Raw genomic sequence first — 193,160 nt, 5'->3', positions numbered from 1 at the left:
AACTCTTTGGGGTGGGGTGCGGGCACGGTGAACATCCTTCCAGCGATGCCTGTCGGCACCACAAGTCAGTTGTCACCTATCCGTGCAGCAGTCCCCCCGCGCCCGCCCGCTGACCTGATCGAGCCCGTCCACTGGCAGCCACCCGCGCCCGCCATCGTCATCGACGAACCCGACGGACCGACCGGCTACGACACCACGACGACCGCCGAAGAGGGACTCTGGGCCCGCAAAGGCTGGGCCGGCCACTCATGACACGCCCGAGCAGAGACACACATTTCTGCCGCTAACCCGACAGCCGCCGACCCCGGGCAGAAAGAAGGCCCCTCATCCGGCGTTACGCCTGGTGAGGGGCCCTTTTTCGGGTGGTGCGCCTGAAGGGATTCGAACCCCCGACCTTCTGCTCCGGAGGCAGATGCTCTATCCACTGAGCTACAGGCGCATGGCCGACGTCGAGGAACTGATGCCCACCGTATCGGCCGAAACGAGACTACCAGGTACCGGGCCAGGGGCGTGCATCGATATCTGTCACAAGCATCGTCTGCGCTCACCAGGCAACCTTCCTTCGGTCGCGTGCGTCTGTGTGCCGTGAATCGACGAAGAGTCCGACCCGTCCGACGCACGGACGTGTCCACAGGTGACGAGGAACAGGGGTGGGCACGTGAGTGACGACGCGACAGTCCTGGACGAACCACGTGCCGTCGTGGTGACCACGGGGACCCGGGCAGACCGGTTCACGGCGTTCGCCAGGGAACGGTCACCCGAGCTGTCCCGCATCGCCTACCTGCTGTGCGGTGACGTGCATCGGGCCGCCGACCTGGTTCAGCTCGCACTGGAGCGGACGTACCGGGCCTGGAACCGGGTGGGTGACGGCGATCCGTTCGCCTACGCCCGGCGGGTGATCGCCACGGCCCGGATCGACTCCTGGCGCCGGACCAGGCGAGACGTCCTGGTGGATCCGGCCGATCTTCGCCCGGCTGCCGCACCGGACGGCACACAGCACCTCGTCGACCGCGACGAGCTGGTGGCGGCACTGCGACAGCTCCCGGCAGGGCAGCGGCGTGTCGTCGTCCTGCGCTACCTGCTGGACCGCACCGAGAAGCAGACGGCCGAGGACCTCGGGATCTCCGTGGGCGCCGTGAAGTCGGGCGCGTCACGGGGCCTCGACAGGCTGCGGCAGGTTCTCGGCACGGGACACCCACGCGCGGTGTCGGCGACGAGCGAGGCTCTCTCGCGGGACGCCTTGGGCAACATCTCGCGGAAGGAGGCGAAGTGATGACGGAGCAGAGCGACACCCTGGTGAAGCTGATCCACGACGCCGCGGGCCGGGTCGGGCCCGTGGACGGGATCGATGGTGAGGCGATGGCACGGCGGGCGATTCGTCATGAGCGCACACGCCGAGGTGTGCTCGGGGGCGCTGTGGCCGTCGCGCTGGTGGCCTTGGGCACGGTAGGGACGGTCTGGTTCGTCGAGCGACCGGCGCTCCCGGCATTTCTGCCGTGGGTGCACGACTCGTCGGACGTGACCGAGGTCCGTTCGGACGGCCTGGTCTTCGAGGTACCGGGCGACTACGAGGAGTTCAACCCGGTCGGCGACCCGATGTGGGGGCCCGACCCGGTGATCCCGGGTGAGCTGGACATGGAGTCCCTACCGTCGGCCGAGTCGTGGGTCGCCGTCGAGCCGGGGGACGGTGTGCCGCTCGTGGGGGAGCAGGTCGGCAACCCGGTGGTGGAGACCGAGGTGCCGGGTGCGGTGGCCGCGCGCTACTCCTGGTACACCGCCGACAGCGCCGCCCGGCCGCTGGCGGGAGAAGGATCGGGCGACGCGGGCGACTTCGTGGGTGAGCTGGACGTGGAGCTCGGCGACGGGACGGTCGTCAGGGTCACCATGAACCTCCACGACGATGCCACGCCGCGGGCCACCTTCGAGCGGTTCGTCGACACGGTGCGGGCCGACGAGGAGTACGACGGACCCGAGACGTTGCCGATGATCCCTCAGGAGGACCTGCCGCTTCTCGAGACGGGTGAAGTACCCGCGTCATGGCGGCAGGCCGAGTTCCACGGTCTGGAGTACGCGGCACCCGGGGACTGGACGACCGTCGGCTCGCAGGGCGCGAACCCTGGCGACGCGGTCCACATCAAGCGGCCGGACGGCAAGGTGGATCTCCGGATCGAGCTGACCGACCACCTGATGTATCTCGACAACGCCCAGATGGCGGCCGAGTACGCCGAGATGGGCGAGGACCTGCCGTACTACCGCTTCGACCTGGCGGACGCAGACGTGTCGCAGGTCCGGATCGAGCGTTTCGACGGCGAGTACCAGGCCTACATCGAGGTGCGTCGCGCCGGCGGCAGGGGCTACATGGTGAACCTCTTCGGTCGGCCCGGTGCGGGGAACCTCGACGACGACCTCGCCGCGGTCCTCGGGAGCCTCGGCCTCACCGCGGCGTCGGCGGAAGGGCCCACCCCGTACGACGACCTGGATCTCGCGGACCCGATGCTGCAGGACCCGCCGTCGGGCTGGGAGCCGGTCACGTTCGAGGGCCTTGACCTGAGGCTGCCGCAGGAGCTGAAGAGCGAGGACGGGACGTGGGGCGTCTGGAGCAGCCGCTCCGCGGACGCCTGGGAGGAGCTGTCGATCGGCCTCTGGGAGATGGAGGCGCACGAGCAGCCCATCGACCTCGACGCGAACGGGTACCGGTACGAGCCACCCGGCACCTCGCGCGGGGTCGTGACCGTCGGGACCGACACCGAGACCGGCGAGCCCCTCTTCCAGGGACACGCCACCTTCTACCTGACGGTCGACGGGCGCCAGGCGTTCGAGGTCGGCTACGGGGGCGCGGGAGCGACCGAGGAACGGTGGTGGCAGATCCTCGCTTCGCTGGACGCGGCTGGTCTGACCGTGTCCTGACCGCTGCCCGGCGCCGGCCGGTACACCCAGGTGCACCGGCCGGCGTCGGGCCAGCCGTTCCCGGCCTGTGGAAAGCGCGGGCCGCGAGTCACCGCTCGCCCGTAGAATCGACGCGTGACACCTACCCAGCTCTCCGAAGCACTCAGTGCTGCCCTTGCCGCGGCCGTCGCCGACGGCTCACTCGCCCTGCCCGCCGACGCCGTCCCGGCGTCGGTCCACGTGGAGCGACCCCGGCAGCGAGAGCACGGAGACTGGGCCACCAACGTGGCACTGCAGCTCGCGAAGAAGGCGGGCACGACGCCGCGGGCGCTGGCCGAGGACCTGGCCGCGCGCCTGGGGGCGGCACCGGGCATCAAGTCCGTGGGTGTCGCCGGCCCGGGATTCCTCAACATCACGCTCGACGCCGCGACGGCCGGTGAGCTCGCGCGCACCATCGTGGAGGCCGGCGAGGCGTACGGCCGGGGCGAGGCCCTGGCCGGCCAGGTGATCAACCTGGAGTACATCAGCGCCAACCCGACCGGGCCGCTGCACATCGGGCACACCCGCTGGGCCGCGCTGGGCGACTCGCTGGGGCGCATCCTGCGCGCGGCAGGTGCCGAGGTGGCCGCCGAGTACTACATCAACGACGCCGGCGCGCAGATGGACCGCTTCGGCGAGTCCATCCTGGCGCGCGCGACGGGCACCGAGGTGCCCGAGGGCGGTTACCGCGGCGAGTACGTCAACGAGCTGGCCGCCAAGGTGCTCGCCGACCGCCCGGACCTGCCGGAGCTGCCGCGCGACGAGGCGATCGCGGTCGCCCGCGAGGTGGGCTACGCGCACCAGCTCGCCGAGATCCGCGAGGTGCTGGCGAACTTCGGCGTCCACTTCGACGTCTGGTTCTCGGAGCGCGAGCTGCACGACTCGGGCGCCGTCGAGAAGGCGGTGTCCCGCCTGCGCGAGCAGGGGCACGTGTTCGACAAGGAGGGCGCGGTCTGGCTGCGCACCACGGACTTCACGGACGACAAGGACCGCGTGATGATCCGGGCGAACGGCGAGCCCACGTACTTCGCCGCCGACGCCGCGTACTACCTGTCCAAGAAGGACCGCGGGTTCCCCGGCAAGATCTACCTGCTGGGCGCCGACCACCACGGGTACGTCAACCGTCTCAAGGCCATCGCGGCCTGCGCCGGGGACGACCCGGAGTCGAACATCGAGGTGCTGATCGGGCAGCTCGTCAACGTCGGCGGCGCCAAGCTGTCCAAGCGCGCCGGCAACATCATCGAGCTGCGTGACCTGGTCGACTGGATCGGCAAGGACGCCGTGCGCTACTCGCTGGCCCGCTACCCCGCGGACTCGCCGCTGGAGCTGCAGGGCGAGGACATGATCAAGCAGTCCAACGACAACCCCGTGTTCTACGTGCAGTACGCGCACAGCCGCACGGTGCAGATCGGGATCAAGGCGGTCGAGCGTGGCGTCCGCCGGGCGGACGGGTTCGACCCGGCGCAGCTGTCGCACGCCTCGGAGACGGCGTTGATCGGGCGGCTCACCGAGTTCCCGCGGATCGTGGCGCAGGCCGCCGAGCTGCGCGAGCCGCACCGCGTGGCCCGGTACCTCGAGGCCCTGGCCGGCGACTTCCACGCCTGGTACAACGACGACGAGAAGCTGCGCGTCACCCCGTACCAGGACGAGGAGGTCACGGACGCGCACCGTGCACGCCTGTGGCTGAACGACGCCGTCCGCACGGTCCTCGCCAACGGCCTGGACCTGCTGGGCGTGAGCGCACCGGAGCGCATGTGACGGGCGCACCCTGGCCGTCCGGCACCGGGCGGCAGAAGGACGGCGCACTGGTCGTCGGCGGCGTCGACGTCCGGGAGCTTGCCGCTGAGCACGGCACGCCCGCGTACGTCCTGGACGAGGCCGACTTCAGGTTGCGTGCCCGCGCGTACCGCACGGCGTTCGAGGCGGCGTTCGGCGCCGTGGGGGCCGGCGTGGACGTGTACTACGCGGGGAAGGCGCTGCTCACCGTGGCCGTCGCCCGCTGGGCGCGCGAGGAAGGGCTGCGGGTCGACACGGCGTCGGGCGGAGAGCTCGCGGTCGCGCTGCGCGCCGAGGTGCCGGGAGCGGAGATCGGCCTGCACGGCAACAACAAGTCGGACGCCGAGATCGAGCGTGCCCTGGACGCCGGCGTCGGCCGCATCATCGTGGACTCGCTGGTCGAGATCGAGCGGGTGGCGCGTCTCGCGGCGGATCGTGGGGTCGTGGCGCCGGTGATGGTCCGCGTGACCACCGGTGTGCACGCGGGCGGGCACGAGTACATCGCGACGGCCCACGAGGACCAGAAGTTCGGGCTCTCGGTGAACCCTGCGAACGAGGGCGCCGAGAGCCCTGCGATGACGGCGCTGCTGGCGGTGCTGAAGCGCCCTGAGCTGAAGCTGCTGGGCATCCACTCGCACATCGGCTCGCAGATCATCGACCCCGACGGGTTCGAGGCCGCCGCACGCGTGGTGCTGCGTCTGCGGGCCGACCTGGCGGAGCGGTCCGGTCTGCTGGTCGACGAGGTCGACCTCGGGGGCGGTTACGGCATCGCCTACCTGCCGGGCGACGTGGCGCTCGACCCGGAGCGGGTGGCGAAGGACGTCGCTCAGTCGGTGCGTGCCGTGTGCCAGGAGCTGGGCACCGACCTGCCGCGGTTCTCCATCGAACCCGGCCGGGCGATCGTCGGCCCGGCGGGCCTCACGCTCTACACGGTCGGCACGGTCAAGCCGGTCACGGTGTCGAGCGACGGCGGCGCGGACTTCACGCGAACCTACGTGTCGGTCGACGGCGGCATGAGCGACAACATCCGCCCGGCACTGTACGGGGCGGCCTACCACGCGGAGGTCGTCGGCCGCTCGTCCTCGGCCGAGAACGTGCTGGCGCGCGTGGTGGGCAAGCACTGCGAGTCGGGCGACATCGTCGTGCACGAGGTGCAGCTCCCCGCCGATGTGCGGGCCAGCGACCTGCTCGCGGTCGCCGCGACGGGCGCCTACGGCCGTTCCATGGCGTCGAACTACAACATGCTGCCGCGCCCGCCGGTCGTCGCGGTGTTCGACGGCGCCTCGCGGGTGCTCGTCCGCCGCGAGACCGAGGACGACCTGCTGGGTCTCGACCTGGGCTGACGCGTTCGGCTCCGGGCGTCTGCCCGGAGCCGAACGCATCTGGTGACGGTCAGCGCGCCCGGCAGGAGCTCTGGGTCAGACGTCCTGCGCGTCGTCGACGTGGCATCCCTCGGCGGAGTCGCCGTAGGCGTCGATGTGCTTCTCGATCTGCGCGGACAGGTCCTCGATCTGCACCGTGAGCTTGTCCATCTCGGCGCCGATGGTCTCGACCGCCGCGATGTCGCGGGCGTTGACGGCCGCGATGAAGTCGTTCAGCCCGGCGACGTACGTGACGGTCTTGTCGTCCAGCTTTGCGGAGACCTCGAGCATCGCGTCCGCGTCGTCGATCGCGCCGACGCAGGCGGTAGCGGTGGCCTCGGCGCGGGACCGGGCGGTCTCCAGGTCGTCGATCGCCGCCTCGGCGTCGGCGAGGCTCTTCTCGGTGCTCGTCAGCTCGGCCGAGAGCGACGTGGCGCGCGACTCCCAGTTGTCCGCCGAGACCGTGCCGAGCACACCCCAGACGATGGCGCCGACGAGCAGTACCGCGAGCACGATCACCGCGACGTTGGCCCGGACGAAGGCGGCGGTCCTGCTGGGTCCCTGCACCGGTGCGGGCGCCGGCACCGGCCCAGACTCGGACTCGGGCACGGGCACGGGCTCCGGCTCAGGTGCAGGTGCCGCGGCCGTCGCAGCCGCGGGGGCGGCCTCGGTCTCGGCCGGTAGGTCGCCCACCGGCGCGGCGGGCGCCGGGTCGGGCTCAGGGGGCGGGTTCAGGTCAGCGGCGGGACGCGCGCGCTCGTCGTCGGACATGCGGGCAACGTACTGGCTGAAAACCGGCTAAAACCCCGAAAAATCACTGAACGCGGAAAGTTCACCCGGGTTCCCGAGCCACGAGGTGACGGTGGTGGGCGCTGCCCGCCGAGCAGCGCCCACCACCGGACCGCTACGGCCGGTCGATCGTGATCGTCGGCGAGGTCCAGGTCTCCCAGTGGTCGGAGTTCCAGGGCTCACCGTTGGCCTTCAGCGCCTTGAGGGAGAGCACGTAGTCGCCGTCGGGCACACGCTTCGTGTCACCGCGGAGCGTGGTGTACGAGCCGTCCCACCCGTAGGCCGTGAACCCGCCGGCTGTCTCGTTCCGCTCCACACCTGTCACGTCGACGGCGAACGCGCCGCGGCGGTCCACCGGGCGGTCGGTCTCGGCGTCGAGCACCGTGACCTGCAGCTTCTCCACCTGGTGCTGGAAATGGATCAGCGTGTACGGGATGTCGGGCAGCCCGTTCACGGTGCCGAGCGTGTACGTGGCGCCGTCGGGCGCCAGCTCGTAGTCAGCCTGCGGGTCGATGCAGTCGAGGTTGATGAACTCGGCGCATGCGGTGATGCTCGCGACCGACGGCAGGTCGGCCACCACCTCGCCGCCGGACATGACCGGCGTGATCGGGTCGATGGCCTGGTAGTCGCCGGCGTATCCGGCGTACGGCACCGAGTAGGCGGTGCCGTCGTCGGCCGTGACCACGACGTAGCCGCCGTAGACGAGCTGGTCGGCGTCGGCCGCCTCGGGTGCGGTGACCGTGACGCCCACCGTGGCGGAGCGGCCGGGCCGCAGCGTGACCGACTCGCGGCTGAACGAGACGTCCGCATACGTGTCGGCGAACGACGGCGCGAAGGTGTCGCCGAACGTCGCGAGCGCGGGGGCGTGCGAGACGGTGTACGTGACCGTCTCGCGGGTGGTGTTGCGGACCGTCACCCGCTTGGTCGTGGCGCCGGTCCTGGTGTTGCTCTCGCCGAGGGCGAGCTTCGCGGGCCGTACGGTGGCGCCGGCCTGCACGACACCCGGGACGTCGAGCATGCCCGCGCCCTGCCGGTGCGCGTTGTCGAGGTAGCCGGCTCCCGGGGCGCCGGACCACGTGGCAGGGTCGGCGCTGTTCTGCAGGACGTCGCGGACCTGCGACGCGCGCAGGCGGGGGTTCGACTCGAGCAGCAGGGCGACCGCACCCGCGACGTGCGGCGATGCCATCGACGTGCCGGAGCTGACCCCGTGGCCGCCCTGCTCGAGCGGCAGGGTCGAGTTGATGTTGCCGCCGGGCGCGCCGATGTCGGGCTTGAGGGCCAGGTCGGGCGACAGGCCGTACGAGCTGAACGAGCTGATCAGGCCGCCGGTCGGGCTCGGCGTGGACACCTCGTCGGCGGTCCACGTGAGGGTCACCTCGGTGCCGGCGGCGAGCTCCGCCGCGAGTGCCTTGCCCTCCGCCTGGGGGATGCCGATGCCCGGGACGTCGCGGTCCAGCACACCGCCGCCGGAGAACAGGCCAGGGCTCGAGTTGTAGATCACGACGGCGGTGGCACCTGCTTCGACCACCGTCGCGTACTTCTCCTCGAAGGAGCACGAACCGCGTTCGATGAGCGCGGTCCTGCCCGCGACCTCGGCCTCCAGCGGGATGCCGACGCTGGGGCAGACGATCCCGGCGTCGACCAGCGGGTCGGTGGTGCCCTCGGTGGGCGGGTCGGCCACGTTGCCCAGCCCCAGGTACGGCACGGCCGTGCCCGAAGGGCTCGCGACGACGGAGCGTGCAGTGACGTGCGTGTTGTCGAACGACGCGACGCCGATGACCTTCTCGCCCAGGCCGGGCGCTCCCGCCGAGTACAGGCCGGACGCACCCGAGTTGCCGATCGAGGCGACGACGACCATGCCGCGGTCGACGAGCCGGTCGCTCGCGGTGGCGGTCGGGTACGACGGCCAGGACCAGGCCGAGCCGATGGACATGTTCAGCACGTCCATGTCGTCGGCCAGGGCGCGCTCCATGGCGGCGATCATGATGTCGGCGTCGGTGGAACCCTCGCAGCCGAACACCCGGTATGCCCCGAGGGAGACGCCGGGCGCCACGCCCGTGATCCCGTCGTCCCGGCCCTCGGCGTCCGCTCCGACGATGCCGGCCACGTGGGTGCCGTGACCCTGGCAGTCGTCCGGCACGGCGTCGGGGCGCGGAACGCGCCTGTCCGGGTCGCTCGAACCGGCGTTGTAGTCGTCACCGACCAGGTCGTAGCCCGCGATCACGCGGTCGTTCGGGAAGCCGGGGCCGCCCAGGTCCGGGTGGTCGACGTCGATACCCGAGTCCATGACCGCGACCTTCACGCCCTCGCCCGTCAGGCCGAGCTCGTGCTGCGCGATGTCCGCACCCGTCATGCCGAGCGCCGTGGCGAGGTCCGGCTCGTTGCCGGCGGGGAGGGTCTCCGGGATCTCGACCTGCGTCATGGGGTAGATCGCCTTGACGCCCTCGGTGCGCTGCAGCCGCCCGAGCTGGGTCGAGTCCATGGTGATGGAGTAGCCGTTGAACAGGGTGTGGAACGTACGCCGGACCGAGTAGTCGACGCCCGCGTCCTTCGCGGCCGCGCGGAAGTCCTGGCGTTCGGTCCGCAGGGACGTGGCGTCCGTGCCGGCCGACGCCGGCTCGCTCTCCAGCTCGACGAACCACGAGCCCTTGGTCTCGTTGACCAGCGTGGTGTCGACGGAGCTCGGGATCTCGTGGACCGGCGCTACCGGGTCGATGGCGCTGATCTCGTCGGCCGCCGCGCCCTGGGCGGCGCTGCCCTGGGCGGTGACACCCCCGGCCGTCAGCGCGAGCGCGGCGAGCGCTCCGAGGTACCTGCTGCGATTCATCCGTGTTCCCCGTTCCGGAGGCCACCACGACCCGGGCGACCCCTTATGTGAAGAAAGTGCGACTCGCCAGACTGTAGAGGAGCACTTCCGTGCGGGGAAGAGATCGACGGGCACTCGGGGTGATTCCTCGTCGTGCCGCGAGCCTCGTACCGACGTGCGGCCTGCTCGGCCGGCGCCGAGCAGGCCGCCGACCACGCCGGCCCTCGGCTACCGCACGTCGATGTAGATCGGGTTCGTGTAGAGCCAGGTGTCCGCCCACGGATCGCCGTTGTTGTCGGCGTGGGGCAGGGGGCCCGCCGGGTCGATCGAGGCTCCGAGGTAGCCGGCACCGTGGCGGTTGCCGTCGCTGCCCCGCAGGCGGATGTAGGAGGACTCGGTGACGCGCCCGAGCGGGACACGCAGGGTGTAGGTGCCGGACCGGTTGCTGGTGTCGATCTGCTCGACCACGCGCGTCTCGGGCGCCCGCCAGCTGTCCCGGTCGGTCGAGGGGCCGGTCACGGCTCCCCGGATCACGTCGAGGTGTGCGAGCCGGGGGAGCGCCCCGTGCGGGTTGGGCCGGTGCGCACTACGCACCTTGACCATCAGCTCGACCGAGGCCCCGCGCTCGACGACGAGCCGGCCGCCGAGCGTGGTGCCGGTGCCACGCCCGCCTCGGGGGCCGACGAGGCGTACGTCGAGCCCGTCGACGAGATGCCCGTGGTCCACCCAGACCCGGCCGCGGCGCAGGCCGTCCATGACGTCGAGGTAGCCGTGCCGCGTCACCCCGACATGCGTGCGGCTGAACTCACCAGGCCAGAAGTCGCTTCCCGGCTGGGGCGTCCCGGTGTCGACGGGGGACGGCTTCCAGCCCAGGGAGTCGAAGCTCTCCCCGGGCGGCATGTCGCCGTCGCGCCAGGTGTCCCAGATGGTGCGGTGGTTGTCGGAGTTGGAGGTGATCGTGAAGAGGGTGCCCTCCGACAGGATGGCGTCCCACAGGCCGCCGACGGTCGCCGTCATCCAGTCGAAGCCGCCGAAGGTGCGGTACGACTCGACCGGGTAGCCGGGGAACGAGTCCGGACGTGGCGCGTTGTTGTACTCACCCCGTTGCGCCCGGGTGCTGCCGCGGTAGGCGACCCAGGCGGGATCCGCGTCACCCTGGGCGCCCGGCGCGCCCTCCATGCCGAGGCAGATGCCGCGTGCGGCGTCGCGCCATGCCCGGATCTCGTGCGGGGAGTCGATACCGAGCCGGGACGGGTGGTTGGCCAGCACGAGGACGTCGTCGACGTAGCCGTTCGCCTTCTGCGCGGCGAGCCACCGCAGTGCCTGCACCGCGCGCTGCTCGTTCTCGGGCAGGTCGGCGTCCCAGCCGTTGAGCTTGCCGTCCCACCGGCGCTCGAACTCGCGCAGCAACTCGACCTCGTACGGGCCCGGCGCGGCGAACACGGTGCCGTGCTCGGCGGCCGGGATGTACCACTCCAGGCCCTGAAAGATCAGCTGACGCGGATTGCGTGCCCGTGCCGCCATGATCTCCTCGTGCTCGGCGGCGGCGCCCTTGTCGCGGTGCCCGTGGTTGCTGTGCTCGGTGAAGACCATCCAGTCCAGGCCGAGCTCCGCGCCCTTCCTGGCGAGCTGGTCGAAGTCGTACTTGGCGTCGTGGCTGTACCGGGAGTGCACGTGGTGGTCGCCCACGAGCCACGCGAGCCGAGGGTCCCCGGGACGGCCCGGGGCGACGGCGGGGGTGGCGGCGTTGGCGGTGGCGGCGTGCGCGCCGGCGGCGAGGGCCAGCCCGCCGGCCATGCCGAGACGCAGGAACGTGCGGCGGGAGGCGCCTTGCGGGTCCAGCGACGAGGCCGGGACCGAGGGGTCGGCCCAGGCGGGCAGATCAGTGGCACGGAACGGGTGGGGCATGGTTCCTCCTGCGGCAGCTCATGGTGACGCCACAGGGTCGCGCCGTTCGGAGGCACGCGGGTGAACGCGAGACGTCCGGCACCTGTCGGCCGTCCGTCGAGTCCCTGGCTCCCGTTGACGCCGGATCCCCCTCTTTCGAGGTCTAAGTTGCTCCGCTCTGAACCGTTTCAGAACGGAGAAACCTTGACCTCGAAGAGAAGTGGACCGCTCAAGACCAAGAACGAGAACAAAACCCGACGCCGGGCCGGTAGGGCCCCTGGGGTGGTGGGGCCGGAGAGAGAACGGCAACCGGCACGGCGTCGGGCAGCTGGGGGCGGAGTGAGGGAGGAGCTCAGACCTGGTCGGCCGGCGAGTCCACCAGGTGCGCCTGGTACGCGGGGCTCGTCAGGAACGCCGGGAAGTCGTCCTGGAGGGCGACCTCGCGGAAGATCGCTGCTGCGTCCTCGATCCGGCTGCCAGGCTCGGACGGCAGCGAGGCGACGACGTCGAGCAGGATCGTCTCGACCCGCTCCCGCGTCACCGGGAGCTGGTCGTCGTGGGTCACGGTGCCCGAGGCGATCCACTGCCACACCTGCGACCGGGAGATCTCGGCAGTGGCGGCGTCCTCCATCAGGTTGTCGAGCGCCGCGGCTCCGGTACCGCGCAGCCAGGCGTCGATGTAGCGCACGGCCACCGAGACGTTGGACCGCAGGCCGGCCGAGGTCACCGTCGCCCCGGCGCGCCGCGCGGAGGCGACGTCGAGCAGCTCGTGCTGCCCCACGACGACGTCGGGCCGCTGGCGCGACACCTGGTTCGGCGCGTCACCCAGCACGGCGTCGAACTCGGCCTCGGCCACCGGGATCAGGTCCGGGTGGGCCACCCAGGTGCCGTCGAAGCCGTCTCCGGCCTCTCGCTTCTTGTCCGCGGCGACCTGCTGGAAGGCCTGCCGGGTGACCTCCGGGTTGCGGCGGTCCGGGATGAACGCGCTCATACCGCCGATGGCGTGCGCCCCGCGCTTGTGGCACGTGGCGACGAGCAGCTCGGTGTACGCCCGCATGAACGGTGCGGTCATCGTGACCTGTGCGCGGTCCGGCAGCACGTACGAGTCACCGCGGGTGCGGAAGCATTTGATCACCGAGAACAGGTAGTCCCAGCGGCCGGCGTTGAGCCCGGCGCAGTGTTCGCGCAGCTCGTAGAGGATCTCCTCCATCTCGAACGCCGCGGGCAGCGTCTCGATGAGCACGGTGGCGCGGATCGTCCCGCGGGGGATGCCGAGCGCGTCCTGCGCGACCTCGAACACCTCGTTCCACAGCCGCGCCTCCTTGTAGCCCTCCAGCTTGGGGAGGTAGAAGTACGGGCCGCGACCCCGGGCGATCAGCTCGGCGGCGTTGTGGAAGAAGTAGAGCCCGAAGTCCACGAGGCTGCCGAGGGCGCTGCTCGTGATCCCGTTCGCGTCCGTGTACCGCAGATGCGCCTCGTCGAGGTGCCAGCCGCGGGGGCGGAACACGATGGTCGGGAGATCGACGATGTCCGCCGACCGCAGCGTGTACTCCTTGCCCGCCTCGTTGGTGAAGCTGAGCGAGCCGCGGATGGCGTCGTGCAGCGCGAGCTGCCCCTCGACCACGTTGGGCCACGTCGGGCTGGACGCGTCCTCGGCGTCGGCCAGCCAGCACCGGGCGCCGGAGTTGAGCGCGTTGATGGTCATCTTCGGGTCCGTGGGACCCGTGATCTCCACGCGGCGGTCCTCCAGGCCGGGTGCCCGCCGCGAGCCGGCGACACGCCAGTGCGGGTCGTCGCGCACCGGCCGGGTCGAGGCCCGGAAGTCGGGGTCGCTGCCGTCCGCGATGTCCTGACGGCGCAGCTGGCGCTGCGCGATCAGCTCGTCGCGGGCGGCGTCGAACCGGTCGTGGAGCATGGCCAGGAACTGGAGCGCGTCCGTGCTCAGGATCTCGGCGTAGCGCGGGCCGACGGAGCCGGTCACCGTGATGACGCCCCGGCGGGCGCCGGTCCGCGAGGCGCCCACCCCGCCGTTCGGCAGGGAGCGCGGCGCCGAACGGCGGGCAGGCGGGGTGGACGGCGTCGGGACGGCGCCGGTGGGAACGGTGGAACCCGTGCGTGCCGCGGGCGGCGTGCCGATGCCGGCGAGCCCGGCGTCCGGGTCGAAGGGGTTGGCGCCCTGCGGGCGGGTGTCGATGGTCGCGGTCATCAGAACTGCGCCGCCTCGGTAGAACCGGCCAGGGCGGTGGTGGCGGAGTCGGGGTTGAGCGCCGTCGCCACGCGGTCGAAGTAGCCGGTGCCGACCTCGCGCTGGTGCTTGGTGGCGGTGTAGCCGCGCGACTCGGCCGCGAACTCCTTCTCCTGCAGCTCCACGTACGCGGTCATCTGCTCGCGGGCGTAGCCGTGGGCCAGGTCGAACATCGAGTAGTTCAGGGCGTGGAAGCCGGCCAGGGTGATGAACTGGAACGTGAAGCCCATGGCGCCCAGCTCTCGCTGGAACTTCGCGATCGTGTCGTCGTCCAGGTGCTTCTTCCAGTTGAACGACGGCGAGCAGTTGTAGCTCAGCATCTGGTCCGGGAAGTCGGCCTTGACGGCCTCGGCGAACTTGCGGGCGAGCTCGAGGTCGGGCGTGCCGGTCTCCATCCAGATCAGGTCGGAGTAGGGCGCGTAGGCCTTGGCCCGGGCGATGCACGGCTCGATGCCGTTCGTCACCTTGTAGAAGCCCTCGTTGGTGCGCTCGCCGGTGATGAACGGGAGGTCGCGCTCGTCGACGTCGGACGTGATCAGGGTCGCGGCCTCGGCGTCGGTGCGGGCGATCACGATGGAGGGCACGTCGGCGACGTCGGCCGCGAGGCGGGCCGCGTTCAGCGTGCGCACGTGCTGCTGCGTCGGGACGAGCACCTTGCCGCCCAGGTGGCCGCACTTCTTCTCCGAGGCGAGCTGGTCCTCCCAGTGCACGCCGGCGGCGCCCGACTGGATCATCGACTTCATCAGCTCGTACGCGTTGAGCGGGCCGCCGAAGCCGGCCTCGGCGTCGGCCACGATCGGGGCCAGCCAGTCGCGGGTCGGGGTGCCGTTCTCCGACACGTCGATCTGGTCGGCGCGCAGGAGCGCGTTGTTGATGCGACGGACCACCGCGGGCACCGAGTTGGCCGGGTACAGCGACTGGTCGGGGTAGGTCTGGCCCGAGAGGTTCGCGTCCCCGGCGACCTGCCAGCCGGACAGGTAGATGGCCTGGAGGCCGGCCTTGACCTGCTGCACCGCCTGGTTGCCGGTCAGCGCCCCGAGGGCGTTGATGTAGTCCTCCTCGTGCAGCTGGCGCCAGAGGCGCTCGGCGCCGCGGCGGGCGAGCGTGTTCTCCTCGCCGACCGAGCCGCGCAGGGCGACGACATCCTCGGCGGTGTAGGTGCGCTCGATGCCGGCCCAGCGAGGGTCGGACTCCCAGGACTGCTGCAGCTCGGCGGCCGTCTGGACCTGGTCGCCGGTGCGCACGGGCCTCGACGCGGTCGTCGCGGACACAGTCGCCTCAGACGTGGAATCGATGGTGGGTGCGCTCATGGCGGGTCTCCTTCTCGGACGGAACGTCGTCACCGCGGCCTCCGGGTGACGTGTTACGACCTTCTGCCCTGCGCAACCCACTTCTCAAGGAGATCTGAGCAGAAGAACTGAAGTTCTTCTGTTGAACGGAAGCATCTCCGTATGTCACCCTCAGGCATGGCAGGAACCGCTGACAATCGCAGAACCGCGCGAAACGTGACTTCCTCGCGTCCTACGCAGAACGGCGCAGGCCGGACAACGGGCAGGCCGCGCGGACGGGTGCCCGGTCAGGCGCTCGGCCAGGTGCCCGGTCAACCGGAGCCGGACGGTCAGGCGGAGGCCGAGCCGGACGCCCTCACCATCGGCCGGCGTATCCGGCACCTGCGCACCAGCAAGGGCATGACGCTCGATGACCTCGCCTCGGCGATCGACCGGGCGCCGTCGCAGGTCAGCACGCTGGAGAACGGCAAGCGGGAACCCAAGTTCTCGCAGCTGCAGGCCATTGCGCGGGCGCTCGGGGTCGGCGTGGACGACCTGCTCTCCGCGGAGGCGTTGTCGGAACGCGACGCGCTCGAGATCGAGCTGGAGCGCGTGCAGCGTGGCCCGCTGTTCGCCTCGCTCGGGATCGAGGGCGTGCGGATCGGCAAGTCACTGCCTCACGACGCGCTCTCGACCATCCTGGCGCTGCACCGCGAGCTCGAACGGCTGCACACCGAGCGTGCGGCGACGCCGGAGGAGGCGCGCCGGGCGAACGGTGAGCTCCGCTACGACATGCGCACCAAGGACAACTACCTGCCGGAGCTCGAGCAGGTCGCGAAGGAGCTGCTCGCGGACGTGGGGCACACGTCCGGGCCGCTGCCGCAGCGCATGGCGGCCGAGATCGCCGCGCACCTGGGCTTCACGCTGCACTACGTGAGCGACCTGCCCCACTCGACACGTTCCGTGATCGACACGCGGAACCGGCGTCTCTACCTGCCGTCCAAGGGGTTTCGTGGTCGCTCCAACACCCGGTCGGCGCTGCTCCAGGCGCTCGCCTCCCACGTGCTCGACCACACCGAGCCGGCCGACTACGGCGAGTTCCTGCGCCAGCGCGTCGAGGCGAACTACCTGGCGGCGGCCCTCATGGTCCCGGAGAAGCCGGGCGTGAAGTTCCTGCGTGACGCCAAGGACGAGCGCGCCATCGCCATCGAGGACCTGCGCGACGCGTTCGGGGTGTCGTTCGAGACCGCGGCGCACCGGTTCACCAACCTTGCGACCCGGCACCTCGGCATCCCGGTGCACTTCATGAAGGTCCACGAGTCGGGGATCCTCCACAAGGCCTACGAGAACGACGGTGTGCGCTTCCCCTCGGACGCGCTGGGCGCGGTGGAGGGTCAGCACGTCTGCAAGCAGTGGACGGCGCGGCGTGTGTTCGACGTCGAGGACCGGTTCAACCCGTACGCGCAGTACACCGACACGACGTCCGGCACGTACTGGTGCACGTCACGCGTGGAGAACACGTCGGACGGCGCGTTCTCCGTGTCGGTCGGCGTGCCGTTCGCGGACGTCAAGTGGTTCGAGGGGCGCGAGACGACGGTCCGCACGGCGTCGCGGTGCCCCGACGAGTCGTGCTGCCGGCGTCCGCCGGAGGAGCTGTCGGCCAAGTGGGGCGACTTCGCCTGGCCCTCGGCGCGGCCCCACGCGTCGATGCTCGCCGCGATGCCCTCGGGAGCGTACCCAGGGGTGGAGACGACGGAGGTCTACCGGTTCCTGGAGCGGCACGCTCCCGAGGACTGAGCACTCAGCCTCTCAGCGGCGGAAGAACAGCATCGAGTACCGGCCGTCCGGCTGGTCCTCGTGGATCGGGTCGGCGTGGTCGTCCCAGTTCTTGAACTCCACGGCGATGGGGCCGGCCGCGCCGGCCGCCACGTCGATCGTGTATGCCTCGGCGAAGTAGCCGAGCGGCTGCGTGTTCAGGACCCGGTCGGCTCGGTCGACGGTGACGAACCCCGTGACGTCCGGGCAGACACCATCGCTGTCGATCCGGCGGGTGACACCGATGGCGACGTACGACCGGCCACCTGGGACCATCCCGATGCCGAGCCGCGTGCGGAAGGTTTCGGTGCACGATGTCCTGGGGTGCGACCAGAGTGTGGTCTGTGGCTGCTGCACGTCGTCGTCGAACAGGATCGAGCGCACCTCGTGGCGGGCCGTGGTCCCGGTGGGCCAGACGACGCGAGTGGCCGTGTCGCCCGCGGCGAGCCTCGCTGCGACGCTCGTGCGTAGCCGGTACTCCAGCGGTCGACTCGTGTGCGGCTGCCGCCAGAGGAGGTTGCCGCCGATCAGCGTCTCGCGACCCTCGCCGTCCGAGACGATCGAGAGGTTCGGCTCATTGTTGTTCAGGGTGCCGATGGTGGTGGGCGGGGACAGCGTCGTCGAGCCCGCTCGGACGATCGACCGTCGGACGATCGAGGTCTCACCGTCGAGCGCCGCCCACACCACCGTCGTCTTGCCCTGCTCGTTGAGCACCACGTCGGCGGGGATGTCCGCCGGTACCCCTGGTACCTCCTGCACCGTCCACTCGCCGCCGCGCGGGAGCCGGGCGAGCAGGGTGCCGCCGTCGAAGTGCAGGCGCAGGAGCACCGAGACGTCACCTGCCGCGTTGGCGTCCATGTCGCTGGCGTGCACGTCGCCCTCGTAGAACGTCTCGGTGTCGTTCCAGCCCGTCCCGTCGTGCAGGCGGTACCTGGCGTCGCCGTCCGCGCTGTGCCAGACGCTCACGGCGTAGTCGCCCGGTCCGGTCGCGAGGTGTGTGACGTGGGTGCTGTCGTCGGGCGTGCGGACCCAGCTCCCGGCGCTGCCGCGCTCCAGGTAGTTGATGTCCTTGTAGCCGCCCTCGGAGCTCGCGTCGACGAACACCTCGCCCGACGAGGAGACCACCACCTCGCGGTGGGCCTCTTCCGGGCGTGGAGCCCATCCTGGCGCGGGGTCGCCCGGCGCGGCCGCCGCGGGGGCGGCAGCAAGACCGGTCAGGAGCCCGGCCACGGCCGTGGCGAGGACTCGGGTGGAGGTGGTGCCGCGGACAGAAGGTGGAAGCATGGTGACTCCTGCTGGTTCAGCGTTGGAAGAACTGCAGCGAGTACCGGCCGTCAAAGGCCCGGCCGGAGGCGGCGACCGACACGTTGCGGTGCGCGTCCTCCGGCCTGTCCGCCCAGCTGTGCAGCGGGTCGCCCGGGTAGGCCGATGCGGCCGGTACCACCAGGCCGGTGACGATGAGTGCACAGGCGGCCACGCCTGCGGCAAGGACGGTTCGACGCACGGCGACTCCTGGGTAGGACTCACGTGTCGGGGCGTCCTGGCCCACGCGCCCCATCGCGGCGGGCGTCCTCGACCTGGCAGATCCATGGTGGCACGGCACCTGGCCGCGTGGCACGGCAAGTCCCCGGGTTCACCCACTGCGGCCGGGCTCAGCCGGTACGGATGCCCAGCAGCCGGTCCCGCTGGCGCCCCATCTCCTCCGCGAGCGCCTGCACGACGGCGGCCACGGCCGGCCGGCGCCAGGTCTCGCTGCGGATGACGGCGGTGTAGGGCAGGCGCTCCGTCACCTCGTCGGGAAGGAGCCGCACCAGGTCGTCGTGCCGGTCGGCCATGAAGCAGGGCAGGAAACCGAGGCCCGCCCCGGCGCGGGTGGCCTCGACGTGCACGAACACGTTGGTGGAGGCGAGCGCGTCCTGCATGCCGGGCACGAGGCGGCGCGGCGCGTCGAGGTCGTTGACCTGGAGCATCGAGTCGACGAAGTAGACCAGGCCGTGCCGGGACATCTCCTCGACGGTGGTCGGCGTACCGTGCCGGGCCAGGTAGTCGCGCGCGCCGTACATGCCGAGCACGTACTCGCCCAGGCGCACGGCCCGGGCCCGCTGGACGCTCGGGCTGCCGACGACGACGTCGACGTCGACCCCCGAGCGGTGGTGGGTGGCCACCCGGGTGACCGTGATGAGCTCGACGGACAGCTCGGGGTGCGCGCCCCGCAACCGCGCGATGGCGGGGGAGGCGACGTAGGCGCTGAACCCGTCGGTGGCCGTCATCCGTACGACGCCGGTGATCGGGTCGACCTCGGCGTTGTGGGCCACGAGCCGGTCGACGGCGTCCGACACCGCCTCGCCGGCCCGCGCTGCGCGGCGGCCGAGCGTCGTCAGCTCCCAGCCGTCCGCACCGCGCACCAGGAGGCGGCCGCCCAGCGCGCGCTCCAGCGCGGCGATGTTGCGGCCCACCGTGGTGTGGTTGACGCCGAGCGCTTGCGCCGCCGTCGTGTACCGGCCGGTGCGGGCCACCTCCAGCAGCACCAGGAGCTGATCGGCCACCTGGCCGGCCGGCGGGTCGTTGCGGGCTGACATGCCGCGACGGTACCAAGTGTGCATCCGTGCACACCGCGTCTGCCGACTTCGTCATTGCCCGCACAGCGGTTCGCCGGAACACTCGGGCGGGTCACAGGTGGCAGACCGTGCTGACCGCACCGGCAGGCCACTACCCGTGTCAGAGTCGACACCGAGGAGCAGCAGCATGTCTGCAGGGCAGAGTGCACAGCAGGGCACCGGAGCGCCGGGCGACCGGTCGCTGATCAAGCGCATCGTCGGCGCCTCGATGGCCGGCACGGTCGTCGAGTGGTACGACTTCTTCCTCTATGCGACCGCCGCCGCGCTCGTGTTCAACAAGGTCCTCATGCCCGAGACGGGCAACGAGTACGACGCGATCATCGCGGCGTTCGTGACCTACGCCGTGGGCTTCCTGGCGCGGCCGCTCGGCGGCGTCATCTTCGGCCACATCGGCGACAAGGTGGGGCGCAAGCACACGCTCCAGCTCACGATCCTGCTCATCGGCGTCGCGACGGTGCTGATGGGCTGCATCCCGACGTTCCAGCAGGTCGGCTACCTCGCGCCGGCACTCCTGGTGGTGCTGCGGTTCGTGCAGGGCGTCGCGCTCGGCGGTGAGTGGGGCGGCGCCGTCCTGCTCGTGGCCGAGCACAGCCGGGACGACGAGCGGGCCCGCTGGACCGCGTGGCCGCAGGCCGGCGTGCCCGCCGGCAACCTGCTCGCCACGGTCGTGCTCTACACGATGTCCGCCACCCTCACCGACGCCGCTTTCCTCTCCTGGGGCTGGCGCGTCGCGTTCTGGCTGTCCGCCGTGGTCATCGTGATCGGCTACTACGTGCGCACCCGCGTCTCGGACGCCCCGATCTACGAGGAGGCCAAGGCCGAGATCGACGAGGGCACCAAGGGCTACGGCGTCTTCGAGGTGGTCCGGCGCTACCCGCGCGGCGTGCTGACCGGCATGGGCCTGCGGTTCGCGGAGAACATCCTGTACTACCTGGTGGTGAGCTTCTCGATCGTCTACCTCGGTACGGCGCTCGGCATGGACACCACCCGGATCCTCGGGGTCGTCGCGGCGGCGCACGCGTTCCACTTCGTGGTGATTCTGGTCGTGGGACGCCTGGCCGACAGCATCGGCCGCAGGCCGCTGTACGTGGCCGGCGCGATCCTCGGTGCGACCTGGTGCTGGTTCGCCTTCCCCGCGATGAACACCCGCAACTCGCTGGTGATCCTCGCCGTGCTCATGGCAGGCCTGCTGTTCCACGCCATGATGTACGCGGTACAGCCCGCGATCATGTCCGAGATGTTCCCGACCCGGATGCGCTACTCCGGCGTCTCGATCAGCTACCAGGTCACGTCCATCGTGGCGGGCTCCCTCGCCCCGATCCTGGCCGTCACCTGGCTCAGGAACACCGGATCCTGGTGGCCCACGGCGGTCTACATGCTGGTGGCGTCGGCCATCACCCTGGTGGCGGCGCTCGCGCTGCGCGAGACCCGGGGTGCCTCGCTGCACGACCTCGACGCCGAGGACCAGGCCCGCGAGCGGGCGCTCGCGGCACGGAACGATTGAGGCGCGGAACGCCCGATGCTCGGAACGTCTGAGGAGAAGGATCGACGATGGACCCGACCCCGGAAGGTCACCGGCTCGACGGTCGGCGGGCGCTCGTGACGGGCGGTGCGAGCGGCATCGGCGCGGCGTGCGCCCGGGAGCTCGCGGCACGGGGCGCGCACGTGACCGTGGCGGACGTGGACGGCGACGGCGCCCAGGCCGTCGCCGAGGAGGTGGGCGGCGAGGCCTGGGTGGCGGACCTGTCCGACACCCAGGCGCTCGACGGCCTGCGGCTGGACACGGACGTGCTGGTGAACAACGCCGGCATCCAGCGGGTCAGCCCCATCCAGGACTTCGTCCCGAACGACTTCCGGCTGGTCCACCGGATCATGCTCGAGGCGCCGTTCCTGCTGGTCCGGGCGGCGCTGCCCGGCATGTACGAGCGCGGCTGGGGCCGGGTCATCAACGTCTCGTCGGTGCACGGGCTGGTGGCGTCGCCGTTCAAGGCGGCGTACGTGTCGGCCAAACACGGGCTGGAAGGGCTGTCGAAGGTGACGGCGCTGGAGGGCGGCGAGCACGGGGTCACGAGCGTCTGCGTGAACCCCGGTTACGTGCGGACGCCCCTGGTCGAGAAGCAGATCGCCGAGCAGGCACGGGTGCACGGCATCCCGGAGTCCGAGGTCCTGGCGAAGGTCATGCTGGAGCAGGCCGCGGTGAAGCGGCTCGTGGAGCCGCACGAGGTCGCATCGCTCGTGGGCTGGCTCACCGGCCCCGACGGCGCGATGGTGTCGGGCGCGTCGTGGGCCATCGACGGAGGATGGAGCGCACGATGACGAAGGGCGGACCACGATGACCGAGACGAACGACAGCACGGACACGACCTCCAGGAACCCGTTCGCCCGCGCGATGCGGCCGGTGAACGCCGTCGTGGAGCGGTTCATCCCGAGCGCCCTGGTGTTCGCGGTCCTGCTGACCTTCGTGGTGGCGGCGCTCGCGCTCCTGCTGACCGACGCCGGTCCCACCGCCGTGCTCACCGGCTGGGGCGACGGGCTGTCCGGGCTGCTCGAGTTCATGACCCAGATGGCGCTCGTCCTGCTGCTGGGCCACATGCTCGCGAACACCCGCCTGGTCCGCCGCGGGCTGGCCCGGCTCGCCTCGCTGCCCCGCGGTCCGATACAGGCGTACGTGTTCGTGGCCGTCCTCGCCTCCGCGCTGTCGCTGGTGCAGTGGGGACTCGGCCTGGTGGCGGGCGGCCTGCTGGCCCGCGAGGTGGCGGCCCAGATGCGGGCCAAGGGCGTGCGGGTGCACTTCCCGCTGCTGGTCGCCGCCGGGTTCTCGGGCTTCGTCGTCTGGCACATGGGGTACACGGGTTCCGGCCCGCTGACGGCGGCGACCCCGGACTCCTTCGTCGTCGAACAGCTGGGCGAGACGATCCCGGTCTCCGAGACCACCTTCGCACCGTGGAACCTGATCGCCGCGGTGATCACGGTGGTGGTGGTCGCCTGTGCGCTGGCCCTGGTCGCACCGCGTGGCACGGACCGCGTGGTGGAGCTCGAGGTGGACGCCCGCGAGGCCGAGGCGGCGGTCGAGCAGCCGGTGACCCCGGCGGACCGCCTCGACGCCAGCCGGGTCCTCACGACCCTGACGGGTCTGGGGCTCGTGGCCTACCTGGTCGTCTACTTCGCCGACGGCGGCACGCCGACCCTCGACATCGTGAACTGGACGTTCCTCGCCCTGGTGCTCCTGCTGGCGCGCAGCCCGTTCGAGGTGGCGGCCCTGGTCAAGAACGCGGCGACCAACGTGGGGGAGATCCTGCTGCAGTTCCCGCTGTACGCGGGCATCCTCGGGATCATGACGGCGACGGGTCTCATCCAGGTCTTCAGCGACGCGATCGTGAGCGTCTCGACACCGCAGACCTTCGGGGTGCTGGCGTTCGTCGCGGCGGGTGTCGTGAACTTCTTCGTGCCGTCGGGCGGCGGCCAGTTCGCCGTCCAGGCGCCGATCCTGCTCGACGCCTCGACCCGGCTCGGCGTCGACCCGGCGATCGCGATCATGGCCGTGGCGTACGGCGACCAGTGGACCAACATGATCCAGCCCTTCTGGGCGCTCCCGCTGCTGGCTATCGCCGGACTGAAGGTGCGCGACATCCTGGGATACACCACGGTGACACTGCTGGCCTCGGGGATCGTGTTCGCGGCGACCCTGCTGATCGTCGGGCCCGGGGCCTGACCGCGATCCTGACCGGATCCCGACTGGAATGGAGTCGAAGATGACTGATGTGGGTGGCGCTGCGACGAGCAGCGGGTTCGACAAGGTGGTCGCGAGCGCGGCCGAGGCGGTCGCCGACATACCTGACGGCGCGTCCCTGGCGGTGGGTGGGTTCGGCCTGTGCGGCAACCCGATAGCGCTGATCGAGGCGCTCCTCGCCCAGGGCACCGCCGACCTGTCGGTGGTGAGCAACAACTGCGGCGTCGACGACTGGGGGCTCGGCGTGCTGCTGAACGCTCAGCGGATCGCGAAGATGACCAGCTCGTACGTCGGGGAGAACAAGGAGTTCGAGCGCCAGTTCCTCTCGGGCGAGCTGGAGCTGGAGCTCACCCCGCAGGGCACGCTCGCCGAGAAGCTCCGGGCCGGCGGCGCGGGCATCGCCGCCTTCTTCACGCGGGCGGGCGTGGGCACACAGGTGGCCGACGGCGGCCTCCCGCGCCGGTACGACGGCGCCGGAGGCATCGCCGTCGCGTCGCCCGCCAAGGAGGTGCGCACGTTCGGCACCGGTGACGCAGCAGCCGAGTACGTGCTGGAGGAGGCGATCAGCACCGACTTCGCGCTGGTGCACGCCCTGCGCGGGGACCGGCACGGGAACCTGGTGTTCAACAAGTCGGCACGCAACTTCTCGCCGTTGGCGGCGATGGCGGGACGCATCTGCATCGCGCAGGTCGAGGAGCTCGTCGAGCCGGGGGAGATCGACCCGGACACCGTGCACCTGCCCGGGGTGTACGTGCACCGCGTGGTGCACGTCGGCACCGACATCGAGAAGCGGATCGAGCGGCGCACGGTGTCCGCGCCGTCGTCCGCCGCGCCCACCACGCCGGACACGAAGGGGGCCTGAACCATGGCACTGACCCGACAGGAGATGGCCGCGCGCGCCGCGCGCGAGCTGACCGACGGCATGTACGTGAACCTGGGCATCGGGCTCCCGACGCTCGTGCCCAACTACGTCCCGGAGGGCCGGCACCTGGTGCTGCAGTCCGAGAACGGGATTCTCGGTGTGGGCCCGTACCCGACCGAGGACGCGGTGGACCCCGACCTCATCAACGCGGGCAAGGAGACGGTGACGCTGCTGCCCGGCTCGTCGATCTTCGACTCGGCGACGTCGTTCGGGATGATCCGCGGCGGCAAGATCGACGCCGCGATCCTGGGTGGCATGCAGGTGTCGGCGACGGGCGACCTGGCCAACTGGATGATCCCCGGCAAGATGGTCAAGGGCATGGGCGGCGCGATGGACCTGGTGCACGGCGCCGGCCGCGTGATCGTCCTGATGGAGCACGTCGCGCGCGACGGGTCGCCGAAGATCCTGCGCTCCTGCAGCCTGCCGCTGACCGGCAAGGGCGTGGTGAACCGGATCATCACGGACCTGGCGGTGCTGGACGTGACGCCGTCCGGGCTCGTGCTCCGCGAGCTGGCTCCCGGGGTCACGGCCGACGAGGTGGTCGAGAAGACGGAACCGGAGCTCGCCGTGGAGCTCGTCGAGCCGATGCTGTGAGCGCTGCGGGGCACACCACACCGGGGGATACGCTGAAGTACGACGGCCAAAGGAGGTCTCATGACTGACCCGATCAACACTCCGGGAAGCGCCACGAACGCGGCTCCGGGTGCAGAGAACAGCGCTGACAAGACCAGCGCTCAGAACTACCGGGCCGACGACGTGGTGATCGTCTCGGCGGCACGGACGCCGCAGGGGCGGCTGAAGGGCTCGCTGGCCACGCTGAGCGCCGTCGAGCTCGGTGCGGTGGCGGCGCGGCGCGCCCTGGAGGGCGCGGGGACGCTCGCCGCAGACGTCGACAAGGTGATCTTCGGCCAGGTGATCCAGGCGGGCGCGGGGCAGAACCCGGCCCGGCAGACGGCGGTCGCCGCCGGTGTCTCCTGGGACGTGCAGGCGGTCACCGTCAACAAGGTCTGCCTCTCCGGGCTCACCGCGATCATCGACGGCGCGCGCCTGCTGCGGACCGGCGAGGCGTCCGTGGTGCTGGTGGGCGGGCAGGAGTCGATGACGAACGCCCCGCACCTGCTGCCGGGCTCCCGGTTCGGGTTCGGCTACGGTCCCGCCGAGCTGCTGGACGCCACGGCGCACGACGCGCTGACGGACGCCTTCGACGGCGTCTCGATGGGCATCTCGACGGAGGACCACAACTCCGGCGACGTCTTCGTGTCCCGCGAGGAGCAGGACGCGATCGCCGCGGCCTCGCACCAGCGGGCCGCGACGGCGGCGAAGGACGGGGTGTTCGAGGTGGAGCTCGCCCCGGTGTCCGTGCCGCAGCGGCGCGGTGAGCCGGTCGAGGTGCGCACCGACGAGGGCGTTCGCCCCGACACCACGCCGGAGTCGCTGGCGAAGCTGCGCCCGGCGTTCGCGGGCCAGGGGACGCTCACCGCCGGCAACTCCTCACAGATCTCCGACGGCGCCGCCGCGCTCGTGCTCACCACTCGTGGTCGCGCGGAAGAAGCCGGGGTGCCGGTGCTCGCGACGGTGCGCGCGCACGGCCAGGTGGCCGGTCCGGACAACTCGCTGCACTCGCAGCCTGCGCGGGCGATCGCCCAGGCGCTGGAGCGGCAGGGCTGGACGGCCGACGACCTCGACGTCGTGGAGATCAACGAAGCCTTCGCCGTGGTCGTCGGGGTGTCGGCGAAGGCGCTCGGGGTCCCGCTGGACCGCATGAACGTGCACGGCGGCGGCATCGCGCTGGGGCACCCCGTCGGGGCGTCCGGAGCCCGCATCGCGGTGCACGCGGCGCACGAGCTGTCGCGGCGCGGGGGCGGCCGGGCCGCCGTCGGCCTGTGCGGTGGCGGCGGGCAGGGCGAGGCACTCCTCCTGGAGTACTGACGCCGAGGTAGTCATGCAGCGAGGTAGTCACCCAGTTCGCGCTAGGTGACTACCTCGCTGCATGACTACCTCGCCAGCTGACTACCTTGGCGGGGTGCTCAGTGGGACCCGCGGTCCTTGGCGTCGCCGATGTACTCGCGGACGTCGTCCGCCCGGCCGTCGAGGTTCATGTCCGACGAGCGGGCCCGACGGGCGTCCCAGCGCAGCGAGATCGCGCCGAAGATCGCGGCGAGCACCGAGGCACCCAGGATTGCGATCTTGGCCCCGTCGGTGTGCTCCGAGTCGCCGAAGGACAGCTCGCTGATCAGCAGCGACACGGTGAACCCGATACCGGCCAGGAAGCCGACGGGCAGCAGGTCGCGTACGCCGATGCCGTCGGGCAGGCGCAGGGGCGTGAGCCGGACGACCAGCGCGGTGGTCCCGAGCACGCCAAGGAGCTTGCCCAGGATGAGACCGGCCGTGATCGCCGCGACGACCGGCTGGCCGATCACGGCCGCCGGGCCTTCGCCGTCGAGCAGCGAGACGCCCGCGGCGAAGAACGCGAACACGGGCAGCGCGATGGCGGACGACAGCGGCTTGATGCTGTGCTCGTACTGATGGGTACGCGACGAGGCCTCGCCGTGCACGGCCAGCGCGGGAACGGTGAAGCCGAGCAGCACACCCGCGACCGTCGCGTGGACCCCGGACTCGTGCATCAGGATCCAGGCGATCAGCGCGAGCGGCAGCAGGATGAACCAGTGGGGCTTGCGCGACCGCACGTGCCAGGCGAACAGCGCGACGGCGACGAACGTGCCGACCAGCGACATCCAGTGGATCTCGCTGGTGTAGAAGATCGCGATGACGATGATCGCGAGGAGGTCGTCCACGACGGCGAGCGTGAGCAGGAAGGTCCGGATCGCGATCGGCAGCCCGCGGCCGAAGATCGCGAGGACACCCAGGGCGAACGCGATGTCCGTGGCGCTCGGGATGGCCCAGCCGTGCAGGGCGCTCGGGTCGCCGAGGGCCAGGACCACGCCGACGTAGACCAGGGCGGGGACGGCCATGCCGCCGACCGCCGCGATCATCGGGACGCCGGCTTCCCTGGGGTTGCGCAGGCTGCCGGCGACGAACTCGTGCTTGAGCTCGAGACCCACCACGAAGAAGAAGATCGCGAGGAGCCCGTCGGCGGCCCAGGTGCTGAGCGACAGGTCGAGGTGGATCGGCAGCGGCCCGAGCGAGGACGGCCCGACCACCGTCTGGGTCAGGGTCTGGTAGGCGTCCCGCCAGGGCGAGTTCGCCCACAGGAGGGCGAGGAGGGCGGCTCCGATCAGGAGCGCGCCGCCCGTGGTCTCACGGGCCGCCCAGGTCTGGAGACGCTGGAGGCGGGTGGGGGCGGTGGCGTCAGGGATCAACGCGTGTCCTCTCGGCTTTTGCGGGTCGTCAGAGAAGGACCGGTCGACCCGGTCCACGCCGACCAGACTTCCCGGCACACCTGAGTTTTACCTTACCTGCCGTGGCACCCTGCCACGGCCTTGCCTGATGCGCGCCTGGGGGCGCAAGAAGTGAGACCTGGGTCACGATTCGGCCCGCGGGGTGTCCAGGCGGGGCTATCTCAAGGCGAGCCCGGCGCAGGCCGTGCGCAGCTTGGTGATCGTGTTCCAGTTCCGGGCCGTGGTCGGCGCGCCGACAGCGGTGTCAAGGATTTTCGGCGTGAACTTCGACCGACCGATCCCGTCCACGTAGTGGACGTACAGCACCCCTGCGCCGGTCGCGAGCATCTCCCGCCCGGCATTGGCCAGGTCGAGCCGGGCGATGCCCGCCTCGTCCAGGGCGCCGAACGGGACGTGCACCTGGAGCTGCGAGGGGTGGTCGCGCGCGGCGGCCCGGAAGGGGTTGGTGCGGGCGATCACCTCCAGCTGTTCAGTACTCAGCCCGACGGCGGCCACGTCCTGCCCCAGCCGCTCGGCGAGGCAGTCCTGGACGAGCTGCGCGACGTCGGCGGGCCGGGTGGCGCCGGAGGTCCCCGGCGTGACCACGAGGTTGCCGCTGTTCAGAAGGGTGCGGGCGTCGCCGAGCGCGGCGTCTTCGGCGGCGCCGACCAGGTCGGCGGACGTCACGCGCAGGCCTGGTCCGACGTTGACGGCGCGGAGGAGGACAGCGAAGGAAGCCATGCGTCCATCCTGCCGCGTCGGCGAGCCTTCCAGCGAGTTTTGCCAATTCTTGGAGTGAAGGTCAAGTCATTACCAGTGTGTGAACAGTTCGTGACAACTTGCGACCCGCCGGGGCGTGACTCTGGTCACGAGATGACAGGGCGCGTAGTTTCCATCTCAGGGACGGCACCCAGTCGCCCCTTCGGGAGGCCAACCTATGGAGTGCTCGCTCCGTGGAGAAGGGCCGGTCCCGGCTCTGCGCCACGACGCGGCGCACCGAGTCGGTCGCCCGGCCCATCCACCAGCCCCGGTTCGTCCGGGTCGGTTCCGCCGACAGGCGGTACCCGCCAGGTAGTCGAGGCTGTCACGGCGTTTCGGCGCCGGAGGGAGAACCGCAGTGAGCCATTCCGCACACACCACCCGCCCGTCCGACCAGAGTGCCGACGCCGCTCCCGGCGCGGCAGGTGACGAACGCAGGACCTTCGTCATCGACACGTCTGTGCTGTTGAGTGATCCCAAGGCGATGTTGCGGTTCGCGGAGCACGATGTCGTACTCCCCATCGTCGTGATCACGGAGCTGGAGGCCAAGCGTCACCACGCCGAGCTCGGGTACTTCGCCCGGAGCGCCCTGCGGATGCTGGACGGGCTGCGCGTGCAGCACGGCCGCCTCGACTCACCGGTCCCCGTGGGGGACGCGGACGGCACGCTGCGGGTGGAGCTCAACCACGTGGACCCGACGGTCCTGCCCGCCGGGTTCCGGCTGGGCGACAACGACACCCGGATCCTCGCCGTGGCCGCCAACCTCGCGGCCGAGGGCAACAGGGTCACGGTGGTCTCCAAGGACCTGCCGATGCGGGTGAAGGCGTCCGCCGTCGGGCTGCCGGCCGAGGAGTACAAGGCGGAGCTCGCGGTGGACTCGGGCTGGACCGGGATGCGCGAGATCGACCTGTCCGACGAGCAGATGGGGTCGCTCTGGGAGAACGACTCGGTGGACATCGCGTCCCTGGACCCGGCGACCGTCGAGGCGGCCTCGCCGCTGCTGGTCCACACGGGGATGGTGGTGCACTCTCCGGGTGGCTCCGCGCTCGGCCGCGTCACGGCGGACAAGCGGGTGCAGCTGGTGCGTGGCGACCAGGAGGTGTTCGGGGTCCACGGTCGCTCGGCGGAGCAGCGGGTGGCCATCGACCTGCTGCTCGACCAGGAGATCGGGATCATCTCGCTCGGCGGGCGGGCCGGCACGGGCAAGTCGGCGCTCGCCCTGTGCGCCGGCCTCGAGTCCGTGCTGGAGCGGCAGCAGCACCGCAAGGTGGTCGTGTTCCGGCCGCTCTACGCGGTGGGCGGGCAGGAGCTGGGCTACCTGCCCGGGTCCGAGTCCGAGAAGATGAACCCCTGGGCGCAGGCCGTCTACGACACGCTCGGCGCCCTGGTGTCGCCCGCGGTGGTGGAGGAGGTCATCGCGCGCGACATGCTCGAGGTGCTGCCGCTCACGCACATCCGTGGGCGGTCCCTGCACGACTCGTTCGTCATCGTGGACGAGGCGCAGTCCCTGGAGCGGAACGTCCTGCTGACGGTGCTGTCGCGGATCGGCCAGAGCTCGCGCGTCGTGCTCACCCACGACGTCGCCCAGCGCGACAACCTGCGGGTGGGCCGGCACGACGGGGTCGCGGCAGTCATCGAGGCGCTCAAGGGGCACCCGCTCTTCGCGCACATCACGCTCACCCGGTCGGAGCGCTCGCCCGTGGCGGCGCTGGTGACCGACATGCTGGAGCGTCTGGAGGTCTGATCCGACCGGCGGTTCCGCCCGGCAACGCGTCAGACGCTCAGGTCACGCTGGTGACCTGAGCGTCTGACGTCTCGACCTTCTGGCACGGAAGAGGCGTGCCGCCGGACGGAAACCCCCCAGCCCCGCAGCCCGGCGGTACGCCTCTTCGAGTGCAGGAGCGACACTAGCAGAATTAGGTAAGGCTAACCAAAGGAGGACACCGCATGTGCGGCGTGTTCACCCGACCGTCGTCTCAATACGGGCGTTGTCTCGCTTGTCGGATATAGCATCGGGGCCATGCTGATTGCCGAAGACTTCCTGCTGCTCGCCGTCGACGACGAGACGGGCAAGACCACCAACGTCGACAACCTGGGTGTTCGCCTCGCGGGCGCGCTCCTGGCCGACCTCGCTGCCGCGAACAAGACCCTCATGCGGGGCGCGCCGGAGGCCGGCGCGACCAAGGAAGAGCGGGAGAAGGCCGGGGACACGACGCTCCTCGTCACCGACAACACGCCCACCGGTCACGTGGCGCTGGACGCAGCCCTGCAGGCCGTGCTCGCCACGCCCGAGGCGCCGGCGCGGAAGGTCGTCGAGGCCATCTCCAAGGACGCCGAGGAGAACCTGCTGGCCGCGCTCGTCGAGCGCGGGATCCTGGAGAAGGAGGAGACCAAGCTCTTCCGCATGCTCCCGATCACCCGCTGGCCCGCCGCCGACTCGAGTCACGAGACCGCGCTGCGCGCCAACCTCACGAAGATCCTCGTCGAGGGCGCGGAGCCCGACGAGCGCACCGCCACCCTGATCTCCCTGCTGCACGGGTCCGGCCTCATCGGCGGCCTGGTCGGCAAGGAGCAGCGCAAGGCCGCCCAGGAGCGTGCCGAGGAGATCGCCGGGAGCGAGTGGGGCGTCGCCACCGTCGCGACCCAGGTCGCCATCGCGGCGACGGTCGCCACGGTCGCCACCGTCGGTGCCGCTGCGGCGGCGTTCATCCTCCTGTCGAACGACGCCGACAAGAGCGCCGCGCCGGCCGACACCACCGCTGCCCCCGAGGCCGCAGAGGCGCCCGCGGTCTGAGTCGACCGCCGGCCGTCGACAACCGCTGGTCGGCAGCCGCTGGTCGAGCTTGTCGAGACCCCGGGGTCTCGACAAGCTCGACCAGCAAGCCCAGCTCGACCGGTGTGGCCGGCTGCCTCCGCCGTCAGGCGCCCGGGTGCAGGGGCGTCAGGCCTGCGGCGGGCGCGTCATCGACAGCACGTCGAGCGCGGTGTCCAGCTGCGCCTCGGTGAGCTCGCCCCGCTCGACGAATCCGAGGTCGATCACGGCCTGGCGCACCGTGATGCCCTCCTTGACGGCGGTCTTGGCGACCTTGGCGGCGGCCTCGTAGCCGATCACGCGGTTCAGCGGCGTCACGATCGACGGCGACGACTCGGCGAGCGCACGAGCGCGCTCGACGTTCGCGGTGATCCCCACGATGGTCTTGTCCGCCAGCACCCGCGAGGAGTTCGACAGCAGGCGGATCGACTCGAGCACGCCCTGCGCGATCACGGGGATCTGCACGTTGAGCTCGAACGTGCCGGACGCGCCGGCCCAGGCCACCGTCGCGTCGTTGCCGACGACGCGCGCGCACACCATGAGCACGGCCTCGGGGATGACGGGGTTGACCTTGCCCGGCATGATCGACGAGCCCGGCTGCAGGTCGGGCAGCGCGATCTCGCCCAGGCCGGTGTTCGGGCCGGAGCCCATCCAGCGCAGGTCGTTGCAGATCTTCGTCACGGAGACCGCGATGGTGCGCAGCGCACCCGAGAGCTCGACCAGCCCGTCCCGCGCCGACTGTGCCTCGAAGTGGTCGCGGGCCTCGGTCAGCGGCAGGCCGGTGTCCTCCGCGAGCAGGGCGATGACCCGCTGCGGGAAGCCGGCCGGGGTGTTGATGCCGGTGCCGACCGCGGTGCCGCCCAGCGGCACCTCGGCGGCCCGCGGCAGCGCGGCCTGCAGGCGCTCCACGCCGTAGCGGATGGCGGCGGCGTACCCGCCGAACTCCTGGCCCAGCGTGACCGGGGTGGCGTCCATGAGGTGCGTACGCCCGGACTTCACGACCGTTGCGAACTCGTCGGACTTCGCCTGGAGCGCGTCCGCCAGGTGGGTCAGCGCGGGGATCAGGTCGTTGACGACGCCCGAGGTGGCCGCGACGTGCACCGAGGTCGGGAACACGTCGTTCGACGACTGCGACGCGTTGACATGGTCGTTCGGGTGCACGTCCTTGCCGAGCGCGGCGGTGGCGAGCGTCGCGAGGACCTCGTTGGTGTTCATGTTCGACGACGTGCCCGAGCCGGTCTGGAAGACGTCGATCGGGAAGTGGCTGTCGTGCTTGCCGGAGGCGACCTCGTCCGCGGCGGCGACGATCGCGTCGGCGATGTCCTTGTCGAGCACGCCGAGCTCTGCGTTCGCGGTCGCGGCGGCCTTCTTCACACGGGCGAGCGCCTCGATGTGGCCACGCTCGAGGGGGGTACCGGAGATCGGGAAGTTCTCGACGGCACGCTGGGTCTGGGCGCGGTACAGCGCGTTCTTCGGGACGCGCACCTCGCCCATGGTGTCGTGCTCGATACGGAACTCGGTGTCGCCGGACGGGACGACGGTGTCAGCAGTCATGGTTCTATCGTGCCGCAGCCGCGCCCCGGCGACGCACCTGAGCGCGTGACTCGTGTCACCACCGCCGTCCCTGCCGCCCTCGTCACCCAGCCTGCGGCAGGACCGCGGGCTGCTCGCCGACGTCGCCGATCACGTTGACCATCCGCGCGCTGCCCTCCGCGAGGTCGTACTCGAGGCCGACCACCGCGCACCGGCCCTCCTCGACGGCCCGGGCCAGGCCGGCCGAGTAGCTGTGCAGCATCCCGACGGTGTGCTTCACGTGCTCGCGACGCAGTACGTCCTGGTCGGCCAGCGCCGCCATGACGGTGGCCGGGTCGCCCGAGGTGATGCTGACGATCGACGGGATCACGCGGTCCACCACGGCACGTACGAACCCGTCGGGCTGCTCACCCGAGGCGAGCGTGTGCGCTGCGGCGGCCACCGCGCCGCACGAGTCGTGGCCCAGCACGACGACGAGAGAGGCACCGAGCACGTCGACCCCGTACTCGATGGAGCCGATCACGGTCGTGTCCACGACGTGCCCCGCGGTGCGGACCACGAACACGTCGCCCAGACCCTGGTCGAAGATGATCTCGGCGGCGACACGGGAGTCCGAGCAGCCGAAGATCACCGTGTGCGGGTGCTGCGCGGCCTGCAGCTCCCGGCGGCGGTCCGCGTTCTGCGACGGGTGGGCCGGCGCGTCCGCGACGAAGCGGTCGTTGCCGGAGCGCAGCAGCGCCCAGGCCTCGCGCGGGCTGATGCGTTCCGGGTTCTGGTGCAGGCTCATGATCCAACCTCTTCGCGACGCGGCGGGTTGGCTCCCGCCCGGGACACTGTGATGGCGGCGACGGCGCAGCAGCGGTCCAGGACCTGCTGCACGGTCGCCGAGCCGATGGCACCGAGAGCGTCCCGCCGGTCGGCGCCCAGCAGGTCGTGCTCCCACAAGCCGTCGATGAGAGCGCCCATGAACGAGTCGCCGGCTCCCACGGTGTCGACCACCTCGACCTGCGGGGCGACCGCCTCGACCACACCGGCGTCGGACACCGCGACCGCGCCCCTGCCGCCGAACGTGACCACGACGAGCGCGGGCGTGCCGCGCTGCCAGTCGTGCGCCACGTCCACCGGGTCGGACCCGGGGTACAGCCAGCCCAAATCCTCGTCGCTCACCTTCACCACGTCCGAGAGCTGCACGAGCGCCTCGACGCGCGGACGCACCTCTTCGGCGGAGCCCATGATCGCGGGCCGCGCGTTCGGGTCGTACGTGGTGGTCGACGTCGTCCGCGCCGCCTCCAGGACCTGCCGCACCTCCGTGGCGCCCGGCTCGAGGACCGCCGCGATGGAGCCGGTGTGGACCGCGAGGGCGTCGGTGCCGCCGACCTGGGCGCTGGGCTCGGTGCTGGTGTCCGCACCCGGCAGTGCCTCGGCGGGGACGCGCCAGGCCAGGTCGAAGTCGTACGTGGCGGAGCCGCTCTCGTCGAGCGTGGCCACCGCGACGCTGGTGCGCTCCGCGCCGTCGCTGCCCGGCACCAGAGCGACACCGGAGTCGGCCAGCCACGCGCGCACCAGGTCACCCCGGGCGTCGGCCCCGAGCCACGTCGCGAGGCGGACGTCCCGGCTCAGACGGCCCAGGGTGAGCGCGACGTTGGCGATGCTGCCCCCGGGATGCTCCGCGGAGGAACCGTCCGGCCGGTGCACCTCGTCCACGAGTGCCTCGCCGACGGCGAGGACGTACCGGCTCACTCGGCGTCCTCCGGCGACCCGGCCGACGAGAGCGACCCGTTCTGCGCGGCGGCGAGGCGCTCGCGGGCGCCGTCCAGCCACTCCTGGCAGCGGGCCGCGAGTGCCTCGCCACGCTCCCAGAGCGCGAGCGACGCCTCCAGCGGCTCCCCGCCGGTCTCCAGTCGGCCGACCACCTGCACGAGCTCGTCGCGGGCTTGTTCATAGCTGAGGGAGGCGACGTCGGGTGCGTCGCTCACCGCATCGGTTCCGGTCACAGCATCTGTACTCACGGGGAACAGTCAACAGCACACCACCGACATCTGCGGAGTCCGTCCACAGGAATGAGTTTGGTCCTGGCCGGTCCGACGGCGGACCATGGTGACCCATGGGCCATCTCGAAGTAGCGCACGTCGAATACCACCTGCCGGATGGCCGGACCCTCCTGGGGGACGTCTCGTTCCGCGTGGGTGAGCGGAGCGCGACGGCGATCGTCGGCCCGAACGGTGCGGGCAAGACCACTCTGCTGCGCATCATCATGGGCGAGCTGGCGCCGCACGCCGGTTCCGTGGCCGTGAGCGGTGGGCTCGGCGTCATGCGCCAGTTCGTCGGCTCCGTGCGTGACGAGACGACGGTGCGCGACCTGCTGGTGTCCGTGTCCGCGCCCAGGCTGCGCGAGGTGGCCCGCGCCGTCGACGAGGCCGAGCACAGGATGCTGACGGTCGACGACGAGGCCGCCCAGATGGCGTACGCGCAGGCGCTCTCGGACTGGGCGGAGGTGCGTGGCTACGAGGCCGAGACGCTGTGGGACGTCTGCACCATGGCCGCGCTCGGCATGCCGTACGACCGGGTGCAGTTCCGCGAGGTGCGGACGATGTCGGGCGGTGAGCAGAAACGGCTCGTGCTGGAGGCGCTGCTGCGCGGCACCGACGAGGTGCTGCTGCTCGACGAGCCGGACAACTACCTGGACGTGCCGGGCAAGCGCTGGCTGGAGGCGCAGCTCAAGGCCACCAAGAAGACCGTCCTGTTCGTGTCGCACGACCGGGAGCTGCTGTCGCGGTCGGCGGACCGGATCGTGTCCCTCGAACCGGGCCCCGCGGGCGCCGACGCCTGGGTGCACGGCGGTGGGTTCGCGACCTTCCACGACGCCCGGCGCGAGCGGTTCGCGCGGTTCGAGGAGCTGCGCCGCCGCTGGGACGAGAAGCATGCCCAGCTCAAGAAGCTGGTCCTGACCCTGCGGAACCAGGCAGCGAGCAGCCCCGACATGGCCTCGCGCTACCACGCGGCGCAGACGCGGCTCAAGAAGTTCGAGGACGTCGGCCCGCCGCCCGAGCCGCCGCGTGAGCAGGACATCACCATGAACCTGCGCGGCGGGCGCACGGGCCTGCGGGCCGTGACGTGCGAGGGGCTGGAGCTCACCGGGCTGATGAAGCCGTTCGACCTGGAGGTCTTCTACGGCGAGCGGGTCGCGGTGCTGGGCTCGAACGGCTCCGGCAAGTCCCACTTCCTGCGACTGCTCGCGGGCGGCGACGTCGCGCACACGGGCATGTGGAAGCTCGGGGCGCGGGTGGTCGCCGGTCACTTCGCACAGACGCACGCGCACCCCGAGCTGTTCGGGCGGGCGCTGCTCGACATCCTGTGGGAGGACCACGCACAGGACAAGGGCAAGGCGATGGCGCGGCTACGGCGCTACGAGCTCACCGAGGCGGCGGACCGGCCCTTCGACCGCTTGTCCGGCGGGCAGCAGGCGCGGTTCCAGATCCTGCTGCTCGAGCTCGCCGGCTCCACGGCGCTGCTGCTCGACGAGCCCACGGACAACCTCGACCTCGAGTCGGCCGAGGCCTTGCAGGACGGCCTGGAGTCGTTCGACGGGACGGTCCTTGCCGTGACGCACGACCGTTGGTTCGCGCGGTCGTTCGACCGCTACCTCGTCTTCGGCTCCGACGGTGTGGTGCGCGAGACGTCGGAGCCCGTGTGGGACGAGCGGCGGGTCGAGCGCGAGCGGTAAGCCGCTCTCGGCGCGCGGCTCAGCCGCCGCGCACCGCGGGCGCGACGCCGTGGACCGCGAGCTGCTCCAGCAGGACGTCGTGCCCCTCCTGGACCCGCCAGTGCACGGCGGCCATACCCGTCGACCGGGCGCCCTCCACGTTGAGGGAGTGGTCGTCGATGAACAGGACCTCGGCGGGCGGGGCCCCGATCCGGGTCGCCGCCTTGAGGAAGAACGCGGGGTCCGGCTTCGCCACGCCCAGGTCGCAGGAGTAGAGACTGACGTCGAACAGGTCGTCGTACGGCAGCGTGGCCTTCATGTGGTCGGCCCGACGCCGAACCTGGTTGGTCCCCAGGTGCACTCCGTAGCCGGCCTCGCGCAGCCCCCGGACCAGGTCGAGCGACGCCGGGACAGGCTCGATGTTCTGCCACACCGCCGCGTACAGGTCGGCGGCCGGCACCTCGACGCCGTACTCCCGCAGAACGTCGGCGAGGACCGGCAGGAAGTCGTCGTCGCCCGCGAGGAGCAGGCGCTCCCGCTCGGACGCGAGGGTCAGGATCTCGCGGGTCTGCGCGCCGAGGAGCTGCTCGGCGGCGTGGTAGAAGCCGTCGGGGAACCCCTGGAGCACGCCGTCGGCGTCGAACAGGATGTGTCGGATGGTCGTCACGGACGAACCGTATCCGGCCGGGCAACATGATCCACCCGCGACAAAATGTTCTGTGGCCCGGCCCCGCGGCGGGTCAACATGGTGCCATGACCGCACCCGACCCGATCTTCGTGGACCCCCGCCTCGCGCGGCTCTATGACGCCTTCGACGACGACCGCGGCGACCTCGACCTGTACGTCGGGCTCGCCGAGCGGTTCGGCACCCGCACCGTGCTCGACGTCGGCTGCGGGACCGGCGTGCTCGCCCTCCTGCTGGCCCGGCAGGGCCTGCGTGTCACCGGTGCGGACCCGGCCCAGGCGTCGCTGGAGGTCGCCCGGGCCAAGCCCGGTGCGGACGCCGTCACCTGGATCGAGGGCGGAGCCGACGCGGTCGCCGGCCGCGGCCTCGCCGCGGACCTGGCGACGATGACCGGCAACGTCGCGCAGGTCTTCGGCACCGACGCGGAGTGGGCGCAGGCGCTCGCGGCGGTGCACGACGCCGTGCGGGCCGGCGGGCGCTTCGTGTTCGAGACCCGGGTGCCGGCGCGGCAGGCCTGGCTCGGCTGGACCCGTGAGCATCGGTCGGCCCACCGTGACATCGCCGGCGTCGGACCGGTCGAGATGTGGACCGACCTCCTGGAGGTAGCGCTGCCGTACGTCACCTTCCAGCAGTCCTACCGCTTCCCACCCGGCGTGCTGCCCGACGGCGACGTGGTCACCTCGGTCTCGACCCTGCGGTTCCGCGAGCGGGACGAGATCGAGACGTCACTGAGCGCCGCCGGGTTCGAGGTCGAGGAGGTGCTGGACGCGCCGGACCGGCCGGGCCTGGAGTGGGTGTTCGTGGCTCGCCGGCTCTGACCCGAGGTCAGCGCAGGCTGCGGAAGAACGACCGGATGTCGTCGGCCAGCAGCTTCGGCTCCTCCATCGCGGGGAAGTGGCCGCCCTCCGTGAACTCGCTCCAGTGGCCGATCGCCTTCCACGGGTCCATCACGCGGCGCATGAGCGGGTGGGTGTCGAACACGGCCCATGCGGCGGGCACGCCGGGGGATGCGGCCCAGTCGAGTCCCGCGTGCTCGGCCTCGTAGTAGAACTGCGCGCTCGACGCACCGCTGCGGGTGAACCAGTACAGGCTCACGTTGGTGAGCAGCTGGTCGCGGTCGACCGCTTCCTCCGGCGTCGGGTGCGCACCGTTGGTCCACGTCTGGAACTTCTCGGCGATCCATGCGAGCTGACCTACCGGCGAGTCGGTGAGCGCGGCGCCGATCGTGTCCGGACGGTGGTTCTGCATCTCGAAGTAGCCGCGCTCGGCGACGTCCTCGGCGCGGATCGCCTCGATCTGGGCGCTCTCGTCCGCGGTCAGCCCGTCGGGGTAGGGGAACTTGTCGCCGACCATCCCGAGCATCCGGCCGTCGCTGGCGACGTGGGTACCGATGACGCGCTCCGGGTAGAGCGCGGCGAGCCGGCCGGCGGTGCCCGCGCCGATGTCGCTGCCGTGCGCGGCGAACCGCTCGTAGCCGAGGCGCGTCATGATCTCGGCATACGCCTCGCTGGTCCGTGCGACCTCCCAGCCGGTCCCCGACAGCGGGGTGGAGAACCCGAATCCCGGGAGCGACGGGATGACGACGTGGAACTCGTCGGTCAGGAGGGGAACGAGGCGCTGGTACTCGACGAACGAGCCCGGCCAGCCGTGGTTGAGGATGAGCGGGACGGCACCAGGATTGGCCGAGCGCACGTGCACGACATGGAACGTCTGACCGTCGACCACTGTCGTGAACTGCTCGTGCTCGTTGAGCTTCGCCTCCTGCGCGCGCCAGTCGAACCCGTCGCGCCAGTACTCGGCGAGCTCCGTCAGATAGGACCGCGGGATGCCGCGGCTGAAGTCCGTCCGGTCGTCCCTGCCGGGTACCGGGAGCGGCCGTCGGGTGCGGGCGAGCCGGTCGCCCAGGTCGTCGACGTCGGCCTGCGGGATGTTGATGCGGAACGGCGTGAGTGCGTTGTCCTCGGTCATGACAGCCACCGTGTCAGGTGAGGCGGACAGGTTCTGTCCTCTACTCGAACCCGGCTCGAGCTCGACGAGGTGCCGGATGCGCCAGACCGGCCGGGCCCCGAGCAGGTCTTCGTGGCCCGCCGGCCTGGCGCGGGGTCAGGAGATACCGCGGAAGAAGGTGCGGATGTCGTCCGCGAGCAGCGTCGGCTCCTCCATCGCGGGGAAGTGGCCGCCCTCCGTGAACTCGCTCCAGTGAGCGATCGCCTTCCACGGGTCCATCGCTCGGCGCATGAGCGGGTGGGTGTCGAACACGGCCCACCCGGACGGCACCCCGGGGGCCATGGACATGCCGGCTCCGGAGTGCTCGGACTCGTAGTAGAACTGCGCGAGCGACGCGCCGCTGCGGGTGAACCAGTACAGGCTGACGTTCGTGAGGAGCTGGTCGCGGTCGACGTCCGGTGTCCGGTAGCCGCTACCGGTCCTGCTCTTGAACTTCTCGGCGATCCACGCGAGCTGGCCGACCGGCGAGTCGGTGAGCGCTGCGCCGATCGTGTCGGGCCGGTGGTTGTGCATCCCGATGTACCCGCGCTCGGCCACGCTCGCGGTGCGCAGCGCCTCGATCTGAGCGCTCTCGTCGTCGGACAGGCCGTCGGGGTAGGGGAACTTGTCGCCGACCAGCCCGAGCCACCAGCGGTCGCTGCCGAGGTGCGTGCCGAGGACGCGGTCCGGGTAGACCGCCGCGAGGAGCCCGGTGGTGCCCGCACCGATGTCCGTGCCGTGCGCCGCGAACCGCTCGTAGCCCAGGCGCGTCATGATCTCGGCGTAGGCGTCCGCCGTCCGCGCCAGCTGCCAGCCGGTCGCTGCCAGCGGGGTGGAGAACCCGAAGCCGGGCAGCGACGGGACGACCACGTGGAACTCGTCGGTCAGCAGCGGCACGAGACGCTGGTACTCGACGAACGAGCTCGGCCAGCCGTTGTTCAGGATCAGCGGGGTCGCCTCCGGGTTCGCCGATCGCGCGTGGACGACGTGGAACGTCTGGCCGTCGACGACCGTCGTGAGCTGCTCGTGCTCGTTGAGCCGTGCCTCCTGGGCGCGCCAGTCGAACCCGTCACGCCAATACTCGGCGAGCCCTTTCAGGTAGCCGAGGGGGATGCCGCGGCTGAAGTCGGTGGGATCGTCCCGACCCGGCACGGGGTTCGGCCAGCGCGTGTGCGCCAGCCGGTCGCGTAGGTCGTCGACCTCGGCCTGGGGGATGTTGATGCGGAACGGTGTGAGGGCGTTGTTCTCGGTCATGGCGCCCACGATCCCGGGTAATGCGGCAGGTTAGCTTCCGCGATTGCTGCGATGATCTGGAACATGTTGGAGACCTCGGCCCGCCTGCTCGAGCTGCTGTCGTTGCTCCAGCTCAAGCGCGACTGGACGAGCTCCGAGCTCGCCGGCCGGCTCGGGGTGAGCACGAGGACCGTTCGCGCCGACATCGGCAAGCTACGGTCGCTCGGCTACCCCGTGGACGCGCGACCCGGCGTGGCGGGCGGGTACCGGCTGGTCGCGGGGACAGCGATGCCCCCGCTGCTGCTCGACGACGACGAGGCCGTCGCGGTCGCGGTCGGGCTGGGCGCGGTCGCGACGCGGGGACTCGGCGTCGAAGAGACCGCGCTCACGGCGCTCGCGAAGCTGGAGCAGGTGCTGCCCTCGCGCCTGCGCCGGCGCGTCGAGACGGTGCGGGAGGCGACCAGCGCCGTCTCAGGGGCCGAACCGCTGCTCGATCCTTCGGTTCTCGGCTCGGTCGCTGCCGCGATCCGCGGCCACGAACGGCTCCGGTTCGGGTACACGAAGCCCGGGGGCAGCCGAGCGGCGCGGCACACCGAACCGCAACGGCTGGTGCGCTGGGGGTCCCTCTGGTACCTGCTCGCGTGGGATCTCGACCGTGCCGACTGGCGGGTCTTCCGTGTCGACCGCATGGTTCCGCACGCACCGACGGGTGCGCGGTTCCGGCCGCGTGTGATCCCGGAGGACAAGGTCGTGGACTACGTCGTCGGACGCGTCAGCAAAGGGGCCTCGACGTACCGCGCCCGGGTGCTCGTGCATGCCCCCGCCGCCGAGGTCGCTGCGAAGGTCGCGATCCCGGTCGATATCGAGGTGGTCGACGAGTCCACGTGCCGTGTCGAGCTGGGTGCGGACGACCCTGACCGGATCGCGTTGTGGATGGCCCAGCTCGACGTGGACATCGAGGTGATCGAGGGCGACGAGGTCGCGATGGCGTTCGATCGCCTCGCGACGAGGTTCCGCCGCGCGGCGGGCGGTGCCTCCGCTGCTAGGAGACCGTCGCGGTGACCTCGGCATCCAGCGCGCCCTCCGCGAGGCGAACGTGCACGCCCGCACCGACCGTGACGTCGTCGGGCCGCCGCACGACGTGGCCGTCCGCACGCTGCACGACGGCGTAGCCGCGTTCCAGCGTCGACGCCGGCGACAAGGCTCGCACCTGGGCGCCGAGCCGCCCGATCTCGCCGCTCGCGCGCAGCAGCAGCGTGTTCAGGGCGTGGCGGCTGTGCCGGAGCGACTGGACGATGTCGCGCTCGCGCGACTCGAGCATCGTGTGCGGCACGGCAAGGACCGGCCGCGAGCGGACGCCGTCGAGCCCGTGCTGCTCACGATCGATCATGGCGGCGACGGCGCCGCGCATCCGGCTGCGGGCCTGGGTGAGGCGGAGCCGCTCCTCCGAGACGTCGGGGACGATCCGCTTGGCGGCGTCGGTGGGTGTGGAGGCCCGGTAGTCGGCGACGAGGTCGAGCAGCGGCGCGTCGGTCTCGTGGCCGATGGCGCTGACCAGGGGAGTGCGGGCCTGTGCGACGGCACGGACCAGCGACTCGTTGCTGAACGGCAGCAGGTCCTCGACCGAACCGCCGCCCCGCGCGACGACGATGACGTCGACGCTGGGGTCCTGGTCGAGCTCGGCGATCGCCTGCGACACCTCGCGCACCGCGTTCACACCCTGGACCGCGACCTCACGGATCTCGAACCGCACCTGGGGCCAGCGGGCGCGGGCGTTCACCACGACGTCGTGCTCCGCCTTGGACTCCCGCCCGCACACGAGCCCCACGACGGCGGGCAGGAAGGGGAGCTTTCGTTTGCGGGAGATGTCGAACAGGCCCTCCGCCGCGAGGACCTTCTTGAGCGCTTCGATCCGCGCGAGCAGCTCCCCGATGCCGACGGCCTTGATCTCGTTGGCCTGCATCTGCAGGGTGCCGCGCTTGGTCCAGAACACGGGCTTGGCGTGGATGACCACGTGGTCGCCCTCACCCGGCGGCTGCGGCAGCATGCCCAGGACCCGGGAGAAGATCGTCACCGGCAGGGAGGCATCGGCCTCGGTGTCACGGAGTGTGAGCCATTGCATCCCGGAGCCGGGACGCAGGTTGAACTGCACCACCTGCCCCTCGACCCAGACCGGCGGCATCTTGTCGATGTAGCCCTTGATCTTCTCCGAGAGCATGCGCACCGGCCAGGGGTTGGTGGCCGTGGTGTCGAGCGCTTTGCGGGGGAGCTCCGTGGGGAGGGGCCGCTGGGTTGGTTCCGTCACGTGTCCAACCCTGCCACCCACCACCGACACAAGCCCTCCGCACGTCGCCCCTAGACTGCAGGTGTGAGTGTCACGAGCCCAGAGCGTCCTGCTGAGACCAAGACCAAGCGCGTCCTGCTGGCTGCGCCCCGCGGTTATTGCGCGGGCGTCGACCGCGCCGTCGTCGCCGTCGAGAAGGCACTGGAGACGTACGGTGCGCCGGTGTACGTCCGCAAGGAGATCGTGCACAACAAGCACGTGGTGGAGACGCTGCGGGAACGCGGCGCGATCTTCGTCAACGAGACCGACGAGGTGCCCGAGGGCAGCCGGCTCGTGTTCTCGGCGCACGGTGTGTCGCCCGCTGTCCGTGCGTCGGCCGTGGCGCGGAGCCTCGACACGATCGACGCGACGTGCCCCCTCGTCACCAAGGTGCACAAGGAAGCGGTGCGGTTCGCCAAGGACGACTACGACATCCTGCTGATCGGGCACACCGGTCACGAGGAGGTCGAGGGCACCGCTGGTGAGGCACCGGACCACGTGCAGGTGGTGAACTCGCCGGACGAGGTGGACCAGGTAGTCGTCCGCGACCCCGACAAGGTCGTGTGGATCTCGCAGACCACGCTGTCCGTGGACGAGACCATGGAGACTGTGCGCCGCCTGCGCGAGAAGTTCCCGTCGCTGCAGGACCCGCCCAGCGACGACATCTGCTACGCCACGCAGAACCGTCAGGTCGCGGTGAAGAAGCTCGCGCCGGAGTGCGACCTCGTCATCGTCGTGGGCTCGGCCAACTCGTCCAACTCGGTGCGGCTCGTCGAGGTGGCGCTCCAGGCCGGTGCTACCGCCTCGTACCGCGTGGACCGCAAGACCGAGATCAAGGACGAGTGGCTCGAGGGTGTCACCACCGTCGGCGTGACCTCGGGCGCCTCGGTGCCGGAGATCCTCGTCGAGGACGTCCTCGCGCACCTCGCCGACCACGGCTTCGGCACGGTCGACGAGGTCCGGACGGCCACCGAGGACCTCATGTTCTCGCTGCCGCGCGAGCTCCGCGCCGGGCTCAAGGCCGCGGGCGACGAGCCCAAGCGGCCGCGTCGCGAGGCCCGCAAGGAGCTCCCGCAGGCCTGAGCTGTCTGATCTCCGGCAGGTGCGTGGTCGGTAGTACGTCAGGAGGTCGGCAGCTCGAGCTGCCGACCTCCTGACGTACTACCGACCACCTGGGCGCGCTGCCTGAGCGCGCTGCTCAGCCGGCGGCCGCGCTGCCCTTGTCGCTCTCCTCGACGGCTTCGAGGGCGCGCTTGTCTGTCACCGCGAGCTCGGTCACCTCGAGCTGCTGCACCAGCACAACGTCGGTGTCCTGTGCGCGGTCGATGGCGACCACGCCGCCCTCCTCGGCAGCCAGCAGCTCGGGCTTGGTGATGGGACGCGGCACCTCTTCGATGCCGCGGACCTCGTCGATCGAGTCCCGCTCGTCGACCACGTCGAGCTCCACCATCCGGCGCGCCGACGTGAGCACGTTGCGCTCCAGCGAACCGATCATCTGGTTGTAGCTCTTCGTCGCGGACTCCAGCGCCCGACCGGTCTTGGTGACGTGGCCGGTCATGGTGACCAGGCGCGCGTACAGCTCCTTGCCGACGGTGAGCACCTTCTGGGCGTTCTCCGCCAGCGCCTCCTGCCGCCACGCGTACGAGACCGTGCGCAGCAGGGCGAGCATCGTGGTGGGTGTGGCGATGATGACGTTCTTCTGCGCCGCGTACTCCAGCAGCTCCGGCGCGCGCTCCAGCGCCGCCGACAGGAACGCCTCGGCGGGCACGAACATGACGACGAACTCGGGTGCGGGCTCGAACTGGTTCCAGTACTTCTTGCCGGCCAGGTCGTCCACGTGCTTGCGCATGTGCCGGACGTGCGCGTCGAGGCGCTGCTCGCGGTAGGCGGCGTCGTCGGACTGCTGTGCCTCGAGGAAGCCCAGGAACGCAACCTTCGAGTCCACGACCACGCGCTTGCCGCCGGCGAGGTTGATGACCATGTCGGGGCGCAGCGTGCCGTCGTCGGTCGTGACCTGCGCCTGCTCGGTGAAGTCGACCCGGTTGATCATGCCCGCCGACTCCACGACCTTGCGCAGCTGCAGCTCGCCCCACGCCCCGCGGGTCTGCGACGAGCGCAGCGCCGTGACGAGGTCCGCCGTGCCGTTGCGCAGCTCGGTCGACACCTCGGCGACGTTGCGCATCTGCTCCACGAGTGCGCCCTGGCCCTCGATACGGGCCTTCTCCGCCTGGAGCACCTCGCTGCGCACCAGCTCCACGGCCTTGGTCAGCGGGTCCACCAGCGACTTCACGGCCTCCTCGCGCTTGGCCAGCGCCTGCTCGCCGTCCGACGCCGACCGCTTGAGCCGCTCCTCGGCGAGCTCGAGGAAACGCTTGCTGTTGGCGTCCAGCGCGTCGCCGGCGAGCGCCTGGAACTGACGGCGGGTGTGCTCCTGCTCGGAGCGTGCGGCGGCGATCTGCTCGGTGGCGCGTTCCCGGGCGGCGTCGATCTGCTCGTCCGCACGGGCCTGTGCGGCGGCGATCCGCTGTTCGGCCGACTCGGCCTGGGCGCGCAGGCGTACGACCTCCATGTCCGCGTCGCGGAGCGCCGGTGCCACACGCTGCGCGTGACCGAGCCACCCCAGCAGCACGCCGACGACGAGAGCGCCGAGGGCCAGCAGAATCGTTGCGACGATGTCCATGGGCGACAGGCTGCCATGCGCCACTGACACTCCGGCACCGTGACACCCCGCGCGGCCGAATTCCTCCGGTATGGCCTGGCCCGTGGTGCTCCTCCCGGGGACGGACGCCCTTCATCCGGCACTCATCCTCGCGTCGGATCCGCCGTGTCGGGCAGCACCGCTACGTTGGGTGCCATGACGACCCCAGCCCACCCGAGCCCTCCAGGCGTCCCCGGGGCCCCGGCCCCGGACCAGCGCCCGCACGACCCGTCCGCCGCGCTCAGCGTTCGCGAGCTCTGGAAGCGGTTCGGACAGAAGATCGCCGTCTCCGGCGTCGATCTCGATGTGCCCGCCGGCTCGTTCTACGGCCTGGTGGGCCCGAACGGAGCCGGAAAGACGACCATGCTGTCGATGGCCACGGGGCTGCTGCGACCCGACTTCGGCGCCGCCTGGGTGCACGGCGTGGACCTGTGGGCGCAGCCTGACCAGGCCAAGGCGACGCTCGGCGTGCTGCCCGACGGTGTGCGGCTGTTCGACCGGTTGACCGGACGCCAGCTGCTCACGTACGCGGGGATGCTGCGCGGGATGGACAAGGAGACCGTGGTGGACCGGACGAACGACCTCCTGAAGGCGTTCGACCTGGGCGCGGACGCGGACAAGTTCGTCGTGGACTACTCGGCGGGCATGACCAAGAAGATCGCGCTGGGCAGCGCCATGATCCATGCGCCTCGCACCCTGGTCCTGGACGAGCCGTTCGAGGCCGTCGACCCGGTGAGCGCGGCGAACATCCGCGACATCCTCAAGAGCTATGTGGCGGGCGGTGGGACGGTGATCGTCTCCAGCCACGTGATGGACCTGGTGCAGCGCATGTGCGACCACGTGGCCGTGATGGCGGCGGGGCACGTCCTCGCGGCGGGCACGGTGGACGAGGTACGCGGCGAGCAGAGCCTGGAAGACCGGTTCGTGGACCTCGTCGGCGGCCGGCAGCACTCGGAAGGGCTCTCATGGTTGCGCGGTTCCTGACCCTCAAGCTGACGCTCATGGGGAACACGTTCCGCAAGAGCGTCTGGCAGACCATCGGCATGATCGTCGCCTCGCTGTACGCCCTGGGCGTCGTCGGCATGCTGCTCGCGGGCGTCGTGGCCCTGGGCTTCCTCGGCGACCCGGGCTGGGCCGGCCTGGCGATCACCCTGGGTGGAGCCCTGGCCGTCCTCGGTTGGTGGATCATCCCGATCTTCGCCTTCGGTGTGGACGCCACGCTGGACCCGCAGCGGTTCACGACCTTCGCGATTCCCCGGCGCACCCTCCTCACGGGTCTCGCGGTGGCGGGGCTGGTCTCGGTGCCTGGCATCGCGACGGTCCTCCTCGCGATCGGTGCCTCTTTTGCCTGGCTCACGGAGCCGGGCGTGCTCCTGGTCTCGATCGTCGGCGCCGTGCTCGGGATCGCCACGTGCGTCCTCGGCTCCCGGGCGATCACCACCGTGCTCGCTCCCGTGCTGGAGTCGCGGCGGTACCGCGAGGTCGTGGCGATCGTGGCCCTGGTGCTCATCGTGATGATCGGTCCGCTCGTCAGCTGGCTCTCGAACGGCGTCGAGGTGACGGTCGGGTCCGGCTCGGAGACGAGCACGGGAGCGCAGCTGCTGCCGCTGTTCGAGCAGGTGGCCGGCGTCGTCGGCTGGACGCCGTTCGGTGCGGCCTGGTCGCTCGGAAGCATGGCGCACGACGGCGACTGGGTAGGGCTGGTGGGGCGGCTCGCCGTCGCGCTCGGCACCGTGGGCCTGACTTGGCTGATCTGGGACCGGGCGCTGGGCCGCGCTCTGGTGAGCCCGCCCGCCGGCGGCGGTGGCGAGAGCAAGGCGAAGGGGCTGGGAGCCTTCGGCCGCGTCCCGGCCTCGCCCACCTGGGCCGTCGCCGCCCGGACCGCGACCTACTGGCTGCGGGACCCGCGCTACTCCGGCTCGATCGCCGTCGTCCCGCTGCTGCCGGTCATCATGTACTTCGCGGGTCAGAGCACCGGCAGCTTCTTCATGCTGCTGGCGACCGGGCCGTTCGTGGGCTGGATCCTCGGCTTCAGCATCTCCAACGACATCGGCTACGACAACACGGCGTTCGCCCTGCACGTCTCCTCGGGCGTCGACGGCCGCACCGACCGGTGGGGTCGCGCGATCCCGATGCTGGTGGCGGGGCCGCTGGTCACGGCCGCCACGGTGCTGGCCTCGGTGTGGGTGGCCGACTCCTGGCACCTGACGCTGCCACTGCTGGGGCTGGGGCTCGGTTCCCTGCTGGTGAGCACAGGTGTCTCGTGCGCGGTCTCGGCGCGGCTCGTCTACCCCGTCGCGAAGCCGGGGGAGAGCCCGCTCAAGTCTCCCCAGGGTGCCGCGATGGCGACCATCGTGTCGCAGGGCATCGGTTTCATCGTCACCGTGGGGCTGGCGTTGCCGGTCTTCGCGGTGGGTATCGCGGCGATCGTGGTGGGCGGACTCCTGTGGGGAATCGCGACCCTTGTGGTCGGCCTCCTGTACGGCACCCTGATCCTGGTGCTGGCCGTGCGGTTCGGCGCTCGCGTGTACGACCGGCGCCTGCCGGAGCTGCTCCAGCAGGTGCAGTCGTTCCCGTGACATCGATGTAGCGTCGCCCCAGGTCAGCGGTCGTGTCAGTGACCCGGCCTAGCCTGGGGCGATGACGCGATTCACGGCCGATGACGACCTGCGGGGTGCCGAGTTCGTCGCGGCGGACCTGACCAGCGCGCGCTTCCGTTTCGCCGATCTGGAGGGCGCAGCGTTCGAGCAGTCGTACCTGCCCCGCGTGGTGATGCGCGGCGTCGACCTGACCGGCGCCGACATCGACGGGCAGATCGGTGGCCTCAGGGTCAACGGCGTCGAGGTGCTGCCGTTGATCGAGGCCGAGCTGAACCGCCGCCATCCCGGCAGGGAGCACGCCCGCTCCCAGGTGCTGGCGGAGCAGCGTGAGTCGTTCGAGGCAGCGCTGCGGACCTGGTCGGCCACCCTCGACCGGGTGGCGGCCATGCCCGCGGGGACGGCGGACCAGCGGGTCGACGGCGAGTGGTCGGTCGCCCAGACGCTGCGGCACCTGGTGTTCGCCGTCGACGGCTGGGTGCGGCACGGGATCCAGGGCCTCGACGGAGCGTTCAGCCCGATCGGCCTGCCCTTCTCCGAGTACGACGACGAGGCCCGTGCGCTCGGCGTCGACGTCACGGCGACTCCGTCGTTCCAGGAGGTGCAGACGGCGTTCGCGGACCGCACGGTCCAGGTGCGCGCGCAGTACGAATCCCTCACGCAGGAAGCTTTCGAGGCGCCGGCTCGCCGGCTGCCGCCGTGGGAACCAGAGATTCGCAGCCTCCCCGTGTGGCGCTGCCTCGGGGTGATCGCCAACGAAGCCTGGGAGCATCACCGGTTCGCGGAGCGGGATCTCGACGAGCTCGAGCGCAGACGATTGGCACCGGGCACGTAGAATTTTGCGACGTGGCTCTTACTATCGGCATCGTCGGCCTGCCCAACGTCGGCAAGTCCACCCTCTTCAACGCTCTGACCCGCAACCAGGTGCTCGCTGCGAACTACCCGTTCGCGACGATCGAGCCCAACGTGGGCGTGGTCTCGCTGCCGGACGAGCGGCTCAACAAGCTCGCCGAGATCTTCGGGAGCCAGAAGATCCTGCCGGCGACCGTGTCGTTCGTGGACATCGCGGGCATCGTCAAGGGCGCGTCCGAGGGTGAGGGCCTGGGCAACAAGTTTCTCGCCAACATTCGCGAGGCCGACGCCATCTGCCAGGTCACTCGCGCGTTCGACGACCCGGACGTCGTGCGCGTCGACGGCTCCATGGACGCCCCCGGCGACATCGAGACGATCTCCACCGAGCTGATCCTTGCTGACCTCCAGACCCTCGAGAAGGCCCTGCCGAGGATGGAGAAGGAGGTCAAGATCAAGCGCGGCGACCCCGTCCTGTACGCCGCCGCGAAGAAGGCGCAGGAGATCCTGGACAAGGGCGTGACCCTGTACCAGGGAGCCGCCGACGCCGGTCTCGACCTGGCCGAGATCGCCAGCCTGCAGCTCATGACGGCCAAGCCGTTCATCTACGTCTTCAACACGGACGACGCCGGCCTCGCGGACACCGCGTCCCAGGAGGCCCTGCGCAAGGTTGTCGCGCCCGCCCAGGCGATCTTCCTGGACGCGAAGTTCGAGTCCGAGCTCGTGGAGCTGGAGCCCGACGAGGCTGCCGAGATGCTGGCCGAGTCCGGTCAGCCGGAGTCCGGCCTGGACCAGCTCGCGAAGGTGGGCTTCGAGACGCTCGGCCTGCAGACCTACCTCACGGCGGGTCCCAAGGAGGCGCGAGCCTGGACCATCCACAAGGGCTGGACGGCCCCGCAGGCCGCCGGCGTGATCCACACCGACTTCGAGCGCGGCTTCATCAAGGCCGAGGTCATCTCGTACGAGGACCTGGTCGAGGCCGGATCGGTCGCCGCGGTGAAGGCGGCAGGCAAGGCGCGCATCGAGGGCAAGGACTACGTCATGCAGGACGGCGACGTGGTCGAGTTCCGGTTCAACGTCTAGTCGAGTTCCGGTGCACCTGTTTGACCAGGTCGTGGCACCGGCTGACTGGTCCCGTCGACGATGCCCAACCAGGCGCGAATGAGGCTGTCTGTCTCGTCAGCGATGTCGCTGACGGGGCGGTGGTCGGTCTGGATGACGTGGTCTGCGGGGCTGAGGCCGGCCTCGGTGTACCTCTGCCTGTAGAAGGCGCGGTGCTCGTCGCTGATCGGCCGTGTGGCGAGCCGGCCCTCCCATACTGGCTGGGAGGCGTCGAGCCGGATACGAAGATGGGCCGTATTGTCTGGCGCGAGCGACACGACCAGGTCGTGGAACGTGGGGTTCTGGAAGACCCAGGAGACGATGACGACGTCGATCCCGGCGATGGCGGCGTTGTGGAGCACGGAGCGCAGGTTGGCGTGGAGCATCGTGATCGTGGTGTCGTCCACGCGCCAGGGCTGATGACGCCAGAGCGTGTCTACGTCGATCCATTGAATCCGGACGGGCGCGTTGTCGACGAACTGGCTTAGGAGCGCCTCAGCGACCGTCGACTTGCCGACCGCGGGTGGCCCGCCGAGCAGGACGAGGTGCAGTTGCGGGCCGGGCTGGATGCTCGTGGGGTCCATTGCTGCCGGGTTCATAGGGTCGATGATCATCGACCAGCTATCGACGGCGCGAGACAATTGCCGGTCCCGCACGGAGCGCGAGCGGTACCTCGCGGACGTCGATCTGGTCGAGCACGAGTGCTTTGCCCACGACAGCGGATCAATTTGGCAGAACCATTGTTGTCCGGTTTGTTCTCCAGAGCCGGAACGGGCTAGTGGCGCGTCGGCGGTTCGGTAAGAGCCCGGGCGTGCATTGATGCACAAGTACGCGACGCTGCACACGGCGCGACCGACATCGCCTCGCGACTGCGCGGTCAGGGCAGTTGAGCGGTCGACAGGCGGTGGGTCCCGCAGATCCGCCCGACATCGGGTCACGCCTCTTGCAGATCGAGGCGGTGCGTTCGGTTATCGGGTGTGCGGCGCGCTTCGTGCCAGGAGCGGATGGTCCGTTCCGGCGCTCAGCCGGCGCGGTTCGACTCCGAAGCTTCCGCCACGATCGATGTGGCGGCCTGTTCGGGCGTGAGTCCGTCCGTGTAGAGGACGCTTGTCGAGACTGTGTGGTTGAACGGATCGGTGATCCACTGGTCAAGGAAGTCGTGGCCGTCGCGTATCCAGTCGGTGTCCTTGGCCGCAATCGAACGTTCGCGCAAGACCGCGAGAGATCGCTTAGGGTCTGGGCTCGGCAGGAGGAGCACGACGTGGGGTGCCTGGGACAGCGCGGCCTGCACGCGTTGTGCGCAGGTCGGATCGGAGTAGCTGGTGTGTCCAGCACCGAGAGCGACCACGGCGTCGGGTTGGTCTGCCATGATCCGTTCGGTCGCATGTGCCCTCGCAGGTTCCCACTCACGCTCGGCGTCGACGCGACCCACGGCGTGGATGCGGTCGAGCAATCGGTCCAGATCCCAGCCTGTCTCGGCGTAGTAGGGCCAGGCGATCTCGTCGATGTCGACGAACGGCTTGCCGAGTCGAGCGGCGACGAGTCTGCCAAGTGTCGACTTGCCGGTGGCGGCAGGCCCGACCAGGACGATGGTGCCCGTCACTGATGCCGAACCCCCTCTTCAGGTCTGCTGCCGATGTTGATCATGGCGGCACGGTACTGCGCGTAGCCATTCGCGATGGGCACCTGTGTCTGGTGCACACCTCCTGGCGTAGGAGGTGTGCGGCGGATGGCTGTGATGATCACAGTGATGTCGGCAGGGGACCGGGTACGGGACTCGGTGGAGTTCAGTTCTAACGTCTAGGTGCCTGATTCTCCCGTGCTCATTGCCCAGCAATGCGGTTCAGTGCGTTCAGGAGTTTCTTGAACGCTTCCTGCCCCTCTGGTGTCAGTCGCACCACGGTCGCGCCATACCGCGTTCGTCGCTCCTTGGTGACGAGGACGAGTCCGCGCTCCTCGAGATCGCGAATGATCTTCGACAGGTCCGGCGTCGAGAGTGCGGTCGCCTCCTGTAGCGCTGGATAGTCTGCCTGCTCGACCTGGTGCAGATGGGCCAGGGTGACGAAGCGCTTCGGGGCGATGAGGTGTGCGTCGATATCTCTGAACGTCATCGTCGTCTCAGCGGCGGATCAGCAGGATGAGATAGAACACGAGCCAGGCGATTGGCGCGAGGCCTGCGAAGAGAAACGCTTCCGGGAAGGGAATCGTCTCGCCGCGAGTGATGCCCCGCCAGATGGGGATCAGGAGCCACGTCGTGAAGGCGATGCTCACGAGCAGGGTCGCTCTGAGGCGAGGTTCGTTGACTCGGCGCTGGCGTGCACTCAGCCAGGAGTGCGAGACGACCAGGGCTCCTGTCGCCGGCAGGGCCGCCCACCAGGGGTGGCCGCCAAGTGCGAGCAGACCTGCGACGAAGGCGAGGACGATCGTCGCGACGGCGCACACGTGGTCGACTGGCGTGAGCTGCCGTCGGGGTTTCCGTGGAACGGACGCGAGCAGCTCCCGAGCCTGCTCGGGCGTCACGGACGCGTTGTCGGACGGCGCGGACGAAGGTTGCTCGGTCATGCGCTCGAAGTTAGCAACTACTTGCCGTATGTGCAAGTAGTTGCTGATCGGCTATCAGGTGAGCGCGGGCGTGCGCGGCCTGCCTCCCACACTCCTGTGGTGCGGTGATCCGATGTGAGTGCCCTGGTTGCGCATCGCGTCGATCTCCCGGCAGACTCTGGCGTTCTCATCGCGGGAACGCGGTGGAGTTCCCGCTTCGACGTCCGAGTACTACCCTGATTCGGCCCAGCCGTGTGATCGGGTCGGGTGCCGGTTGACCTGTGACAGCGTCTCTGAGTCCTCGGGGCGACGGTGGGCAGGAATGGCTTCCTGGGGGACTCTCGACATGACCGGTGATGGTGGCTTCGGCCTGCTGCCGAAGGATGCGAACGACACGCTCGGCGAGGATGGATGCTTCGTCGATCCTCTGTGGCGAATCACCGTCGTTCTGACACCGCTGGAACAGGATCTCCTTGCATCGTGGTGGGTCCGGTCTACCGTGCCGCTGCCCTCGTCCACGACGTCGGCCACCTGCCGCTGAGCCACACCTTCGAAGGGCTCGGCGGCCTGCACCACCACGAACTTGGTGCGACTCGGCTGGAAGACCTCAGGGATGTCTTCAGCCGGCATGGCATCGACGTCGCGGAGATCGCCGCCATCGTTCAAGGTCGGAAGCCCACGATGCTGACCGCCGAACCTGGACTGCTCAAGCTCGACCACCTCGATTCTTTCGTTCGAAGCGGTCGAGCCCACGGCACACTCCTGGGCCTTCCCGTCCCACCCCTGCACTACGTGCTCGAACCGGGTTGGACGCGGCCCGACCGCACCGAACCCGACTGACCGGCGTCGGGTTCGGCGATACCCTGTGGCCTGCACGGGCGCCAGGCAGCTACGCCGGACAGCGAACCAGGAGACGGGCGATGAACGACCGGATCTCACAGAGCCAGTGGCACATCGCGACCGACGGGTCGGTCATCAAGTCGTATCCGAAGGCGCTGGACCACTCCGACCCGCAGCGTGACCCGCCTCCCGGTCGGAAGTACCTGCGCTACACCACCACCCGACAACTCGAACTTGCGGACCTGTACGCCTTGGACGAGGACCTTGCCCGGTCCAACACCTTCTTCGACCGGCTCAGCATGGTGCTGCGCGTCCCGGCTTGGGTGGGGCTGCTGGGCGTGGTGCTCGCGTTGTTCGCCCTTCCCGTGCTCGGTGCCAGCAGCGCGGTGGCGACCGTGGTGCTCGCCGTGTCGATCCCGCTGGTCGTCGTCGGTGTCCTCGGCGTGGTGCTCCTCCCAGGCCTGATGCGCCGCCGTTTCGAGCGGATCCACGCCGATGGAGGGCTTGCGTCCTCGACGCCCAAGGTCCTCAAGGAGCCCGAGGCGAGGGCGCTGATCGACACCCGTGGGACCGTCTCCGGGAGCCCGAGCGGCGACGGGCGCTGACCCTCGACAACGCCCTTGCCCTGAAGTGCGGCGGCTGGCCGTCCCGGGCGGACTACGACCGTCGAACCACATTCGTTCTCGGCGGGATCTGTCGATCGGCACAGCCTCGGACCCAGCTCGCCGCTGAGCAGAGGCCTCTCGGCGAGGTCAAAGTCCGGTCGACCCGCTCGTCACCGCGTCGCGGTGATCGGCATGGGCCTCGATCCAGCCCAGCATGGCGGCGAGCTGGTGGCCGAGGCCGCTACCGAGGGGTGTCAGGCCGTAGGTGACCTGGGGTGGGGTGGTGGGCTCGACCTTGCGCCAGACCAGACCGTCCTGCGTCAGGTTCCGCAGGGTCTGCGACAGCATCTTCTCGCTGACGCCCTCGATGCGGTCACGCAGCTCGGAGAACCGGAGCGGCTCCTCCTGCAGCCTGATCAGAACCCACACGCCCCATCGGCTCGTGACGTGGTCGAGCACGTCACGCGCGGGGCACTCGGTGTGGAACGGGTCACACGACGGCGAGGGGGCCACTTCTCGTGACGCTGTTCCGGTGTTCACGTACGGAACTTACCTCAAGGTAGGTACTTTCCAGAAGTAAGTCTGGTTCCTAGGGTCGGCCGCGTACCTGAAACCGAGAGGAATCCTCATGATCGTTGTCACCGGATCCACCGGCAATATCGGCCGCCCGCTCGTCGAGGCGCTGACCGAGGCCGGCGAGTCTGTCACGGCCGTCTCCCGCCACCCCGTCGAGCTCCCTCGAGGCACTCGCCACGTCACCGGAGACCTCGCCGACCCGCACAGCCTCGAGCCCGCGTTCCAGGGTGCGGACCGCCTGTTCCTCATGGCCCCGGACCCGACGCTGCCGGTGGCGGAGATCGTCAAGACCGCCCGCGCCGCCGGCATCGACCGGATCGTGCTCTTGTCCTCCCAGCGGGCTCAGACCCGGGACGACGACCCCTTCCTGAAGAACCTGGAAGAGACCGTGACGGACGCGTTTCCGGAGTGGACGGTCCTGCGTCCCGGCGGGTTCGCCTCCAACGCGCTCCTCTGGTCCGGACCGATCCGCTCCACCAGGACCGTCCAGGCGCCCTTCGGCGACGTCGCGCTCCCGCCGATCGACCCGGCCGACATCGCCGCCGCGGCCGCGGCAGCCCTGCGTGAAGACACGCATCGCGGGCGGTACTACACGCTGAACGGGCCCGAGGCGCTCACGCCGCGCGAACAGGTCGCCGTGATCGCGGACGCGCTCGGCGAGCAGATCGAGTTCATCGAGCAGACCCGCGAACAGGCCTTCGCCCAGCTGTCGCAGATCTGGCCCCCGACCGTCGTCGACAAGACCCTCGACGCACTGGGCACGCCCACCGTGGCGGAGCGCACGCCCTCGCCCGACACCGAGCTCGCCCTGGGGCGTGCCCCGCGCTCGTTCAGCGACTGGGTCGCCCGCAACCTCGACGCTTTCCGGTAGAGCGCAGTGCCCGGGCTGCTGTCGGCAGTGGACGGCGGCCCGGGCGTCCGGTACCGGGTTCAGGACCGGGCGTACTCGGCTGCGACGTCGAGGATCCAGGTGATGCCGAAGCGGTCGGTCAGCATCCCGAAGGTGGGTGCCCACTGCGCCGGGCCGAAGGCCTCGATGACGGTGGCACCCTCGGCCAGCCGCTCCCACAGCGCGCGGACCTCTTCGACCGTCTCGCCGCGGACGGAGAGGAAGAACGGCTCCTCCGTGACAGTGGTGCCGTTCTCGCGACGGGTGGTCGGCGCACCCTGCGCGACCGGGGCGTCCTGGCCCGGGACGTCGTACGCCATGACGCGGAAGCCGTTGTCGGCGACGACCTGGCCGAACACCACGTTGGTGGCGCCGGGCAGCTCGGCGGGCATGCCGAAGTCGCCGTAGGTGGCGATGGTCGTCTGCCCCCCGAACACGGACTGGTAGAACTCGAGGGCGCTGCGGGCCTGACCGTGGAAGTTCAGGTGGGCGGCAGTGTTGATCGACATGGTGGTCCTCACAGGTGGTTGTCGTCGCCGGAGATCTCCGCCGACAGACTCAACCTGTCACCAGTTCCGGACAGGGAACGTCCGGAACTCGTGGCAGTGTGAGAGGCATGCCGATCGCCTCCTCCACGGCGACCTCCGGTCGCCTGCTCTCCCTCCTGTCCTTGCTCCAGGCCCGCCGCGACTGGCCGGGGGAGCAGCTCGCCCACCGCCTCGGCGTCAGCGAGCGCACCGTGCGCCGCGACGTCGACCGCCTGCGCGAGCTGGGGTACCCCGTGCAGGCGGCCAGAGGTCCCGACGGCGGTTACCGGCTGGAGGCGGGCAGCGAGCTGCCACCCCTCCTGTTCGACGACGAACAAGCGGTCGCGCTCGCGGTGGCTCTCCGGATCGCGGTCGTGACGGGGGCGGGCATCGAGGACGCCGCCGCACGAGCGCTGGCCACGGTGCGGCAGGTCCTGCCGGCACGCTTGCGGCAGCGCGTCGACGTCCTGGCGGTCGCGGCGGGCGAGTCAGCCGGCCGCGGGGCCGGCCCGCAGGTCGACACCGACGTCCTGGTCGCGCTGAGCGCCGCCATCCGCTCCGGGGAGGAGGTTCGGTTCGACTACCGCTCGTCCAAAGGGGCGGACGGTGACGGCCCGCAACCGCCTCGGCGGGTACAGCCGCATCACCTCGTGGTCCGGCACGGACGCTGGTATCTCGTCGGATGGTCTCCGGACCGCCAGGACTGGCGGATCTACCGAGCCGACCGGATGACGCTCCGGGTCCCGAACGGGCCGCGGTTCACGGCCCGCGAGGTGCCCGGCGGCGATGTCGCCGCGTTCCTGTCCGCCCGCTTCAAGGGCGCAGAAGGCGCAGAGGGTGTGGACGAGTGGCCGTGTCACGGAGAGGCGATCCTCGACCTGCCCGTCGCGCGGGTCGCGCCGTTCGCCGGTGACGGGCTGGTCGAGGAACTGGGCCCCACTCGGTCCCGGCTGCTGATCGGGTCGTGGTCCTGGGCCGCGATGGCCGCCACCCTGGCCCGGTTCGACACGGAGATCGAGGTCGTCGGTCCGACCGCGCTGCGTGACGCGTTCGCCGAGCTGTCGCGCCGCGCCGGCCGCGCCGCGGGATTCCCGCCGGCTACGCGCGGGTCGTGACACCTCCTGCGGGGGCAGAATGGGCACGGTCCCCAGGTGCCGTGCCCACAGTCGTGGCTTCGGCGGCGACGCAGACGAGAAGTGAGGACGGTCCGATGCCCGAGTGGAGCACGCAGTTCTTCGTCGACCTCGAGTCGAAGGTCTGGGACGCACTGGTCAGCGGTGACGCGGACGCCGAGTACGAGCTGCTGTCCACGGACTTCGTCGGTGTGTACCCCGCGGGGTTCGCCACCAGGGCGGAGCATGCCGACGAGCTCTCGGACGGACCGATCACCGCGTCGTACTCCATCGTGGACGCGCGTCTGATCGAGGTCGCGGCGGACGCGGTGCTGCTCTGCTACCGCGCCGACCACCAGCCTGTCGGCAGTGCTGAGCCGGAGTCGATGTTCATCAGCTCGCTGTGGGTCGAACGCGACGGTCGCTGGTGGAACATCTTCAGTCAGGACACCCCCGCCAGCTCCTGACTCCGCGCTCGACACCTCGGTCGCCGGCACGAGCGACCGGTGCCCCACCGGTCCGGCCACGCCGTCCGGTCTATGCGAATCGATTAAGTTTCCGCAAGGTCTTGACCTGTGCGTCGCGGGCGCTATCGTAAACCGGACATTGTATCGATTCAGAACATCGCATACCCAGCGGTCAGCAATGAAGCGACCATGGTTCTGCAAGGCCCAGGCCGGGAGCTCCGACTGCTCTGTTCCGGCGAACCGAACCGGTCGCTCGGGACCGACGGGATTCTCGAGTCACTCCGACGAAGGAGCATGCCTTGCACTCTTCCTCCTCCTGGTGGGGCAACCGCCTGCGATGGATCGCTGCCGCTCTCGGCGCGATCCTCGTCGCCACGGTTCTGCCCGGACTGGCCCCCACGGCCAGCGCGGCCGTCATCCCCGGCACCTGGTACGCGATCTCCAACCAGCACTCCGGGCTCGTGGTCGGCATCGAGGGCCGTTCGACGGCGAACGGTGCCCGGGCCCAGCTGCTGAACCGCACGGACGCGACCAACGAGCAGTTCCGCTTCGTCGACGCCGGAGGCGGGTACTTCCGCATCGAGGCCCGGCACAGCGGTCAGGTGCTCGACGTCCATGCGAAGAGCACCGCGAACGGCGCCGACATCGTCCAGTGGCCGAGCAACGGCGGTACCAATCAGCAGTGGCAGGTCAACGAGCAGGCCGACGGCTCCTACGAGATCGTCAACCGTAACTCGGGCAAGGCCCTCGACAACTGGGAGGGGGCCACGACGGCCGGCAGCCGCGTCTCGCAGTACACCCGCAGCGGCTCGGCCGTGCAGCGCTGGCGCCTGATCCCGATCGGTGCCGCGCAGGCCGGTGACGGCTCGGTCACCGACTCGAACCTGCAGTACTACGGCCGGTGGGCGACCGACGGCTTCTGGCGCACCATGGGCTGGGCCGGTGGCTACGTCGAGGCGGCCTTCACCGGATCCACGATCGGCGTCAGGCTCCGCAACACCATCGACGTGTACTACTCGGTCGACGGCGCACCCGAGCAGTGGCGGCGGAACGTCTCAGGAGATGTCACCCTCGCCTCGGGCTTGAGCACCGGCACGCACACCGTCCGCATCGGGTTCCGCGAGCGGGCCGGGTCGTACACCGGTGACCCGGCGTTCGGCGGCTTCGTCCTCGCCTCGGGCGGTGCGACGACGTCGATCGCACGCCCGGCGAACTTCATCGAGTTCGTCGGCGACTCGATCACCGTCGGCCAGCCCAACGGGGACCGGCCCTTCACGGCCTACCCCTACCTCGTCGGCGAGAGCCTCGGTGCCGGCCATACCCAGGTCGCCCAGGGTGGTGCCTGCCTGGTCAGTACCTCGGACGGCTGCTACGGGATGATGGACTGGTTCCGCCGCTCGTCAGCGTGGGTGAGCCGTGACGACTGGAACTTCTCGACGTACCAGGCCACCGCCGTCGTGATCAACCTGGGTACCAACGACGTCGGGCACGGTGTCTCCACCGTCGACTTCAACCGGAACTACGTCGTGATGCTCGAACGCGTCCGCCAGGCCTACCCGAACGCCCACATCTTCGCGATGGGCGTCTTCAGGAACCGGTACGTGACCGAGACGCGGAACGCGGTGCAGACCCGCGTCACCGCCGGGGACACCCGCGTCCACTTCGTCGACACGACCGGCTGGGTCGACCCCGCGACGGACACGCACGACAACGTGCACCCGACCGATGCCGGCCACCGGAAGATCGCCAACCGGCTGATCCCGATCATCGACCAGTACATCTGACCAAGGCGCGATTCTTCCCGGTGGGCCTCGGCGACGCGGCCGAGGCCCACCACTTACCCACCTGGAGCACAGATGCGCACTCCCGAATCGTCCGGCCTGCTCGGCGCCGGAATCTCTCGCCGGTCCCTGTTAGGCCTCGCCGCGGGAGCCGCCGCGGCGGCCGGCCTCCTGACGGCTCCTTCGGCACACGCGGCCTTCCGGGCCGGTACCTGGTACGTCCTCCAGTCCCGCCACTCCGGCCTGGTCCTCCAGATCGACGGCGGGTCGACGGCGACCGGCGCGAGGCTGGTGCAGGGAACCCGTACCGACGCGACCAACCAGCAGTTCCGCTTCGTCGACGCCGGTGGCGGCTACTACAAGATCCAGGCCCGCCACTCCAACCTGCTGCTCGACGTCTACGCCAAGAGCACCGCGAACGGCGCCGACATCGTCCAGTGGAGCGACAGTGGCACCACGAACCAGCACTGGCAGATCCTCGACGACGGCACCTACCTGCGCTTCGTCAACCGCAACTCCGGCAAGGCCCTCGATCTGTGGGAACGGTCCACCACGCCCGGAACGCGCATCTCGCAGTACGACTCCAACGGCGCCGCCAACCAGCAGTGGCGACCCCTCCCCGTGGGCGCGCCCGCGGACGGGACGCCGACGATCTACATCGCCTCGGACTCGACGGCCCAGACCTACAGCTCCGGGTACTACCCGCAGATGGGCTGGGGCCAGAAGCTCGCGAACTACTTCGACGCGAACACGACGGTGGCCAACCACGCCATCGGCGGGCGCTCGTCGCGCTCGTTCATCGAGCAGGGCCGCCTGGACACCATCCTGGGCGCCATCCAGCCGGGCGACTACCTGTTCGTCCAGTTCGGGCACAACGACGCCAGCTCGGGCAACCCCGAGCGGTACACCTCGCCCGCCGACTACAAGCGGTACCTGCGCGACAGCTACATGGCCGGGGCGACCGCACGCGGCGCGACACCGGTCCTGATCACCCCGGTCTCGCGGCGCGACTACGACTCGAACGGCCAGTTCCGGGTCTCGTTCCCGGACTACGTCAACAAGGTCTACGAGCTGGTCGACGAGACCGGCGTCGCGATGATCGACCTGTCGGCACGCTCGCGGGCCTACCTCAACTCGATCGGCCCTGAGGCGGCCAAGCGAGTGTTCCTGCACCTGAGCGCGGGCCAGTACCCGGCGTTCCCCGACGGGGTCACGGACAACACGCACTTCCAGGAGTACGGAGCCGACCAGATGGCGCGCATCGTCGCCGAGGGCACGGCGGCGCTGGCCCTGCCGATCGCGGGGCACGTGCGATAGGCAGCAAGCCGGCCGGCATCTGGTGCGCTGAGGTGCCGGTCAGTCGGCGACATGGGCGGTGTTGTCGAGCCAGTGCTGGACGAGGCCCGCCTCGCCGTCGACCGTGATGTCGGTGGCCGCGCCGTTCGGGAGGGGGAGCCGCCGGGTCAGGACCAGCAGCAGCGTTCCCGCCGGGCCGGTCACGGTCACGTCGGCCTGCCGGGTTCCGGGCCGCCACGTCGCACCGTCGGGCCGCCGTTCGACGAACCGGGCGGTCTCGTCGCGCGTCGTGTCGGTGGCCACCCATCGCAGGGTCTGCCCGGTGCCTCTGATCGCCTGGGCGGACTCGGGCCGCCGCATCTCCCACGTCGGGGAGGTGAGCATCGCGAGGTGGTTGCTGATGAGCGCGGCGCCGACCTCGGCGTCGATGTCGACGGACCGGCCGGCCGCGTTGGCCGCGTCGAAGCCGTGGACCACCGCTTCGTTGACGGAGCTGTCCATCCAGAACCGTGTGCCGGTCCGCTGGTCTCCCGCGGCGTTGAACACCGGCGCGTCGAGCGCGTCGTCGGACATCGCGTCCGTGAGCCGTCGCGCGGACTCCGACAGCCATGCCTGCCACCCCTGCGGGCCGGCGGGAGGTTCGGCCGCCTCCGTGGGCAGCTGCGCGGGGTCGGTGATGCGCCGCTCGATGATCTCCGCGACCCAGTGTTGGGTCTGGCCGATGTGCGCGACCAGGTCGGCGACGCTCCATGCAGGGGCCGTCGGGACGACGGCATCAGGCCCGGCCGCGACTGCCGACTGCGCCAGACCTCGGGTGTGCTCGACGATCGCTCGCCGTGCGTGTGCCGTGTTCAGCTCAGTCATGGGGCTGTCCTCCTCGTAGGTTCGTCCTCCCGTGCCGACTCGGCGGCCCGGCCGAACTCATCGGTGCTCCTCCGCATCGCGAGCGCCGCGCGGCCCGCCCATGATGAGACGAGGGCGCCTCCTGGTGGAGCCGACGCCGGCGTGGGTGCCTACCGCCGACGGGCGGACGAGCACGGGGAGAACGAATGAGCTCCACCACCGTGGCAGACGGGATCGTCGACCGGCTGGTCGACTGGCGCGTGACACGAGTCTTCGGGTACGCGGGTGACGGGGTGGACCCGCTCCTGGCGGCGCTGCGCAGACAGGAGGAGCGGATCGAGCTGGTCACGGCGCGACACGAGGAGATGGCCGCGTTCATGGCGACCGGCCACGCGAAGTACGGCGGCGAGGTCGGCGTGTGCCTCGCCACACAGGGCCCCGGCGCCGTCCACCTGCTCAACGGGCTGTACGACGCCAAGCTGGACCGCAAGCCGGTGGTGGCCATCGTGGGCCAGGTGGTGACCAGCGCGCTCGGCTCCGGCTACCAGCAGGAGGTCGACCTGCACACGCTCTTCAAGGACGTCTGTGCGCAGTACCTGCAGGTCGTGTCGTCCCCGCAGCAGCTGCCGCACGTGCTGGACGACGCCTTCCGTACCGCGCTGGCCACGTCCAGCCCCGTGTGCGTCATCGTGCCGCACGACGTGCAGCAGGCGGATACCCCCGCCCAGGACGAGCAAGCTCACGGGGTGGTGCAGTCCTCGACAGCCTTCGCGCAGGGACGGACCGTGCCCGACGACGACCAGCTCCGTGCCGCGGCCGACCTGCTCGGTGCAGGCCGGCGTGTTGCTGTGCTGGTCGGGCAGGGAGCGGCCGGTGCCGAGCGCCAGGTGCGCGACGTCGTCGAACGGCTGGGGGCCGGGCTGACCACCTCGCTGCTCGGCAAGCCGCTCCTGGACGAGTCGCTGCCCTACCACTGCGGCGTCATGGGCCACCTGGGCACCACCGCCTCGGCCGATCTGATGTCCGGGTGCGACACCCTGCTGATCGTCGGCAGCAACGATCCGTGGACCGAGTACTACCCGGCGCCGGGCCAGGCCAGAGCCGTGCAGATCGACGTGACCGCGCGCAACATCGGGACGAAGTTCCCCGTCGAGGCCGCCCTGCCCGGGGACGCCGCCGCCACCCTGGACGCGCTCCTGCCCCTGCTCCCCGAGCGGGACGGGTGGCGCCAGGACGTCGAGCGCTTCGTCGGCGGATGGCGCGACGTCGCCGAGCGGCGGGTCGCGCAGCGGTCCGCACGGCTCAACCCGCAGCTGGTCCTGGACGAGCTGTCCGCGCAGCTCCCGCCCGACGCGCAGGTGGCCGTCGACGTCGGCTCGGTGACCTACTGGTACGCACGGTTCCTCCGGCTGCCGGACGGGGTTCCGGCGCACCTGTCGAGCACCCTCGCCTCGATGGGCTCCGCGATGCCGTACGGGATCGCCGCGAAGCTGCTGCACCCCGATCGCCCGGTCGTGGCGCTCGCGGGGGACGGGGCGATGCAGATGAACGGCCTGTCCGAGCTGATCACCGTCGCGCACCGCTGGCGCGACTGGGCGGACCCGCGGTTCGTCGTCCTGGTCCTGAACAACGGCGACCTGGCGGAGGTCAGCTGGGAGCAGCGCGAGATGGAGGGCGACCCCCGGTTCCCGACCTCGCAGACGGTGCCCGCGTTCCCGTACGCCGACTACGCCACGCTCCTCGGGCTGGAGGGCGTGCGGATCGAGGAGCCCACCCAGGTCCGCGAGGCGTGGACGGCAGCGCTGGCCGCCGACCGGCCGGTGGTCGTCGAGGCCGTCGTCGACCCCGACACCCCGCTCCTCCCGCCGCGCCAGCCGGCGGAGAAGGTGGAGTCCACCCTGCGTGCGATCGAGCACGAGCCCGACGGCGGGCAGGCGGCCGACCTGCTGCGCGAGCAGCGCGACGACGAGGCGTGAGCGGGCGACGAGCCGTGTGCCGTCGGCCCGCCGCGCGCCTTCGCCGATAGGTTGGGCACAGCACCGCACCTCAGGGATCGAGACCGAGGAGGACCCAGGATGATTCGTAAGCTGCAGGCCGTCGCGGTGGACTGCCCGGACCCGGTCCGGCTCGCCGAGTTCTACGCGGAGCTGCTGGGCGGGCAGGTCGACGTGGACCCGGACGACCCGGGGTGGGTGGAGGTGCACGGTTTCGAGGGCACGCCCCTGGCCTTCCAGAAGGTGGAGGGCCACCGCGCGCCGCAGTGGCCCGGCCAGGAGTCACCGCAGCAGATGCACCTCGACTTCGACGTGGACGACATCGAGGCGGACGAGAGGCGCGTGCTGGAGCTCGGTGCGACCGTGCTGGAGCGCACCGACCAGCTGCACCCGGGGGCCAACTGGCGGGTGTACGCGGACCCGGCGGGCCACCCGTTCTGCCTCTGCGCCCACTGAGCAGGACCGGCCTCACCCGCAGCCGGCCAGCTCCTCCTCGTCCGGGGTGAACCGGACCCAGTCGAATGCCGCGGTGAGCTCGGGCGTCGCGGCGGGGCCGCGGTAGGCGAACGGTCCGACGTCGGTGGCGGCGAGCTGGTCAGCGGGAGCGGCGCGGCCGAGGTTGACGAAGGTCGCGCCGTCGATGCTGTACGAGGCGGTCAGCCACGCACCGTGGTTCGTGATCCGCAGCCACACGGTGTCGCCGGTGCCGGGCGGAGCCATGGCGGCGTCCTCCATCGTCCACGGGTCGTTGCGGTCCACCCCGTTGTTGCGCCAGACGAAGTCGAACCGCTTCCCGGCGTCCACGTGCGAGATGTCGATGCGCACCGAGTTCGCGTCGTCGCGCCGGACGATCAGGCCTGCCTGCTGGAAGTTGACCTGTGGGTCCAGCGTCACCTGTGTCGTCACCTCCCACGGCGCGTCGGGCACCGGCTGCAGCACGAGCGGCGCCGACGTCGAGTTGCCCGGGTAGGTCGGGATGCGCCACGCACCGTCCGCCACGGTCGAGCGATCGAGGCCGCCCCGCACCGTCGTGGACCAGAGCGTCCGGTCGAGCGGGCCACCGTCGAACTCGTCGGAGCCCGCGCCCGTGCACTGCGCGTACATCGGGTCCTCGGGCCGGGTGTTCAGCGGGTCCCGCACCCCGTCCGGGTCGAGGACCGCGCGGGCGATGGTCGTGTGCGCGCGCTCGCCGTGCTCGTAGATCAGGTGCAGCGTGCCGTCCGCCCGCACGATCTGCGGGGACGTCGCACGGCCCGCCTCGGGCGGGGCCGGCCGGGGGATGTAGAGGGGCTCCGGCTCGCCGACGTCGGTCAGCGTCCGGTCGACGGGCCGGGCCAGGATGGTGCCGACGGTCGCGCCGTAGACGATGTAGTGCTGCCCCTTCCACTGCCACAGGTCGGCGGCCGACACGTTGGTGCCTTCCACGGGACCGGGCGTCACGATCGGCTCGGGCTCGACCTGCCAGTCGCGGCCGTCCGTCGAGTAGGCCAGGTTGATGTGCCGGACGTTGGTGTCGTAGTTCGTCATGAAGAACATCGCCCAGCGCTGCGTTGACGAGCGGTCGGGGTTGCGGAACACCCGCGCGTACGACGTCTCGGTAGCGTGCCGGCCGGGCTGCGCGGCGTCGACCATCTCCGTGGTGACCGCCTCGCCGCCGTAGGTGAACGTCACCCCGTCGGTCGACGTCGCGTACCTGGTCACCGTGTTGTCGCCGTGGAAGTACAGGTACATCCGCTGCTCGGCGGCGTTCCACACGGCGTCGGGCGACGACACGTGCGGCACGTCGTAGATGTCCTCCCACGTGTTCGCGACCACCGGGCTGGCCTCGTGCTGGGTCCACGGCCCCTCGAGCGAGTCGGCGTACATCAGGTTGATGCCGCCCGGGTCGTCGTGCGGCGCGTAGTACACGTACCACTCACCGAGCGGGTCCTCCAGGTGCTTCCCGGCGTGGAACACCGACGGGAAGATGAACTCCTGGTTGGGGTTGTGCGGCAGCGTGTCGTCGAGCGGATCGACGATCGCGCCCGTCGAGGTGAAGACCGGCAGCTCGCGGCCGGGCGGCCCGTCGGACGAGGCGGACGGCGGCGCCGCGTAGGTCACGCCGGGTGCGAGCCCGGCCGTGACCGCGAGGGCGGTCAGCGCGGCGCCGGCGAGGGCGCGGCGCAGGGTGAGGACGGCCATGATGCGTACTCCTTTGTCGCGGTGTCATGACGGGCGTCAGCCTTCGGCGGGAACCGGCGCGGGGTCAAGGGAGGTAATCAGACCTACCAGCGGAGCGCCTGATAATGCGCCCCATCCGACCAGGCACCACGCCGCAGGCGGAGGGTTCCGTGGACGCCGGGCCACACGGGGCAGTTGCTAATAATGCGCATCATCAGATTGACCGGCCGTTCCGCGGACGGTGACACTCCTGACATCAGCCTCCGGGTCGGAGCTGGGTTCAAGGAGGAGCCGTGCCACGTCGCCGCATCACGCAGACGGACGTCGCCGCGATGGCCGGCGTCAGCCAGGCCACCGTCTCGTTCGTGCTCAACGGCAGCACGCCGGCCGGGGTACGCATCAGCGAGGAGACCCGCCAGCGCGTTCTCGACGCCATCCGGATCACCGGCTACACCGCGAACCCCGCCGCGCAGCGCCTCGCGGGCGGGCTCGCCCAGATCCTCGGCGTGTTCACGTACGAGGCGACGTTCCCCCGCGCCAGCCGCGACTTCTACGGCCCGTTCCTGGTCGGGATCGAGCACGCGGCGGAACGGCTCGGCGTCGACCTGCTGCTGTTCACCAGCGCGCCTGTCGCGGACGGGCGCCGCAGGCTCACCCGCGAGGGCTGGCAGCGGCTCGGTGTGGCCGACGGCTGCCTGCTCCTCGGGCAGCACGAGGACCGGGGCGAGCTGCAGCACCTGCTCGACACCAACTACCCGTTCGTCTTCATCGGCAAGCGCGGCAGCGACGGCGGCCGGCTCCCGTACGTGGGCGCCGACTACGTCGGGGGCACGGTGCGGCAGATCGACCGCCTCGTCGCCCTCGGCCACCGGCGGATCGGCTACGTCGGCATGCGCGGCACCGACCAGCCCACCCTCGACCGCGTCGACGGGTACCGCAGCGCCATGAAGGGGCACGGGCTCACCACCCGGTTCGTCGAGCTCGACGACGTGGCGGCCACCGCGACCGAGATCGTCGACCAGCGCTTCACCGCGGTCGTCGTCGCACCCGAGAACCATCCCGAGGAGCTCGCCGACGAGCTCGAGCGCCGCGGCAGGCGCGTGCCCGACGACGTGTCGGTCCTGCTGCTCGGGCAACCGCACCACCCCCGCCGCGGCGGCAGGAACTGGTCGGGCTTCTCCGTGCCGCGCGAGGAGATGGGCGCCCGCGCGCTGTACCTGCTGTCCCGCCTGGTCTCCGACGACAGCCCCCAGCGGGCGCGCGAGACAGGCCGCACCTGCGCACTGACCGACGCCGAGCTCCACCAGATCCTCGTGTGCCCCGACGTGGACGGCGGCACCGCCGCACCCGCACGCACCGACGACACACCCCAGACCGACGACAGGACGGACCCCGCGTGACCTCTCAAGACCTGCAGACCGACGTGCTCGTGGTGGGCGCGGGCCTCGGCGGCATCGCCGCGGCGCTCGCGGCCGCCGACCGTGGCGCTCGTGTCGTCCTCACGGAGGAGCACCCCTGGATCGGCGGACAGCTGACCTCGCAGGCGGTGCCGCCCGACGAGCATCCCTGGGTAGAGCGGTTCGGCGTGACCGCCCGTTACCGGGCGCTGCGCGACGGGATCCGCGACGTCTACCGCCGTCGTTACCCCCTGACCACCGCGGCACGCGCGTGGCCGGAGCTCAACCCGGGCGCCGGGTGGGTCTCGAAGCTGTGCCACGAGCCGCGGGTCGCCGTCGGCGTGCTGGAGGAGATGCTCGCCCCCCACCGCTCCGCCGGCCGGATCCGGCTCCTGGAGCGGGTGCGCCCCACGGCCGCCACCACGGACGGCGACCAGGTGACGTCGGTGACGCTCACCTCCGTCGTCGGTGGTCCGGAGGTGACGGTGAGCGCCGCCTACACGATCGACGCCACCGAGACCGGCGAGCTGCTGCCGCTGACCGGCACGGAGTACGTCACGGGATTCGAGTCGGCGCGCGTGACCGGCGAGCCCAGCGCTCCCGACGCGGCCCAGCCGGACAACGTCCAGGCACTGAGCGTCTGCTTCGCCGTCGAGCACGTCGACGGCGAGCACACGATCGACCGCCCCGACCGCTACGACTTCTGGCGCTCGTACGCGCCGGGTGCCTGGGGCGGTGAGCGGCTGCTCTCGTGGACCGCGCCCAACCCCCGCACCCTCGAGCTCGAGCAGCGGTCGTTCACACCGAACCCCGGTGACGACCCGCTGGCGGTCGACGCCGACCAGTCGAAGAACGCCGGCGACGGGAACCTGTGGCTGTTCCGCCGCATCGCCGCGCGCGACCTCCACGAGCCCGGCTTCTACGCCAGCGACGTGTGCCTGGTGAACTGGCCGAGCATCGACTACATCCTCGACCACGTGCTCGACGTGCCGCGCGACGTGGAAGAGGCCCGGATCGCCGACGCCCGCCAGCTCAGCCTGTCGATGCTCTACTGGATGCAGACCGAGGCGCCGCGGCCCGACGGCGGCACGGGGTACCCCGGTCTGCGGCTCCGACCGGACGTCATGGGCAGCACGGACGGACTCGCCCAGGCCGCCTACCACCGCGAGTCCCGGCGGATCCAGGCGGTCACGACGGTCACGGAGAACGACGTCTCCTACGCCGTGCGCGGCGACCAGGGCGCCACCCGCTACGAGGACTCCGTCGGCGTCGGCATGTACCGGATCGACCTGCACCCCTCCACGGGCGGGGACACCTACATCGACGTGCCGTCGACGCCGTTCGAGATCCCGCTCGGCGCCCTGCTGCCGCAGCGGACGACCAACCTGCTCGCGGGCAACAAGAACATCGGCACCACCCACATCACCAACGGGTGCTACCGGCTGCACCCCGTCGAGTGGAACGTGGGCGAGGCCGCCGGCCACCTGGCGGCGCACTGCCTCGCCACCGGCCGCACCCCCCACGCGGTCCAGGCCAAGCCCGACCTGCTCGCCGACTACCAGGCCGAGCTCGTCGCCGCCGGTGTCGAGCTGCGCTGGCCGGACGGCGTCCACGCGTACTGACGGAGTCCACCCGTACTGACACACCCGCGACACCCCGTCGCGGATCAGTCCAAAGGAGCACTGATGTCTGCACAGCACACACCCCGCCGGACCGCGGTCACCGCGGCCGCGTTCGGGGCGGTACTCGCCCTCACCGCGTGCGGCGGGGGAACCGACGCACCGGTCGGCGAGCCCGACGCCCCGGCCGAGCCCGTCGACCTGCGGATGACCGTATGGACGGCGGACGAGGCGCAGCTCGAGCTCTTCCAGAGCATCGCCGACGACTACGTCGCCGAGAATCCCGAGCTCGTCTCCGGCGTGACGTTCGAGACCATCCCGTTCGAGGACTACACGACGTCGCTGACCACCCAGCTGGCCGGAGGCAACGCCCCGGACCTGGCCTGGATCTTCGAGAGCAACGCGCCGGAGTTCGTCGCCAGCGGGGCGCTCGCCGACCTGCGCCCGCTGCTCGAGAGCACGGAGGGCTACGCCCTCGACGACATCGTGCCGAGCGCCCTCGGCCTGTGGGAGGACAGCGAGGGGCTGTACGCGTACCCGTTCTCCACCAGCCCGTTCGCGATGTTCGTCAACACCGACCAGATCGCCGCCGCGGACCAGACCGACCCGGCCGAGCTCGTCGCGTCCGGAGGGTGGACGTTCGACGCCGCCCGGGACATCGCCGCCGCCACCGCGGAGGACTCCGGCAAGCAGGGTCTCGTGGTCCGGGACTTCGACTATCAGACGTGGGAGAACCTGGCCACCGTCTGGTCCGGCTGGGCAGCCGCCCCGTGGAGCGAGGACGGCACGCAGTGCACCTTCACCGAGCCGGAGATGGTCGAGGCCATGACCTGGATCCACGACGCCGCGTTCGAGGACGGCGCGATGCCGGGCCCGGGCACGACCGCCGACTTCTTCGCCGGTGACGCCGCGATGACCATCACCCAGATCAGCAGGGCGTCGGCGCTCGACGGCTCGTTCGACTGGGACGTCGTGCCCCTGCCGGCGGGACCGGCAGGCCAGCAGAACGTCGTCGGGCAGGCCGGGATCGGCGTCTTCGCCGCGGGGGAGCACCCCGACGTCGCCGCAGACTTCCTGGCGCACTTCACCAACCCCGAGAACGCCGAGCAGCTCGCCGGGTACTTCCCGCCGCCCCGCGCGTCGCTCCTGAACGCGGAGACGCTGGCCGGCGCCAACCCGAGCCTGAGCGCCGAGCAGCTGCAGGCAGTGGTCGTGGAGGGCGTGGAGGACGCCGTGACCAAGCCGGCGCACAAGAACTTCGCCCAGCTGTCGGAGACGGTGCGCGCCGAGCTCGACGCGCTGTGGACCGAGGACGCGGACGTCGAGGCGGTCCTCACGGACACCTGCTCGGCGATCACGCCCCTGCTGGAGGAGTGACCGTGGCGACAGTGTCAGCGGCGGTGCGCCGCGACTGGCTCGTCGGGTACGCCATGGTGGCGCCGGTGGTCCTGGGCGCGCTCGCGTTCGTCGTCCTCCCGCTCGGCATGGTGGTCTGGTACTCCTTGCACGAGTGGAACGTCCTGGCGAACACCTTCACCTTCGTCGGGGCCGAGAACTACGGGCGCATGGCGGCCGACGACGGCCTGGCGGACGCGCTCCTGGCCAGCCTGTGGTTCTCGATCGGGCTCGTCGTCCTCAACATCGTGCTGGCGCTGCTGCTCGCCGTCCTGCTCAACCAGCGGCTGCCCGGCACCACGACGTTCCGGACGTTCTTCTTCTCGCCCGTCGTCGTGTCGCTCGTCGCGTGGACGATCGTGTGGAGCTTCCTGCTCCAGGCCGACGGCGGTATCAACGGGTTCCTCGCGGTGCTCGGCGTCGACGGCCCGAACTGGTTGCGGCACGAGACCACCGCGATGATCGCGGTGATCATCGTGCAGGTCTTCAAGAACGTCGGGCTCAACATGATCCTGTTCCTCGCGGCGCTGCAGGGCGTGCCCGAGGAGCTGCAGGAGGCGGCCCGGCTGGACGGGGCCGGCGCGTGGCGGCGCTTCCGGTCGATCACCCTGCCGCTGATCAGCCCGACGATCCTGCTCGTCTCGATCATCACCATCGTCGGCTCGCTCGAGGTCTTCGCGCAGATCGACGTCCTCACGGGCGGCGGGCCGGGGAACTCGACGACCGTCCTCGTCTACTACCTGTACCAGCAGGCGTTCCGGTTCAACGAGTTCGGCTACGCCAGCGCCATCGCGGTGCTCCTGTTCGTCATCGTCCTCGTACTGACGCTCCTGCAGTGGCAGTCGCGCAAGAGGTGGGTCTTCCATGAAGTCTGACGTGCTGCCCGTGACGACGCCGGGCACCTCCGAGCCAGGTGCACCGACCGGGCCGCCCGGCACGCCGGGGACCGCCGTCGCCGGGCCTGCCCGGCCCCGGCGGCTCGGTGCCCGAGCCCGCCGGGGCTGGAACCGGTGGCTGCTCGTCGTGCTCCTTGCCCTGCTGAGCGTCCCGTTCGTCTTCCCCACCTGGTGGATGGCGACCTCCAGCCTCAAGCCGATGAGCGAGATCCTGCGCCGGGTGCCGACGATCTGGCCGCAGGACCCGACCCTGGACGCGTACGGCCAGGTGTTCACGCTCCAGCCGTTCGCGCAGCAGTACTGGAACTCCCTGTACATCGCGGCCCTCGTCACGATCGGCACCATGCTCGTGGCCGCCATGGCGGGCTACGCGTTCGCGCGGATCCGGTTCCCCGGGGCGAACGCCCTGTTCGTGCTCGTGCTCGTCGGCCTGCTCGTGCCGTCGGAGGTGACGATCGTCCCGCTGTTCCGGATCGTCAACAGCCTCGGGCTGATGAACACGCACTGGCCGCTGATCGTCATCCCGATCCTCGGTGCGCCCGCCGTGCTCGCCGTGTTCATCATGCGGCAGTTCTTCCTGGCGCTCCCGACCGAGCTGGAGGAGGCGGGCCGGATCGACGGGCTCGGGCGGTGGGGGATCTTCTGGCGCATCGCCCTCCCGCTGTCGCGGTCGGCCCTCGGCGCCGTCGCCATCTTCACATTCCTCAAGTCCTGGAACCTCTACCTGGAGCCCATCGTCTACCTGTCCAGCAAGGAGAGCTTCACGCTGCCGCAGGCACTGACCCAGTACGTCGACGCCTACGGCGGACCCATGTGGAACGTCCAGCTCGCCGCCACGACCCTCACCGTGCTGCCCGTCCTGGCCGTGTTCCTCGTGGCGCAGAAGCAGTTCGTCCAGGGCCTGGCGCACAGCGGGCTCAAGGGCTGAGCGCGGCGCGGGGGAGACGGCCGGTTAATCCGTTGCCCCGCGCCACGCCCAGCAAGGACCGTGTGTCCATGACCGACCCCTCCCACCTGCTTCAGGCCTATGACGAGCAGCTCCGCACCGACGCCGAGACCCCGAGCGCCATCTCCGTCGCCCGTGTCGGTCCGTTGCGGCTGGTGACCTTCCTGGGCGGGCGTGGGTTCGTCACGTACCGCGACCTCGGCGGGGCCGACGAGCCGGCGGTGCGCACGCTCGTCGCCGAGGCCATCGCCCACTTCCGGGCCGACGGCGGCATCACGCAGGTCGAGTGGAAGACCCGCGGCCACGACCACGCCCCGGGGCTGCACGAGGCCCTGCTCGAGCACGGGTTCGCGCCGGAGGACCGGGAGTCGATCATGATCGGCGACGCGGCGGCCCTCGCGGTGGACGTCCCCCTGCCCGACGGCGTCACCGTGCGCCGGGTGACCGAGGAGCCCGAGGTCCGCGCGATGTGCGCGATGCAGGACGAGGTCTTCGGCCAGCCGCCGTCGGATACGACGGCGAACGCGATCCTGCGCCGCCAGGCCGTGGACGACAGCATGGAGCTGTGGGTCGCGGAGGCCGAGGGGCAGCTCGTGACCGCGGGCCGGCTGGAGCCGGTGGCGGACACGGTGTTCGCGGGGATCTGGGGCGGTAGCACCCGGCCCGAGTGGCGCGGCCGCGGCATCTACCGGGCCCTGACGGCGGCCCGTGCGCGTTCCGCCCTGGCGCTCGGCAAGACCCTGGTCCACAGCGACTCGACCGAGTACTCACGACCGATCCTGGAGCGTTACGGCTTCGTCAAGGTCTCCACGACGACGCCCTACGCCTGGAAGCGCTGAAACGTCAGCCCGGTCGCCGTCGGCCCATGATGGTGGCGGGCTCGGTGACACCCGCGTACCGGAACCCGGGCAGGAGGTCGACGAACCCGAGCCGGCGGTAGAGCACCTTGGCCCGGTCGGCGGGGTCGGCCGTGGTGGACAGCAGGATGTGCCGGTGCGCGGTCCGCTCGAAGAGCCCGCGCAGGAGCGCGGTCCCGTGCCCCTTGCCCTGGTGCTCGGGCAGGATCTCCAGCTCGTTGAGCTCGAAGGCGTCCTCCGTCCAGCCCGCGTGGCCGGCCCGCACCAGCGCGGGGCCCACCTGCTGGGGCCACCAGTGCTCGGGCTGGTAGTCGAACCCGTACACGAACCCCACGAGGCGGTCGTGGTCGAACGCGCCGAGGGTCAGCGCGCCGTCGTACAGCGGCAGGTAGGCGAGCCGGGTGTCCCGGAAGTGTTCACGGCGCTCGTCCGAGTAGCCGAACGCGCGCTGGAAGACCCGGGCGATCTCGTCCGCGCGCCGGAGCACCTCCGAGGTCTCCAGCGCGCGGATCGTCATGTCGGCACGCTAGCGCCGTCAGGCGGCGGCGTCGCGGGGGAGCACGGTGGCCAGGTACGCGGCGACCTCGGCCTCGGACCAGCCGTGCGACTCACGCAGGCCCGCACCGATCATCGCGACGTACGCGGCCGACGGCGCCGCATGGGGCACGTCGGCGTGCCCGTGCGGCGCGGTGAAGGTGAGCATCGGCAGCCCGTCCAGCTGCCCGACGGCGACCAGCGTCTCGTACCGGCCGGGCCCCGCGGCGTACCGGTCGTCGATGCCTCCGCGCAGCAGCGCTTCCAGCGGGCCGTCCGGCGCGGGGGAGCGGTGCATCTCCTGCGCTGCCACGTCGGCGAGCTGGGCCGCGGTGATGCGGTAGGCACGGGCCGGCGTCGGGCCGACGGCGTCGTGGTCGTAGAACGCCATGCCGCCGCCCCACACGCTCGACTCGCCCGCGAACCAGAGGCGCCCGGGCAGGTGCACCGCCCGGTCCTCGCGGGGGAGCGTCCGGTCCCGCGCTCCCGCGTAGTGCCGCCGCGCCCCCTCCGGGCGCCCGCCTGCCAGGTAGCAGGCCAGGCGGGCCCGGGCCATGTTGGACCCGTAGCTCACGTACCAGACCTCTGCGCTCAGGGGGAGAACTCCTCGGAGACGGCTGTGCGACACAAAAGGACCTCCACGCTACGGGTCGGATCGCGAGGGAACCAGGACGACACGGTGTGCGTTTGACCACGCGAAGTTGGACAACCGTCCTAGACTCGGTGTGCAGGGATTCTTACGAGGCGGAGTGTGTGTCGTGGTTCAAGGCAAGGTCATCAGGTTCGATGAGGTTCGCGGCTACGGGTTCGTTGCGCCCGACACGGGCGGCGACGACGTGTTCATCCACGTCAACGACCTCGAGTTCGACAAGCGCCACCTCGCGGTGGGCGCCGTGGTCGACTTCGCGGTGGAGGACGGCGACCGGGGCCTGAAGGCCTCGACCGTCACCCTGGTCGCGCCGGCCCCCGCTCCCGCCCCGGCGATGGCCGGGGCCGCCGTCGCGTCGGGCGCGCACTCCGCGCCCGCCCCGGCCTTCCTCCCGCCGCTGCCCGACGTCGGCTCCCGGGCCGACGGCGACGCACCGTCCGAGCGGGAGCTCGCCGTGGAGGTCACCGAGGTCCTCCTCGCGGGGGTGCCGACCCTCACCGCCGAGCAGGTCCTCGCCACCCGAGGGGCCTTCGTCGCGGTGGCGCGCTCGCACGGCTGGGTCTGAACTTCTCACCCGGGTGTTAACTCCCTGTTTCCGTCCTCGATGCGCGGAGACCGTGTTGATACGGGGCGATATCAGGTCGGTAACGATCAGTTCCGCCAAACGACGAAGTAGGGCAAACCCTCCCAACGCGTGAGTAGCGTGAGCGGAAACCATGACGGTGACGGACGTCTCACTCCCGGCGCGCGCTGCGGCGCGCTGCCAGGCAGTCCGATACCGGCATCCCCTTGAGGAGGAACATTGAAGATCAGGCGACTGAGCGCCGCCGTCGCAGTGACGGCCACGAGCGCGTTGCTGTTGTCGGCGTGCACCAGCCCGGCGGGCAACGACGACGACTCCGCGGACGGCGAGTCCACTGCGACCGCGGCGTCGACCAGCGGTCCGTGCAAGGCTGACCTCGGCGACATCGAGACCGCGGACGGCGAGATCAAGATGTCGATCGAGGACGAGTTCCTCAGCTACAACGGGCTGACCCCCGAGGCCTACTCGGTGTACAACAGCGCGGTCGTGGACCAGCTGTTCGGCAACTTCTACTACTTCGGTACCGACGGCACGATCTGCGCCGACGAGACGTACGGCACCTACGAGGCCGTCTCCGAGGACCCGCTGCAGGTCCAGTACACCCTCAACGACGAGGCAGCCTGGTCGGACGGCACGCCGGTCACCTACGCGGACTACATGCTCGATTGGGCGGCCCGGGCGGTCACCAAGAACGGCAAGGTCACCGAGGACGGCTCCGAGACGCCGCTCTTCAACCACATCGACGGTCTGTCGCTGGGCGACTACGTGCCCGAGGGCCCGCAGGCGGACTCCCCGGACGCCAAGTCCTTCACGTACGACTACGAGCGGGTGTACGCCGACTGGAAGATCCACGCGTACCCGCCGCTTCCCGCGCACGTCGTCGCCGAGCAGGCGGGCGTCTCCACCGAGGAGCTCGTCACCGCCATCCAGGAGCTCGACATGGACGTCCTGAAGGACGCCGCCGAGTTCTGGAACACGGGCTGGCTGTCCAAGCCGGGCGAGGTCCCGGACCCGGCGATCGCTCCCGTCACCGGCCCGTACGACTTCAAGGCGGACGGCTGGCAGAGCGGCCAGTACATCACCCTTGAGGCGAACTCCGAGTACTGGGGCACGCCGGCCGCCACGAAGGAGCTCACGTTCCGCTTCATCGGTGCCGACGCGCAGATCCAGGCGCTGGCCAACGGTGACCTCGACGTCATCCAGCCGAGCGGCCCGACCGTCGACACGACGACGCAGCTCGAGCAGCTCGGCGACGCCGTGAACGTCGACACCAACCAGGGTCTGACCTGGGAGCACCTCGACTACAACTTCAACTCCGGCGTCTTCGCCGACAGCCTGGAGGCACGGGAGGCGTTCGCGCACTGCGTGCCGCGGCAGAAGATCGTCGACGACCTGATCAAGCCGATCGCCCCCGAGGCCGTCATCATGAACGCCCGCGAGGTCTTCCCGTTCCAGGACAGCTACGAGGACGTCGTGTCCGGGTCGTACGACAACCGGTACGACGAGGTCGACCTCGACGCCGCCAAGGAGAAGTTCGAGGCCGCCGGCCTCGAGGAGGGCGAGAAGGTCCGCATCGGCTACGCCGCGCCGAACCCGCGTCGTGCCGCCGAGGTCGAGGCCATCAAGTCCTCGTGCGACCAGGTGGGCTTCGAGATCATCGATTCCGCCTCGCCGGACTTCTTCGACAAGGACCTGCCGAACGGTGACTACGAGGTCGCGCTGTTCGCCTGGGCCGGATCGGGTCAGATCGCCTCGGGCGAGAACATCTACTCGACCCCTGGCACGCAGAACTACGGCGGGTACTCGGACGAGACCGTCGACGAGGCGTGGAAGACGCTGTCGTCGTCCACGGACGAAGCGGTGCACGCCGAGCAGACCGTGATCATCGAGAAGCAGCTGTGGGACACGCTCTACGGCATCCCGCTGTTCGCTCACCCCGGTGTGATCGCCAGCAGCTCGAACCTCGAGAACGTGCACAACTCGGCCGCCCAGACGGGCGTGCTGTGGAACGCCGAGCAGTGGGCGGCGAACACCGCCTCCTGACGCGAGGATGACGCAAGACCTGCGGGGAAGGGAGCCTGTGTTCCCTTCCCCGCAGCGCTGCCTGTCGCCGTCCAGGAACTTTTCCGAGGGTGACCTGGGTGGACGGCAGCAATTTTCGTCCGGTGTCCTATAGTGACACGCTGATCGCTTTCCCCAGCAGACGCCGTGCTGCGTCCGCCTCGAAGGGCCAACCCGTGCTCAAGTTCATCCTCCGGCGCATCGGCGCCTCGGCGCTCGTGCTGCTCGGCGCCTCAGTACTCATGTTCGTCCTGACCATCAAGTCCGGCGACCCGCTCCAGGACCTGAACGAATCCAACGACCCGAACCGTGACGCGCTCATCGCGGAGCGCACCGAACGGATGCGGCTCGATGACACGTGGTACGAGCGGTACTGGGACTGGCTCAGCGGCGTAGGCGGTTGCTTCACCGGCAGCTGCGACCTCGGCGTCACCGTCAACGGCATCGACGTGCTCAACCTCACGCAGCAGGCGGCGGCCTCGACCCTCCGGCTCATCACGCTCTCCACGCTGCTCGCCATCGTCGTCGGTGTAGCGCTCGGTATCCTCACCGCGATCCGCCAGTACTCCGGGTTCGACTACACGGTGACGTTCAGCGCCTTCCTCTTCTTCTCGCTGCCGGTGTTCTGGGCGGCGACGCTGCTCAAGGAGTACGCGGCCATTCAGTACAACAACTGGATCGCCGTGGGCCAGTACGCGCCATGGACGATAGTGATAGTCGGGCTCTTGGCAGGGTTCCTGCTCCAGGCGGTGCTCGGCGGGTCCGCGAGACGCCGGATCGTCACGGCCGCGACCGCGTTCGCGTTCGTCACGGTGGTGCTCTTCGCCTTCAACGCGCTCGACTGGTGGCGCGACCCGATGTTCGGCATCGGCGGCGTCCTGGTGGTCTCGGCCGCGGCGGGCGTGCTCGTCACCGCGCTGGTGGCCGGCCTGCGCAACCGGCGGGCGCTCTACGCGGCGCTCACCACCGTCGTCGTCGGCGTGATCGCCTACCTGGTCACCGCGCCGCTCCTGGTCAACGAGCCGTCGTGGCTCCTGCTCATCGGTCTGTTCGTGATCGCCGTGGTGGTCTCGGTGGCGGTCGGCGCCGCCTGGGGCGGTTACGCGCGCAAGCAGTCCATGCTGGTCTCCGGCATCACCGGGGTCATCACCAGCATCATGGTCGTGGCGGACCTCCTCATCGCGCACTGGAGCAGCTTCCTGGGGCTCAAGTCACGACCGATCTCGACCATCGGCTCGCAGACGCCGAACTTCAACGGTGAGTTCTGGGAGCGGGCGCTCGACATGGGCACGCAGATCCTGCTGCCGACCATCCTGCTGACCCTGGTGTCCGTCGCCACGCACTCCCGCTACACGCGCTCCTCCATGCTGGAGACGCTGAACCAGGACTACGTGCGCACCGCCCGGTCGAAGGGCCTGTCCGAGCGTGAGGTCATCGTCAAGCACGCCTTCCGCAACGCGCTGATCCCGATCACGACGATCGTCGCGTTCGACTTCGCCGCCCTCATCGGTGGCGCGATCATCACGGAGCAGGTCTTCGGGTGGAAGGGCATGGGCGCCTTGTTCCAAGACGGTCTGCGCGCGGTCGACCCGGCGCCGGTCATGGCGTTCTTCCTCGTCACCGGCATCGCAGCCGTCCTGATGAACCTGCTGGCAGACATCGCGTACGCGGCCCTCGACCCCCGGATCCGGCGCTGAGCGCGGGCGAAGGCAGGAGACACAGACATGAGTGATATCAGGAACAGCAACCCCGACGGCCAGGACTTCGAGCCTCAGATCTCGGCGACCGGCACCGACGCGGTCGGCCTTGCCGCCGGCGGCTCGGCGGCCCCGTTGCCCGGCGAGGACAAGTCCTACAGCCAGGGTCAGCTCGTGGTGCGCCGCTTCTTCCGGCACAGGGGCGCACTCTCCGCGATGATCGTGCTGGGCATCGTCATCGTCGTGGCGTTCACGTCGATCGGCGTCGGTCCGATCCCGGGCTGGTGGCCCAAGGACTACACGCTCCAGTACGACAAGATCGGTGACGGGGCCCCCACCTGGGAGTATCCGTTCGGCCAGGACACGGGCGGCAAGGACTACTTCGCCCTCGTCATGCGCGGTACCCAGTTCTCGCTGATCATCGCGTTCGCCGTCGGCATCATCTCGACGCTCGTGGGCACCCTGATCGGCGCACTGGCCGGGTTCTACCGCGGCTGGGTCGAGTCGATCCTCATGCGCATGACCGACGTCTTCATCGTCATCCCGCTGCTCGCCGTGGCCGCCGTGCTCGGCCGGATGGCCGGCGGCAACGGGATTCTCGGGCTCGCCCTGGTGCTCGGTCTGGTCACCTGGACCAGCCTGGCCCGCCTCGTGCGCGGCGAGGTGCTCTCGCTGCGTGAGCGGGACTTCGTGCTCGCCGCCCAGGCGGTGGGTACCGGTGCGTGGCGCATCATCACCCGGCACGTGCTGCCCAACGCCGTGGGCGTCATCATCGTGTCCGCGACCCTGTCCATCTCCACCGCGATCCTGCTGGAGACCTCGCTCAGCTTCCTCGGTTTCGGCGTGCAGCCGCCCGACACCTCGCTGGGCACCCTGATCTCCGAGTACCAGGCGGCGTTCACGACACGCCCGTGGCTGTTCTGGTGGCCCGGCCTGATGATCCTGACGATCGCGCTGTGCGTGAACTTCATCGGCGACGGCCTGCGTGATGCGTTCGACCCCCGCCAGAACCGGAGCAAGGACTGAGCATGACCACTCTCGACATCAGCTCGCCCGGTTCCGCCTCGGCCACCGGCGACGCCGTCCTCTCGTTCGAGGACCTCTCCGTCACGTTCAAGACCGAGTTCGGTGACGTCCACGCCGTCAAGGGCATCGACCTGGAGGTGCGGCCCGGCGAGGTCGTGGCGCTCGTGGGCGAGTCCGGCTCGGGCAAGTCCGTCACCTCGATGACGGCGCTCGGTCTGCTGCCCCGCAACGCGCGCGTCGGCGGCACCGTCCGCGTGGGCGACAAGGTGGTGGGCGGCCTCGACGGCAGAGGGCTGCGCACCATGCGCGGCAACGACGTCGCGATGGTCTTCCAGGAGCCCATGACCGCGCTGAACCCGGTCCTCACGATCGGCGACCAGCTCACCGAGGGCCTGCAGCTGCACGGCATCGCCTTCGGCAAGCAGGCCATGGCCCGGGCCGCCGAGCTGCTCGCCATGGTCGGCATCCCCGAGCCCGAGCGCCGGCTCAAGCAGTACCCGCACGAGCTCTCCGGCGGTCAGCGCCAGCGCGTCGTCATCGCCATGGCGATCGCGTGCGACCCCAAGGTGATCATCGCCGACGAGCCCACCACCGCCCTCGACGTGACGGTGCAGGCCGACATCCTCGACCTGCTCCGCTCGCTCAAGGACAAGCTGGACACGGGCATCCTGCTGATCACCCACAACATGGGGGTGGTGGCCGACATGGCGGACCGCGTCGCCGTCATGCTCAAGGGCGACATCGTGGAGACCGGCACGGCCGACCAGGTGCTGAACCACCCGCGCCACGAGTACACGAAGCGCCTGCTGGCCGCTGTGCCCCACCTGGGGTCGGGACCGGGCCAGTTCGGCAACGTCACCCCCGTGGTCGCGGGTGCCGGCGACCTGCCGGCGCTCGACCTGGGCAAGCTCGTCATCGAGTACCACCGGCTCGGCAAGCCGACGTTCCGGGCCGTCGACGACGTGTCGCTGTCCGTGGCGCAGGGCGAGATCGTGGGGCTGGTGGGCGAGTCGGGCTCCGGCAAGTCCACCATCGCCAAGTGTGCCCTCGGCCTCATCCCGGCGGCGTCGGGCTCGGTGTCGATCCTGGGCAACGACCTCACGAAGATGCGCGGCAAGGAGCTCAAGGCCCTGCGCCGGCGCATCGGCGTCGTGTTCCAGGACCCGGCGTCGTCCCTGAACCCGCGCCTGCCGATCGGCGACGTGATCGCGGAGCCGCTGGTGGTGCACAAGGAGGGCGACGACAAGTCGCGGCGCCGGCGTGTGCTGGAGCTGCTCGACGCCGTCGAGCTGCCCCGCAGCGCCTTCAACCGCTACCCGCACGAGCTCTCCGGCGGCCAGCGCCAGCGCGTCAGCATCGCCCGTGCCCTCACGCTCGACCCCGAGCTGCTGGTGGCGGACGAGCCGACGTCGGCCCTGGACGTCTCCGTGCAGGCGAACGTGCTGAAGATGTTCACGGCACTGCAGGAGCGCTACAAGTTCGCGTGCCTCTTCGTGAGCCACGACCTCGCGGTGATCGACCTGCTCGCCCACCGGGTGGTGGTGCTGCAGAACGGCCGGATCGTGGAGCAGGGCCCGCGCGACGAGGTGCTGCACCACCCCCGCGAGGAGTACACGCAGCGCCTCATCGCGGCCGCGCCCGTGCCGGAGCCGCTGGAGCAGCGCAGGCGCCGCGAGGCCCGGCACGCTCTGCTGACCCAGCTCGGCGACGACGTCGCGGAGCTGCAGATCGACGAGCACTACGACCGCCCCGAGCCGCGGCAGAACGAGGGCGGAAACTCCTCCGGTCTGGGCGGCCTGATGGGCGGCGGCAGCTGACCCCGCCGAAGTAGTCATCTGGCGAGGTAGTCACCTAGTTGCATGACTACCTCGCCAAGTGACTACCTCGGCGTGAGGGGTTACTCCGCGGCGTCCACCGTGATGCGGACCTCGCCCGGGCTCAGCCGGGTCTCCGCGGCGACCCAGGCGGCCTCCTCGCGGAGCCATACCCGGTCGGCGACGTGCACCTCGACGGCCTGCGTGGTCTGGGCGGTCGCGACGGCCCACTGGCCGGTCGCCCACGCGCCGCGCTGCGGGTCGTCCGGGGTGAGCGGCGTCGCGTCGACGGTCACCGTGGACGACGCCGGGTCCTGGCGGTTCGGGTCCGCGGCGCCGGTCGCGGAGGCCAGTCCCAGGTCGCGGCCCAGGCGGCCCACCACGACGTCGCGGGCGGCGTCGGGCGCTATCTGGTCGGCGTTCGCGACGGGGGCCAGCTCGCAGGACAGGGCCGCGGGGGAGTTGCCGGTGAGCGCGGAGGCCCAGGCGCGTGACCGCATCTCGTGCTGCGCGTACGCGTCGGGGAAGCCCGAGCGCTGCACGGTCTGCGCGGCGTCCGTCACCGCCATGTCCTCGTACCCCTCGACCTCGACCAGCACGTCGTAGAACGCGTTGGTCGAGTACACCGGGTCCATGATCTCCCCGACGGTGCCCCAGCCCTGGGACGGGCGCTGCTGGAACAGGCCCACGGAGTCGCGGTCGCCGTAGTCGATGTTGACGAGCTTCGACTCCTGCAGCGCGGTGGCCAGCCCGATCGTCGCGGCCCGCGCGGGCAGGCCGCGGGCGACGGAGGTGCCGACCACGAGCGCCGCGTTGTCCGCCTGGCCGGGCGACAGGTACCAGTCCGAGCCGTCGAGCACGGCGGTGCACCGTTCCGTGACGGGTCCGGCGCCCGTCAGCCGGTTCAGCCCCACGACGATGCCGATCGTCGCGACGGCGCTCACCGACCCGACCGCCACCACGTACTTGAGCGCGCGTCTCACGGGCCGGCGCCGCGGGGGACCGTCGGCGGGTGGCGGGACCGGTGGACCGGCCTCGGCCAGGAGGGCCATGCGAGCTCCCTGATGTCCGTGCTGGTCAGTTGGCGTGCAGGGCCTCGTTGAGCTCGATCCCGACGCCGGTCCGGTCGAGCACCTCGACGGCGCCGTTGGTCGAGTTCCGACGGAACAACAGGTTGCTGCGGCCCGCGAGGTCGCGCGCCTTGACGGTGGCGGTGCCGTCACCGGTCGGGTCGACGGCGGCGCCCAGCACGGTGATCTTGCTCCCGGCGGTGACGTACAGGCCGGCCTCGACCACGCAGTCGTCACCGAGGGGGATACCGAGGCCCGCGTTGGCACCCAGGAGGCACCGCTCGCCGAGGGACACGACCTCCTTGCCCCCGCCGGACAGGGTGCCCATGATCGAGGCGCCACCGCCGACGTCGGATCCGTCGCCCACGGTGACGCCGGCCGAGATGCGGCCCTCGACCATGGAGGAGCCGAGGGTGCCCGCGTTGTAGTTCACGAAGCCCTCGTGCATCACGGTGGTGCCCGGGGCGAGGTGCGCGCCGAGGCGGACCCGGTCGGCGTCGGCGATCCGGACGCCCGACGGGACCAGGTAGTCGACCATGCGCGGGAACTTGTCGACGCCGAACACGGTGACGTGGCCGCGGGCGCGCAGGCGCACCCGGGTCTCCTCGAAGCCCTCGACGGCGCACGGGCCGGCGCTGGTCCAGACGACGTTCGTCAGCACGCCGAAGATCCCGTCCAGGTTGAGCCCGTGCGGGCGCACGAGGCGGGCCGAGAGCAGGTGGAGCCGCAGGTAGGCGTCGGAGACGTCCTTGGGCGGGTCAGCGAGGTCGATCTGCGTGCTGACCACCTCGAGCCGGACGCGGCGCGCCTCGTCAGCACCCACGAGCCCTGCGAGGGCCTCGGGCGGCGTCGCGCCGGCGGGCGCCTCGCCGAGGGCGGGCGCCGGGTACCAGGTGTCGAGGGTGGTGCCGTCGTCGGCGATCGTGGCAAGGCCGAAACCCCATGCGGTCGTCATGGCTCCAGCCTAACGGCCCTGGCCAACGCATAGGGTTGTCCTGTGGACACCGTGATCGACCCTGCCCTGCTCGACCCGTCCGGCGAGGAGTCCGACCTCGTCGCACTTGCCCGGGTCATCTGCGACATCCCGTCCGTCAGCGGCGACGAGAAGGCCCTTGCCGACGCGATCGAGATCCTGCTGCGCGGCTGCGCGCACCTGGAGGTGCTGCGCGACGGGGACGCCCTGGTCGCCCGCACGAACCTGGGCCGGGACCGCCGCGTCGTCGTGGCCGGCCACATCGACACGGTGCCGATCGCGGACAACCTGCCCACGCGCCTGGTGGGCGAGGGCGACGACGCGGTGCTGTGGGGCCGCGGGACCGTCGACATGCTGGGCGGCGTCGCCGTCGCCCTCGCGCTGGCCGTCGAGCTCGGGGCGCCCGGCAGCGAGCCGGCGCACGACCTCACGTGGATCTTCTACGACCACGAGGAGGTCGACTCGGCCCTGAACGGGCTGGGCCGCCTCGCGCGCAACCACCCGGAGCTGCTGCGGGGCGACTTCGCGATCCTCGGCGAGCCCACCGACGCCGGGATCGAGGGCGGCTGCAACGGCACCATGCGCGTCGAGCTGCGCACCCGCGGCGTCGCCGCGCACTCGGCGCGGGCGTGGACGGGTGAGAACGCGATCCACGCGGTGGCCCCGGCGCTGGCCCGGCTCGCCGCGTACGAGCCGCAGTCGATCGAGGTCGACGGCCTCCTCTATCGCGAGGGCCTCAACGCCGTGCGGATCGAGGGCGGGATCGCGGGCAACGTCATCCCGGACGCGTGCACCGTCGAGGTGAACTACCGGTTCGCGCCGTCGCGCTCCGTCGAGGACGCCGAGGCCCACCTGCGGGAGGTGTTCGAGGGTTTCGACCTGGTCGTGACCGACGCCGCCGGGGGTGCGCGGCCGGGCCTCGACGACCCGCTGGCCGCCCAGTTCGTGCAGTCGGTGCTCGCCACGACCGGTGGCGTGCCGGCGCCGAAGTACGGGTGGACCGACGTCGCCCGGTTCTCCGAGCTGGGCGTGCCGGCGGTGAACTTCGGCCCCGGGGACCCGCTGCTCGCGCACAAGGACGACGAGCATCTGCCGGTCGCTCAGCTCGCGCAGTGCCGTGACGCGCTGCGGGCCTGGCTGCTCGGCGGATAGTTTGGTCGCATGAGCGACGACGGCATTCCACAGTCCGGCCGCGGTTACCGCCGCGGCCCGGTGCTGCTCCGCGGGAACCAGGTCCCGCAGACCACCACGGACCAGCGACTCCTGGCATCCGACCAGGAGTCGGACTGGTTGCACAGCGACCCGTGGCGCGTGATGCGCATCCAGAGCGAGTTCGTCGAGGGATTCGGCGCGCTCGCGGAGCTCGGGCCGGCGGTGTCGGTGTTCGGCTCCGCGCGCACCAAGCCGGACCACGAGGACTACCGCGCGGGGGAGACCGTGGGCCGGCTCCTGGTGGAGGCCGGGTACTCCGTCATCACGGGCGGCGGGCCCGGCGTGATGGAGGCCGCGAACAAGGGCGCCGCCGAGGCGGGCGGTACTTCGGTGGGCCTCGGTATCGAGCTGCCCTTCGAACAGGGCGTCAACGAGTTCGTGAATCTGGGCATCAACTTCCGGTACTTCTTCGCGCGAAAGACCATGTTCCTGAAGTACGCCCAGGGATTCATCGTGATGCCCGGGGGATTCGGCACCTTCGACGAGCTCTTCGAGGCAGTGACCCTTGTTCAGACGCACAAGGTGACACAGTTCCCGCTCGTCCTGGTGGGTAAGGAGTACTGGGGCGGGCTCCTGGAGTGGATCCGCTCGACGGCGCTGACCCACGGCACCATCAGCGAGGCCGACCTCGACATCATGCACCTCACCGACGACCCCGCGGAGGCGGTGAACCACGTCGTCGAGCGGGTGCACCAGATCGAGGCGGAGCAGGCGGCCCTGCAGGCGGCGGCAGCCGCGGAGCGCGCCACCGAGGAAGCGGCACTCGAGGGGCCGGGCCTGCCGAGCACCCTGGGCGGCGCGTAGGTGAACGGTTCGGACGTCCCGGACGCGACGGTTCCGCGGGCGTCCGCGCCGCTGGTGCTGCGCGGACGCGAGCTGGGGCGCGACGGCCGCGCGGTGCGCCCGGTCGTGATGGCGGTCCTGAACCGCACCACCGACTCGTTCTACGCCCCCGCCCGCGTGCCCGACGACGCCGCCGCGCTGGCCGCCGCGGAGCGCGCGTTCGCGGACGGCGCGGAGATCCTGGACGTCGGCGGCGTCCGTGCGGGCAACGGGTCGCCGGTGGACGAGGCAGAGGAGATCCGCCGGGTCGTCCCGTTCGTGGCGGCGGTCCGCCGTGCGGTGCCGGACCTGCTCGTCTCGGTCGACACCTGGCGCGCGGGCGTGGCCGGCGCGGCGATCGACGCCGGGGCGGACCTGATCAACGACACCTGGGCCGGGCACGACCCGGCCCTGGTGGAGGTGGCGGGGGCGGCCGGCGTCGGCGTCGTCTGCTCCCACACGGGCGGCGCGACACCCCGCACCGACCCGTACCGCGTGGAGTACCCGGGGGACGGCGACGGTCTGCTGGACGACGTCGTGGCGACCCTCCGGGCCGCCGCGGCGCGAGCGGTGGGGTGCGGGGTGCCGCGCGAGTCGGTGCTCGTCGACCCCACGCACGACTTCGGCAAGAACACCTGGCACTCGCTGCACCTCCTGCGCGCCACCGGCACGCTCGCGGGACTCGGCTTCCCGCTGCTCATGGCGCTCTCCCGCAAGGACTTCGTGGGGGAGACGCTCGACCTCCCGCCCGAGGAGCGGCTCGAGGGCACGCTGGGTGCGACGGCGGTGGCCGCGTGGCTCGGCGCGCGGGTCTTCCGCACCCACGATGTGGCCGCCACACGACGCGTTCTCGACCTCGTGGCGGCGGTCCGGGACGAGGCGCCACCGGCCGCGGCACTGCGCGGTCTTGCCTGATCCGGCGAAGGGCGGCGAAAGGGCGCGTGGAAAGTAAGGGGCGGCAATTGAACTAGAATGAGTCTGTGCCCTCGGCGTTCGCCGGGAACATGAATGCTGCTACACACCGGACAACGGAATGGGAGAGCCACACATGGCTGCGATGAAGCCGCGAACGGGTGACGGACCGCTCGAGGTCACCAAGGAGGGGCGCGGCATCGTCATGCGTGTGCCGCTCGAGGGCGGCGGTCGGCTCGTCGTCGAGCTCAACGCGACCGAGGCAAGCGAGCTCGGCGACGCTCTCCAGACCGTGATCGCCTGAGGCCTGAGCTCCACTGCCGGCCGTCCGTCGCGGGGACCGGCCGTCCGGCAGGTCAGCGACGGACGGCCAGCAGCAGCCCGTCTCCGCTCGGCAGCATGGCAGGCAGCACCCGCTCGTCGTTGCGCAGCGTCCGGCCCACCTCTCGCACGACGGTGGTGAGCTCGTCGCGGCGGGCAGGGTCCGCGACCCGGTCCCGCAGCAGCGCGCCGTCCACGGCGAGCACGCCGCCCGGCCGGAGCAGTCGCAGGGCCTCGTCGACGTACTCCGGGTAGCCCAGCGGGTCGCTCGCCACGAGCACCAGGTCGTAGGCGCCGTCCGCCAGCCGGGGCAGCACGTCACCGGGCCGGCCGGGGATGATCCGGGTGCGCTGCGGGGCGACGCCGTCCTCGGCGAACGCCGCCCGCGCTGCCCTCTGGTGCTCCACCTCCCGGTCGATGGTGGTGAGCTGGCCGTCGAGCGGCATACCGCGGAGGAGCCACAGGGCAGCGACACCGGCACCCGTACCGACCTCCACCACCGCGTGCGCGTTCGTGGCGGCGGCCAGCACCCGCAGCACGGCCCCGACGCCAGGCAGCACGGCGGGACAACCCAGCTCCGAGGCGCGCTCGCGGGCGCGCAGCAGCACCTCGTCCTCGGGGACGAAGGCCTCGCTGTAGACCCAGGCCGCGACCTTGCCGTGGCCGGACGGCTCCGCTGTGCTGATGGGTTTCCTCCGCTGGCGCTGGACAAGATGTGTGCATCACGTGCGGCGTCAGGGTACAGCCCGTGGGAACGACTGGGCTTCGGCGTGCGTTGAGAGGACGATGACTTCTGTGAGTACTCGTGCAGCAGCAGACGTAAGTGCGTCGGTACCTTCCGGGCCCGGCGCCGCCGACCTGCCCTGGCAGCCGCCGACCTGGGAAGAGATCGTGCGCGAGCACTCCGCGCGCGTCTATCGGCTCTCCTACCGGCTGACCGGCAACAAGCAGGACGCCGAGGACCTCACGCAGGAGACCTTCATCCGGGTGTTCCGCTCGCTGTCCAGCTACACGCCGGGCACGTTCGAGGGCTGGCTGCACCGCATCACCACCAACCTGTTCCTCGACGGCGCGCGCCGCAAGAAGCGCATCCGCATGGAGGCGATGGGGGACGACGACGGCCACGTCGCCGACACCGGCGACTTCGGCCGTCCGGAGCGCGGGTACGAGCACGCCAACCTGGACCAGGACGTCCAGAAGGCGCTCGACGCCCTGCGCCCCGAGTACCGTGCCGCCGTCGTGCTGTGCGACATCGAGGGCCTGAGCTATGAGGAGATCGCCGTGACGCTTGGCGTCAAGCTCGGGACGGTGCGCTCCCGGATCCACCGGGCCCGCGCCCAGCTCCGCGACGCGCTGGAGCACCTGGCGCCCACGCGCGGGGGCGTCCGATGAGTCACCTCGGGGACCTGATCAGCGCGCTCGCGGACGGGCAGCTCTCGCCCGCGGAGACCGAGCGTGCCCTGTCCCACGTGACGATGTGCCGCCTGTGCGCCCGCGAGCTGGACTCGGCCCGTGCGGCCCGGCGTGCACTGTCCTCGGCCGCGGACGTCATGCCGGACCCGGCCCTGACCGCGCGCCTGATGGCACTCCAGGCCAGCATCCCGCCCACCTCCGACGACCCGCTGCGGCGGCCCTTCCTCGGCCCGGACCCGCTGTCGGTGCCGGTGTGGCAGACCGCGGGGTTCGACGGCGGCGAGGGGTTCGACGGCCGGCTCGACCGCCCGGCGCGGCGGCGCCGGACCGCACGGATCACCGCGCTCGGTGTCGGTGGCGCGGGTGTCCTGGGGCTCGCGCTCTTCACGCTCGGTGACGTCCCCGTCGTGTCCCCGCAGCTCTCCGCACAGACCAGCATGACCATGCTGGGCCGCACGGGACCGGACGCGGCAGCGGCAGGGCAGGACGTGCTCGCCACGCTCGACGCCGCTCCCGGCCAGCTCACGCCCGCCGCGCTCGACTGGGCGGCGGACAACGGCTGGGTGGCGCCCACGGAGCTGCCCGAGGGGTACACGGTCTCGGCGATGCGTCTGGTGGGCGACCAGGGGCAGACGCTCGAGATCGACCTCACCGGGCCCACCGGTCACGCGGTGGTCCGCGAACGCCCGGGCCAGCTGGCCCCGGACGGCACCGCCGGCTCCGGGGAGGTCCAGGTGCTCGCCACCGAGCCCGCCCACGTGGCGTGGCAGTCGGAGGACATGGTGGTCGACGTCGTGGCGGACGCGCCGGAGGAGGTATTGACCGAGCTCGTGGCGTCGTTCGGTGAGCATGGCTACGATGCCGGGGTCCTGCCCCGCATCGCCCGCGGGTGGCACACCGTGACAGGAGTCATCGAAAGCCCATGACCGACGAGAACCCGTTCGCGCCGCCCACGCCGCGTGCAGCAGTGCCCTCCGCGAACGAGCCGAGGACTCCGGCAGCGGACTCCGCACCCGAGCCCGAGGCCCGGCCCGCAACAGGCCCGGGGGCCCAGCGGCCGGAGCCGGCCGCCGCGCCGGACCAGGCCACCGAGCGGCTGCCGCAGCAGCCCGGTGAGCAGCCCACCGCGCAGCTCCCGGCGTCGGGGTTCCTGACCACCGTGGCAGCTCCCGCCCTGGCCGGGGCGGCCGCCGAGGACCGTCATGGGCCCCACCCTTCGGCGCACCCGACCCCGTACGGGACCGACACCGACCCGCACGCCACCCCGCACGCCACCTCGCACGGCACCACGACCCGGCGCGGCAAGCTCGGCGCACGCGCGGTGTCCGCCGTCGTGCTGCTGGGCCTGCTTGCGGGGGCGGGCGGTGGTGTCGCCGCCTTCGCGCTGCTGGACTCGCAGGAGTCGGCGCGGCCCGCGAACGCCGCGCTCCCGGAGCCGGCGGCGGGCGCCACGCAGGTGGAGCGCCCCGAAGGTTCGGTGGCTGCCATCGCGGCCGCGGCCCTGCCGAGCGTGGTCTCGATCGAGGTGCGCGCCCAGCAGGGCGTCGCGACGGGGTCCGGCATGATCCTCAAGGCCGACGGCTACATCCTGACGAACAACCACGTGGTCGCGGAGGCGGCGTCGGGGGCTGACGTCACGGTGACGTTCGCCGACGGGCACGAGCAGCCCGCCGAGCTCGTGGGCGCTACCCCCGACTACGACCTCGCGGTGATCCGGGTCGACGAGAGGGGTCTGGAGCCGCTGGTGCTGGGCGACTCCGACGACGTGGTCGTCGGGGACTCGGTGCTCGCCGTCGGCTCCCCGTTGGGCCTGGAGGCCACCGTCACCACCGGCATCGTCAGCGCGCTGCACCGCCCCGTGAAAGCGGGTGAGGCCGCCGAGGCCGCGTTCATCGACGCCATCCAGACGGACGCCGCCATCAACCCCGGCAACTCGGGCGGACCGCTCGTGAACTCGGCCGGCGAGGTGATCGGCATCAACTCGGCCATCGCGCAGGGGCCGGGCACGGCCGCGGCCACCGGCAACATCGGCCTCGGCTTCGCCATCCCGTCCAACCAGGCGCGGCACACCGCCGAGCAGCTCATCGAGACCGGCACGGCCACGTTCCCGATCATCGGCGTGCTGCTCGACCCCAGCTACCAGGGCGAGGGCGTGCGGGTCTCCGAGGAGTCGCAGCAGGGCACGCCGGCGGTGACGCCGGACGGCCCTGCCGACCAGGCGGGCGTGGAGCCGGGCGACGTGATCCTCTCGATCGACGGCCGCCCGGTGTCGGTGGCCGACGAGCTCATCGTCGCCATCCGGGCCAAGGCGCCCGGTGACTCGGTGACGCTCCAGGTGCGTTCCGGCGGCGAGGAGCGCGAGGTCCGCGTGGTTCTCGAAGAGCGGTCGAGCGGCCGGTGAACCGGGTTCATCTGGCGTTCTCCGGCAGGTCCCGCGACGCGAGTAGGCTCTGAGCGTGTTCGGCATCAATGGCTGGGAGCTCGTGATCATTCTGGTGGTCGCGATGCTCGTGATCGGCCCGGAACGGCTACCCGTCTACGCGGAGCAGCTCGGCTCGCTCGTGCGCCGCGGTCGTGACCTGCTCCAGAACGCCAAGGCGCGCGTGGACGACGAGCTCGGACCGGAGTTCAACGACGTCGACTGGTCCAAGCTCGACCCGCGCCAGTACGACCCGCGCAAGATCGTCCGGGACGCGCTCCTCGACGACACCCCGTACGCGGGGCCGGCTGCCGCCGGCTCGGCGGCCGCGGCGCGCGCGGCGGAGCGGAACGGCACGGTCCCGGCCGGGGCAGGTGCGGAACCCGGGAAGGCGCCGTACGACGACGAAGCGACCTGACGATTCGGTGAGCGCGCAGGGACCTGCCAGAATGTTCGCCATGTCGTCCGAAACCTCGACCGCGGTGGGCGCAGGCGCGTCTGCCCACCGCCCCGCCCGGGAGCGAATCTTCTCCGGGATGCAGCCCACTGACGGGTCGCTCCACCTGGGCAACTACATCGGTGCGCTGTCCCAGTGGATCGCGCTGCAGGACTCCTACGACGCGCTCTACTGCGTCGTCGACCTGCACGCCCTCACCGTGAGCCCCGACCCGGCCCTGCTGCGCGAGCGCACCCGCCGCACCGCCGCGCAGTACCTCGCCGGGGGTATCGACCCCGAGCGGTCGATCCTGTTCGTGCAGTCCCACGTGGCCGCGCACGCCGAGCTGGCGTGGCTCCTGAGCTGCCAGACCGGGTTCGGCGAGGCCGGGCGGATGACGCAGTTCAAGGACAAGTCGGCCAAGCAGGGCAGCGAAGGCACCACCGTCGGCCTCTTCACGTACCCCGTGCTGATGGCTGCCGACATCCTGCTGTACGACGCCGCCCTGGTCCCCGTGGGCGAGGACCAGCGCCAGCACCTGGAGCTCACCAGAGACCTCGCGGAGCGGCTGAACGGTCGTTTCGGGGAAGGGACCGCCGTCGTGCCGGACGCGCACATCGTCAAGGCCGTCGCGAAGATCCAGGACCTGCAGGACCCGAGCGCCAAGATGAGCAAGTCCAGCACGGGCGGCAAGGGTGTCGTCTGGCTGCTGGAGGACCCGAAGAAGGCGGTCAAGGCCATCAAGTCGGCGGTGACCGACGCGGACGAGTCGTACGGCGTGCGCTTCGACCCGGCCGAGAAGCCCGGCATCTCCAACCTCCTGACGATCTTCTCGGCGGTGACCGACCGCGACGTCGACGAGATCGCCAAGAAGTACGACGGTCGCGGCTACGGGTACCTCAAGGTGGACCTGGCCGACGCCGTCGTCGCCTTCCTCGAGCCGTTCCAGGCCCGGGCGAACACCTACCTCGCCGACCCCGCCGAGCTGGACCGTGTGCTCGCCGACGGCGCGGACCGGGCGCGGGCGATCGCCGGCCCGGTGCTGAACCGGATGTACGAACGGTTCGGTCTGCTCCCCGCACGAGGCGTCCGGTGAACCTGCCCGAGCGGGGCCCCGGCCAGGTGCGTATCGGGATCGCCATCGAGATCCCGGAGCCCTACGCCGCCGAGCTGAGCGCGGCGCGGGTCGCCGCCGAGGACCCGCTCGCCGACTTCATCCCCCCGCACATCACGCTGCTGGGCCCGACCCTCCTCGACGTCGGGCAGCTCGCCGAGGCGCGGGCGCACCTGGCTGCGGTGGCCGCCGCGGCGCCGCCCTTCCGGGTGAAGCTGCGCGGCACCGCCACCTTCCGGCCGATCTCGCCGGTCGTGTTCGTGGCGCTGGCGCAGGGCATCTCCGAGTGCGAGCAGCTCGAGGCGAACGTGCGGTCCGGGATCCTTGACGGGGAGCTGCGGTTCAACTACCACCCGCACGTGACGATCGCGCACGAGGTGCCCGACTCCTCCCTCGACAAGGCGTTCGAGGCGATGGCCGACTACTCGGCCGAGTTCGACGTCGACCGCTTCTACCAGTACGAGCACGGCGACGACGGCATCTGGCGTCCCCAGGCGGCCTTTCCCCTCGGCTGAGCCCGAAGCGGAACCGCAGGTTCAGCCGATACAGGTAGAGCCTGACCCGTTTGCGCTTAGGCTCGGACGCGATGAAGCGGCTGACAGAGCGGGGAAAAGCGGTCTGGGCGTGGTGGGAGGCCACTCGTGCCGGTCGCGCACTGGCGCGGTACAACGCGGCGAACGGATCGGTGCTCTGCGGCGGCATGGCGTACGCGGCGCTGTTCTCCGTGTTCGCCGCCCTCACCATCGGCTACACGGCTTTCGTTCGCGTCCTGGGCGCCAACACCGAGCTGCGGGATGCCGTCCTGGCACAGATCGAGACCTGGGTCCCGGGCCTCGTCGACACCGGCGCCGGGGGCGTGCTGTCGCCGTCGGACCTTGAGCTGTCCACCGCGGTGAGCTGGACCTCCATCGTGGCGACCCTGGTGCTGCTCTGGTCCGCCACGAGGTTCATGAGCGCGCTGCGCACGTCGGTGCGCGCGATGTTCGGCAGGACGGACGACGCGGTCAACCCGGTGATCGCCCGGCTGCGGGCGCTCCTGGGCTTCGCGCTGCTCGGGGTGGGCGTCCTGGTCACGGCGGTGGCGAGCGTGGCGGTGTCGGCGGCGGTGCCGTGGCTGCTGGAGCTCGTCAGCCTGGACGAGGGCGTCAGCTGGGCGGTACGCGGCGTCGGCCTGGTCCTGACCGTGCTGTTCGACACCATCCTGGTCGCCGCCGTGATCCGGTTCGTCGGCGGTGTCCGCCCGGCCCGCCGGGACCTGCTGACCGGTTCGCTCGGTGTCGGTGTCCTCGCCGGCGGGCTGCGCTTTCTCGGTGCCGAGGTGATCGGGGGCATCGCCACCCGCAACGCCCTCCTGGCGTCCTTCGCGGTCGTGGTCACGCTGCTGCTGCTCGTCAACCTCCTCGCCCGGGTCCTCCTCCTGGCGTGCGCCTGGATGGCCGAGGCCGACCAGGACCCGGACAGGGACCCGGACCAGCAGTCCGTCGCCCCTCCGCTCTCCCCGACCCTGTCCCCCGCCTACCCCGCCGCCCGCCCTCGCCCAGCGAGGGAAGTTCCGAGCGGGCACACCGACAGCAGAGCCGCGGGCGGCAGGTAGGGGCGGCCGGCCACCCCTACCTGCCGCCCGCGGCGGAGGTCGAACGAAGAACGATCAGAAAGCCCGAGTGATCATGGCCCGCTTGACCTCCTGGATGGCCTTCGTGACCTCGATCCCACGCGGGCAGGCCTCGGTGCAGTTGAAGGTCGTGCGGCACCGCCACACGCCCTCCTTGTCGTTGAGGATCTCCAGGCGCTGCGAGCCACCCTCGTCACGGCTGTCGAAGATGAACCGGTGCGCGTTGACGATCGCCGCCGGGCCGAAGTACTGGCCGTCCGTCCAGAAGACCGGGCAGGACGACGTGCACGCGGCGCACAGGATGCACTTGGTGGTGTCGTCGAACCGGGCGCGGTCCTCGGGGGACTGGTAGCGCTCCTTGGAGGGCTCGTTCCCGGTGGTGATGAGGAACGGCATGATCTCGCGGTAGGAGGCGAAGAACGGCTCCATGTCGACGACGAGGTCCTTCACGACCGGCAGGCCCTTGATGGGCTCGACCGTGATCGGCTTGTCCGGGTTGACGTCCTTGAGGAGCGTCTTGCAGGCCAGACGGTTGCGGCCGTTGATCCGCATCGCGTCCGAACCGCAGATGCCGTGCGCGCACGAGCGGCGGAACGTGAGCGAACCGTCCATGTCCCACTTGATCTTGTGCAGCGCGTCGAGCACGCGGTCGGTGCCGTGCGCCTCGACCGTGAAGTCCTCCCAGGTGGCCTCCTCGGAGACCTCGGGGTTGAACCGCCGGACGCGCATCGTGACCGTGAACGAGGGGATCTCGCCCGCGGGAGCAGGTGCGTCGGCTTCGAGAGTGGCAGTCATCAGTACTTACGCTCCATCGGCTCGTACCGGGTCTGGATGACGGGCTTGGAGCCCAGGACGACCTTGTAGCCGTCGAACTCCTCGACGTGGTCGAAGTAGCCCTCGATGTGGCCTTCGGCCTGGTCCGACGCCTCGGGCGGACGACGGTAGGCCATCGTGTGCAGCATGTAGTGGGCGTCGTCGCGGTTCGGGTAGTCCTCGCGGTAGTGACCGCCGCGCGACTCCTTGCGGTTGATGGCCGCCACCACGGTGACCTCGGCGATGTCGAGCAGGAAGCCCAGCTCGATGGCCTCGAGGAGGTCGGTGTTGAAGAGCTTGCCCTTGTCCTGCACCGACGCGTTGCGGTACCGCTTCTGCAGCTCGCGGATGTCGGCCAGGGCCTCGTTCAGCGAGTCGCCCGTGCGGAACACCTGGGCGTTGAGGTCCATGGTCTCCTGGAGCGCCTTGCGGATGTCCGCCACACGCTCGCCGTCGGGCCGGTTGCGCATCTCGTCGAGCTGCGCGATCACGCGGACCGTCGGGTCCTCCGGGAGCTCGTGGAACGACGCGGTCCTGGCGTACTCGGCGGCGGCCCGGCCGGACCGCTTGCCGAACACGTTGATGTCGAGCAGCGAGTTGGTGCCGAGGCGGTTGGAGCCGTGCACGGACACGCAGGCGACCTCACCGGCGGCGTAGAGGCCCTTGACGACGTTGACGCCGTCGCGGAGCACCTCGCCCTTGACGTTGGTCGGCACGCCGCCCATCGCGTAGTGCGCGGTGGGGTAGACGGGCACGGGCTCGGTGTAGGGCTCGATGCCGAGGTAGGTGCGCGCGAACTCGGTGATGTCCGGGAGCTTGGCGTCGATGTGCGCGGGCTCCAGGTGCGTCAGGTCGAGCAGCACGTAGTCCTTGTTCGGGCCGGCGCCCCTGCCCTCACGCACCTCGTTCGCCATGGAGCGCGCGACGATGTCGCGCGGCGCGAGGTCCTTGATCGTCGGGGCGTAGCGCTCCATGAAGCGCTCACCCTCGGAGTTGCGCAGGATGCCACCCTCACCGCGGGCCGCCTCCGAGAGCAGGATGCCGAGCCCCGCCAGACCTGTCGGGTGGAACTGGAAGAACTCCATGTCCTCCAGGGGCAGGCCGCGGCGGTACGCCAGGGCCATGCCGTCACCGGTCAGGGTGTGCGCGTTCGAGGTCGTCTTGAAGATCTTCCCGGCACCACCCGTGGCGAAGATGATCGCCTTGGCCTGGAACACGTGGATCTCGCCGGTGGCGAGGTCGTAGGCGACGACGCCGGTCGCGTTGACCTCCTCGCCCTCCGCGATCTGCTCCGTGGTGAGGTCGTGGTCCGTGATGAGGTCCAGCACGTAGAACTCGTTGAAGAACTCCACGTCCTGCTTGACGCAGTTCTGGTAGAGCGTCTGGAGGATCATGTGACCGGTGCGGTCCGCGGCATAGCACGCCCGGCGCACGGCGGACTGCCCGTGGTCGCGGGTGTGCCCGCCGAAGCGGCGCTGGTCGATCTTGCCCTCGGGGGTGCGGTTGAACGGGAGGCCCATCCGCTCCAGGTCGAGGACCGACTCGATCGCCTCCTTGGCGAGGATCTCGGCCGCGTCCTGGTCGACGAGGTAGTCACCGCCCTTGACGGTGTCGAAGGTGTGCCACTCCCAGTTGTCGTCCTCGACGTTCGCGAGGGCTGCCGCCATGCCGCCCTGGGCGGCACCGGTGTGGGAGCGGGTGGGGTACAGCTTGGAGATCACCGCGGTGCGGGCCTCCTTGGACGACTCGAGGGCGGCGCGCATCCCGGCGCCGCCGGCGCCGACGATGACAACGTCGTACTGATGGGTCTGCATCGGGCTCGATGCCTCCTGCTGAAGAGTTTCGGAGTGTGGGGCTGGGGGACGTGCTGGTGCTAGGCCGTGCAGAAGGAGGCGAGCAGCTCTGCGGGCGCGTCGGGCGGGCACGCCTCGAACGTGAAGATCACCAGGGTGCCGAGCACGACCACGACGATGAACGCCAGGTACAGCAGGCCCTTGAGCACACCGCGCGTCACGTCCCGCGTGGCGTAGTCGTTGATGATCGTGCGCACGCCGTTGGTGCCGTGGATCATGGCGAGCCACAGCATGAGGAGGTCCCAGACCTGCCACATCGGGTTCGCCCACTTGCCGGCCACGAAGGCGAAGTCGATGGCGTGCACGCCCTCGCCGACCATCAGGTTCACGAACAGGTGCCCGAAGATCAGGACGAGCAGCACCACGCCGGACGCCCGCATGAAGACCCAGGAGTAGAGCTCGTAGTTGCCGCGCGTCGTCCTGCGCCGCACGTACGGGGAGCGCGGGGAGTCGATCTTCGCCACCGCTGCGGTTCCGTGTGCCATCAGTGACCCCCGGTGAAGACGTTGATGAGGTGCCGCGGCAGGAAGCCCGCCATCGTCACGACGAAGAGACCGACGACCACCCAGAGCATCGTCTTCTGGTACTTGGGGCCCTTGGCCCAGAAGTCCACCAGGAGGATGCGGATGCCGTTGAAGGCGTGGAAGACGATCGCGGCCACGAGTCCTGCTTCGCCCAGCCCCATGATCGGGGTCTGGTACGTGCCGATGGCTGCGTTGTACGCCTCGGGGGACACGCGCACCAGCGCTGTGTCGAGCACGTGCACGAGCAAGAAGAAGAAGATCAGCACGCCGGTCACGCGGTGCGCGACCCATGACCACATGCCTTCACGGCCGCGGTATAACGTGCCTGCTGGTGCGGTGGGCACTTCGGGAGCCTCCTATGGCTGTCCGGCTGGGGGTGGCTGGTCCCCACTGTAATGACAACTGGTCGCCTCGATCGCCGCCTGGCGGCCCTCGCGGGCATCAGGACGCGGCATTTGTGACTGATCCCACAGGGGAGATGTCGTCGCTCCGGGCACCTGTCAGGTTGCTCGCGCGTTGCTGCCCGGACCCGCCCCTGAGATCAGCCAGGGTTCGCCCGGATCTCGGCGAGTTTTGGCTGCGGGAACACTGTCCGGCTGACATCCTGCGGGGCATGACTTCGGCCGCCGCCCCATCGTCCCCGATCGACGACTTCTTCGCAGTGGTACCGGCCGGTGGGTCCGGCACCCGGCTCTGGCCGCTCTCGCGCGGCGGGGAGCCCAAGTTCCTGCACGACCTCGTGGGCTCCGGCATGTCGCTGCTCCAGGCCACCGAGCACCGGCTGCGCCCGCTGGCCGGACCGGACGGCATCGTCCTCGTGACCGGTGAGCAGCACGTCGCCGCCTGCCGCGCGCAGCTCCCCGGCCTGTCCGCCGACGCGGTGCTCGCCGAGCCGTCGCCGCGCGAGTCCATGGCGGCGATCGGCCTCGCGGCGGCCGTGCTGGAGAAGCGCCACGGTGACGTGGTGATCGGGTCGTTCGCCGCGGACCACGTGATCCACGGCACGCGCGCCTTCGAGCTCGCGGTCCGGGAGGCGGTGTCCGCGGCGCGCGCCGGCTACGTGACGACCGTCGGGATCGCGGCCTCCCGGCCTTCCACCGCGTTCGGGTACGTGCGCTCGGGCGAGCCGCTCGGGGTCGAGGGCGCACCGCACACGCTGCACGTGCGGGGGTTCACGGAGAAGCCCGACGCCGCCACGGCCCGGCTGTACCTCGCCTCGGGCGAGTACCGGTGGAACGCGGGCATGTTCGTCTCGCGGACCTCGGTGCTCCTGGGGCACCTCGCCGAGCAGCGGCCCGAGCTGCACGACTCGCTGCGGCTCGTCGCGGACGCGTGGGACACGCCGCGCCGCGCCGCGGTGCTCGCGGACGTGTGGCCGGGCCTGGAGAAGATCGCGATCGACCACGCGGTGGCCGAGCCCGTCGCGGAGGCGGGCGGCGTCGCCGTCGTGCCGGGAACGTTCGGCTGGGACGACGTCGGGGACTACAACTCGCTCGCCGTCCTCCTGCCGTCCGACGACGATCGCGGCGCCAAGGTCCTCGGCGACCCGGCCGACGTGCTCCGCATCGACAGCGCCGGCTCCGTGGTGGTCCCGGCGTCGGGCCGGCTGGTGACGGTGCTGGGGCTGGACGACGTCGTGGTCGTCGACACGCCCGACGCGCTGCTCGTCACCACGCGGGCCCGCGCCCAGCAGGTGAAAGAGGTGGTGGCTGCGGTGCGCGAGCGCGGCCGTGAGGACCTCCTCTGAGTCGCTGATCGCCCGGCAGGTCGGACATGTCGGAGAGGCGGTCTCACGGCCGTCCGCATGGTGGGACGGATCATCGAGCACTGTGTCTCGCGGGCCGGACAGCGCTACCGTGGGTCAGGTGAACCCGACCCCGCAGCCCGTCAGTCTCGCCGATTTCGATCAGATCGTCTCGGGCGATCAGATGCCGGTGGGAGACGTGCCCGGAGGTAACGTGACGGACGTCGTAGCGGCTCTGGCCGCCCGTGTGGGTGAGCTGACCGAGGCCCTGGACGCCGAGCTGATCGCGTTCCGCCGCGACGTGCACGCCCACCCGGAGCTGTCCCGCAAGGAGACCCGCACCACGCACGCCGTCGCCGAGCGCCTGCGGGCCGCGGGCCTCGAGCCGCGCCTGCTGCCGATCGGCTCGGGCCTGGTGTGCGACATCGGCCCCGACCGCGGCCCCGACGGCGAGGGCCGGGTCGGCCTGCGTGCCGACCTCGACGCCCTTCCGCTGCAGGAGACCAGCGGCGTGGAGTTCGCCTCGACCGAGCCGGGTGTCGCGCACGCCTGCGGGCACGACGTGCACACCACCGTGGTGCTCGGTGCGGGCCTCGTGCTCGCCCGTCTGGCGGAGGAGGGGCGGCTGCGGCGCGGCGTCCGGCTCTTCTTCCAGCCGGCCGAGGAGGTCTTCCCCGGCGGCGCCGAGGACATCATCAACCGCACCTCCGAGCTCGACGGCGTCGACCGCATGACGGCGCTGCACTGCGACCCCAAGTTCGACGTCGGGCACGTGGGCACCCGCATCGGCCCGATCACCTCCGCCAGCGACTCCGTGAGCGTGACGATCGCGTCGCCCGGTGGCCACACCTCCCGTCCGCACCTCACCGGCGACGTCGTCTTCGCGCTCGGCCAGGTCATCACGCAGACGCCCGCCGTGCTCGGCCGCCGGCTCGACCCGCGGTCCGGCGTGAACCTGACGTGGGGCGCCGTCCAGGCGGGATCGACGCCCAACGCGATCCCGTCCACGGGCATCGTCAAGGGCACCCTGCGTTGCCTCGACGTGCGCGCATGGGAGAAGGCGGGCGACCTGGTGCGCGAGGCGGTGGAGCAGATCGTGGCGCCGTACGACGTGAAGGTCTCGGTGACGGTGACCCACGGCGTGCCGCCGGTCGAGAACCAGGCGGCGGCCACCTGCGACCTCGAGGACGCGGTCCGCGAGGCCGTCGGCCCCGACGCCGTGCAGCTCACCGAGCAGTCGATGGGTGGCGAGGACTTCGCCTGGTTCCTTCGCAAGGTGCCCGGCACGATGGCCCGCCTCGGCGTGCGTACGCCCGGCGGCCGCACGTACGACCTGCACCAGGGCGACCTCGTGGTCGACGAGCGGGCGATCGGCGTCGGCGTCCGGGCCCTTGCCCAGTTTGCGGCGAGCTGACCGCGAGATGTTCCTGCCGATGACGCTTCGGTAACGACTTCCTCCGGTTACCGTCTCGAAACGCGAAATGCGGGATGCGCTGGCTACCCTCGGTGCGGTATAGGGACCAGATCTGTTTGGATGGGTCCCGTCTGGACCATCGAAGGAGCACCAGTGAAGAAGGCTGTTCGGCTCACCGCCCTCGCGGGAGCAGCGGCACTCGCACTCTCGGCGTGCGGCGCCGCCCCTGAGGAGACCACCGGTGGCGAGGCCACCAGTGACTTCAAGCCCTGCATCGTGTCGGACGCCGGTGGCTTCGACGACAAGAGCTTCAACCAGCTCAGCTTCGAAGGCGCCTCGGCGGCCGCGGAGGAGCTCGGCACGGAGCTGGTCGACGTCCAGTCCGCGTCGGAGAGCGACTACAAGGGCAACGTCGAGTCGCTCGTCGCCGAGGGCTGCGACGCGATCGTCACCGTCGGCTTCGCGCTGTCCGCGACGACCATCGAGTCGGCCACGGAAAACCCCGACATCGACTACATCCTCGTCGACGACGCCGCGGATGCAGACTTCGACGGCGAGGCAGACGCCGAGAACATCAAGCCGCTGCTGTACGACACGGCGCAGGCCGCGTTCCTCGCGGGCTACCTCTCCGCCGGCTACTCGGAGGCGGGCAAGGTCGGCACGTTCGGCGGCATGGACTTCCCGACCGTGACGATCTTCATGGACGGCTTCAAGCAGGGCGTCGACTACTACAACGAGACCAAGGGCACCGACGTCGAGCTGGTCGGCTGGGACGGCGAGAAGGGCTCCTTCACCGGTGGCTTCGCGGCCGACCCGGCGGCGAAGACCACCGCCCAGAACATCCTGGACCAGGGTGTCGACGTCATCCTGCCGGTCGGCGGGCCGATCTACCAGTCCGCGATGGACGCCATCGCCGACTCCGGCGAGGACGTCGCCCTGGTGGGCGTCGACGCCGACTTCTACGAGTCGGACCCGGCCACCCAGGACATCGTCCTGACCTCGATCCTCAAGGGGATGGACGTCTCGACGAAGGAGGCCGTCGTCGCCTCGGGCAACGAGGAGTTCGACCCGGCGCCGTACGTCGGCACCCTCGAGAACGGTGGCGTGGACCTTGCGCCCCTGCACAACTTCGAGGACAAGGTGGACCCGGCCCTCTGGGAAGAGGTGCAGACTCTCAAGGAGTCCATCATCGCCGGCGACGTCGAGGTCAAGTCGTACCTCGCCGAGTGACGGCCTCTGACGGCTGATCGGTAGCCGGCAGGGAGTTGACGCAAGATGGTCCCGGGGGGCACGGCTCGCGCTGTGCGCCCCGGGACCTGTCATGAGCAGGACCCCTTTTCGGGAAGGATTCCTATGCGGCTCGAGCTGCGCGGCATCACCAAGCGCTTCGGCGCGCTCGTCGCGAACGACCACATCGACCTGGTGGTCCAACCGGGTGAGATCCACTCGCTCCTGGGCGAGAACGGGGCGGGCAAGTCCACCCTGATGAACGTGCTGTACGGCCTGTACCAGGCGGACGAGGGCGAGATCCTGCTGGACGACGAGGTCCAGCACTTCTCCGGTCCCGGTGACGCCATGGGCGCGGGGATCGGCATGGTGCACCAGCACTTCATGCTCGTACCCGTCTTCACGGTGGCCGAGAACGTCATGCTCGGGCACGAGCAGACCCGCGGCGGCGGGCGCCTCGACCTGGAGGCGGCCCGCGCGCAGGTGAAGGAGATCTCGGCGCGGTTCGGGTTCCACGTCGACCCCGACGCCGTCGTCGAGGACCTGCCGGTGGGCGTGCAGCAGCGCGTCGAGATCATCAAGGCGCTGTCCCGGAACGCGGACGTGCTGGTCTTCGACGAGCCGACGGCGGTGCTCACCCCGCAGGAGACCGACGAGCTGATGGCGATCATGCGCCAGCTGCGCGACGAGGGCTCCGCGATCGTGTTCATCACCCACAAGCTGCGCGAGGTGCGCGCCGTCGCGGACCGCATCACCGTGATCCGCCACGGCAAGGTGGTGGGCGAGGCCCTGCCCACGGCGTCGGACGCCGAGCTCGCCTCGCTCATGGTGGGCCGCTCCGTCGAGCTGACCGTGCAGAAGGACGCGCCCACGCTGCACGACAACGGGCTGAAGGTCACCGACCTGGTGGTCACCAGCGAGTCGGGCGCCGTGACGGTTGACAACGTCAGCTTCGAGGTGCGCGGCGGCGAGGTGCTCGTCATCGCGGGCGTGCAGGGCAACGGGCAGACCGAGCTCACCGAGGCCCTGCTCGGGCTGGAGGGTGACGTGTCGGGGAGCATCACGCTCGACGGCAAGGAGCTCGTGGGCCGGTCCGTGCGCCACATCCTCGACGCCGGCGTGGGCTTCGTCCCCGAGGACCGCACGCACGACGGACTCATCGGTGAGTTCACCATCGCCGAGAACCTCATGCTCGACCGCTCCGACGGGCCGCCGTTCGTCAAGGGCGGCGCGCTCCAGCTCGGATTCCGGGACCGGTTCGCGGAGGAGAAGGTCGCCGAGTTCGACGTCCGCACACAGGGCATCACCACACCGGTGGGGCGCCTGTCGGGCGGCAACCAGCAGAAGGTGGTGCTCGCGCGCGAGCTGTCGCGCGACCTGCGTCTGTTCGTCGCGGCGCAGCCGACGCGCGGCGTGGACGTGGGGTCGATCGAGTTCATCCACAAGCGGATCATCGCCACGCGCGACTCCGGCGTGCCGGTCGTGGTGGTCTCCACCGAGCTGGACGAGGCGGTGGCCCTGGCCGACCGCATCATGGTGATGTACCGCGGCACGGTGGTCGGCGTGGTACCCGCGGACACCCCGCGTGACGTGCTGGGCCTGATGATGGCGGGGATCTCCCCGGAGGACGCGAAGGGAGAGGTCGCGTGAGCGCGCCCGAATCGAGCTCTGGGCCGGGCCCGGAGCAGGAGCCCGGGCTGGACCCGGGCACCGCGGAGGAGCTGGAGCAGGAACGAGCCCGCGAGACCGGGCCGGTCGTCGCCCCGGTCGACACGGAGAGCCGCCTGGCCAAGGCGCTCCAGCAGACCATGACCAGCTCGTGGACGGTGTCCGTGGGCGCTGTGCTGCTCGCCGTCGTGGCGGGCTCGATCATGATCGCCTTCACCAACGACGGGGTGAAGGCGGCCTCCTCGTACTTCTTCGCCCGGCCGGGCGACACGTTCGTCGCTCTCGGGCAGGCGATCGGCGGCGCGTACTCGGCGCTGTTCCGCGGTTCCGTGGTGAACCTTCAGGCGACGGACTTCGTCACCGCCATCCGGCCGCTCACGGAGACACTCACCTACGCGACCCCGCTCATCGCGGCGGGCCTCGGCGTGGCGCTCGCCTTCCGGGCCGGCCTGTTCAACATCGGTGGCCAGGGGCAGATGCTCGTGGCGGCAGCGTCGTCGGGCTGGGTGGCCTTCGGGGTGAGCGGCGTGCCGTTCCCGCTGCACCTGCTGATGGCGCTCGTGGCCGGTATCGCGGCCGGCGCGCTGTGGGCCGGGCTGGCGGGTCTGCTCAAGGCCCGTACCGGGGCGCACGAGGTGATCGTCACGATCATGCTCAACTATGTGGCGTTCTACCTGATCGCCTACCTGCTGGCGACGCCGGGCCTGCTGCAGGCTCCCGGCTCGTCCAACCCGAAGACACCGCCGACGCCCGAGTCGGCGCAGCTGCCGAGCCTCCTGGGTGACCGGTTCAACCTGACCTGGGGCTTCGTGCTGGCGCTGCTGGCCGTCGTCGGCGTGTGGTGGCTGCTCAACCGGTCGTCCGCGGGCTTCTCGTTCCGCGCCGTCGGCGAGAACCCGCGCGCCGCGCGGGTCGCCGGCATCGACACCGGGCGCGCCACGGTGAACTCGATGCTCGTGGCCGGCGGGCTCGTCGGCCTGGCCGGCGCCTCGCAGGTGCTGGGCGGGGTCACCACGGGCTTCAGCTCCGACATCGACGCGGGCATCGGGTTCGACGCCATCACCGTCGCGCTGCTCGGCGGGTCCAACCCGTGGGGCGTGCTCGCGGCGGGCATCCTGTTCGGCGCCTTCAAGGCCGGTGGTACGACCATGCAGGCCGCCGAGGGCGTCCCGAGCGACATCGTGCTCGTGGTCCAGTCGCTCATCGTGCTGTTCATCGCGGCCCCGCCCCTGATCCGGGCGATCTTCCGGCTGCCTGACCCGAACCGGCGTCGGTCACCGAAGAAGACGAAGGCGACCCGGAACCGGAAGGAGGCGGCAGCGTGAGCGCCGACCACAAGACCACTCAGCTCGACGTGCCGCTGTCGGAGACGACACGCACCGTCACCGTCGTGACGTGGAAGGCGGCGAGCGTGCTGCTCGCCGTGACGGTGCTGTACGCGCTGCTGCTCGTCGCGGTCCCGCACTCGGGCGATACGCGGTTCCTGCTGTCGCACCGGGGCGACTTCTTCCAGATCCCGGTCATCGTGCTGCCGGCCGGACCCGTCGGCTGGGTGTGCGGAGCGGTCATGCTCGCGGCGACGGCGTTCGCCGCCGTCCGCACCGCGCGCCGGACCAGGACGCCGCTGTGGCTGGTGGTCCTGTTCGCGCTGGCCGCGCTGACGGGCTTCCTGGCCTGGGCCGGGGCGGGCAGCCCGCGTGACCTGTCCGTCGTCGGTCTGCTCGGCGGTGCGGTGCTGTGGTCGGTGCCGTTCGTGTACGGCGCGCTGGGCGGCGTGATCGGAGAGCGCGCCGGCGTGGTGAACATCGCCATCGAGGCACAGCTGCTCGGCGCGGCCTTCACCGCGGCGATCGTCTCGTCGATCACGAACAGCGCGGTGGCCGGTCTGGTCGCCGCGGTGTTCGCCGGCGCGCTCGTGTCGCTCGTGCTGGGCCTGTTCGCGATCACCTACCACGTGAACCAGGTGATCGTCGGTGTGGTGCTCAACGTGCTGGTCGTCGGGCTGACGAGCTTCCTGTACTCCCAGGTGCTCGTGCCCGGTGCCGAGACCCTGAACTCGACCACGCGGTTCTCCTCGATCCCGATCCCCGTGCTGTCCGACATCCCGGTGCTCGGCCCGGTGCTGTTCGACCAGCCGCTGCTCATCTACCTGATGTTCATCGCCGTGCCCACCGTCTGGTACGCGCTGAACCGGACCCGCTGGGGCCTGCGGCTGCGGGCGGTGGGCGAGCACCCGAAGGCCGCCGACACCGTGGGCATCGACGTCGTGCGCACCCGCTACAACGCGGTGCTCGTCGCGGGCGCCGTGGCCGGGCTGGGCGGCGCGTTCTACACGACCGTCTACCTCAGCCAGTTCGGCGAGAACATGACCGGCGGCGCAGGCTACATCGCGCTCGCCGCCGTCATCTTCGGCAAGTGGGACCCGGTGCGGGCCGCGTTCGCGGGCCTGCTGTTCGGGTTCGCGTCCAACCTGCAGAACGTGCTGTCCGTCGTGGGATCGCCCGTTCCCAGCCAGTTCATGCTCATGGTGCCGTACGTCGTCACCCTGCTCGCCGTGGCGGGTCTGGTCGGGCGCTCGCGCCCGCCGGCCGCGTCGGGCGAGCCGTACATCAAGGGGTGAGGATGATGGACGTGGACCCTGTTCCCCCGGCGGACGCCGTCGACTGGGCGATCCTGCGGGCGGCAGCCCGGAGCGCGCTCGAGAAGGCGTACGTGCCGTACTCGCAGTACCCGGTCGGCGCGGCGGCCTTCGCCGACGACGGCCGGCTGCTCACCGGCGCCAACGTCGAGAACGCGGCGTACGGAGTGACCCTCTGTGCCGAGTGCTCGCTGGTCAGCGCCCTGGTGATGTCGGGCGGCGGCCGGTTCGCCGCGTTCACGTGCGTCAACGCGCTGGGCGAGACGATCATGCCGTGCGGCCGGTGCCGCCAGATCCTCTGGGAGCACGGCGGGCCGGAGCTGCTGGTGGACACCCCGCAGGGGATCGTGCCGATGACGGAAGTACTGCCCCAGGCCTTCGGGCCGGGCGACCTGGACCACGTGCGGAAGGCAACCCGATGACCGAGCAGTTCGATGCCGTCGACATCATCCGGGCCAAGCGCGACCAGGAGCCCCTGACCGACGCGCAGATCGACTGGCTCGTCGACGCCTACACCCGTGGTGTGGTGGCCGACGAGCAGATGTCCGCGATGACCATGGCGATCCTCCTGAACGGCATGTCCCGTGCGGAGATCTCCCGGTGGACCCACGCGATGATCGAGTCCGGGGAGCGCATGTCGTTCGCCGGACTCTCCCGGCCGACGGCGGACAAGCACTCCACCGGCGGCGTGGGTGACAAGATCACGCTGCCCCTGGCTCCCCTCGTGGCGGCGTTCGACGTCGCGGTGCCGCAGCTCTCGGGCCGCGGCCTCGGCCACACCGGCGGCACCCTCGACAAGCTGGAGTCCATCCCCGGCTGGCGGGCCTCGCTGAGCAACGACGAGATGATGGCGCAGCTCGACTCCGTCGGGGCGGTCGTCTGCGCCGCCGGAGCGGGCCTCGCCCCGGCCGACCGCAAGCTGTACGCGCTGCGGGACGTCACCGGGACCGTCGAGGCGATCCCGCTCATCGCGAGCTCGATCATGTCCAAGAAGATCGCCGAGGGCACCGGTGCGCTGGTGCTCGACGTGAAGGTCGGCTCCGGCGCGTTCATGAAGACGCTGGAGAGCGCGCGCGAGCTCGCCCGCACCATGGTCGACCTCGGGACCGACGCCGGCGTGCGCACCGTGGCCCTGGTCACCGACATGTCGGTGCCGCTCGGGCGCACCGCGGGCAACGCCGTGGAGGTGCGCGAGTCGCTGGAGGTGCTGGCGGGCGGCGGGCCGGCCGACGTCGTCGACCTCACCGTCGCGCTCGCCGTCGAGATGCTCGCGGCGGCCGACCGTCCCGCCTCGGAGGCGGACGTCCGTGCGGCCCTGGCCGACGGCCGGGCCATGGACAAGTGGCGAGCCATGATCGCGGCGCAGGGCGGGGACGTCGACGCGCCCCTGCCGGTCGCGAAGGAGTCGGAGACGGTGGTCGCCCCGGAGTCCGGCGTGCTGGTCTCGCTCGACGCGTACGCCGTCGGGGTGGCCGTGCACCGGCTCGGCGCGGGCCGGGTGCGCAAGGAGGACGCGGTCCAGGCCGCGGCAGGCATCGAGATCCACGTGAAACCGGGGGAGCCGGTGGCCGCCGGCCAGCCCTTGTTCACGCTGCACACCGACACCCCCGAACGGTTCGCGCGGGCGCGCGAGGCGCTCGAGGGCGGCTGGGCGGTGGAGCCGGAGGGTGTGGGCGGCGGGGTGCTCGGCGGCACGCTGGCCGGCGCGGCGAGCGCGCTGTCCACGGTGGACGTGGGCGCCGGGGCACTGGTCGGGGCAGCGCTGGCGGCCGACGAGTCGGTGGTCCTGGACCGGATCGTCTGACCTGACGGTCCCGTTCCAGGCGCCTGACCTGCGCAGGCGGGGCGGACCCGGATCGCCCGACCGCCCCAGCGTGGCGAACCGGCGAGTCGCCCGGGTCCGGCTTAGCCTGGCGATGTGCCGTCGACATTGCGCCTTTCGTCCCTGCTTGGCGGTATGCGTGCGTTCGCCGGGCCGATACCGACACCACCGCCGCCGGGCCGCTTCGTGCGACCTGTCGTGCCCGACGACGTGGAGCGGCACCTCGAGTCGGTGCCGTCCCGTGCGCGGCGCTCCGTGCTGGATCCGCTGGCGCGGGAGCGAGGCACCGGCACGGTCGGCTTCCCACGGCGGCTGAACCTGCCGTCCCTCGACGGCACCACGGCGGCCGCCGTGCAGGTCGACGAGACCACGTGCGGGTCGGCGGTGCTGGCGATGCTCGGGCTGGCCGGCGACCCGCGCGCCGCTCTGCGGCTCGCGGTCGACGACCCGGCGGGCCGCTTCGTGCGGCTGCAGCACGCGGTCCAGGCCGCGACCAACCGCCGCGGCCTGGGGGTCGTGGCCTGGCCGCGCACGTACGGCACACCACCCTGGGGCGCCGCGCGGCTCGCCACCTATGGCGGCGTGCGCTACACGCACCGGGTGGCCGGGTCGCGCGCCCTGCTGGAGGCCGCGGTCGCGAGCGCGCGGGCAGGTGTCCCGGTGCCCCTGTACACGGGTGGTGACGTCACGAGCGGCTGGGACTCGGCAGTCCCGCGCCATGTGGTGCTGCTCACCCTGGCCGACGGCGAGGGCGCGGAGGGCAGCGCGGTCCTGTACGAGCCGTCGGGCGCCGGGCTGCACACGGTTCCCGTCGCGGCGCTGCTCGACCCGCCCCCCGTGCCGTCCGGTGCACGGGACATGTCGCCGTCGACCGGCGACCGGACCGCCGCCCGCGTGCGCAAGGCACTCACCGCCGCGCTCGGCGGCTGGCCCCACGTGGCGTGGGTGCTGTTGCCCGAACGGGCCGGGCGGTGGCAGGGTGATGACGCCCGGGTGACGATGGAAGACCGCTGACGAGGAGGCCCTGATGAGCACGCTCCCTGGACCCGACTCCTGGCGTGACGCCGGCCTGGACCCCCCTGAGGACGCCGAGGTCGACACCACGCACGAGCCCGACGAGTACGTCCCCGCCGCGCCACGTCCTGACAACGACGGGGCCGCCGCCGAGGCGGACGTGGTGGAGCAGGCGCTGGACGTCCCGACGGACGCCGACGAGGAAGAGAACCCCGACGCCGGCTGACGGCCGACTGTCGGTGCCGGACGGTAGGTTGTCAGCATGACCACGCAAGACCCCGGGGCGCGCCCCGGTGAGGCGCTGCTACGCGCCCTGCCCAAGGTTGTCCTGCACGACCACCTCGACGGAGGGTTGCGCCCGCAGACGGTCCTCGAGCTCGCGGACGCCGCCGGGCACACCCTGCCGGCCAGCGATGCCGGCTCCCTGTCCGACTGGTTCCGTGACGCGGCCGACTCCGGTTCGCTGGTCCGGTACCTGGAGACCTTCGACCACACGATCGCCGTCATGCAGACGGCGGACAACCTGGCCCGCGTCGCGCGCGAGGCGGTGCTGGACCTCGCGGCCGACGGCGTCGTGTACGCCGAGCAGCGCTGGGCGCCCGAGCAGCACCTGGCCGGCGGGCTGTCGCTCGCCGAGGCCGTCGAGGCCGTGCAGGCGGGGATCGACGACGGCATCGCCGCGGCCGCGGCCGACGGGCACCTCATCCGGGTCGGACAGCTCGTCACCGCCATGCGCCACCAGGACCGCTGGCAGGAGATCGCGGAGCTCGCCGTCACCTACCGGGACGACGGCGTGGCCGGGTTCGACATCGCCGGACCCGAGGCCGGGTTCCCACCGTCGCGCCACCTCGGCATCTGGCGGTTCCTCGCGGAGCACGACGTGCCCGTGACCATCCACGCGGGCGAGGCCGACGGCCTCGACTCCATCGGGCAGGCCGTGCACCTGGGGCACGCCGACCGCCTGGGTCACGGTGCCCGGATCATCGACGACATCGCCTTCGTCGTCGACGGTGACCCCGCCGAGAGCGGCCTCTCGGACGACGGGCGCGGGGGAGCCGCCGACCTGGGCCGCCTCGCGCACTGGGTGCGCGACCACCAGATCCCGCTCGAGCTGTGCCCGGTGTCGAACCTGCAGACGGGTGCGGCCGCGTCCATCGCGAAGCACCCGATCACCCGTCTCAAGGAGCTGGACTTCGCGGTCACGCTCAACACGGACAACCGCCTGATGTCTCGTACGTCGATGACGCACGAGATGAAGCTCCTCGTCGACGAGGCAGGCTGGACGCTCGACGACCTCGTCGACGTGACCGTCACCGCCGCCTGGGGTGCGTTCATGCACCACGACGAGCGGCGGGACCTCGTGGAGCAGGTCATCCTGCCCGGAATCCAGAAAGTAGAAGGTGCACTCGTATGACCGCTCAGCCCGAAGCGCCGCGGACCCCTGCCGTGCCGCACGACAAGGCGTCGCTGGCCACGTTCGTCGACCACACGCTGCTCAAGCCGGAGGCCACGGCGGGCGACGTCGCCACGCTCGTCGAGGAGGGCGCCGCGCTCGGCGTGTTCTCGGTGTGCGTGTCCCCGTCGTTCGTCTCCCTCGCGGTCGAGGTCGCCGCCGGGCGGCTTGCCGTCGCCACGGTGTGCGGGTTCCCGTCGGGCAAGCACATGGGTGACGTGAAGGCGTTCGAGGCCGCCCGCGCCGTGTCCGACGAGGCGGACGAGATCGACATGGTGATCGACATCGGGACCGCCCGGGCGGGCCGGTTCGACGCCGTGCAGGCCGATATCGCCGCCGTGCGCGCCGCCGTGCCGAACGACCGGGTCCTCAAGGTGATCATCGAGTCGGCAGCGTTGACGGACGAGCAGATCGTGGAGACGTGCAAGGCGGCGCAGGCCGCCGGCGCGGACTTCGTGAAGACGTCGACGGGCTTCCACCCGGCCGGCGGTGCCTCGGTGCACGCCGTGTCGCTCATGGCGCGGACCGTCGGTGCGGCCGGCGGCGGCACGCTCGGCGTCAAGGCCTCGGGTGGCATCCGTGACCTCGACGCGGCACTCTCGATGATCGAGGCGGGCGCGACCCGGCTCGGCCTGTCGGGCACGGCGTCGGTCCTGGCCGGCTTCGACGCGGGAGCGGCAGCGGCCCCCGCGCCGACGTCCGACACCTACTGACCTCACGCCCCGACGACGTCTGGGTAGGCTCCCGGACATGTCTGCGCAACAACCTGCTGACCAGGGCTCTTCGTCGTCTGGGCCGACGGAGTCGGGCACCCCTGTCCGGGTGCGCTACCGCAAGTGGGACGGCACGCCCCACTGGGTCTTCGACGGGCGCTACCTGGGCTCCGACGAGCACGGTCAGTGGGTGGGATTCCGGGCCGGGACACGGTTCGCGCGGCCCGGTGCGAGGTACCGGTCCACGGGGCCGGGGGTCGGGTTCTTCGGGGACGTCGGCTGGACCCCGGCCCTGTACCGCGACCACCCCGAAGGCATGCGCTCGTACAGCGACCTCACCACGGTGCCGCAGTGGCGGCGCCTGCCCGCCCGCTTCTTCGCGTCCCGCGGCCGCGCACGCTTCGAGGTGACAGCCGTCGACCTGGACCTCGACGTCATCGCCTTCGAGCCCGGCACGGCCGACCCGCGCGGCCAGTACTTCATCGACGACGAGGACGAGTTCGCCGAGCACTCCGTCCGGTACGGGTACCCGCCGTCCGTGGTCGCCACGGTCCGGGCGGACGCTGACGCCCTGCTCGCCGCGGTGTCCGCGGAGGAGCCGCCCTACGACGAGGCGACGGCGAAGCGCTGGTTCGCCGTGCTCGACGGCCTGTGACCACCGCGGGCCGCCGCCGGCGCTCCGCGGACGGAGCCGCGCACCTCAGTGCGCGCTGAGCACCAGGTCGTCCTGCTCCACCGCGGCCCGCCACTCCGCCTTCTCGGCCCGCCAGCGTTCGTCGTCGCGGCCCAGCCGCCAGTAGCCCGACGCCGACAGCAGCTCACGCGGCACCCCCAGCGTCCCGCGCGCCCAGCGGCGCAGGTCGCGGACGCAGCCGGCCTCACCGTGCAGGAACGCGTGCGGCACGCCGTCCGGCAGCTCGGCGGCCCGCACGACCTCGGCCAGGCTCGCTCCCGTCGACCGGTGCACCCACGTGAGACGGAGGTCGGCGGCGCTCGTGATCTCCTGCTCCTCGGACGCGTCGGAGACCTCGACGAAGACGTGGGCCACGGCGCCGTCGGGCAGCGCCTCGCACGCGGCGGCGATGGCCGGGAGAGCTGACTCGTCACCGGCCATGAGGTGCCACGGGGCATCGGGGGACGGCGCGTAGTCGCCGCCCGGGCCCACGAACGAGACCTCGTCGCCCGGCTGGACGCGCTGCGCCCAGGGGCCGCCGTAGCCGACGTCGCCGTGCGTGACGACGTCGATGTCCCAGCTGGACCCGGCGACGTTGCGGATCGTGTAGGTGCGCAGCACCGGGCGGCCCTCGGGCTCGGGGGACTCGGCCATGACCAGCTTGATGTAGCGGTCCGTCTGCGGCGTCGGGTCGACGGCGGCCAGTGCCTCGCCACCGAGCGTCACCCGGATCATGTGCGGGGTCAGGTGCTGGACTGCGGTCACGGTCGCCGTGGTGCGGGCCACCTTGCGGGGCTTGCCGTTCGGTGCGTTCGTGGTCTGCGTCATTGTGAGGTAAGCCTAACCTCCGTGGCGGACGAGTGCCGGTGTGGCGTGCGTCACGGGCGAAAGACTCCGGTTGTCACCGGCTGGCCGGAATGGCCGGGTGGCGCGTTCTAGCATTGGTCCGTCATCGACGTTTTCTGTCAGGAGTCCTTCGTGAAGATCGCTGTTGTCGGCACGGGTTATGTCGGTCTGTCCAATGCCGTGCTGCTCGCGCAGAACCACGAGGTCTGGGCCCTGGACGTCGATCCGGTCAAGGTCGCTCAGGTCAACGACCGCATCTCGCCGATCGTGGATACCGAGCTGGAGGACTACCTCACCAGCCACACCCTGAACCTGACCGCGACCCTCGACAAGGACGCGGCCTATACCGGTGCGCAGGTCGTGGTCGTCGCGACCCCGACGAACTACGACGAGATCAGCAACTTCTTCGACACCTCGTCCGTCGAGTCCGTGATCACGGACGTCCTGGCCCGCACCCCTGACGCGACCGTCGTGGTCAAGTCGACCGTCCCTGTCGGGTTCACCGAGCGCGTCCGGGCCGAGCACGCCGGGGCCGGCATCGTGTTCTCTCCCGAGTTCTTGCGCGAGGGTCGTGCCCTGCACGACAACCTGCACCCCTCCCGCATCGTGGTCGGCGACCGCACCGAACGTGGCAAGCAGTTCGCCGACCTGCTCCTGGAAGGCGCGGCCACCAAGGACGTCCCGGTCCTGCTGACCGACCCGACCGAGGCCGAGGCGATCAAGCTGTTCGCCAACACCTACCTCGCGCTGCGGGTGGCGTACTTCAACGAGCTGGACACCTACGCCGCCACACACGGCCTGGACACCGCGCAGATCATCGAAGGCGTGGGCCTGGACCCTCGGATCGGTTCGCACTACAACAACCCGTCCTTCGGGTACGGCGGGTACTGCCTGCCCAAGGACACCAGGCAGCTGCTGGCCAACTACGCCGACGTGCCGCAGAACCTGATCAACGCCGTCGTGGACGCCAACACCACCCGGAAGGACTTCGTCGCCGCCGACATCCTGCGCCGCAACCCGACCACCGTCGGTGTCTACCGCCTGGTGATGAAGTCCGGGTCGGACAACTTCCGCGCCTCGAGCATCCAGGGCATCATGAAGCGCATCAAGGCCAAGGGCGTCGAGGTCATCGTCTACGAGCCGGCCCTGGACGAGGACCAGTTCTTCGCCTCCGAGGTCGTCCGCGACCTCGACCAGTTCAAGACCCGCTCCGACGTCATCGTCGCCAACCGCCGCACCGAAGCCCTCGACGACGTCGCCGAGAAGGTCTACACCCGCGACATCTACGGACGCGACTGACACCCATGAAGATCCTGATCACCGGCGGTGCCGGTTTCATCGGAGCGAACTTCGTCCACCAGACGGTGCGGGAGCGTCCCCAGGCCCAGGTCACCGTGCTCGACGCCCTCACCTATGCGGGTGACAGGTCTTCCCTTGCCGCCGTCGCCGACCGCGTGGAGCTCGTGGAGGGCTCGATCACCGACGCGCTGCTCGTGGACCGGCTCGTCGGGGAGTCGGACCTCGTGGTGCACTTCGCCGCGGAGTCGCACAACGACAACTCGCTGAACGATCCCTCGCCGTTCGTGCAGACCAACCTCGTGGGCACGTTCACGTTGCTGGAGGCGGCGCGGAAGCACGGGGTGCGGTTCCACCACATCTCGACGGACGAGGTCTACGGCGACCTCCCGCTGGACACCCCCGAACGGTTCACCCCGGAGACGCCCTACAACCCGTCGTCCCCGTACTCGTCGACGAAGGCCGGCTCCGACCTGCTGGTCCGGGCGTGGGTGCGGTCCTTCGGGGTGCAGGCCACCATCTCGAACTGCTCCAACAACTACGGCCCCTACCAGCACATCGAGAAGTTCATCCCGCGCCAGGTCACCAACCTGATCGACGGCGTCCGGCCCCGGCTGTACGGCCAGGGCCTCAACGTGCGCGACTGGATCCACGTCGAGGACCACAACTCGGCGGTCTGGAGCATCATCGAGAAGGGCCAGGTCGGCGAGACCTACCTGATCGGTGCGGACGGCGAGACCAGCAACCTGGACGTCGTGCGGACCCTGCTGGAGATCTTCGGCCGGGACGCGGACGACTTCGACCATGTCACCGACCGGCCCGGGCACGACCTGCGGTACGCGATCGACGCGAGCCGGCTCCGCAACGAGCTGGGCTGGGCTCCGAGGTACACGGACTTTCGCCAGGGGCTCGCCGCGACCGTGGAGTGGTACCGGGCGAACGAGGCATGGTGGAGGGGTGCGAAGGCGCTGACCGAGGCCAAGTACGCGGCTTCAGGTCAGTAAGTTCTGATCGGGTCGCTGACCCGAAGCCGCGTACTTGGCCTCCGTCAGTGCCTGGTCGCGAGGTAGCTGGTGACCTCGTCCATGGTCGGCAGGAGGTTCTGGGCCTTGGCCTCCGCGAGGGTGGGGGCTGCCTCGTCCTTCTCCGAGAGGAGGGGGGCCAGCGGGCTGCCGTCGCGGGCGGTGGTCGGCCAGTCGATGCCGAGCTCGGGGTCCAGGGGGTGGATACCGTGCTCGCGGCCCGGGGCGTAGCCGGACGAGCAGAGGTACAGCACCGTCGAGCCGTCCTCGAGGGACATGAACGCGTGCCCGAGGCCCTCGGACAGGTAGACGGCGCGGCGGTCGACGTCGTCCAGGAGCACGGCGTCCCAGGTGCCGAAGGTGGGCGAACCCACACGGATGTCCACGACGACGTCGAGCACGGCTCCCGTGGCACACAGGACGTACTTGGCCTGGCTGGGCGGCACGTCGGCGAAGTGGATGCCGCGCAGGACGCCCGCGGCGGACACCGAGCAGTTGGCCTGGGCGAGGTCGAACGGGTGGCCGACGGCCTCGGCGAAGGCATCGGCCTTGAACGCCTCGAGGAAGACGCCGCGGGGATCGCCGAACTGGCGAGGGGTGATCTCGAACGCTCCCGGCACGGCAAGCTCGCGGTACTCCATGAGACTCCTTGCGTGGTGGTCGAGGGCCGGCTGAGCCCTCTGGCTAGGATCCTAGGGTGACCAGCGGAGACAGCACGACGCAGCGGTGGGTGGTCCTCGGGGCCGCGGGCATGCTCGGCCAGGACGTGGCGGCGGTCGCGGCGGCGGCCGGGCACGAGGTGACAGGGCTGCGGCGGTCCGACCTGGACATCACCGATGCTTCGGCGGTCCTGGACGCCGTCGCCGGCCACGACGTCGTCGTCAACTGCGCGGCCTGGACCGCCGTCGACGAAGCGGAGACGCACGAGGCCGAGGCGTTCGCCGCGAACGCGACAGGCTCCGCACACGTCGCGCGCGCCGCTGCGGCGTCGGGCACCCGGATGGTGCACGTGTCCACGGACTACGTGTTCGGGGGTGACGGGACGACCCCCTACCCGGAGGACGCGCCCGTGTCGCCGCGGTCCGCCTACGGGCGCACCAAGGTGGCCGGTGAGTGGGCGGTCCGGGCGCTCGCACCGGACGCCCTGGTGGTCCGCACCGCCTGGCTGTACGGGGCGGGCGGCCGGTGCTTCCCCCGCACCATCGCGCGCGCCGCAGGGGAGCGGGACCGGTTGAGCGTCGTCGACGACCAGACCGGGCAGCCCACCTGGACCGCCGACCTGGCCGACCTCATCGTGCGGCTCGTCGCCGCGGAGACCCCCGGCGGCGTCTACCACGGCACGTCGTCGGGTGCGGTGACCTGGTGCGGCTTCGCGAGGGAGGTGGTGGCCGCGTCCGACCACCAGACGCCCGTCGACGCGACGACGAGTGCCGCCTACCAGCTGCCCGCGCCCCGGCCGGCGTACTCGGTCCTCGGGCACGACCGGCTCCGGGAGGTCGGCGTCGAGCCGATCGGTGACTGGGCCGAGCGCTGGAAGGCGGCGGCCCCCGTGGTGCTGGGGGCTCAGTAGAGGCGTAGCACGTTCGGACCGGAGGACTACTCGTCGAGCAGGCCCAGCAGGTACGTGCCGTAGCCGGACTTGGTGAGCGTCTCCGCACGGGCGCGCAGGTCGTCGTCGGACAGGAAGCCGCGCCGCCAGGCCACCTCCTCGGGGGCGCCGATCTTCAGACCCTGTCGGTGCTCGATCGTGCGGACGTAGTCGGAGGCCTCCAGCAAGGAGTCGAACGTCCCGGTGTCGAGCCAGGCGGTGCCGCGGGGGAGTACCTCGACCTGGAGCCGGCCCTGGCGCAGGTACTCGGTGTTCACGTCGGTGATCTCGTACTCGCCGCGGGCCGACGGCTTGAGCCCCTTGGCGATGGCGACGACGTCGTTGTCGTAGAAGTAGAGGCCCGGTACCGCGTAGCTCGACTTGGGCCGGACCGGCTTCTCCTCCAGGGACAGGGCCTTGCCGTGCTCGTCGAACTCGACGACGCCGTAGGCGGTCGGGTCGGCGACGCGATAGGCGAAGACGGCGCCGCCGTCGATGTCGGCGAACCGGGTGAGCTGGTTGCCCAGGCCGGGGCCGTAGAAGATGTTGTCGCCGAGTACGAGCGCCACCGAGTCGTCGCCGAGGAAGTCCGCGCCGAGCACGAAGGCCTGCGCGAGCCCGTCCGGCGAGGGCTGCGTGGTGTAGGTGATCGAGATGCCGAACTGTGAGCCGTCGCCGAGGAGCCGCTGGAACTGGGCGGCGTCATGCGGGGTGGTGATGACGAGGACGTCGCGGATCCCCGCCAGGATCAGGGTGGACAGCGGGTAGTAGATCATCGGCTTGTCGTAGACCGGGACGAGCTGCTTGCTGATGCCCTGGGTGATCGGGTGCAGGCGAGTGCCCGAGCCGCCGGCGAGAATGATTCCGCGCATGGGCGGATCCTCCCATGATGCGCGGCGGGGCAGGCTGTTCGCTGGCCTGCAGAGATGAATTCTTCCCGTCTTCCGTCCGTGTCTTCCTCCCGTCCGAAAGACGCTGGCGAAGATTTCACCCGGGTGGAGCCACGTCGACGCTTGTGCGAATGCCGGAGGTGGGTCGGCAGGGTGAATGAAGGGTGATCTCCTGCCGAGAGTGATGCGGCGGAGGCCTCTGAGGCTGTAGTTACATGGATATGCATGAATCTAGCGGGACCACTGGCCTCCTTGCCGCTCCGGAGCCTCCCGAACCCGCGCCGCGGCCCGTGCGACGAGCCCGTCGCGGCAGGGGGTTCGTCGCGGCGCTCGTGGCCGGCGCCGTGGTGCTGCTCTGCGCCAACGGGGCCATGGTGTACTTCGGCTACCAGGCATCGCTCGACGAGCAGCTGGGAGGCGTCGAACAGAGTCGCTGACATCGAGCGTCTGGCGCGCCTCGTCCGCCGGCGGTGGAACAGCCCTCGTGGTTGCCCGGGTGAACCTGAGCTATTTCACCCGAGATCGGTGATGAGGGGGTCGCTGTCGCTTGTAGCATGAGCCGACCAATGGCGCATCCTGTACTTCCGGCACCCTTCGTTTCGCGCCCGGTCGGGGTGCCCTTTCTGGCTTATTGCTTTCAAGCAGACTAGGACATTCTTACCGTGAAGGATCGTGCGCCGGGCGTGGTGCCTCAGCTCCGTCGCGCGGTGTGGCACCTCCGTCAGGGCGGCCCCGCCCAGCTGCGCACGTACCTGCGACGGCAGCGGGTGCCGATGGCCGCACGGACCGGCGGGGCGCGCCTGACGAAGAACGGCCTCACGTTCGACCCGTGGCCGGCTCGCCCGGTGTCCGGCACCGCGACGACGGGTGCCCCCGCGCCCGGTCGCCGCGACCTGCGGGTCGGCGTCATCCTGGACGACTTCTCCCGCCTGGCGTTCGCCTCCGAGTGGAACCAGGTCGCACTCACGCCCGCGACCTGGCGTGACGACCTGGCGGCAGGCCTGGACCTGCTGTTCGTGGAGTCGGCCTGGAACGGCAACGGTGGTGCCTGGCAGTACCACCTGACGGGGACGTCGGCCCCGCGGCCGGTCTTCGTCGAGCTCGTCGAGACCTGCCGCGCGGCAGGGGTCCCGACCGTCTTCTGGAACAAGGAAGACCCGGTTCATTTCGAGGACTTCCTCGAGGTGGCGCGGCTGTTCGACCGCGTCTACACGACCGACGTCGACCGGGTGCCCGCCTACGTGGCGGCGCTGGGCCACGAGCGCGTGGGCGTGCTGGAGTTCGCCGCGCAGCCGGCCATCCACAACCCGGTCCGTCTGCACGGCCGCGGGCCGGAGCGTGACGTCGCGTTCGCGGGGATGTACTTCGCGCACAAGTACCCGGAGCGGCGCGAGCAGATGGACCTGCTGCTCGGTGCGGCCCTGGACGTGTCCCCGAAGATGGAGCACGGCCTGGAGATCTTCAGCCGGTTCCGCGGGAAGGACCAGAAGTACCAGTTCCCCGCGCCGCTGGACGGCCGCGTCGTCGGGTCGCTGGACTACGACCGCATGCTGACCGCCTACCGCGAGTACAAGGTCTTCCTCAACGTGAACTCGGTGGTCGGCTCGCCGTCGATGTGCGCACGGCGGATCTTCGAGATCTCCGCCAGCGGCACGCCGGTCGTCTCGACGCCGAGCGCTGCGGTGGGGGAGTACTTCCCGGCCGACGAGGTGTTCGTCGCCGCCACCCGGGAGAGTGCCGCGCACACCATCCGTGCGCTCGTGCGCTCGCCGGAGCTGCGCGACCGGGCCGTGCACAAGGCGCAGCGCCGCATCTGGCGCGAGCACACCTACGGCGTCCGCTCGCAGAAGGTGCTGCACGACGCCGGGCTGGCCGACTCTCCCGTCGTCACCCGGCCGAGCGTGACCGCGCTGGTCTCGACGAACCGCCCGCACCAGCTCGACCACGTGCTGGCCACGCTCGGTGCGCAGGAGGGCGTGGACCTCCAGGTCGCGCTGCTGTCGCACGGCTTCGAGGTGGACGACGCCGACCTGCGGGCGCGGGCCAAGGAGGCCGGCGTCGAGCGCCTCGAGCTGCTGTCGGCGCCGTCCGACGTGCCGCTGGGCTCGTGCCTGAACCTGCTGCTGGCGGCGGCCGACGGCGACGTCGTGGCCAAGATCGACGACGACGACCTGTACGGCCCGCAGTACCTGTCCGACCAGCTGTACGCCATGGCGTACTCCGCTGCGGACGTGGTGGGCAAGCAGGCGCACTACATGTACCTCGAGGGGCTGGACGCGACCATCCTGCGGTTCGCGGACCGCGAGCACCGGTACACCGACCGCGTGATGGGTCCGACGATCGTCGCTGCGCGTGAGATCGCTACCACCGTGCGTTTCCGGGCGTTGTCTCGCGGTGAGGACACGGCGTTCCTCGAGGACGCCACCAGCGCCGGCGGGATCGTCTACGCCGCCGACCGGTTCAACTTCGTCCAGGTGCGGTCCGCAGTCGGCGGGCACTCCTGGGACGTGACCGATGCCGAGCTGCTCGCGAGCGGCGAGGTCAAGCACTACGGACGTGCGGCGACGCACGTCAACTTCTGAGGCGGGGAACTATGGGGATCAGCACTGTCGGCGTGGTCGGGCTCGGGTACATCGGGCTCCCGACCGCGGCGATCCTTGCCGCGAACGGCGTGGCGGTGACGGGCATCGATGTGAACCCGGAGACCGTCGACGCGGTGAACCGCGGCGAGGTGCCGTTCGTGGAGCCGGACCTGGCGGGCTATGTGGCGGAAGGAGTGTCGTCCGGCAAGCTGACTGCCGCCCTGGCGCCCGAGGCCGCCGACGCGTACATCGTCGCTGTGCCCACTCCCTTCACCGGTGATCACAAGCCTGATCTTTCCTACATCCGGTCGGCGGCCGAAGCGCTTGCGCCCACTCTGCGCGGGGGTGAGCTGATCATTCTCGAGTCCACCTCGCCGCCGGGGACGACGCGTCGCATGGCGGATTGGATCCTGGCCGTGCGCCCCGACCTCAGTCTGGACGGCGTGGACGGTCGCCCTGTCGTGTACTTTGCGCACTGCCCGGAACGAGTGCTGCCCGGCAAGATCATGGTCGAGCTCGTGACGAACGACCGGATCGTGGGCGGGCTCACCCCGGAGGGCGCGCAGCGCGCCAGGGACCTCTACCAGGTCTTCTGCCAGGGCGAGATCCTGCTGACGGATGCCGCGACCGCCGAGACCGCCAAGCTGGTGGAGAACTCGTTCCGCGACGTGAACATCGCCTTCGCGAACGAGCTGTCTCTCGTCGCGGACAAGCTCGGCATCAACGTGTGGGAGCTCATCCGGCTCGCCAACCACCACCCGCGGGTCAACATCCTGCAGCCAGGGCCGGGCGTGGGCGGGCACTGCATCGCCGTCGACCCGTGGTTCATCGTGGACGCAGCACCCGAGGAAGCGCGCCTGATCCGGACCGCGCGCGAGGTGAACGACGCCAAGCCCCGCTGGGTGCTGCACAAGGTGGTCGATGCGGTCGCGGACCTCGGCGTGGCGAACCCCGTGATCGCCACCTACGGACTGGCGTTCAAGCCGAACATCGACGACCTGAGGGAGTCGCCGGCCCTGGAGATCACCACCGAGATCGCGCGGACGTTGCCCCACGCGACGGTGCTGGCTGTGGAGCCGCACGTGGAGAAGGTTCCGGCGGAGTTCGCAGGACTGGCGAACGTCCGGCTGGCGGGGACCGAGGAGGCGCTCGAGGCCGCGCAGGTGCATGTGCTGCTGGTGGACCATGCACAGTTCCGTGCGCTTGCCGGCCCGCTGGCGGGTAAGCACGTGGTGGACACGCGGGGGATGCTGCGTTGAGTCGTCTCGCCCGGTTCCGGCGTCGATGGGTGGCCGTCGCTGTGACCGCAGCCCTTGTGCTCGTGTCCGCGGCCGTGCTCGCGCTGTGCCTGGTTGTGAGGCCGCTGAGCGCCTGGCTGGTCTTCGCGGGTGTGCTGGGCGTGCTGGTGTCGGTCGGCCTCCTCGTAGCCGTGGCCGTGTCGTGGGTGTCCGGGCGGACCGAGGCGCGGCTGCGTCAGCGGATCGAGCGGCTCGAGGCGACGGTGCACGACACACGCGCGAAGGCGTCCCGGCACGAGTGGGCGCAGGAGCAGGCGCTCGAGCGGATCGAGCTGACGAGTCGTGAGGCGGCGACCGCCGCATCTCAGACGGCGTGGGCTGCGTGGCGTGGGATCGCTGCCGAGGACGAGGTGCGGCCCGCAGGCGTGGCGCCGCGCGTGCTGTTCGTGACCAGCAACGGTGGCGGCATGGGGCACATCGCCCGGTGCGCCGCGGTGCTGCGACATGCGGACCGTGCGCTCGACGGCCGGATGCTCACACTTTCGACGGCGGCCTCGACGGTCGCTGCCGCCGGCTACGACGTCACGTACTTTCCGAGTCACACCACCGCCGGTGTCAGCCACGACCGATGGCGCCGGCAGTTCACCCGCCGGCTCCTCGACGAGATTGCTGCATACCGCCCGGAGTCGATCGTCTTCGACGGCACGTGGGTGTACCCCTCGCTGACAGACGTCGCCGACCTGGTGGGCCTGCCCCTGGTGTGGCTGCGCCGCGGGCTGTGGCGCGAGGGCACGGACCTGACCCAGGTGAAGAGCTGGCGTGACCATGTGACCTCGGTGATCGTGCCGGGGGATATCGCCGAGACGCGGGAGACCGCGCCGGAGGTCTTCCGGGACGCAACATGGGTGGACCCGGTGTCTCTTGCGCCGGCCTCGCTCATGCCACGGGAGAAGGCGCTCGCCTCACTCGGGCTCGACCCGGAGCGGCAGTACGCGCTCGTGCAGCTCTCCGGCGGTAACGGCGACGGGTCTGCCACGGCTGCCGCCGTGCAGGCCGTTCGCGACGCCGGGGACATCGTCCCGGTCGTGGTGAGGTCGCCGCTGCTGTCCTCCGCGGTGGCGCACGACGCGGCGACCATCGACGGGCGCTTCCCGTTGGTCGACCTGGCCGGTGCGTGGGAGTTCACGGTGACCGGCGCGGGCTACAACTCGGTGCACGAGAACCTGCACACGGGGACACCAGGTGTGTATCTGCCGAGTGCGGTGACGTTGAGGGACGACCAGGAGAGGCGCGCGCGGGCGGTTGCCGGCGCAGGTCTCGGCATCACGGCAGACGCCGTGGACGGGATTGCTGGCGCTGTCGCCGAACTGATTGCTGGACGACACATCGACGAAGTGCGCACGGCGATTCGCGACAACCCGAGCGCGCAGGGTGCGGCGAGCGCGGCAGAAGCCATCGTCATTCCCGCCATCAAGCGAATGGCAGCGCATTGAACTTCTTCAACTTTGATTCCGAAAAGCTCCATGACGATAGGAACACCAAGCGCGATGACCGATAGCTTCACGCCTACCGCAACCACCGATTCCGGCCGGCCGAGTGTTTCGGTCCTGGTTCCTACGTTCAACGTCGAGCAGTACCTCGAGGCTGCGCTGGACAGTTTGATCCACCAGACACTGACGGACCTGGAAATCATTTGCGTCGACGACGGTTCGACCGATTCGAGCCCGGAGATCCTGGCGCGTTACGCGCAGGAACATTCGGACCGCCTCAAGGTCATCACCCAGGCCAACGCGGGTTACGGCGTGGCCATGAACGTGGCCCTTCGGCACGCGACCGGCGAGTACATCGGCATCCTTGAACCGGACGACGTCGTTCGGCCGGCCATGTTCGAGACACTCTGGCGGGCTGGGCGGGAGCACGGCCTCGACATCGTCAAGGCGGACTACCTGCGCTTCCGGGGGGTTGGGGAGCACCGCACCGAGGTGATCGTGCCGTCGGCGTCGAGCCAGTCGGTTTACGGCCAAGTCCTTGACCCGGCCCAGGAGGTCGGCATCTTCCGCTATCCGATGAACACCTGGTGCGGTATCTACCGCCGCGAGTTCCTCATCGAGAACGACATCTGGCACCACGAGACGCCGGGCGCGTCCTACCAGGACAACGGGTTCTTCTTCCAGACGATGTGCCAGGCACGCCGCGTCATGTACGTCAACGAGGTCTTCTACGAGAACCGACGCGACAACCCCAACTCCTCGGTGAAGTCGACAGGCAAGGCAGATGTCGCACTCCAGGAGTACGACTGGATCCGCGAGTGGCTCCTGGAACGACCTGAGTTGGCCGAGACTTTCACGGGGGTCTACGGGCTCAAGCGGTGGCACAACATCGACTTCACGATGAACAGGCTGGCGCCGGACCTGCGCAGGGAGTTCTGCCGCATGGTGTCGGACGTGCTGAAGAAGGACCTCGAGCGCGGCGTCCTGATTCAGTCCGCCTTCGGCGTCGGCGAGTGGAACCGCGTCCAGTGGATCATGCGGGATCCCGACGAGTACTACTACCAGTACGAGGCATCGCGGGTGAAGGTGTCCGTTGTCATGCCGGTGTTCAACGGGATGCCCCACCTCAAGGCATGTCTGGCGTCGCTGAAGGCCCAGTCGCTCCGCAACTTCGAAGTCATTCTTGTCGACGACGGTTCGACAGACGAGTCCCTCGAGGTCCTCCGGGATTTTGCTGAGTCCGATCCCTTCGACCGCGTCATCCTGCTGACGCAGGAGCATCAGGGAGCCGGTGCCGCGCGCAACTTGGGGCTAGATCATGCCCAGGGGGAGTATGTGGCGTTCCTGGACGCCGACGACGTCTTCGACAAAGGCATGCTGGGCCGTGCTTACGGCAAGGCGAAGGCGGACCAAGCGGCCGTTTGCGTGTTCCGGTCGCGCAATCTCGACTCGGCGACCGGGCGTACCAGCCCGATCGCACACGCCGTCAAGATCAACCAGCTGCCGAAGCACCGGCCTTTCTCGAGCACAGCGATCACCCACAACCCGTTCTTCAGTTTCGTGGGGTGGCCCTGGGACAAGTTGTTCCTGCGTTCTTACCTGCAGAACACGGGGCTTCGCTTCCAGTCGTTGACCTCGACGAACGACGCCTACTTCGTCTATTCGGCCCTGCTGTTGTGCGACCGGATCACGATCCTGGACGAGGAGCTCATCTCCCACCGCAGGAATGTGGGTACCTCGATCTCGAACTCGACGTCGAAGTCTCCGGACAACGCGCATCTTGCGCTGCTGGCGATACGGGACCAGCTCGTGAGCAGCGGCATCTACCCGACGCTCGAGCGCAAGTTCATCAACTACGCACTGCATCTTCTCCTGTGGCACCTGAGCAACCTGCCGATGGATGCGCGTGAGGTCTTCTTCAAGACTCTCGTCACTGACTGGTTCCCCGAGCTGGGGGTGTCCGACCGCCCGCTGGATTTCTTCACGCAGCCGAAGGAACGGGCAATGCTGGGAATGATCCGCTATGCGCAGGAGCACGGGACCGGGTCGTATTGGGATCTGGCGTTCCTTGACACGGACGCCGAGCACCGCGCGGAGCTGAAGCGGGTCTATTCCGCTCTGGGGAACGGTGCGGTCGACGTAGACGGGGAGGTGCAGACGGTCCGGCGACTTGAGCGCCAGGTCGCGCTCGAGCAGCGCAGGATCGTGCAGATCCGCACGTCAGAGACTTGGCGGGTCGGTCAGGCAGTCACCGTCGTCCCTCGGCTGATCGCCGACTTCTTCAAGCGCTGAACAGGGGATTTACATGAACGCTGATCTTGTTGTCGTCGGGGCGGGATTCTTCGGCCTCACCGTCGCCGAACGGATCGCCGAGGAGTACGGCCGGAAGGTCCTTGTGATCGACCGGCGCCCGCACATCGGTGGCAACGCCTACAGTGAGGCGGAAAAGACCACCGGCATCGAAGTGCACCGCTACGGTGCCCACCTATTCCACACGTCGAATGAGCGGGTGTGGGAGTACGCGAACCGGTTTACCGCGTTCACGAACTACGTGCACCGGGTGTACACCACGCACAAGGGCGAGGTGTTCCCGATGCCGATCAACCTCGCCACCGTGAACCAGTTCTTCCGCTCCGCGCACGGGCCCGAGGCCGCGCGTGCGCTCATCAAGGAGCAGGCGGCCGAACTCGGTGGGAAGACACCGGAGAACCTCGACGAGCAGGGTGTCTCGCTGATCGGCCGCCCACTGTATGAGGCGTTCATTCGTGAGTACACAGCTAAGCAATGGCAGACAGACCCGACCGAGCTGCCGGCCTCGGTCATCGCGCGCCTGCCCGTGCGCTACACGTACGACAACCGGTACTTCAACGATGCGCACGAGGGCCTGCCGGTCGACGGCTACACCCGGTGGATCGAGCGCATGGCGGACCACAAGAACATCGAGGTGCGTCTTGGAGTCGACTTCTTCGACGAGACGCAGCCGGTGAGCAAGGTCAACGTGGTCGGGAACGTGCCGGTCGTGTACACAGGTCCGGTCGACCGGTACTTCGACTATGCAGAGGGTGAGATGTCGTGGCGCACCCTCGACTTCGAGGAGGAAGTGCTCGAGATCGGCGATTTCCAGGGAACCCCGGTGATGAACTATGCGGACGCTGATGTGCCATACACGCGCATCCACGAGTTCCGGCACTTTCATCCGGAGAGGGACTACCCGACCGACAAGACGGTCATCATGCGCGAATTCTCCCGATTCGCCGAGCGTTCCGACGAGCCGTACTACCCAGTGAACACTGCCGAGGATCGTGAGCGCCTGCTCAAGTATCGTGACCTCGCTGCGAACGAGAAGGACGTCCTGTTCGGCGGGCGGCTGGGCACGTACAAGTACCTCGACATGCACATGGCCATCGGCGCCGCGTTGTCGATGGTGGACAACAAGCTTGCGCCGCACTTTGCTAAGGGCGCGGACATCGAGAGTGGTGGCGTCGAGGCCTGACGCGATCAATCGGCTACAGGACTTCGGGAGGCATGAGGGAGCCCCGCCACGTCTGGTGGCGGGGCTCTATCCGTGTTGGGGGCCACCACTGGAAGTCGCCAAACTCGCTGAAGTTCCCGCTGTCCCGGGCTCGCCGTCGCCGAGACGATTCCGCAAATAGTGTCGGCAGAATTTGGCCCGCAGCGTAGGTGAATCGCCGCAGTCCTCATTAGGTCCTCATCCTGTCCGGAAAGGTAAAGCTTCCTGTACCCTGGGCAAGTGTCCCAATACCTCGCCATCGTCGCGACACGCAACGTAGACCTCTCGATTGAGCGTTGGCTCCGGCAGCAGTCGGCCGACTATACGGAAACATTTCGAACCAGTTTTGGGCGCGATTACTCGCTGACGATCGTTTCACGTGGAATCGTGGACAAGGTCGCTTCGGATCGGTTCTTTGTCGGTGTCGCTGTCGACGCTGCCAACAATGAGATCGGTTTTGGGTTGCGCGGATGGCAGGATATGCGCGCAAGCAAGGAAGCCTCCAATCCCATGCTCGGTGGTGGATTCCTAGAGATGTCATGGGTGAGTTCAACCGTGCTTAACTTCCGCCGTGACTTTTCCGGTTCCCTCGCGGTCCTTGAGACGCATGGCAATGGCTGGCACGCATTCTCGGACTCGATGCTGGTGTTGGCTAGTCTTCGTCGGCACCTGGGTGAGCGGATCTCGCCGAACCATGAGGTCCTTCTCGCTCGGTCACGCACGCTGGCTATCACCCACCAGCCGATGTCGAACGAATCCATTGTCGACGAGGTCGCGTTCTTCCCGGGAGGGACCGCGCCCCAGTTGGTGAAAGACTCGCTGAACCGATTCCGGGTAGAGGCGACACGTGACGACCGCCGAGCTGGAGCTGTCACGTCTCGCGCGGGATATTGCGAAGTGATGCGTCGACTTGCGACGCAGATCGTCGGCCAGGCGGTCCCCCTCTCGGGTGCAGAGATCTCGATTTCACTGTCAGGTGGTCAGGACTCTCGCCTCGTCCTCGGCGCCTATCGGCGAGCGGGATCGCTTGATCGCATCCACGTCACTTCGTACGGCACGACGTCCGAGACTCGACCCGATTTCGAGGTCGCAAAGAATCTCACGCGCGCATTCGGAATCTCGCTCAACGGGAGTCGAGGTGAAGCGGGCGCCGACCGTCACTTCCGTGATTCGCCGCTCCCCCTGTGGGCAAGCCATCACCTTGGTCTCTACGATCGGTTCCTGCCGGGAACGCGGGGGATTCACGCGAATCCGCTGTTGGTGAGGGCCGACGGAACTGGTGCCGGTTTGCTCAAGGGGGCTTTTGGCTGGCGCACGCTCGACGGCCTCGATCACCGCTATAGCGTTGAGCAGGTCGATGCGGCATCTGATCGCGAGGTGCGCCATGCCGCTCTGGTATCACAACTGCGGAAGGGGATGATCGCAGCAGACATCGATCCTGGCTCGTGGAATGCATCCGAGATGCATTACGCCTCCTATCGCAACGGACTCCACGGCAGCGCCGGCTCGGTCTTTACCCTACTTGAGCTTCGTCTTGTGCAGCAGTCGGCGATGCTTGCCCTATCGCAGAGCTCCGAATCATTCGCGCCGGAAGGGTCTAGCATCACCACTGGGATCGCTGACCTTCTCGCGCTCGTCGATCCCGAGCTCGCCATATACCCGTTCCTCGACACGACTAAGAATCGGACCGGCGAGCAAATCTCCGAAGTGCAAGAACGGTTCGGTGGCCCGCTGCAGGATTCAGAGATTCCTGCCTACTCCGTCTACGGGGTGCCTGCTGATGGGGCGAGCGGCCCGAGTGAGTTCGCGCTGCGGGTGGCGGAGTCGGCTGGATTCGGCGCGGATGGATCGGCTGAGGACCTTCTTGCGTTGTCAGACAAGTATGCGACCGTTTTTGACGATGGTCCTCTTCGGCGAGTTCACGCGCGGTTGCGGGACATCGCCGGCAAGCAGTTTGCGCAAGGAAACCTGAGGGCGGATCAGGTCGGTCCGAGCCTTGCAAAGATTCTGACGCCCGGCATCTTTGCTTTCTAGGATTCGGGTTGGCCAGGATCCTGTCTCAACTGCACCACCAGCGGAAGATACGACTCGTCGCCCGACACGCTAGTTGGTTGTTGCCGGCCCGTGTCGTGAGACGCCATTATCTGCAGGAAAATCGTGCGTCCATGCAACGCGGCTACGTTTTACGACAGCAGGACTTCCTGCGAGAAGTATGTTCTCATCAGTGAACCGCCGGTTGACGACGCTCCTTGCGGCGACAACTGATCCTGAATTGATTATGGACTTATTTAGAACGATAACGTCGGCGCCGAGCCAGACATGATCACCAATATCGATCCCGGCCTCGGGATTAATCAACGCTCCTGAATCCAGGTCCCACAGGCCGTGGTGCGACGATCCGCGCACCGTAATTCCTGAGGCAAAGAGACAGTCTTGACCAATACGGACAGCTATCCCCTCGGATAATGCCCCGATGATGTGGGTAGATCCGTTGAACGTGCATCCGTCACCGACGGTCACCTCCGATCCTGTCGAGATGTTTCCTCGATTTTCTACGAACGAGATGCGAAGACCACCGAATGGGATGCGTAGTTGACCCAGTCGCACGGTGCAGTTTCGTGCACTACCAAGGTCAATAGTAGCGTTCGATACGTTCTGAACCGGAGCTATCTCGACAAGGTTGCCCACAGAGCGGGGTTTGAAATTGATCGTTACCCCGGGCGGCAGCTCCGTCGTCGAGGTGATGCGGGTATCGCCAACGGTGATCGTGTTCCTTTCGAAGTCGCCGCGAGGCCGTTCCTTTTCCAACTAGTGCCCTCCAGAGGGTTTCGGTGAGGGATCTTGTCCCTTCACGAGGTGGGATCATCGTCCGCCGACGACGGTCATCTCTTTGCGGCTGGTTTCTTGACCAACGCAGATTTGTCCTTGTCGGTCATATCGAGGTACGCGTCCAGGGCAGCAGGTCGACCGGTCTGGACAAGGAAGAGGAACACCCGAGCACGTGCGCCGATGTCCTTGAGGTAGGAATCGGGGTTGTGCGCGCCGATCAGTCGGTTCGCATCTGCGATGAACCTGAGGCGTGTGTCTGAACGACTCTGCTTGCGGTATTCGCTCACAAGGTCGCTCGTTAGAATGCGATTCCAGTACCGGGCCTTGAGTACTCGCCTCTTTGTCGCTGGAGTCTTCGCGTTTGAAGCGGCCTTGAATGTTGCCCAGACGACGGCAAGTGGGCCGGCCCCGGCGATGGTGGGCAGGGGTGGCTTGGTAGGTACGTTTTTATGTCGGACCAGGTAGTAGCATTCAACGCCGCTCTCTACGGACACTCTCTCGGCCAGGGCGTAGGCGGCCATCGCGAACGGCCGTTCGATAAGCGTCGGTAGCGACATGTCGAACTCTATCTCGTTCTTTCGAAGGAAATCCGTTCGGTACAGGCAGTGTGCATGCAGGACCTCGGCAAATTGGAAAGTCCCCAGTTCGATTCTGTCGTGAGACTTTTCGAACGGCTTCTTCGGTACTGAGTGTCCTACGCCGACGGGCTTGCCGATGACGATTTCTGAAGAGTTTGTGTAGGCTCTCTGGACCATTGCCTGCAAAGCGTCGAGCCCAAGGCGGTCGGGGGCGTTGACGAAGTATATGTACTCTCCGCGCGCTTCGATGACTGCTGTGTTTCGTCCAGAAGCGGACGACGCTGCTCTCTCCTGGGAGATCGTTCGAAAGTTGCCGATCGGAAAAAGGCGCTGGTGCTGGTCGAGGACCTGCTGTGTGCCGTCCGTCGAACCGTTGTCGACCACCAGCACCTCGATGTTCTCGACCCCGATGCTTTGGCGCTGTATGCTTTCCAGGCAAGTACCCAATGCGAACGCGTCATTGTTGTTCGACACGACAACTGTTACTAGAAGGTCTGGGGATTCTGCAACTGTCGATCCGGTTGCAGTGGTAGAGGTGGTGCTCTGGCCAACCGAGGCCGTGGGTGCGGAACCGATGCCTGTGCCGCCCGCCCCCCAGACGACGCGGCCCTCGGCCCCCGTCAGTCGGCGGACCACTTCCAGGTACACCTTCTCCGAGTAGTGGAACGGCGCGTCACCCCAGGGATGGTGCGGGCTGGAGACCACCTCGGACGGTTCCATCGAGATGACGTGAGCGCCCAACGCCTGGGCCGCAGCCTGCGCGTATGAGCGGAAGACCGGGTTGGCTTCTGCAGCCTGCATGCCGAAGCTCCCTGGCGTCTGAGCCCCGGTCTCCGACCATTCCGCCCACGGGATGTCGAGCAGCACGATCGTCGCTTGCGACATCTGGGTACGCATCTGCTCAGCGACGTACTCCATCGCGGTGGTCCAGTATTCGAAATGCTGCTGGGTGCCGAACGCGATGTGTTGCGTGCCCTGTGGCAGATATTGCTCGCCGCCTGACTCGATGAGCTCCACCGAGCGGGTCACGATGGAGCCATCGGGCAGAAGATAGGCCCCGAGCCGCTCGTCGGTCAGGTCGACGAGCACGAAGTCCGTCGCGGAGCCGTGGGTCGCCATCTGCGAACGCAGGCTGGACGAGAAGTCGCCGGTGATCATCCGCTGCTGGAACCGCGACTTCAGCGTGGGCGGAGCCATGAGCTCCACCGGCTTCGTGTAGGCGCTGAGCACCGACTGCCGTGCGACGTACTCCACCAGCTCGAAGTGTTCGGGATCAAGATGCTCGAACGTGTCCCGTGACACGCACGAACCGTAGATAAAGACCCTGGTCTTGCTCATACCCCACCCTCTGCGGAAACTGCGGTGAACTGTTCGTCCACCAGATCGAAGTCAGGCAGCACGTCAGGCAGCACGGGCGCGAGCATACGTGCCGTCGCGTCGAGCACCCGCTCCGCGCTGTGCCCGTCGCCGTACGGGTTGACGGCCTGAGCCATGGCGGCATAGGCGGCGTCGTTCGTCAGCAGCCGGTTCACCTCGGCCACGACCCGCTCCTCGGCGGTGCCGATGAGCCGGGCGGTGCCGGCCTCGACAGCCTCCGGACGCTCCGTGTTGTCGCGCATCACCAGCACCGGCTTGCCGAGGCTCGGCGCCTCTTCCTGGAGCCCGCCGGAGTCGGTGAGCACCAGCGTGGACAGCGACAACAGGTGCGTGAACTCGCCGTAGCCCAGCGGCTCGGTCACCGTGACGTTCGCGAGCCCCGCGAGATGCGGCAGCACGGCGTCACGTACCACCGGGTTGCGATGTACGGGGAGAACGATCTCGGTCTCGGGGAACCGGCGGGCGATCCGTGCCAGCGCACGCCCCACGCCCTCCATGGCGTCTCCCCAGTTCTCCCGGCGGTGGGTGGTCACCAGCACGACTCGACGGCCCGACGCCGCCACCCGGGCGACTGCCGGGTCCGTGAACGCCGTCCGGCGCTGGACCGCGAGGTAGAGGGCATCGATGACGGTGTTGCCGGTCACGACGATGTCGTCCAGCTGGACGCCTTCGGCCACGAGGTTCGCCAGGCTCCGCAGGGTCGGGGCGAGGTGCAGGGCCGCGATCTGGGACGTGATCTTGCGGTTCGCCTCCTCCGGGAACGGCGACGCGATGTCACCGCTGCGCAGGCCGGCCTCCAGGTGGATCACCGGGATCTGCCGATAGAAGGCAGCCAGTGCGGCAGCCGTCGAGGTCGACGTGTCGCCCTGCACGATGACGGCGTCCGGTCGGCGCCGTTCCAGGATCGGGTCGAGCAGCGTCATGACACGAGCGAAGATCTCCCCGAGCGTCTGGCCGTGGCTCATGATGTCCAGGTCATGGTCCGGCACGATGCCGAAGACGTCGTTGACCTGGTCGAGCATCTCCCGGTGCTGTCCGGTGACGACCGTCAGCGAGTCGAACCGTTCGTCGGCCTCGAGCGCCGCGATGACCGGAGCCACCTTGATGGCCTCGGGACGCGTCCCGTAGATCGTCATGACGAGGGGGCGGCTCACTGGCCCTCCATCCTTGCGCGCAGGGCGTCGGCACGTGCTGCCGTGGCCCGGGCCTGCTTGGCGTCGCGCCCCGTAGGCCGGGCATGCCGCTCCCGTACCCGCCCCTTGGGCGGTTCAGGCGTGTCGAACCGCACCTGCGTCTCCCGTCGTTCGGCGAAGGCTTCGTCGAGAACCTGCTTGGCCTCGTCCGGCTTGTCCTTCGCGTGGGCCCAGGCCCACTTGCGGTAGCGGACGGCGACGTCCTGCGCCTCGCCGTCGAGCACGAGGCGGCCGTGGTGCAGCCAGATGGCGCGGGTGCACGACTCCTCGATGGTCTGTGCCGCATGGCTCACCAGGAACACCGTTCCGGCCTCCTTGCGCAGCCGCTCCATGCGAGCCTCGCTGCGCTCCTTGAACGCTGCGTCACCGGTGGCCAGGGCCTCGTCGATGAGCAGGATGTGGGGGCGCGCCGCCGTCGCGATGGCGAAGCGGAGCCGCGCCGCCATACCCGACGAGTAGGTCCGCATGGGCAGGTAGATGGACTTGCCGAGGCCGGCCAGCTCGATGACGTCCGGGATGGCGGCCTGCGCCTCGGCGGGGGACAGGCCCATGGCCAGGCAGCCGAGGCGCACGTTCTCCTCACCGGGCAGGTCCGGCACCAGGGCGGCGTTCACACCGATGAGCACGGGTGTGCTCTCGGCCAGCACCTGGCCCTTGGTGGGCTTCTCCAGGCCGGCGATGATCCGCAGGAGCGTGCTCTTGCCGGACCCGTTCTGGCCCACGAGGCCGATCTGCTCGCCGGAGTTCGCGACGAACGAGATGTCCGTCAGCGCGCGCACCGTCACCTTGGGCTCCTGGCCCAGCGTGTTGAGCACCGCACGCTTCAGCTTGGCGCGGCGGCCACGGGTCGTGTCGGTCGAGGGCGTCCGGTAGAACATCCGCAGGCCCTGGACGGCGACCGTGGGCCACAGCACGGGTGTGCTCCCGGACCGTGGCGCGACGGCGGCGAGCTGGCCGGTGTGCGGCGGGGCCTGCACCGACATCGGGACCGCGCCCGAGAACGGGCCCTGGAGCGGCACCGGCATCGAAGCGGGTCCGCCCTGGCCGAGCTGTGGCGGCATCGGGTAGTCGAGGTCAGCGGCCATAGCTCTCCTCCGCGCTCCAGAAGGTGATGAACCCGATGACCAGGGTGCCGACGGCCCAGCCGCCGAGCCACACCCAGCGCATCGGGTCCGGCGTGGTGGCATAGAGCACGCAGTCCCGCACGATGTCGAGCACGATGAACATCGGGTTGGCCTCGAGCCACCTCTGCAGCTCGGGCTGGTCGGCGAGGAGCGCGTCGAACGAGAAGAACACCGCCGACGCGTACAGCCACACCCGCGTCACCATCCTGACGAGGTTCACGACGTCCGGCAGCGCCGCCGCCCACCGTGCGACCAGCAGCGAGATCCCTGTCGTGAACATGACCTGGAGCGCCAGAGCAGCAGGTACCAGCGCGAGCCGCCAGGTGTACTCCTCGGCCGGCGACGTGAAGTAGATCAGCGCGGCCAGCGTCACCAGGGTGGGGCCCAGGTTGAGCAGGTTGCGCAGCACCTCCGCGATCGGCAGCGCGGCCCGCGGGAACGTGAACGCCCGGATCAGGTTCTTGCCGGTCTGCACCGAACGTGCCGCACCGGTGATCGACTGCGTGGTGAACTGGAACAGGAACACGCCGATCAGCAGGTACCCGACGAAGTTGTCGATGTCGCGGGCGTTCTTCATGAGCAGCCCGAACACCAGGAAGTACACCGCGCCGTCGATCAACGGGTTCAGGATGAGCCACGCCTTGCCCAGCAGGCTCTGCCGGGTACCGCTGGCGACCTTCGCCCGTGCGTCCGCCCAGAGGAAGTGGCGCCGCGCCCACAACAGCCGGATGTACTGCCCGATCGGCGGCCGTGCCCCGACACGGGACAGGTTGCCGAGCGTCACCAGCTTCGTGGTCGTCGGCGACGCGTCGAACAGAGCCGCGTACGTCCCGGTCTCCGGCCCCGCGCTCATCCCGTCACCCCGAGACACCGCCGGTAGATGCCCTGATACGTCTCCGCGTTCCTCACCCAAGTCCTCTCGATGGCCACCCCACGGCCGCGCTCGACCAGCTCGGCGCGCCGTCCGGCGTCGTTCAGGAGGGTGCCGACCGCGTCGGCCCAGCCCTCCGTGTCGTCGGCGTCGACGTGCAGCCCGGCACCGCCCACCGCCTCGACGAGCGCGGGCAGCGCGCTCGCGACGACCGGCCGGCCGACCGCCATCGCCTCGACGGGCTTGAGCGGTGTCACCAGCCGGGTGACCTGGTGGTCACGGCGGGGTACCAGCACGACGTCGAGCGCGGCGAGCCAGGTCAGGGCGACGTCGGGCGGCACGCGTCCGGGGAGCAGCAAGTGGTCGGCCACGTCCAGCTCGCGGGCGAGGCGCGCCAGCGACGGCCGCGAGACGCCGTCGCCCACCAGCAGGCCCGTGACGTCGTGCCCGCGGGCGCGCAGCGTGGCGACCGTGCGGACCACCGTCTCCAGGCCCTCGTAGTCGACCAGGCTGCTCACCGTGCCGATGGCGGGCCCGGCCGGGAGGCCGAGGGTCGCCCGCGCCGCCTCCGGCGTGGGGTGCTGGGCCGTGAGCAGCGCGTCCGGCACGGCGTTCGGCACCACCGTGATGTGGTGCGCGGGCACGCCGCGGGCGACGAGCTCGTCGCGCATGGTGCCGCTGAGCGTGACCACGGCGTCGGCGGCGAGCGCGAGCTCGGTCTCCTTCGCGCGCATCAGCTCGCGGCGGCGGGACGACGCCGCGCGGGCGCGTGCCGCCGGCGTGCCGTGCGACGCGACCCACGTCTCCTCGGGCAGCCCGCGCACCTCGTAGACCCACGGGATCCCGAGCCGACGGGCGGCGGCACGCGCCAGCACCCCGTTGCTCGACGGTGTGGTGGTGTGCAGCACGTCCGCCCTCACCTCCCGCGCGGCCTCGGTCAGCAGGTCCGTCTCCTGCGCGGTCCGGCGTGCGACGTCGGACGCGACGCGTCCCGGGATCAGACGGCGATAGGTGACGCCGTCGACGACGTCGGCCCCGCGGGCCGCGAGCGACCCGATGGTCAGCGGGTAGCCGGGCCGGGTGGTCGCGACCGCGGGGAGCCCCGCGGCGCGCTGTGCCACCAGGATCGCGTGCGAGCGGAGCGTGTAGCCGCTCTGCGTGTGCGGCAGGGAGTTGGTCAGGTGGTGCAGCACGGTGAGCGCGCCCGAGCCGTGCGGCTCCGGCGCTGTTCCGGTCGCCCGGGAGCCGGCGGCGTCGTCCGCGGGCTCGGCCCGCAGCACGGACACCTGGGCGCGGAGGCCGGCGGGCGCGTCGGGCCCGATGGCCTCGACGTCGCCCAGCAGCCAGGCGGCGCGGAAGCGGGCAGGTCCGGCCGCGTCGACGTGGTCGAGCAGCTCGGGCCTGCCCACCGCGACGGCGACCTCGGCCGCGACCCGCAGGCCGCGGCCGTCCCGGCGGGTCAGGAGCTGTTCGGCCTCGTCGGCGGCGCAGGCCGTGTCCCCGGCCAGCATCCGCCCGAGCGCGTGGGCCGCGGACGGTGCGGGCGCGTTCCCGAGCGCGCGCACGAGGGGCCGCCGCAGCGGCTCGGGCGCCCGCCGGGTCGCCTGGATCGCGAGCCACAGGGGGTCCTCGACGAGGGTGCGAGCCACGAAGGACGTGGTGAAGCGGAGGTTGCGCGCGAGCTCGCCCGCACGACGGAACGGCAGTGCCATCAGAACCGGACCCTCCGGTCGAGCGGGGCGTCCGGCAGCGGACTGGGGAGCAGGGTGTCGAGGAGCTCGGTGTACCGGTGGCCCAGCACCTCGTCGCTCGCGTGCTCGGCGACCCAGGCGGCGGCGTCGGACGATGCGGCGGGCACGACGCCGTCGGACAGCCAGCCGCACCACAGGTCGGCGAGGCCCTCGACGTCGCCCGGGCGCACGACGGCGCCCGCGCCGTTGGCCGAGACCAGGCTCGCGGCCTCGCCGGCGAGACATGCCGAGGCGACGACGCCGGACGCCATGACCTCGTACAGCTTGGACGGGACCGTCCACTCGAACGGCTCCCAGTCCCGCAGGGAGACGACGACGGTGTCGGCCCAGGCGTACAGCTCGCGCACCTCGGTGGACGGCACGGAGGGCTCCACCCGGACCGGTGCGTCGAGCTCGGCCGCCAGCTGCCGGAGCGGCGCCAGCTCGTTGCCGTGCCCCACGATGCGGACGTCCAGGGCGTAGCCGCGCTCCTTGACCAGGGCGGCGGCGCGCACGGCGACGTCCAGACCCTGCGACCGGCCGACGGTGCCCGCGTAGACGACACGCAGCGGGCGGCCCGTCAGGACCACGGGAGCGTTCCCACGCACGGGCGCGAAGGCGGTCCCGTTGCGGACCACCGCCACGTCGCGGACGCCACGTGCTCGCAGGACCTCGGCGAAGGCCGCGGTGGTCGTGACCACGAGGTCCGCACGGGTCTGGATCCGCGTCACGGTGCGGTGCACGGCGCGGGCCGCGAGATCACGGAGCCGACGGCGCAGACCGCCGGTGCGGCTCCGGCGCAGCAGGATGCCGCTGGGCTCGATGAGGTCCGGCCAGGCGTCACGCATCTCCACGACGAACCGGGCCCGGTGCCAGCGGGCGAGAGCCCAGCCGGCGATGACGCTCGGGATCCCCGGCACCGTCGCGATGACCACCGCGGGTCGACCCGCGGAGGGCCGGACGCCGCGGAGCACCGAGCTGATCGCGGCGACCAGCTGGTCCGCGGCGCGCGAGCCGAGCCCGTGGGAGTGCTCCCGAAAATTCACCCGGATGATCTTTTCCCCATTACTGCCCCTGACCACTGAACCTGGCCGGAATGCGGGTGAAGAATGGGTGATTTTTCCCGAAGGGTAGTGCGGGGGAGGTGTCAGGACGGTTACCGGAAAACCGGCCGGCACCAGGTGCCCGGTGAGCGCGCCCCAGCGTCGCTGAGGGGCTCCTGACTCGGGCGCAAAATGGTGTGTGACCAGGAGAATCGTGCGGTTCTGCGGCCGTCTGGCGCCAGCGGTCACTGCGACTCTCCTCTCTGTCCGACGCCACATCAGCGGTCGCCGGATTTCACCCTTGCGGCCTCTTTCCGGTTGCGGGCCAGGCTCAAGAGTAGTAGCCGAATTCGCCACTAAGATCATCGCTCATGGCCGCCCCCGATCGAATGAACGATCTACTCACCGCACCCAACCCCGTGGACGGGGACGTGCGGCATGCCCGACGTGCACCCCGGAGCCGCGGATTTGTCGCCGGAATCGTCGTAGGTGCCCTCCTGCTGGTCGGTGGGGGAGGAGCCGCGGCGTACTTCGGGTACCGGATGTCGCTCGACAACAACATGGAGCGGGTCGACGCGTTCGCCGAGATCGATCCCACGACGCGGCCCAGCGCGCCCGCGGTGGAGGGGCCGACGGCGCCCGTGAACATCCTCGTGCTCGGCTCCGACAGCCGGATCTCGGCGGGCGACCCGACCGCGTGGGAGGCGGGCGCGCAGCGCACCGACGCGATCATGCTCGTGCACCTGGCCGCGGACCGGAAGTCGGCCGCGGCGATCTCCATCCCCCGTGACTCCTGGGTGCCCATCCCGGGCCACGGCGAGGCGAAGATCAACGCCGCGTTCTCCTACGGCGGCCCGTCCCTCATGATCCAGACCGTCGAGAACCTCACGGGCGTGCGCATCGACCACTTCGCGGTGACCGACTTCGAGTCCTTCGAGGCGCTGACCGACTCCCTGGACGGTGTCGAGATCACGGTGCCCGACGGCAACGGCGGCTCCGTGCGGCAGGCGATGAACGGCGAGGAGGCGCTCACCTTCGCGCGCGAGCGGTACGCGCTGGCGAACGGCGACTTCGGCCGCGTGCAGCGGCAGCAGGCCTGGATGCGAGCCATCGTGGCCAAGGCGAAGAACAGCATGACGGAGCCCCTGAAGATGGGTCGCTTCCTCGAGACCATCACCAGCTCGGTGGCGGTCGACGAGGGCCTCACGATCGACCGGATCCAGGATCTCGTCATGGGTGCCGGGGACATGGCGACGAACGACATCACCTTCATGACCGCGCCGTACTCCGGCACCGGGCGCAGCGCCGACGGGCAGTCCATCGTCGTGCTCGACCGCGCGACGTTCGACCCGCTCATGGAGGCCGTGGCCAACGACGAGGTGCCCGACTTCGTCGCCGCCAACTCGGACGTCGTGGACGTGCTGCCCGCGGTCGTGCAGTAGGCATCAGGGCACCTGACTGGTCACGACGGTCCCGTCACCCCCGTGGGGTGGCGGGACCGTCGGTGTCAGAGGCGTCAGAGACCGAGTGCTGCCCGGAGGTCCGCCTGCACCTGGGCCAGGCGGTCCCGCGCGGCGACGCGCGCCGCGGACAGGGTGTCGGCGGAGGCGTCCGGCTCGACCGGCGACACCACCTCGATGTAGCACTTGACCTTGGGCTCGGTGCCGCTGGGCCGGACGATGACGCGCGTGTCGTCGGCGGTCAGCAGCACGACGCCGTCGGTGGGGGGCAGACCGTCGAGGCCCTCGGCGAGGTCACGGACCGAGTCGACGGGTGAGCCGGCCAGGACGGACGGCGGCGCCGTGCGGAGCGCCGCCATGGTCGCCTCGATCCGGGTGGGGTCGTCGAACCGGGCCGAGAGCTGGCCGGTGGCGTGCAGCCCGCAGGCGCGGGCCACGTCGTCGAGGCGGTCCAGGAGCGTGCGGCCCTCCGCCGCCAGCCGGTTCGCCAGCTGTGCGACGGCGACCGCCGCCGACAGCCCGTCCTTGTCCCGCACGTGCTCGGGGTCGACGCAGTAGCCGAGCGCCTCCTCGTACCCGAACACGAGGTCCGGCGTCCGCGAGATCCACTTGAAGCCGGTCAGCGTCGTGGCGTGCGCGAGCCCGTGGTGGGCGGCGATCGCCGCCAGGGCGCGCGAGGACACGATCGAGCAGGCCAGCGTGCCGCCCTTGCCTGTTCGCGCCGCGCGCTCCGCGGCGTCCCAGCCGAGCAGCATGCCGACCTCGTCGCCGTGCAGCATGCGCCAGCCCTGCGAGAAGGCGGTCTGCGTGCCCTGGTACGTCCCGTACTGCGGGTCGACCACGGCGACGGCGCAGCGGTCGGCGTCCGGGTCGTTCGCGATGACGAGATGCGCGTGGGCGCCCTGTGCCAGGGCCAGCGCCATGTCGATGGCCCCCGGCTCCTCCGGGTTGGGGAAGGCCACGGTGGGGAAGTCCGGGTCCGGCTCGGCCTGTTCCTCCACCGGCACGACGTCGTCGAACCCGGCCTCGGCCAGCACCCGTGCGACGGCGGCGCCACCCACCCCGTGCAGGGACGTGGTGACGATACGGAACGCGTTGCGCGGCTCGTCGTCGTGCAGGGTGGCCACCGCGGCGTGGTACGCCTCGGTGATCTCCTGGCCGAGCACGGTCCACCCGGACTCGGCGCGCGGCACGTCCTTGGCGGCGCGGACGAGCGCGATCTCACCGGCGATCAGGGCGTCGTACGGCGGGACGATCTGCGCCCCCTGGCCGGCATCGGTGACGACCCGTCCACCCAGGTACACCTTGTAGCCGTTGTCGGCGGCGGGGTTGTGGCTGGCCGTGACCATGACACCGGCGTCGGCGGCGAGATGGCGTACCGCGAACGCGAGCACCGGCGTGGGGCCCGGCGCGGGCATGAGCAGCACCTCGGCGCCGGCGGCGACCAGCACCGCCGCCGTGTCGCGGGCGAACTCGGCGGAGCGGTACCGGGCGTCGAACCCGACCACCACGCGCGGTGTGCCGCGGTCGATCTCCTTCGTGAGGAAGGCGGCGAGGCCTGCCGCGGCGGCGATCACCACCGCGCGGTTCATCCGGTTCGGGCCGGCGGCCATGGTGCCGCGCAGCCCGGCCGTACCGAACTGCAGCAGGCCGGAGAACCGGTCGGCGAGCTCGGCGACGGCCAGCTCGCCCACGTTGCTGTCGGTGGTGCGAGCGACCAGGTTGCGCAGCTCGGTGACGTCGGCCGCGTCGACGTCGGCGGCCATCCAGGCCTCGGCGCGCGCGACGAGATCGGGCGCGGAGTGCGCCGTGGCGGTGGTCGGCAGGTTGGCGGACATGGCGTCAGATCTGCTTGATCACCCGAGCGAGCAGGTCGCTGATCCGCGGCCCGGCTTCCCGGCCCGCTTCCAGCACCTCCTCGTGGGAGAGCGGGTGGGGACTGATGCCGGCGGCGAGGTTGGTGGCCAGCGAGATGCCGAGCACGTCCATGCGGCAGTGCCGGGCCGCGATGGCCTCCAGCGCCGTCGACATCCCGACCAGGTCCGCGCCCATCAGGGACGCCATCTTGACCTCGGCAGGCGTCTCGTACTGGGGGCCGCGGAACTGCGCGTACACGCCCTCCGGCAGGTCCGGGTCGACGCTGCGTGCGACGTCGCGCAGGCGCGGCGTGTAGACGTCCGTCATGTCGGCGAACTTCGCGCCCTCGAGCGGTGTCTGACCCGTGAGGTTCAGGTGGTCCTTGATGAGGACCGGCTGGCCGGGGCGCCAGCCGATGTGGACGCTGCCGCAGCCGTTGGTGAGGATCACGGTCTCGCAGCCGGCGGCCGCGGCGGTGCGGACGCCGTGGACCACGCGGCGGGGGCCGAGGCCCTCGTAGAGGTGCGTCCGGGAGCCGAGGACCAGTGCGTGCCGCACCGCGCCGTCGGGCCGCTCGAAGCGGATGGAACGCGTGGTGCTCAGGTGGCCCTTGACCGCGGGCTGGATGAAGCCAGGGATCTCGGCGGTGGGGATCTCCGCGACGACGTCGCCGACCAGCTCGGCCGCACCACCCCATCCGGAGCCGAGGACGAGTGCGACGTCGTGTCCCCGCACCCCCGTCTTGGCCGCGATGTACTCCGCGGCCGCGGCAGCGACGTCGAACGGGTCGGTCATCGGGTCGTCAAGATCTGGCTCCGTGCTCATGGTCCGAGGTTAACGCCACTTTCCTCCTGGCACGCGCCCACGGGCCCAGCGGATCCCCGAGGCGCGCGGACGATGCGAGAATGGGATCGTGACCTCCCTCGATCCCGCAGCTGTCCCGCCCCACGTCGTCGTCGTGGGAGGTGGGCCCGGCGGCTACGAGGCGGCGCTCGTGGCCCGCAGCCACGGCGCCCAGGTCACGGTGGTCGAGCAGCAGGGCCTGGGTGGTGCGGCGGTCCTGACCGACGTCGTCCCCTCCAAGACCCTGATCGCCACCGCCGAGTGGATGACCATCGCCGACAGTGCCCACGAGCTCGGTATCCGGACGCCCGATGACGTCGTGGACCCGATGTCCGACGCCGATGTCTCGCCGGCGACCGGCAGCATCCCCGTGGTGTCCGCCCACGCGGCTCCGGCGCTGGGCAGCGCGGGTGTGCAGGCGGCGGCGTCCGCGGCCGGGACGGCGGACGAGAAGCGCAAGCACTTCGTCGACCTGCAGGCGGTGAACAAGCGCGTGCTCGCGCTCGCCCGTGCGCAGAGCGCGGACATCCGCGGCCGGCTGGAGCGCGAGGGCATCCGCATCGTGCACGGCACGGGCCGGCTGGACGGGCCGGCGCACGTGGTCGCCGAGCTGCCCGACGGCACGACCGAGCGGCTGGAGGCGGACTCGATCCTCCTCGCGCTCGGCGCCACCCCACGCACCCTGCCCACCGCTGTGCCCGACGGCGAGCGGATCCTCACCTGGACGCAGATGTACAACCTGCGCGAGCTGCCCGAGCGGCTGATCGTGGTGGGCTCCGGCGTCACGGGTGCCGAGTTCGCGGGCGCGTACAACGCGCTCGGGTCGGACGTCGTGCTCGTCTCCAGCCGTGACCGGGTGCTGCCCGGTGAGGACGAGGACGCCGCGGAGCTGCTCGAGGGCGTGTTCCGCTCCCGGGGCATGACCGTGCTGTCCCGCTCGCGCGCCGCATCGGCGGTGCGGACCGACGACGGCGTCGAGGTGACCCTGTCGGACGGCCGCGTCGTGCACGGCTCGCACGTGCTCGTGGCGGTCGGCGGGGTGCCCTCGACCTCGGGCCTCGGGCTCGAGGAGGCGGGGGTACGGCTGTCGGAGTCGGGGCACGTCGTCGTGGACCGGGTGTCCCGCACCTCGGTGCGCGGCATCTACGCGTCGGGCGACTGCACCGGCGTCCTGCCGCTCGCGTCCGTGGCCGCCATGCAGGGCCGCATCGCCGTGGCGCACGCCCTGGGGGACGCCGTCCAGCCGCTCGCGCTCCGTACGGTCGCCTCGAACATCTTCACCGCGCCCGAGATCGCCACGGTCGGCTACAGCGAGGAGAAGCTGCGCGCGCAGAACTCCCGGTACATCACGACCACGCTGCCGCTCGCGCGCAACCCGCGCGCCAAGATGCTCGGCATCAGGGACGGTTTCGTGAAGCTCTTCGCGCATCCCGAAGCGGGTGTCGTGCTCGGCGGTGTGGTGGTGGCGCCGCGGGCGTCCGAGCTGATCTTCCCGATCACGCTGGCCGTGCAGCACCGGCTCACCGTCGAGAACGTGGCCTCCGCGTTCACCATCTACCCGTCGCTGTCGGGCTCGATCGCGGAGGGCGCGCGCGTCCTGGACGCGCGAGTAGGCAAGTAACCCACAACCCGCTGCTCGGCGCTGCTAGGCGACGGAGGCGTCCAGGACGATCTGGCCGTCCTCGACCTTCGCGTGGGTGACCGTCAGGCCGGGCACCTTGGCCTCGAGCAGGCGCTCCACGTCGACGGCGATCCGCGCGTCCGGCTGCACGTCCACGACGCCCGGCGGCAGGCCCTGCTTGGCGACCTCCTGCTCGATCGGCGCTGCGGCGAGGCTGAGCAGCCGGTGTGCCGGGAGGCCGGCAGCGTTCACCTCGACGGAGAGCGTGGCGACGCCCCGCTCGAAGCCGGCCAGCTTCACGTCGGCCCGCACGATCGGCGCGATCTTCACGGCCAGCTTGAGCGGGCCGGGCAGCGTCTCCAGGCGGCGCAGGTCCGCGACCACGCGGATGACGTCCCCGTCGCCGACCACGGACGTGATGATGGGCGGGGCCTGATGGGCGATCCTCGCCAGGCCGAGCACCTCTTCGGGTGCGATCCGGATGTGCACGAATCGACCTTAACCCAGCATGGTGAGCAGCCGCGGCAGGGCCTCACCGAACGCGGGGAGCAGCGTCAGCGAGCCGAGGTCCCCGAGCCCCACCCAGCGCACCTCGAGGCTCTCGGGATCGGCGGCGCGCGGCTCGATGCGGTACCCGGGGGCGACGTCGGCGACCACCGTCGTGTAGGTCCAGGCAGGGTGCTCCAGCACGTACGTGCCGACGACGTGCACCGCTGCCGGGTCGATGGCCGCCTCCTCGGCGGCCTCGCGCAGGGCGCCCGTCGCCGGCTTCTCGTCCGGTGCCAGCGCGCCGCCGGGGATGCCCCACGTGCCGCCCATGTGCGACCACAGGGCACGGTGCTGGAGCACCACGTCCGACGGCGCTCCGTCGGCGTCCCGGCGGACGAGCAGCAGCCCGGCGGCGCCGAACAGCCCCCAGTGCCGGTGGTCCCCGCAGGTCACCCACCCGTCCCCGCCATGCCGGTGCAGGTCGGTCGGGGGCACGGTCGCGTTCGGCACTGCGTCAGTCTGTCAGGTCCGGGCGGTGCGTGTCAGCGTGCCTCGTTCTCAGGCGGGGACGCCCTCGACGACCACGTTGCCGTCCTCGAACCGGAAGTCCGTCACCTCGGCGAACGACCCGCGCATCAGGGCGCGCACGTCGAGGGAGATGGTGCCGTCCTTGCGGAGCTGTACCGCGTGCTCGGGCAGGCCGCTCTTGCGCGCCATCTTCGCGATGGTCCCGGCGGCCAGCGGGAGCAGCTTGGTGGCGGGCAGGCCGGCGGCGTCGGCGTCGACCTGGAGCACCGCGATGTTCTGCCAGAACGACGTGATCCGGGCCGAGCCGTGCATGACCGGGACGGCCTTGGCCGCGATCTTGACGGGCAGCGGGGCATAGGTCAGGCGGCGCAGGTCTCCGGTCAGGGAGATGACGCCGTCGTCACAGGTCAGCTCGCTGACGAACGACGGGAGCGACTTGCGCGGGCGGACAAGGGCGATGGCCTCTTCAGGGCTGAGTACTACGACGTGTGTCACGTCGCAGAACCTAGCGGATCAAAAGCGACTTTCCGGCCGCGTTCCACCGCTAAAGTGACCTACTGAGCTCTTTTCACCCGTGTTGACGAAGAATTCACCCGGTCGAGGGCTGGCGAGCTCCTGCTCAGTCGACGATCTCGCAGATCGCGGCGCCCGCCGTCACACCGACGCCGGGTGCGGCGGTCAGGGACCGCACGGTGCCCGCGCGGTGCGCAAGGATCGGCTGTTCCATCTTCATGGCCTCCAGGACGACGACGAGGTCGCCCTCGGCCACCGTCGCGCCGTCCTCGACCGCCACCTTGACGATGGTTCCCTGCATGGGGGAGGCCAGCGTGTTCCCGGCGGTTCCCGACGTCTTGCCACCGGCGGTGCGCCGGGCCGGACGACGAGCGGCGTTCGCCGACCGCGCGCGGCCCGCGGCGACGCCCAGGCCGGCGGGCAGGACCACCTCGAGGCGGCGTCCGCCGACCTCGACGACCACGCGCTCGGCGGCGACCTCTTCCTCCGGGGCCTCCGGGGCGGCGGCGGGCGTGGCCGGGGCCAGCGTCTTGAGGGTGTCGGCGAACTCTGTCTCGATCCAGCGGGTGTGCACCCGGAACGGGGAGCCGTCGGCGGGGACGAACGCGTCCGCCTCGAGGACCGCCTTGTGGAAGGGGACGACCGTCGGGATGCCCTCGACCACGAGCTCGCGCAGGGCGCGGCGAGCCCGCTCGACGGCCTGGGTGCGCGTGGCACCCGTGACGATGAGCTTGGCGATCATCGAGTCGAAGGCGCCGGAGACGGAGTCGCCCGCGACGACGCCCGTGTCGACGCGCACACCGGGGCCCGTCGGCCACGCGATCGTGTTCAGCCGACCTGGCGCCGGCAGGAAGCCCATGGCCGGGTCCTCGCCGTTGATGCGGAACTCGATGGAGTGCCCGCGGACCACGGGAGAGTCGTAGCCGAGCGCCTCGCCGGCCGCGATGCGGAGCTGCTCACGCACGAGGTCGATGCCCGTGACCTCCTCGGTCACCGGGTGCTCCACCTGCAGGCGCGTGTTCACCTCGAGGAAGGAGATGGTGCCGTCCACCCCGACGAGGAACTCGCACGTGCCGGCGCCGACATAGCCGGCCTCGCGCAGGATCGCCTCCGACGCCGCGTACAGGGACTTCTCCTGCTCCGGCGTGAGGAACGGCGCGGGCGCCTCCTCGACGAGCTTCTGGTGGCGGCGCTGCAGGGAGCAGTCCCGGGTGGAGACCACGACGACGTTGCCGTGGGTGTCCGCGAGGCACTGGGTCTCCACGTGGCGCGGCTTGTCCAGGTAGCGCTCCACGAAGCACTCGCCCCGCCCGAAGGCCGCCACGGCCTCACGGACGGCGGAGTCGAACATCTCGTCGATCTCTTCGTACGTGCGCGCGACCTTCAGGCCGCGGCCGCCGCCGCCGAACGCCGCCTTGATGGCGATGGGCAGCCCGTACTGCTCGGCGAAGGTCTTGACCTCGCTGCTGTCCTTGACCGGGTCGGGCGTGCCGGGGACCAGGGGCGCGCCGGCGCGCTGCGCGATGTGCCGCGCGCTCACCTTGTCGCCGAGCGACTCGATCGCCGACGGCGGCGGACCGATCCACGTGAGGCCGGCGTCGATCACCGCCTGGGCGAACTCCGCGTTCTCGGACAGGAAGCCGTAGCCCGGGTGCACGGCGTCGGCGCCGGAGCGGCGTGCGACGTCGAGCAGCTTGGCGGGGTCCAGGTAGGTGTCCGCGGCGCGAGCACCGCCCAGTGCGAACGCCTCGTCGGCGAGCCGCACGTGCAGCGACTCCCGGTCCTGGTCGGCGTAGACGGCGACGGACGTCAGCCCCGCGTCGGCGCATCCACGGGCCACGCGGACGGCGATCTCACCGCGGTTGGCGATGAGCACCTTCGAGATGGTTCGGGGCAGGCTGGAACTGGGCACGGCTCACCGTAACCCGGTCGTCAGGGGCGGACGTACCGCCTCCGGGTACCCGGCGAAAAGTCTGGGGAGCAGACCAACCCCGGCGCGGGCCGTTTGGAGGGTTCAGACATGGCGTCGGCCCTGGAGCGTCGGCTGCCGCGACCTCCATTGTGCACATCCGGCAGAAGGCACGTCCTCCAGGCCAGGCGTCGAACGTAGGGGCGGTCGCGTTCTGGGCGTCTGTGCAGCGACCACCCCTACGTTCGGGGGTTTGGAGCGAATGTGCCTACGTTCGTCGCCAGGCCCCACGGTCACGTTGCGAATGTCCTCCAGACATCTGTGGCGCGACGACGGGGGTATCAGCCCGGGAACTCGACCACAGTCGTCGTGGCGGCGCGGTTGTCCACAATGCCGGCGGACCGGCCGCCGGTGAGCCGCCCGATGCCGTGGGATCAGTGCCATGAGACCCGTCAGGCCCGTGCCACAGCCGCTGCTGGCGGTCGCCGCCGCACAGGAAGGCCTGGTGAACAAGGCGCAGTGCGAGGCGGCAGGGGTGAACAAGGATGCCGTGGCGTTGTTCATCCGGCAGGGCCGGTGGCGTCGCGTCGCCCGGTGTGTCTACGACACCGACCCGGAGCCGCTCGAGCGGCGTCAGCGGGACGGCCGCCATGACCACGTCCGGCGCCGGGCTGCCTGGACGGGCATGCTCGCGGTGCCGGACGGGATCGCCACGGGCGTCTGCGCGCTGGCGTTGCTCGGGGTCGGTGGGCTGCCCGCCGACCTGAGACCGGAGGCAGCTCGTCCGGGCGGCATGTACGCGGTTGTCGGTGAAGGGGTCGTGCTGCGTCGGTATCGGTTCTTCGCGGACCAGCCCTACCGAGGGCGCCGGATCGCTGCGCTGGTCCCGGCACTGGCACAGGCGCTGCCCCACCTGTCTCGGTACGAGGCCGTGGCTGTCCTCGGCGACGCGCTGCGGCAGGGACGCCTCGGTGAGGCCGGGCTCCGGAGCGTCCGTGAGCTCGTGCGGGGGCGGCGTGGCGCCGCAGGTGTGCACTGCCTGTTCGACCTGACAGAGCGGCGCGACGGGTCGATCGCCGAGACATACGCGCGGCTGAGCTGCATCGACCACGGCGTGCCGCCGGACGGGCAGCAGGTCACGTTCATCGCGGACGGTGTCGTCCTGGCCCGGGTCGACTTCGTCTGGGGTCTGCCCGACGGTCGCTACGTGGTGGTCGAGATCGACGGACGAGCATTCCACTCCGGCGAGACGATGCTCGCTGACGGCTCCCCACACAGACGTAGCGCCGTAGTCGAGCGTAGGGGTGGTCGCTTCATGGGCGCTCATGAAGCGACCACCCCTACGCTCGGCGGCTTAGTGCGACGGTGCCTACGTTCGGCGGCGGCCAGGGGCGGCTGGGGTGCGGAGGGTCCGCCAGGGGACGCCCAGCTCGCCCAGCAGCTCGCGCAGCAGGGGGAGGCTGATCCCGACGACGCCGTGGTGGTCGCCCTCGATGCGCTCGACGTACGGCCCGCCGAGGCCGTCGATGGTGAACGCCCCCGCCACGTGCAGCGGCTCCCCGGTGGCGACGTAGGCGTCGATCTCGTCGTCCTCGATGTCCGCGAACCACACGGTGGTCGAGCTGGTCGAGCCGAGGGTGCCGCCGGTGCCCCCGGCCTCGTCGTCGCGCAGGTCGACCACCCAGTGGCCCGAGTGCAGGACACCCTTGCCCCCACGCATGGCGCGCCAGCGCTCGCGCGCGGCAGCGGCGTCGGCGGGCTTGCCCACCACGGTGCCGTCGAACTCGAGCATGGAGTCGCAGCCGACGACGATGACGTCGTCGGGCGCGTCGGGCGCGTCGGCCTCGGTGTTGTCCCGAGCCCGCTCCAGCCGGGACGCCACCTCCTCGGCCTTGGCCTGCGCCAGCACGAGCACGGCGTCGGCGGGATCGAGCTCGCCGAACCGTTCGGTGGCGTCGGCGAGGACCTTCTCCTCGTCCACGCCGGACACGACGACTTCCGGGGTGACTCCGGCGGACTTCAGCGTCGCGAGTCGGGCGGGGGACTGTGAGGCGAGGACCAGGCGTGGCACGCGCGCCACAGTAACGAGGATGCGGGCCGGCGATACAGGGGCACCGCGAAGCGCGCGATGTGACCCACGTCACTTCCCAGGCTTCCGGGTGGGTCAGACGCCCGGGGCACCCGAGTGCCCCGGAGCGTCTGACCCGGCGGACGTCAGGCCATCGCCTCGCGGAGGGTGTCCAGGCCGACGGAGCCCAGGTTGAGCGCCCGCGCGTGGAAGGCCTTGGCGTCGAAGCTCTCGCCGGCGGCCGCCCTGGCGGCGTCCCGCGTCTGCTCCCACAGCCGCTGGCCCACCTTGTAGGACGGCGCCTGCCCCGGCCAGCCGAGGTACCGGTTGAACTCGAAGCGGACGAACGACTCGGGCATGTTCACGTTGGCCCTGAGGAACGGCCAGGCCTTCTCGGCGGTCCAGGTGCCGCCGCCCCACTCCTCGGGGGCGGGCATACCGAGGTGCACCCCGATGTCGAACACGACGCGCGCCGCGCGCAGGCGCTGCGCGTCGAGCATGCCGAGGCGGTCGCCCGGGTCCTCCATGTAGCCGAGCTCGGCCATGAGCCGCTCCGCGTACAGGGCCCAGCCCTCGCCGTGGCCGGACACCCAGCAGGCCAGGCGGCGCCAGTTGTTGAGCGTCTCGCGCGCGAACACCGCCTGGCCGCACTGGAGGTGGTGGCCCGGGACGCCCTCGTGGTAGACCGTCGTCTTCTCGCGCCAGGTGTTGAACTCCGTGACACCCTCCGGCACCGCCCACCACATACGGCCCGGCCGGGACCAGTCGTCGCTCGGTGGGGTGTAGTAGATGCCGCCGGACTGGGTCGGCGCGATCATGCACTCCAGGTCCAGCACCGGCTCCGGCACGTCGAAGTGCGTGCCGTTCAGCGCGGTGATCGCCGCGTCGGACGTCTCCTGCATCCAGGCCTTGAGCGCCGCGGTACCGAGCAGCTTGCGCGAGGGGTCGGCGTCGAGCACCGCCACGGCCTCCTCGACCGTCGCGCCCGGACCGGCGACCGTCGCGGCCACCGACTCCTGCTCGGCGACGATGCGGGCCAGCTCCTCGAGACCCCACTGGTACGTCTCGTCGAGATCGACCTTCGCGCCCAGGAAGTACCGCGACCAGAGGGTGTACCGGTCGCGGCCCACGGCGTCGGCCTCGGGCGCCCGCGGCGCGAGGTCGCGCTCCAGGAAGTCGGCCAGCCTGCCGTACGCGGCCTGCGCGCCCTGCGCCGCCCGTACCAGGTCACCGCTCAGCGCGTGCCCCTCGCCGAGCGTGGCGCTCGCGGCCTCGCCCGTCACGAACGACGTGAAGAAGGAGTCTCCGGCGGCCAGCTCCCGGGCCTGCGTGACGCACTCGCGCACCTGGCGGACGGCGGCGACGTCGCCGCGGGCCGCTGCCACGGTGAGGGACTCGATGTACCCGTCGACGGCGCCGGGGAGGGCGGTCATGCGGGACGCGATGTTCTCCCACGCCTCCACCGAGTCGGTGGCCATGATGTCGAAGACGTCGCGCAGCTGCTGGACCGGCGACTCGATGTTGTTGAGGCTGCGCAGGCCCTCTCCGGCCTCGTGCAGCTCGAGGTCGAGCCCCACCCGCTCGCGCATGGCGGAGAGGGTGACGCGGTCGACGTCGTCCGCGGGCTCGAGCCCGTCGAGCTTCGCGAGGACCTCCCGCCCGGCCTGCGCGACGGCGTCGTGGCCGGCCGGGGAGAGATCGCCGATCTCGTGGTCGTGCCCGGGCAGGCCCATGGCCGTGGCCGAGAGCGGGACGAGCTCGGTCAGGCGCGTGACGTAGTCGTCGGCGATGGCGTCGATCGGTGTCGGTGTGCGGGAAGGGCTGGTCATGAGGCTGAGCCTAGGGGGGTGCGGCGGCCCCGAGGAGTGAATCCTCGCCGCTCGTCGCGCCGGGTCGACTCAGCTCCTCCTGTCGCCGGGAGCGTTGTGCTGCGCCCGGATCAGGCGGATTCTTTCCCGCCGTTCGCTCCTGCCGAGCTGTTCGCCCGCGAACGAGACCAGCCGACCGGTCCCTGGATCGACATGTTCAAGCCGCATCGGCCCGAAGCCCCGCACGAAGGTCGCGTACCCCTGTGCCGCCTCCTTCTTCTCACGGAACGGGATGAAGACGTCGACGCCTCGGTTCACCACGAATGCGAGCACGCTGATCATGAAGGGAGCCAGCGCCCAGAGGGGCTGGTCGAGTACCCAGAGAGCCAGCGCGATCGCAGCTGTTCCAAGGCCGATATAGAGCGACCAGCCCACAGTCACCCACATGGCATGCGCCGACACTCCGGGAACCAGTGCGCGTTCGATGTCGGGATGCCACTCACCGGCCACGTCACATGCTCCCTGATCTCGTCGATGCGCACTGCCGCTGTAGCGCACGGCGTTCGTGCGTACAAGACCGGTCATGACGGCCGAGCCTATTGGCACGCTCCAGTCGTGCCGAGATATTTAACCTACTGTGTGGCGGAGTGAGGAGACCTTGGATCGGCCCGGACGGTACGATCGTCCCCGGCTCGAGCGTCCAGCTCGCCGACCCCGAGAAAGGCTGCATGCATGAATGTTCGACGCCGGAGCCTGCGCCATCGCGCGCTTCGCAAGATCGCCCGCACCGCTGATCGCTGGGCCGGTGCCACCGCGTCGCAGGAGAAGAAGGCCGTCCCGGTAGCCGTGCCGGCCAAGGCGCCGTCGACGGCCAAGTCGACGTCCAAGCCGACGGTCGCCGAGAAGGCTCTGACCCGGCTGCGGGCCTCGTACCAGCAGATGGTCGAGGTCGCCCTGGGGCTGGAGCCGGGCAGCCTGCCCGAGGGAGAGGTCCGCGCCAAGCGGGAGTACGTCCAGGCGGCGAAGCGCACAGCCGCGGACGCCGAGCTCGCGCGGATCCTGCGTTCGGGCGTGCCGCTGGCGGACGGCGTGGTCCAGATGATCCGCGGCCGGTTCACCCGCAAGCTGAACTCCGAGGTGCTGGTGAGCGCCCGTGCGCTGTGCCACTCGCTGCACGACCAGCCCGAGACCCGCGTCGCCGGAGCACTGGGCGGCGCGCTCGTCGCGCGGCACGCCGGCACCTACGACCTGGCCTGGGACCTGTTCTCCGAGGTGCCGAACGACCTCGTGGCCCGCAACGCGCCGGTCGAGTACCTCCGCACAGCGGCGCAGGTAGGCCAGCTCGGTGTCGTGGACACGTGTGTCAAGTGGATCGACCAGGGCCTGGTGCGCGGGGCGAAGGACCTGTACGCCATGGCGTCGATCTTCTTCGCCGTCAAGGAGCACGCGGCGGTCTCGAGCGCGCTCGACGCGGCACGGGAGTCGGGTGACGCGGACGAGGCGCTCGTCCGCCGCATCGACCTGCTCGCCGACTTCACGGCACGCGCCGTCGAGCCGCGGACGGCGACGGTCCCGGAGGGACGCGTCTCGTTCGGCGTCATCGACTACAAGCAGCCGGACGAGGCCACGACGTCGTCGAACGTGGGCGACTACGTGCAGACCATCGCGAGCCTGGGGCACCTCGTGCGCCACGCCGGCCTGCGCCTGCACGGCGACGACGAGCTGGTCGAGGTCGTCTCCGAGCTCCAGGACCGCGTCCGCCCCGAGCTGCAGATCGACGGCCCGGGTGCCGACGTCCAGCTCATGACGCTGAACCGGGACTCGTCGAGCTACGACGCCGTGCCGGAGAACACGTGGGCGATCGCGTTCGGTTGGTACATGCAGGACATCTTCGGGCTGGCCTACGACTTCCCGTTCAACCCGAACGTGAACCCGCTGTTCATCTCGTTCCACGTGAACCGCCCGAGCATGCTCACCCCCACGGCGATCGAGTACCTCAAGGCGAACGGCCCGATCGGCTGCCGCGACTGGAACACCGTCTACCTCCTCCTCGCCCGTGGTGTGCCGGCCTTCTTCTCCGGCTGCCTCACGACGACGATCAGCACGGTGTTCCCGGACGCCGAGGCGCCGGTCCCCGCGGGCGGCCCGACCGTCTACGTGGACACGCCGGCGCCGTCGGAGGACGCCATCCAGGTCACGCAGATGCACGAGGACGTCCGGTGGACGTCGATGGGCCCGAACGTCCGCGAGGCGCTCGGCCTGCTGGAGAGCTACCGGTCGGAGTACGGCCAGGTCGTCACCTCCCGCCTGCACTGCTACCTGCCGTCGTGGTCGATCGGCGCCAACGTGCAGTTCACGCCCAAGAACCGCGCGGACGTGCGCTTCGCCGGCCTGCTCGACGCCGACGAGAACGACCTGAACGAGATGCGTGAGCGCATCCGCCGACTGCTCGCTCCGGCGATGGCTCTCGTGCTCCAGGGTGCGTCGCGTGAGGAGGTCTACGCCGAGTGGCGCAAGACCGTGGCCCCCGAGGTGGCACTGGCGGAGCAGCGGTTCGCGGCTCCCACCACGAGCCTGACGGCGTCGTTCGACGTGGACGAGGCGTGCCGGACGGCACGTGCCTCGCGCGTCGTGGCGCCCGCCACCGCGCCCCGCAGCGGCGAGACCGTGCACGTGGCGGTCGCGCTCGACGGCAACCTCAAGACGGAGATGGAGGTCGTCATCGGCGGCATGGTCCAGCACTCCGACCGGCCCCTCCACGTGGTGGCGCTCACCCGCGACCACACCACGGCGGACCACGACCGGCTCGCCGGCCTGTTCCCCGAGGTCACCTTCGAGTGGATCGCCTGCGACGACATCGACTACGGCCCCGTGCTCGGCATGCTCAAGCACATCACCGTCTCGACGATGGACCGCCTGCTCCTGCCCGAGCTGCTGCCGGATCTGGACCGCGTGGTCTACCACGACATCGACGCGCTGACCGTCAAGGACATCGCGACCCTGCACGACACCGAGCTCGGTGGTTCGCCGCTCGCGGCCCGTTCGTCCGTCGGGCACGGCGTGCGCAGCGGTCTGGGCAACATCCTCAAGCAGGGCCGTCGCCTGTCGGAGGAGCCGCAGGTGGCCAACGAGTTCTTCCGCACCATGTACCAGCGGCACCCGAAGGACTTCGACGGCTTCAACGCCGGCATCCTGCTGATGGACCTCGCGCAGATGCGGTCCGAGGGCTTCACCGCCGAGTACGTGGCGTACGTCGAGACCTACGGGCTCAACGACCAGGAGATCCTGAACTGCTACGCGGGCTCCCGGTACCGGAAGATCGACCCGGTCTGGAACAACTGGCCCACGCAGGAGACGGTGACCGACCCGAGCATCGTGCACTGGGCAGGCTGGCTCAAGCCCTGGAACCAGGAGCTGTACGTCAAGTACCGCGACCTGTGGGACAAGGGCACCGCCTTCGTCGAGTCGCGCCGCATCAGCGCGTGACCGAGGCGGTTCTCACGGACGAGGTCCTGCACCAGGAGGTCCAGGACCTCGTCCGTGCTCTGCAGAAGCGGCAGAAGGTCGCCGTCCCCGACGTGGTCGCGACCCTTGTGCGCGTCGGAGATGCCGGGGAGCGGTCGCTCGCCGCAGACCTGGCCGGGGTGGCGTCGGTCCGGTTTCCCGGCCGGGTGCGCATGCTGCTGGCGTGCGCCGCGGCGCTGGAGGCGACCGACCAGCCCGCGGCGGCGGTGCCGCACCTGCGCAAGGCGCTGGAGCGGGGCACGGGCAACGACCGCCGTACGGCCCGGCGCCTCGCGCGGGCGCTCGTGGCGTCCGGCGCACCCGTCGCCGATGTGGACGACGCCTACGCGCGCGTGCTGCGGGACGAACCGACGTCCAGGCCCGCGCTGGACGAGTGGCGCGCGGTGGCGCGCGGCACGGATGACGTGCCGTGGGCCGAACGACTCTCGGCGCTCCAGGCGGGTGCCGACGACCCCCTGCCCGTCGTGCTGCACGAGCTGCTCCGCGGGCCCGAGGCGGAGACGGAACGGCGGGCGCAGTCCGGGGCGCTCACGGCGTTCCTCGCTGGTGACGAAGCGCGAGCGTGCGCGGCGGTCTGGGCGGCCTACGCCGCCCTCGAGCCGCTCCCCGCTACGGACGCCGACCGGGTGGCCGCGCTGCCCGCCGTGGTCAAGGACCTGTACTTCCTCGCCGCCGTGCCGCGGATCGTCACGCCCGAAGAGGCCGTCGCGGACGGGGTGCCCCTCTCTGCCGACGCGATCGCGTGGTGGCGGGAGGAGTTCCTCGCGCCGGACGTGCCGCAGCCGGACGACCGCGAGTTCGTGACGCTCGCCCAGCGGCAGATCGCCGACGCCGACGACCCGCACCTCGCCCACCAGACCCGGGCGGTCCGGGAGCGTCGGCTGGTACTGCGCGACCCGTTGACCGGTGCGGAGTGTGCGCCGTTCGACGCGCTGGTGTCGTTCGGCAAGGCCGTCTACTCCTTCGGTGACCGTGAGCACACGATGCTGCTCAGCCTCGGCGCCGGCTTCAAGGCCGCGTACGTCTTCCTGCCGGCACGCGGGGTCCTGCTCGATCTGGGCGCGACGTTCGGCCGCCCGATCCTCCCGCCGCACAAGATGGTCAACCTGCTCACGAGCCTGCTCGACCGCGTGGTCGCCGAGCGGGACCGGTACGCCGGGGCGGTCGCGAGCCGGCCGGATCCCCGGACGGAGCGCACGGTCGTGCTCCAGATGACCGTGGCGGAGAACTTCGCCCATCACGTCTGGAACTTCCACCCAGGCGTCGAGCGGCTGGTCGAGCACGGCGTGGCGGCCAACGTCGCCGAGGTCCGCACCGTCGGGACCCGGTTCTTCGGGGCCTTCCTGGAGCTCTTCCCGGAGTTCTCCGGGGCGCGAGTGGTCGACGAGCCGCGCCGGGGCGTACGCGACCCGTACCCCTTCTCGCACGAGCACCTCGTGGTGTCGGTCGGCGGTTACTTCATCCGCCGGTCGCTCGTGGAAAGGATCCGCCAGAGTGTCGCGCGGGCGGACCCCACCCCCGGATACGCCCAGCCGCCGTCGACGGGCGCCCGGAGTGGTCCCGTGGTGTGGATCGGCCTCCGGGTCCGCAGCAGGGCATGGGCGGACCAGGAGCACGAGGTGGCCCGGTTCATCGACGCGCTGCACCTGCGCTACCCGCGGGCGCTCGTCCTGCTGGACGGCTACTCGTACCCGATGGACAACGACCTGGTCTCCGAGCGGTGGCAGAGCAGCATCGACGAGCTGCACACGGTGTCACGGGCGATCAAGGAGGGCGCTCGACACGGCGACCAGGTGGTCGACCTGGTGGGCAGTTCCTTGCGGGAGGCCGTGCTGTGGGCCGAGGCCACGGACGTGTACGTGGCGCCGAACGGGACCAGCCAGCACAAGGTCGGCTGGTTCAGCGACGCCCCCGGTGTCGTGTACGCGCCGGCGTCGCTCGGTGCCGTGCCTCCCGAGCGCCGCCCGGGCGCCCGTGAGGCGGAGGGTCGGCCCGTGCCGGTGACCCTCTTCGGGGAGGCAGCCGGTGAGGGCGAACGCCGTGGCGGCAACGACGTCCGCGATCACCTCGAGAACCTCTGGATCGACCGGGGTCAGCTCCTCGCCACGGTGTGCGACCTGCTCGACTCGCGCCTGGCGACGTCGTCGAGCAGGTCCCGCCAGGCGTCCCTGTACCGGCGCGGCGAGAAGCTGCTGGTCACCCGTCTCGCACCGCGGCTGAGCCGGCGGGCCAGCCGGTCGTCCTCGAGCACCTGAACCAGCCGGTCGGCGAGGGCCTGGACGTCGTCGCGCGGCACCAGGAACCCGTTCTCGCCGTCCCGGATCACCTCGGCGGGGCCGTAGTTGCAGTCGTACGCCACGAAGGGCGTGCCGACGGACATAGCCTCGGTGAGGGTGAGCGGCAGGCCCTCGTGGAGGGACGACATCGCTGCCACCCGAGAGCCGGCGAACGCGTGCAGCGCCTGCGCCGTACCGCCGTGGAACCGGACGTCGACGCCGGGCTCCAGGCCGAGCTCGGCAGCGAGCTCCTTCAGCGACGCCTCGTCCCTGCCGGTCCCGTACACGTCGAGGTGCGCGCTCGGCACGCGCTCGTGCACCAGCACGAACGCATGCAGCAGGTGGTCGAGCTGCTTCTGCGGGGCCAGCCGGCCGATGAACACCACGGAGTCCGGGTCACGCCGCACGCCCCGGACCTTCGGCCGGGGCGCCGCGTGCCGCAGCACCCGCAACGGCAGCCCGGGGTACCGGGCCAGGAGATCGGTGCGCTGCCGCTCGGTGAGGCACACCATGACGTCGACGTTCGTGGTGTCCGAGAAGAAGCCCTTCCAGGCCGCCTGGGTGGGCGCCGAGGCGTCGTAGGGCGCCGAGAGGTGCGAGTTGTGCAGCACGGAGACGCCGCCCAGGCGGGGATGGCGCATGAGGCGCAAGGCGCGTTGCCACACGTTCTCGCCGTCGGCGAAGACGACGAGGCGCTCCGCGGAGGCGAACCGGGCGTCGAGCCAGTGGGCGATCGCGCCCGCGTAGTCCCCGACCGGCTCGTCCCGCAGGCGCAGCCGGGCATCGCCGGCGCCCACGTGCCCGGCCACCTCGGCCTCGAGCCAGACCGCGCGCCCGTCGACGACGAACTCGCGCCGCCGCCCGCCGTTCGGGACGAGATGGTCGACGGCGATGGGGCTGCCGTGGGCGAACGACCAGATCGACTCGCGGGTGCCGTCCTCGCGCAGCACGACGAGCTGACGGGCCTCCTCGGTGGCGGGGTCGAGCAGCTCGATGGTGCGCAGCGTGCCGTCCACGAGCGTGCGCACCTGGATCCCGTCCTCGACGGTCCTGCGGCGGCGCTTCACGCCCGGCCCGGCGGCGATCCGGGGCACCTCGATCGGCTCGGTGTCCCGGGCGCGGGCGCGGTCGACGTCGTCGGGCCCGTCGCGCCACAGCACCAGCACACGGACGTCGGGATGCAGCAGGCCCTGTGCGCGGACCCAGGCGCCGTCATCCTCCAGGAGACCCGTGACCACGAGGGAGGTGCGGTATCCGAGGCCGGCGTAGAGGTTGGCCCGGGCCAGCACGGCACGCGTGCCGCCGGCGATCCGAGTGCCCAGCGACCGGACGAACAGGACGACGTCGGTGTCCCCGGGCCGGGGGGTCCTGGTCACGACCGCAGGCTCCAGCGCCACGCGTCGGCGTTGTGCCGCCCGGAGCGCCCGCCGAAGTTGTTGGCGGTCGCCGCGCCGTTCCCCCGGAGCACCCGGGCGTGGTTGGTCCACTCGTCGAGCGGCGCGGCGTCCTCGGGCTCGGGGCCGGCCGCCGTCACGGCGGCGAGGCCGGCGACCAGGGCCGCCACCTCGACGTCGTCGGGCTCACCGCGCACCACGCGTACCTGGGGGCTCACTCGTCGTCCTCCTCGTAGAAACCGAAACCGGGCGCCTCGCCGCGCGAGGCGGCCCACTCGGCGATGTCGTAGCCACCGTCGGTGAGGTGTGCCGCGACGGACTCGCCGGCGGCGTCGAGCAGGTCGATCACCCCGTCCAGGGTGGCGTCGCCACCGCGCGCGGCGACGACGAAGCCCAGGTAGAACGACTCACCGCCCTCGGGCAGCTCCGACTCGATGATCTCGTCGACGTCTGCGCCCTCCTCCGGCTCCCACACCGACGACGTGAGGTCCGGGTGCATGCCGAGCGAGCCGTGCAGGGTGTCGAACAGGGCGGCGTTCAGGTGCCCCACCGTGGACTCGAGCGCGAGCACCCGCGGGTCCTCGTCCGCCTCCGCGGCGCCGAACTCGGCGCGGACGCCCACGGCCGTCCCCACGTAGTCGTGCAGCGCCGCCGCCAGTGCGTCGACCGCACGGTGCATGGGCTCCGCGTCGACGCGGCCCATCGGCGCCGGGCCGTGGGTGGCGTCCTCGTGACTCATGTCGTTCCTCATCCCGTCCGAACTGCCTCGGTCCTCCCGCCGGTCAGAGCGGGATGTTGCCGTGCTTCTTCGGAGGAAGCGTAGATCGCTTGGTGCGCAGCGCGCGAAGCGCGCGCACCACCTGCACCCGCGTCTCGGACGGGCGGATGACCGCGTCGACGTACCCGCGCTCGGCGGCGTCCCACGGGTTCACGATGGCGTCCTCGTACTCGGCGGTCAGCCGGGCCCGCTCGGCCTCGACGTCGCCGCCCGCCTCCTGGACGGTGCGCAGAGCGCCCCGCTGCAGGATGTTGACGGCACCGCTCGCACCCATGACCGCGATCTGGGCGGTCGGCCACGCGAGGTTGACGTCCGCGCCGAGCTGCTTGGAGCCCATGACGATGTAGGCGCCACCGTAGGCCTTGCGCGTGATGATGGTGATGAGCGGCACCGTGGCCTCGGCGTACGCGTAGATCAGCTTGGCGCCGCGGCGGATGATGCCCTGGTGCTCCTGCCCGACACCGGGCAGGAAGCCCGGCACGTCCACGAACGTCACCACCGGGATGTTGAAGGCGTCGCAGGTCCGCACGAACCGCGCGGCCTTCTCGGCGGCGTCGATGTCGAGCGTGCCCGCCATGGACTGCGGCTGGTTCGCGACGATGCCGACCGACTGGCCCTCCACGTGCCCGAACCCGATCAGCACGTTGGTCGCGAACATCGGCTGCACCTCGAGGAACGACTCCGGGTCCAGGACCCCCTCGATGGCCGTGCGCATGTCGTAGGGCTGGTTGTCGCTGTCGGGGATCAGCTCGTCGAGGGCCTCGTCGTCGGCGGTGACCTCCAGCGGCGTCTCGTCCTCCGGCGGGAACGACGGCGCGTCCGAGAGGTTGTTCTGCGGCAGGTAGCCGACGAGGTGGCGCACGTAGTCGAGCGCGTCGTCCTCGTCCTGGCCCATGTAGTGCGCCACGCCGGACTTCGAGTTGTGGGTGCGGGCGCCGCCCAGGGTCTCGAAGTCGACGTCCTCGCCGGTCACCGTGCGGATCACGTCCGGACCGGTGATGAACATGTTCGACGTCTGGTCGGCCATGACGATGAAGTCCGTCAGCGCGGGGGAGTACACCGCGCCGCCCGCGCTCGGGCCCAGGATCAGGGAGATCTGCGGGATCACGCCCGACGCCGCGACGTTGCGCCGGAACATCTCCGCGAACTGCGTCAGGGCCGCGACACCCTCCTGGATGCGGGCGCCGCCGCCGTCACTGATGCCGATGAGCGGCACACCCGTGCGCAGCGCGAGGTCCTGCACCTTGGTGATCTTCTGGCCGTGCACCTCGCCGAGGCTCCCGCCGAACACGGTGAAGTCCTGGGAGTAGATGCACACCTGCCGGCCGTCGATGGTGCCGTAGCCGGTGACCACGCCGTCGCCGGCGATCCGCTTCTTCTCCAGGCCGAAGTTGCGGCTGCGATGCTTGGCGAGCGCGTCCAGCTCGGTGAAGCTGCCCTCGTCCAGGAGTGCGTCGATGCGTTCCCTGGCGGTCTTCTTGCCCCGCTTGTGCTGCTTCTCCTGGGCCGTCTCCTCCGGGATGTCGATGGCGGCTGCCCGGCGCGCGTCGAGGTCGTCGAGCTTGGCGCGCGTGCCGGCGAGGGTCGTGATGGCGTCGTTCACAGTTCGAGCGTAGTTGTCGGATGCCTCCGGCTCGATGCGTGAGGGTCCAGCGGGTCACGCCGCTGTGTTGTGGGTTTCCTCCAAGGGCGAGGCCGGGCGGGAGGGGAGAGGATGAGGGAGTGCACCAGTCCCTGTGTCTCGACAAGCTCACCGTCCCCGGATACTCCCGGGTCGAGGTGGTCGAGACCTCCTCCTCCACCAACGCCGAGCTCGCCACGGCCGTCCGGTCCGACCCGGCCGCGTGGCCGGCGCCGTCGGCCCTCGTCGCCGAGCACCAGACGGCGGGCCGAGGACGCGCCGGACGTTCGTGGGAGACGCCCGCGCGGGCCGGCCTCACCGTGTCCGTGCTGCTGCGCCCCCGCGTCCCGGCCGAGGCCTTGGGCTGGCTCCCCCTGCTGGCCGGGCTCGCGGTGGTCCGTGCGGTGTCCGACGGCGGCGTCACCGCCGCCGTGAAGTGGCCCAACGACGTGCTGCTGCCCGCCGTCGACACGATCGCCGGGCTGGGGCTCTACCGCAAGGTCGCGGGCATCCTCGCGGAGGTCGTACCCGGCACGCCCGGGCAGCGGACGACGGCGGTGGTGCTCGGGATCGGGCTCAACGTGTCGCAGTCCGCGGAGGAGCTGCCCGTGCCGACGGCGACGTCGCTGGCGCTCGCGGGCTACCCGCGGCCGGACCGGACCGACGTGCTGGTGCGGCTCCTGGGTGAGGTGCACGCCGTCGTCCGGCGCTGGGAGCAGGCCGGCGGTGACGCCGCCGCGGCCGGCCTGCTGGACGAGTACGCGGCCGTGTCGGCGACGCTGGGCACCCGTGTCCGCGCCGAGCTGGCCGGGGGTGCGGGTGTCCTGGAGGGCGAGGCGGTCGGTCTGGACGGGTCGGGGGCCCTCGTGGTGCGCTCGGAGTCGGGCGAGGAGCGGGCGGTGACCGCGGGCGACGTCTGGCACCTCCGGTGACGTCCCGGGGGTGAACTGGCCCGCCGGACGGGTGAATTCGGTGGCAATCCCTGCCGCGGGACACGTCGTCTCCGGTAACGTCCGCCCCAAGCGACGGCAGGCACGCGAAGGTGCGTGACAGCGGGGAGATGCCATGGAGGCAGGTCGAGCCACGCTCGGGGTGGCGAAGGCGATCGTGTGCGCGGCGGCGATCGTCGCCGTGTATCTGATCAGCACGGTCCGCCTGGACCGGGGGATCGTCCAGACGAACGGCACCCCGACGGCGGGCCTCGTGGCGGCCGGTGTCGCCTGGCTCCTGGTCGTGTGGGCCCTGCTCTACCGCGACGACGGTGTGCCCGGAGTGCGGCTGGGGCTGTGGAACGTCGTCACCGTGGTCGCGATGCTGCTCGTGCTCATGGGAATCCCGCTCGTGCTGACGCTCTGGAGCTGATCCCGCGGGCTTGTCCTGCGGATGCATGCAGGTGCATAAGGTGCCCCCGCCTACAGTGGTGATGTGCTCCACAATTCCGAGACCCCTCCCACCCACCACGACGCGCACCACGACGCGCCGGGTGCCGACACCGCGGCGCGGCTCGACGAGACGCTGCTCGGTGGCGCTCGCCGGTACACGTTGTCGCAGGTGGTGGAGCTGACCGGGCTCGACAAGCAGTTCGTCACCCGCTACTGGCGCTGGATCGGACTGCCCGTCACGCACCCGACGGAGACGTGGTTCACCGACGCCGACGTCGAGGCGCTCAAGGATGCCGCGAGCCTGTTCGAGGCCGAGCAGATGGACGAGCGCGCCCAGATGACCTTCATCCGGTCCGTGGGCCACACCACCGAGCGGCTCGCGCTGTGGCAGGTCGAGGCGCTCGTGGAGCACCTGGCGCGACGGTACGAGCTCGACGAGACGTCGGCCCGCCTGCTCGCGCTGGACCGGCTCCCCGAGATGTCCGCGATGCTCAGCCGGCAGCTCGAGCACGCCTGGCGGCGTCAGCTCGCGGCGCTGACGGGGCGCACCGCCATCGAGTTCGCCGGCTCCCGGGGCGACGACCGCAACGACAGCCATCAGCTGCCGCTGCTCCGCGCGGTCGGGTTCGCGGACATCGTGTCGTTCACGAAGCGGACGGCGGGGCTCGGCTCGGAGGAGCTGGCGGAGTTCGTGCAGCGGTTCGAGGCGGGTGCGCGGGACGTGATCGTCAACGCGGGCGGCCGCGTCGTGAAGACCATCGGCGACGCGGTCCTCTTCGTGACCGACGACATCTCCACGGGCGCCGAGGTGGCGCTCGGCCTGGCCGAGACCTCGGGCGCGGCACTGGGCACCGCTGCTCCCGGCGACCCCGAGATCCCGGTCCGGGTGGGTCTCGTGTGGGGGCGGGTGCTGTCCCGGTTCGGCGACATCTTCGGGCCGACGGTGAACCTGGCCTCGCGCCTCACCGAACAGTCGGACCCCTCGACGGTCCTGGTCGACAAGGAGACCGCCGCGAAGCTCGCCACGAGCTCCCGCTACGCGCTCACCGCGCAGCCCGTCCGCGACGTCCCCGGCATCGGCCGGATAGCGCCGGTCCGGCTGCAGCGCGCCTACCGCGGCTGACGCAGCGCCCGCAGCGCACCCGGCAGCAGTCTCAGCTGCGCCCGCCGCTCGGCGGCGAACGTGCGCCGGTCGCCCGACGACCATCGCCGGTCGAACAACCGCTTCGCGGCCGCGACTGCCTCGGGGCGCCGCTCGGCGATCCGGCCGGCCAGCGCGAACGCCTCGTCCAGCGGCGTGTCCGTGACGGTACCGGCCAGGCCGAGCCGGCCGGCGTCGGCCCCGGTGAACTCCTCGGCCGTGAACGTGAGGCGCTTCGCCGTCTCGATGCCCACCAGCTGGGTCAGCGCCCGGATCCCCGACATGTCGGGGACCAGGCCTCGCTCGACCTCCTTGACGGACCAGCGGGCGTCCGGGGTGGTGAGGCGCAGGTCGGCGGCGAGGGCGATCTGCACGCCGGCGCCGAACACGTGCCCGTGCACCGCGGCGATCACCGGTACGGGCAGCCGCCGCCAGGCCCAGCAGGCCTCCTGGAACAGGTTGGTGCCGCGGGGCGTCGGAACGAATGCCCGCGCCACCGCCGCCGGGTTGCGGGCCGCGGCGCCGAGGTCGAGCCCTGCGCAGAACGAGCGGCCGTTGCCGGAGACGACCACCGCACGCAGACCGGGCGTCCGCCCGAGCCGGCGCGCTGCCGCCCGGAGGTCGCCGAGCATGTCGAGCGACAGCGCGTTGAGCTTGTCCGGCCGGTCCAGGCGGACGTCGGCGATCCCGTCCGAGAGGCTGCAGGTGATGCGGCTCCCGGACGGGACTGCCGACTGCGTGGTGCTGGCGCTCATGGAGCGCAGCCTACGCAGGACCGCCGGACGCGCGGCGACATTCGTGCCGCACAGTCACCAGCGGATGTTCTCCGTGTCGACGCCCTGGTACGGCGGAACCTTCACCGTGCGCTTGCCGGCGCTGCCGCCGAGGACGACGGTCCGGTAGCTGACGTTGTTGGACTCGGTCCGCTCGTGCAACGCACCCCGCGGGTTCACCGTGATCTTGATCTGGTAGGTCCCGTTGGGCACGCCGTTCAGCTTGAAGGCCTGGGTCTGGTACTGGCTGTAGGTGTCTCCCCAGCCGGCGGGCAGCACCTCGCGCAGCCACAGGGCGGACCTGTCGCCGCACGTGCTGTCCAGGCCGATGGCGTCCGGACGCCACGTGGCACCCGGAACCGACAGGTCCACGGGGTCGGTCGGCGCCAGGCACCAGGACTGCTTGCCGCTCGTCGTCACCAGCGAGCCGTCGGGCTTGACGAGCTCGTACTTCGCGAAGTCCAGGAAGTGCCAGTGGTCGTGCTCCGGAGCGGCGTGGTACTTCATCGTCCCGGTCCTGGCGCTGCCGACCTCCTTGCCGTCCCGGTAGAAGAACTGGTAGGCGTCCATGACCTCGCCGGCGCCCCGCCGGTAGCCCTCTACGACCAGGGGAGCAGGTCCGGCGTTCCACTCGTGGGCGTTGAAGGTGAGCCGGTCGGTACGGCCGTTCCGCTCGGTACCGATCTCCCACGCGGGCACCGAGACGAGGTCGGGAAGGGTGTCCATGGCCGGGGCCTTGGTCGAGGGCTTCGATCCCGGCTGACCGAGCGCGGGGTGGTCGCCGCCGTGCTCCTGGTGCTCGTTCCGGAGCGTGAAGAGGTTCGTACGGTGCGTGGGCCGAGTGGTGTCGCCCGAGCCGGCGTGGCCACCGCTCGTGTGCGCCTGCCGCCGCTCCTCCTGGGCGGTGGGCTCCCCTTCGGCCAGGCTGCTGAAGCCCTCGTCGGGCTGGCCCAGGAGCGCTGCCCCCATCTCTCCGCAGTCCACGAACCCGCACTCGTCGACCACCTTGACCCGCTGCGAGACCGAACGGGCGTCCGCGGGGAGACCGAGGAAGTTCGCGACGGGGTCGCTGATGCTCACGGTCATCCGGAGGTTCGTGCGCGTGGTCTTCACCTCGAAGTAGGTGTCCAGCCGGCTCGCCCAACCCTGCTCGATCCCGGAGACGGTGGCGTTGGTGAACCAGTTTCCGCCGCACCACATGGGGTAGATCGGCTCGGTGTTACCGGTCGGCTCGACCCGCTGGCGCTCCTCACCGCCGAGGCACAGGCTGCGGGTCTTCTTGGTGAGGACGTTGCCCTTGGCGTCGACGACCTGGACCGTGAGGCCCCGCTTGAAGCCGTTGAACCCGTCGACGATCTTGGCGGGCGCCTTCTTCGTGGTGCGCTTCTCGCCGCGGATCACCGTCTTGGTGAGTGTGACCGGGTCGGAGGGCTTGGCGCGCTTCGCCCAGAACTCGTAACCCTCGCCGTAGGCGGCGAGCCAGACGCCCGAGTCGAGGTAGACGTAACCGTCGTAGGCATAGGCCTCAACAGTCTTGGACGCCGGAGCGAACCGGAGACCGGGCTGTGCTGCAGCCAGCTCTCGCGCCGCAGGCGTGGTGGTCGGCACGGTCGATGCCGATGCGACGTCGGTCGCAGCCCCTTCTCCGAGCAGCCCGAGGGCGAGCACGGCGGCCACCCCCATCGTGAGCAGGCGCGGTGATGATCGGGACGAGCGGTGAGCGGTCATGGATCCCCCAGGTGGGTCGGGACAGGAGTCTGTCGCTGTCTAGAGACGCGCGGGCCTGCGATTACGTTGCCCCAGCGGTGAAGTTCACCCCCTGCTCGTCCAACTCCGCGTACTCGCGGGCGTGTGACACGATGCGAGCGTGCTGAAAGTCGTTCTCTTCGATCTCGACGACACACTCGTGGACCAGGAGGGCGCCTCTCGGGCGGCACTTCTCGACTGGCTGCCCGAGCTGGGTCTGCACCTCGACGACCTGGATGAGCTGGTAGCCGCGTGGCTCACCATCGCGGAGGACGCCTACGCGCGCTACCAGCGGCGGGAGATCACGTTCCAGGACCAGCGGCGGGTTCGCGTGCGCGAGTTCCTGGGCGCTGACGCCACCGACGACGAGGCCGACGAGCTCTTCACCGGGTACCTGTCCCGCTACGAGCGGGCCTGGATCGCGTTCGACGACGCCGTGCCCGCCTTGCGCAGGGTGCGCGACGCAGGCCTCGTCGTCGCGCTGCTCACCAACGGCGACTCCGTCCACCAGCGGCGCAAGCTCGACCGGACGGGCCTGGCCGAGCACCTCGACGTCGTCGTCGCGTCCGACGACCTGCCCGCGGGCAAGCCCGACCCGCGCGCGTACGCCGCGACGTGCGAGATCCTCGGTGTCGCGCCGGGTGATGTGCTGATGGTCGGCAACGACCTGGAGAAGGACTTCCACGGTCCGCTCGACGCCGGGCTGGGCGCTGTGCTGCTAGACCGGCACGACCGGTACCCGGACGTCGCGGACCGGATCCGGACGCTCGGCGAGGTGCTCCCCGGGGCCTAGCCGGCCCGAGGGGTGGGCCTCCCGGACCGATGGCCCGCGGGGCGCTACGGTCGGGACGTGACTGTCGTCGAGATCCCCGGTTCGAAGTCGATCACCGCACGAGCGCTGTTCCTCGCGGCGGCCGCGCGGGGGCGATCCACCCTGGTGAGACCGCTGGTCTCCGACGACACCGAGGCGTTCGTCGAAGGGCTCCGGGCACTCGGGTACGTGGTCGGGCAGGGCGCCTCGGAGTGGGAGATCGAGGGTGCGCCCGCCGGTCCGCCGCGCGGGTCCGCCGACGTGTTCACCCGGGACGGCGCGACGACGTCGCGCTTCCTGCCCGTCCTGGCGGCAACCGGCAGCGGTCGGTACGCGTTCGACTCCTCGGCGCAGATGCGCCGCCGGCCGATGGCTCCGCTCACCCAGGCGTTGCGCGAGCTGGGGGCGACGCTGGAGTTCGGCGGCGAGGCTGACCATCACCCCCTGGCCGTGCACGCCGCGGGGCTCTCCGGTGGGGCCGTCCGGCTCGACGCCGGGACATCGTCCCAGTTCCTCACCGCGCTGCTTCTCGCCGGTCCGCTGATGCGCGACGGTCTGACGGTCGAGGTGACCGACCTCGTCTCGGAACCGTATGTCGCGATCACGACGGCGATGATGCGCGCGTTCGGGATCGACGTCGCCCGGACCGGCCGGACCTACCGGGTCGAGCCGGGCACCTACGTCGCGAACCGGTACGAGGTCGAGCCGGATGCGTCGTCCGCGAGCTACTTCTTCGCGGCGGCGGCGCTGCTCGGTGAGTCGATCACCGTGCCGGGCCTGAGCCCGGGAGCCCTGCAGGGGGACTACGCGTTCGTCGACGTCCTCGCTCGCATGGGCGCCGACGTCGACAAGAGCGCCGGAGCGACGACCGTGACCGGGACCGGGACCGGGACCGGACGACTTCGCGGGATCACGGTCAACATGCGCGACATCTCGGACACCATGCCGACGCTCGCGGCGATCGCGCCCTTCGCCGACGGGCCGACCCGGATCGTCGACGTCGCCAACACCCGGGTCAAGGAGTGCGACCGGCTCGACGCGTGCGCGGTGAACCTCCGGGCGATGGGGGTGCAGGTCGAGACGGGGCCCGACTGGATCGAGATCCAGCCTGCCGCGCCGCACGGTGCGGAGATCCGCTGCTTCGGTGACCATCGGATCGCGATGGCTTTCAGCATCGCCGGCCTGCGCGCCCCGGGAGTCACGCTGGACGATCCGGGCTGCGTGAAGAAGACCTTCCCGACCTTCCACGCGGTGCTCGCCGACGTGATCCGTTCGTTCAGGCCGGGCCTGGTTCCGGGAGCGCGGTGACGGGTGGTTCGTGGGCCCGGATCTCCTCGCCGATGATGGCTTCCAGCTCTTCCGGGTCCGGCAGCTCTGCGCGTTCCTTCGGCGTCAGGCCCTCGTAGAGGGCGACCGCGACGGGGGACGCGGTGCTCGCGAGCGCGTAGTCGAGCGTGGCCCCGTTGCGCTCGGTGCACAGGAGGATCCCGACCGTCCGTGCATGTATCGCCGGATCCCGGACCTCGCCGTCGATCATCGCGACGTAGGTGCCGATCTGGCCCATGTGGGCCGGCTGGAACTTCCCGACCTTCAGCTCGACGACGACGTAGCGCAGCTGGGTGACGTGGAAGAAGAGCAGGTCGACGAAGAACTCGTCGCCGCCGACCTCGATCCGGAACTGGCGCCCGACGAACGCCATGCCGCGCCCGAGCTCCAGCAGCGTGGCCTGTATCCGATCCATGAGTGCCTGCTCACGGTCGCGTTCCGCGATCTGCTTGCCTGGGTCCAGGTGCTCGAAGACGTAGGAGTCCTTGACGACCTGCTGGGCGAGGTCGGAGTCGGAGGCTTCGAGGGTCGTCGAGAAGTTGGAGGGAGCGGAGCCCAGGCGGCTCTTGAGGTCCATCTTGATCTCGAACTCGAGGCTGGCGCGGGACCAGCCGTTCTCGACTGCCTGGGCGGCGTACCAGTCGCGGTCCTCGCGGGTGCGGAGCTTCGCGAGAAGGATCGTGACATGGCCCCAGGGCAATTGTGCAACAGGCTGTTGCACAAACTCTGACTCAGCCGGCCACGCTTCAGCAACCTTCCGCATGTACAAGAGGCTGCGGCGCGACCATCCCTGCTGACCTGGAAACTCCCGCCGCATATCAGCCGAGATCTGGTCAACGACCTTGGCGCCCCAGCCCTCGTTCTTCTGGCGGTCGAGGATGTCGCGGCCAACGGACCAGTACAACCGCAGCACCTGGGTGTTGGCAGCACGCACCGCGCGGAACTGCGTGGTCCGGACACGATGTTTCAGGTCCGCGATGAACGCTGTGTAGCCCGCGGGCTCCGACCTGCTGGCGGTCTCGATCGTCATGGGTCAAGTGTGTAGAGGAAAGATGTCAACCGCGCGCCGAGTTGCACATACGCAACGATCTGTTCCTCAGCGACCCTGTCTGATCGTCAGACCAGCACCGGCTCCGGATCCCTCGGTTCCGGATCCGGCTCGATCAACGACGGCCCGTCGTTCCGCACGGAACCCACCGCATCGCCCACCGGCCGCGTCGTCAGCGGGGCGTTGTCGATCTGCAGGAGATCGGACGCGTCGCGGACCGCCGGGTCCAGCCACGTGTCCCAGGCGTCCCGCGGCAGCACGAGCGGCATCCGGTCGTGGATCGGAGCCATGCTGTCGGACGCCGGCCGGGTGACGACCGTGGCTGACACGAGCCAGCGGTCCGGGTCGGTCTCGCTCGCGGCAGGGTTGCGCCAGAACTCGTACAGGCCCGCGAAGGCGGCCACGCCGGCGTCCGCGGGGTGGATCCAGTACGGCTGCTTGGGGATCTTCTTCGAGCCGGACGCCGGTAGCGACAGCTTGCGCCACTCGTAGTAGCCGTCGGCGAGCACCAGGCAGCGCCGCGCCGCGAACGGCTTGGCGAACGCGGGCTTGTCGAGCAGGGTCTCCGAGCGGGCGTTGATCATGCGGGCGCCCACACCGGGGTCCTTGGCCCACGACGGCACGAGCCCCCATCGGGCCAGCTGCAACGACCGTGTCACCTCGTCCGAGTCGCGACCCGCGCGCTCGACGACGATGCGCACCGGGTCGGTGGGCGCCACGTTCCAGGACGGCGGCAGGAGCCGCGCGTCCTCCGCTATCTCGGCGATCGCGAGCTCGTCAGCGAGGTCCTGGGTGTCCGTGAAGGAGGCGAAGCGTCCGCACATGGGACCAGCATGCCCCGCCCCACTGACATTGCGGCGGGGCGGTCGGCAGCGGGTGGTGGGAGAGGGAGGTCACTCTGTTCAGGGTCGTATCGATTCGATAGAATGTTGGGCATGCCAACCGAAGCGCCGTCGGGCGTGTCCTCAACCATGCCCGGTCGCCGCGCTCCGTCGTCTCGATCCGCCCTCAAGTGGGTGATCATGCTCGGTGCGCTGGCGTGCCTGCCCGCCCTTACCGTCGACATGTATCTGCCTGCGCTCCCGCAGGTCGCCTCCGATCTCGGTACCTCCGACACGCTGGCCCAGCTCACCGTCTCCTGCATGCTCGTCGGTGGTGCGCTCGGCCAGCTCGTCATCGGCCCGCTGACCGACCGCTTCGGGCGCCGTCTGCCGCTGATGATCGGCATCGGGATGCACGTCCTGGTCTCGCTGGCCTGCGCCATCGTCGACGACATCCACCTGCTCATCGGGCTGCGCCTGGTGCAGGGCTTCTTCAACTCGGCGGCGAGCGTCGCGGCGATGGCCACCGTGCGCGACCGGTTCGTGGGAGCCGAGGCGGCCCGCATCCTGTCACGCCTGATGCTCGTGATCGGCGTGGCCCCGATGCTCGCGCCGTCGCTCGGCTCGATCGTGCTCGAGGCGTTTGCCTGGCGCTGGATCTTCGTGGTGCTCGCGCTCATCGGTGCCACGCTCGCGGTGATCGTGTTCTTCGTGATGCCGGAGACGAACCCGGTCGCCCGCCGCACCACCGGGGGCGCGTCGTCGGTGCTGCGCGGCTATCGCACGCTGCTGCGCGACAAGCACTTCATGGCGCTCGCCCTCATCCCCGGCCTCGGCATGGGGGTCGTGATGAGCTACGTGGTGGGCTCCCCGTTCGTGTTCCAGCAGGGGTACGGCCTCTCGCACGGGCAGTTCTCGCTCCTCTTCGCGATCAACGGCCTCGGCCTGGTGCTCTCCGCCCAGGTGAACGCGTCGCTGGTCCGGCGGGTCGCCCCCATCCGGCTGCTGCGGACGGCGATCGTGGCGCAGGTGGTGATGTCCGTGGTGCTGGTCGTGGTCGCGGTGACGCAGGTGGGCGGCCTGATCGGGCTGCTCGTGGCCCTGTGGCTGGTGCTCGCGTTCCAGGGCCTCATCCCCGCCAACGCCTCGGCCCTGGCGCTGTCCAGGCACGGCGAGATCGCGGGGACGTCCGCCGCCATGATCGGTGCGGTGCAGTCGCTGCTGGCCGGCCTGGTCTCACCGATCGTGGGCCTGCTCGGCAGCGACACCGTCGCCATGTCGGTCGTGATGCTCGGTTCGGGCCTCACCGCGTTCATCGTGCTGGCCGCCGCCACGCCGGCGTACCGCAAGGGCGGCTGGCACACGCCGATCTGAGTGTTCATCCCGCGGTCGGGCGGGATTCACCAGGATGTCGGCTCCGCCGTCTTGGCTCGCACGCATGAGTACACCCCTGCGCACCCGCGCCTCGCGCGTGGTGGCCGCCGCGGCAGTGGCATCGCTGCTGTTCCCCGCTGCCGTCGCCGTCGCCGCACCCCAGCACGGTCCCGGGCCCGAGCACCACCGCGGCTCCTACCTCGCCGCCACCCTGGCCGGTCGGGCCACGCTGTCGGCCGACTACCTCGCCGAAGGCCCGCCGTCGGGCGCCGCGGCTTCTCCCGCCAACGGGCGCCAGGGGCCGTGGGACGGCCAGGTCATCCCTGGCTTCTCCGCGATGGTCGACAACCGCGACGGCACCTTCTGGGCCCAGCCGGACAACGGGTTCGGGGCCAAGGGCAACTCCGCCGACTACCTGCTGCGCAACTACCTGGTGCGCCCGCAGTGGGACACGGGCCGGAAGGGCTCCGGCGAGATCGAGGTGCTCGACTTCATCGAGTACAACGACCGCAACGACGTCCTCGACTTCGAGATCGTCCACGAGGACACCGAGGAGCGCCTGCTGACGGGCGCCGACTTCGACATCGAGTCCCTGGTCCGGGCCGCCGACGGCACGTTCTGGGTCGGTGAGGAGTTCGGCCCGTTCCTGCTGCACTTCGACGCGGACGGCACGCTGCTGGAGGCCCCGTACGAGTTCCCGGACGGCAAGTCGCCCGCGAACCCCTACCTGGAGCCCGGCGAGAAGCCGAACGTCCCCAGCAGCCGCGGCTTCGAGGCCCTGGCCTCGAGCGGTCGTCACCTCTACCCGGTGGTCGAGGGTGCGCTGGCCGACGACGAGGATGTCCGCCGCCGCTGGATCTACCAGTTCGACACCCGTCGCGGTGAGTACACCGGCAAGCGCTGGGCGTACCAGACCGACCGTGAGGTCAACGTGATCGGCGACGCGTTCGCCACCGGCCGCGACTCCATGCTGCTCATCGAGCGGGACGACTTCGAGGGCGACCAGTCGGTCATCAAGCGGGTGTACGAGATCGACCTGAGCCGCACGGACCGTGACGGTTACGTCCGCAAGGAGCTCGTCGTCGACGCACTGCGCATCGAGAACCCGCGCGGTATCGACGCCGGCGAGGGCTACGGGCTCGGCGAGACGTTCGCGCTGCCCGTGCAGTCCTTCGAGACGGTCCTGTTCGTCGACCGCGACACGCTGCTGATCGGCAACGACAACAACTACCCGGGCAACGACTCGCGTGTCACGGGTACCCCGGACGACACCGAGATGGCTCTCGTCGACCTGAAGAAGAAGCGCGTGACCGACGACGGCGTGACGGTCGTCGGGCACCGTGGGGCCTCCGGCTACCGGCCGGAGCACACGCTCGCCGCGTACGAGACCGCCATCAACCAGTGCGTCGACTACATCGAGCCCGACGTGGTCTCGACCAAGGACGGCGTGCTCGTCGCCCGGCACGAGAACGAGATCGGCGGCACCACCGACGTCGCCGCGCACCCGGAGTACGCGGACCGGCGCACCACCAGGACGATCGACGGCGCGCGGATCACCGGCTGGTTCACCGAGGACTTCACGCTCGCCGAGCTGCGCACCCTGCGGGCCAAGGAGCGTCTGCCGCAGGTCCGGCCGCAGAACACCCCGTTCGACGGCCTCTACCAGGTCCCGACGCTCGACGAGGTGCTCGACCTGGCCCGGAACAGCCGCACCTGCGACGGCGCCCCCGTCGGCGTCTACCCGGAGACCAAGCACCCCACCTACTTCGACTCGATCGGGCTGTCCCTGGAGGAGCCGCTCGTGCGTGAGCTCCGCCGCAACGGCTTCGACCGGGCCGACGCCCCGGTGATCGTCCAGTCGTTCGAGGTGGGCAACCTCCAGGACCTCGACGAGATGACCGACGTGCGGCTCGCCCAGCTCGTCAGCAGCAGCGGCGCACCCTACGACCTCGTGGCGGCCGGGGACCCGCGTACCTACGCAGACCTGGTCACCCGCCGGGGCCTGCGAGAGATCGCCGGCTACGCCGACGGCATCGGCGCCGAGAAGAACGTGCTGATCCCGCGCAACGCCGACGGCACGCTCCGCGCGCCCAGCCCGGTGATCCGGGACGCGCACCGCGCCGGCCTCGAGGTGCACGCCTGGACCTTCCGCCGTGAGAACCAGTTCCTCGCGGCCGACTTCCGCTCCTCGACCGACCCGAACGGCATCGGCGACATGGTGGGCGAGGTGCAGGTGTTCCTGGAGGCCGGCCTGGACGGATTCTTCACGGACAACCCGGACCTCGGCGCCGCCGCGGTGAGCTGACCTCCGCTTCTGAGGAGGCCCGGTGCCGGGGTACATGCATATGCTCCGCATGTGCCCCGGCACCTCCGTACCCAGCGCAGTCACCGCGTCGCGCGAGTCGTGGCGCTCGTCGTCGTCGGCGCGCTCAGCCTGCTGGGGGTCGGCGCTGCGGCCGTCTACCTGGACCTGAAGGACCAGATCGGCGTCAGCGACGTATCCGGTCTCGTCAAGGGCCCCACGCCGTCGTCGGCGCCCGACCCGGACGACCCGTTCACCGGCCGTAGCCTGAACATCCTGATCATGGGCACCGACCTGCGTGGCGGGGAGAACACGGAGATCGCGGGCGAGGGTGACGGCGGGATGCGGTCGGACACGACCATGCTGATGCACGTCTCCGGAGACCGGTCCCGCATCGAGGTGGTCTCCATCCCGCGCGACTCGCTGGTGGAGATCCCCGCCTGCGAGCTGCCCGACGGCACCGAGTCCGGCGCCAGGTACGGCATGTTCAACAGCGCGTTCACGATCGGCGGTGGCGCCGAGGAAGACCTCACGTACGCCGCCGCCTGCACGATCTCCGCCGTGCAGGCACTCACCGGCGTGCCCGTCACCAACCACATGGTCGTCAAGATGGACGGCGTGGTCGACGTCGTCGACGCGCTCGGCGGGGTGCGCATGTGCCTGCCCGAACCGCTCGTGCAGGACCCTGACTACGGGCGCTTCGAGCTGCCGGCGGGGGAGCAGACCCTCGACGGGCGCCAGTCGATCAGCTACCTCCGGGCCAGGCACGGCGAAGGGCTAGGGCTCGACCAGGGCAGCGACCTCACCCGGATCACGCGGCAGCAGGCCTTCGTTGACGCTCTGGTACGCCAGGTCCTGGACCAGAACGTCGTCACCAACTCGCCCCGGCTGTACCGCACCATCCGCGCGGTGCTCAATGCGGTCTCCGCCGACCCGGGCCTGGCCGACCCGGCGGCGCTGGCGGGCCTCGCGTACAGCATCCGGAACATCGACCCGGCCGAGATCGTGTTCACCGAGCTGCCCGTGGTGGCCGCGCCCACCGACCCCAACCGTGTGGTCTGGACCGACGAGGCCACCGCTGTCTGGGAGCGCATCGCGGCTGGCGAGCCGCCGCCCGGGCACGCGACGCTGCCGTCGACCGGTGCCGGGGGGAGCGAGGATCCGGGCAGTCCTTCGGGGAGGGAAACGGGCGAGTCCCGCGGCACGGGTGCGGGCGACGGGGGCGGGACGACGCCGTCGGGCACGCCCAGCTCGGCGCCGTCGCCCTCGCTGCTGCCGGGCGTCTGCCCGGACTGACCGATCCGTTGATGAACAACTGTCCAACTTTAGGTTGTTTGACCGTTTAATGACCTTATGCCAGGCTCATCGTTGGAGTGCCTCTCTTGAGGTGCTCGTGGAAGGGGCTTCACCCGAGGTCTCCACAGCCCCAGACGATGGAGGGTCATGAAGAACTTTCGTGGACGATTGATGGCGGTATTCGCGGCGGTCAGTCTGGTCCTTGGCATGGGAGCAGTCGCTTTCGCTGCGCCCGCGTCCGCCGCGGCGGGGTACTGCAATAACTACGCCTCCTTGGACGGGACGGGTGGGTGGGTGTACCGCGTCCCCGTGCAGTCCGTGTCGGGCGGATATCACGAGACGTGCTACATGGCGCCCAGCACGTCGTACAACAAGGGAGCCGAGCAGCTGCAGCGGTCCCTGAAGCACTGCTACCTCTCGCACATCCCGTCCGCGTGGCGTGCCTCGTTCGTGGACGGCTACTACGGTGGGCGGACCTCCGAGGTTCTGGCGAGCGTGCAGAGCGCCTCTGGTGTGAGCGGCGATGGTCTTTACGGCCCGAATACGAGGCGTGCGATCAAGTGGCCGGCGTTCTCGCAGGCGAGCGGTTCTTTCACCGGTAACTGCTACAGGACGGCGATCTCTGTCCCGTAGCACCTGAATCGCCGAACCGTACTGCAGCGGGGGGCACAGGGTCCCGGCACGTCATCACCTTGTCATTGCCTTGCCGGGCCCTGGTCCCCCCCCGTCTGGCCGAGGGCACCATCGGGACTCTTGACCGATGCGGTGATCGCGGCAACAGCGAACGAGGCCGCGGTGCGGTCCACGGTGCCCGGCAAGTGGACGGGAGTGGCGGATGCGTCGACCCGAGCGCTGCCGGGCGTTGACAGGGCCTGGTCGCCGACGACGACCTGGAACCCACCTGAGAGCGCCAGGACTTAGTTACACGATTGACGCACAGAGGCCATAGTCTCCGGTGCGTGGCGACTGATTTCTGGACGGCGGTCCGACCTGTCGGCGAGATACTTCAAACACCTCCCCGGCATGCGCGGTCGGGCGAGCGGCAGCCCCGTCACGTCCGCAGCTGGCGCAAGATGATGGTGTTCCGCGGGGTCACCATGGGTGTCGTCGGCACGATGGCGTTCGGCTCTGCCGCGGCCGCCACGGTGTACCAGAACGCGATCTCGCAGATCGAGGTCCAGGACCTGGACGGCCTGGTGGCCGAGCAGGTCACGCCGAAGAACCCGTCCGACCCGTTCAAGGACGAGCCGGTCAACCTGCTCCTCATGGGGACCGACATCCGTGACGGCACCAATGCCGACATCGGTGGCTCGGTCTCGGGTATGCGCTCGGACACGACGATGCTGGTGCACATCTCGGCGGACCGGCAGTGGATCGAGATCGCGTCGCTGCCCCGTGACACCTTCGTGGACATCCCGTCGTGCCAGCTTCCGGACGGCGGCCAGTCGCAGCCCTACCGCGACAAGTTCAACGCCTCGTTCGAGGTCGGCAGCGGCGACACGTCGCTCAAGCACGCGGCCGCCTGCACGATCAACACGGTCAACGCCATGACGGGCGTGACGGTGACGAACCACGCGGTCGTCAAGATGAACGGCGTGATCGACGTCGTCGACGCGATCGGCGGCGTGAAGATGTGCCTGCCGGAAGCGATCCATGGCGACCCCGCGTCGGCCCGCATCGACCTGCCGGCCGGGGAGAACAGGCTCGACGGCAAGACCGCCATCCAGTTCCTCCGGGTGCGCAAGGGCACCGGCATGGGGCTCGAGATGCGCAGTGACATCACGAGGATCGAGCGGCAGCAGGCGTTCATCAACGCGACGCTGCGGCAGATCCTGTCCGCCGAGACACTTGCCGACCCGACCAAGACCTTCCGGCTGATCAACGCGGCCCTGGGCTCGCTGAGCGCCGACCCGGACATCGCCGACCCGGGCAAGGTGGCGGGCCTCGCCTGGTCGCTGCGGGAGATCGACAAGCGGAACATCATCATGACCAAGGTCCCGGTGTACGACACCACCGAAGGCTCCGCGAGTGGCCTGGGCTGGTATCCCGAGGCCTCGGAGATCTTCGCGCGCATGGCGGAGGACATCCCGCCGGACGAGGCGGTGCTGCCCGACCCGGAGCCGTCCGGCTCGCCGAGCGCGAGCGGCGAGGCCGAGGACGGGTCGGCGGACGCCGGAACGGACGACGCGGGGACCGGCGACGAGGGAGCAGGCACGGGTGACGAGGGCGAAGCCGGCACGGGCGACGCCGGCACGGGGGACGCCGCGGGCGACGAGACCGGCACGACCGGTGACGGCACCGGGGAGGAGCCGGCGGCCCCGAAGCCGAGCCCGAGCCCGGAGGTGCTGCTCGACGGCGTCTGTGCCGACTAGACTCCGCTGACGCTCAGGCTCCGCTGACGACCAGCGAGATCGCGACGGCCACCATGGTCACCGCGACGACGCTGTCGAGGACGCGCCACGCGCCCGGCTTCTCCAGGAGCGGCGCCAGGTAGCGCGCCCCGTAGCCGAGCGCGACGAACCAGGCGGTGCTGGCGATGCAGGCGCCGAGCCCGAACCACCAGCGGTCGTCGCCGTGCGTGGCGGCGAGCCCGCCCACGAGCACCACGGTGTCCAGGTAGACGTGCGGGTTGAGCCAGGTCAGCGCGAGCGTGGTGGCGACGGCCGCACCGACCGTGCGGTGCGTGACGCTGTGTCGCCCCATGACCACCCGCTGCCCTTTCACGGCGCGGTAGGCGGCCATGCCGCCGTAGACGAGAACGACGACGGCACCCGCCCAGCGGGCGAGCTCGACGACCAGCGGCGCGCTCTGGATCATGGTGCCCAGCCCGCCGACCCCTGCCGAGATGAGCACGAGGTCGCTGACGGCACAGATGCCGGCCACGAGCCCGACGTGCTCCCGGCGCAGGCCCTGGCGGAGAACGAAGATGTTCTGCGCCCCGATGGCGACGATGAGCGACAGACCGAAAGCCATGCCGGCGAGCGCGGAGAGCATGGCTGAACGGTAAGAAGTCGGACATGGGATGTCCGGTTCATGATTTGGAAGTGCGGAAGGACTGAATCAGGGTTAATGATGGGGTACGTCCTTATTTCACGCCGGAAGCAGTTCCCGTGTTGCTTCTTTTCGCAGCGCTGCGGTGACCCTGTCCAGCACGGTGGAGCGCAGCTTCCACTGCTGCAGGTGAAGCGGGATGTCGAGGACGGCGTCGGGCTCGAGGAGGGTGATCCCGCCGCCGGTGCCGTCGTGCAGCCCGCCGATGGTCGGCCGGTCCAGCAGCATGCCCCAGCCGAGCCCGAGGCGGATGGTCTCCTCGTACTCGACGGTGCTCGGCACGTGGTGCCGCGGCGGTCTGGCGTCGGGCGCACGCTCACGCAGATACCTGTCCTGGAGGTCGTCGGTCCGGTCGAAGACGACGACGGGCGCAGCGTCGAGTGCTTCCCGCGTCGGTCCGTGGGGGAACCAGCGCCGTGCGAAGGCGCGCGTGCATGCCGGGCGGTAGCGCATGATGCCGAGCGGTGTGCTGCGGCAACCCTGCACCTGCGCGGTCTGCGAGGTGACGGCCGCCATCACGACGCCTTCGCGGAGCAGGTCGGCGGTGCGGCTGTCGTCGGCCCGGTGCAGGTCGAAGGTGACTCCGTCGACCTGGGCGAGGGCGGCCAGCACCCAGGTGGCCAGGGAGTCGGCGCTGACCGCGAGAGGCACCGTCACGAGGGTGTCCGGCCTGCCGCTGTCGGTCTCCTGCCCGCCGGGGCGCTCATCGTCGGCGCCCAGCTCCGCCGCGACCTCCGCGCCGAGCAGCTCCGTCTGCCGGGCGAGGCGCAGGAGCGCCTGGCCTGACGTCGTGGCGACCACCGGCCGGGCGCGCCGCACCAGCACGCTGCCCGCCGCGTTCTCCAGCGCCCGGATGCGCTGGCTGACGGCCGACGGCGTCACGTGCAGGGCCCGGGCCGCGGCGTCGAACGAGCCCTCGGCAACCACGGCGGCCAGGGCTTCGAGCTGGCGGGAATCCCATCGCATCCCACCAGTCTCGCTCATCTTCAGTTTTGCTAAGGCTGCCTCAGAAACATGAACTGGTCTTCAGGGCCCGGCCTGCCTAGCGTGAAGGCATGCTCGCCCTGCTCGCCGGACTCGGATTCGGCCTCTCGCTCATCGTCGCCATCGGAGCCCAGAACGCGTTCGTGCTGCGCCAGGGCCTGCGGCGCGAGCACGTGGGCGTCGTCGCGGCGATCTGCGCGACGTCCGACGCCGTGCTCTACGCGGCTGGCGGCGCCGGGTTCGGGCCGCTCGTGGAGCGGTGGCCCGACGCCGTGGTGGTGATGCGCTGGCTGGGCGCCGCCGTCGTGCTCGGGTACGGGGCCATGGCCGCCTGGCGGGCCGTGCGCGGCGACACGAGGCTCGCCGCCGCCGAGGATGGCGCGCTGGGCGACAGTCCCGGCCGGCGCCTCAAGCCGGTGGTCCTCACGACGCTCGCGCTGACCTGGCTGAACCCGCACGTGTACCTCGACACGGTGATGCTGCAGGGCTCGGTCGCCGTGACCTACGGCGACGCCCGCTGGCTGTTCACGGCCGGCGCGATGGTCTCCAGCGTCGCCTGGTTCGCCGCCCTGGGCTACGGCGCGCGCCTGCTCGCACCGGTACTGCGGCGCCCCGGTGCGTGGCGGGTGGTCGACGGCGTGATCGCGCTGATCATGCTGGCCGTGGCGGTCTCGCTGCTCGCGGGCTAGGCCCGGAGCGGACGGATCAGCTCAGCGGCACCCCCAGGCGGGCCAGGCGGGTCGCCCCCTCGCGCAGGACGGCCTCCTGCTTGACGAAGGTAAATCTCACGTGCGACGCCAGCGCCTGCGCCGTCGGGGAACCGGCGCGGCAGAACGCCGCCGCCGGGATCGCCACCACACCGGCCAGCTCGGGCAGCCGCCGGCACAGCTCGACGCCGTCGCGCAGCCCGACGCGCCCGAGCAGCCCCGACGCGTCGGCCATCACGAAGTACGTGCCCGCCGGGCGGTTCACCGTGAAGCCCGCCGCCTCCAGGCCGGCACACAGGAGGTCGCGTCGGCCGGCGAGGGATGCGGCGAGCGCGTGCGGGGTGTCGTCGTCGGCCAGGGCCTGCGCGATGGCGGGCTGGAACGGCGCTCCGGACGTGTACGTGAGGAACTGCTTGACGGTGCGCACCGCGGTGACCAGGTCGGCCGGGCCATGCAGCCAGCCCACCTTCCAGCCCGTGAACGAGAACGTCTTGCCCGACGACGAGATGGTCAGCGTCCGCTCGGCCATGCCGGGCAGCGTGGCCATCGGGATGTGCTCGGCGCCGAACGTGAGGTGCTCGTAGACCTCGTCGGTCACGACGATCGCGTCGCGCTCCCTGGCCACCGCGGCGACGGCGTCCAGCTCGTCGCGGGTGAGCACCGCACCGGTCGGGTTGTGCGGTGAGTTGAGCACGATCATCCGCAGCCGCGGGGTGGCGGCGGCCCGGAGAGCCTCGACGTCGAGCCGGAAGCCGTCCGGCCCGGGGACCAGGGGAGCGGTGACGTGCGTGGCACCGGACATGCCGATCGAGGCCGCGTGCGAGTCGTAGAACGGCTCCAGCGTGAGCACCTCGTCCCCAGGCCGGGTCAGCGCGAGGATGGAGGCGGCCAGCGCCTCCGTGGCGCCGGTGGTCACCAGCACCTCGGTGTCGGGATCCACGTCCAGCCCGTAGTGCCGCTCCTGGTGGTCCGCGATCGCGGTGCGCAGCTCCGGCACGCCGTCACCCGGTGCGTACTGGTTGCGACCCTCCTCGATCGCCCGGATCGCCGCCTGCTTGACGTACTCGGGACCGTCGACGTCGGGAAAACCCTGGCCGAGGTTGATCGCGCCGGTGCGGGCGGCCAGGGCGGACATCTCGGCGAAGATCGTCGCGGCGACGGTGCCGTCGTCGGCGAGGAGGCCCGCCGCGCTCGCGGCGTCCTGCCAGCGGTCCCGGCCGCGGCCGGGTGAAGAGAGGGAGCTCATGGGGACGACGATATCCATCGCCCGTCCACCCCGGGTTCATCTCTGGCATGCCGGACAACCCTCTTTACCTGCGCGTTTGTGGACAACCCTGTGGATGTGGTGGATAACTCCGGGCTTTGAGGAAAGTTATCCACAGGGCGCCGGGCGAAGGTGAACATTTGGCTCTAGCGTTGTCGGCCATGGGCGAAGAGGGGGCGCGCATCCTCGAGAACGAGGTGCGCGAGCTGGTGCGGCGCAAGGGGTTGGACCCGATTGGTGACCGGGCGGGGCTGTCGAGCCTCGTCACCGATGCGGTGGGTGACTACGCGGCCCGGGCGAGCGTCGGCGTGGTGCCGCCCCTCGCCGACCCCGAGGCCGCGGCCCGGACGGTGACCGACGCCGTCGGCGGGTTCGGCCCGCTGCAGCCCTACCTCGACGACCCGGAGATCGAGGAGGTCTGGCTCAACGCCCCCACCCACGTGTACGTCGCGCGGCGCGGGGTCCCGGAGCTGACCAGCACGGTGCTGACCACCGAGCAGGTCCGTGACCTGGTGGAGCGGATGCTCAAGACGTCCGGGCGGCGGCTCGACCTGTCGAGCCCGTTCGTGGACGCGCGGCTGCCGGGCGGGGAACGCCTTCATGTCGTGATCCCCGACATCACACGTGCGCACTTCGCCGTGAACATCCGCAAGCATGTCGTGCGGGCCCACTCGCTGGCCGACATGGTCCGCCTCGGGTCCCTGACCGGGCAGGCCGCGACGTTCCTCGACGCCGCGGTGCGGGCCGGGCTCAACGTGCTGGTGTCGGGCCAGACCCAGGCGGGCAAGACGACGATGCTGAACGCCCTGGCGGGGTCGATCCCCGGGTCCGAGCGGGTCATCTCGGCCGAGGAGGTCTGGGAGCTGCGCCTCCCGGTCCGTGACCACGTGGCGCTGCAGACGCGCCCGGCGAGCCTCGAAGGTACCGGGGAGGTGCCGCTGCGGCGCCTGGTCAAGGAGGCGCTGCGGATGCGCCCGGACCGGATAGTGATCGGCGAGGTGCGGGAGGCGGAGGCGTTCGACCTGCTCGTCGCGCTCAACAGCGGCATCCCCGGGATGTGCACGCTGCACGCCAACACGGCGCGCGAGGCCGTCGCGAAGATGACGACGCTTCCGCTGCTCGCGGGGGAGAACGTGTCGGACCGGTTCGTGGTGCCCACCGTCGCCTCGGCGGTGGACCTCGTGGTGCACCTCGGCCTGAGCCGTGCCGCGGACGGCGTGGTCCGGCGGCAGGTGCGCGAGATCGTCGCGGTCACCGGGCGCATCGAGGAGGGCCGCATCGAGACGGCGGGGCTCTTCGACCGGGACGCCGACGGCGACCTGCGGCGCGGTGACGGCATGCCGCCCGGCGAGGACCGGTTCGCGCGTGCCGGGTTCGACGTACGGGCGCTGCTCGCGGACCAGCGGGCGGCAGCGACCGGTCCTGGGGCCGGTATGGCCGCCGGGCCCTGGGCAGGTGCCGGCACCCGCACGGGCCTGGGCCACCGGGCGGGCGCGGGCCCCTGGGCGGCACGCTGATGGGCGTCGTGGTGGGGCTGCTCCTGGGCGCCGGGCTGTTCTGCGTCTGGTGGTCGTTCTGGGCCCCGGCCCCTCGCCCCGCGGGCCGGGTCACCTGGCACCTGCGGACCCGGGACCTCCTGACCCAGGCCGGCGCGCCGTCGGTCACGCCGGCGATGCTCGTCGGTGCCTGCGCGGCGCTCGGTCTCGTGACGCTGCTGCTCGGGCTCGCCCTGACCCGTTCGCCCGCCATCGCCGCGTGCTTCGCCGTCCTGACGGCGCCCGGCCCCGTCGTGCTGGTCCGGGCACGGGCGCGCCACCGCCGTCGTGCACTGCGGGAGGTGTGGCCAGAGGTGGTGGACCACCTCGCCTCCGGGGTGCGGGCGGGGCTGTCCCTGCCGGAGGCCGTCGCCCAGCTCGGGCACCGCGGCCCGGTGGAGCTGCGGGAGCAGTTCGGGCGCTTCGCCCACGACTACCGGGCGAGCGGCCGGTTCGGGGACGCGCTCGACGCGCTCAAGGAACGCCTCGCCGACCCGGTGGCCGACCGCATCGTCGAGGCCCTGCGCCTCACCCGCGAGGTCGGTGGGCAGGACCTGGGCCGGCTGCTGCGCACGCTCAGCGGGTTCCTCCGGGAGGACGCCGCCACTCGTGGCGAGCTGGAGGCACGCCAGAGCTGGACGGTGAACGGCGCCCGGGTCGCCGTCGCCGGGCCGTGGGTGGTGCTCGCCCTGCTCTCCACCCGGCCGGAGACGGCTCGCGCCTACGACTCGCCCGCCGGCGTCGCGGTGCTGGTCGTCGGCGGCCTCTGCGCGGTGGTCGCCTACCGGATGATGCTGCGGATCGGCCGGCTGCCCGCCGAGCGCAGGGTGCTGCGGTGACGGGCTGGGCGACGGGCGCGCTCGCCGGCCTCGGCGTCGCGCTGGGTCTCCTGATCGTGCTCGCCCGCCTGCGGTCGCGCGCCGTCACCCTCGACGAACGGCTCGCACCGTACCTCCGGCCGCGCGACGCCACCTCGACGCTCCTGCGGGAGGTCAGCCGCACCTCTGCGGTCGTCCGCCTGCTCGGCCTGCACGACGTCGGCGCGCGCCTCGAACGCTTCGGCTCACCCCGCGACGAGGTACGGCGACGGCTCGACCGGGCAGGTTCCGCCGAGTCGGTGGACCACTTCCGGGCACGGCAGGTCGTGTGGACGGTGACCGGGCTGGCGACCGGGCTCGGGCTCGCGCTGCTGCTCGCGGCGACCCGCGGCGCGGCGGCGGTGCCGCTGGTGGCGCTCGTCGTCGTGGCAGGCGCGTGCGGGTACGTGGCCTGCGACCAGGCCCTCACGGTGCGGGTCCGGCGGCGCGAGGAACGGCTGCTGGCCGAGCTGCCGACCATCGCCGAGCTGCTCGCGCTGGCCGTCGCCGCGGGGGAGAGCCCGCCCGCCGCCCTGGAACGAGTGGCCTCGACCGCCCGCGGCGAGCTGGCCGGGGAGATCCGGCGCATGGTCGCCGACGTCCGCGCCGGCGCGCCCGTGACCACCGCGCTCACGGCGCTCGCCGACCGGTCGGGCCTACCGCCCCTGTCACGGTTCGCCGAGGGCGTGGTCGTCGCACTGGAGCGTGGCACGCCCCTGGCGGACGTCCTGCGCCACCAGGCGCACGACGTCCGTGAGGCCGGCCGTCGCGCCCTCCTGGAGGCGGGCGGACGCAAGGAGATCCTGATGATGGTCCCCGTCGTGTTCCTCGTGCTCCCGGTGACCGTCGTCTTCGCCGTTTTCCCCAGCCTGGCCACCCTCCGGATCGGGCTCTGACATGACTCTGCGAACGGGTCGGCCGACGAAAGGAAGCGCCATGCGCGACGACTACGAGCTGGACAACGAGCTGGGCAACGAGCACCACGACGAGCAGGACGGCGAACGCGGCGACGTGCCGGGCTGGGTGCTCGTCACGTTGATGACGGCGGGGCTGGTGGTCGCTCTCTGGGCCGTCGCCGGCCCGCTGCTGGAGAACGCGTTCCGGCAGGCGATCAGCAGCGTCACGGGCCAGGGGTGAGCCCGGGCCGGTCGGAGCACGGCTCCGCCGCGGTCGAGTTCCTCCTGGTGTCCGTGCTGGTCCTCGCGCTGCTGCTCGGCGTCGTCCAGGTGGCGCTCGCGGTCCACGTGCGGTCCCTGGCCACCGACGCGGCGGCCGAGGGCGCCCGCGTGGCGGCCCGCGCCGACCGCGGGCCGGCGGACGGCGTGGCGCGCACGCGTGCGCTCCTGGCCGGTGCCCTGACGGGGGACTACGCCCGGGACGTCACCGCAGGCCGCGCCACCGTCGACGGAGCGGCGGTGACCGAGGTGACCGTGCGCACGCCGCTTCCCGTCGTCGGGCTCCTCGGGCCGGGCGGGGTGCTGACGGTGCGGGGCCGCGCCCTGGAGGAGGTGCCATGAGACCGGGGGAGCGGGAGCGCGGTTCCGCCATGGTCGAGTTTCTTGGTGTCTCGCTGATCCTGCTGATCCCCCTGGTCTACCTCGTGGTGACGCTCGGCCGGGTCCAGGCGGGCGCCTTCGCGGCCGAGGGCGCGGCCCGGGACGCCGTCCGCGCGATGGTGACCGCCGAGTCGTCGGCGGCGGGCGCGGCGCGGGCCGACGCAGCTGTCGGGATCGCCCTGACTGATCAAGGCTTCGCCCGCGACAACGGCGCGCTCAGCCTGGAGTGCTCCACGTCCCCGTGCCTGACGCCGGGCGGTGCGGTGGGGGCCGTCGTGCGGGTCGAGGTGCCCCTGCCCCTGCTGCCCGACGTGGTGCGCGGCTGGGTGCCGCTGTCCGTCCCGGTAGAGGCGTCCCGCACGGGAACGGTAGACCGCTACGCCCAACCCCGCCCGTAGCAAGCCTGACCCGCTGACCTGCCCCCAGAGGCAGGCCAGCGGGTCAGCGGGTCAGCGGGTCAGGGGACCGTGCAGGTCGCCGTCGGGTTGTTGTTGTTGCCGTTCTTGTAGAGCGTGATGCCGAAGTTGTTCCCGGCCCCGTTCGGCGTTGCCGTCAGGGTGCCGCTCGTGCCGGAGACCGTCGCGTTCCACGAGTTCTGCAGGGTCTGGCCGCCCTGCGTCTGGATGGAGACCCGCCACGTCGAGCTGCCGGACACGGCGAGCGAGACGTTGAACCGGTCGGACCACTCGTTCGCCCTGCTGACGGTCACCGTGCAGCCGTCGCCGGGCTCCGGGTCCGGGTCGGGGTTGGTGCCGCCCCCGTTGAGAGCGTTGAGCGTGGAGGTGTAGGCAGCCTTCTTGTTGCCGTTGCCGTCGAAGAGGAGCGGGGTGCCGCTGGCGCGCCACGAGTCGGTGTCCCGGACTCCCCAGACGCTGATCCCGGTGCAGCGCGAGACGGCGAGGCAGGCCTCGACGACGCGGCGGTAGTTGTCCGCCTGCGCGGAGCCGGAACCCTCGATGTCGAGCTCGGTGATCTGGACGTCGACGCCCAGCGCCGCGAAGCTGGAGAGCGTCGTCTGGTAGTTGCTCGGCACGGGGCTCTGCGCGTTGAAGTGCGACTGGAGGCCGACGCAGTCGATCGGCACGCCCCGGGCCTTGAAGTCGCGGACCAGGTTGTACACGGCCTGGGTCTTGGCGTGCGTCCAGTCGTCCGTGTTGTAGTCGTTGTAGCAGAGCTTGGCGCTCGGGTCGGCGGCTCGGGCGGCCCGGAACGCCGCCTCGATCCAGTCGTTCCCGGTGCGCTGCAGGTTCGAGTCGCGCCGGGCGCCGGAGGAGCCGTCCTGGAACGCCTCGTTCACCACGTCCCAGGAGTGGATCTGGCCGCGGTAGTGGGTGGCGACCTGGGTCACGTGGTTGAGCATGGCGTTGCGCAGGGCGGTGCCGCTCATGTTCTGCATCCAGCCCGGCTGCTGCGAGTGCCAGGCCAGCGTGTGCCCGCGCACCTCCTTGCCGTTGCTGCGGGCCCAGCTCACGACGCGGTCGCCGTTGGTCCAGTTGAACTGGTTCTGGTTGGGCTCCAGGGCGTCGATCTTCATCTCGTTCTCGGCGGTGATCATGTTGAACTCGCGGTTCGCGATGGTCGTGTACGTCGAGTCGGAGAGCTTGTTCACCGCGATGGCGGTGCCGAAGTACCGGCCCTTCTCCGTGGCCGCGGCCTGCAGGGTGCTGCCGGCTGCCTGGGCGGTGGTGGCTGCCATGCCGCCGGCGAGCACCACCGCGGTCAGGGTGGCGAGCGAGATGGCTCGCAGACTGCGCCGATGGCGCGGTGAGGTGAGCGTTCGGGTCATCGTTGATCCCTTCGTGCTGGACAGGGCCGTCGTTGGCCCGTCGGACATGGAAAAGGATTTCGATGCACGGTGCCTGCTGTCAAGGGGTTTTGCTAAACGTTTTCAATCGGCCTGACCAGCCTAAACGTTTAGGTTCATCACACCATTCGATGCAGAGGGCGGGACAGTGTGATCACGGTTCCCCCGGGCGGCCGCTCCCGACCCGCGACACAATGCGGGAATGGGCCCCGCGGACCGCGCCGAGACGCTTCGACGCAGCGACGAGAGCGGCCGCATCATGCTGCTGACCACGGCGTTCGTCGCATTCACGCTGATGCTTGTCGCGGTGGTCGCCTCCGCGAGCGCGGTCCACCTGGACCGCAAGGCGCTCTACGACGTCGCGGACCTCGCCGCGGCCGACGCCGCGAGCGCGATGTCTCCCGACGCCTTCTACGCGGGTTCCGGCGCGCCGGCCGACGGCGCCCCGCTCACCCTGTCGGACGCCGACGTGCGCGCCGCCGTCGAGCGATACCTTGGCGAGCACCCGCCGGGGATCCCGGTGGCGGTGGCCGGCGCCTCGTCGCCGGACGGGCGCTCGGCCCGGGTCACGCTCACGGCGGTGTCCCGGCCGCCGTTGCTGCGCTGGTTCACCGACGCGTTCGGCGGAGGGATCACGATGTCGGCGTCGTCCACGGCGCGCGCGTGTTGAGCCGGGTTAGGTTGTGGCCATGAGCGACCTCGACGGCAACCAGCGGGCCGACCAGCAGGGCACGAGCGATACGGAGGCCGGCACCCGCCTCGAGCCCCAGCAGATCTTCGACCTCGCCCGGCAGGGCGCTGACGTGCTGCTGGATCTGGTGGACGCGGGCCTGCCGGTGGACCTGGCCGACGAGGCGGACAACACGCTGCTGATGCTCGCCGCGTACCACGGGCACGCGGCGGTGACGGCGGGTCTCGCCGAGCGGGGCGCGGACGTGAACCGCCTGAACGGCAAGGGCCAGGCGCCGCTCGCGGGGGCTGTCTTCAAGAACGAGGCCGACGTGATCCGGGTGCTCGTCGAGCACGGTGCCGACCCCGAGGCCGGGAACCCGAGCGCCCGCGCGACGGCGCAGATGTTCGGCCGGGAGCTGCCGGAGCCCGGGGCTCGCTGACGCTGCTGCGGGGCGGCCCATCGGCGGGTCCGAGCACGGTCGCCGAATTTACCGGCGTCGGGCACGGCGATGCGCGGGTAACCTTGAATACCGTGGCAACCAACGACTTCCCCGCAGAGATCAAGGCGCTCCGCGCCACCCTCGATTCCATCGAGGCCGTGAGCGACCCCACCGCCCTGCAGGCGAAGATCGCCGAGCTGTCCGAGCAGGCGTCGGCGCCGAACCTGTGGGACGACCCGGACGAGGGCCAGCGGGTGTCCTCCGCGCTGTCGGCGGCCCAGGCCGAGCTGGACCGGGTCGAGAAGCTCCGTGCCCGCATCGACGACGTCGAGACGCTCGTCGAGCTCGGTCACGAGATGGACGACGCCGACTCGCTCACCGAGGCCGAGGAGGAGGTCGCGAAGATCCGCAAGGATCTCGCGGCCCTCGAGGTGCGCACGCTGCTGAACGGTGAGTACGACTCCCGTGAGGCCGTCGTGACGATCCGTGCCGGTGCGGGTGGCGTCGACGCCGCGGACTTCGCCGAGATGCTGATGCGCATGTACCTGCGCTGGGCCGAGCGGCACGGCTACCCCACCAAGGTGGGGGACACCTCGTACGCCGAGGAGGCGGGCCTGAAGTCCGCGACCTTCGAGGTCAACGTGCCGTACGCCTTCGGGAACCTGTCCGTCGAGGCCGGCACCCACCGCCTGGTGCGTATCTCGCCGTTCGACAACCAGGGCCGCCGGCAGACGTCGTTCGCCGCGGTCGAGGTGATCCCGCTCATCGCGCAGACGGACCACATCGACATCCCGGACTCGGAGCTCAAGATCGATGTGTACCGCTCCTCGGGCCCGGGTGGTCAGTCCGTCAACACCACGGACTCCGCGGTCCGCATGACGCACATCCCGACCGGCGTCGTGGTCGCCATGCAGAACGAGAAGTCGCAGATCCAGAACCGCGCGGCGGCGTACCGCGTGCTGCAGTCGCGCCTGCTCCTGCTGCGCAAGGCGGAGGAGGCGGCGAAGAAGAAGGAGATGGCCGGCGACATCAAGGCCAGCTGGGGCGACCAGATGCGCTCCTACGTGCTCCAGCCGTACCAGATGGTCAAGGACCTGCGTACGGAGCACGAGTCGGGCAATCCGCAGGCAGTGTTCGACGGTGCCATCGACGATTTCATCGAGGCCGGCATCCGCTGGCGCCGGGGCGGTTCGCAGAACTGACGGTCGCGCAGGCCGCGCATTCCTGGGTGATTTGCCGTTTCTCGACGTTTTTGGCCGGTAAGGTGTGCCATCTTTGCGGGATCGGGTGAGTTTTGTCGGCGTGTCCGCCCGACACGCCACTACTTCACCCCCCTAGTCTCGGGCTCGTGATCAGGTTCGAGAACGTGTCGAAGGTCTATGCGCGCGGTGCACGACCTGCCCTCGACCAGGTCTCCGTGGACGTCGAGCGTGGCGAGTTCGTGTTCCTCGTGGGGGCCTCGGGCTCGGGCAAGTCGACGTTCCTGTCGTTGGTCCTGCGCGAGCAGCGGCCCACGCGCGGCCATGTCTACGTGGCAGGGCGGGATGTCGCCAACCTCTCGGCATGGCGCGTGCCCACGCTGCGGCGTCAGCTCGGCGTGGTCTTCCAGGACTTCCGCCTGCTGCAGAACAAGACGGTCCACGAGAACGTGGCCTTCGCGCTGCAGGTGATCGGCAAGCCCCGCCATGCCATCCGGGACACCGTGCCCGAGGTGCTGGACATGGTGGGCCTGGCGGGCAAGGGCAAGCGCATGCCCACCGAGCTGTCGGGCGGTGAGCAGCAGCGCGCGGCGATCGCCCGCGCCATCGTGAACCGGCCCCAGATCCTCCTGGCCGACGAGCCGACGGGCAACCTCGACCCCACGACCTCGCTGGGCATCATGCGCCTGCTGGACCGCATCAACCGGACGGGCACCACGGTGGTCATGGCCACGCACGACGACGAGATCGTCAACGAGATGCGCCGCCGCGTGGTCGAGCTGTCCGACGGCGTCGTCGTCCGCGACGAGGCCCGCGGCGGCTACGGCGAGCGCGAGGCGATCCTGCCCGACGTCGGTGCGTCGCCGGTGCTCGACTCCCCGGGCAGCGGTACCCGTGCGCCGGTCCAGACGGTGCGGGGGGTCTGACCGTGCGCTTCCAGTTCGTGCTGGGTGAGGTCTTCTCGGGCCTGCGTCGGAACACCACCATGGTCGTGGCGGTGGTGCTCGTGACGTTCGTGTCGCTGACGTTCGTCGGCGCGGCCGCCCTGCTCCAGGCTCAGATCAGCAAGCTCAAGGACGACTGGTACGACCTCGTCGAGGTCTCCGTGTTCCTCTGCCCGGAAGGCTCCGTGGCGCCGACGTGCGCCGGCGGCGAGGCCACCGACGCGCAGGTGGACGCGGTGCGGCAGATCATCGACACCGAGCTGACCGACGAGGTCAGCAAGGTCTACTTCGAGTCCAAGGAGCAGGCGTTCGAGGCGTTCAGCGAGCGCTACCCGGACGGCTACCAGGGCACGCAGCTGACCGCCGACGACATGCAGGCCTCCCTGCGCCTCAAGCTGTCGGACGCCGAGCAGTTCGCCGTCGTCAGCGACGTGCTCTCGGGGCGTGATGGCGTGGAGATCGTGGAGGACCAGCGGGCGGTCTTCGAACCGTTGTTCCGTACGCTCAACGTCGCCACCCTGCTCGCGGCCGGGCTGGCCGGCGTCATGCTCCTGGCCGCGGTGCTGCTGATCACCACCACCATCCGGCTGAGCGCCGTCTCGCGGCGCAAGGAGACCGAGATCATGCGCCTGGTGGGGGCGTCCAACCTGTTCATCCAGCTCCCGTTCCTGCTGGAAGGGGCACTGGCGGCCGTGCTGGGTTCGCTGCTGGCCGGAGGTGGGCTCTGGCTCGCCGTGCGCTTCATGGTCAGCGACTGGCTCGAACGCTCGGTCGACTGGGTGGCCTACGTGTCGGAGGTCGACGTGCTCCGCGTCGCGCCGCTGCTCGTGATCATGGCCGTCGCGCTGGCGGCTCTCTCGTCCTTCTTCACCCTGAACCGGTACACGAGGATCTGATGTCAACTCCCCGAAGCTCCCAGTCCAGGGTCCGTCACCGCGGACCGGTCGCCGCGGTGCTCGCGGCAGTTCTCCTGCTCGGCGGTTCCACCGTCGTGCACGCGGACGACCTCGACGACCGCCGTGCCGCCGCCGAGCGGGAGCAGCAGGCGAAGGAGGCGGAGCGCGAGAGCCTCGAGTCGGAGCTGGAGCACACCGACACGCAGCTGGCCGACGCGGTGCTCGAGCTGAACCAGGTGGAGGGCCGCCTGCCGGTCGCCGAGGCGGAGCTCGCCGAGGCAGAGGCCGAGCTGGAGCGGGCGGAGCGGGAGGCGGCGATCCTTGCCCAGCGTCTGGCCGACGCCCAGCTGGAGGAGGCCAAGGTCAGCCAGCAGCTCCAGGACGGCTCCGGCAAGGTCGACGGGGCGCGGGACGACATCGCCCAGATGGCCCGCGAGGAGTTCCGCGGTGCGGGCAACGCCTCCGCGATCGGCCTCGTGACCGGTGCGCAGAGCACCAAGGAGTTCATCGACGGGTACTCGGTGTCGTCGTCGGCCGCCCGGATCCGAGCGCGCACGCTCGCCGAGCTGCAGGACGCCGAGGCGACCGCCCGCAACCTGCAGGCGCGGCTGTCCGCCATCCGTGAGGCCGTCACGGAGCTCAAGCGCCTGGCGGACGAGAACGTCCGGTCGAAGGAGCAGGCCAAGCAGGCAGCCGTGGAGCGCAAGGCGGAGATCGAGCGCCTGATCGAGGAGCAGGAACGGCTCAAGGCGCGCATCGAGCGCCGCAAGCATGTCGCGGTGGAGAACATGCAGGCCACCGAGCAGGAGCTCAGCTCGATCGAGTCAGACCTCAAGTCGATCATCCGCGAGCAGCGAGAGCGTGACGAGCGCCTCGCCCAGGAGCGGGCCGAGCGGGAGGCTGAGGAGGGGGCCTCGCGTGGCGGGTCCTCGGGCGGTGGCTCGTCAGGCGGTGGCTCGTCGGGTGGAGGGTCGTCCGGTGGCGGCGCCAGCGGTGGCGGTACCGGGACGGTCTCGTTCCTCGGCTACCCGACGGCGAGCCCCTTGGTCACCTCCTCGTACGGCATGCGGTTCCACCCGGTGCTGCAGTACTCCCGGCTGCACGCGGGCACGGACTTCCGGGCGTACTGCGGCACGCCGATCCTGGCGCCCGCGGACGGGACGGTGCTCTACGCGCGCTTCCTGGCGGGTTTGGGCAACCAGGTGCTCATCAACCACGGCTACTCGGCGGGCGGGAGCAGCGTGATGACGAGCTCAAACCACCTCACCTCGTTCGCCGTGTCGCCGGGCCAGAGCGTCTCGCGTGGCCAGGTGATCGGCTACTCGGGCACCACCGGCACGTCGACGGCCTGCCACCTGCACTTCGAGGTCTATGTCGACGGTTCGACGGTCGACCCCATGACCTGGCTGTAAAAGCCTGGTCCACCCAGGTCCGGCGCGTAAACTGGGACGTCGCGCTGCCTGCACCGGGCGCGCCGCACCAGGAGACCCCGGAGGGAGAACATGGCCAAGAAGAACGTGGACGATCCGCGCAAGATCGTGGCGAACAACAAGAAGGCCCGTCATGACTACGTGATCGAGGACGTCTTCGAGGCCGGGCTCGTGCTGTCGGGCACCGAGGTCAAGGCGCTGCGGATGGGGCGTGCGTCCCTCACGGACGGCTACGCCAACATCGACCGTGGTGAGGCGTGGCTCGAGAACGTGCACATCCCGGCGTACTTCCAGGGCACGTGGAACAACCACGCGCCGCGGCGTCGGCGCAAGCTGCTGCTGCACCGCGAGGAGATCCTCCGACTGGAGTCGAAGTCACGGGAGAAGGGGCACACCCTGATCCCGCTGTCGCTGTACTTCCTGGACGGTCGGGCCAAGGTCGAGATCGCCCTGGCCCGCGGTAAGAAGGAGTACGACAAGCGCCAGACCCTGCGTGAGCAGCAGGACATGCGCGAGGCGCAGCGGGCGATGCGGCAGAAGGAGCTGCTCCGCTGACCGGTCCGGGCGGCCGCGGCCTGGCCGGTCTCGTGCAGCTCGGCCAGCTGTAACGGAAATAACGTTCCCGTCTGCGGTGTTGTCGCGTAGGCTGGAGATGTTCCGCACGGGCGCAGCCCGGGTGGGACGGTTGACAACAACATAGGGGCTGATCGGTTTCGACGGTGGTCGTGCTTCGAGGAGAAGCGGGCCGAGGATGCAGACTTATCTCGTAAACGATGTCTGCAAACACATAGTTGCCGATAACTCGCGCAACGAGTTCGCCCTCGCCGCCTGAGCGAGCCCGAACTCCGTCGGCCTGGGAAATGCTTCCGTCCCAGTAGCCGGCGTCATCTAGGAAGCCACTGCTCGTAGCTCTCGTCATCGGGGCTGCGGGAACACTCAGATGACTGGGCCTGTCCGCGAACGTGTCTGCGCGAGTGCGGGGGCCGAGAAAATCCATAGCAGACTGCGCCCGGAGAAGTACTCGAAAAGCGTCACCGGACCCGGGTTCGATTCCCGGCAGCTCCACCCCTATGACAGCGGGCCCGCCTCTTCGGAGGCGGGCCCGCTGTGGTCGTTCTGCTCCTGCGTCTTCACCGGAGCCCTATCGCAGCGCTGTGCGGGTCACTTCTTCGACAGGTCCGAGAGCGGTATGGCGACCTCTCGCGACCGCAAGATGCCGGCGACCACCACCACGGCCTCCCTGCCCGCCCACCCTGGTCGGACGGTCTTCACGATGCCCTCTGTGCCGCGCTCGGTGCTCGACGGCCCGGTGACCCTCACCAAGACGCCCGTGGCGATCCCGTCGCCCATAGCCTTCTACTCTCTGTCGTCAGTTTCGGGCCGGGCTGATCAGCTTCACGTTTCGTCGGGTGATCGCTCAACTCGTTGGGGGAGAGAGCCTGCCAGCGAGGTTTGTAGCGCGTCAAGATAAATGTCGTAGGTAAAAGTCGGCATTTGTCGAACATTGATGTCATGCATTTTCTTGCCCGCCGGACGTCATTGACGCAATTCTGTACCCTCTCGCAATGTGTCGCTATTGTCGAGATTGTCCGCACTGCGAGAGGTGATCACCCGACGTCCTGCAGTGCCGACTGCACGGCGACCGTGTCGCCGCCGTACCTGTCGTCGGCGTAGCGCTGGATGCTGCCGTCGTCGTAGACGACAGTCACCCAGACGTACCCGTTCTCGGTCCAGCCGGTGAGACCGTCCAGGTCGTCGAACACCTCGTCCTGCAGCTCCTGCGCCTCGGGCTCCGGCATGTCTCGGCCGACCGCTCCGGCGTTGTCCGGATCGAGCCGGGCATCGGGAGGGGTTGTGGGCGGTTCCGTCGGACCCGTGACGTCGGTGAGGTGGAAGGTCTCGCCGTCCCAGGTGCCCTCCACCGTGTACACGCCCCAGGTCGTGTCCTGCGCCGAGTCGGCCTCGACGGCGCCCCAGTCCCACCCGGCGATCTCCGGGCCGCTGCACTGGGGCGGGAAGGATTCGGCCACCCCGCCCAGGCAGAGCTCGGGCGGGCCGTCGCCCTCTTGGAGGACCGTCGTGACGGCAGTCACGAGGCCGGACGCCGACGGCGTGGGCGGTGCGGTCGCCGTCAGGCCGTCGCTCGGGCCGTCGTGGGGATCGTCGCTGCCCGACGCCGAGCCGGCCGGGCCGGCGCATGCGGAGGGGCCGAGCAGCAGGGCGCTCGCCAGTCCGGCGCCGAGCAGCCTGTTTGGTGCTCGTAGCGGGTTCATGCCTGGCATGTGTTGTCACTGCGGCGGCGCTTGCATGCCTGTCGTGCCTGTCGTGCCTGTCGTGTGGCGAACACGAGGGGTGCCGGGCGAAGTGCGCCTGGCGGTGCGAGGTGGCCAGAGGCGGGGTGGCCGTGGGCGGGTCCTGTTGCTGGTTCTGCTATGGGCGGAGAGGGCTCGTTCGGCGCGCGATGCGAACAGGTGTGCGGTAAGTTGGTGACATGACATCAGCCGGAGGTGCACCTGGAGCGGGCGAGCAGCTCGTTGGGTCGGTGCTGCCCCCGGGCGGGGAAGGATCCGTCTCCGAGGTCGTTCCTGCGGTGGCGCGTGCGGCTGATGTGCGTGCGGTTCGGGAGTACCTGGCGACCATGATCCTGCCAGGCGGTACTGACACCGCCGATACTGACGCCGCGTGGCCTGTCTCGAAGCAGGCGCAGGCCGAGTGGGTGGATCTGCTCGGTGAGCTCGAGGCGGTGAAGAACACGGTGGCTGCGGTGCAGGGCCGGTTGGCGGTGGCGTTGGACGAGGCGACGAAGGCCGAGGAGGCTGTGCAGGGCATCCGGGCTGGGCGGCGGGGTCGTGGTGTGCCGAACCAGGTCGGTGCGGCGCTGCAGGTGAGCCCGCATGCGGGCGGCTCGTTTGTGGGGGTGGCGCGGGTGTGGGTCATGCAGATGCCGCAGACCTTCGATGCCCTGCGCACGGGTGTGCTGTCGCAGTGGCGCGCCACGTTGATGGTGCGGGAGACGTCGCACCTGAGTGTGGAGGACCGGGCGCGGATCGATGAGGAGCTCTGCGGTCCGGCGAACCGGGAGGTTCTGGCTTCGATGGGCACGCGGCGGTTGGTCGCGCGGATCAAGGAGCTCGCGGGTGAGTTGGATGTGCATGCGTGTGTGAAGCGGAACGCGAAGG

At 70.5% G+C, this 193,160-nt stretch carries 173 protein-coding genes, 1 tRNA gene, 1 other RNA gene and 1 pseudogene; 105 read left to right on the top strand and 71 right to left on the bottom strand.

The window, feature by feature from the left end; genetic code table 11:
• Window positions 1-252, top strand: a 252-nt coding sequence (locus LUM46_RS20590) for a hypothetical protein (protein WP_274996541.1), incomplete at its 5' end; no start/stop codon positions are given.
• A 111-nt stretch (window positions 253-363) separates the two neighbouring features.
• Here the strand turns inward: LUM46_RS20590 and LUM46_RS20585 are convergent.
• Window positions 364-439: transfer RNA gene (locus tag LUM46_RS20585), tRNA-Arg, on the bottom strand.
• 219 nt (window positions 440-658) lie between these two features.
• On the opposite strand from LUM46_RS20585, the gene LUM46_RS20580 reads away from it, so the two are divergent.
• From LUM46_RS20580 to lysA, 4 genes are all read left to right on the top strand, one after another.
• Complete coding sequence (locus LUM46_RS20580; RefSeq protein ID WP_274996540.1) at window positions 659-1,273, top strand: SigE family RNA polymerase sigma factor; 615 nt, start codon at window positions 659-661, stop codon at window positions 1,271-1,273.
• Window positions 1,273-2,907: a hypothetical protein gene (locus tag LUM46_RS20575; protein ID WP_274996538.1), complete on the top strand. Its 1,635-nt coding sequence runs from the start codon at window positions 1,273-1,275 to the stop codon at window positions 2,905-2,907. The genes LUM46_RS20580 and LUM46_RS20575 overlap by 1 nt, the downstream gene beginning before the upstream one ends.
• A 114-nt stretch (window positions 2,908-3,021) precedes the next feature.
• Complete coding sequence (argS, locus tag LUM46_RS20570; protein WP_274996537.1) at window positions 3,022-4,683, top strand: arginine--tRNA ligase; 1,662 nt, start codon at window positions 3,022-3,024, stop codon at window positions 4,681-4,683.
• A complete protein-coding gene (gene lysA / locus LUM46_RS20565) occupies window positions 4,680-6,044 on the top strand; it encodes a diaminopimelate decarboxylase (protein ID WP_274996536.1) in 1,365 nt (454 codons plus the stop codon). Before argS ends, lysA begins: the two co-directional genes overlap by 4 nt.
• A gap of 75 nt (window positions 6,045-6,119) precedes the next feature.
• Here lysA and LUM46_RS20560 read toward each other — a convergent pair whose 3' ends face one another.
• The 5 genes from LUM46_RS20560 to aceA all read right to left on the bottom strand — a co-directional run bounded on the left by LUM46_RS20560 (window position 6,120) and on the right by aceA (window position 15,099).
• Window positions 6,120-6,833 (bottom strand): hypothetical protein, encoded by a 714-nt coding sequence (locus LUM46_RS20560; RefSeq protein WP_274996535.1) that lies wholly within the window; start codon window positions 6,831-6,833, stop codon window positions 6,120-6,122.
• Window positions 6,834-6,966: 133 nt separating this feature from the next.
• A complete protein-coding gene (locus tag LUM46_RS20555) occupies window positions 6,967-9,678 on the bottom strand; it encodes a S8 family serine peptidase (RefSeq protein ID WP_274996534.1) in 2,712 nt (903 codons plus the stop codon).
• A 207-nt stretch (window positions 9,679-9,885) separates the two neighbouring features.
• Complete coding sequence (locus LUM46_RS20550) at window positions 9,886-11,565, bottom strand: PHP domain-containing protein (RefSeq protein ID WP_274996533.1); 1,680 nt, start codon at window positions 11,563-11,565, stop codon at window positions 9,886-9,888.
• 331 nt (window positions 11,566-11,896) lie between these two features.
• Window positions 11,897-13,750, bottom strand: coding sequence for a malate synthase A (gene aceB, locus LUM46_RS20545; RefSeq protein ID WP_274996531.1), 1,854 nt, complete (start codon window positions 13,748-13,750; stop codon window positions 11,897-11,899).
• Complete coding sequence (aceA, locus tag LUM46_RS20540) at window positions 13,750-15,099, bottom strand: isocitrate lyase (protein WP_274996530.1); 1,350 nt, start codon at window positions 15,097-15,099, stop codon at window positions 13,750-13,752. The genes aceB and aceA overlap by 1 nt, the downstream gene beginning before the upstream one ends.
• A 282-nt stretch (window positions 15,100-15,381) precedes the next feature.
• Between aceA and LUM46_RS20535 the strand changes: the two genes are divergently transcribed.
• Window positions 15,382-16,854 (top strand): helix-turn-helix transcriptional regulator, encoded by a 1,473-nt coding sequence (locus LUM46_RS20535; protein WP_274996529.1) that lies wholly within the window; start codon window positions 15,382-15,384, stop codon window positions 16,852-16,854.
• Window positions 16,855-16,866: 12 nt separating this feature from the next.
• Here the strand turns inward: LUM46_RS20535 and LUM46_RS20530 are convergent, their stop codons facing one another.
• The 3 genes from LUM46_RS20530 to LUM46_RS20520 form a co-directional block, all read right to left on the bottom strand.
• Window positions 16,867-18,156: a hypothetical protein gene (locus tag LUM46_RS20530; protein ID WP_274996528.1), complete on the bottom strand. Its 1,290-nt coding sequence runs from the start codon at window positions 18,154-18,156 to the stop codon at window positions 16,867-16,869.
• 16 nt (window positions 18,157-18,172) lie between these two features.
• The gene (locus LUM46_RS20525) at window positions 18,173-18,376 is read right to left on the bottom strand and encodes a hypothetical protein (RefSeq protein ID WP_274996526.1); all 204 of its coding nucleotides are present in this window, start codon (window positions 18,374-18,376) and stop codon (window positions 18,173-18,175) included.
• A 148-nt stretch (window positions 18,377-18,524) separates the two neighbouring features.
• Window positions 18,525-19,451, bottom strand: a complete 927-nt coding sequence (locus LUM46_RS20520) for a LysR family transcriptional regulator (RefSeq protein ID WP_274996524.1) — start codon at window positions 19,449-19,451, stop codon at window positions 18,525-18,527.
• A gap of 166 nt (window positions 19,452-19,617) precedes the next feature.
• Between LUM46_RS20520 and LUM46_RS20515 the strand changes: the two genes are divergently transcribed.
• From LUM46_RS20515 to LUM46_RS20490, 6 genes are read left to right on the top strand one after another with little or no spacing between them, the layout of a single operon-like run.
• Window positions 19,618-20,994, top strand: coding sequence for an MFS transporter (locus LUM46_RS20515; RefSeq protein WP_274996522.1), 1,377 nt, complete (start codon window positions 19,618-19,620; stop codon window positions 20,992-20,994).
• Window positions 20,995-21,041: 47 nt separating this feature from the next.
• A complete protein-coding gene (locus LUM46_RS20510) occupies window positions 21,042-21,806 on the top strand; it encodes a 3-hydroxybutyrate dehydrogenase (RefSeq protein ID WP_274996521.1) in 765 nt (254 codons plus the stop codon).
• A gap of 16 nt (window positions 21,807-21,822) precedes the next feature.
• The gene (locus LUM46_RS20505) at window positions 21,823-23,202 is read left to right on the top strand and encodes a short-chain fatty acid transporter (RefSeq protein ID WP_274996520.1); all 1,380 of its coding nucleotides are present in this window, start codon (window positions 21,823-21,825) and stop codon (window positions 23,200-23,202) included.
• Between the two features lie 40 nt (window positions 23,203-23,242).
• On the top strand, window positions 23,243-24,082 hold the full coding sequence (locus tag LUM46_RS20500) for a CoA transferase subunit A (RefSeq protein WP_274996519.1): 840 nt from the start codon (window positions 23,243-23,245) through the stop codon (window positions 24,080-24,082).
• Between the two features lie 3 nt (window positions 24,083-24,085).
• The gene (locus tag LUM46_RS20495; protein WP_274996518.1) at window positions 24,086-24,736 is read left to right on the top strand and encodes a CoA transferase subunit B; all 651 of its coding nucleotides are present in this window, start codon (window positions 24,086-24,088) and stop codon (window positions 24,734-24,736) included.
• Between the two features lie 60 nt (window positions 24,737-24,796).
• Window positions 24,797-26,071, top strand: coding sequence for an acetyl-CoA C-acetyltransferase (locus LUM46_RS20490; protein ID WP_274996517.1), 1,275 nt, complete (start codon window positions 24,797-24,799; stop codon window positions 26,069-26,071).
• A gap of 98 nt (window positions 26,072-26,169) precedes the next feature.
• Here the strand turns inward: LUM46_RS20490 and nhaA are convergent, their stop codons facing one another.
• Together nhaA and LUM46_RS20480 are read right to left on the bottom strand one after the other, a co-directional pair.
• Entirely contained in the window at window positions 26,170-27,462 is a 1,293-nt protein-coding gene (nhaA, locus tag LUM46_RS20485; protein ID WP_274996515.1) for a Na+/H+ antiporter NhaA, read from the bottom strand.
• A 195-nt stretch (window positions 27,463-27,657) separates the two neighbouring features.
• Window positions 27,658-28,221: a DUF1697 domain-containing protein gene (locus tag LUM46_RS20480; RefSeq protein ID WP_274996514.1), complete on the bottom strand. Its 564-nt coding sequence runs from the start codon at window positions 28,219-28,221 to the stop codon at window positions 27,658-27,660.
• Between the two features lie 376 nt (window positions 28,222-28,597).
• Here LUM46_RS20480 and LUM46_RS20475 point away from each other — a divergent pair, with 376 nt between their 5' ends.
• Both LUM46_RS20475 and LUM46_RS20470 read left to right on the top strand, forming a co-directional pair.
• Entirely contained in the window at window positions 28,598-29,983 is a 1,386-nt protein-coding gene (locus tag LUM46_RS20475) for a PhoH family protein (protein WP_420875797.1), read from the top strand.
• A 276-nt stretch (window positions 29,984-30,259) separates the two neighbouring features.
• Window positions 30,260-31,033, top strand: coding sequence for a GOLPH3/VPS74 family protein (locus tag LUM46_RS20470; RefSeq protein WP_274996513.1), 774 nt, complete (start codon window positions 30,260-30,262; stop codon window positions 31,031-31,033).
• A gap of 147 nt (window positions 31,034-31,180) precedes the next feature.
• Here the strand turns inward: LUM46_RS20470 and LUM46_RS20465 are convergent, their stop codons facing one another.
• From LUM46_RS20465 to LUM46_RS20450, 4 genes are all read right to left on the bottom strand, one after another.
• Window positions 31,181-32,605 (bottom strand): class II fumarate hydratase, encoded by a 1,425-nt coding sequence (locus LUM46_RS20465; RefSeq protein ID WP_274996510.1) that lies wholly within the window; start codon window positions 32,603-32,605, stop codon window positions 31,181-31,183.
• An 82-nt stretch (window positions 32,606-32,687) separates the two neighbouring features.
• Window positions 32,688-33,371: a carbonic anhydrase gene (locus LUM46_RS20460; protein ID WP_274996509.1), complete on the bottom strand. Its 684-nt coding sequence runs from the start codon at window positions 33,369-33,371 to the stop codon at window positions 32,688-32,690.
• Entirely contained in the window at window positions 33,368-34,324 is a 957-nt protein-coding gene (locus LUM46_RS20455; protein ID WP_274996508.1) for a carbohydrate kinase family protein, read from the bottom strand. Before LUM46_RS20455 ends, LUM46_RS20460 begins: the two co-directional genes overlap by 4 nt.
• The gene (locus tag LUM46_RS20450) at window positions 34,321-34,593 is read right to left on the bottom strand and encodes an exodeoxyribonuclease VII small subunit (RefSeq protein WP_374726942.1); all 273 of its coding nucleotides are present in this window, start codon (window positions 34,591-34,593) and stop codon (window positions 34,321-34,323) included. The genes LUM46_RS20455 and LUM46_RS20450 overlap by 4 nt, the downstream gene beginning before the upstream one ends.
• A gap of 95 nt (window positions 34,594-34,688) precedes the next feature.
• On the opposite strand from LUM46_RS20450, the gene LUM46_RS20445 reads away from it, so the two are divergent.
• A complete protein-coding gene (locus tag LUM46_RS20445) occupies window positions 34,689-36,308 on the top strand; it encodes an ABC-F family ATP-binding cassette domain-containing protein (RefSeq protein WP_274996507.1) in 1,620 nt (539 codons plus the stop codon).
• Between the two features lie 19 nt (window positions 36,309-36,327).
• On the opposite strand, the gene LUM46_RS20440 is transcribed toward LUM46_RS20445, so the two are convergent.
• Window positions 36,328-36,954, bottom strand: a complete 627-nt coding sequence (locus LUM46_RS20440) for an HAD family hydrolase (protein ID WP_274996505.1) — start codon at window positions 36,952-36,954, stop codon at window positions 36,328-36,330.
• 86 nt (window positions 36,955-37,040) lie between these two features.
• On the opposite strand from LUM46_RS20440, the gene LUM46_RS20435 reads away from it, so the two are divergent.
• A complete protein-coding gene (locus LUM46_RS20435) occupies window positions 37,041-37,790 on the top strand; it encodes a class I SAM-dependent methyltransferase (RefSeq protein WP_274996504.1) in 750 nt (249 codons plus the stop codon).
• Between the two features lie 7 nt (window positions 37,791-37,797).
• On the opposite strand, the gene LUM46_RS20430 is transcribed toward LUM46_RS20435, so the two are convergent.
• The gene (locus LUM46_RS20430; protein ID WP_274996503.1) at window positions 37,798-38,940 is read right to left on the bottom strand and encodes an epoxide hydrolase family protein; all 1,143 of its coding nucleotides are present in this window, start codon (window positions 38,938-38,940) and stop codon (window positions 37,798-37,800) included.
• Window positions 38,941-39,075: 135 nt separating this feature from the next.
• A complete protein-coding gene (locus tag LUM46_RS20425; protein ID WP_274996501.1) occupies window positions 39,076-40,212 on the bottom strand; it encodes an epoxide hydrolase family protein in 1,137 nt (378 codons plus the stop codon).
• Between the two features lie 63 nt (window positions 40,213-40,275).
• On the opposite strand from LUM46_RS20425, the gene LUM46_RS20420 reads away from it, so the two are divergent.
• Entirely contained in the window at window positions 40,276-41,253 is a 978-nt protein-coding gene (locus tag LUM46_RS20420) for a helix-turn-helix transcriptional regulator (protein WP_274996499.1), read from the top strand.
• Here the strand turns inward: LUM46_RS20420 and xseA are convergent.
• On the bottom strand, window positions 41,234-42,496 hold the full coding sequence (gene xseA / locus LUM46_RS20415; protein WP_274996497.1) for an exodeoxyribonuclease VII large subunit: 1,263 nt from the start codon (window positions 42,494-42,496) through the stop codon (window positions 41,234-41,236). The genes LUM46_RS20420 and xseA overlap by 20 nt on opposite strands.
• A gap of 63 nt (window positions 42,497-42,559) precedes the next feature.
• Between xseA and LUM46_RS20410 the strand changes: the two genes are divergently transcribed.
• Window positions 42,560-43,597, top strand: coding sequence for a 4-hydroxy-3-methylbut-2-enyl diphosphate reductase (locus tag LUM46_RS20410; protein ID WP_274996495.1), 1,038 nt, complete (start codon window positions 42,560-42,562; stop codon window positions 43,595-43,597).
• Window positions 43,598-43,712: 115 nt separating this feature from the next.
• On the opposite strand, the gene LUM46_RS20405 is transcribed toward LUM46_RS20410, so the two are convergent.
• Window positions 43,713-45,194, bottom strand: coding sequence for a DNA recombination protein RmuC (locus LUM46_RS20405; protein ID WP_274996494.1), 1,482 nt, complete (start codon window positions 45,192-45,194; stop codon window positions 43,713-43,715).
• 174 nt (window positions 45,195-45,368) lie between these two features.
• Here LUM46_RS20405 and LUM46_RS20400 point away from each other — a divergent pair, with 174 nt between their 5' ends.
• The 4 genes from LUM46_RS20400 to ychF all read left to right on the top strand — a co-directional run bounded on the left by LUM46_RS20400 (window position 45,369) and on the right by ychF (window position 49,741).
• Window positions 45,369-46,196, top strand: coding sequence for an ABC transporter ATP-binding protein (locus LUM46_RS20400; protein ID WP_274996493.1), 828 nt, complete (start codon window positions 45,369-45,371; stop codon window positions 46,194-46,196).
• Window positions 46,178-47,791: a hypothetical protein gene (locus tag LUM46_RS20395; RefSeq protein ID WP_274996492.1), complete on the top strand. Its 1,614-nt coding sequence runs from the start codon at window positions 46,178-46,180 to the stop codon at window positions 47,789-47,791. Before LUM46_RS20400 ends, LUM46_RS20395 begins: the two co-directional genes overlap by 19 nt.
• Window positions 47,792-47,852: 61 nt before the next feature.
• Window positions 47,853-48,644 (top strand): DinB family protein, encoded by a 792-nt coding sequence (locus LUM46_RS20390; protein WP_274996491.1) that lies wholly within the window; start codon window positions 47,853-47,855, stop codon window positions 48,642-48,644.
• An 11-nt stretch (window positions 48,645-48,655) separates the two neighbouring features.
• Window positions 48,656-49,741, top strand: coding sequence for a redox-regulated ATPase YchF (gene ychF, locus LUM46_RS20385; RefSeq protein WP_274996490.1), 1,086 nt, complete (start codon window positions 48,656-48,658; stop codon window positions 49,739-49,741).
• On the opposite strand, the gene LUM46_RS20380 is transcribed toward ychF, so the two are convergent.
• The 4 genes from LUM46_RS20380 to LUM46_RS20365 form a co-directional block, all read right to left on the bottom strand.
• Window positions 49,738-50,373 (bottom strand): AAA family ATPase, encoded by a 636-nt coding sequence (locus tag LUM46_RS20380; RefSeq protein WP_274996489.1) that lies wholly within the window; start codon window positions 50,371-50,373, stop codon window positions 49,738-49,740. The two genes, ychF and LUM46_RS20380, sit on opposite strands and share 4 nt — an antisense overlap.
• Before the next feature lie 407 nt (window positions 50,374-50,780).
• Complete coding sequence (locus tag LUM46_RS20375) at window positions 50,781-51,362, bottom strand: shikimate kinase (protein WP_274996488.1); 582 nt, start codon at window positions 51,360-51,362, stop codon at window positions 50,781-50,783.
• 220 nt (window positions 51,363-51,582) lie between these two features.
• A complete protein-coding gene (locus LUM46_RS20370) occupies window positions 51,583-51,870 on the bottom strand; it encodes a transcriptional regulator (RefSeq protein WP_274996486.1) in 288 nt (95 codons plus the stop codon).
• 7 nt (window positions 51,871-51,877) lie between these two features.
• On the bottom strand, window positions 51,878-52,279 hold the full coding sequence (locus LUM46_RS20365) for a hypothetical protein (protein WP_274996485.1): 402 nt from the start codon (window positions 52,277-52,279) through the stop codon (window positions 51,878-51,880).
• Window positions 52,280-52,780: 501 nt separating this feature from the next.
• Between LUM46_RS20365 and LUM46_RS20360 the strand changes: the two genes are divergently transcribed.
• Window positions 52,781-53,140, top strand: coding sequence for an HD domain-containing protein (locus LUM46_RS20360; RefSeq protein WP_274996483.1), 360 nt, complete (start codon window positions 52,781-52,783; stop codon window positions 53,138-53,140).
• 80 nt (window positions 53,141-53,220) lie between these two features.
• On the top strand, window positions 53,221-53,745 hold the full coding sequence (locus tag LUM46_RS20355) for a hypothetical protein (RefSeq protein WP_274996481.1): 525 nt from the start codon (window positions 53,221-53,223) through the stop codon (window positions 53,743-53,745).
• 147 nt (window positions 53,746-53,892) lie between these two features.
• Here the strand turns inward: LUM46_RS20355 and LUM46_RS20350 are convergent, their stop codons facing one another.
• A complete protein-coding gene (locus LUM46_RS20350) occupies window positions 53,893-54,285 on the bottom strand; it encodes a winged helix-turn-helix transcriptional regulator (protein ID WP_274996479.1) in 393 nt (130 codons plus the stop codon).
• Window positions 54,286-54,373: 88 nt separating this feature from the next.
• Here LUM46_RS20350 and LUM46_RS20345 point away from each other — a divergent pair, with 88 nt between their 5' ends.
• Window positions 54,374-55,192, top strand: coding sequence for an NAD(P)H-binding protein (locus LUM46_RS20345; protein ID WP_274996477.1), 819 nt, complete (start codon window positions 54,374-54,376; stop codon window positions 55,190-55,192).
• Window positions 55,193-55,251: 59 nt separating this feature from the next.
• Here LUM46_RS20345 and LUM46_RS20340 read toward each other — a convergent pair whose 3' ends face one another.
• Entirely contained in the window at window positions 55,252-55,719 is a 468-nt protein-coding gene (locus LUM46_RS20340) for a VOC family protein (RefSeq protein WP_274996476.1), read from the bottom strand.
• A 107-nt stretch (window positions 55,720-55,826) separates the two neighbouring features.
• Between LUM46_RS20340 and LUM46_RS20335 the strand changes: the two genes are divergently transcribed.
• The 4 genes from LUM46_RS20335 (at window position 55,827) to LUM46_RS20320 (ending at window position 60,414) form a co-directional block, all read left to right on the top strand.
• Window positions 55,827-56,852 carry a helix-turn-helix transcriptional regulator gene (locus LUM46_RS20335; protein WP_274996475.1) on the top strand — a complete coding sequence of 342 codons (1,026 nt, stop codon included), beginning with the start codon at window positions 55,827-55,829 and terminating at the stop codon, window positions 56,850-56,852.
• Between the two features lie 95 nt (window positions 56,853-56,947).
• Window positions 56,948-57,316 carry a nuclear transport factor 2 family protein gene (locus LUM46_RS20330; protein ID WP_274996474.1) on the top strand — a complete coding sequence of 123 codons (369 nt, stop codon included), beginning with the start codon at window positions 56,948-56,950 and terminating at the stop codon, window positions 57,314-57,316.
• Window positions 57,317-57,615: 299 nt separating this feature from the next.
• Window positions 57,616-59,100, top strand: a complete 1,485-nt coding sequence (locus LUM46_RS20325; protein WP_274996473.1) for an RICIN domain-containing protein — start codon at window positions 57,616-57,618, stop codon at window positions 59,098-59,100.
• Between the two features lie 72 nt (window positions 59,101-59,172).
• Window positions 59,173-60,414 (top strand): RICIN domain-containing protein, encoded by a 1,242-nt coding sequence (locus LUM46_RS20320; RefSeq protein ID WP_274996472.1) that lies wholly within the window; start codon window positions 59,173-59,175, stop codon window positions 60,412-60,414.
• Between the two features lie 39 nt (window positions 60,415-60,453).
• Here LUM46_RS20320 and LUM46_RS20315 read toward each other — a convergent pair whose 3' ends face one another.
• Window positions 60,454-61,257, bottom strand: coding sequence for a maleylpyruvate isomerase family mycothiol-dependent enzyme (locus LUM46_RS20315; RefSeq protein ID WP_274996471.1), 804 nt, complete (start codon window positions 61,255-61,257; stop codon window positions 60,454-60,456).
• Between the two features lie 185 nt (window positions 61,258-61,442).
• Between LUM46_RS20315 and LUM46_RS20310 the strand changes: the two genes are divergently transcribed.
• Window positions 61,443-63,212 carry a thiamine pyrophosphate-requiring protein gene (locus LUM46_RS20310; protein ID WP_274996469.1) on the top strand — a complete coding sequence of 590 codons (1,770 nt, stop codon included), beginning with the start codon at window positions 61,443-61,445 and terminating at the stop codon, window positions 63,210-63,212.
• 99 nt (window positions 63,213-63,311) lie between these two features.
• Window positions 63,312-63,686, top strand: a complete 375-nt coding sequence (locus LUM46_RS20305; protein WP_274996468.1) for a VOC family protein — start codon at window positions 63,312-63,314, stop codon at window positions 63,684-63,686.
• Window positions 63,687-63,698: 12 nt separating this feature from the next.
• On the opposite strand, the gene LUM46_RS20300 is transcribed toward LUM46_RS20305, so the two are convergent.
• Window positions 63,699-65,411, bottom strand: a complete 1,713-nt coding sequence (locus tag LUM46_RS20300) for a beta-xylosidase family glycoside hydrolase (protein ID WP_274996467.1) — start codon at window positions 65,409-65,411, stop codon at window positions 63,699-63,701.
• Window positions 65,412-65,683: 272 nt separating this feature from the next.
• Here LUM46_RS20300 and LUM46_RS20295 point away from each other — a divergent pair, with 272 nt between their 5' ends.
• The 6 genes from LUM46_RS20295 to LUM46_RS20270 all read left to right on the top strand — a co-directional run bounded on the left by LUM46_RS20295 (window position 65,684) and on the right by LUM46_RS20270 (window position 72,482).
• Window positions 65,684-66,790, top strand: coding sequence for a LacI family DNA-binding transcriptional regulator (locus LUM46_RS20295; protein ID WP_274996465.1), 1,107 nt, complete (start codon window positions 65,684-65,686; stop codon window positions 66,788-66,790).
• Window positions 66,787-68,409, top strand: a complete 1,623-nt coding sequence (locus LUM46_RS20290; RefSeq protein ID WP_274996464.1) for an FAD-dependent oxidoreductase — start codon at window positions 66,787-66,789, stop codon at window positions 68,407-68,409. Before LUM46_RS20295 ends, LUM46_RS20290 begins: the two co-directional genes overlap by 4 nt.
• 63 nt (window positions 68,410-68,472) lie before the next feature.
• The gene (locus tag LUM46_RS20285) at window positions 68,473-69,783 is read left to right on the top strand and encodes an ABC transporter substrate-binding protein (RefSeq protein WP_274996463.1); all 1,311 of its coding nucleotides are present in this window, start codon (window positions 68,473-68,475) and stop codon (window positions 69,781-69,783) included.
• 2 nt (window positions 69,784-69,785) lie between these two features.
• Window positions 69,786-70,676, top strand: coding sequence for a carbohydrate ABC transporter permease (locus tag LUM46_RS20280; protein ID WP_274996461.1), 891 nt, complete (start codon window positions 69,786-69,788; stop codon window positions 70,674-70,676).
• Window positions 70,666-71,625 carry a carbohydrate ABC transporter permease gene (locus LUM46_RS20275; protein ID WP_274996459.1) on the top strand — a complete coding sequence of 320 codons (960 nt, stop codon included), beginning with the start codon at window positions 70,666-70,668 and terminating at the stop codon, window positions 71,623-71,625. Before LUM46_RS20280 ends, LUM46_RS20275 begins: the two co-directional genes overlap by 11 nt.
• Window positions 71,626-71,693: 68 nt before the next feature.
• A complete protein-coding gene (locus LUM46_RS20270) occupies window positions 71,694-72,482 on the top strand; it encodes a GNAT family N-acetyltransferase (RefSeq protein WP_274996457.1) in 789 nt (262 codons plus the stop codon).
• A 4-nt stretch (window positions 72,483-72,486) separates the two neighbouring features.
• On the opposite strand, the gene LUM46_RS20265 is transcribed toward LUM46_RS20270, so the two are convergent.
• Together LUM46_RS20265 and LUM46_RS20260 are read right to left on the bottom strand one after the other, a co-directional pair.
• Complete coding sequence (locus LUM46_RS20265; protein WP_274996456.1) at window positions 72,487-73,017, bottom strand: GNAT family N-acetyltransferase; 531 nt, start codon at window positions 73,015-73,017, stop codon at window positions 72,487-72,489.
• An 18-nt stretch (window positions 73,018-73,035) separates the two neighbouring features.
• Entirely contained in the window at window positions 73,036-73,608 is a 573-nt protein-coding gene (locus LUM46_RS20260; protein ID WP_274996455.1) for a histone deacetylase, read from the bottom strand.
• A 184-nt stretch (window positions 73,609-73,792) separates the two neighbouring features.
• Here LUM46_RS20260 and LUM46_RS20255 point away from each other — a divergent pair, with 184 nt between their 5' ends.
• The 5 genes from LUM46_RS20255 (at window position 73,793) to LUM46_RS20235 (ending at window position 80,867) form a co-directional block, all read left to right on the top strand.
• Window positions 73,793-74,248, top strand: coding sequence for a cold-shock protein (locus LUM46_RS20255; RefSeq protein ID WP_274996454.1), 456 nt, complete (start codon window positions 73,793-73,795; stop codon window positions 74,246-74,248).
• Between the two features lie 237 nt (window positions 74,249-74,485).
• On the top strand, window positions 74,486-76,309 hold the full coding sequence (locus LUM46_RS20250; RefSeq protein WP_274996452.1) for an ABC transporter substrate-binding protein: 1,824 nt from the start codon (window positions 74,486-74,488) through the stop codon (window positions 76,307-76,309).
• Between the two features lie 194 nt (window positions 76,310-76,503).
• On the top strand, window positions 76,504-78,024 hold the full coding sequence (locus LUM46_RS20245; protein WP_274996451.1) for an ABC transporter permease: 1,521 nt from the start codon (window positions 76,504-76,506) through the stop codon (window positions 78,022-78,024).
• A 27-nt stretch (window positions 78,025-78,051) separates the two neighbouring features.
• A complete protein-coding gene (locus tag LUM46_RS20240) occupies window positions 78,052-79,050 on the top strand; it encodes an ABC transporter permease (protein ID WP_274996449.1) in 999 nt (332 codons plus the stop codon).
• Between the two features lie 2 nt (window positions 79,051-79,052).
• Window positions 79,053-80,867: an ABC transporter ATP-binding protein gene (locus tag LUM46_RS20235; RefSeq protein WP_274996448.1), complete on the top strand. Its 1,815-nt coding sequence runs from the start codon at window positions 79,053-79,055 to the stop codon at window positions 80,865-80,867.
• An 80-nt stretch (window positions 80,868-80,947) separates the two neighbouring features.
• Here LUM46_RS20235 and LUM46_RS20230 read toward each other — a convergent pair whose 3' ends face one another.
• Together LUM46_RS20230 and dapD are read right to left on the bottom strand one after the other, a co-directional pair.
• A complete protein-coding gene (locus LUM46_RS20230) occupies window positions 80,948-81,916 on the bottom strand; it encodes a hypothetical protein (RefSeq protein WP_274996446.1) in 969 nt (322 codons plus the stop codon).
• 25 nt (window positions 81,917-81,941) lie between these two features.
• On the bottom strand, window positions 81,942-82,889 hold the full coding sequence (dapD, locus tag LUM46_RS20225; protein WP_274996444.1) for a 2,3,4,5-tetrahydropyridine-2,6-dicarboxylate N-succinyltransferase: 948 nt from the start codon (window positions 82,887-82,889) through the stop codon (window positions 81,942-81,944).
• A 42-nt stretch (window positions 82,890-82,931) separates the two neighbouring features.
• Between dapD and dapE the strand changes: the two genes are divergently transcribed.
• The 4 genes from dapE (at window position 82,932) to LUM46_RS20205 (ending at window position 86,157) form a co-directional block, all read left to right on the top strand.
• Window positions 82,932-84,059, top strand: coding sequence for a succinyl-diaminopimelate desuccinylase (gene dapE / locus LUM46_RS20220; RefSeq protein ID WP_274996443.1), 1,128 nt, complete (start codon window positions 82,932-82,934; stop codon window positions 84,057-84,059).
• A 9-nt stretch (window positions 84,060-84,068) separates the two neighbouring features.
• Window positions 84,069-84,923, top strand: coding sequence for an LOG family protein (locus tag LUM46_RS20215; protein ID WP_274996442.1), 855 nt, complete (start codon window positions 84,069-84,071; stop codon window positions 84,921-84,923).
• On the top strand, window positions 84,924-85,856 hold the full coding sequence (gene folP, locus LUM46_RS20210) for a dihydropteroate synthase (protein WP_274996440.1): 933 nt from the start codon (window positions 84,924-84,926) through the stop codon (window positions 85,854-85,856).
• Window positions 85,857-85,989: 133 nt separating this feature from the next.
• A complete protein-coding gene (locus LUM46_RS20205) occupies window positions 85,990-86,157 on the top strand; it encodes a DUF3117 domain-containing protein (protein WP_274996439.1) in 168 nt (55 codons plus the stop codon).
• 52 nt (window positions 86,158-86,209) lie between these two features.
• Here the strand turns inward: LUM46_RS20205 and LUM46_RS20200 are convergent, their stop codons facing one another.
• Window positions 86,210-86,782 carry an O-methyltransferase gene (locus tag LUM46_RS20200; protein ID WP_310242977.1) on the bottom strand — a complete coding sequence of 191 codons (573 nt, stop codon included), beginning with the start codon at window positions 86,780-86,782 and terminating at the stop codon, window positions 86,210-86,212.
• Window positions 86,783-86,960: 178 nt separating this feature from the next.
• On the opposite strand from LUM46_RS20200, the gene sigE reads away from it, so the two are divergent.
• The 7 genes from sigE (at window position 86,961) to LUM46_RS20165 (ending at window position 93,150) form a co-directional block, all read left to right on the top strand.
• A complete protein-coding gene (sigE, locus tag LUM46_RS20195) occupies window positions 86,961-87,566 on the top strand; it encodes an RNA polymerase sigma factor SigE (protein ID WP_274996437.1) in 606 nt (201 codons plus the stop codon).
• Window positions 87,563-88,513, top strand: a complete 951-nt coding sequence (locus tag LUM46_RS20190) for a zf-HC2 domain-containing protein (protein ID WP_274996435.1) — start codon at window positions 87,563-87,565, stop codon at window positions 88,511-88,513. Before sigE ends, LUM46_RS20190 begins: the two co-directional genes overlap by 4 nt.
• Entirely contained in the window at window positions 88,510-89,988 is a 1,479-nt protein-coding gene (locus tag LUM46_RS20185) for a S1C family serine protease (RefSeq protein ID WP_274996433.1), read from the top strand. Before LUM46_RS20190 ends, LUM46_RS20185 begins: the two co-directional genes overlap by 4 nt.
• A gap of 55 nt (window positions 89,989-90,043) precedes the next feature.
• Window positions 90,044-90,424, top strand: coding sequence for a twin-arginine translocase TatA/TatE family subunit (locus LUM46_RS20180; RefSeq protein ID WP_274996432.1), 381 nt, complete (start codon window positions 90,044-90,046; stop codon window positions 90,422-90,424).
• 40 nt (window positions 90,425-90,464) lie between these two features.
• Complete coding sequence (gene trpS / locus LUM46_RS20175; protein ID WP_274996430.1) at window positions 90,465-91,538, top strand: tryptophan--tRNA ligase; 1,074 nt, start codon at window positions 90,465-90,467, stop codon at window positions 91,536-91,538.
• Entirely contained in the window at window positions 91,535-92,071 is a 537-nt protein-coding gene (locus LUM46_RS20170; RefSeq protein WP_274996429.1) for a 2'-5' RNA ligase family protein, read from the top strand. Before trpS ends, LUM46_RS20170 begins: the two co-directional genes overlap by 4 nt.
• A gap of 71 nt (window positions 92,072-92,142) precedes the next feature.
• Window positions 92,143-93,150, top strand: a complete 1,008-nt coding sequence (locus LUM46_RS20165; protein WP_274996427.1) for a YihY/virulence factor BrkB family protein — start codon at window positions 92,143-92,145, stop codon at window positions 93,148-93,150.
• A gap of 54 nt (window positions 93,151-93,204) precedes the next feature.
• Here LUM46_RS20165 and LUM46_RS20160 read toward each other — a convergent pair whose 3' ends face one another.
• Genes LUM46_RS20160 through sdhC form a run of 4 tightly spaced genes read right to left on the bottom strand, consistent with a single transcriptional unit; the run spans window position 93,205 to window position 96,702 of the window.
• Entirely contained in the window at window positions 93,205-93,963 is a 759-nt protein-coding gene (locus tag LUM46_RS20160) for a succinate dehydrogenase iron-sulfur subunit (RefSeq protein ID WP_274996425.1), read from the bottom strand.
• Window positions 93,963-95,795, bottom strand: a complete 1,833-nt coding sequence (gene sdhA, locus LUM46_RS20155) for a succinate dehydrogenase flavoprotein subunit (RefSeq protein WP_274996424.1) — start codon at window positions 95,793-95,795, stop codon at window positions 93,963-93,965. The genes LUM46_RS20160 and sdhA overlap by 1 nt, the downstream gene beginning before the upstream one ends.
• A gap of 59 nt (window positions 95,796-95,854) precedes the next feature.
• The gene (locus LUM46_RS20150) at window positions 95,855-96,319 is read right to left on the bottom strand and encodes a succinate dehydrogenase hydrophobic membrane anchor subunit (RefSeq protein ID WP_274996422.1); all 465 of its coding nucleotides are present in this window, start codon (window positions 96,317-96,319) and stop codon (window positions 95,855-95,857) included.
• Window positions 96,319-96,702, bottom strand: coding sequence for a succinate dehydrogenase, cytochrome b556 subunit (gene sdhC, locus LUM46_RS20145; protein ID WP_253876659.1), 384 nt, complete (start codon window positions 96,700-96,702; stop codon window positions 96,319-96,321). Before sdhC ends, LUM46_RS20150 begins: the two co-directional genes overlap by 1 nt.
• Before the next feature lie 269 nt (window positions 96,703-96,971).
• On the opposite strand from sdhC, the gene LUM46_RS20140 reads away from it, so the two are divergent.
• The 13 genes from LUM46_RS20140 (at window position 96,972) to LUM46_RS20080 (ending at window position 110,706) form a co-directional block, all read left to right on the top strand.
• Window positions 96,972-98,105 (top strand): mannose-1-phosphate guanylyltransferase, encoded by a 1,134-nt coding sequence (locus LUM46_RS20140; protein ID WP_274996417.1) that lies wholly within the window; start codon window positions 96,972-96,974, stop codon window positions 98,103-98,105.
• Between the two features lie 181 nt (window positions 98,106-98,286).
• Window positions 98,287-99,516, top strand: coding sequence for an amidohydrolase (locus tag LUM46_RS20135; RefSeq protein WP_274996549.1), 1,230 nt, complete (start codon window positions 98,287-98,289; stop codon window positions 99,514-99,516).
• 153 nt (window positions 99,517-99,669) lie between these two features.
• Window positions 99,670-100,746: a BMP family lipoprotein gene (locus LUM46_RS20130; RefSeq protein ID WP_274996414.1), complete on the top strand. Its 1,077-nt coding sequence runs from the start codon at window positions 99,670-99,672 to the stop codon at window positions 100,744-100,746.
• Between the two features lie 123 nt (window positions 100,747-100,869).
• On the top strand, window positions 100,870-102,393 hold the full coding sequence (locus tag LUM46_RS20125; RefSeq protein WP_274996412.1) for an ABC transporter ATP-binding protein: 1,524 nt from the start codon (window positions 100,870-100,872) through the stop codon (window positions 102,391-102,393).
• Window positions 102,390-103,736 carry an ABC transporter permease gene (locus LUM46_RS20120; protein WP_274996410.1) on the top strand — a complete coding sequence of 449 codons (1,347 nt, stop codon included), beginning with the start codon at window positions 102,390-102,392 and terminating at the stop codon, window positions 103,734-103,736. Before LUM46_RS20125 ends, LUM46_RS20120 begins: the two co-directional genes overlap by 4 nt.
• Window positions 103,733-105,031 carry an ABC transporter permease gene (locus LUM46_RS20115; RefSeq protein WP_274996408.1) on the top strand — a complete coding sequence of 433 codons (1,299 nt, stop codon included), beginning with the start codon at window positions 103,733-103,735 and terminating at the stop codon, window positions 105,029-105,031. The genes LUM46_RS20120 and LUM46_RS20115 overlap by 4 nt, the downstream gene beginning before the upstream one ends.
• Before the next feature lie 5 nt (window positions 105,032-105,036).
• Entirely contained in the window at window positions 105,037-105,471 is a 435-nt protein-coding gene (locus LUM46_RS20110; protein WP_274996547.1) for a cytidine deaminase, read from the top strand.
• A complete protein-coding gene (locus LUM46_RS20105; RefSeq protein WP_274996407.1) occupies window positions 105,468-106,853 on the top strand; it encodes a thymidine phosphorylase in 1,386 nt (461 codons plus the stop codon). The genes LUM46_RS20110 and LUM46_RS20105 overlap by 4 nt, the downstream gene beginning before the upstream one ends.
• Before the next feature lie 216 nt (window positions 106,854-107,069).
• On the top strand, window positions 107,070-107,885 hold the full coding sequence (locus LUM46_RS20100) for a hypothetical protein (protein ID WP_274996404.1): 816 nt from the start codon (window positions 107,070-107,072) through the stop codon (window positions 107,883-107,885).
• Between the two features lie 13 nt (window positions 107,886-107,898).
• Window positions 107,899-108,111, top strand: a complete 213-nt coding sequence (locus LUM46_RS20095) for a hypothetical protein (protein WP_274996401.1) — start codon at window positions 107,899-107,901, stop codon at window positions 108,109-108,111.
• Window positions 108,112-108,147: 36 nt separating this feature from the next.
• A complete protein-coding gene (locus LUM46_RS20090) occupies window positions 108,148-109,299 on the top strand; it encodes an adenosine deaminase (RefSeq protein WP_274996399.1) in 1,152 nt (383 codons plus the stop codon).
• On the top strand, window positions 109,296-110,051 hold the full coding sequence (gene deoC / locus LUM46_RS20085; protein WP_274996398.1) for a deoxyribose-phosphate aldolase: 756 nt from the start codon (window positions 109,296-109,298) through the stop codon (window positions 110,049-110,051). The genes LUM46_RS20090 and deoC overlap by 4 nt, the downstream gene beginning before the upstream one ends.
• Before the next feature lie 37 nt (window positions 110,052-110,088).
• Complete coding sequence (locus LUM46_RS20080) at window positions 110,089-110,706, top strand: DUF402 domain-containing protein (RefSeq protein ID WP_274996397.1); 618 nt, start codon at window positions 110,089-110,091, stop codon at window positions 110,704-110,706.
• A gap of 45 nt (window positions 110,707-110,751) precedes the next feature.
• Here the strand turns inward: LUM46_RS20080 and LUM46_RS20075 are convergent, their stop codons facing one another.
• On the bottom strand, window positions 110,752-111,552 hold the full coding sequence (locus LUM46_RS20075; RefSeq protein ID WP_274996396.1) for a siderophore-interacting protein: 801 nt from the start codon (window positions 111,550-111,552) through the stop codon (window positions 110,752-110,754).
• A gap of 150 nt (window positions 111,553-111,702) precedes the next feature.
• On the opposite strand from LUM46_RS20075, the gene LUM46_RS20070 reads away from it, so the two are divergent.
• Both LUM46_RS20070 and rfbB read left to right on the top strand, forming a co-directional pair.
• Entirely contained in the window at window positions 111,703-112,869 is a 1,167-nt protein-coding gene (locus tag LUM46_RS20070; RefSeq protein ID WP_274996395.1) for a nucleotide sugar dehydrogenase, read from the top strand.
• A gap of 5 nt (window positions 112,870-112,874) precedes the next feature.
• Entirely contained in the window at window positions 112,875-113,870 is a 996-nt protein-coding gene (rfbB, locus tag LUM46_RS20065; RefSeq protein WP_274996394.1) for a dTDP-glucose 4,6-dehydratase, read from the top strand.
• Between the two features lie 44 nt (window positions 113,871-113,914).
• On the opposite strand, the gene rfbC is transcribed toward rfbB, so the two are convergent.
• Window positions 113,915-114,529, bottom strand: a complete 615-nt coding sequence (rfbC, locus tag LUM46_RS20060) for a dTDP-4-dehydrorhamnose 3,5-epimerase (RefSeq protein ID WP_274996393.1) — start codon at window positions 114,527-114,529, stop codon at window positions 113,915-113,917.
• A 56-nt stretch (window positions 114,530-114,585) separates the two neighbouring features.
• Here rfbC and rfbD point away from each other — a divergent pair, with 56 nt between their 5' ends.
• Complete coding sequence (gene rfbD / locus LUM46_RS20055) at window positions 114,586-115,458, top strand: dTDP-4-dehydrorhamnose reductase (RefSeq protein ID WP_274996392.1); 873 nt, start codon at window positions 114,586-114,588, stop codon at window positions 115,456-115,458.
• Between the two features lie 26 nt (window positions 115,459-115,484).
• Here the strand turns inward: rfbD and rfbA are convergent, their stop codons facing one another.
• Entirely contained in the window at window positions 115,485-116,348 is an 864-nt protein-coding gene (gene rfbA / locus LUM46_RS20050) for a glucose-1-phosphate thymidylyltransferase RfbA (protein ID WP_274996391.1), read from the bottom strand.
• 308 nt (window positions 116,349-116,656) lie between these two features.
• Between rfbA and LUM46_RS20045 the strand changes: the two genes are divergently transcribed.
• The 7 genes from LUM46_RS20045 (at window position 116,657) to LUM46_RS20015 (ending at window position 127,221) form a co-directional block, all read left to right on the top strand.
• The gene (locus LUM46_RS20045; protein WP_274996389.1) at window positions 116,657-116,803 is read left to right on the top strand and encodes a hypothetical protein; all 147 of its coding nucleotides are present in this window, start codon (window positions 116,657-116,659) and stop codon (window positions 116,801-116,803) included.
• Between the two features lie 225 nt (window positions 116,804-117,028).
• Window positions 117,029-118,948, top strand: coding sequence for a glycosyltransferase family protein (locus LUM46_RS20040; protein WP_310242975.1), 1,920 nt, complete (start codon window positions 117,029-117,031; stop codon window positions 118,946-118,948).
• Window positions 118,949-118,959: 11 nt separating this feature from the next.
• Entirely contained in the window at window positions 118,960-120,207 is a 1,248-nt protein-coding gene (gene wecC / locus LUM46_RS20035; RefSeq protein ID WP_274996388.1) for a UDP-N-acetyl-D-mannosamine dehydrogenase, read from the top strand.
• 41 nt (window positions 120,208-120,248) lie between these two features.
• On the top strand, window positions 120,249-121,679 hold the full coding sequence (locus LUM46_RS20030) for a hypothetical protein (protein ID WP_274996386.1): 1,431 nt from the start codon (window positions 120,249-120,251) through the stop codon (window positions 121,677-121,679).
• 54 nt (window positions 121,680-121,733) lie between these two features.
• Window positions 121,734-123,968 (top strand): glycosyltransferase, encoded by a 2,235-nt coding sequence (locus LUM46_RS20025; RefSeq protein WP_274996384.1) that lies wholly within the window; start codon window positions 121,734-121,736, stop codon window positions 123,966-123,968.
• Between the two features lie 13 nt (window positions 123,969-123,981).
• On the top strand, window positions 123,982-125,169 hold the full coding sequence (glf, locus tag LUM46_RS20020; protein WP_274996383.1) for a UDP-galactopyranose mutase: 1,188 nt from the start codon (window positions 123,982-123,984) through the stop codon (window positions 125,167-125,169).
• Window positions 125,170-125,427: 258 nt separating this feature from the next.
• Window positions 125,428-127,221 carry an adenine nucleotide alpha hydrolase family protein gene (locus LUM46_RS20015; protein WP_274996382.1) on the top strand — a complete coding sequence of 598 codons (1,794 nt, stop codon included), beginning with the start codon at window positions 125,428-125,430 and terminating at the stop codon, window positions 127,219-127,221.
• 69 nt (window positions 127,222-127,290) lie between these two features.
• On the opposite strand, the gene LUM46_RS20010 is transcribed toward LUM46_RS20015, so the two are convergent.
• The 7 genes from LUM46_RS20010 to LUM46_RS19980 form a co-directional block, all read right to left on the bottom strand.
• Entirely contained in the window at window positions 127,291-127,995 is a 705-nt protein-coding gene (locus LUM46_RS20010) for an LbetaH domain-containing protein (RefSeq protein WP_274996381.1), read from the bottom strand.
• A 74-nt stretch (window positions 127,996-128,069) separates the two neighbouring features.
• Window positions 128,070-129,932: a DUF6270 domain-containing protein gene (locus tag LUM46_RS20005; protein ID WP_274996379.1), complete on the bottom strand. Its 1,863-nt coding sequence runs from the start codon at window positions 129,930-129,932 to the stop codon at window positions 128,070-128,072.
• Window positions 129,929-131,107 carry a non-hydrolyzing UDP-N-acetylglucosamine 2-epimerase gene (gene wecB / locus LUM46_RS20000; protein ID WP_274996544.1) on the bottom strand — a complete coding sequence of 393 codons (1,179 nt, stop codon included), beginning with the start codon at window positions 131,105-131,107 and terminating at the stop codon, window positions 129,929-129,931. The genes LUM46_RS20005 and wecB overlap by 4 nt, the downstream gene beginning before the upstream one ends.
• Window positions 131,108-131,121: 14 nt before the next feature.
• Entirely contained in the window at window positions 131,122-132,249 is a 1,128-nt protein-coding gene (locus tag LUM46_RS19995) for an ABC transporter ATP-binding protein (protein ID WP_274996377.1), read from the bottom strand.
• Window positions 132,239-133,141 (bottom strand): ABC transporter permease, encoded by a 903-nt coding sequence (locus LUM46_RS19990; RefSeq protein ID WP_274996376.1) that lies wholly within the window; start codon window positions 133,139-133,141, stop codon window positions 132,239-132,241. The genes LUM46_RS19995 and LUM46_RS19990 overlap by 11 nt, the downstream gene beginning before the upstream one ends.
• Window positions 133,138-134,871, bottom strand: coding sequence for a glycosyltransferase family 4 protein (locus LUM46_RS19985; protein WP_274996375.1), 1,734 nt, complete (start codon window positions 134,869-134,871; stop codon window positions 133,138-133,140). The genes LUM46_RS19990 and LUM46_RS19985 overlap by 4 nt, the downstream gene beginning before the upstream one ends.
• A complete protein-coding gene (locus tag LUM46_RS19980; protein ID WP_374726941.1) occupies window positions 134,871-136,211 on the bottom strand; it encodes a glycosyltransferase family 4 protein in 1,341 nt (446 codons plus the stop codon). The genes LUM46_RS19985 and LUM46_RS19980 overlap by 1 nt, the downstream gene beginning before the upstream one ends.
• Window positions 136,212-136,303: 92 nt before the next feature.
• Between LUM46_RS19980 and LUM46_RS19975 the strand changes: the two genes are divergently transcribed.
• Window positions 136,304-137,374, top strand: coding sequence for an LCP family protein (locus LUM46_RS19975; RefSeq protein ID WP_274996372.1), 1,071 nt, complete (start codon window positions 136,304-136,306; stop codon window positions 137,372-137,374).
• Between the two features lie 74 nt (window positions 137,375-137,448).
• Here the strand turns inward: LUM46_RS19975 and LUM46_RS19970 are convergent, their stop codons facing one another.
• Window positions 137,449-139,230 carry a phospho-sugar mutase gene (locus LUM46_RS19970; protein ID WP_274996370.1) on the bottom strand — a complete coding sequence of 594 codons (1,782 nt, stop codon included), beginning with the start codon at window positions 139,228-139,230 and terminating at the stop codon, window positions 137,449-137,451.
• Window positions 139,231-139,234: 4 nt separating this feature from the next.
• Window positions 139,235-140,074, bottom strand: a complete 840-nt coding sequence (locus LUM46_RS19965; RefSeq protein WP_274996369.1) for a purine-nucleoside phosphorylase — start codon at window positions 140,072-140,074, stop codon at window positions 139,235-139,237.
• 88 nt (window positions 140,075-140,162) lie between these two features.
• Between LUM46_RS19965 and LUM46_RS19960 the strand changes: the two genes are divergently transcribed.
• Window positions 140,163-141,713 carry an NAD(P)H-quinone dehydrogenase gene (locus tag LUM46_RS19960; RefSeq protein ID WP_374726940.1) on the top strand — a complete coding sequence of 517 codons (1,551 nt, stop codon included), beginning with the start codon at window positions 140,163-140,165 and terminating at the stop codon, window positions 141,711-141,713.
• A 24-nt stretch (window positions 141,714-141,737) separates the two neighbouring features.
• Here LUM46_RS19960 and LUM46_RS19955 read toward each other — a convergent pair whose 3' ends face one another.
• The 8 genes from LUM46_RS19955 to LUM46_RS19920 all read right to left on the bottom strand — a co-directional run bounded on the left by LUM46_RS19955 (window position 141,738) and on the right by LUM46_RS19920 (window position 149,613).
• Complete coding sequence (locus LUM46_RS19955; RefSeq protein ID WP_274996368.1) at window positions 141,738-142,202, bottom strand: hypothetical protein; 465 nt, start codon at window positions 142,200-142,202, stop codon at window positions 141,738-141,740.
• A gap of 9 nt (window positions 142,203-142,211) precedes the next feature.
• A complete protein-coding gene (locus tag LUM46_RS19950; RefSeq protein WP_274996362.1) occupies window positions 142,212-142,712 on the bottom strand; it encodes an NUDIX domain-containing protein in 501 nt (166 codons plus the stop codon).
• Window positions 142,713-142,760: 48 nt separating this feature from the next.
• Window positions 142,761-143,225: a hypothetical protein gene (locus LUM46_RS19945; RefSeq protein WP_274996361.1), complete on the bottom strand. Its 465-nt coding sequence runs from the start codon at window positions 143,223-143,225 to the stop codon at window positions 142,761-142,763.
• Window positions 143,226-143,349: 124 nt separating this feature from the next.
• Entirely contained in the window at window positions 143,350-145,155 is a 1,806-nt protein-coding gene (locus tag LUM46_RS19940) for an acetyl/propionyl/methylcrotonyl-CoA carboxylase subunit alpha (protein ID WP_274996359.1), read from the bottom strand.
• 265 nt (window positions 145,156-145,420) lie between these two features.
• Window positions 145,421-146,479 (bottom strand): hypothetical protein, encoded by a 1,059-nt coding sequence (locus tag LUM46_RS19935; RefSeq protein ID WP_274996358.1) that lies wholly within the window; start codon window positions 146,477-146,479, stop codon window positions 145,421-145,423.
• 42 nt (window positions 146,480-146,521) lie between these two features.
• Window positions 146,522-147,223: a nucleoside triphosphate pyrophosphatase gene (locus LUM46_RS19930; RefSeq protein WP_274996356.1), complete on the bottom strand. Its 702-nt coding sequence runs from the start codon at window positions 147,221-147,223 to the stop codon at window positions 146,522-146,524.
• Between the two features lie 143 nt (window positions 147,224-147,366).
• The gene (locus LUM46_RS19925; RefSeq protein WP_274996354.1) at window positions 147,367-149,049 is read right to left on the bottom strand and encodes a DUF885 domain-containing protein; all 1,683 of its coding nucleotides are present in this window, start codon (window positions 149,047-149,049) and stop codon (window positions 147,367-147,369) included.
• Between the two features lie 69 nt (window positions 149,050-149,118).
• The gene (locus LUM46_RS19920; RefSeq protein ID WP_274996352.1) at window positions 149,119-149,613 is read right to left on the bottom strand and encodes a hypothetical protein; all 495 of its coding nucleotides are present in this window, start codon (window positions 149,611-149,613) and stop codon (window positions 149,119-149,121) included.
• A gap of 147 nt (window positions 149,614-149,760) precedes the next feature.
• Between LUM46_RS19920 and LUM46_RS19915 the strand changes: the two genes are divergently transcribed.
• Complete coding sequence (locus LUM46_RS19915) at window positions 149,761-152,514, top strand: glycosyltransferase (RefSeq protein ID WP_274996350.1); 2,754 nt, start codon at window positions 149,761-149,763, stop codon at window positions 152,512-152,514.
• 2,131 nt (window positions 152,515-154,645) lie between these two features.
• Here LUM46_RS19915 and LUM46_RS19910 read toward each other — a convergent pair.
• Genes LUM46_RS19910 through LUM46_RS19895 form a run of 4 tightly spaced genes read right to left on the bottom strand, consistent with a single transcriptional unit; the run spans window position 154,646 to window position 158,604 of the window.
• Window positions 154,646-156,205: a glycosyltransferase gene (locus LUM46_RS19910; RefSeq protein WP_274996347.1), complete on the bottom strand. Its 1,560-nt coding sequence runs from the start codon at window positions 156,203-156,205 to the stop codon at window positions 154,646-154,648.
• Window positions 156,202-156,441: an acyl-CoA carboxylase epsilon subunit gene (locus LUM46_RS19905; protein WP_274996345.1), complete on the bottom strand. Its 240-nt coding sequence runs from the start codon at window positions 156,439-156,441 to the stop codon at window positions 156,202-156,204. The genes LUM46_RS19910 and LUM46_RS19905 overlap by 4 nt, the downstream gene beginning before the upstream one ends.
• Window positions 156,438-156,962: a hypothetical protein gene (locus LUM46_RS19900; RefSeq protein ID WP_274996344.1), complete on the bottom strand. Its 525-nt coding sequence runs from the start codon at window positions 156,960-156,962 to the stop codon at window positions 156,438-156,440. The genes LUM46_RS19905 and LUM46_RS19900 overlap by 4 nt, the downstream gene beginning before the upstream one ends.
• 43 nt (window positions 156,963-157,005) lie before the next feature.
• Window positions 157,006-158,604 carry an acyl-CoA carboxylase subunit beta gene (locus tag LUM46_RS19895; RefSeq protein ID WP_274996343.1) on the bottom strand — a complete coding sequence of 533 codons (1,599 nt, stop codon included), beginning with the start codon at window positions 158,602-158,604 and terminating at the stop codon, window positions 157,006-157,008.
• Between the two features lie 119 nt (window positions 158,605-158,723).
• Here LUM46_RS19895 and LUM46_RS19890 point away from each other — a divergent pair, with 119 nt between their 5' ends.
• From LUM46_RS19890 to LUM46_RS19880, 3 genes are all read left to right on the top strand, one after another.
• Window positions 158,724-159,554: a biotin--[acetyl-CoA-carboxylase] ligase gene (locus tag LUM46_RS19890; protein ID WP_274996342.1), complete on the top strand. Its 831-nt coding sequence runs from the start codon at window positions 158,724-158,726 to the stop codon at window positions 159,552-159,554.
• Window positions 159,555-159,687: 133 nt separating this feature from the next.
• Window positions 159,688-159,984 carry a hypothetical protein gene (locus LUM46_RS19885; RefSeq protein WP_274996341.1) on the top strand — a complete coding sequence of 99 codons (297 nt, stop codon included), beginning with the start codon at window positions 159,688-159,690 and terminating at the stop codon, window positions 159,982-159,984.
• Window positions 159,985-160,047: 63 nt separating this feature from the next.
• Window positions 160,048-161,127, top strand: coding sequence for an adenylate/guanylate cyclase domain-containing protein (locus tag LUM46_RS19880; protein ID WP_274996339.1), 1,080 nt, complete (start codon window positions 160,048-160,050; stop codon window positions 161,125-161,127).
• On the opposite strand, the gene LUM46_RS19875 is transcribed toward LUM46_RS19880, so the two are convergent.
• Both LUM46_RS19875 and LUM46_RS19870 read right to left on the bottom strand, forming a co-directional pair.
• A complete protein-coding gene (locus tag LUM46_RS19875) occupies window positions 161,115-161,900 on the bottom strand; it encodes a crotonase/enoyl-CoA hydratase family protein (protein ID WP_274996337.1) in 786 nt (261 codons plus the stop codon). The two genes, LUM46_RS19880 and LUM46_RS19875, sit on opposite strands and share 13 nt — an antisense overlap.
• A gap of 54 nt (window positions 161,901-161,954) precedes the next feature.
• On the bottom strand, window positions 161,955-163,646 hold the full coding sequence (locus LUM46_RS19870) for a hypothetical protein (protein WP_274996335.1): 1,692 nt from the start codon (window positions 163,644-163,646) through the stop codon (window positions 161,955-161,957).
• 139 nt (window positions 163,647-163,785) lie between these two features.
• Between LUM46_RS19870 and LUM46_RS19865 the strand changes: the two genes are divergently transcribed.
• Window positions 163,786-164,457, top strand: a complete 672-nt coding sequence (locus LUM46_RS19865; protein WP_274996333.1) for an HAD family hydrolase — start codon at window positions 163,786-163,788, stop codon at window positions 164,455-164,457.
• A 57-nt stretch (window positions 164,458-164,514) separates the two neighbouring features.
• A complete protein-coding gene (gene aroA / locus LUM46_RS19860) occupies window positions 164,515-165,783 on the top strand; it encodes a 3-phosphoshikimate 1-carboxyvinyltransferase (RefSeq protein WP_274996332.1) in 1,269 nt (422 codons plus the stop codon).
• On the opposite strand, the gene LUM46_RS19855 is transcribed toward aroA, so the two are convergent.
• Window positions 165,752-166,831, bottom strand: coding sequence for a PDDEXK nuclease domain-containing protein (locus LUM46_RS19855; RefSeq protein ID WP_274996330.1), 1,080 nt, complete (start codon window positions 166,829-166,831; stop codon window positions 165,752-165,754). The genes aroA and LUM46_RS19855 overlap by 32 nt on opposite strands.
• Before the next feature lie 86 nt (window positions 166,832-166,917).
• Complete coding sequence (locus LUM46_RS19850; RefSeq protein ID WP_274996329.1) at window positions 166,918-167,673, bottom strand: SOS response-associated peptidase; 756 nt, start codon at window positions 167,671-167,673, stop codon at window positions 166,918-166,920.
• A gap of 111 nt (window positions 167,674-167,784) precedes the next feature.
• Here LUM46_RS19850 and LUM46_RS19845 point away from each other — a divergent pair, with 111 nt between their 5' ends.
• The 5 genes from LUM46_RS19845 to LUM46_RS19825 all read left to right on the top strand — a co-directional run bounded on the left by LUM46_RS19845 (window position 167,785) and on the right by LUM46_RS19825 (window position 175,014).
• On the top strand, window positions 167,785-169,044 hold the full coding sequence (locus LUM46_RS19845) for a multidrug effflux MFS transporter (RefSeq protein WP_274996328.1): 1,260 nt from the start codon (window positions 167,785-167,787) through the stop codon (window positions 169,042-169,044).
• Window positions 169,045-169,108: 64 nt separating this feature from the next.
• Window positions 169,109-171,349, top strand: coding sequence for an esterase-like activity of phytase family protein (locus LUM46_RS19840; protein ID WP_274996327.1), 2,241 nt, complete (start codon window positions 169,109-169,111; stop codon window positions 171,347-171,349).
• 51 nt (window positions 171,350-171,400) lie between these two features.
• On the top strand, window positions 171,401-172,642 hold the full coding sequence (locus LUM46_RS19835; RefSeq protein ID WP_274996326.1) for an LCP family protein: 1,242 nt from the start codon (window positions 171,401-171,403) through the stop codon (window positions 172,640-172,642).
• 207 nt (window positions 172,643-172,849) lie between these two features.
• Window positions 172,850-173,275, top strand: a complete 426-nt coding sequence (locus LUM46_RS19830) for a peptidoglycan-binding domain-containing protein (RefSeq protein WP_274996324.1) — start codon at window positions 172,850-172,852, stop codon at window positions 173,273-173,275.
• A gap of 326 nt (window positions 173,276-173,601) precedes the next feature.
• Window positions 173,602-175,014, top strand: coding sequence for an LCP family protein (locus tag LUM46_RS19825; protein WP_274996323.1), 1,413 nt, complete (start codon window positions 173,602-173,604; stop codon window positions 175,012-175,014).
• 13 nt (window positions 175,015-175,027) lie between these two features.
• Here LUM46_RS19825 and LUM46_RS19820 read toward each other — a convergent pair whose 3' ends face one another.
• Complete coding sequence (locus tag LUM46_RS19820; protein WP_274996322.1) at window positions 175,028-175,636, bottom strand: LysE/ArgO family amino acid transporter; 609 nt, start codon at window positions 175,634-175,636, stop codon at window positions 175,028-175,030.
• A 96-nt stretch (window positions 175,637-175,732) separates the two neighbouring features.
• Window positions 175,733-176,659 carry a LysR family transcriptional regulator ArgP gene (locus tag LUM46_RS19815; protein ID WP_274996321.1) on the bottom strand — a complete coding sequence of 309 codons (927 nt, stop codon included), beginning with the start codon at window positions 176,657-176,659 and terminating at the stop codon, window positions 175,733-175,735.
• 89 nt (window positions 176,660-176,748) lie between these two features.
• Here LUM46_RS19815 and LUM46_RS19810 point away from each other — a divergent pair, with 89 nt between their 5' ends.
• Window positions 176,749-177,366 (top strand): LysE/ArgO family amino acid transporter, encoded by a 618-nt coding sequence (locus LUM46_RS19810; RefSeq protein ID WP_274996320.1) that lies wholly within the window; start codon window positions 176,749-176,751, stop codon window positions 177,364-177,366.
• 16 nt (window positions 177,367-177,382) lie between these two features.
• Here the strand turns inward: LUM46_RS19810 and LUM46_RS19805 are convergent, their stop codons facing one another.
• Window positions 177,383-178,630, bottom strand: a complete 1,248-nt coding sequence (locus tag LUM46_RS19805; protein ID WP_274996319.1) for an aminotransferase class I/II-fold pyridoxal phosphate-dependent enzyme — start codon at window positions 178,628-178,630, stop codon at window positions 177,383-177,385.
• Window positions 178,631-178,809: 179 nt separating this feature from the next.
• Between LUM46_RS19805 and LUM46_RS19800 the strand changes: the two genes are divergently transcribed.
• From LUM46_RS19800 to LUM46_RS19775, 6 genes are read left to right on the top strand one after another with little or no spacing between them, the layout of a single operon-like run.
• On the top strand, window positions 178,810-180,165 hold the full coding sequence (locus LUM46_RS19800) for a TadA family conjugal transfer-associated ATPase (RefSeq protein WP_274996318.1): 1,356 nt from the start codon (window positions 178,810-178,812) through the stop codon (window positions 180,163-180,165).
• Complete coding sequence (locus LUM46_RS19795; protein WP_274996317.1) at window positions 180,165-181,022, top strand: type II secretion system F family protein; 858 nt, start codon at window positions 180,165-180,167, stop codon at window positions 181,020-181,022. Before LUM46_RS19800 ends, LUM46_RS19795 begins: the two co-directional genes overlap by 1 nt.
• The gene (locus LUM46_RS19790; RefSeq protein ID WP_274996315.1) at window positions 181,019-181,936 is read left to right on the top strand and encodes a type II secretion system F family protein; all 918 of its coding nucleotides are present in this window, start codon (window positions 181,019-181,021) and stop codon (window positions 181,934-181,936) included. Before LUM46_RS19795 ends, LUM46_RS19790 begins: the two co-directional genes overlap by 4 nt.
• A 40-nt stretch (window positions 181,937-181,976) precedes the next feature.
• Window positions 181,977-182,177 carry a hypothetical protein gene (locus LUM46_RS19785; protein WP_274996314.1) on the top strand — a complete coding sequence of 67 codons (201 nt, stop codon included), beginning with the start codon at window positions 181,977-181,979 and terminating at the stop codon, window positions 182,175-182,177.
• Entirely contained in the window at window positions 182,174-182,557 is a 384-nt protein-coding gene (locus tag LUM46_RS19780; protein WP_274996313.1) for a TadE/TadG family type IV pilus assembly protein, read from the top strand. Before LUM46_RS19785 ends, LUM46_RS19780 begins: the two co-directional genes overlap by 4 nt.
• Window positions 182,554-182,994, top strand: a complete 441-nt coding sequence (locus tag LUM46_RS19775; RefSeq protein WP_274996311.1) for a pilus assembly protein — start codon at window positions 182,554-182,556, stop codon at window positions 182,992-182,994. The genes LUM46_RS19780 and LUM46_RS19775 overlap by 4 nt, the downstream gene beginning before the upstream one ends.
• A 59-nt stretch (window positions 182,995-183,053) precedes the next feature.
• On the opposite strand, the gene LUM46_RS19770 is transcribed toward LUM46_RS19775, so the two are convergent.
• Window positions 183,054-184,382, bottom strand: a complete 1,329-nt coding sequence (locus LUM46_RS19770; RefSeq protein WP_274996309.1) for a glycoside hydrolase family 10 protein — start codon at window positions 184,380-184,382, stop codon at window positions 183,054-183,056.
• A gap of 220 nt (window positions 184,383-184,602) precedes the next feature.
• Here LUM46_RS19770 and LUM46_RS19765 point away from each other — a divergent pair, with 220 nt between their 5' ends.
• From LUM46_RS19765 to ssrA, 8 genes are all read left to right on the top strand, one after another.
• Window positions 184,603-185,070, top strand: coding sequence for a hypothetical protein (locus LUM46_RS19765; protein WP_274996307.1), 468 nt, complete (start codon window positions 184,603-184,605; stop codon window positions 185,068-185,070).
• A 19-nt stretch (window positions 185,071-185,089) separates the two neighbouring features.
• Window positions 185,090-185,512: an ankyrin repeat domain-containing protein gene (locus LUM46_RS19760; RefSeq protein WP_310242972.1), complete on the top strand. Its 423-nt coding sequence runs from the start codon at window positions 185,090-185,092 to the stop codon at window positions 185,510-185,512.
• A 92-nt stretch (window positions 185,513-185,604) separates the two neighbouring features.
• Window positions 185,605-186,714 carry a peptide chain release factor 2 gene (prfB, locus tag LUM46_RS19755; protein WP_274996302.1) on the top strand — a complete coding sequence of 370 codons (1,110 nt, stop codon included), beginning with the start codon at window positions 185,605-185,607 and terminating at the stop codon, window positions 186,712-186,714.
• A 146-nt stretch (window positions 186,715-186,860) separates the two neighbouring features.
• Complete coding sequence (gene ftsE, locus LUM46_RS19750) at window positions 186,861-187,637, top strand: cell division ATP-binding protein FtsE (RefSeq protein WP_274996300.1); 777 nt, start codon at window positions 186,861-186,863, stop codon at window positions 187,635-187,637.
• A 2-nt stretch (window positions 187,638-187,639) separates the two neighbouring features.
• Window positions 187,640-188,551: a permease-like cell division protein FtsX gene (gene ftsX / locus LUM46_RS19745; RefSeq protein ID WP_274996297.1), complete on the top strand. Its 912-nt coding sequence runs from the start codon at window positions 187,640-187,642 to the stop codon at window positions 188,549-188,551.
• Window positions 188,551-189,963, top strand: a complete 1,413-nt coding sequence (locus tag LUM46_RS19740; protein WP_274996295.1) for a peptidoglycan DD-metalloendopeptidase family protein — start codon at window positions 188,551-188,553, stop codon at window positions 189,961-189,963. Before ftsX ends, LUM46_RS19740 begins: the two co-directional genes overlap by 1 nt.
• 90 nt (window positions 189,964-190,053) lie before the next feature.
• On the top strand, window positions 190,054-190,536 hold the full coding sequence (gene smpB / locus LUM46_RS19735) for an SsrA-binding protein SmpB (protein ID WP_274996293.1): 483 nt from the start codon (window positions 190,054-190,056) through the stop codon (window positions 190,534-190,536).
• A 144-nt stretch (window positions 190,537-190,680) separates the two neighbouring features.
• Window positions 190,681-191,049: a transfer-messenger RNA gene (gene ssrA / locus LUM46_RS19730) on the top strand.
• A gap of 93 nt (window positions 191,050-191,142) precedes the next feature.
• On the opposite strand, the gene LUM46_RS19725 is transcribed toward ssrA, so the two are convergent.
• Both LUM46_RS19725 and LUM46_RS19720 read right to left on the bottom strand, forming a co-directional pair.
• A complete protein-coding gene (locus tag LUM46_RS19725; protein ID WP_274996291.1) occupies window positions 191,143-191,331 on the bottom strand; it encodes a hypothetical protein in 189 nt (62 codons plus the stop codon).
• A 257-nt stretch (window positions 191,332-191,588) separates the two neighbouring features.
• Window positions 191,589-192,254, bottom strand: coding sequence for a hypothetical protein (locus LUM46_RS19720; RefSeq protein ID WP_274996289.1), 666 nt, complete (start codon window positions 192,252-192,254; stop codon window positions 191,589-191,591).
• 365 nt (window positions 192,255-192,619) lie between these two features.
• On the opposite strand from LUM46_RS19720, the pseudogene LUM46_RS19715 reads away from it, so the two are divergent.
• A pseudogene (locus LUM46_RS19715) lies at window positions 192,620-193,160 on the top strand (hypothetical protein); the annotation flags it as partial.

Source organism: Promicromonospora iranensis, from assembly GCF_028994805.1.
In the GTDB taxonomy this organism is placed as follows: domain Bacteria; phylum Actinomycetota; class Actinomycetes; order Actinomycetales; family Cellulomonadaceae; genus Promicromonospora; species Promicromonospora iranensis.
The sequence above is the reverse complement of the archived record's forward strand: the minus strand, read 5'-3'. Positions and strand labels throughout refer to the sequence as shown.

Excerpts from the sequence above, each read along its gene's own strand:
- LUM46_RS20575 (WP_274996538.1), top strand. The coding sequence starts at position 1,273 with ATGACGGAGCAGAGCGACACCCTGGTGAAGCTGATCCACGACGCCGCG.
- LUM46_RS20560 (WP_274996535.1), bottom strand. The coding sequence starts at position 6,833 with ATGTCCGACGACGAGCGCGCGCGTCCCGCCGCTGACCTGAACCCGCCC.
- LUM46_RS20555 (WP_274996534.1), bottom strand. The coding sequence starts at position 9,678 with ATGAATCGCAGCAGGTACCTCGGAGCGCTCGCCGCGCTCGCGCTGACG.
- LUM46_RS20550 (WP_274996533.1), bottom strand. The coding sequence starts at position 11,565 with ATGCCCCACCCGTTCCGTGCCACTGATCTGCCCGCCTGGGCCGACCCC.
- aceB (WP_274996531.1), bottom strand. The coding sequence starts at position 13,750 with ATGACCGCGACCATCGACACCCGCCCGCAGGGCGCCAACCCCTTCGAC.
- aceA (WP_274996530.1), bottom strand. The coding sequence starts at position 15,099 with ATGAGCGCACCCACCATCGATTCCACGTCTGAGGCGACTGTGTCCGCG.
- LUM46_RS20530 (WP_274996528.1), bottom strand. The coding sequence starts at position 18,156 with ATGCTTCCACCTTCTGTCCGCGGCACCACCTCCACCCGAGTCCTCGCC.
- LUM46_RS20520 (WP_274996524.1), bottom strand. The coding sequence starts at position 19,451 with ATGTCAGCCCGCAACGACCCGCCGGCCGGCCAGGTGGCCGATCAGCTC.
- LUM46_RS20515 (WP_274996522.1), top strand. The coding sequence starts at position 19,618 with ATGTCTGCAGGGCAGAGTGCACAGCAGGGCACCGGAGCGCCGGGCGAC.
- LUM46_RS20510 (WP_274996521.1), top strand. The coding sequence starts at position 21,042 with ATGGACCCGACCCCGGAAGGTCACCGGCTCGACGGTCGGCGGGCGCTC.
- LUM46_RS20505 (WP_274996520.1), top strand. The coding sequence starts at position 21,823 with ATGACCGAGACGAACGACAGCACGGACACGACCTCCAGGAACCCGTTC.
- LUM46_RS20500 (WP_274996519.1), top strand. The coding sequence starts at position 23,243 with ATGACTGATGTGGGTGGCGCTGCGACGAGCAGCGGGTTCGACAAGGTG.
- LUM46_RS20495 (WP_274996518.1), top strand. The coding sequence starts at position 24,086 with ATGGCACTGACCCGACAGGAGATGGCCGCGCGCGCCGCGCGCGAGCTG.
- LUM46_RS20490 (WP_274996517.1), top strand. The coding sequence starts at position 24,797 with ATGACTGACCCGATCAACACTCCGGGAAGCGCCACGAACGCGGCTCCG.
- LUM46_RS20480 (WP_274996514.1), bottom strand. The coding sequence starts at position 28,221 with ATGGCTTCCTTCGCTGTCCTCCTCCGCGCCGTCAACGTCGGACCAGGC.
- LUM46_RS20470 (WP_274996513.1), top strand. The coding sequence starts at position 30,260 with ATGCTGATTGCCGAAGACTTCCTGCTGCTCGCCGTCGACGACGAGACG.
- LUM46_RS20465 (WP_274996510.1), bottom strand. The coding sequence starts at position 32,605 with ATGACTGCTGACACCGTCGTCCCGTCCGGCGACACCGAGTTCCGTATC.
- LUM46_RS20460 (WP_274996509.1), bottom strand. The coding sequence starts at position 33,371 with ATGAGCCTGCACCAGAACCCGGAACGCATCAGCCCGCGCGAGGCCTGG.
- LUM46_RS20445 (WP_274996507.1), top strand. The coding sequence starts at position 34,689 with ATGGGCCATCTCGAAGTAGCGCACGTCGAATACCACCTGCCGGATGGC.
- LUM46_RS20435 (WP_274996504.1), top strand. The coding sequence starts at position 37,041 with ATGACCGCACCCGACCCGATCTTCGTGGACCCCCGCCTCGCGCGGCTC.
- LUM46_RS20430 (WP_274996503.1), bottom strand. The coding sequence starts at position 38,940 with ATGACCGAGGACAACGCACTCACGCCGTTCCGCATCAACATCCCGCAG.
- LUM46_RS20425 (WP_274996501.1), bottom strand. The coding sequence starts at position 40,212 with ATGACCGAGAACAACGCCCTCACACCGTTCCGCATCAACATCCCCCAG.
- LUM46_RS20420 (WP_274996499.1), top strand. The coding sequence starts at position 40,276 with ATGTTGGAGACCTCGGCCCGCCTGCTCGAGCTGCTGTCGTTGCTCCAG.
- LUM46_RS20405 (WP_274996494.1), bottom strand. The coding sequence starts at position 45,194 with ATGGACATCGTCGCAACGATTCTGCTGGCCCTCGGCGCTCTCGTCGTC.
- LUM46_RS20400 (WP_274996493.1), top strand. The coding sequence starts at position 45,369 with ATGACGACCCCAGCCCACCCGAGCCCTCCAGGCGTCCCCGGGGCCCCG.
- LUM46_RS20395 (WP_274996492.1), top strand. The coding sequence starts at position 46,178 with ATGGTTGCGCGGTTCCTGACCCTCAAGCTGACGCTCATGGGGAACACG.
- LUM46_RS20390 (WP_274996491.1), top strand. The coding sequence starts at position 47,853 with ATGACGCGATTCACGGCCGATGACGACCTGCGGGGTGCCGAGTTCGTC.
- LUM46_RS20380 (WP_274996489.1), bottom strand. The coding sequence starts at position 50,373 with ATGATCATCGACCCTATGAACCCGGCAGCAATGGACCCCACGAGCATC.
- LUM46_RS20370 (WP_274996486.1), bottom strand. The coding sequence starts at position 51,870 with ATGACGTTCAGAGATATCGACGCACACCTCATCGCCCCGAAGCGCTTC.
- LUM46_RS20355 (WP_274996481.1), top strand. The coding sequence starts at position 53,221 with ATGAACGACCGGATCTCACAGAGCCAGTGGCACATCGCGACCGACGGG.
- LUM46_RS20345 (WP_274996477.1), top strand. The coding sequence starts at position 54,374 with ATGATCGTTGTCACCGGATCCACCGGCAATATCGGCCGCCCGCTCGTC.
- LUM46_RS20340 (WP_274996476.1), bottom strand. The coding sequence starts at position 55,719 with ATGTCGATCAACACTGCCGCCCACCTGAACTTCCACGGTCAGGCCCGC.
- LUM46_RS20335 (WP_274996475.1), top strand. The coding sequence starts at position 55,827 with ATGCCGATCGCCTCCTCCACGGCGACCTCCGGTCGCCTGCTCTCCCTC.
- LUM46_RS20330 (WP_274996474.1), top strand. The coding sequence starts at position 56,948 with ATGCCCGAGTGGAGCACGCAGTTCTTCGTCGACCTCGAGTCGAAGGTC.
- LUM46_RS20320 (WP_274996472.1), top strand. The coding sequence starts at position 59,173 with ATGCGCACTCCCGAATCGTCCGGCCTGCTCGGCGCCGGAATCTCTCGC.
- LUM46_RS20315 (WP_274996471.1), bottom strand. The coding sequence starts at position 61,257 with ATGACTGAGCTGAACACGGCACACGCACGGCGAGCGATCGTCGAGCAC.
- LUM46_RS20310 (WP_274996469.1), top strand. The coding sequence starts at position 61,443 with ATGAGCTCCACCACCGTGGCAGACGGGATCGTCGACCGGCTGGTCGAC.
- LUM46_RS20305 (WP_274996468.1), top strand. The coding sequence starts at position 63,312 with ATGATTCGTAAGCTGCAGGCCGTCGCGGTGGACTGCCCGGACCCGGTC.
- LUM46_RS20300 (WP_274996467.1), bottom strand. The coding sequence starts at position 65,411 with ATGGCCGTCCTCACCCTGCGCCGCGCCCTCGCCGGCGCCGCGCTGACC.
- LUM46_RS20285 (WP_274996463.1), top strand. The coding sequence starts at position 68,473 with ATGTCTGCACAGCACACACCCCGCCGGACCGCGGTCACCGCGGCCGCG.
- LUM46_RS20275 (WP_274996459.1), top strand. The coding sequence starts at position 70,666 with ATGAAGTCTGACGTGCTGCCCGTGACGACGCCGGGCACCTCCGAGCCA.
- LUM46_RS20270 (WP_274996457.1), top strand. The coding sequence starts at position 71,694 with ATGACCGACCCCTCCCACCTGCTTCAGGCCTATGACGAGCAGCTCCGC.
- LUM46_RS20265 (WP_274996456.1), bottom strand. The coding sequence starts at position 73,017 with ATGACGATCCGCGCGCTGGAGACCTCGGAGGTGCTCCGGCGCGCGGAC.
- LUM46_RS20240 (WP_274996449.1), top strand. The coding sequence starts at position 78,052 with ATGAGTGATATCAGGAACAGCAACCCCGACGGCCAGGACTTCGAGCCT.
- LUM46_RS20235 (WP_274996448.1), top strand. The coding sequence starts at position 79,053 with ATGACCACTCTCGACATCAGCTCGCCCGGTTCCGCCTCGGCCACCGGC.
- LUM46_RS20230 (WP_274996446.1), bottom strand. The coding sequence starts at position 81,916 with ATGGCCCTCCTGGCCGAGGCCGGTCCACCGGTCCCGCCACCCGCCGAC.
- dapD (WP_274996444.1), bottom strand. The coding sequence starts at position 82,889 with ATGACGACCGCATGGGGTTTCGGCCTTGCCACGATCGCCGACGACGGC.
- LUM46_RS20215 (WP_274996442.1), top strand. The coding sequence starts at position 84,069 with ATGAGCGACGACGGCATTCCACAGTCCGGCCGCGGTTACCGCCGCGGC.
- LUM46_RS20205 (WP_274996439.1), top strand. The coding sequence starts at position 85,990 with ATGGCTGCGATGAAGCCGCGAACGGGTGACGGACCGCTCGAGGTCACC.
- sigE (WP_274996437.1), top strand. The coding sequence starts at position 86,961 with ATGACTTCTGTGAGTACTCGTGCAGCAGCAGACGTAAGTGCGTCGGTA.
- LUM46_RS20190 (WP_274996435.1), top strand. The coding sequence starts at position 87,563 with ATGAGTCACCTCGGGGACCTGATCAGCGCGCTCGCGGACGGGCAGCTC.
- LUM46_RS20185 (WP_274996433.1), top strand. The coding sequence starts at position 88,510 with ATGACCGACGAGAACCCGTTCGCGCCGCCCACGCCGCGTGCAGCAGTG.
- trpS (WP_274996430.1), top strand. The coding sequence starts at position 90,465 with ATGTCGTCCGAAACCTCGACCGCGGTGGGCGCAGGCGCGTCTGCCCAC.
- LUM46_RS20165 (WP_274996427.1), top strand. The coding sequence starts at position 92,143 with ATGAAGCGGCTGACAGAGCGGGGAAAAGCGGTCTGGGCGTGGTGGGAG.
- LUM46_RS20160 (WP_274996425.1), bottom strand. The coding sequence starts at position 93,963 with ATGACTGCCACTCTCGAAGCCGACGCACCTGCTCCCGCGGGCGAGATC.
- sdhA (WP_274996424.1), bottom strand. The coding sequence starts at position 95,795 with ATGCAGACCCATCAGTACGACGTTGTCATCGTCGGCGCCGGCGGCGCC.
- LUM46_RS20150 (WP_274996422.1), bottom strand. The coding sequence starts at position 96,319 with ATGGCACACGGAACCGCAGCGGTGGCGAAGATCGACTCCCCGCGCTCC.
- LUM46_RS20140 (WP_274996417.1), top strand. The coding sequence starts at position 96,972 with ATGACTTCGGCCGCCGCCCCATCGTCCCCGATCGACGACTTCTTCGCA.
- LUM46_RS20135 (WP_274996549.1), top strand. The coding sequence starts at position 98,287 with ATGCCGGTGGGAGACGTGCCCGGAGGTAACGTGACGGACGTCGTAGCG.
- LUM46_RS20125 (WP_274996412.1), top strand. The coding sequence starts at position 100,870 with ATGCGGCTCGAGCTGCGCGGCATCACCAAGCGCTTCGGCGCGCTCGTC.
- LUM46_RS20110 (WP_274996547.1), top strand. The coding sequence starts at position 105,037 with ATGGACGTGGACCCTGTTCCCCCGGCGGACGCCGTCGACTGGGCGATC.
- LUM46_RS20105 (WP_274996407.1), top strand. The coding sequence starts at position 105,468 with ATGACCGAGCAGTTCGATGCCGTCGACATCATCCGGGCCAAGCGCGAC.
- LUM46_RS20095 (WP_274996401.1), top strand. The coding sequence starts at position 107,899 with ATGAGCACGCTCCCTGGACCCGACTCCTGGCGTGACGCCGGCCTGGAC.
- LUM46_RS20090 (WP_274996399.1), top strand. The coding sequence starts at position 108,148 with ATGACCACGCAAGACCCCGGGGCGCGCCCCGGTGAGGCGCTGCTACGC.
- deoC (WP_274996398.1), top strand. The coding sequence starts at position 109,296 with ATGACCGCTCAGCCCGAAGCGCCGCGGACCCCTGCCGTGCCGCACGAC.
- LUM46_RS20080 (WP_274996397.1), top strand. The coding sequence starts at position 110,089 with ATGTCTGCGCAACAACCTGCTGACCAGGGCTCTTCGTCGTCTGGGCCG.
- LUM46_RS20075 (WP_274996396.1), bottom strand. The coding sequence starts at position 111,552 with ATGACGCAGACCACGAACGCACCGAACGGCAAGCCCCGCAAGGTGGCC.
- rfbB (WP_274996394.1), top strand. The coding sequence starts at position 112,875 with ATGAAGATCCTGATCACCGGCGGTGCCGGTTTCATCGGAGCGAACTTC.
- rfbC (WP_274996393.1), bottom strand. The coding sequence starts at position 114,529 with ATGGAGTACCGCGAGCTTGCCGTGCCGGGAGCGTTCGAGATCACCCCT.
- rfbA (WP_274996391.1), bottom strand. The coding sequence starts at position 116,348 with ATGCGCGGAATCATTCTCGCCGGCGGCTCGGGCACTCGCCTGCACCCG.
- wecC (WP_274996388.1), top strand. The coding sequence starts at position 118,960 with ATGGGGATCAGCACTGTCGGCGTGGTCGGGCTCGGGTACATCGGGCTC.
- LUM46_RS20025 (WP_274996384.1), top strand. The coding sequence starts at position 121,734 with ATGACCGATAGCTTCACGCCTACCGCAACCACCGATTCCGGCCGGCCG.
- glf (WP_274996383.1), top strand. The coding sequence starts at position 123,982 with ATGAACGCTGATCTTGTTGTCGTCGGGGCGGGATTCTTCGGCCTCACC.
- LUM46_RS20005 (WP_274996379.1), bottom strand. The coding sequence starts at position 129,932 with ATGAGCAAGACCAGGGTCTTTATCTACGGTTCGTGCGTGTCACGGGAC.
- wecB (WP_274996544.1), bottom strand. The coding sequence starts at position 131,107 with ATGACGATCTACGGGACGCGTCCCGAGGCCATCAAGGTGGCTCCGGTC.
- LUM46_RS19995 (WP_274996377.1), bottom strand. The coding sequence starts at position 132,249 with ATGGCCGCTGACCTCGACTACCCGATGCCGCCACAGCTCGGCCAGGGC.
- LUM46_RS19990 (WP_274996376.1), bottom strand. The coding sequence starts at position 133,141 with ATGAGCGCGGGGCCGGAGACCGGGACGTACGCGGCTCTGTTCGACGCG.
- LUM46_RS19985 (WP_274996375.1), bottom strand. The coding sequence starts at position 134,871 with ATGGCACTGCCGTTCCGTCGTGCGGGCGAGCTCGCGCGCAACCTCCGC.
- LUM46_RS19980 (WP_374726941.1), bottom strand. The coding sequence starts at position 136,211 with ATGTGGCGTCGGACAGAGAGGAGAGTCGCAGTGACCGCTGGCGCCAGA.
- LUM46_RS19975 (WP_274996372.1), top strand. The coding sequence starts at position 136,304 with ATGGCCGCCCCCGATCGAATGAACGATCTACTCACCGCACCCAACCCC.
- LUM46_RS19970 (WP_274996370.1), bottom strand. The coding sequence starts at position 139,230 with ATGTCCGCCAACCTGCCGACCACCGCCACGGCGCACTCCGCGCCCGAT.
- LUM46_RS19965 (WP_274996369.1), bottom strand. The coding sequence starts at position 140,074 with ATGAGCACGGAGCCAGATCTTGACGACCCGATGACCGACCCGTTCGAC.
- LUM46_RS19935 (WP_274996358.1), bottom strand. The coding sequence starts at position 146,479 with ATGAGCGCCCATGAAGCGACCACCCCTACGCTCGACTACGGCGCTACG.
- LUM46_RS19925 (WP_274996354.1), bottom strand. The coding sequence starts at position 149,049 with ATGACCAGCCCTTCCCGCACACCGACACCGATCGACGCCATCGCCGAC.
- LUM46_RS19920 (WP_274996352.1), bottom strand. The coding sequence starts at position 149,613 with ATGACCGGTCTTGTACGCACGAACGCCGTGCGCTACAGCGGCAGTGCG.
- LUM46_RS19915 (WP_274996350.1), top strand. The coding sequence starts at position 149,761 with ATGAATGTTCGACGCCGGAGCCTGCGCCATCGCGCGCTTCGCAAGATC.
- LUM46_RS19900 (WP_274996344.1), bottom strand. The coding sequence starts at position 156,962 with ATGAGTCACGAGGACGCCACCCACGGCCCGGCGCCGATGGGCCGCGTC.
- LUM46_RS19885 (WP_274996341.1), top strand. The coding sequence starts at position 159,688 with ATGGAGGCAGGTCGAGCCACGCTCGGGGTGGCGAAGGCGATCGTGTGC.
- LUM46_RS19875 (WP_274996337.1), bottom strand. The coding sequence starts at position 161,900 with ATGAGCGCCAGCACCACGCAGTCGGCAGTCCCGTCCGGGAGCCGCATC.
- LUM46_RS19870 (WP_274996335.1), bottom strand. The coding sequence starts at position 163,646 with ATGACCGCTCACCGCTCGTCCCGATCATCACCGCGCCTGCTCACGATG.
- LUM46_RS19855 (WP_274996330.1), bottom strand. The coding sequence starts at position 166,831 with ATGACGATCGAGACCGCCAGCAGGTCGGAGCCCGCGGGCTACACAGCG.
- LUM46_RS19850 (WP_274996329.1), bottom strand. The coding sequence starts at position 167,673 with ATGTGCGGACGCTTCGCCTCCTTCACGGACACCCAGGACCTCGCTGAC.
- LUM46_RS19845 (WP_274996328.1), top strand. The coding sequence starts at position 167,785 with ATGCCAACCGAAGCGCCGTCGGGCGTGTCCTCAACCATGCCCGGTCGC.
- LUM46_RS19840 (WP_274996327.1), top strand. The coding sequence starts at position 169,109 with ATGAGTACACCCCTGCGCACCCGCGCCTCGCGCGTGGTGGCCGCCGCG.
- LUM46_RS19830 (WP_274996324.1), top strand. The coding sequence starts at position 172,850 with ATGGGAGCAGTCGCTTTCGCTGCGCCCGCGTCCGCCGCGGCGGGGTAC.
- LUM46_RS19820 (WP_274996322.1), bottom strand. The coding sequence starts at position 175,636 with ATGCTCTCCGCGCTCGCCGGCATGGCTTTCGGTCTGTCGCTCATCGTC.
- LUM46_RS19815 (WP_274996321.1), bottom strand. The coding sequence starts at position 176,659 with ATGCGATGGGATTCCCGCCAGCTCGAAGCCCTGGCCGCCGTGGTTGCC.
- LUM46_RS19810 (WP_274996320.1), top strand. The coding sequence starts at position 176,749 with ATGCTCGCCCTGCTCGCCGGACTCGGATTCGGCCTCTCGCTCATCGTC.
- LUM46_RS19805 (WP_274996319.1), bottom strand. The coding sequence starts at position 178,630 with ATGAGCTCCCTCTCTTCACCCGGCCGCGGCCGGGACCGCTGGCAGGAC.
- LUM46_RS19800 (WP_274996318.1), top strand. The coding sequence starts at position 178,810 with ATGGGCGAAGAGGGGGCGCGCATCCTCGAGAACGAGGTGCGCGAGCTG.
- LUM46_RS19795 (WP_274996317.1), top strand. The coding sequence starts at position 180,165 with ATGGGCGTCGTGGTGGGGCTGCTCCTGGGCGCCGGGCTGTTCTGCGTC.
- LUM46_RS19785 (WP_274996314.1), top strand. The coding sequence starts at position 181,977 with ATGCGCGACGACTACGAGCTGGACAACGAGCTGGGCAACGAGCACCAC.
- LUM46_RS19775 (WP_274996311.1), top strand. The coding sequence starts at position 182,554 with ATGAGACCGGGGGAGCGGGAGCGCGGTTCCGCCATGGTCGAGTTTCTT.
- LUM46_RS19770 (WP_274996309.1), bottom strand. The coding sequence starts at position 184,382 with ATGACCCGAACGCTCACCTCACCGCGCCATCGGCGCAGTCTGCGAGCC.
- LUM46_RS19765 (WP_274996307.1), top strand. The coding sequence starts at position 184,603 with ATGGGCCCCGCGGACCGCGCCGAGACGCTTCGACGCAGCGACGAGAGC.
- LUM46_RS19760 (WP_310242972.1), top strand. The coding sequence starts at position 185,090 with ATGAGCGACCTCGACGGCAACCAGCGGGCCGACCAGCAGGGCACGAGC.
- LUM46_RS19740 (WP_274996295.1), top strand. The coding sequence starts at position 188,551 with ATGTCAACTCCCCGAAGCTCCCAGTCCAGGGTCCGTCACCGCGGACCG.
- smpB (WP_274996293.1), top strand. The coding sequence starts at position 190,054 with ATGGCCAAGAAGAACGTGGACGATCCGCGCAAGATCGTGGCGAACAAC.
- LUM46_RS19725 (WP_274996291.1), bottom strand. The coding sequence starts at position 191,331 with ATGGGCGACGGGATCGCCACGGGCGTCTTGGTGAGGGTCACCGGGCCG.
- LUM46_RS19720 (WP_274996289.1), bottom strand. The coding sequence starts at position 192,254 with ATGAACCCGCTACGAGCACCAAACAGGCTGCTCGGCGCCGGACTGGCG.